General features: G+C 71.4%; 200 protein-coding genes, 3 tRNA genes, 3 rRNA genes and 2 pseudogenes (2 of these 208 running past the window's edge). 76 read left to right on the top strand and 132 right to left on the bottom strand.

Translation table 11 applies throughout. From position 1 onward, the window contains the following. On the bottom strand, nt 1-201 hold the 5' end (the start) of the coding sequence (locus OG730_RS18235) for a polysaccharide deacetylase family protein (RefSeq protein WP_327305223.1). Its footprint begins 549 nt before the window's first position; only the first 201 of its 750 coding nucleotides appear in the window; the start codon lies at nt 199-201; its stop codon lies off the left edge, out of view. Between the two features lie 146 nt (nt 202-347). Between OG730_RS18235 and OG730_RS18240 the strand changes: the two genes are divergently transcribed. Further along, on the top strand, nt 348-1,433 hold the full coding sequence (locus tag OG730_RS18240; protein ID WP_327303547.1) for an IS630 family transposase: 1,086 nt from the start codon (nt 348-350) through the stop codon (nt 1,431-1,433). Nucleotides 1,434-1,617: 184 nt separating this feature from the next. Continuing rightward, the gene (locus tag OG730_RS18245) at nt 1,618-2,304 is read left to right on the top strand and encodes a hypothetical protein (RefSeq protein ID WP_327305224.1); all 687 of its coding nucleotides are present in this window, start codon (nt 1,618-1,620) and stop codon (nt 2,302-2,304) included. Between the two features lie 50 nt (nt 2,305-2,354). Here the strand turns inward: OG730_RS18245 and OG730_RS18250 are convergent, their stop codons facing one another. Continuing rightward, nucleotides 2,355-3,548, bottom strand: coding sequence for an RtcB family protein (locus tag OG730_RS18250; RefSeq protein ID WP_327305225.1), 1,194 nt, complete (start codon nt 3,546-3,548; stop codon nt 2,355-2,357). Nucleotides 3,549-3,719: 171 nt separating this feature from the next. Here OG730_RS18250 and OG730_RS18255 point away from each other — a divergent pair, with 171 nt between their 5' ends. From OG730_RS18255 to OG730_RS18265, 3 genes are all read left to right on the top strand, one after another. Then, nucleotides 3,720-4,604 (top strand): DUF3558 domain-containing protein, encoded by an 885-nt coding sequence (locus OG730_RS18255; RefSeq protein ID WP_327305226.1) that lies wholly within the window; start codon nt 3,720-3,722, stop codon nt 4,602-4,604. Nucleotides 4,605-4,751: 147 nt separating this feature from the next. Further along, nucleotides 4,752-5,555 (top strand): DUF3558 family protein, encoded by an 804-nt coding sequence (locus OG730_RS18260; protein WP_327305227.1) that lies wholly within the window; start codon nt 4,752-4,754, stop codon nt 5,553-5,555. 159 nt (nt 5,556-5,714) lie between these two features. Continuing rightward, the gene (locus OG730_RS18265) at nt 5,715-7,196 is read left to right on the top strand and encodes a DUF2637 domain-containing protein (RefSeq protein WP_327305228.1); all 1,482 of its coding nucleotides are present in this window, start codon (nt 5,715-5,717) and stop codon (nt 7,194-7,196) included. Nucleotides 7,197-7,271: 75 nt separating this feature from the next. Here the strand turns inward: OG730_RS18265 and lysS are convergent, their stop codons facing one another. Continuing rightward, nucleotides 7,272-9,011 (bottom strand): lysine--tRNA ligase, encoded by a 1,740-nt coding sequence (gene lysS / locus OG730_RS18270; RefSeq protein ID WP_327305229.1) that lies wholly within the window; start codon nt 9,009-9,011, stop codon nt 7,272-7,274. Between the two features lie 212 nt (nt 9,012-9,223). Here lysS and argS point away from each other — a divergent pair, with 212 nt between their 5' ends. Further along, complete coding sequence (gene argS, locus OG730_RS18275) at nt 9,224-11,011, top strand: arginine--tRNA ligase (RefSeq protein ID WP_327305230.1); 1,788 nt, start codon at nt 9,224-9,226, stop codon at nt 11,009-11,011. 93 nt (nt 11,012-11,104) lie between these two features. Then, a complete protein-coding gene (locus OG730_RS18280) occupies nt 11,105-11,290 on the top strand; it encodes a hypothetical protein (RefSeq protein WP_327305231.1) in 186 nt (61 codons plus the stop codon). Between the two features lie 16 nt (nt 11,291-11,306). Here the strand turns inward: OG730_RS18280 and OG730_RS18285 are convergent, their stop codons facing one another. Continuing rightward, a complete protein-coding gene (locus tag OG730_RS18285; RefSeq protein WP_327305232.1) occupies nt 11,307-11,705 on the bottom strand; it encodes a type II toxin-antitoxin system VapC family toxin in 399 nt (132 codons plus the stop codon). Continuing rightward, nucleotides 11,702-11,932, bottom strand: a complete 231-nt coding sequence (locus tag OG730_RS18290) for a FitA-like ribbon-helix-helix domain-containing protein (protein ID WP_327305233.1) — start codon at nt 11,930-11,932, stop codon at nt 11,702-11,704. The genes OG730_RS18285 and OG730_RS18290 overlap by 4 nt, the downstream gene beginning before the upstream one ends. 151 nt (nt 11,933-12,083) lie before the next feature. Between OG730_RS18290 and OG730_RS18295 the strand changes: the two genes are divergently transcribed. Beyond that, complete coding sequence (locus tag OG730_RS18295) at nt 12,084-12,878, top strand: VOC family protein (RefSeq protein WP_327309320.1); 795 nt, start codon at nt 12,084-12,086, stop codon at nt 12,876-12,878. A gap of 182 nt (nt 12,879-13,060) precedes the next feature. Here the strand turns inward: OG730_RS18295 and OG730_RS18300 are convergent, their stop codons facing one another. Genes OG730_RS18300 through OG730_RS18310 form a run of 3 tightly spaced genes read right to left on the bottom strand, consistent with a single transcriptional unit; the run spans nt 13,061 to nt 16,380 of the window. Beyond that, the gene (locus OG730_RS18300) at nt 13,061-15,577 is read right to left on the bottom strand and encodes a tetratricopeptide repeat protein (protein WP_327305234.1); all 2,517 of its coding nucleotides are present in this window, start codon (nt 15,575-15,577) and stop codon (nt 13,061-13,063) included. Further along, the gene (locus OG730_RS18305) at nt 15,574-15,948 is read right to left on the bottom strand and encodes a hypothetical protein (protein WP_327305235.1); all 375 of its coding nucleotides are present in this window, start codon (nt 15,946-15,948) and stop codon (nt 15,574-15,576) included. The genes OG730_RS18300 and OG730_RS18305 overlap by 4 nt, the downstream gene beginning before the upstream one ends. 36 nt (nt 15,949-15,984) lie before the next feature. Next, a complete protein-coding gene (locus tag OG730_RS18310; protein WP_327305236.1) occupies nt 15,985-16,380 on the bottom strand; it encodes an ATP-binding protein in 396 nt (131 codons plus the stop codon). Between the two features lie 152 nt (nt 16,381-16,532). Between OG730_RS18310 and OG730_RS18315 the strand changes: the two genes are divergently transcribed. Together OG730_RS18315 and OG730_RS18320 are read left to right on the top strand one after the other, a co-directional pair. After that, entirely contained in the window at nt 16,533-17,318 is a 786-nt protein-coding gene (locus OG730_RS18315; RefSeq protein WP_327305237.1) for a helix-turn-helix domain-containing protein, read from the top strand. Then, nucleotides 17,315-17,560 (top strand): DUF397 domain-containing protein, encoded by a 246-nt coding sequence (locus tag OG730_RS18320; RefSeq protein ID WP_327305238.1) that lies wholly within the window; start codon nt 17,315-17,317, stop codon nt 17,558-17,560. The genes OG730_RS18315 and OG730_RS18320 overlap by 4 nt, the downstream gene beginning before the upstream one ends. On the opposite strand, the gene OG730_RS18325 is transcribed toward OG730_RS18320, so the two are convergent. Beyond that, nucleotides 17,538-18,335 carry a TetR/AcrR family transcriptional regulator gene (locus tag OG730_RS18325; RefSeq protein WP_327305239.1) on the bottom strand — a complete coding sequence of 266 codons (798 nt, stop codon included), beginning with the start codon at nt 18,333-18,335 and terminating at the stop codon, nt 17,538-17,540. The genes OG730_RS18320 and OG730_RS18325 overlap by 23 nt on opposite strands. A 114-nt stretch (nt 18,336-18,449) precedes the next feature. Here OG730_RS18325 and OG730_RS18330 point away from each other — a divergent pair, with 114 nt between their 5' ends. Both OG730_RS18330 and OG730_RS18335 read left to right on the top strand, forming a co-directional pair. Beyond that, nucleotides 18,450-19,433, top strand: coding sequence for an ABC transporter ATP-binding protein (locus OG730_RS18330; protein WP_327305240.1), 984 nt, complete (start codon nt 18,450-18,452; stop codon nt 19,431-19,433). A gap of 32 nt (nt 19,434-19,465) precedes the next feature. After that, nucleotides 19,466-20,242, top strand: a complete 777-nt coding sequence (locus tag OG730_RS18335) for an ABC transporter permease (RefSeq protein WP_327309321.1) — start codon at nt 19,466-19,468, stop codon at nt 20,240-20,242. A 71-nt stretch (nt 20,243-20,313) separates the two neighbouring features. Here OG730_RS18335 and OG730_RS18340 read toward each other — a convergent pair whose 3' ends face one another. The 8 genes from OG730_RS18340 to OG730_RS18375 form a co-directional block, all read right to left on the bottom strand. Beyond that, nucleotides 20,314-20,583, bottom strand: coding sequence for a DUF1876 domain-containing protein (locus tag OG730_RS18340; RefSeq protein WP_327305241.1), 270 nt, complete (start codon nt 20,581-20,583; stop codon nt 20,314-20,316). A gap of 72 nt (nt 20,584-20,655) precedes the next feature. Then, nucleotides 20,656-21,657: a porphobilinogen synthase gene (hemB, locus tag OG730_RS18345; protein ID WP_327305242.1), complete on the bottom strand. Its 1,002-nt coding sequence runs from the start codon at nt 21,655-21,657 to the stop codon at nt 20,656-20,658. Between the two features lie 43 nt (nt 21,658-21,700). Beyond that, on the bottom strand, nt 21,701-22,990 hold the full coding sequence (locus OG730_RS18350; RefSeq protein ID WP_327305243.1) for a HEAT repeat domain-containing protein: 1,290 nt from the start codon (nt 22,988-22,990) through the stop codon (nt 21,701-21,703). Nucleotides 22,991-23,063: 73 nt separating this feature from the next. Continuing rightward, the gene (locus OG730_RS18355) at nt 23,064-24,731 is read right to left on the bottom strand and encodes a bifunctional uroporphyrinogen-III C-methyltransferase/uroporphyrinogen-III synthase (RefSeq protein WP_327305244.1); all 1,668 of its coding nucleotides are present in this window, start codon (nt 24,729-24,731) and stop codon (nt 23,064-23,066) included. Next, nucleotides 24,728-25,696, bottom strand: coding sequence for a hydroxymethylbilane synthase (hemC, locus tag OG730_RS18360; protein WP_327305245.1), 969 nt, complete (start codon nt 25,694-25,696; stop codon nt 24,728-24,730). The genes OG730_RS18355 and hemC overlap by 4 nt, the downstream gene beginning before the upstream one ends. Beyond that, nucleotides 25,693-27,477: a glutamyl-tRNA reductase gene (locus tag OG730_RS18365; protein WP_327305246.1), complete on the bottom strand. Its 1,785-nt coding sequence runs from the start codon at nt 27,475-27,477 to the stop codon at nt 25,693-25,695. Before OG730_RS18365 ends, hemC begins: the two co-directional genes overlap by 4 nt. Beyond that, complete coding sequence (locus OG730_RS18370; protein ID WP_327305247.1) at nt 27,474-28,298, bottom strand: redox-sensing transcriptional repressor Rex; 825 nt, start codon at nt 28,296-28,298, stop codon at nt 27,474-27,476. The genes OG730_RS18365 and OG730_RS18370 overlap by 4 nt, the downstream gene beginning before the upstream one ends. Before the next feature lie 273 nt (nt 28,299-28,571). After that, nucleotides 28,572-28,850 carry a glutaredoxin family protein gene (locus OG730_RS18375; RefSeq protein WP_327305248.1) on the bottom strand — a complete coding sequence of 93 codons (279 nt, stop codon included), beginning with the start codon at nt 28,848-28,850 and terminating at the stop codon, nt 28,572-28,574. 115 nt (nt 28,851-28,965) lie between these two features. Here OG730_RS18375 and OG730_RS18380 point away from each other — a divergent pair, with 115 nt between their 5' ends. The 3 genes from OG730_RS18380 to OG730_RS18390 all read left to right on the top strand — a co-directional run bounded on the left by OG730_RS18380 (nt 28,966) and on the right by OG730_RS18390 (nt 32,666). Then, nucleotides 28,966-29,964 (top strand): HAD family hydrolase, encoded by a 999-nt coding sequence (locus OG730_RS18380; protein WP_327305249.1) that lies wholly within the window; start codon nt 28,966-28,968, stop codon nt 29,962-29,964. A 361-nt stretch (nt 29,965-30,325) separates the two neighbouring features. Further along, nucleotides 30,326-31,144: an ECF subfamily RNA polymerase sigma factor, BldN family gene (locus OG730_RS18385; protein WP_266880342.1), complete on the top strand. Its 819-nt coding sequence runs from the start codon at nt 30,326-30,328 to the stop codon at nt 31,142-31,144. Between the two features lie 304 nt (nt 31,145-31,448). Continuing rightward, the gene (locus tag OG730_RS18390) at nt 31,449-32,666 is read left to right on the top strand and encodes a DUF5667 domain-containing protein (protein WP_327305250.1); all 1,218 of its coding nucleotides are present in this window, start codon (nt 31,449-31,451) and stop codon (nt 32,664-32,666) included. A gap of 111 nt (nt 32,667-32,777) precedes the next feature. On the opposite strand, the gene OG730_RS18395 is transcribed toward OG730_RS18390, so the two are convergent. The 13 genes and pseudogenes from OG730_RS18395 to OG730_RS18455 all read right to left on the bottom strand — a co-directional run bounded on the left by OG730_RS18395 (nt 32,778) and on the right by OG730_RS18455 (nt 46,187). Next, nucleotides 32,778-33,785, bottom strand: coding sequence for a lysophospholipid acyltransferase family protein (locus OG730_RS18395; RefSeq protein ID WP_327305251.1), 1,008 nt, complete (start codon nt 33,783-33,785; stop codon nt 32,778-32,780). Beyond that, the gene (locus OG730_RS18400; protein WP_327305252.1) at nt 33,785-34,840 is read right to left on the bottom strand and encodes an NAD-dependent epimerase/dehydratase family protein; all 1,056 of its coding nucleotides are present in this window, start codon (nt 34,838-34,840) and stop codon (nt 33,785-33,787) included. Before OG730_RS18400 ends, OG730_RS18395 begins: the two co-directional genes overlap by 1 nt. Nucleotides 34,841-34,941: 101 nt before the next feature. Continuing rightward, nucleotides 34,942-35,040 carry a 30S ribosomal protein bS22 gene (locus OG730_RS18405; protein ID WP_003948845.1) on the bottom strand — a complete coding sequence of 33 codons (99 nt, stop codon included), beginning with the start codon at nt 35,038-35,040 and terminating at the stop codon, nt 34,942-34,944. A gap of 142 nt (nt 35,041-35,182) precedes the next feature. Continuing rightward, complete coding sequence (locus tag OG730_RS18410) at nt 35,183-35,392, bottom strand: helix-turn-helix domain-containing protein (protein WP_162688852.1); 210 nt, start codon at nt 35,390-35,392, stop codon at nt 35,183-35,185. A 114-nt stretch (nt 35,393-35,506) separates the two neighbouring features. Beyond that, nucleotides 35,507-36,337, bottom strand: coding sequence for a phosphatase (locus OG730_RS18415; protein ID WP_327305253.1), 831 nt, complete (start codon nt 36,335-36,337; stop codon nt 35,507-35,509). 214 nt (nt 36,338-36,551) lie between these two features. Further along, nucleotides 36,552-37,703, bottom strand: a complete 1,152-nt coding sequence (locus OG730_RS18420; RefSeq protein ID WP_327309322.1) for an acetoin utilization protein AcuC — start codon at nt 37,701-37,703, stop codon at nt 36,552-36,554. Then, on the bottom strand, nt 37,675-38,904 hold the full coding sequence (locus OG730_RS18425; RefSeq protein WP_327305254.1) for an MFS transporter: 1,230 nt from the start codon (nt 38,902-38,904) through the stop codon (nt 37,675-37,677). Before OG730_RS18425 ends, OG730_RS18420 begins: the two co-directional genes overlap by 29 nt. 129 nt (nt 38,905-39,033) lie before the next feature. Next, the gene (locus tag OG730_RS18430) at nt 39,034-39,735 is read right to left on the bottom strand and encodes an HAD family hydrolase (RefSeq protein WP_327305255.1); all 702 of its coding nucleotides are present in this window, start codon (nt 39,733-39,735) and stop codon (nt 39,034-39,036) included. Between the two features lie 101 nt (nt 39,736-39,836). After that, on the bottom strand, nt 39,837-40,205 hold the full coding sequence (locus OG730_RS18435; RefSeq protein ID WP_327309323.1) for a VOC family protein: 369 nt from the start codon (nt 40,203-40,205) through the stop codon (nt 39,837-39,839). Nucleotides 40,206-40,763: 558 nt separating this feature from the next. Continuing rightward, nucleotides 40,764-40,997: pseudogene (locus OG730_RS18440) on the bottom strand (nucleotidyltransferase domain-containing protein); the annotation flags it as partial. A 66-nt stretch (nt 40,998-41,063) separates the two neighbouring features. Further along, nucleotides 41,064-41,181, bottom strand: a 5S ribosomal RNA gene (rrf, locus tag OG730_RS18445). Between the two features lie 74 nt (nt 41,182-41,255). Continuing rightward, nucleotides 41,256-44,379: ribosomal RNA gene (locus OG730_RS18450) — 23S ribosomal RNA — on the bottom strand. 283 nt (nt 44,380-44,662) lie between these two features. Beyond that, nucleotides 44,663-46,187: ribosomal RNA gene (locus OG730_RS18455) — 16S ribosomal RNA — on the bottom strand. The 16S, 23S and 5S rRNA genes sit together here, the layout of an rRNA operon. A 927-nt stretch (nt 46,188-47,114) precedes the next feature. Between OG730_RS18455 and trpS the strand changes: the two genes are divergently transcribed. Continuing rightward, nucleotides 47,115-48,122: a tryptophan--tRNA ligase gene (gene trpS / locus OG730_RS18460; protein ID WP_327305256.1), complete on the top strand. Its 1,008-nt coding sequence runs from the start codon at nt 47,115-47,117 to the stop codon at nt 48,120-48,122. A gap of 66 nt (nt 48,123-48,188) precedes the next feature. On the opposite strand, the gene proC is transcribed toward trpS, so the two are convergent. The 5 genes from proC to OG730_RS18485 all read right to left on the bottom strand — a co-directional run bounded on the left by proC (nt 48,189) and on the right by OG730_RS18485 (nt 51,609). Beyond that, a complete protein-coding gene (gene proC / locus OG730_RS18465) occupies nt 48,189-48,998 on the bottom strand; it encodes a pyrroline-5-carboxylate reductase (protein WP_327254323.1) in 810 nt (269 codons plus the stop codon). A 100-nt stretch (nt 48,999-49,098) separates the two neighbouring features. Continuing rightward, entirely contained in the window at nt 49,099-49,836 is a 738-nt protein-coding gene (locus OG730_RS18470) for an ABC transporter permease (protein WP_327305257.1), read from the bottom strand. Continuing rightward, a complete protein-coding gene (locus tag OG730_RS18475) occupies nt 49,833-50,615 on the bottom strand; it encodes an ABC transporter ATP-binding protein (RefSeq protein ID WP_327305258.1) in 783 nt (260 codons plus the stop codon). Before OG730_RS18475 ends, OG730_RS18470 begins: the two co-directional genes overlap by 4 nt. An 85-nt stretch (nt 50,616-50,700) precedes the next feature. Further along, nucleotides 50,701-51,228: a hypothetical protein gene (locus OG730_RS18480; protein ID WP_327305259.1), complete on the bottom strand. Its 528-nt coding sequence runs from the start codon at nt 51,226-51,228 to the stop codon at nt 50,701-50,703. 78 nt (nt 51,229-51,306) lie between these two features. Further along, nucleotides 51,307-51,609 (bottom strand): peptidase, encoded by a 303-nt coding sequence (locus tag OG730_RS18485; protein ID WP_327305260.1) that lies wholly within the window; start codon nt 51,607-51,609, stop codon nt 51,307-51,309. A 106-nt stretch (nt 51,610-51,715) separates the two neighbouring features. Here OG730_RS18485 and OG730_RS18490 point away from each other — a divergent pair, with 106 nt between their 5' ends. After that, nucleotides 51,716-53,830: a serine/threonine-protein kinase gene (locus OG730_RS18490; RefSeq protein ID WP_327305261.1), complete on the top strand. Its 2,115-nt coding sequence runs from the start codon at nt 51,716-51,718 to the stop codon at nt 53,828-53,830. Between the two features lie 66 nt (nt 53,831-53,896). On the opposite strand, the gene ilvD is transcribed toward OG730_RS18490, so the two are convergent. The 4 genes from ilvD to OG730_RS18510 form a co-directional block, all read right to left on the bottom strand. Continuing rightward, the gene (gene ilvD, locus OG730_RS18495) at nt 53,897-55,750 is read right to left on the bottom strand and encodes a dihydroxy-acid dehydratase (protein ID WP_327305262.1); all 1,854 of its coding nucleotides are present in this window, start codon (nt 55,748-55,750) and stop codon (nt 53,897-53,899) included. A 213-nt stretch (nt 55,751-55,963) separates the two neighbouring features. Continuing rightward, nucleotides 55,964-56,608: a TetR/AcrR family transcriptional regulator gene (locus OG730_RS18500; RefSeq protein WP_327305263.1), complete on the bottom strand. Its 645-nt coding sequence runs from the start codon at nt 56,606-56,608 to the stop codon at nt 55,964-55,966. Next, on the bottom strand, nt 56,605-57,438 hold the full coding sequence (locus tag OG730_RS18505; RefSeq protein WP_327305264.1) for a sugar phosphate isomerase/epimerase family protein: 834 nt from the start codon (nt 57,436-57,438) through the stop codon (nt 56,605-56,607). The genes OG730_RS18500 and OG730_RS18505 overlap by 4 nt, the downstream gene beginning before the upstream one ends. A gap of 136 nt (nt 57,439-57,574) precedes the next feature. Beyond that, the gene (locus OG730_RS18510; RefSeq protein WP_327305265.1) at nt 57,575-58,522 is read right to left on the bottom strand and encodes a Ppx/GppA family phosphatase; all 948 of its coding nucleotides are present in this window, start codon (nt 58,520-58,522) and stop codon (nt 57,575-57,577) included. Nucleotides 58,523-58,585: 63 nt separating this feature from the next. Between OG730_RS18510 and OG730_RS18515 the strand changes: the two genes are divergently transcribed. After that, complete coding sequence (locus OG730_RS18515; protein ID WP_327305266.1) at nt 58,586-59,443, top strand: DUF3109 family protein; 858 nt, start codon at nt 58,586-58,588, stop codon at nt 59,441-59,443. A 19-nt stretch (nt 59,444-59,462) separates the two neighbouring features. On the opposite strand, the gene OG730_RS18520 is transcribed toward OG730_RS18515, so the two are convergent. Next, nucleotides 59,463-61,289, bottom strand: a complete 1,827-nt coding sequence (locus OG730_RS18520; RefSeq protein ID WP_327305267.1) for a BACON domain-containing protein — start codon at nt 61,287-61,289, stop codon at nt 59,463-59,465. A gap of 219 nt (nt 61,290-61,508) precedes the next feature. On the opposite strand from OG730_RS18520, the gene radA reads away from it, so the two are divergent. Both radA and disA read left to right on the top strand, forming a co-directional pair. Then, nucleotides 61,509-62,936 carry a DNA repair protein RadA gene (radA, locus tag OG730_RS18525; RefSeq protein WP_327305268.1) on the top strand — a complete coding sequence of 476 codons (1,428 nt, stop codon included), beginning with the start codon at nt 61,509-61,511 and terminating at the stop codon, nt 62,934-62,936. Between the two features lie 204 nt (nt 62,937-63,140). Further along, nucleotides 63,141-64,265 carry a DNA integrity scanning diadenylate cyclase DisA gene (gene disA, locus OG730_RS18530; protein ID WP_243339766.1) on the top strand — a complete coding sequence of 375 codons (1,125 nt, stop codon included), beginning with the start codon at nt 63,141-63,143 and terminating at the stop codon, nt 64,263-64,265. A gap of 91 nt (nt 64,266-64,356) precedes the next feature. On the opposite strand, the gene OG730_RS18535 is transcribed toward disA, so the two are convergent. Then, complete coding sequence (locus tag OG730_RS18535; RefSeq protein ID WP_327305269.1) at nt 64,357-65,193, bottom strand: hypothetical protein; 837 nt, start codon at nt 65,191-65,193, stop codon at nt 64,357-64,359. Nucleotides 65,194-65,382: 189 nt separating this feature from the next. Between OG730_RS18535 and OG730_RS18540 the strand changes: the two genes are divergently transcribed. The 7 genes from OG730_RS18540 (at nt 65,383) to OG730_RS18570 (ending at nt 71,878) form a co-directional block, all read left to right on the top strand. Continuing rightward, the gene (locus tag OG730_RS18540) at nt 65,383-65,991 is read left to right on the top strand and encodes a phosphatase PAP2 family protein (protein WP_327305270.1); all 609 of its coding nucleotides are present in this window, start codon (nt 65,383-65,385) and stop codon (nt 65,989-65,991) included. Between the two features lie 75 nt (nt 65,992-66,066). Continuing rightward, nucleotides 66,067-66,987: an iron-sulfur binding domain-containing protein gene (locus OG730_RS18545; protein WP_327305271.1), complete on the top strand. Its 921-nt coding sequence runs from the start codon at nt 66,067-66,069 to the stop codon at nt 66,985-66,987. Nucleotides 66,988-67,176: 189 nt separating this feature from the next. Then, the gene (locus tag OG730_RS18550; protein WP_327305272.1) at nt 67,177-67,737 is read left to right on the top strand and encodes a SigE family RNA polymerase sigma factor; all 561 of its coding nucleotides are present in this window, start codon (nt 67,177-67,179) and stop codon (nt 67,735-67,737) included. A gap of 38 nt (nt 67,738-67,775) precedes the next feature. Continuing rightward, on the top strand, nt 67,776-68,432 hold the full coding sequence (locus OG730_RS18555) for a hypothetical protein (RefSeq protein WP_327309324.1): 657 nt from the start codon (nt 67,776-67,778) through the stop codon (nt 68,430-68,432). Nucleotides 68,433-68,464: 32 nt separating this feature from the next. Next, nucleotides 68,465-69,166, top strand: a complete 702-nt coding sequence (gene cseB, locus OG730_RS18560) for a two-component system response regulator CseB (RefSeq protein ID WP_327305273.1) — start codon at nt 68,465-68,467, stop codon at nt 69,164-69,166. 48 nt (nt 69,167-69,214) lie between these two features. Then, entirely contained in the window at nt 69,215-70,528 is a 1,314-nt protein-coding gene (cseC, locus tag OG730_RS18565) for a two-component system sensor histidine kinase CseC (RefSeq protein WP_327305274.1), read from the top strand. A gap of 69 nt (nt 70,529-70,597) precedes the next feature. Next, nucleotides 70,598-71,878, top strand: coding sequence for a LamG-like jellyroll fold domain-containing protein (locus tag OG730_RS18570; protein ID WP_327305275.1), 1,281 nt, complete (start codon nt 70,598-70,600; stop codon nt 71,876-71,878). Nucleotides 71,879-71,893: 15 nt separating this feature from the next. On the opposite strand, the gene OG730_RS18575 is transcribed toward OG730_RS18570, so the two are convergent. After that, nucleotides 71,894-72,508: a M23 family metallopeptidase gene (locus OG730_RS18575; protein WP_327305276.1), complete on the bottom strand. Its 615-nt coding sequence runs from the start codon at nt 72,506-72,508 to the stop codon at nt 71,894-71,896. 358 nt (nt 72,509-72,866) lie between these two features. Here OG730_RS18575 and OG730_RS18580 point away from each other — a divergent pair, with 358 nt between their 5' ends. Continuing rightward, nucleotides 72,867-75,839: an NACHT domain-containing protein gene (locus tag OG730_RS18580; protein WP_327305277.1), complete on the top strand. Its 2,973-nt coding sequence runs from the start codon at nt 72,867-72,869 to the stop codon at nt 75,837-75,839. A gap of 90 nt (nt 75,840-75,929) precedes the next feature. Here OG730_RS18580 and OG730_RS18585 read toward each other — a convergent pair whose 3' ends face one another. Next, a complete protein-coding gene (locus OG730_RS18585; protein ID WP_266905902.1) occupies nt 75,930-78,455 on the bottom strand; it encodes an ATP-dependent Clp protease ATP-binding subunit in 2,526 nt (841 codons plus the stop codon). A gap of 487 nt (nt 78,456-78,942) precedes the next feature. Here OG730_RS18585 and OG730_RS18590 point away from each other — a divergent pair, with 487 nt between their 5' ends. Beyond that, entirely contained in the window at nt 78,943-79,611 is a 669-nt protein-coding gene (locus OG730_RS18590; protein WP_327305278.1) for an SCO3374 family protein, read from the top strand. Here OG730_RS18590 and OG730_RS18595 read toward each other — a convergent pair. The 13 genes from OG730_RS18595 to OG730_RS18655 form a co-directional block, all read right to left on the bottom strand. Continuing rightward, nucleotides 79,596-79,931, bottom strand: a complete 336-nt coding sequence (locus tag OG730_RS18595) for a histone-like nucleoid-structuring protein Lsr2 (protein WP_327305279.1) — start codon at nt 79,929-79,931, stop codon at nt 79,596-79,598. The genes OG730_RS18590 and OG730_RS18595 overlap by 16 nt on opposite strands. Before the next feature lie 166 nt (nt 79,932-80,097). After that, nucleotides 80,098-80,628: an amino-acid N-acetyltransferase gene (locus OG730_RS18600; protein WP_327305280.1), complete on the bottom strand. Its 531-nt coding sequence runs from the start codon at nt 80,626-80,628 to the stop codon at nt 80,098-80,100. A 9-nt stretch (nt 80,629-80,637) separates the two neighbouring features. Continuing rightward, complete coding sequence (locus OG730_RS18605; RefSeq protein WP_442814950.1) at nt 80,638-81,099, bottom strand: BlaI/MecI/CopY family transcriptional regulator; 462 nt, start codon at nt 81,097-81,099, stop codon at nt 80,638-80,640. A gap of 183 nt (nt 81,100-81,282) precedes the next feature. After that, a complete protein-coding gene (locus OG730_RS18610; protein ID WP_327305282.1) occupies nt 81,283-81,456 on the bottom strand; it encodes a hypothetical protein in 174 nt (57 codons plus the stop codon). A 22-nt stretch (nt 81,457-81,478) separates the two neighbouring features. Then, nucleotides 81,479-82,336 (bottom strand): hypothetical protein, encoded by an 858-nt coding sequence (locus OG730_RS18615; RefSeq protein WP_327305283.1) that lies wholly within the window; start codon nt 82,334-82,336, stop codon nt 81,479-81,481. Further along, nucleotides 82,311-82,901, bottom strand: coding sequence for a hypothetical protein (locus tag OG730_RS18620; protein ID WP_327305284.1), 591 nt, complete (start codon nt 82,899-82,901; stop codon nt 82,311-82,313). The genes OG730_RS18615 and OG730_RS18620 overlap by 26 nt, the downstream gene beginning before the upstream one ends. Before the next feature lie 264 nt (nt 82,902-83,165). Then, nucleotides 83,166-83,804 carry a hypothetical protein gene (locus OG730_RS18625; RefSeq protein ID WP_327309325.1) on the bottom strand — a complete coding sequence of 213 codons (639 nt, stop codon included), beginning with the start codon at nt 83,802-83,804 and terminating at the stop codon, nt 83,166-83,168. A 102-nt stretch (nt 83,805-83,906) separates the two neighbouring features. Next, complete coding sequence (locus OG730_RS18630) at nt 83,907-84,092, bottom strand: DUF397 domain-containing protein (protein WP_327305285.1); 186 nt, start codon at nt 84,090-84,092, stop codon at nt 83,907-83,909. A gap of 235 nt (nt 84,093-84,327) precedes the next feature. Beyond that, nucleotides 84,328-85,137 carry a type III pantothenate kinase gene (locus OG730_RS18635; protein WP_327305286.1) on the bottom strand — a complete coding sequence of 270 codons (810 nt, stop codon included), beginning with the start codon at nt 85,135-85,137 and terminating at the stop codon, nt 84,328-84,330. A gap of 3 nt (nt 85,138-85,140) precedes the next feature. Then, nucleotides 85,141-86,088, bottom strand: coding sequence for a carboxylating nicotinate-nucleotide diphosphorylase (nadC, locus tag OG730_RS18640; protein ID WP_327309326.1), 948 nt, complete (start codon nt 86,086-86,088; stop codon nt 85,141-85,143). Nucleotides 86,089-86,147: 59 nt separating this feature from the next. After that, on the bottom strand, nt 86,148-87,914 hold the full coding sequence (locus OG730_RS18645) for an L-aspartate oxidase (protein ID WP_327305287.1): 1,767 nt from the start codon (nt 87,912-87,914) through the stop codon (nt 86,148-86,150). Then, nucleotides 87,911-88,909, bottom strand: coding sequence for a pantoate--beta-alanine ligase (gene panC, locus OG730_RS18650; RefSeq protein WP_327305288.1), 999 nt, complete (start codon nt 88,907-88,909; stop codon nt 87,911-87,913). Before panC ends, OG730_RS18645 begins: the two co-directional genes overlap by 4 nt. Continuing rightward, nucleotides 88,906-89,913: a Rossmann-like and DUF2520 domain-containing protein gene (locus tag OG730_RS18655; protein ID WP_442814951.1), complete on the bottom strand. Its 1,008-nt coding sequence runs from the start codon at nt 89,911-89,913 to the stop codon at nt 88,906-88,908. The genes panC and OG730_RS18655 overlap by 4 nt, the downstream gene beginning before the upstream one ends. 266 nt (nt 89,914-90,179) lie before the next feature. Between OG730_RS18655 and OG730_RS18660 the strand changes: the two genes are divergently transcribed. The 3 genes from OG730_RS18660 to OG730_RS18670 all read left to right on the top strand — a co-directional run bounded on the left by OG730_RS18660 (nt 90,180) and on the right by OG730_RS18670 (nt 94,587). After that, entirely contained in the window at nt 90,180-91,373 is a 1,194-nt protein-coding gene (locus OG730_RS18660; RefSeq protein WP_442815201.1) for a threonine aldolase family protein, read from the top strand. A gap of 194 nt (nt 91,374-91,567) precedes the next feature. Further along, the gene (locus tag OG730_RS18665) at nt 91,568-92,692 is read left to right on the top strand and encodes a DUF5937 family protein (protein WP_327305290.1); all 1,125 of its coding nucleotides are present in this window, start codon (nt 91,568-91,570) and stop codon (nt 92,690-92,692) included. 344 nt (nt 92,693-93,036) lie between these two features. Further along, nucleotides 93,037-94,587 (top strand): M28 family metallopeptidase, encoded by a 1,551-nt coding sequence (locus OG730_RS18670; protein WP_327305291.1) that lies wholly within the window; start codon nt 93,037-93,039, stop codon nt 94,585-94,587. A 220-nt stretch (nt 94,588-94,807) separates the two neighbouring features. On the opposite strand, the gene OG730_RS18675 is transcribed toward OG730_RS18670, so the two are convergent. After that, nucleotides 94,808-95,842 carry an SAM-dependent methyltransferase gene (locus tag OG730_RS18675; RefSeq protein WP_327305292.1) on the bottom strand — a complete coding sequence of 345 codons (1,035 nt, stop codon included), beginning with the start codon at nt 95,840-95,842 and terminating at the stop codon, nt 94,808-94,810. Between the two features lie 106 nt (nt 95,843-95,948). Between OG730_RS18675 and OG730_RS18680 the strand changes: the two genes are divergently transcribed. Together OG730_RS18680 and OG730_RS18685 are read left to right on the top strand one after the other, a co-directional pair. Next, nucleotides 95,949-97,148: a sensor histidine kinase gene (locus OG730_RS18680; RefSeq protein WP_327305293.1), complete on the top strand. Its 1,200-nt coding sequence runs from the start codon at nt 95,949-95,951 to the stop codon at nt 97,146-97,148. A 2-nt stretch (nt 97,149-97,150) separates the two neighbouring features. Further along, a complete protein-coding gene (locus OG730_RS18685; protein ID WP_327305294.1) occupies nt 97,151-97,846 on the top strand; it encodes a response regulator in 696 nt (231 codons plus the stop codon). A gap of 72 nt (nt 97,847-97,918) precedes the next feature. On the opposite strand, the gene OG730_RS18690 is transcribed toward OG730_RS18685, so the two are convergent. Together OG730_RS18690 and OG730_RS18695 are read right to left on the bottom strand one after the other, a co-directional pair. Continuing rightward, a complete protein-coding gene (locus OG730_RS18690; RefSeq protein WP_327305295.1) occupies nt 97,919-99,304 on the bottom strand; it encodes a PH domain-containing protein in 1,386 nt (461 codons plus the stop codon). A 41-nt stretch (nt 99,305-99,345) separates the two neighbouring features. Continuing rightward, complete coding sequence (locus OG730_RS18695; protein ID WP_327305296.1) at nt 99,346-99,837, bottom strand: PH domain-containing protein; 492 nt, start codon at nt 99,835-99,837, stop codon at nt 99,346-99,348. Between the two features lie 123 nt (nt 99,838-99,960). Between OG730_RS18695 and OG730_RS18700 the strand changes: the two genes are divergently transcribed. The 4 genes from OG730_RS18700 (at nt 99,961) to OG730_RS18715 (ending at nt 103,732) form a co-directional block, all read left to right on the top strand. Then, a complete protein-coding gene (locus OG730_RS18700) occupies nt 99,961-101,103 on the top strand; it encodes an NADH-quinone oxidoreductase subunit D (RefSeq protein ID WP_327305297.1) in 1,143 nt (380 codons plus the stop codon). Between the two features lie 76 nt (nt 101,104-101,179). Then, nucleotides 101,180-102,085, top strand: coding sequence for an arylamine N-acetyltransferase family protein (locus tag OG730_RS18705; RefSeq protein ID WP_327305298.1), 906 nt, complete (start codon nt 101,180-101,182; stop codon nt 102,083-102,085). Nucleotides 102,086-102,152: 67 nt separating this feature from the next. Further along, entirely contained in the window at nt 102,153-102,368 is a 216-nt protein-coding gene (locus tag OG730_RS18710; RefSeq protein WP_266956188.1) for a hypothetical protein, read from the top strand. A gap of 92 nt (nt 102,369-102,460) precedes the next feature. After that, on the top strand, nt 102,461-103,732 hold the full coding sequence (locus OG730_RS18715) for an alpha/beta hydrolase family protein (RefSeq protein WP_327305299.1): 1,272 nt from the start codon (nt 102,461-102,463) through the stop codon (nt 103,730-103,732). 16 nt (nt 103,733-103,748) lie between these two features. Here OG730_RS18715 and OG730_RS18720 read toward each other — a convergent pair whose 3' ends face one another. The 4 genes from OG730_RS18720 to OG730_RS18735 form a co-directional block, all read right to left on the bottom strand. After that, a complete protein-coding gene (locus OG730_RS18720) occupies nt 103,749-104,918 on the bottom strand; it encodes a hypothetical protein (RefSeq protein ID WP_327305300.1) in 1,170 nt (389 codons plus the stop codon). Between the two features lie 97 nt (nt 104,919-105,015). Next, a complete protein-coding gene (locus tag OG730_RS18725; protein WP_327305301.1) occupies nt 105,016-106,008 on the bottom strand; it encodes an ABC transporter substrate-binding protein in 993 nt (330 codons plus the stop codon). A 56-nt stretch (nt 106,009-106,064) separates the two neighbouring features. Then, nucleotides 106,065-106,742: an ABC transporter permease gene (locus tag OG730_RS18730; RefSeq protein WP_327305302.1), complete on the bottom strand. Its 678-nt coding sequence runs from the start codon at nt 106,740-106,742 to the stop codon at nt 106,065-106,067. Then, a complete protein-coding gene (locus tag OG730_RS18735; protein WP_327305303.1) occupies nt 106,742-107,485 on the bottom strand; it encodes an ABC transporter permease in 744 nt (247 codons plus the stop codon). Before OG730_RS18735 ends, OG730_RS18730 begins: the two co-directional genes overlap by 1 nt. 133 nt (nt 107,486-107,618) lie before the next feature. Between OG730_RS18735 and OG730_RS18740 the strand changes: the two genes are divergently transcribed. Then, nucleotides 107,619-108,590, top strand: coding sequence for an ABC transporter ATP-binding protein (locus OG730_RS18740; RefSeq protein ID WP_327305304.1), 972 nt, complete (start codon nt 107,619-107,621; stop codon nt 108,588-108,590). A 30-nt stretch (nt 108,591-108,620) separates the two neighbouring features. On the opposite strand, the gene OG730_RS18745 is transcribed toward OG730_RS18740, so the two are convergent. Next, nucleotides 108,621-109,727, bottom strand: coding sequence for an alpha/beta hydrolase (locus OG730_RS18745; protein ID WP_327305305.1), 1,107 nt, complete (start codon nt 109,725-109,727; stop codon nt 108,621-108,623). A 152-nt stretch (nt 109,728-109,879) separates the two neighbouring features. Here OG730_RS18745 and OG730_RS18750 point away from each other — a divergent pair, with 152 nt between their 5' ends. From OG730_RS18750 to OG730_RS18775, 6 genes are all read left to right on the top strand, one after another. Beyond that, nucleotides 109,880-111,739 (top strand): phosphatidylglycerol lysyltransferase domain-containing protein, encoded by a 1,860-nt coding sequence (locus OG730_RS18750; protein WP_327305306.1) that lies wholly within the window; start codon nt 109,880-109,882, stop codon nt 111,737-111,739. 53 nt (nt 111,740-111,792) lie between these two features. After that, nucleotides 111,793-112,698, top strand: coding sequence for a dihydropteroate synthase (gene folP / locus OG730_RS18755; protein WP_327305307.1), 906 nt, complete (start codon nt 111,793-111,795; stop codon nt 112,696-112,698). Next, nucleotides 112,695-113,138, top strand: coding sequence for a nuclear transport factor 2 family protein (locus OG730_RS18760; protein WP_327305308.1), 444 nt, complete (start codon nt 112,695-112,697; stop codon nt 113,136-113,138). The genes folP and OG730_RS18760 overlap by 4 nt, the downstream gene beginning before the upstream one ends. Before the next feature lie 141 nt (nt 113,139-113,279). Then, nucleotides 113,280-113,639 (top strand): dihydroneopterin aldolase, encoded by a 360-nt coding sequence (gene folB, locus OG730_RS18765; protein WP_030010912.1) that lies wholly within the window; start codon nt 113,280-113,282, stop codon nt 113,637-113,639. A gap of 8 nt (nt 113,640-113,647) precedes the next feature. After that, nucleotides 113,648-114,244 (top strand): 2-amino-4-hydroxy-6-hydroxymethyldihydropteridine diphosphokinase, encoded by a 597-nt coding sequence (folK, locus tag OG730_RS18770; protein WP_327309328.1) that lies wholly within the window; start codon nt 113,648-113,650, stop codon nt 114,242-114,244. Nucleotides 114,245-114,356: 112 nt separating this feature from the next. Further along, nucleotides 114,357-114,845, top strand: coding sequence for a DUF3180 domain-containing protein (locus OG730_RS18775; RefSeq protein WP_327305309.1), 489 nt, complete (start codon nt 114,357-114,359; stop codon nt 114,843-114,845). Here the strand turns inward: OG730_RS18775 and OG730_RS18780 are convergent. From OG730_RS18780 to dacB, 8 genes are all read right to left on the bottom strand, one after another. Further along, on the bottom strand, nt 114,842-115,393 hold the full coding sequence (locus OG730_RS18780; RefSeq protein WP_327305310.1) for a GNAT family N-acetyltransferase: 552 nt from the start codon (nt 115,391-115,393) through the stop codon (nt 114,842-114,844). The genes OG730_RS18775 and OG730_RS18780 overlap by 4 nt on opposite strands. A 40-nt stretch (nt 115,394-115,433) precedes the next feature. Continuing rightward, complete coding sequence (locus OG730_RS18785; protein WP_327305311.1) at nt 115,434-116,060, bottom strand: hypothetical protein; 627 nt, start codon at nt 116,058-116,060, stop codon at nt 115,434-115,436. A gap of 66 nt (nt 116,061-116,126) precedes the next feature. After that, on the bottom strand, nt 116,127-116,735 hold the full coding sequence (gene folE, locus OG730_RS18790; protein ID WP_327254273.1) for a GTP cyclohydrolase I FolE: 609 nt from the start codon (nt 116,733-116,735) through the stop codon (nt 116,127-116,129). A 95-nt stretch (nt 116,736-116,830) separates the two neighbouring features. Continuing rightward, entirely contained in the window at nt 116,831-118,861 is a 2,031-nt protein-coding gene (gene ftsH / locus OG730_RS18795; RefSeq protein ID WP_327305312.1) for an ATP-dependent zinc metalloprotease FtsH, read from the bottom strand. A 182-nt stretch (nt 118,862-119,043) separates the two neighbouring features. Then, the gene (hpt, locus tag OG730_RS18800) at nt 119,044-119,604 is read right to left on the bottom strand and encodes a hypoxanthine phosphoribosyltransferase (RefSeq protein ID WP_243339812.1); all 561 of its coding nucleotides are present in this window, start codon (nt 119,602-119,604) and stop codon (nt 119,044-119,046) included. Between the two features lie 65 nt (nt 119,605-119,669). Then, nucleotides 119,670-120,788: a tRNA lysidine(34) synthetase TilS gene (gene tilS / locus OG730_RS18805; RefSeq protein WP_327305313.1), complete on the bottom strand. Its 1,119-nt coding sequence runs from the start codon at nt 120,786-120,788 to the stop codon at nt 119,670-119,672. Nucleotides 120,789-121,021: 233 nt separating this feature from the next. After that, the gene (locus OG730_RS18810) at nt 121,022-122,173 is read right to left on the bottom strand and encodes an Rv3626c family coenzyme F420 biosynthesis-associated protein (protein ID WP_327305314.1); all 1,152 of its coding nucleotides are present in this window, start codon (nt 122,171-122,173) and stop codon (nt 121,022-121,024) included. Between the two features lie 68 nt (nt 122,174-122,241). Then, nucleotides 122,242-123,762 carry a D-alanyl-D-alanine carboxypeptidase/D-alanyl-D-alanine endopeptidase gene (gene dacB / locus OG730_RS18815; protein ID WP_442814952.1) on the bottom strand — a complete coding sequence of 507 codons (1,521 nt, stop codon included), beginning with the start codon at nt 123,760-123,762 and terminating at the stop codon, nt 122,242-122,244. A 141-nt stretch (nt 123,763-123,903) separates the two neighbouring features. On the opposite strand from dacB, the gene OG730_RS18820 reads away from it, so the two are divergent. Together OG730_RS18820 and OG730_RS18825 are read left to right on the top strand one after the other, a co-directional pair. Then, entirely contained in the window at nt 123,904-124,398 is a 495-nt protein-coding gene (locus tag OG730_RS18820) for an inorganic diphosphatase (protein ID WP_266912864.1), read from the top strand. Nucleotides 124,399-124,661: 263 nt separating this feature from the next. Continuing rightward, on the top strand, nt 124,662-126,323 hold the full coding sequence (locus OG730_RS18825) for a threonine/serine exporter family protein (RefSeq protein ID WP_327305316.1): 1,662 nt from the start codon (nt 124,662-124,664) through the stop codon (nt 126,321-126,323). A 126-nt stretch (nt 126,324-126,449) separates the two neighbouring features. On the opposite strand, the pseudogene OG730_RS18830 reads toward OG730_RS18825, so the two are convergent. From OG730_RS18830 to OG730_RS18860, 7 genes and pseudogenes are all read right to left on the bottom strand, one after another. Further along, a pseudogene (locus OG730_RS18830) lies at nt 126,450-127,118 on the bottom strand (DedA family protein); the annotation flags it as partial. 85 nt (nt 127,119-127,203) lie between these two features. Continuing rightward, entirely contained in the window at nt 127,204-127,962 is a 759-nt protein-coding gene (locus OG730_RS18835) for a MerR family transcriptional regulator (RefSeq protein WP_327305317.1), read from the bottom strand. A gap of 81 nt (nt 127,963-128,043) precedes the next feature. After that, a complete protein-coding gene (locus OG730_RS18840) occupies nt 128,044-128,643 on the bottom strand; it encodes a PadR family transcriptional regulator (RefSeq protein WP_327305318.1) in 600 nt (199 codons plus the stop codon). An 86-nt stretch (nt 128,644-128,729) separates the two neighbouring features. Then, entirely contained in the window at nt 128,730-129,233 is a 504-nt protein-coding gene (locus OG730_RS18845; RefSeq protein WP_327305319.1) for a DinB family protein, read from the bottom strand. Between the two features lie 120 nt (nt 129,234-129,353). Next, nucleotides 129,354-131,432 carry a penicillin-binding protein 2 gene (mrdA, locus tag OG730_RS18850; protein ID WP_327305320.1) on the bottom strand — a complete coding sequence of 693 codons (2,079 nt, stop codon included), beginning with the start codon at nt 131,430-131,432 and terminating at the stop codon, nt 129,354-129,356. A gap of 60 nt (nt 131,433-131,492) precedes the next feature. Next, on the bottom strand, nt 131,493-132,950 hold the full coding sequence (locus tag OG730_RS18855; RefSeq protein ID WP_327305321.1) for an aldehyde dehydrogenase family protein: 1,458 nt from the start codon (nt 132,948-132,950) through the stop codon (nt 131,493-131,495). 115 nt (nt 132,951-133,065) lie between these two features. Further along, complete coding sequence (locus OG730_RS18860; RefSeq protein ID WP_442814954.1) at nt 133,066-133,926, bottom strand: Sco1979 family transcriptional regulator; 861 nt, start codon at nt 133,924-133,926, stop codon at nt 133,066-133,068. Nucleotides 133,927-134,223: 297 nt separating this feature from the next. Between OG730_RS18860 and OG730_RS18865 the strand changes: the two genes are divergently transcribed. Continuing rightward, complete coding sequence (locus OG730_RS18865) at nt 134,224-134,733, top strand: ATP-binding protein (RefSeq protein ID WP_327305322.1); 510 nt, start codon at nt 134,224-134,226, stop codon at nt 134,731-134,733. Nucleotides 134,734-134,843: 110 nt separating this feature from the next. On the opposite strand, the gene OG730_RS18870 is transcribed toward OG730_RS18865, so the two are convergent. From OG730_RS18870 to OG730_RS18880, 3 genes are all read right to left on the bottom strand, one after another. Beyond that, nucleotides 134,844-135,080, bottom strand: coding sequence for a DUF397 domain-containing protein (locus OG730_RS18870; protein ID WP_112450436.1), 237 nt, complete (start codon nt 135,078-135,080; stop codon nt 134,844-134,846). Between the two features lie 104 nt (nt 135,081-135,184). Continuing rightward, nucleotides 135,185-137,302 carry an FUSC family protein gene (locus OG730_RS18875; protein ID WP_327305323.1) on the bottom strand — a complete coding sequence of 706 codons (2,118 nt, stop codon included), beginning with the start codon at nt 137,300-137,302 and terminating at the stop codon, nt 135,185-135,187. A 416-nt stretch (nt 137,303-137,718) separates the two neighbouring features. Continuing rightward, nucleotides 137,719-138,072, bottom strand: coding sequence for a hypothetical protein (locus OG730_RS18880; protein ID WP_327305324.1), 354 nt, complete (start codon nt 138,070-138,072; stop codon nt 137,719-137,721). Nucleotides 138,073-138,242: 170 nt separating this feature from the next. Between OG730_RS18880 and OG730_RS18885 the strand changes: the two genes are divergently transcribed. Then, complete coding sequence (locus OG730_RS18885; protein WP_327305325.1) at nt 138,243-138,485, top strand: GntR family transcriptional regulator; 243 nt, start codon at nt 138,243-138,245, stop codon at nt 138,483-138,485. A gap of 335 nt (nt 138,486-138,820) precedes the next feature. On the opposite strand, the gene OG730_RS18890 is transcribed toward OG730_RS18885, so the two are convergent. From OG730_RS18890 to OG730_RS18900, 3 genes are all read right to left on the bottom strand, one after another. Further along, complete coding sequence (locus tag OG730_RS18890; RefSeq protein WP_327305326.1) at nt 138,821-139,312, bottom strand: glycine-rich domain-containing protein; 492 nt, start codon at nt 139,310-139,312, stop codon at nt 138,821-138,823. Between the two features lie 130 nt (nt 139,313-139,442). Beyond that, nucleotides 139,443-139,571, bottom strand: a complete 129-nt coding sequence (locus OG730_RS18895) for a hypothetical protein (RefSeq protein ID WP_327305327.1) — start codon at nt 139,569-139,571, stop codon at nt 139,443-139,445. Then, nucleotides 139,568-139,798, bottom strand: coding sequence for a DUF7848 domain-containing protein (locus OG730_RS18900; protein ID WP_327305328.1), 231 nt, complete (start codon nt 139,796-139,798; stop codon nt 139,568-139,570). Before OG730_RS18900 ends, OG730_RS18895 begins: the two co-directional genes overlap by 4 nt. A gap of 326 nt (nt 139,799-140,124) precedes the next feature. On the opposite strand from OG730_RS18900, the gene OG730_RS18905 reads away from it, so the two are divergent. Further along, a complete protein-coding gene (locus tag OG730_RS18905; protein WP_327305329.1) occupies nt 140,125-141,231 on the top strand; it encodes a helix-turn-helix domain-containing protein in 1,107 nt (368 codons plus the stop codon). A 73-nt stretch (nt 141,232-141,304) separates the two neighbouring features. Here the strand turns inward: OG730_RS18905 and OG730_RS18910 are convergent, their stop codons facing one another. Continuing rightward, a complete protein-coding gene (locus tag OG730_RS18910) occupies nt 141,305-142,240 on the bottom strand; it encodes a major capsid protein (protein WP_327305330.1) in 936 nt (311 codons plus the stop codon). A 641-nt stretch (nt 142,241-142,881) separates the two neighbouring features. Between OG730_RS18910 and OG730_RS18915 the strand changes: the two genes are divergently transcribed. Then, nucleotides 142,882-143,046, top strand: a complete 165-nt coding sequence (locus tag OG730_RS18915; RefSeq protein WP_164494120.1) for a hypothetical protein — start codon at nt 142,882-142,884, stop codon at nt 143,044-143,046. 223 nt (nt 143,047-143,269) lie between these two features. On the opposite strand, the gene OG730_RS18920 is transcribed toward OG730_RS18915, so the two are convergent. The 4 genes from OG730_RS18920 to OG730_RS18935 form a co-directional block, all read right to left on the bottom strand. Beyond that, the gene (locus tag OG730_RS18920) at nt 143,270-143,638 is read right to left on the bottom strand and encodes an HNH endonuclease (protein WP_327305331.1); all 369 of its coding nucleotides are present in this window, start codon (nt 143,636-143,638) and stop codon (nt 143,270-143,272) included. 235 nt (nt 143,639-143,873) lie between these two features. Then, nucleotides 143,874-143,953: transfer RNA gene (locus tag OG730_RS18925), tRNA-OTHER, on the bottom strand. Nucleotides 143,954-144,671: 718 nt separating this feature from the next. After that, entirely contained in the window at nt 144,672-144,893 is a 222-nt protein-coding gene (locus OG730_RS18930; protein WP_327304749.1) for a hypothetical protein, read from the bottom strand. 295 nt (nt 144,894-145,188) lie between these two features. After that, complete coding sequence (locus OG730_RS18935) at nt 145,189-146,862, bottom strand: recombinase family protein (RefSeq protein ID WP_327305332.1); 1,674 nt, start codon at nt 146,860-146,862, stop codon at nt 145,189-145,191. Between the two features lie 345 nt (nt 146,863-147,207). Between OG730_RS18935 and tatA the strand changes: the two genes are divergently transcribed. Further along, nucleotides 147,208-147,402 (top strand): Sec-independent protein translocase subunit TatA, encoded by a 195-nt coding sequence (gene tatA / locus OG730_RS18940; RefSeq protein ID WP_327305333.1) that lies wholly within the window; start codon nt 147,208-147,210, stop codon nt 147,400-147,402. A 15-nt stretch (nt 147,403-147,417) separates the two neighbouring features. Here the strand turns inward: tatA and OG730_RS18945 are convergent, their stop codons facing one another. Continuing rightward, nucleotides 147,418-148,596 (bottom strand): DUF2786 domain-containing protein, encoded by a 1,179-nt coding sequence (locus OG730_RS18945; protein WP_327305334.1) that lies wholly within the window; start codon nt 148,594-148,596, stop codon nt 147,418-147,420. A gap of 307 nt (nt 148,597-148,903) precedes the next feature. Here OG730_RS18945 and OG730_RS18950 point away from each other — a divergent pair, with 307 nt between their 5' ends. Further along, on the top strand, nt 148,904-150,580 hold the full coding sequence (locus tag OG730_RS18950) for a bifunctional 3'-5' exonuclease/DNA polymerase (protein ID WP_327305335.1): 1,677 nt from the start codon (nt 148,904-148,906) through the stop codon (nt 150,578-150,580). Nucleotides 150,581-150,632: 52 nt separating this feature from the next. On the opposite strand, the gene OG730_RS18955 is transcribed toward OG730_RS18950, so the two are convergent. The 4 genes from OG730_RS18955 to OG730_RS18970 form a co-directional block, all read right to left on the bottom strand. Then, nucleotides 150,633-151,901: a hypothetical protein gene (locus OG730_RS18955; protein WP_327305336.1), complete on the bottom strand. Its 1,269-nt coding sequence runs from the start codon at nt 151,899-151,901 to the stop codon at nt 150,633-150,635. 86 nt (nt 151,902-151,987) lie between these two features. After that, nucleotides 151,988-152,497: a SigE family RNA polymerase sigma factor gene (locus OG730_RS18960; protein WP_327305337.1), complete on the bottom strand. Its 510-nt coding sequence runs from the start codon at nt 152,495-152,497 to the stop codon at nt 151,988-151,990. Between the two features lie 65 nt (nt 152,498-152,562). Then, nucleotides 152,563-153,108, bottom strand: coding sequence for a GNAT family N-acetyltransferase (locus OG730_RS18965; RefSeq protein ID WP_327305338.1), 546 nt, complete (start codon nt 153,106-153,108; stop codon nt 152,563-152,565). Nucleotides 153,109-153,387: 279 nt separating this feature from the next. Further along, nucleotides 153,388-154,569: a serine hydrolase domain-containing protein gene (locus tag OG730_RS18970; RefSeq protein WP_327309330.1), complete on the bottom strand. Its 1,182-nt coding sequence runs from the start codon at nt 154,567-154,569 to the stop codon at nt 153,388-153,390. A gap of 387 nt (nt 154,570-154,956) precedes the next feature. Here OG730_RS18970 and OG730_RS18975 point away from each other — a divergent pair, with 387 nt between their 5' ends. After that, the gene (locus tag OG730_RS18975; protein WP_327309331.1) at nt 154,957-156,666 is read left to right on the top strand and encodes a hypothetical protein; all 1,710 of its coding nucleotides are present in this window, start codon (nt 154,957-154,959) and stop codon (nt 156,664-156,666) included. On the opposite strand, the gene OG730_RS18980 is transcribed toward OG730_RS18975, so the two are convergent. Then, entirely contained in the window at nt 156,663-159,143 is a 2,481-nt protein-coding gene (locus OG730_RS18980; protein ID WP_327305339.1) for an NB-ARC domain-containing protein, read from the bottom strand. The two genes, OG730_RS18975 and OG730_RS18980, sit on opposite strands and share 4 nt — an antisense overlap. 138 nt (nt 159,144-159,281) lie before the next feature. Next, complete coding sequence (locus OG730_RS18985; RefSeq protein ID WP_327305340.1) at nt 159,282-159,935, bottom strand: TetR/AcrR family transcriptional regulator; 654 nt, start codon at nt 159,933-159,935, stop codon at nt 159,282-159,284. A 113-nt stretch (nt 159,936-160,048) separates the two neighbouring features. Here OG730_RS18985 and OG730_RS18990 point away from each other — a divergent pair, with 113 nt between their 5' ends. The 3 genes from OG730_RS18990 (at nt 160,049) to OG730_RS19000 (ending at nt 163,222) form a co-directional block, all read left to right on the top strand. Then, nucleotides 160,049-160,675: an NADPH-dependent FMN reductase gene (locus tag OG730_RS18990; protein WP_327305341.1), complete on the top strand. Its 627-nt coding sequence runs from the start codon at nt 160,049-160,051 to the stop codon at nt 160,673-160,675. A 13-nt stretch (nt 160,676-160,688) separates the two neighbouring features. Continuing rightward, on the top strand, nt 160,689-162,269 hold the full coding sequence (locus OG730_RS18995; protein ID WP_327305342.1) for a DHA2 family efflux MFS transporter permease subunit: 1,581 nt from the start codon (nt 160,689-160,691) through the stop codon (nt 162,267-162,269). A 716-nt stretch (nt 162,270-162,985) separates the two neighbouring features. Next, nucleotides 162,986-163,222, top strand: coding sequence for a hypothetical protein (locus OG730_RS19000; protein ID WP_327305343.1), 237 nt, complete (start codon nt 162,986-162,988; stop codon nt 163,220-163,222). A 155-nt stretch (nt 163,223-163,377) separates the two neighbouring features. On the opposite strand, the gene OG730_RS19005 is transcribed toward OG730_RS19000, so the two are convergent. The 11 genes from OG730_RS19005 to bldG all read right to left on the bottom strand — a co-directional run bounded on the left by OG730_RS19005 (nt 163,378) and on the right by bldG (nt 180,534). Next, nucleotides 163,378-163,451: transfer RNA gene (locus tag OG730_RS19005), tRNA-Thr, on the bottom strand. A 117-nt stretch (nt 163,452-163,568) separates the two neighbouring features. Next, on the bottom strand, nt 163,569-165,140 hold the full coding sequence (locus OG730_RS19010; protein ID WP_327305344.1) for an alpha/beta hydrolase: 1,572 nt from the start codon (nt 165,138-165,140) through the stop codon (nt 163,569-163,571). 185 nt (nt 165,141-165,325) lie between these two features. After that, the gene (locus OG730_RS19015; protein WP_327305345.1) at nt 165,326-166,537 is read right to left on the bottom strand and encodes a DNA polymerase III subunit delta'; all 1,212 of its coding nucleotides are present in this window, start codon (nt 166,535-166,537) and stop codon (nt 165,326-165,328) included. 159 nt (nt 166,538-166,696) lie between these two features. Further along, a complete protein-coding gene (tmk, locus tag OG730_RS19020; protein ID WP_327305346.1) occupies nt 166,697-169,939 on the bottom strand; it encodes a dTMP kinase in 3,243 nt (1,080 codons plus the stop codon). Between the two features lie 265 nt (nt 169,940-170,204). Then, the gene (gene topA / locus OG730_RS19025) at nt 170,205-173,036 is read right to left on the bottom strand and encodes a type I DNA topoisomerase (protein ID WP_327305347.1); all 2,832 of its coding nucleotides are present in this window, start codon (nt 173,034-173,036) and stop codon (nt 170,205-170,207) included. Nucleotides 173,037-173,518: 482 nt separating this feature from the next. Beyond that, nucleotides 173,519-173,716 (bottom strand): hypothetical protein, encoded by a 198-nt coding sequence (locus OG730_RS19030; protein ID WP_327305348.1) that lies wholly within the window; start codon nt 173,714-173,716, stop codon nt 173,519-173,521. A gap of 258 nt (nt 173,717-173,974) precedes the next feature. Continuing rightward, nucleotides 173,975-175,528, bottom strand: coding sequence for a DUF7059 domain-containing protein (locus OG730_RS19035; protein ID WP_327305349.1), 1,554 nt, complete (start codon nt 175,526-175,528; stop codon nt 173,975-173,977). A gap of 341 nt (nt 175,529-175,869) precedes the next feature. Then, the gene (locus OG730_RS19040; RefSeq protein WP_327305350.1) at nt 175,870-176,436 is read right to left on the bottom strand and encodes a small secreted protein; all 567 of its coding nucleotides are present in this window, start codon (nt 176,434-176,436) and stop codon (nt 175,870-175,872) included. 180 nt (nt 176,437-176,616) lie between these two features. Further along, entirely contained in the window at nt 176,617-179,034 is a 2,418-nt protein-coding gene (locus tag OG730_RS19045) for a sodium-translocating pyrophosphatase (RefSeq protein ID WP_327305351.1), read from the bottom strand. 616 nt (nt 179,035-179,650) lie between these two features. Further along, nucleotides 179,651-180,091: an ATP-binding protein gene (locus OG730_RS19050; protein WP_327305352.1), complete on the bottom strand. Its 441-nt coding sequence runs from the start codon at nt 180,089-180,091 to the stop codon at nt 179,651-179,653. Nucleotides 180,092-180,192: 101 nt separating this feature from the next. After that, nucleotides 180,193-180,534, bottom strand: a complete 342-nt coding sequence (gene bldG, locus OG730_RS19055) for an anti-sigma factor antagonist BldG (RefSeq protein WP_243339893.1) — start codon at nt 180,532-180,534, stop codon at nt 180,193-180,195. A gap of 81 nt (nt 180,535-180,615) precedes the next feature. Here bldG and OG730_RS19060 point away from each other — a divergent pair, with 81 nt between their 5' ends. Next, nucleotides 180,616-183,087, top strand: coding sequence for a DEAD/DEAH box helicase (locus OG730_RS19060; protein WP_327305353.1), 2,472 nt, complete (start codon nt 180,616-180,618; stop codon nt 183,085-183,087). A 494-nt stretch (nt 183,088-183,581) separates the two neighbouring features. On the opposite strand, the gene OG730_RS19065 is transcribed toward OG730_RS19060, so the two are convergent. The 7 genes from OG730_RS19065 to ssd all read right to left on the bottom strand — a co-directional run bounded on the left by OG730_RS19065 (nt 183,582) and on the right by ssd (nt 188,780). Continuing rightward, nucleotides 183,582-183,944, bottom strand: a complete 363-nt coding sequence (locus OG730_RS19065) for an Rv3654c family TadE-like protein (protein ID WP_327305354.1) — start codon at nt 183,942-183,944, stop codon at nt 183,582-183,584. Beyond that, nucleotides 183,941-184,294 (bottom strand): TadE family type IV pilus minor pilin, encoded by a 354-nt coding sequence (locus OG730_RS19070; RefSeq protein ID WP_327305355.1) that lies wholly within the window; start codon nt 184,292-184,294, stop codon nt 183,941-183,943. The genes OG730_RS19065 and OG730_RS19070 overlap by 4 nt, the downstream gene beginning before the upstream one ends. Beyond that, complete coding sequence (locus tag OG730_RS19075) at nt 184,281-184,496, bottom strand: DUF4244 domain-containing protein (protein WP_442814955.1); 216 nt, start codon at nt 184,494-184,496, stop codon at nt 184,281-184,283. The genes OG730_RS19070 and OG730_RS19075 overlap by 14 nt, the downstream gene beginning before the upstream one ends. A 285-nt stretch (nt 184,497-184,781) precedes the next feature. Next, nucleotides 184,782-185,558 (bottom strand): type II secretion system F family protein, encoded by a 777-nt coding sequence (locus tag OG730_RS19080; RefSeq protein ID WP_327305356.1) that lies wholly within the window; start codon nt 185,556-185,558, stop codon nt 184,782-184,784. Beyond that, a complete protein-coding gene (locus OG730_RS19085) occupies nt 185,558-186,442 on the bottom strand; it encodes a type II secretion system F family protein (RefSeq protein ID WP_327305357.1) in 885 nt (294 codons plus the stop codon). The genes OG730_RS19080 and OG730_RS19085 overlap by 1 nt, the downstream gene beginning before the upstream one ends. Next, nucleotides 186,439-187,587 (bottom strand): TadA family conjugal transfer-associated ATPase, encoded by a 1,149-nt coding sequence (locus OG730_RS19090; RefSeq protein WP_327305358.1) that lies wholly within the window; start codon nt 187,585-187,587, stop codon nt 186,439-186,441. The genes OG730_RS19085 and OG730_RS19090 overlap by 4 nt, the downstream gene beginning before the upstream one ends. Further along, nucleotides 187,584-188,780 carry a septum site-determining protein Ssd gene (ssd, locus tag OG730_RS19095; protein ID WP_327309333.1) on the bottom strand — a complete coding sequence of 399 codons (1,197 nt, stop codon included), beginning with the start codon at nt 188,778-188,780 and terminating at the stop codon, nt 187,584-187,586. The genes OG730_RS19090 and ssd overlap by 4 nt, the downstream gene beginning before the upstream one ends. Before the next feature lie 509 nt (nt 188,781-189,289). On the opposite strand from ssd, the gene OG730_RS19100 reads away from it, so the two are divergent. Next, nucleotides 189,290-190,159 (top strand): HAD family hydrolase, encoded by an 870-nt coding sequence (locus OG730_RS19100; RefSeq protein ID WP_327305359.1) that lies wholly within the window; start codon nt 189,290-189,292, stop codon nt 190,157-190,159. Between the two features lie 402 nt (nt 190,160-190,561). Here OG730_RS19100 and OG730_RS19105 read toward each other — a convergent pair whose 3' ends face one another. After that, entirely contained in the window at nt 190,562-191,422 is an 861-nt protein-coding gene (locus OG730_RS19105; RefSeq protein WP_327305360.1) for a Fic family protein, read from the bottom strand. Between the two features lie 109 nt (nt 191,423-191,531). On the opposite strand from OG730_RS19105, the gene OG730_RS19110 reads away from it, so the two are divergent. Then, entirely contained in the window at nt 191,532-192,542 is a 1,011-nt protein-coding gene (locus OG730_RS19110) for an ATP-binding protein (protein ID WP_327305361.1), read from the top strand. On the opposite strand, the gene OG730_RS19115 is transcribed toward OG730_RS19110, so the two are convergent. Beyond that, a complete protein-coding gene (locus OG730_RS19115) occupies nt 192,496-193,845 on the bottom strand; it encodes a polysaccharide deacetylase family protein (protein ID WP_327305362.1) in 1,350 nt (449 codons plus the stop codon). The two genes, OG730_RS19110 and OG730_RS19115, sit on opposite strands and share 47 nt — an antisense overlap. A 235-nt stretch (nt 193,846-194,080) precedes the next feature. On the opposite strand from OG730_RS19115, the gene OG730_RS19120 reads away from it, so the two are divergent. The 5 genes from OG730_RS19120 to OG730_RS19140 all read left to right on the top strand — a co-directional run bounded on the left by OG730_RS19120 (nt 194,081) and on the right by OG730_RS19140 (nt 201,855). After that, a complete protein-coding gene (locus tag OG730_RS19120; protein ID WP_327305363.1) occupies nt 194,081-196,504 on the top strand; it encodes a SulP family inorganic anion transporter in 2,424 nt (807 codons plus the stop codon). A 267-nt stretch (nt 196,505-196,771) separates the two neighbouring features. Beyond that, nucleotides 196,772-198,727, top strand: a complete 1,956-nt coding sequence (gene acs / locus OG730_RS19125; RefSeq protein ID WP_327305364.1) for an acetate--CoA ligase — start codon at nt 196,772-196,774, stop codon at nt 198,725-198,727. Between the two features lie 210 nt (nt 198,728-198,937). Further along, nucleotides 198,938-200,371 carry a Na+/H+ antiporter NhaA gene (gene nhaA, locus OG730_RS19130; RefSeq protein ID WP_442814956.1) on the top strand — a complete coding sequence of 478 codons (1,434 nt, stop codon included), beginning with the start codon at nt 198,938-198,940 and terminating at the stop codon, nt 200,369-200,371. A 60-nt stretch (nt 200,372-200,431) separates the two neighbouring features. Then, a complete protein-coding gene (locus OG730_RS19135) occupies nt 200,432-200,890 on the top strand; it encodes a phage holin family protein (RefSeq protein ID WP_327305366.1) in 459 nt (152 codons plus the stop codon). Beyond that, entirely contained in the window at nt 200,887-201,855 is a 969-nt protein-coding gene (locus tag OG730_RS19140) for an alpha/beta fold hydrolase (RefSeq protein WP_327305367.1), read from the top strand. Before OG730_RS19135 ends, OG730_RS19140 begins: the two co-directional genes overlap by 4 nt. A gap of 384 nt (nt 201,856-202,239) precedes the next feature. Here OG730_RS19140 and OG730_RS19145 read toward each other — a convergent pair whose 3' ends face one another. The 3 genes from OG730_RS19145 to nth form a co-directional block, all read right to left on the bottom strand. Further along, the gene (locus tag OG730_RS19145; RefSeq protein WP_327309334.1) at nt 202,240-203,442 is read right to left on the bottom strand and encodes a MarP family serine protease; all 1,203 of its coding nucleotides are present in this window, start codon (nt 203,440-203,442) and stop codon (nt 202,240-202,242) included. A 13-nt stretch (nt 203,443-203,455) separates the two neighbouring features. Then, the gene (locus tag OG730_RS19150; RefSeq protein WP_327305368.1) at nt 203,456-204,220 is read right to left on the bottom strand and encodes an NUDIX hydrolase; all 765 of its coding nucleotides are present in this window, start codon (nt 204,218-204,220) and stop codon (nt 203,456-203,458) included. Between the two features lie 138 nt (nt 204,221-204,358). After that, nucleotides 204,359-205,168, bottom strand: a complete 810-nt coding sequence (nth, locus tag OG730_RS19155) for an endonuclease III (RefSeq protein WP_327305369.1) — start codon at nt 205,166-205,168, stop codon at nt 204,359-204,361. Between the two features lie 397 nt (nt 205,169-205,565). On the opposite strand from nth, the gene OG730_RS19160 reads away from it, so the two are divergent. After that, nucleotides 205,566-206,240 carry a Crp/Fnr family transcriptional regulator gene (locus tag OG730_RS19160; RefSeq protein WP_003981529.1) on the top strand — a complete coding sequence of 225 codons (675 nt, stop codon included), beginning with the start codon at nt 205,566-205,568 and terminating at the stop codon, nt 206,238-206,240. A 151-nt stretch (nt 206,241-206,391) separates the two neighbouring features. Continuing rightward, nucleotides 206,392-207,201 carry a nucleotidyltransferase domain-containing protein gene (locus OG730_RS19165; protein WP_327305370.1) on the top strand — a complete coding sequence of 270 codons (810 nt, stop codon included), beginning with the start codon at nt 206,392-206,394 and terminating at the stop codon, nt 207,199-207,201. A 16-nt stretch (nt 207,202-207,217) separates the two neighbouring features. On the opposite strand, the gene OG730_RS19170 is transcribed toward OG730_RS19165, so the two are convergent. The 4 genes from OG730_RS19170 to OG730_RS19185 form a co-directional block, all read right to left on the bottom strand. Beyond that, entirely contained in the window at nt 207,218-208,063 is an 846-nt protein-coding gene (locus OG730_RS19170; protein ID WP_327305371.1) for an MBL fold metallo-hydrolase, read from the bottom strand. Continuing rightward, on the bottom strand, nt 208,060-209,016 hold the full coding sequence (locus OG730_RS19175; protein ID WP_327305372.1) for an NUDIX hydrolase: 957 nt from the start codon (nt 209,014-209,016) through the stop codon (nt 208,060-208,062). The genes OG730_RS19170 and OG730_RS19175 overlap by 4 nt, the downstream gene beginning before the upstream one ends. Nucleotides 209,017-209,198: 182 nt before the next feature. Then, nucleotides 209,199-209,672, bottom strand: coding sequence for a RidA family protein (locus OG730_RS19180; RefSeq protein WP_266906135.1), 474 nt, complete (start codon nt 209,670-209,672; stop codon nt 209,199-209,201). Next, nucleotides 209,669-209,833, bottom strand: a complete 165-nt coding sequence (locus OG730_RS19185; protein ID WP_112447450.1) for a Sp36 family protein — start codon at nt 209,831-209,833, stop codon at nt 209,669-209,671. The genes OG730_RS19180 and OG730_RS19185 overlap by 4 nt, the downstream gene beginning before the upstream one ends. Before the next feature lie 76 nt (nt 209,834-209,909). Between OG730_RS19185 and OG730_RS19190 the strand changes: the two genes are divergently transcribed. Together OG730_RS19190 and OG730_RS19195 are read left to right on the top strand one after the other, a co-directional pair. After that, nucleotides 209,910-210,890: an ATPase BagA gene (locus OG730_RS19190; RefSeq protein ID WP_327305373.1), complete on the top strand. Its 981-nt coding sequence runs from the start codon at nt 209,910-209,912 to the stop codon at nt 210,888-210,890. Nucleotides 210,891-210,913: 23 nt separating this feature from the next. Then, nucleotides 210,914-212,260: an ATPase BagB gene (locus tag OG730_RS19195; protein WP_327305374.1), complete on the top strand. Its 1,347-nt coding sequence runs from the start codon at nt 210,914-210,916 to the stop codon at nt 212,258-212,260. A gap of 29 nt (nt 212,261-212,289) precedes the next feature. Here OG730_RS19195 and OG730_RS19200 read toward each other — a convergent pair whose 3' ends face one another. After that, on the bottom strand, nt 212,290-212,640 hold the full coding sequence (locus tag OG730_RS19200; protein ID WP_327305375.1) for a WhiB family transcriptional regulator: 351 nt from the start codon (nt 212,638-212,640) through the stop codon (nt 212,290-212,292). A gap of 386 nt (nt 212,641-213,026) precedes the next feature. Here OG730_RS19200 and OG730_RS19205 point away from each other — a divergent pair, with 386 nt between their 5' ends. Next, entirely contained in the window at nt 213,027-215,309 is a 2,283-nt protein-coding gene (locus tag OG730_RS19205) for a transglycosylase domain-containing protein (RefSeq protein ID WP_327305376.1), read from the top strand. Nucleotides 215,310-215,387: 78 nt separating this feature from the next. On the opposite strand, the gene OG730_RS19210 is transcribed toward OG730_RS19205, so the two are convergent. After that, on the bottom strand, nt 215,388-215,849 hold the full coding sequence (locus OG730_RS19210) for a GatB/YqeY domain-containing protein (protein ID WP_327305377.1): 462 nt from the start codon (nt 215,847-215,849) through the stop codon (nt 215,388-215,390). A gap of 79 nt (nt 215,850-215,928) precedes the next feature. Between OG730_RS19210 and OG730_RS19215 the strand changes: the two genes are divergently transcribed. The 4 genes from OG730_RS19215 (at nt 215,929) to OG730_RS19230 (ending at nt 219,323) form a co-directional block, all read left to right on the top strand. Then, nucleotides 215,929-216,867 (top strand): metallophosphoesterase, encoded by a 939-nt coding sequence (locus tag OG730_RS19215; protein WP_327305378.1) that lies wholly within the window; start codon nt 215,929-215,931, stop codon nt 216,865-216,867. 35 nt (nt 216,868-216,902) lie between these two features. Continuing rightward, on the top strand, nt 216,903-217,595 hold the full coding sequence (locus OG730_RS19220; protein WP_327305379.1) for a Pr6Pr family membrane protein: 693 nt from the start codon (nt 216,903-216,905) through the stop codon (nt 217,593-217,595). Between the two features lie 40 nt (nt 217,596-217,635). Then, nucleotides 217,636-217,709, top strand: a tRNA-Pro gene (locus OG730_RS19225). Nucleotides 217,710-217,835: 126 nt separating this feature from the next. After that, nucleotides 217,836-219,323 (top strand): SulP family inorganic anion transporter, encoded by a 1,488-nt coding sequence (locus tag OG730_RS19230; protein WP_442814957.1) that lies wholly within the window; start codon nt 217,836-217,838, stop codon nt 219,321-219,323. A 9-nt stretch (nt 219,324-219,332) separates the two neighbouring features. On the opposite strand, the gene OG730_RS19235 is transcribed toward OG730_RS19230, so the two are convergent. The 6 genes from OG730_RS19235 to OG730_RS19260 all read right to left on the bottom strand — a co-directional run bounded on the left by OG730_RS19235 (nt 219,333) and on the right by OG730_RS19260 (nt 225,574). Then, nucleotides 219,333-219,824 (bottom strand): SRPBCC family protein, encoded by a 492-nt coding sequence (locus OG730_RS19235; RefSeq protein WP_327305381.1) that lies wholly within the window; start codon nt 219,822-219,824, stop codon nt 219,333-219,335. Between the two features lie 96 nt (nt 219,825-219,920). Then, nucleotides 219,921-221,444: a flotillin family protein gene (locus OG730_RS19240; RefSeq protein WP_327305382.1), complete on the bottom strand. Its 1,524-nt coding sequence runs from the start codon at nt 221,442-221,444 to the stop codon at nt 219,921-219,923. A 94-nt stretch (nt 221,445-221,538) separates the two neighbouring features. Further along, nucleotides 221,539-222,048, bottom strand: a complete 510-nt coding sequence (locus OG730_RS19245; protein WP_327305383.1) for an NfeD C-terminal domain-containing protein — start codon at nt 222,046-222,048, stop codon at nt 221,539-221,541. Nucleotides 222,049-222,176: 128 nt separating this feature from the next. Further along, nucleotides 222,177-223,181 (bottom strand): PucR family transcriptional regulator, encoded by a 1,005-nt coding sequence (locus OG730_RS19250; RefSeq protein ID WP_442815202.1) that lies wholly within the window; start codon nt 223,179-223,181, stop codon nt 222,177-222,179. Nucleotides 223,182-223,284: 103 nt separating this feature from the next. Continuing rightward, complete coding sequence (locus tag OG730_RS19255; RefSeq protein ID WP_327309335.1) at nt 223,285-223,812, bottom strand: DM13 domain-containing protein; 528 nt, start codon at nt 223,810-223,812, stop codon at nt 223,285-223,287. Nucleotides 223,813-224,104: 292 nt separating this feature from the next. Beyond that, nucleotides 224,105-225,574 carry a vanadium-dependent haloperoxidase gene (locus OG730_RS19260; RefSeq protein WP_327305385.1) on the bottom strand — a complete coding sequence of 490 codons (1,470 nt, stop codon included), beginning with the start codon at nt 225,572-225,574 and terminating at the stop codon, nt 224,105-224,107. A gap of 229 nt (nt 225,575-225,803) precedes the next feature. On the opposite strand from OG730_RS19260, the gene OG730_RS19265 reads away from it, so the two are divergent. Together OG730_RS19265 and OG730_RS19270 are read left to right on the top strand one after the other, a co-directional pair. Next, nucleotides 225,804-226,427 carry a metal ABC transporter ATP-binding protein gene (locus OG730_RS19265; RefSeq protein ID WP_327305386.1) on the top strand — a complete coding sequence of 208 codons (624 nt, stop codon included), beginning with the start codon at nt 225,804-225,806 and terminating at the stop codon, nt 226,425-226,427. Then, nucleotides 226,424-226,944, top strand: the 5' portion of a protein-coding gene (locus OG730_RS19270) for a metal ABC transporter permease (protein WP_327305387.1). The gene runs 385 nt beyond the window's last position; only the first 521 of its 906 coding nucleotides appear in the window; it begins with the start codon at nt 226,424-226,426; its stop codon lies off the right edge, out of view. Before OG730_RS19265 ends, OG730_RS19270 begins: the two co-directional genes overlap by 4 nt.

Consider the following 226,944-nt stretch of genomic DNA (forward strand, 5'->3'; position numbering starts at 1 on the left):
GACCTTCTCGCTGGTCGGCACGTGCGATACGACGGGCGGCAGCCCGACGGCCCGCGAGCCGGCGGCAGCGGCCTGAGCGGTGGCCGGGGCGGCGGCCGGAGCGGCCCCCTCGGACGACCCGACGGCATCGGCCGCCTGAGCGGCACCAACGGTGAGCGACAACGACGCGAGCGCGGCAAGAACCGCACGGGATCTCCACATGCGGCACACCTTGGTCTAGACCAACTCCCGCCGTCAATCCCCTAGTGATCTGGGTTTGAGGTCTGGGCTCGCCCCATGAGTCGTGTTCTGTTTCAGATCTTGGGTTCTGCCTGACGGGGCGGGTTTCGGTCCGGTGTCCTGACGGGATGGGCGATAACAGGCTGCCGCCAGTGGTGCTGTCGGAAGCTGAGCGACTGACGTTGGAGAGCTGGGCCGGGCGGCGTTCAACTGCGCAGGGCCTGGCCCAGCGAGCGCGGATCGTGCTCGCGTGCGCACGAGGGTGGAACAACACCGTGGTCGCCGCGCGGTTGGACACTGAGCGCAAGACGGTAGCCAGATGGCGGTCCCGGTTCCTGCGGGACCGCCTGAACGGCCTGTCGGACGAGCCGCGGCCCGGGGTGCCGCGGACCATTACCGACGCCCAGGTCGAAGAGGTGGTGGTCCGCACCCTCGAACAGACACCTGCGGGCGGGACACACTGGTCGAAGCGGGAGCTGGCCAAGGTGGTGGGGATCTCCCCGGCGAGCGTGCTGAGGATCTGGCATGCCTTCGGCCTGCAGCCCTGGCGGACCGAGACCTTCAAGATCTCCCCGGACCCGTTCCTGATCGACAAGATCCGCGATGTCGTCGGCCTCTACCTCGCCCCGCCGGCGAACGCGGCCGTGTTCGCCGTGGACGAGAAACCGCAGATCCAGGCCCTGGAGCGGACCGCACCGGTCCTGCCGATGCTGCCCGGAGTCCCCGAACGGCGGAGCTTCGACTACGTCCGGCATGGCACCGTCGACCTGTTCGCCGCCCTGAACACCGCGACTGGCAGGGTGATCACGAAACTGTCCGCGCAGCACCGGGCTGTGGACTTCCGGGACTTCCTCGACGACATCGACCGCCAGACCGATCCGGGCCTGGCGGTCCACGTCATCTGCGACAACCTCTCTGCCCACAAGGCGCCGGTCGTGCGCAAGTGGCTCCTTGCGCATCCCCGGTTCCAGCTCCACTTCACTCCCACGTACTCGTCGTGGATCAACCAGGTCGAGCGGTGGTTTGCCGAGCTGGAACGACGCTGCCTCGAACGCGGAGTGTTCTGCTCACTCGACGACCTCAAGGCCGCACTCGAAGGCTGGATCGAGGTCTGGAACGACCAGGCCAGGCCGTTCAAGTGGACCAAGACCGCCGACCAGATCCTCGACCGCATCTGCCGCTACTGCGACAGGATCTCCAAACCAGGTCACTAGTAGGGAGTTCCTTCCACGGAAAGCAGCTCCGCACCAAGGGAGTTGACGGCCACCACACCGGCCACCCCCTGCACCGGAACCTCGATCACCCCCGCCACCACCCACCGCCGGTCCACGACCGTCCACCGCCGGTACGCCCCGCCCCCCACCCGAAAGGGAATGTGACACCCCACCATGCGTTCGAGTGAAGCCACCCCAAAGCCCAGATAGCGGCCGGAACCCCTACCACTACAGTTCCATCACCGAGCGCGTCCGGAGCACGAACTTCGCCGAAAGGCATCACTCGGCGACCTGGTCCGTCAGCTCGCTCGAAGCCCGGACCATCGTCAACGAGCTCGGCATTCCCTACGGCAAGAAGTCGCTGACCATCAAGCCGCCCAGCACGGACTTCTCGCGTCGCGACTACCTCCGCGGAATCATCGATGCGGACGGCTCCCTCGGCTGGACTGCCCAGGGATGGCCCTTCCTCTCCCTGGTTTCGGCCAGCACGGAAATCGCCACCTACCTGTGCAAGTACGGCAAGGACCTCACAGGAACAGAGCGCACGACCTCACGCAATACGCGAGACGGCGTCTACAACGTCTGCTACTACAAGGAGACGGCGCAGCAGCTTGCCGCGCACCTCTACTACGACGGCCGCCTCGCCCTCGAGCACAAGAAGGCCGAGGCGAACGCGATCCAAGGCTGGGTCCGTCCCGCGGACATGAAGATCGCCCCGCCGCGACGCCGCTGGACCGCGCAGGACGACCAGGAACTGGTCCGCCTCAACGACCCGGCCGCAGCAGCCACGGCACTGGACCGGACCGAACAGAGCTGCTCGATGCGCCTCTGGCGGATCCGCAGCGGACGCGTCGTCGTCCCACCGCAGTAGGTAGACACGGCAACGAGAGGGGCACCGCACATGCGGTGCCCCTCTCGCGTTCAGCCCTTGATGCAGACGACCTGCCGGAGCTTGGCGACGACCTCCACGAGGTCCCGCTGCTGCTCCATGACCTGCTCGATCGGCTTGTACGCCGCCGGGATCTCGTCCACGACGCCCAAGTCCTTACGGCACTCCACACCCTTGGTCTGGTCCGCCAGATCCTGGGCCGTGTACCGCTTCTTCGCCGCCGTCCGGCTCATCCGTCGGCCCGCGCCGTGCGAGGCCGAGTTGAAGGCGGCCTTGTTGCCTAGGCCCTTCACGATGTAGGTACCGGTCGCCATCGAGCCCGGGATGATCCCGTACTCGCCGCTGCCGGCGCGGATCGCTCCCTTGCGGGTGACCAGCAGGTCCACACCGTCGTACCGCTCCTCCGCCACGTAGTTGTGGTGGCAGCTGATCTCCTGCTCGAAGGAGACCTTCGCCTTCCGGAACTGTCGGCGGACGACCTCCTTCATGAGGCTCATCATCACCGCACGGTTGTACTTGGCGTACTCCTGCGCCCAGTAGAGGTCATGCCGGTACGCGGCCATCTCCGGCGTCGCCGACAGGAAGACCGCAAGGTCCCGGTCGATCAGCCCCTGGTTGTGGGACAGCCCTCGCGCGATGCCGATGTGGTGGTTGGCCAGTTCGTTGCCAATACCTCGGGACCCAGAGTGCAGCGTCAGCCACACTGCCCCATTTTGATCGATATTGACCTCAGAATGATGATTTCCCGCGCCAAGTGTCCCCATCTGCCGCAGCGCCCGCTCCCGCCGGAACTTCACCGCGTCCGCGACATAGTCGAACCGCTCCCACAGGTCCCCGAACCCCCGCTCCGAGAACCCGTACAGCCGCCCCGGATCCACCGCCTCCCGGTGCATCCCCGCCCCCACCGGGATCGCCTTCTCGATCTGCGAGCGCAGGCCCGACAGGTCGCCCGGGAGGTCGTTCGCGGTCAGCGAGGTCTTCACCGCCGACATGCCGCAGCCGATGTCCACGCCCACCGCCGCCGGACAGACCGCGTCCTTCATGGCGATGACCGAGCCGACGGTCGCGCCCTTGCCGTAGTGGACGTCCGGCATTACGGCGAGGCCCTTGATCCAGGGGAGGCCGGCGGTGTTCTGGAGCTGGCGCATCGCGCTGTCCTCGACCGACGCCGGGTCGGTCCACATCCGGATGGGAACCTGCGCCCCGGGAACTTCTACGTACGACATTTCACCCTCAACACCCCGTCAACACCACAAAAGTCTGAAAACGCAAAAAGCCTCGCTCATGGTCCTAAATACGACAGAGGACCGGCGCCGGCACCAGCGTGTGCGATAGACATTGTGTCCATCCGCGCCCGAGCCGCGGCAACGCATTTTCCCGAAGGGAGCCGGTGGAACGTGCAGCGCAAGACGGTACGAGTACGTGGAGTCCTGCCAGCCGTCGCGATGCTCGCCGCCCTCACGGCCGGCCTCACCGCCTGCACCGACGGCGGCGGCGGGATCGGAATCAACAGCGGCGACTCGAAGCCCGGCGGCAACCCCGGTACGACGCCCCAGCCCGGCAAGTACCGCAGCCTGCCCATGCCCTGCAAGGCCGTCGACGGCAAGAAGGTCAAGGCCATGCTCCCGGCCGCCGAGGGGCTCGCCCCCCAGGCCCTCGCAGCCCTCTACGCCGGGGTCGCGGACCCCTCCTACGACGCCGACCGGCGCGTCGGCTGCCGCTGGACCGCGCAGACCCCGAACGAGACCCGGCTGCTGTCGGTGGACTTCGAGCGCGTGGTCTCGTACGACCGGGCCACCACGAGCGACGACGACAAGGCGCGCCAGGTCTACGGCCGCCAGCTCACCGCCGCCAACCTGCCCGCCCCGGTGCCGTCGGCGAGCCCGACGCCGTCCGGAGCCGCGCCGTCCGGAGCCGCGCCGTCCGGGGCTCCGTCACCGACTGCGAGCGCGAGCGGGAGCGCCGCTCCGGGCGCGAGCACGAGCCCGAGTACGAGCCCGAGTACGAGCCCGAGCAGCAGTCCCTCCGCCCCGCCCGAGCTCGGTTCCCGCGTGCTCGACGGGCTCGGTGACGAGGCCTTCGTCGACGACAAGCTCGCCGCGGCCGGTGCCACCGCCGCGCGGGCGCGCACCGTCCGCATTGTGTTCCGTACCTCGAATGTCATCGTCACCGTCGAGTACAGCGTCCAGCCCGCGCTCCCCGGCACGGTCCCGCCCAGCGGTGAAACCCAGGACAGGGCAAGGCAGTTGGCGCAGGCGCTCGTGGAGCGGTTCGACGACTAGCCGGCCTCGGCCCAGGGGGGCGTACGGGGCCGCCGTGACGGCGCGCACAGCAGCCGGGCGCCGGGTCGGGCTACCGTTGCTCGGGTCCCGCGCCCGCCGGAGGGCCCGAACGAGCCCGCACGAAGACCCACAACGTCTGAAGGAATCATGCACCGATCAGCCTCGCGCCTCACCCGCGTCCTCGCCTGCGCAGCCGTCCCGGTGATCCTCACGGTCGCCGGCTGCTCGTCCGACTCGGGCAAGAAGTCGGGCACCGACAGCGGCAAGAAGTCCGAAAGCTCCTCGTCCTCCCAGCCGAGCTCCGCGCCCTCCAAGGAGGCGCTGGAGAAGGCCGCGTACGCCACGCTGCCGGAGCCGTGCAAGGCGGTCTCCGCGAAGACCATCGAGACGATCGTCCCGAAGGCGAAGGACGCGAACGGCACCGCCGCCAAGTCCAACGACCTCACCAGCCGTGCCACCTGCACCTGGAACGGTCTGGACGAGGCCGGTCTGAAGGGCTCGCAGTACCGCTGGCTCTCGATCTCCCTGGTCCGCTACGACGCGCTCGCCTCGGTCGGCACCGGCAACAAGCGCGCCGAGGACGAGTACGCCAAGCAGATCGAGAAGGCGAAGGCCGTCGAGGGCGCGGAGAACGTGAAGCCGGAGGAGGCGGGCGGCATCGGCGACCAGGCCACCTCGGTCACCTTCACCACCAAGAAGGACGGCGCCTTCTTGAACACCTCGGTCATCGCGCGCACGGAGAACGTCGTCGTCACGCTCGACTACAACGGCACGGCCTACGAGGGCGCGACCGCTCCGGACCAGGCCAAGCTGCTCCAGGACGCCATCGCGGCGGCGAAGGAGACCGTGGCCTCGGTCCAGGCCGCGAACGGTGCGCAGCAGCCTGAGCAGTCGGCCCAGCCGTCGCAGTCCGCGCAGCCGTCGCAGTCGCCCTCTCCGTCGAACTCCTAAAACCGAACAGAACTCCTAGAGGCGAACTCTTAGGACGTGCCACGTCGTCGGCGGTCCGGCCGGTGCCCGGAAGGGCCGGGTCCGGACCGCCGACGTCGTGTTCCCCGTACGCGCGTACGCTGTGCCCTGCCGTAGCTCGACAAGGGGAGGGGATCGCGGGTGGCCGCGATGCAGCTGACTCGTACGCACCGGATATTGATCGGTGTCGTGGTCGCCGGAGCCGTCGTGATCGCGGGGATCGGTTTCGCCGGTTCGTACTCCGCCGTGCGCGCCCTGGCCTTGAAGAAGGGCTTCGGTTCCTTCTCGCTGGTCTTCCCGATCGGCATCGACATGGGCATCTGCGTCCTGCTCGCGCTGGACCTGCTCCTGACGTGGATCCGGATCCCGTTCCCGCTGCTGCGTCAGACGGCGTGGCTGCTGACGGCGGCGACGATCGCCTTCAACGGCGCGGCCGCGTGGCCCGATCCCCTCGGGGTCGGGATGCACGCCGTGATCCCGATCCTGTTCGTGGTCACCGTGGAGGCCGCCCGTCACGCGGTGGGCCGGATCGCGGACATCACCGCGGACCGGCACATGGAGGGCGTGCGCATCACGCGCTGGCTCCTCTCGCCGATCCCCACCTTCAAGCTGTGGCGCCGGATGAAGCTGTGGGAGCTGCGCTCCTACGAGCAGGCCGTCGGCATGGAGCAGGACCGGCTGATCTATCAGGCCCGCCTGCAGGCCCGCTACGGGCGCGCCTGGCGCCGCAAGGCCCCCGTCGGGGCCCTGATGCCGCTGCGCCTCGCCCGCATCGGCGTCCCGCTGTCCCAGACCGCACCCGAGGGTCTGGCCGCGGCGGGCATCGAGCCGCTCCTCATCCCGCCGCCCCCGGCCGCCGACCCGACGGCCCCGGCCCTCCCGGCGGGCGCCGAGGGCGCGGAGGCCGCCGAGGGCGCGCAGCAGCCGGGCACGGCGGCGGCCCTGACCGCCGCTGCCGCCGCACCTGGCGCCGCGGGGCTCCCCGCCGACGCCGCGCAGCAGCAGCTAATCCAGCAGCACCAGCTCGCCGGCCCCGGGGCGCAGTACGCGGAGGGCCCGGCCGGGGCCGCGGCCCCGCAGGGCCACCCCGACGCCGCTCCCTTCGTGGTGGACCCGACCGCGATGCCGGCCGCGCACAACAGCGCCTGGTTCGCGGCGCCGCGTGCGCCGCAGGCCGCGTACGAGGGCGGCTACAACCCGCAGTACGTGGAGGGTCTGGAGCCGACCCCGGTCATGCCCCCGTCGGGCCCGGAGCAGGGCCCGGAGCAGGGCCAGGGCCAGGGCCAGGGGCAGGCGCCCGAGCAGCAGGAGCTGCCGATACCGGGCCCCCGCCAGGAGGAGGCCGCCCTCCCGGAGGCCGAGTCCCGGGCCGGGGCGGAGGCCGAAGCCGAGGCGGAAGCCGAGGCGAACATCGACGACGTGAAGTTCAGGGAAGCCGCGTACGAGGTCGTCCGTGCCTACATCGACGAGTTCTCCGGCTTCCCGACCCCGGAGCAGGTGGACATACACCTCTCGGACCGCTACGGGATCGTGCACCCGCGCAGCGCGTCGATGATCCGCCGCCTGATGCCGGAGCTGAAGCAGCGCTACCAGCGCGATCTGGAGAGCGAGCACATCGCGTAGCCCGTACGCGTAAGGGAAACGGAAGGGCCCGCACCCCCGAGGGGTGCGGGCCCTTCCTCATGTCACACGTCGTCCTCAGACGGCGAGCAGCTTGCGCACCCGGTCCGCCCCGACGGCGAGCAGCAGGGTGGGCAGGCGCGGCCCGGTCTCCCGGGTCACGAGCAGGCGGTACAGCAGGGCGAAGAAGGTCCGCTGCGCGACCTTGAGCTCCGGCGTCGGCTTGGCGTCCGGCTCGAGGCCGGCCATCACCTTGGGCACGCCGTAGACGAGCGTGGTGAGCCCGTCGAGCGACCAGTGCGAGTCGAGCCCGTCGACGAGGCGGCGCAGGGACTCGCGTCCCTCGTCGTCCAGGGAGGACAGGAGCTCCGCGTCGGGCTCGTCGCGCACCAGCGTCCGCTGGTCGGCCGGGACCTGGGTGGAGATCCAGTTCTCGGCGCGGTCCAGGCGCGGGCGCACCTCGTCGAGCGAGGTCAGGGGCCGGTCCGGCTCCAGGTCGCTGAGGATGCGCAGGGTCTGCTCGTCGTGTCCGCCGGTGATGTCGGCGACGGAGGCGAGGGTCCGGTACGCCATGGGGCGCGGGGTGCGCGGCAGGTCGTGGGAGGCGACGCGTACGGCGCGGGCGTGGGCGGCGGCGTCGGCGGGCAGCACGGAGCCGTCGGCGACCTTGGCCTCCAGCTTGTCCCACTCGTCGTAGAGCCGCTGGATCTCCTGGTCGAAGGCGATCTTGAAGGACTGGTTGGGCTTGCGGCGGGCGTAGAGCCAGCGCAGCAGCTGCGGCTCCATGATCTCCAGCGCGTCGGCCGGGGTCGGGACCCCGCCCTTGCTGGAGGACATCTTGGCCATGCCGCTGATGCCGACGAAGGCGTACATCGGTCCGATCGGCTGCTCGCCGCCGAAGATCCCGACGATCTGCCCGCCGACCTGGAAGGAGGACCCGGGCGAGGAGTGGTCGACGCCGGAGGGCTCGAAGATCACGCCCTCGTAGGCCCAGCGCATGGGCCAGTCGACCTTCCAGACCAGCTTGCCGCGGTTGAACTCGCTGAGCTTGACGGTCTCGGTGAACTGGTCCTCGGTGCAGACGTAGGTCAGTTCGGTGGTCTCGTCGTCGTAGGACGTCACCGTGGTGAAGTCCTTGCCGCACTCGGCGCAGTACGGCTTGTACGGGAAGTACTCCGTGCCCTCCGCGCTGCCGTCGTCCTCGGCGGCCGCGCCGGAGCCCTCGGCGGCCTCCAGCTCGGCCTCGTCGACCTGCTTCTGCTGCGGCTTCTTGCCGCCCGGCTTCTGCTTGGTCCGGTACTGGTCGAGGATCGCGTCGATGTCGCCGCGGTGCTTCATCGCGAACAGCACCTGCTCGCGGTAGGTGCCGGCGGTGTACTGCTCGGTCTGGCTGATCGGGTCGTACTCGACGCCCAGCTCGGCCAGCGCCTCGACCATGGCGGCCTTGAAGTGCTCGGACCAGTTCGGGTACGCGGAGCCCTCGGGCGCGGGCACGGCGGTCAGCGGGCGGCCGATGTGCTGGGCGTGGGACTCCTCGGTGACGCCGGGGATGCCCTTGGGCACCTTGCGGTACCGGTCGTAGTCGTCCCAGGAGATGAGGTGGCGGACCTCAAAGCCCCGGCGGCGGATCTCGTCCGCGACCAGGTGCGGGGTCATGACCTCGCGGAGGTTGCCCAGGTGGATCGGGCCGGAGGGGGAGAGGCCGGACGCGACGACGATGGTTTTGCCCGGGGCTCGGCGCTCCGCCTCGGCGATGACCTCGTCCGCGAAACGGGAGACCCAGTCGGTCTCGGTGTTGCTCGGGGCGCTCTGAGCCACGACACGTCCTTCGTTCTCGAATGCTGGCTTCTCGTCATTCTCCCAGACGGAAGGGAGCGCTCCGAGGTTTATCGGCGGGTGACCGGCGCCGCCCGGTCGCCCGTATATCCCGGGATGTGGACAGCCCCCGCGTGGGATACTCGGTCCTTGTCGTAAACCCCAATCGAAACCCCAGTGCACGCATCGGCACGACCTCACAGGAACGGCAGCTCATGGCCTCGGTCCCTTCCCTCGCTTCCTCCGTCAACCAGCGCGTCGCCGACGCACTCGCCTCCGCCCTGCCGGACGCCGGTGCGAGCGACCCGCTGCTGCGACGAAGCGACCGGGCCGACTTCCAGGCCAACGGCATCCTGGCGCTCGCGAAGAAGGCCAAGGCCAACCCGCGTGAGCTGGCGACGACCGTCGTCGAGGCAATCGACAGCGCCGGTCTGATCCAGGAGATCGAGGTCTCGGGCCCCGGCTTCCTCAACATCACGATCACCGACAAGGCGATCGTCGAGACGCTGGCGGCGCGCGCCGCGGACGACCGTCTCGGCGTGCCGCTCGCCGCGAAGCCGGGTACGACGGTGATCGACTACGCGCAGCCGAACGTGGCCAAGGAGATGCACGTGGGCCACCTGCGGTCGGCGGTCATCGGTGCGGCGATGGTGGAGATCCTCGAGTTCACCGGCGAGAAGGTGGTCCGGCGTCACCACATCGGCGACTGGGGCACCCAGTTCGGCATGCTCATCCAGTACCTGCTGGAGCACCCGCACGAGCTGGACCACAAGGCGGAGGACGGCGCCGAGGTCGCGGAAGTCTCCGGCGAGGAGGCCATGTCCAACCTGAACCGCCTCTACAAGGCCTCGCGCGCGCTCTTCGACTCCGACGAGGAGTTCAAGACGCGGGCCCGGGCCCGGGTGGTGGACCTCCAGGCGGGCGAGCCGGAGACGCTGGCCCTGTGGCAGCGGTTCGTGGACGAGTCGAAGATCTACTTCTACTCCGTCTTCGACAAGCTGGACATGGACATCCAGGACCCCGACGTGATCGGCGAGTCCGGCTACAACGACATGCTGGTGGAGACCTGCAAGCTGCTGGAGGACTCGGGCGTCGCCGTCCGTTCCAACGGCGCGCTGTGCGTGTTCTTCGACGACGTCAAGGGTCCGGACGGCAACCCGACCCCGCTGATCGTCCAGAAGTCCGACGGCGGCTTCGGCTACGCCGCGACCGACCTCTCGGCGATCCGCGACCGGGTCGGCGGGCTGGGCGCGACGACCCTCCTCTACGTGGTGGACGCGCGGCAGTCCCTGCACTTCAAGATGGTCTTCGAGACGGCCCGGCGGGCCGGCTGGCTGAACGAGGACACCAAGGCCGTGCAGCTGGCCTTCGGCACCGTGCTGGGCAAGGACGGCAAGCCGTTCAAGACCCGTGAGGGCGAGACGGTGCGGCTGGTGGACCTGCTGGACGAGGCGATCGACCGCGCGGCGGCCGTGGTGCGGGAGAAGGCCAAGGACCTGTCCGAGGCGGAGATCACCGAGCGTGCGGAGCAGGTCGGCATCGGCGCGGTGAAGTACGCGGACCTCTCCACGTCCGCCTCGCGGGACTACAAGTTCGACCTGGACCAGATGGTGTCGCTGACGGGCGACACGTCCGTGTACATCCAGTACGCGTACGCCCGTGGCAAGTCGATCCTGCGCAAGGCGGACGAGGCCGGCGGCCGTAAGCCGGTCGCGCACCCGGAGCTGGAGCTGGCCCCGGCCGAGCGTGCCCTGGGCCTGCACCTGGACCACTTCGGCGAGCTGCTCGCCGAGGCGGCCGCGGAGTACGCCCCGCACAAGGTCGCCGCGTACCTCTACCAGCTGTCCTCGCTGTTCACGACGTTCTACTCCGAGTGCCCCGTCATCAAGCCGGAGCCGGAGCTCACCGTCGGCGAGAACCGCCTGTTCCTCTGCGACCTGACCGCCCGCACCCTCAGCAAGGGCATGTCCCTCCTCGGCATCCGCACCCCCGAGAAGCTCTGACCCCGGTCCTACGGCACAACGGCGGCCCCCGTCTCCCCTCCGGGAGGCGGGGGCCGCGGCGCTACCCACGCACGCAGAGGAGACCCCGACGTCATGGAGATCAACGAGGACATCCTCGTGGCCCGTCGCTTCGCGGACATCGACGCGGACATCGCGGCGACCGAGGCGGCGGCTCCGCCGCAGGACTGGGACGAGGAGTTCGACGAGGCCGACATGGCCGCTGTACGGGCCGGCATCGCCCAGGCCCTCGCGCTCGACGCCCAGGAACCGCCCGCGTGAGCCGAGCCGCGCGGACTCAACCCGCCCCGAACACCTCGACCTTGCAGCGAGCGCTCCCGGAACGTGCGATCCGGGCACCGCAGGTGACGAGCGGTACTTGGAACCCCTCGGCCAGGGCCACGTAGGTGGCGTCATACGCGGAGAGGTTCGCGTACAGCTCGCGCACCCGGGGCAGCACGGGAAGATGCTCCATCCGCCGGACCGGCAGTGCGGCAAAGTCGTCCCAGGCCACGTCCAGCTGACGGTCGGAGAGCTTGCCTGCACGGTGCCGCCCGAGCAGCGCGTGCGCGACCTCCACATCGAGCAGGTAGGGGGCGACGAGGCGTTCGCCCACCACCCGCTCACGCACGGCCTCGCCCGCCGGACCGGCGTCGGCGACGAGCATGACGAGTGCACTCGCGTCGATCACGATCATTCGCGTCGCCGTCCGGCGTCGAGGTCACCTAGGACCTCGTCCACGCTCAGCTCGGCGGACACCCGGGAACGGATCCGTGCGACGACATCCTCGACGGACGGTGTGGCGGCCTCTTCCTCCAGCAGCGTCCGGGCGTACGCCTGCAGCGACTGGCGGTTGCGAGCGGCTCGTATCTTCAGCTCGGCGAGCGCTTCATCGGACAGGTCGCGGACATACAGAGTGGCCATGCAACAAGAGTAGTCGCACCGCAAGCATTCTGCTAGCAGTCTAGAGCTTCGCCACCGCTTCACCCGTACGGTCTGATTTCGGCCACGCCTGCCGGGTAGGGGACGGCCCGTCCACCCCCTACCCACCCCGACGGAGGGCCCCGTGCCCGACATGAACGGCCCCTACAAGCCCGGCACCCCCTGCTGGATCGACCTGATGGTTCCCGACCAGCAGGCCGCCATCGACTTCTACGCCGACCTCTTCGGCTGGCAGGGCGAGATCGGCCCGCCCGAGACCGGCGGGTACGCCGTCTGCACCCTCAAGGGCAAGCCGGTCGCCGGGATCATGAAGGCGATGAACCCGGACGGCACCGTCCCCGACCCGATGCCCCCGACGGTGTGGACCTCGTACCTGGCCACGGATTCCCTCGACTCCACCCTCAAGTCCGTCACCGACGCCGGCGGCACGGTCATGATGGGCGCGATGGACGTCATGGACCTCGGGCGGATGGCCGTCATCGCCGACCCGACCGGCGCGGTCGTCGGCCTGTGGCAGGCGGGCACCTTCGACGGGGCCGGCATCGTCAACGAGCACGGCGCGCTCATCTGGAACGAGCTGAGCACCGGCGACGTCCCCGCCGCGCGAGCGTTCTACGGGGCCATCCTCCCGGTCACCACGGCCGCCTCCGAGATGCCGGAGGCCTCGGGGTACACGGAGTTCCAGGTCGACGGCCGCGCGGTGGCCGGAATGATGGACCTGAAGACCCTCCCGCCGGGCACCCCGCCGAACTGGATCCCGTACTTCAGCGCCGACGACGTCGACGAGATCCAGGCCGCCGCCACCCGCGCCGGAGGCTCCGTCATCGCCCCCGCCTTCGACATGGCGGCCGGCCGCATGGCCGTCCTGGCCGACCCGCAGGGCGCCGTCTTCTCGGTGATCAAGGCCCGCCCGGAGATCCTCGACTGACGAGTCGCCACCCAACGGCGTGACGGGCTCACAGGGAACGTCTCCCCTGTGGGCCCCCTCCTCCGCGTGCCGGAACGTTGCCGAAGCGTTCCACCACCGTGGGGGCCACCATGAACGACACGACACGTCTCTGGGTGCGGAGCGCGAACTCCGAGTGGCGATGGCCCGCCTGACGGGCCGGGTCAGCGCGGGCGGGATCTGAAGCGGTCCCGCCATCGCTGCCGGGGGGTGCTGCCGGGACCCCCGGGAGTACCCGGATCCGTAACGCGCTCCGCCGCCTCGGCGGTGTCCCCGTCCGCCGGCCGACGGAACTCCGCCGCGGCCTCGCGGGCCTCGGCGGCCGGCTCCGCGAGCCCCACCGCCTCGCACGCCTCCGCCAGTACGTCGAAGGCCCTTGCGCCCTCAGCCGCACCGCCGACCCGCGTCAGGGCGTTGGCCATCGCAGTGACCGCCCCGACCGTGTTGTCCTCGTCCCCCACCCGGACGAAGAGCACGACGGCGCGTTCCAGTGCCTCCAGTTGCTCGGTCACCAGGCCGTCCTGCTCGTGGACGCACGCCAGTGAGAACAGCGCCAGCGCCTGACCGGACTCCTGGCCGATCTCCGCGAACAGCCCGGCGGCCTCCTCGCAGACGGCCCGGGCCTCCTCCGTCCTGCCGTCGTCGAGGAGCGACTGGCTCATGCGCAGGAGCAGCCGGCCGGTCTCCGACCTGTTGCCCGCCTCCCTGCTCAGGGCGAGCGCTCGCGAGTGCACGGCCATGGCCTCCTCGCGCTCCCCGGTCCGCCACAGCGCGGCCGCGAATGACCGCAGGAGCATCACGGTCAAGCTGGGGTTGCCGTCGTCCTCCGCCAGCGTGACGGCCGCCCGGTACACGGTCACGGCCTCGTCCCACCGCTCCAGCCTCTCCAGGTTGGCCCCGAGACCGACCAGCGGCGTCCACTGATTGGCCGGCATCTGCAGCTCCTGGAGGAGTGCCAGGGCCTGCACGAGGATCACCGTCGACTCCTCGACCCGGCCCTGCCGCTGGAGCACGGCACCCAGGAGCACCATCGCCCTGGCTTCCCCCGCCCGATTCTCCACCGCGCGGAACATCTCGAGAGCCTCCATCAAGCACTCGGCCGCTTCGTCCACGAGGTGCCGCGTGGTGAAGCACACGAGGGCGGCACTCAGGTTGCACAGCGCGTCGGCGAGAACCGGATCTCCGTGCCGCCTGGCCGCGTCCACCATGCTGCGCTCGAGCAGCAGGGCGTCCTCCAGGTATCCGTAGGGCCCCAGGTAGCCGGCCACGTGGTTGTACAGCCCGGCACCCAGCACGCTGCGGCCGTTGTCGGCCGCGAAGACCACGGTGGCCACCAATACCGCCCGTTCGGCCTCGAACCAGTGCGCCGCCTCGGCCATGGAGGGCAGGTCCCCGGCGGCTGCCGGACCGCGCTGGATCCCGAGGGCCTGCGCGGCGCGGGCGGCTACCTCGGTCAGACCCTCCAGGAACCGGTCGATCACGGCCTCCCGGCCGTCCTCCTCCGCATGCCCCTCCCCGCGCTCCAGCGCGTAGAGCCGCACCAGGTCGTGCATCCGCCACCGCCCCGAGCCGACCGGCTGCTCGGCCAGCAGGCTGGCCCGTACGAGCGCGGCCAGCGCGGGCCGCAGCTCGCCAGCCGTCTCCGCGAGGCCCGCGGGCCCCGGCTCGCCTTCGTACGTGACCAGGTGGGCGAACAGCGTGGGACAGTCCGGCCCCGGCACCACCGTCAGCAGCCGGAAGAGCCGTGCCTGGTCCGCCGGAAGCCTCGCGTACGAGAGGTCGAACGCGGCCCGGACTCCGACCGGCACATCACCCTCGATGTGCAGCGTCTCCAGCCGCGTCCTCGCCTCGGCCAGCTGCCGCGCCAACTCCCCCGCCGCCAGCCCCGGATCCCCCGCCAGCAGCGATCCCGCCACCGTCAGGGCCAGCGGCAGCCGCCCGCAGTGTTCCGCGATCCGCGCCAGCGCCTCCGGCTCCCGCGCCGGGCGCGGATCCTCCGGCCAGGTCCGCAGCAGCGCGCCGGCGATCAGTTCCGTCGCCGGCTCCGCCGACAGCTCGTCCAGGCCGACCACCCGCGCGGTGAAGCCCGGCGCGACCAGCCGGTGCCGCGAGGTCACCAGCAGCCGGTGCGTGCCGTCCGGCGGTACGAGGTCCCGCACCTGGGACACCGACCCCGCGTCGTCCGCGACGATCAGCACCCGTTGCCCGGCCCGGGCCAGCGAGGCCAGCCGGGCCCGGTACAGCGCCACCTGCCCGTCCGGGGACGGTGGCGCGTCCGCGTCCCCGACCCCGAGATGGCGCAGCATCTCCCGTACCGCCTGCGCGCCGCTCACGGCGCCGTTCGGGGCGTAGCCGTGCAGTGGGAGGAAGTACACCCGGTCCCCGAACCACCCGTACTCCACCGCCCGATGGGCCGTCGCGACGGCCAGCGCGCTCTTGCCGACGCCCGGCAGCCCGGCCACGACCGTCACCGGAGCCCCGCCCCCGCCCTCGTCGAGCAGGTCGGTGAGCACCTTGACCGAGCTCTCCCGCCCCACGAGCACGGCGGGCGGAGCGGGCAGCCCCGGTGCGGCCGGGGGTGGGGGTACGGAACCGGCCCCGGGCGGCTGGACGACGTAGTCCCCCGCCACCTGGATGACCGTCGCGGACCCCTCGGCCCGCGCCCGCTGCTCGGCGTTCACCGAGCCGCGTCCGGATCCGGCTGCTGCTCACCGCCGCCGGCGGCCGTCTGCTGTACGCGGGAGTCCCCGTCGGCGCGCGCCACCTGGTCCACCGGCCCGGAGCCACCGCCGCCGGTCTGCGTGACCCGGCTGGTGCCGGAGGCGCGGGCCCGCTGCCGCAGCGAGTCACCCTCGCCGCCGCCGGCCCACCATCCGCCGACCAGCGCGCACACCGCGGCCATCGCCCCGCCGAACCCGGCGGCCGCCGACACCCGGTCGGAGTCCTTTTCCGGCAGCCAGCCGAACGGGTCCCACACCCCGAGCCTGAACCCGATCAGGAAGGCAACACCCGTCCCCCCGACCACCACAACCCACCGCAGCGGACGCGACATTGACCCCCCTCGGCCGAACTTCCCCGGGAGCCGAAGCTAGCAGCCGAGCCCCCGGAATTCGCACCAGACGACCTTGCCGGGAGCCCGGGCCAACACCCCCCAGGCATCGGCCAGCGCCCCGACCAGGAGCAGCCCCCGCCCGGGCGGCTGCTCCCGGATCCGCGACAGCCCGGGCCCGCTGTCGTGCACCTCGATCCGGACGGTCCCGTCGTACGTGAGCAGCCGCAGCAGGTAGCCCCGACCGCGCGGGACCCCGTACCGCAGCGCGTTGGTCGCCAGCTCGCTCACGCAGAGCAACAGGTCGTCCTGTCGCGAGGTCCTGCCCCACGCCTCCAAGGTGTCACGTGTGAAGTGGCGTGCGGCGCCAATGGTTTGGGGTGAGCGCAGGTAGAGGCGCTCGTGGACCAGGGCGGGTTGAGTATGAAGATTCACGTGCCGATCGTCGCGTTACGTGACTAGCGTGTGGCTGAGCGCCAACCCGTACTCAGTGATGAGTACGGGTTGGCACGGGGTAGTTCAGCCGCAAGGGTGGGGAGTTCATCGTCATGCCACCGAGGAAACGCGCACGGCCGAACGCGACGACCATGAAGATGGTCGGCAAGCAGGTGGCCGCAGCCCGCGCCGCGAAGAACCTGACGCAGAAGCAGCTCGGAGAGCTGGTCGGTTTGGACGCGGAGACGATCGCGTCCATCGAGCAGGGGCGACGGGCGTTGATGCCGGATGTTGCGGAGCTGATGGACCAACACCTGGGGCTTCCGGGGTTGCTGGCCGTGGCGGCCAACGAGATGCCGGCCGTTGACGTGACGCCGCCGTGGGCAGAGGAGTACATGAACCTGGAGGAACAGGCCGTCGCGCTCTCCTGGTACGAGTCCATGCGGTTCCCAGGACTCCTCCAGACCGAGAACTACGCCAGGGCCCTCTTCCGTGTTCGTGTCCCGGCCCGCGCGGAGGAAGAGATCGAGAACCTGACTGTCAGGCGCGTGAAACGGCAGGCGATCCTGCACCGCAAGGTGCCGCCGAGTCTGAGCTTCATCGTCTGGGAAGCCGTATTCAAAGACCGCATCGGCGGGGACGAGGTCTACGCCGAGCAGCTGCGCCACCTGATCGCCTGCATGGACCTCCCAAACGTCACCCTCCAGGTGATGCCTTTCGGCCGCACGACGCACGCCGGTCTGAACGGGCCGTTCATCCTCCTGGAAACACCGTCCCATCAACAGTTCGCCTACTCCGAGACGCAGCACGGGAGCCTGCTGATCTCGACCCCAGGTGAGGTCAGCATCCTGTCCCGCAAATATGCGATGCTGCGAACTCAGGCCCTCAACACCGAGCAGACGAAGGGCCTGTTGGATCGCCTGCTAGGAGAGCCATGAGCCCCACCACCGCCCCGAAGTGGTTCAAGTCCAGCTACAGCGACACCGACGGTGGGGCCTGCCTGGAGGTGGCCATCGCCTGGCAGAAGTCCACGCACAGCGACGGCGAATACGCCGCCTGCGTAGAGGTCGCCACCTGCCCGGACACCATCCACGTCCGGGACTCGAAGGTCCAGAACGGCCCCGTCCTCGACCTGGCCCCCGCCGCCTGGGCCGCCCTTACGGAGTGGACCGCTCGCTGATCAGCGCGGCCAGGCCGTCCAGGATGCGGTCCAGGCCGAAGCGGAACTGGAAGTCCGGCTCGTCCGCGCCCGTGAACGCGTCGGATTCCAGCAGGCGCGTCACCGCAGGGTGCGTGTCCGGGCCGGTCATCAGCCGCAGGGTGCGTACGTACCGACCCAGCACCTGGTCCGGTGAGACGCCGGACTTCACGATGGCGGCGATCATGTCCGCGACCATCGTCGCCTCGTTGCGGACCAGGCCGCCGATCAGGATGATCGCGGAGAGCTTCTCGCTCTCCCGCAGGGCGGTCCCGGCCATCGCCGCGAGCCCGCGTTCCATCCAGGCGAGCTGGTTGGGGCTGACCGGCGCCCCGGTGAGCGGGATGCGCACGATCCAGGAGTTCGCCATCAGGACGGCCCGCTGCGCGTACGCCCACTCGGACAGCAGCTCCCTCCAGTCCCGCCCCTCCCCGCCGGACGGCTCCGGCTCCGGCTCCGGCTCCGGCTCCGGCGGGGTGCCGACGCCGGCGTCGGCCATCAGGATGTAGAGCTCTTCCTTCGCCGTGACGTACCGGTAGAGGGACATCGTCGAGGCGCCGAGCTCCTTGGCCACCCGGCCCATGGAGACGGCGTCCATCCCCTCCGTGGCGGCCAGCGACACCGCCGCGTCCACGATCCGCTGGAGGGTGAGGCTGGGGCGCGGGCCCTTGCCGGGGCGTTCGCGCAGACCCCAGGCCATGGCCAGGCTCGCCGGGAGCCCCGTGCCGTCGTCGTCGCCGTCCGTTTCGTGCGCCATCGCCGCTCCCTCCCTCCGCCTCTCCGTCATGAGTCGTTGACGCACATCCTAGGTCTGTGTATTACTTACGCAATGGCGCGTAACCCATACGCAGAACGCAGATCGGAGTCCGCCATGGCCGACCTCGGCACCGACCTCGGCATCCACGCCACTGCCCTGACCAAGTCCTACGGCGCCCTGCGCGTCCTCGACGGCATCGACCTCGCCGTCCCGCGCGGCAGCGTCCTCGCCCTGCTCGGCCCCAACGGCGCCGGGAAGACCACCACCGTCCGGATCCTCGCCACCCTCACCGAGCCGGACTCCGGCACCGTGCGGGTCGCGGGCCACGACACGGCGTCCGCGCGGGCCCTCGTGCGCCGGGCCATCAGCCTCACCGGGCAGTCCGCGGCCGTCGACGACCTCCAGACCGGCGCCGAGACCCTCCGCATGGTGGGCCGCCTCCACGGACTGCGCCCGCGCGCGGCCCGGGCGCGGGCCGAGGAGCTGCTGGAACGCTTCGGGCTCGCCGAAGCCGCCGGACGCACGGCGAAGACCTACTCGGGCGGCATGCGCCGGCGCCTCGACCTCGCCGCGAGCCTGGTCGCCCGCCCCGAGGTGATCTTCCTGGACGAGCCGACCGCCGGGCTCGACCCGCGCAGCCGCCAGGACCTGTGGGAACTCGTACGGGAACTGCGCACCGACGGCACCAGCGTCCTGCTCACCACCCAGTACCTGGAGGAGGCCGACCGGCTCGCCGACCGCGTGGCCGTCCTGGCCGGCGGCCGGATCGCCGCCGAAGGCACCCCCGCGGAGCTCAAGTCCCGCGTGGCGGGCCACCGCCTCGACCTGACCTTCGCCAGCCGGGCCGCCTACGACGCCCTGACCCCGCGCGCGCTCGAGCTGACCGCGGGGCGACCCGCGGCCTCCACGGTCTCGGCGGACGGCCTCACCCTCGCCCCGGAGGAGCTCGGCCTCAGCCTGCCCACCGACGGCAGCGCCGCCCACGTCCGGTCACTGCTCGACGCGCTCGACCCGGACCACACGGCCGTGGACCGCTTCTCGGTCCGCGGCGCCACCCTCGACGACGTGTTCCTCACCCTGACGGGAGCCGCTCCGTGACCACTGCCACCGCGACCGCGACCACTGCCACCGTGACCACCTCCACGCCGACCCGCCCCACCGCCGCCACGGCGGCCTACGCCCTCACCGGCCGCAGCCTGCGCATCAGCAGCCGCCAACCGGACGTCCTGATCACGGCGTTGATGCTGCCGGTCATGCTGATGCTGATCTTCGTCTACTTCTTCGGCGGAGCCATCGACACCGGGACGTCCTACGTCACCTACGTGGTCCCGGGAGCGATGCTGCTCTGCGCGGGCTTCGGCGCGGCGAGCACCGCCGTCAGCGTCGCCACCGACATGAAGGAAGGCGTGATCGACCGCCTCCGCTCCCTGGACATCGGCGGCGTTCCGATCGTGGCCGGACACGTCGCGGCCTCGGTCCTGCGCAACCTCGTGTCCACCGGCCTGGTCCTGGCCGTCGCGCTCGCCATCGGCTTCCGCCCGCAGGCCTCGCCCTCCGGCTACCTGGCCGCCGCCGCGCTGCTGGTCGCGTACATCACCGCGATCTCCTGGCTGGCCGCGACGCTCGGACTGCTCGCCGGCACACCGGAGGCGGCGGGCGGCTTCACCTTCCTGATGATGTTCCTGCCGTACCCGTCCAGCGCGTTCGTCCCCATCGACACCATGCCCGGCTGGCTCCACGGCTTCGCCGACCACCAGCCGCTGACCCCGGTGATCGAGTCCCTGCGGGCCCTGCTCCTCGCCCGGCCCGCGGGCGACGCACCCTGGACCGCACTGGCCTGGTGCGCGGGCATCGGCCTGGTGTCCGTAGCGCTGTCGGCCGTCGTCTTCGAACGGCGGACGCGGTAGGGCGCGGACACGACCGCGGCCCGTCCGTGGACATGAACCCGGACGGGCCGCGGCGTGCGGATCTCGGTGCGTCAGTGCAGCGGGTACGAGTGCCGGCCCGTCGCCGCGTCGATCTCCGAGTGCGCCTTCTGCAGCATCTGCGACGCGATGTCCATCAGCGCGCGAGCGCCCGCGATCTCCTCCCCGACCCTCAGCTGCTCCGGGTCGGAGGGGTGTCGCATGGCGTAGCCGCGCGCCCGTACCTCGGAGCCGTCCCCGAGTCTGACCAGGGCCGCCGCACTGGTGCGGTGGCCCTCCTCGGTGAATTCGAGCTCCACATGCCACCCGACGATGGTGGTCATGGCGCATCACCTCCAGGGGTCAGTGCACCCTGTCTCCAGGGTGCACCCGAGCGGGAGGCGGGGCGAGTCGGCCTACCGCTCGGCGCGGATCCACTGCGCGACCTCGGTCGCCCAGTACGTCAGGATCGTGTCCGCGCCCGCCCGCTTGATGCCGAGCAGGGTCTCCATGATCGCCCGGTCGCGCTCGATCCAGCCCTTCTCCGCCGCCGCCTCGATCATCGCGAACTCGCCGCTGATCTGGTAGGCCGCCACCGGGACGTCCACCGACTGCGCGACCCGGTAGAGGATGTCGAGGTAGGGCCCGGCCGGCTTGACCATCACCATGTCGGCGCCCTCCTCCAGGTCGAGGGCGAGCTCGCGCAGCGACTCCCGCGCGTTCGCCGGGTCCTGCTGGTACGTCTTGCGGTCGCCCTGGAGCGAGGAGGCGACGGCCTCGCGGAAGGGACCGTAGAAGGCCGAGGTGTACTTGGCCGTGTACGCGAGGATCGAGACGTCGTCGTGGCCCGTCTCGTCCAGCGCGTCGCGGATGACGCCGACCTGGCCGTCCATCATGCCGCTCGGGCCCACCACGTGGACGCCCGCGTCGGCCTGGACCTGCGCCATCTCGGCGTAGCGCTCCAGCGTCGCGTCGTTGTCCACGCGGCCGTGCTCGTCCAGGACCCCGCAGTGGCCGTGGTCGGTGTACTCGTCCAGGCACAGGTCGGACATGATCACCAGATCGTCGCCCACCTCCGCCTTCACGTCGCGGATCGCGACCTGGAGGATCCCGTCCGGCTCGGTGCCGGCCGTGCCCCGCGCGTCCTTGTTCTCGTCCGCCGGAACGCCGAAGAGCATGATCCCCGCGACCCCGGCCTCGACCGCCTCCACGGCCGCCTTCCGCAGCGTGTCCCGGGTGTGCTGGACCACGCCCGGCATCGCCGAGATGGCGAGCGGCTCGCTGATGCCCTCCCGGACGAACGCCGGGAGGATCAGGTCCGAGGGGTGCAGCCGGTTCTCCGCGACCATCCGCCGCATCGCCGGGGTGGTGCGCAGCCGGCGGGGCCGCGAGCCGGGGAAGGATCCGTACGTGCTCATCTTCTAGTCGCCTCTTCGAGCTTCGACAGCAGTCGGGACCACCCTAGGCCCCGCCCCCGGCCGCCCCCGCCCCGTTGCGCTGCTGCCAGTCCCAGAGCGCGTTCACCCGGTGGTCCGGCCCGTGGAGCGGGCCCAGCTCCTCCACCCTCGCGTACGCCCGCGGGGTGCCGGGATGGTCCCGCAGGGCCAGGCCGTAGGCGCCGATCATCCGGGTCAGCCAGTCGTCCGCGTCCAGAAGGGACAGCAGCAGCTCCGTGGCCTCGGCCGTGCGGTCGGCGGACTCCGCCATGCTGTCCGCCGCCGACTGCCGCATCGGGCTGCGCGGGTCACGGGCCAGATCGCGGACCACACCGCGCAGGGCCTCCACGTCCTCGCCCCCTTCGGCACTCAGCAGACTCCGGACCGCTCCGAACCGCACCGCGTCGTCGGGGTCGCCCACCAGGACGCGCATGGCCTCGTGCTCCGCGGCCGTGAACGATCTGTCGTACCAGCCCAGGCACTCCACCGCCTGTACGCGCACCCGCGGATCGGGATGCCCTGCGGACCGCAGAGCGATGGCCTCCAGCCGCGGGTGTTCCCCGTCGCCCGCACCGAGGGCCATCAGCACCGCCGCCAGCACCACCGGATCCGTCTCCAGGTCGGCCCAGACCGCGAGGGTCTCCAGATCCTCCTCGTGGTGCGGGTACGCGTCCACGTGCTGCCTGCCCCACAGCCAGTCCGCGGCGAAGAGCCGATGACCGGCGGACGCATGGTGGCGCAGGGCCGTCACCGTCTCCCGGGCGCCCTCGGCGGAGCGTTCCCCCAGCAGGTACCGGGACTCGGCCCAGTCCACGTGGAAGGGGTCCGGGTGCCGCACGGCACGCTCCACCAGTTCCTCCGGTGTCGCCACGATGCCGAACACCCGCTCCAGGACGGTCAGTACGGCGCCGTGTCCCGCGCGCACCGTCAGCCCGCCGAGCGCGATCTGCTCGACCTGGCACCACTGCTCCTCCACCATCGAGGTCTCCGCCGGCCCCGCCGCCCCCGTCAGCCGCCGCAGCTCCGCCTCCGCGCCCGCCCGGTACCAGCGCCGGGCCGCGTCCAGCAGCCGTGCCCGCTCCGCCTCCGGCAGCCGCTCCTCCGGGTCGGGGAGGTCCTGGGACCACAGCAACGCGCCGACCATCGCCCGGGAGCCGCTCTCGACGGCCCGCAGCAGCGGGGTCGACCCGTCGGGCAGCACCCGGTCCGGGTCCGCCCCCGCGGCCACGAGCGCCTCGGCCGCCTCCTGGTCGTACGCCGCCACGGCCGCGCACAGCGCGGCCACCGCCTCATCGGGATCCGTGGGTTCCGTCACGGCCCGAACATGCCACAGGGCCCGGGTGCGCATCGCACCCGGGCCCTGTCGCCTAACACCGCTAAGACGGCCATCAGGTCGTACGGCGCCTGCGCGCCCCCGGCCGCCGCTCGCTCGGCCGGTACACGTTCTCCCCGGCCTCCTTCGCGGCCTCGCGGCGCGCGGCCCCGTACTCCGCCAGGGCCTCCGCCAGCTTGCCCACGCTCGGCTCCGGCGACAGCACGTCGACCCGGAGCCCGTGCTCCTCGGCCGTCTTGGCCGTGGCCGGGCCGATGCACGCGATCACGGTGACGTTGTGCGGCTTGCCGGCGATGCCGACGAGGTTGCGCACGGTGGAGGACGACGTGAAGAGCACGGCGTCGAAACCGCCGCCCTTAATCGCCTCGCGGGTGTCCTGCGGCGGCGGCGAGGCGCGCACGGTCCGGTAGGCGGTGACGTCGTCGACCTCCCACCCGAGCTCGATCAGCCCGGCCACCAGGGTCTCGGTGGCGATGTCGGCGCGCGGCAGGAAGACGCGGTCGATCGGGTCGAAGACCGGGTCGTACGGCGGCCAGTCCTCCAGCAGACCCGCCGCGGACTGCTCGCCGCTGGGCACGAGGTCGGGCTTGACACCGAACTCCACCAGCGCGGCGGCGGTCTGCTCGCCGACGGCGGCGACCTTGATGCCGGCGAAGGCACGGGCGTCGAGCCCGTACTCCTCGAACTTCTCGCGGACGGCCTTGACCGCGTTCACCGAGGTGAAGGCGATCCACTCGTAGCGGCCGGTGACCAGGCCCTTGACGGCCCGCTCCATCTGCTGCGGGGTGCGCGGCGGCTCCACGGCGATGGTCGGCACCTCGTGGGGCACCGCGCCGTACGAACGGAGCTGGTCGGAGAGCGAGGCTGCCTGCTCCTTGGTGCGCGGCACGAGCACGCGCCAGCCGAACAGCGGCTTCGACTCGAACCAGGACAGTTCCTCGCGGCGCGCGACGGCGCCATGCTCCCCGACCACGGCTATGACGGAGCGCGCGCCCTCGGGCGAGGGGAGGATCTTGCCCTGCTTGAACACCTGCGCGATGGTCCCGAGGGTCGCGCTCCACGTCCGCTGGCGGGTCGTCGTACCGGCCACGGTCACGGTGAGCGGGGTGTCGGGCTTGCGCCCGGCACCGATCAGCTCGGCCGCCGCCGCCGAGACGGTCTCCAGCGTCGCGGAGACGACGAGGATGCCGTCGCTGGCGCCCACCTCGCTCCAGCAGCGGGTGGAGGCGGTCCGCGCGTTCACGAACCGCACGTCCGCACCCTGCTTGCCGGCCAGCGGGACACCGGCGTACGCGGGCACGCCGACGGCGGTCGCGACGCCGGGGACGACCTCGAAGGGGATGCCGCCGGTGGCGCAGGCGAGCATCTCCTCGGCGGCGTTCCCGTCGAGCCCGGGGTCACCGGTGACGGCACGGACGACCCGCCTGCCGGAGCGCGCGGCCTCCATGACAAGATTGGCGGCATCTCGGATGACCGGGACTCCGGCGGCTGCTGACTTCTCGTCAGCAATCGTCAGCTGTGGCGTGTCCACCCCCGCGCGCGCATGCGTACGTACGACCTCGAGCACCTCGGGCTCCGCGATCAGTACGTCCGCGGCGGCCAGGGCCTCCACGGCGCGAAGCGTCAGCAGTCCCGGGTCGCCCGGGCCGGCACCGAGGAAGGTGACGTGCCCCTGGACGGCGACGGACGGAAACGCGGAGGTGGTTGGGCTTGTGGGGTTCAAAGCGACCGCTCCCCCATCAGACCGGCCGCGCCCTTGGCCAGCATCTCGTCCGCGAGTTCGCGGCCGAGCGCCATGGCCTCGTCGTACGACTGGGGCACGGGACCGGTGGTGGACAGCTGCACCAGCGTGGAACCGTCGAGGGTTCCCACGACTCCACGCAGGCGCATCTCATTGACAATCTGCCCGTCGGCCAACAGGTCGGCGAGCGCGCCCACGGGGGCACTGCAGCCGGCCTCCAGGGCGCCGAGCAGGGCGCGTTCGGCGGTCACGGCGGCCCGGGTGTACGGGTCGTCGAGCTCGGCGAGCGCGGAAATCAGGTCCGTGTCGGACGCCAGACACTCCACGGCCAGGGCACCCTGGCCCGGGGCCGGCAGCATGTTGTCCACGGAGATCAGGTCGGTGGCCTCGTCGCCGCGGCCGATCCGGTTGAGCCCGGCGGCGGCCAGCACGACCGCGTCGAGCTCACCGTCCCGCACGAACCCGATCCGGGTGTCGACGTTCCCGCGGATGGCGACGGTCTCGATGACCTTCCCCAGCGAGCGGGCGTACGCGTGCAGCTGCGACCTGCGGCGCGGCGAACCGGTACCGATCCGCGCACCGTCGGGCAGCTGCTCGAAGGTCAGACCGTCCCGGGCGACGAGCGCGTCGCGCGGGTCCTCGCGCTGCGGCATGGCCGCGATGACGAGGTCGTCGGGCTGCGTGGTCGGCAGGTCCTTCAGCGAGTGCACGGCGAAGTCGACGTCCCCGCGTACGAGGGCCTCGCGCAGGGCGGTGACGAAGACGCCGGTGCCGCCGATCTGGGAGAGGCTCTCGCGGGACACGTCACCGTAGGTCGTGATCTCCACGAGCTCGACGGGCCGGCCGGTGATCGCCCGTACCGCCTCGGCGACATGCCCGGACTGGGACATGGCCAGCTTGCTGCGCCGCGTGCCGAGCCTCAGCGGCTGGTCGAGACGTGGATTCATGATGCCCGTCCTGAGTCGTGGTTCTTGTCAGCCTCGTCGGCCCGGCTGACGGAGGCCACCGTCTGCGGGTCGAGATCGAAGAGTTCGCGCAGCGCCTCGGCGTACCCGGCGCCGCCGGGCTCGCTCGCGAGCTGCTTGACGCGCACGGTCGGCGCGTGGAGGAGCTTGTCGACGACGCGCCGCACGGTCTGAGTCACTTCAGCCCGCTGCCGCTCGTCGAGATCGGGCACGCGCCCGTCGAGCCGTGCCACTTCCATGGCGACGACCTCCGCGGCCATGGCGCGCAGGGCGACCACGGTCGGCGTGATGTGCGCGGCCCGCTGGGCGGCCCCGAAGGCGGCCACTTCCGCGGCCACTATCGCGCGTACGGCGTCGACGTCGGCGGCCATGGGCGCGTCCGCGCTCGTCTCGGCGAGCGACTCGATGTCGACGAGCCTGACTCCCGGGATCCGGTGCACGGCGGCGTCGATGTCGCGCGGCATGGCCAAGTCCAGCAGCGCGAGCCGTACGGGCTGCGCGTCCGCCTGGTCCCGTACGCCCTTGCGCGGCTGCTGCCGCTGCGCGGCGGCCTCGCCCTGGTCGGCCCAGGTCCCGTGCAGCTCCAGCGACCCGGCGTCCACCCCGGCGAGCGCGGCCCGCCCGTCGGCGGTACGCCCGGGATCGGAAGCAAGAGCCTCGAGCCCGACGGGACACCCGTCCCGCTCCTCGACGACCACCTTGCTCCGCACGGCCCCGCCATCGGCGATCCGCCGCCCCTCCCCCGCAAGCACGGCAAGCCGCGCAACGAGGTCGGCGTCAACGGACGCAGCCAAATCCAGCCCCGCCGGCGTTTGAGGCGCGGGGGTCCGGGGGCCGGCCCCCGGCAACGGCGCCGCACCCGCGAAGGGGTCCGGGGCGGAGCCCCGGGGAACGGTGGAAGGGCGGGTAGGGGACGGCCCCGCAGGGCGCCCCTCCACGGCCAGGGCCACCTCATCCCCGGTCAGCACCAAGCCAGTGGCACCCGTACAGGACACGACGACATCAACCCGAGCCAGCTCACCCGCAACCGCGGACATCGGCACGGCGGAAGCCGTAACCCCGGTGCCCGAGGCAACCAGAATCTCGGCCAACCGCTCCGCCCGCTCGGCGGTCCGGTTGGCGATCACGATCTCGCCCACACCCACCCGCGCCAGCGTCGCCGCGGCCAGCGAAGACATCGACCCGGCCCCGATGACGAGCGCCCGCTTGCCCGCGGCCCACTCCTCCACCGGCACCCGCACGGCGAGCTGCTCCAGCCCGAAGGTCACCAGCGACTGCCCCGCCCGGTCGATCCCGGTCTCGGAGTGCGCCCGCTTGCCGACCCGCAGCGCCTGCTGGAAAAGATCGTTGATCAACCGACCCGCCGTGTGGAGCTCCTGCCCCAGCGCCAGCGCGTCCTTGATCTGCCCGAGGATCTGCCCCTCACCGACGACCATCGAGTCCAGCCCGCAGGCCACCGAGAACAGATGGTGGACGGCCCGGTCCTCGTAGTGCACGTAGAGATAAGGAGTGAGTTCCTCCAGCGCGACACCGCTGTGCTGCGCCAGCAGCGTCGACAGCTCGGCCACGCCCGCGTGGAACTTGTCCACGTCCGCGTACAGCTCGATGCGGTTGCAGGTGGCGAGCACCGCCGCCTCCGCCGCCGGCTCCGCGGCGAGCGTGTCGTGCAGCAGCTTGACCTTGGCATCGGCGGCCAGCGAGGCGCGCTCCAGCACGCTCACGGGCGCGCTGCGATGGCTCAGCCCAACGACGAGCAGACTCATGCCGGCATCACCGCCGGAACGTCCCCGTCGGGGCCGCCCTTGCGCGCGACGGCGGCGGCCCGGCCGGCGGGCGGCACGACGGCGGCGGCCGGAGCCGCACCGGTGCCGGTGCCCGAGCCCGCGGCGGGACCGCCGGCGGCGGCCTGGGCGGCGGCTTCCTCGCCGGCCTTGCGCTGCTCGTGGAAGGCCAGGATCTGCAGCTCGATCGACAGATCGACCTTGCGCACGTCGACGCCCTCGGGCACGGAGAGCACGGTGGGCGCGAAGTTCAGGATGGAGGTCACTCCGGCGGCGATGAGCCGCTCGCTGACCTGCTGGGCGGCCCCCGCCGGGGTCGCGATGACCCCGATCGAGACGCCGTTCTCCTCGATGATCTTCTCCAGCTCATCGGTGTGCTGCACGGGCATCCCCGCCACCGGCTTGCCGGCCATGGCCGGGTCGGCGTCGATGAGCGCGGCCACGCGGAAACCGCGGGACGCGAAGCCGCCGTAGTTGGCCAGCGCGGCGCCGAGGTTACCGATGCCGACGATGACGACCGGCCAGTCCTGGGTCAGCCCGAGCTCGCGGGAGATCTGGTAGACGAGGTACTCCACGTCGTACCCGACGCCGCGGGTCCCGTAGGAACCGAGGTAGGAGAAGTCCTTGCGGAGCTTCGCGGAGTTGACTCCGGCGGCCGCGGCCAGCTCCTCGGAGGACACCGTGGGCACCGATCGCTCGGAGAGCGCGGTGAGGGCACGCAAGTACAGCGGAAGCCGGGCGACAGTGGCCTCGGGAATACCTCGGCTGCGGGTCGCCGGTCGGTGAGTTCGGCCAGTTGCCACGATGCTCCTGCGGGATGAGCGGGGCTGCAGGTGGCCACTTGTCCCAGGACCACCCCGTCGAATGCAGGCTATGTCTTTGTGAACGCGTGCACAAAGATTGTGTCCGCTTTGTCCGAGCAAAGTGACCGGGGTCACGCGCCTTGGGCATATGGACCGGGAACCGACGACACGCCGAACCCGTTCAATTCCCGAAGGGGGCAAAACGGTACACGCTCCTCACCAATACGCCCCCGAGACCCCATAAATCGCCCACGATGGTAACCGTCCGACGGCTCAAGCCTGCAATGCCCGTCGGAGCCGGTCAGGGTTCACTCTCCAGAAGGTGTGCTGTTCACCGTCCACCAGGACGACAGGAATCTGCTCCCAGTGCAGTCGGTACAACTCCTCGTCCTGAGAAATGTCCTTCTTCTCCCACTGTGCACCCGTCTCGGCGCAGACCTTCTCGACCACTTCCTGGGCGTCATCACAGAGATGGCACCCCGGCTTCCCGATGAGCGTGACCAACCGCTCCTCCGGACGCTTCTTCTGGGCACGGCGCAGCAAAGGACTCATGCGCCCATTCTCCCGCGCCGCCGCCGCGACCGGCCCGGTCCGTCGCGGCGAAGAGTTCACGCCCCTGACTCCCATCGGTTCGGGAAGTCCCGAACACAGTGGCTATGCTCGCGTCATGGCCGCTCTGGGATGGCTCACCCCCCGTAGGCGCTCCGCCACCGCGCGGAGCGTGCTGGCAGGCGAGGCCTCGGCCGAGGCCGCCCGCAAGACCGCTCTGGCCGACGAGGACTTCGACGGCGCGGACTCCCTTGAGGCGGACACCCTCGCCTACACGGAGCCGGAGACCGCCGCCGGGCCACAGGAGCCCGAAGAGCCCGAAGAGCCGGAGTTCCCCGTCGCCGGCGACGACCTGGCCGCCGCCTTCTTCGACCTCGACAACACCGTCATGCAGGGCGCCGCGATCTTCCACTTCGGCCGCGGCCTCTACAAGCGGGAGTTCTTCCGCCGCCGCGAACTCGCCCGCTTCGCCTGGCAGCAGGCCTGGTTCCGGCTGGCCGGGGTCGAGGACCCCGAGCACATGCAGGACGCCCGCGACAGCGCGCTGTCCATCGTCAAGGGACACAAGGTCTCCGAGCTGATGTCCATCGGCGAGGAGATCTACGACGAGTACATGGCGACCCGGATCTGGCCGGGCACCCGCGCCCTGGCCCAGGCCCACCTCGACGCCGGCCAGAAGGTCTGGCTCGTCACGGCCGCCCCCGTCGAGACCGCCACGATCATCGCCCGCCGGCTCGGCCTGACCGGAGCCCTCGGCACCGTCGCCGAGTCCGTGGACGGCGTCTACACCGGGCGGCTGGTCGGCGAGCCGCTGCACGGGCCCGCCAAGGCCGAGGCGGTCCGCGCCCTGGCCGCCGCCGAGGGGCTCGACCTCGCGCGCTGCGCGGCGTACAGCGATTCGCACAACGACATTCCGATGCTGTCGCTGGTCGGACATCCGTACGCGATCAATCCCGACACAAAACTGCGCAAGCATGCCCGCTCCAACGACTGGCGCCTGCGCGACTATCGGACCGGCCGCAAGGCCGTGAAGATCGGCGTCCCGGCCGCCGCGGGCGTCGGCGCGATCGCGGGCGGCACGGCCGCCGCGATCGCCCTGCACCGCCGCCGCAAGTAGCGGCTACGGGGCCCTGCCCGGCCTCCAGCCCCACCACGCCCGGCACGCTCCCCCGCCCGGGACATTCGCTCACCTCTACCCGCGCCCCCGGTGCGGCACTCCGTCATGCCCCACTCGGTCGCGAGCCACCGTGGAAGCAGGCATTCCGCGCACCCAACCGATCAAGAATCGATCACCATCCGTGCCTGAATATGCCCTCGACACGCAACAGAAGTGTCGTAACCGGTGATTTGAGCAACTGGGTGTAGCGCTGCCTGTACGAAGCGTTATTCTCCTCAAACGCATGCCACCGCCATCTGTCGCTACGACGGGTGAACGGTCCCGCACTGCACGTGATGGAAGCTCTGCCTCTGGGAGTCCCGTGTACCCACCTGTCGGGGTTGACGCCTCGGGCCTGGCTACGCTGCGCGCAACGGTCCTCGACCAGCTGCGCGGCTTCGTCCCCACCGCGTACACCGCCCCCGCATTCGCCACCGCGGTCCCCGCCGGACTCGGCCCGGCCGGTCCTTGCTACGCCCTGACCGACGGCGGGGCAACGGTGGGCAGACGCGGTCGCGCCGGCGGCTCGTCCGCCGGGGGCGCAGCCTCCGGGACCACCGCGCCGGCCGCCCGCCGCCCCACCGCGGACAGCGACCAGGCCCGCATGATGGACCTGGTCGAACGCGCCCAGGCCGGCGAAGCCGATGCCTTCGGGCGCCTGTACGACCAGTACAGCGACACCGTCTACCGCTACATCTACTACCGCGTCGGCGGCAAGGCGACCGCGGAGGATCTCACCAGCGAGACCTTCCTGCGTGCGCTGCGCCGCATCTCCACCTTCACCTGGCAGGGCCGCGACTTCGGCGCCTGGCTCGTGACGATCGCCCGCAACCTGGTCGCCGACCACTTCAAGTCGAGCCGCTTCCGCCTGGAGGTCACCACAGGCGAAATGCTCGACGCCAACGAGGTGGAACGGTCCCCCGAGGACTCCGTCCTGGAGTCCCTCTCCAACGCGGCCCTGCTGGAAGCCGTACGGAAACTCAATCCGCAGCAGCAGGAGTGCGTGACCCTGCGCTTCCTGCAGGGCCTCTCGGTCGCCGAGACGGCCAGGGTGATGGGGAAGAACGAGGGTGCCATCAAGACCCTCCAGTACCGGGCGGTCCGCACGCTGGCCCGCCTGCTCCCCGACGACGCCCGCTGACGCCACCTCCTCTCACATTCCGGTACCCCTCCCTGATGACCTTGATGACACCGACTCCACCGACGTCCCCGCCGTCCTCGACGACTGGGACGGCGGGGACGGCAGTGACGAATCCGACGTCGCTGTGGTCCGATCATCCTTCGTCCGTAACCCAAGTGCCGCGCCGCTCGTTGTGGGGAATGCAGGCTCCCTTTGGACAAGCCCTGCTTGAAGCCGCTCACTCGAAAGTGTGGATGTGCTCAAGGAAGGCAACCTTCCGGACACCTTGGGGAGTCGATCGTCATGACGAGAGGAGGTGCCGCCAGTGATCGCGAACGTGACTCCGCACCGGCGGGCGAACGCCTTCGCCCAGGCCCTGGAGGAGCGGACCCCGTCCGACCTTTCGGAACCGGACCCGGCGGCCGAGCAGTCCGAGGCACCTGCCGAACCTGCCGACCACGACCGGTTGTTGGCCCTGGCGAGCGTGCTCGGCGAAAGAATGCCGCGCCCGGTGCTGGACCCCGAGGTCAAAGTGGTGCAACGAGCCCAGCTCATTGCCGCCATGGAAGCCAAGGTGATGGAAGAGAGGGCCGGGGGCGGTGTGGCCGCCGACCCTCAAGTGCCCGAACAGCGGACCGGCCGCGGCGCCCACCGGGCGACCTCGCTCCGGAAATTGCGGCCCCGCTCCCGCTGGTCCAAGGGCATTGCGGCAGGCGGTCTCACCGTAGGTGTGGCCGCGGGGGCCTTCAGCGGAGTGGCCGCTGCCAGCACGGACGCCCTGCCGGGTGACCATCTGTACCCCGTGAAGCGGGGCATGGAGGACATCCGGCTCGGGATGGCCGACGGCGATTCGGACCGGGGCGAGCTCTATCTCGACCAGGCCTCCAGCCGCCTGTCGGAAGCCCGCCGGCTCATGGAGCGCGGCCGTCTCGGCGCGCTCGACCACGAGTCCCTCGGCGAGATCCGCCGAGCCCTCGCGGGCATGAAGCACGACGCGTCGGAGGGCCACCGGCTGCTCCAGGCCGCGTACGAGCGGGACGGCTCGCTCGGCCCCATCCAGGCGCTGTCCTCCTTCTCCCGTTCGCACCGGGACGCGTGGGCCAAGCTCCGGGGCAACCTCCCGGCGCAGCTCACCGACGTCGGCGGTGAGGTGGAGTCGGTCTTCCAGGCCATAGACCAAGAGGTCGCGCCGCTCCAGAGCCTGCTCCCGAAGCCTCCGGAACAGACCCGCGGCTCCGGTCCGTCCACCAGGCCGAGCGCCCCGGCGGGCAAGCAGCAGACGGCGCCCTCTCCGGGCACCCCGTCCGCGGCCCCCAGTCCACCTGCGGGGCAGACCTCGGGTTCCCCGAAGGCCCCGCCGTCGGACGGGCGCGGTCTCCTGGGCGGCACGGGCAACCTCCTGGACCCGCCCACGGGCCAGGGCCAGTCCACCCCGTCCGAGCCGGACGGCACCCCGCCGCCCGCCCACCCGGACATCACCCTCCCGCCCCTCCTCCCCGGTCTGCTCCCAGGCCTGGGCATCAAGGCGGAGGACGCCGACTAGTACCGGTCGCCGCCACCGGCACCACATGCCGAACCGCCGGCGGGTCTGGGAAATCCAGCCCCGCCGGCGCTTCGGTGCGTCAAAAACCGTGCCGGTCAGCAACCCTGCCCGTCAGAAGAAGACGGACCTCCGCTGCACCAGCAGCTTGTACAGCGTGTGCTGGATCTGCTCCCGCACCTGATCCGTCAGGTTGAACATCAGCATCGGGTCCTCGGCGGCCTCCGCCGCGTACCCGTCCGTCGGGATCGGCTCCCCGAACTGGATCGTCCACTTCGTCGGCAGCGGCACCGCCCCCAGCGGCCCCAGCAGCGGGAACGTCGGCGTGATCGGGAAGTACGGGATCCCCAGCAGCCTCGCCAGCGTCTTCGAGTTCCCGATCATCGGGTAGATCTCCTCGGCCCCCACGATCGAGCAGGGCACGATCGGCGTCCCCGCGCGCAGCGCGGTCGAGACGAACCCGCCCCGCCCGAACCGCTGGAGCTTGTACCGGTCCCCGAACGGCTTCCCTATCCCCTTGAAGCCCTCGGGCATCACGCCCACCAGCTCCCCGGCCTCCAGCAGCCGCTGCGCGTCCTCCGCGCAGGCCAGCGTGTGCCCGGCCTTGCGCGCGAGCTCGTTCACCACGGGCAGCATGAACACCAGGTCCGCCGCCAGCAGCCGCAGGTGCCGCTGCGCCGGGTGCTGGTCGTGCACGGCGACCTGGAGCATCAGGCCGTCCAGGGGCAAGGTCCCGGAGTGGTTCGCCACGATCAGCGCGCCGCCCTCCTTCGGGATGTTCTCGATGCCCTTGACCTCGACCCGGAAGTACTTGTCGTACAGCGGCCGCATCAGGGACATCAGGACCTGGTCCGTCAGCTCCTTGTCGTAGCCGAAGTCGTCGACCTCGTACTCCCCGGTGATCCGCCGCCGCAGGAACGCCAGCCCACCGGCGATCCGCCGGTCCCAGCCCTCCCCCGGCTCGGCCGGCTCCGGTACGGCCTCCACCGCCGGCTCCACCAACTCCACCGGCTGCGCGGCGGCCGCGAGCGGCGCCTCCGGCGCGACCCGTACCCGCCGGGCGGGCGAGGACCGCCGACGCGGCCGGTCCTCGCCGAACGGAATGACCTTGGCGTCCGCCACTATCGCTTCGCTCCATCCATGTCCACGTCCAGCATCCCGGCCACCCGGTCCACGGCCCGCGCGACCCGCTCCGGAGGGAGCAGCCCGCCGCTCCGGCTCCGTGTGAAGTCGGCGAAGGTCTCGGCGGTCGTATACATCGGCTCGAATCCCAGCCCTTCCCGCATCCGCGTGGTCTCCACGACCCGACCGTGCGTGAGGAGCCTTATCTGCTCGGGCGAGAACTCCGTCGCCCCGACCGCCCGCAGCGCCGCGCCCACCCAGGTCACCGCGGGCAGCAGGAGCGGCACCGTCGGCCGTCCCAGCCGCCGGGCGCACTGCGACAGCAGCAGCACCCCGTCGCCGGCGATGTTGAAGGTCCCGCTGAGCCCGCCGGGCCCGCTGGTCTGCGAGGCGAGGCGCAGCACGTCCAGTACGTCGTCCTCGTGCACGAACTGCAGCCGCGGGTCGTAGCCGAGCACGGTCGGGATCACCGGCATCGAGAAGTACTCGGCGAGCGCCGAGTCGGCGAAGGGCCCCAGGATGTTCGCGAACCGCAGCACGCACACCGCGACGTCGGGCCGCCTGCGCGCGAAGCCCCGTACGTACCCCTCGACCTCGGTGGCGTCCTTGGCGAAGCCGGCGGTGGGCAGCGACTTGGGCTGCGTGGTCTCGGTGAAGACGGCCGGATCCCGCGAGGTGCCCCCGTACACACTGGTACTGGACTTCACCACGAGCCGCCGTACCGTCGGGGACTTCTGGCAGGCTCCCAGGAGCTGCATCGTCCCGATGACGTTGGTTTCCTTGACGGTGCCGTACGAGACGGAGCCCGCGCCCGTCGCCGCTCCCCCGGTGACCGCGAGATGGACCACCGTGTCGACGGCGTTCTCCGCCAGCACGCGGGCGATGCCCGACTGCCTGATGTCCGCACGGACGAACTCGGCCGAGCCGAGCCGGTGCGGCGGGGTCACCGCGTCGACCGCGATCACCCGCTCGACCTCGGGATCCCGCTGGATCCGCCGCACGAAGCGGCCCCCCAGCTGCCGGGCAGCCCCGGTGACCAGCACGACCTTCCCCACGAGCTCAGCGCCTCCCTAGATCGGAACAACCGTCTCCGGCTGCACCGCAGCCCCCCCACCAGAATGGTGGGGGGGCTGCGGAGAACACGTACAGCTGCCGTTTACTTCTTGTTACGGCGCTGGACGCGGGTGCGCTTGAGCAGCTTGCGGTGCTTCTTCTTAGCCATCCGCTTGCGCCGCTTCTTGATAACAGAGCCCACGACTACCCTCGCTCACTTCTCTTCATTCGGTGCGGGGCGTCGGGGCCCACACGACCTACGTCGGCCTAGCCTACCCGCCCGAGCTCTGAGCTTGTAATCCGAGTGCCCCCGAGGGGTAACCACGGGCTCCCGGCCCTTGCCCTCAGGCCGATTCCACCCCCACAAAGGACTCGCGGAGGTACTCGTGGACCGCATTTTCGGGGACCCGGAAGGACCGGCCCACCCGGATTGCGGGCAGATGTCCGTTGTGCACCAAGCGGTACACGGTCATCTTCGACACTCGCATCACCGAGGCGACCTCCGCCACGGTCAGGAACTGAACCTCACTGAGAGGCCTCTCGCCAGCAGCCATGACACACCTTGACCTTCCGCGCATGACGGGCACCGGCTTCCCCTCCGGTTACGCCCCGTCGTCGCACGCTCACTCACCAGAGTAGGGGCGTGTGATACGAGTGGGGAAGAGGAGCTACGTCCACTCCTGACGAAGCGACAGACTCGCCCGATTGAGTACATAGCGAGTGAGCGGTCGGTAGTAGTCCGCGCGCACCGCGTCATCAAGCGGAACCGCCACCGACACCTGGCCCTCGGCCTCCCCCACGAACAGCGCGGGATCATCGGTGTCGGCCAGCCCGATCGCCTCCACACCGAGCTGACCTGCGCCGCAGACCCACCCGTGGTCCCCCACCACGAGCTCCGGCAACGGCCCGCCGGCCTCCGCCAGCGCCCCGAGCGCGATCCGAACCGGCAGCGGCGAATGGGAGTGCGCGCCGGTGTCACTCCCGTCGGGCCGCACGCCCTCTTCCCGCACCAGTGCGACCCCTCGTACGTAATCGATGCGGTGCGTGCGTACGCCGAACCGGGTCTGCATGTCGACAGGTGCCCCCCGCGCCGGAGTGAGGACATCACATCCCGCCGCCGACAGGGCAGTGGCCAAGGTGGCGTAGAACCCCAGGAGCCGGTGCGGGTGACCGGTCCCGAACAACACCGGGGCCCGCACGTCCGCGGCCGCCCGCAGCCTCTCCGCGAAGGCATCCAGCCCCGCCACCGTCAGCTCCGGATCGATCACGTCCGGCCCCCTGACGTGCGCGGGATCCGCCGAGACCCCGCACTTCTGTGCCATCAGCCGCAGCAGATCCCCCTCGCCCCACCCCCACGTGGGCTCCAGCCCCAGCAGCACCCGCGGATCCCGCGCCGCGAACAGCCGGTAACTGCGCAGGCTTTCCTCCCGCGAGGTGGCCACGGGCCCGGCAAGCCGGGCGGCCAGCAGATGCGCACGCAACGCGCCGGTACTCAACACCCTCCCGATGCTCCCGCAAGAACCCTGCCGGCTCGCCAGTTCCGGCCAATCCCCCACCCGTTGGCCCAACCAGTCCGTGGTCTTTTCAGCCGTCCGGCGTTTGAGGACCGGGGTCTGGGGCGGAGCCCCAGGATCTTTGCGGGTCCGGGCAGCGCCCGGGGAACGGTGGAAGGGCGGGTAGGGGACAGCCCCGCAGGGCCCGCACCCACGCCGCCTAGGCCAGCAGCCCGCGCAGCGGGAACACCGCCCGCCGGGTGGCCAGTACGGCCTGGTCGATGCGATCCGCGGGGTCGTACCCGGCATCCCACTCCCGAAAGACCGGCACCCGCCCGTCGGTCATCCGCCCCGGCGCCACCTCACGGGTCCGCGCATACACCGCATCCCGCCAAGACCCCGGCACAGCCGTCTCCGGCGGAATCGGCCGGTGCCCGGCAATCGCCACCAGATGCGTCCAGGACCGCGGCACCACATCGACCACGGCGTACCCACCCCCACCAAGGGCGAGCCACCGCCCGCCCTCCACCCAAGCGTGCGCCAGCCCCTCGCACGCCTCCATCACCGCCCGCTGCGCATCCAGCGACACCGCCAGATGGGCCAAGGGGTCCTCGAAGTGCGTATCCGCCCCGTGCTGAGTCACCAGCACCTGAGGCCGGAAGTCCTCCAACAGCTCCGGCACCACCGCGTGGAAGGCCCGCAGCCACCCCTCGTCCCCGGTCCCGGCGGGCAGCGCGATGTTCACCGCCGACCCCTCCGCCGCCGGCCCGCCCGTCTCCTCGGGCCAACCCGTCTGCGGGAACAGCGTCCGAGGATGCTCGTGCATGGAGATGGTCAGCACCCGCGGGTCGTCCCAGAACGCCGCCTGGACCCCGTCCCCGTGGTGCACGTCCACATCCACGTAGGCGACCCGCTCGGCCCCGAGTTCCAGCAGCCGCGCGATCGCCAGCGCCGCGTCGTTGTACACGCAGAACCCCGCGGCCCCGCCGGGCATCGCGTGGTGCAGCCCGCCGGCGAAGTTCACGGCGTGCGCGGCCTCCCCGCGCCAGAGCGCCTCGGCCGCCGCCACCGACTGCCCGGCGATCAGCGCGGACGCCTCGTGCATCCCGTGGAACGCCGGGTCGTCCACCGTCCCCAGCCCGTACGAGCCGTCCGCGACCCCGGGGTCGGCGGACACCTCGCGCACCGCGGCGACGTAGTCCTCGCGGTGGACCAGCCGCAGCGTCGACTCCCCGGCCGCCCGGCCCGCCCGTACCTCCAGCTCACGGTCGAGCCCGAAGGCCCGTACCAGGCCCATGGTCAGCTCCAGGCGCACCGGGTCCATCGGATGGCCCGGCCCGAAGTCATACTTCGTTACCGCCTCGTCCCACATCAACAGCCCGGTCACCGGTTCGCCGCTCATGCCGGACACCGTATCGGGCGGGTTCCGCGGCGAACGAGCGGGCATAGAAAAGAGTGACGAGGACCAGCACCATCGGCACGAGCATCGCCCCCCGGTAGCTCCAGGCGTCCCCGATCCCTCCCACGAGCGGCGCCCCGATGAGGAATCCGACGTAGTTGAAGATGTTGAGCCGCGCGATGGCGGTGTCGGAGGAGTCCGGGAAGAGCCGGCCCGCCGCCGCGAAGGTCTGCGGCACGATCACGCACAGCCCGAACCCCAGCAGGGTGAAGCCGAGCATCCCCACCGCCGGCCCGGGCGCCGCCGCGACCACGGCGAACCCGCCCGCCGCGACGACCGTCCCGATGCGTACGACGGCCACGGCCCCGAAGCGCCGCACCCCGAGGTCCCCGACGGCCCGCCCGAGCAGGGTGGTCACCATGTAGACGTTGTACGGAACGGTGGCGGCCTGCTCGGAGCTGCCGAGCACGTCCTGGAGGTACTTGGCGCTCCAGTTCGAGACCGTCGAGTCCCCGATGTACGCACACGCCATCACCAGGCACAGCGGCAGCAGCAGCTTGAACCCGCCCGGCCCGAGCCCCTTGGCCGCGTCGGCCCCGGCGGCCTTGCCGTCCTGGTCCACGTAGAACCGGCTGGCGAACAGCGCGAGCGGCAGCAGCACCACCACGGCGGGCAGATAGGAACTGAACAGCGAGAGGTGCCAGTGCGCCCCCGCCCACGCGGCGGAAGCGCCCAGGATCCCCCCGAGGCTGTACGAGGCGTGGAAGCCGAGCATGATGCTGCGCCCGTACGCGCCCTGCAGGCTCACTCCGAGCATGTTCATGGAGGCGTCGAGCGCCCCCACGAACAGCCCGAACGCCCCGAGCGCCAGCGCCACGTGCCACATCTGGCTGCCGGCGCCGACCCCCAGCAGGGCGAGCAGCACGAGCGGCTGCGCCCACCGCAGTACGGTGCTGGGCGCGACCCGCTTCACCAGGTGCTCGGTGGCCACGCTGGACACACCGGCGAGGATCGGCACGGCGGCCAGGAAGACGGGCAGCAGCGCGTCGGATATCCCGTACCGGTCCTGAATGGCGGGGATCCGCGTCACGAGGAGCGCGAAGGCCACGCCCTGCACGAAGAAACTGAATCCCAACGCCCCGCGCCCGCGGCGCAGCCGCACGTCTGCTGTCATGGCGGCTCAGCGTAGGCGCCGGACCTACCGGTGGGTAGAGCGATCACATATCGATTGGGTCAGCGCGATCGCCGCAGCCCGATCAGGTCAGTGCGATCGCCGCAGCCCGATGACCTCAGCGCGATCACCTCAGTGCGAGAACCCGCCGCCGTACCCCGTGTACCCGGACCCGGTGGTGTCGACCTCCAGGCCGAGCAGCCCGGCCAGCTGGTTCATGTCGCCGAAGTAGGCCGTGGCGCCGGGCAGCCGGTCCGCGGGCACCATCGCGGTGTACCCGAGCACGTCCATCCCCGCGGCCAGCGCGGCCTGGACACCCAGGGGGCTGTCCTCGACGACCACACACCGGGCCGGGGCCACGCCCATCTGGTCGGCGGCGTGCAGGAAGAGATCGGGGGCGGGCTTGCCCTTCCCCACATCCTCCGAGCTGAAGATCCACTCCTCCTCGAACCACTCGTCGAGCCCGGCCGCCCGGTGCCCGACGCGGATCCGCTCGTGGCTCCCGGAGGACGCGAGGCAGTACGCGGTCCCGCTCTCGACCAGAGCCGCCAGCACCCCCTCGACCCCGGGCACGGGCTTGAGCTCCCGCTCGAAGGCCGCGAAGGTGCGGGCGTGCAGCGTGCTGTCGAAGTCGGCCGGCAGCGCCTGCCCGGTCCGCTCCCGCACCAGGTCGTGGATCCGGTGGACCGCGGCACCCATGTAGTCGCGGAGCGATTCCTCGTACGAGGTCGGGTGCCCCAGCTCGGTCAGGTACCCGGCGAGGATGCTGTTGGCGAGCGGCTCACTGTCCACCAGCACGCCGTCGTTGTCGAAGATGACGAGGTCGTAGCCCATGCGACAACCCTACGAGCCGTCAGGGCAAATCCATCCGGACCCCATGCCGGGCATCCGCAGGACATCCAAAGATCCTGTCGGCAGATCCTCACGGCGGATCCTCACCGGCCGCCCGCCCGGTCGGACTCGCTTCGCAGGACACAGAACTCGTTGCCCTCGGGATCGGTGAGGACCGCCCAGCCCGAACCGTCGGGGTTGCGGTGATCCGCCAGGAAGCCGGCGCCCAGGGCCAGTAGCCGGTCCACCTCCCGGTCCCGCGAGGTCCCGGGGCGCAGGCACAGGTGGATCCGGTTCTTCACGGTCTTCGGCTCGGGCACCTGGTTGAAGTACAGCACCGGCCCTTCCGCCATCACCACCTGCGTCTCCCGGTCCCCCGGCCCGTACTCGGGGTCCAGGGGACGGCCGGTCACCACGCTCCAGAACCGGGCGAGCTCGTAGGCGTCCGCACAGTCGATCGCCACGTTCTGCAGGACCGAGACCTCGCCCGCCGGATGGGCGGCTCCCCGCCAGACCCTCCGGTACCCCTCGCGGAGGGGTCCGCCCACCAGCTCGAGGACGCGGTACGCCGCGGCGGCCAGGGCCGTCGGGTCCCCGGCCGTACAGGCCTCCAGGTGCCCGGCGAGCAGAGCGGCCCCCAGCTCGGGGTCCGCCTCCAGCAGCCGCCGCGGCAGCCACTTCCCCTCCCCGCCCCTCCAGGCCCGGTGGTGGTCGAGCAGCAGCTCGGCGGCGCCGGCCAGCACCGACCCGGCGATGACCACGCGTTCCACCGGATCGCTCGCGTCGCCCAGGTCGTCCAGCGCGTCGGTGAGCCCGTACCGCTTGGTCTCCACGGTGTCGGCGTCCAGCGCCACCGGCCCCCGGCGCAGGTCCGCTTCGGCCAGGGCCCGGACCCGGCCGGCTTCCCCGTCCCTGTCGACCAGGACGATGCCGGAGGCGTACATCGCCTGGAGCACGGGCCGGCGGGAGGCCAGGTCCATCGCGAACAGCTCCGCGAGCCCGGTGCGCGTGTGGACGAAGAGCTCCACGACCCGCCCCTCGAAGCGGACCGTCTCCCGGTGGGTCTCGCCGCCGTCCTCGATGAGCACGGCGATGTCCAGATCACTGCTGGCCGTGGCCCGCCCCGCGGCCGTGGATCCGGCGAGGATCACGGCGAGCGCGTCGGGAAAGCGGTCGTGCGCGAGGCGTCGCGCCTGTTCGATCGGGTCGTCCACGTCATTCATGCGGGACAGGTTTTCACGGGCCCCGAACCCGAGACCACACATTAATTGGCCCGTAAACGCAGAAAAGCCCCGTACCAGTTCCCTGGTACGGGGCTCTCTACAATAATTGTTCGGCGGCGTCCTACTCTCCCACAGGGTCCCCCCTGCAGTACCATCGGCGCTGAAAGGCTTAGCTTCCGGGTTCGGAATGTAAACCGGGCGTTTCCCTAACGCTATGACCACCGAAACACTATGAAGTTAACCAACCGGATATGAACACAGTTCGTTACTTCAGAACTAACACAGTGGACGCGAGCAACTGAGGACAAGCCCTCGGCCTATTAGTACCAGTCAGCTCCACCCGTTACCGGGCTTCCACATCTGGCCTATCAACCCAGTCGTCTACTGGGAGCCTTACCCTCTCAAGGAGGTGGGAATACTCATCTTGAAGCAGGCTTCCCGCTTAGATGCTTTCAGCGGTTATCCCTCCCGAACGTAGCCAACCAGCCATGCCCTTGGCAGGACAACTGGCACACCAGAGGTTCGTCCGTCCCGGTCCTCTCGTACTAGGGACAGCCCTTCTCAATATTCCTACGCGCACAGCGGATAGGGACCGAACTGTCTCACGACGTTCTAAACCCAGCTCGCGTACCGCTTTAATGGGCGAACAGCCCAACCCTTGGGACCGACTCCAGCCCCAGGATGCGACGAGCCGACATCGAGGTGCCAAACCATCCCGTCGATATGGACTCTTGGGGAAGATCAGCCTGTTATCCCCGGGGTACCTTTTATCCGTTGAGCGACGGCGCTTCCACAAGCCACCGCCGGATCACTAGTCCCGACTTTCGTCCCTGCTCGACCCGTCGGTCTCACAGTCAAGCTCCCTTGTGCACTTACACTCAACACCTGATTGCCAACCAGGCTGAGGGAACCTTTGGGCGCCTCCGTTACTTTTTGGGAGGCAACCGCCCCAGTTAAACTACCCATCAGACACTGTCCCTGATCCGGATCACGGACCGAGGTTAGACATCCAGCACGACCAGAGTGGTATTTCAACGACGACTCCACAACCACTGGCGTGGCCGCTTCAAAGTCTCCCACCTATCCTACACAAGCCGAACCGAACACCAATATCAAACTATAGTAAAGGTCCCGGGGTCTTTCCGTCCTGCTGCGCGAAACGAGCATCTTTACTCGTAGTGCAATTTCACCGGGCCTATGGTTGAGACAGTCGAGAAGTCGTTACGCCATTCGTGCAGGTCGGAACTTACCCGACAAGGAATTTCGCTACCTTAGGATGGTTATAGTTACCACCGCCGTTTACTGGCGCTTAAGTTCTCAGCTTCGCCACACCGAAATGTGACTAACCGGTCCCCTTAACGTTCCAGCACCGGGCAGGCGTCAGTCCGTATACATCGCCTTACGGCTTCGCACGGACCTGTGTTTTTAGTAAACAGTCGCTTCTCGCTGGTCTCTGCGGCCACCCCCAGCTCACGGAGTAAATCCGATCACCAGTGATGGCCCCCCTTCTCCCGAAGTTACGGGGGCATTTTGCCGAGTTCCTTAACCATAGTTCACCCGAACGCCTCGGTATTCTCTACCTGACCACCTGAGTCGGTTTAGGGTACGGGCCGCCATGAAACTCGCTAGAGGCTTTTCTCGACAGCATAGGATCATCCACTTCACCACAATCGGCTCGGCATCAGGTCTCAGCCTTATATGAGGGACGGATTTGCCTACCCCTCGGCCTACACCCTTACCCCGGGACTACCACCGCCCGGGCTGGACTACCTTCCTGCGTCACCCCATCGCTTACCTACTACAAGTCTGGGTCACCGGCTCCACCACTTTCCTTTCCCCGAAGGGTCCGGAACGGCTTCACGGGCTTAGCATCGCCTGATTCGATATTGGGCGTTTCAAAGCGGGTACCGGAATATCAACCGGTTGTCCATCGACTACGCCTGTCGGCCTCGCCTTAGGTCCCGACTTACCCTGGGCAGATCAGCTTGACCCAGGAACCCTTAGTCAATCGGCGCACACGTTTCTCACGTGTGTATCGCTACTCATGCCTGCATTCTCACTCGTGAACCGTCCACAACTAGCTTCCGCTGCTGCTTCACCCGGCACACGACGCTCCCCTACCCATCACAGCGGGCGTTGGCCCTATTGCTGCAATGACACGACTTCGGCGGTACGCTTGAGCCCCGCTACATTGTCGGCGCGGAATCACTTGACCAGTGAGCTATTACGCACTCTTTCAAGGGTGGCTGCTTCTAAGCCAACCTCCTGGTTGTCTCTGCGACTCCACATCCTTTCCCACTTAGCGTACGCTTAGGGGCCTTAGTCGATGCTCTGGGCTGTTTCCCTCTCGACCATGGAGCTTATCCCCCACAGTCTCACTGCCACGCTCTCACTTACCGGCATTCGGAGTTTGGCTAAGGTCAGTAACCCGGTAGGGCCCATCGCCTATCCAGTGCTCTACCTCCGGCAAGAAACACGTGACGCTGCACCTAAATGCATTTCGGGGAGAACCAGCTATCACGGAGTTTGATTGGCCTTTCACCCCTAACCACAGGTCATCCCCCAGGTTTTCAACCCTGGTGGGTTCGGTCCTCCACGAAGTCTTACCTCCGCTTCAACCTGCCCATGGCTAGATCACTCCGCTTCGGGTCTAGAGCGTGCAACTCAATCGCCCTATTCGGACTCGCTTTCGCTACGGCTTCCCCACACGGGTTAACCTCGCTACACACCGCTAACTCGCAGGCTCATTCTTCAAAAGGCACGCAGTCACGACCGTTATTCCGAAGAATAACGGCGACGCTCCCACGGCTTGTAGGCACACGGTTTCAGGTACTATTTCACTCCGCTCCCGCGGTACTTTTCACCATTCCCTCACGGTACTATCCGCTATCGGTCACCAGGGAATATTTAGGCTTAGCGGGTGGTCCCGCCAGATTCACACGGGATTTCTCGGGCCCCGTGCTACTTGGGAGATTCTTAAGCAAGCCGTTAATGTTTCGTCTACGGGGGTCTTACCCTCTACGCCGGACCTTTCGCATGTCCTTCGACTACATCAACGGTTTCTGACTCGCCGACCGGCCGGCAGACCGATCAAAAGAATTCCCACAACCCCGCATGCGCAACCCCTGCCGGGTATCACACGCATACGGTTTGGCCTCATCCGGTTTCGCTCGCCACTACTCCCGGAATCACGGTTGTTTTCTCTTCCTGCGGGTACTGAGATGTTTCACTTCCCCGCGTTCCCTCCACATGCCCTATGTGTTCAGGCATGGGTGACAGCCCATGACGACTGCCGGGTTTCCCCATTCGGACACCCCCGGATCAAAGCTCAGTTGGCAGCTCCCCGGGGCCTATCGCGGCCTCTCACGTCCTTCATCGGTTCCTGGTGCCAAGGCATCCACCGTGCGCCCTTAAAAACTTGGCCTACAGATGCTCGCGTCCACTGTGTAGTTCTCAAGCAACGACCAGTCACCCATCACCCTCGTCCGGAGACGAAGTTCACTGGGGCCGGCATCACGAAGATAAGACCTTTCGGCCGTACCCTCAGATACCCAACAACGTGCCAAGCACGATCCCCGCCACTCAAACCGTTTTCCACGCCGAAGCAGTACTCACAGAAGGTTTTGGAAACCGTGCCAACTAATCAACGTTCCACCCTGAGCTGACCGTGCAGAACGTTTGTCTGCAATCGGTACTGTGCTCCTTAGAAAGGAGGTGATCCAGCCGCACCTTCCGGTACGGCTACCTTGTTACGACTTCGTCCCAATCGCCAGTCCCACCTTCGACAGCTCCCTCCCTTACGGGTTGGGCCACCGGCTTCGGGTGTTACCGACTTTCGTGACGTGACGGGCGGTGTGTACAAGGCCCGGGAACGTATTCACCGCAGCAATGCTGATCTGCGATTACTAGCAACTCCGACTTCATGGGGTCGAGTTGCAGACCCCAATCCGAACTGAGACCGGCTTTTTGAGATTCGCTCCACCTCACGGTATCGCAGCTCATTGTACCGGCCATTGTAGCACGTGTGCAGCCCAAGACATAAGGGGCATGATGACTTGACGTCGTCCCCACCTTCCTCCGAGTTGACCCCGGCGGTCTCCTGTGAGTCCCCATCACCCCGAAGGGCATGCTGGCAACACAGGACAAGGGTTGCGCTCGTTGCGGGACTTAACCCAACATCTCACGACACGAGCTGACGACAGCCATGCACCACCTGTATACCGACCACAAGGGGGGCACTATCTCTAATGCTTTCCGGTATATGTCAAGCCTTGGTAAGGTTCTTCGCGTTGCGTCGAATTAAGCCACATGCTCCGCTGCTTGTGCGGGCCCCCGTCAATTCCTTTGAGTTTTAGCCTTGCGGCCGTACTCCCCAGGCGGGGAACTTAATGCGTTAGCTGCGGCACCGACGACGTGGAATGTCGCCAACACCTAGTTCCCAACGTTTACGGCGTGGACTACCAGGGTATCTAATCCTGTTCGCTCCCCACGCTTTCGCTCCTCAGCGTCAGTAATGGCCCAGAGATCCGCCTTCGCCACCGGTGTTCCTCCTGATATCTGCGCATTTCACCGCTACACCAGGAATTCCGATCTCCCCTACCACACTCTAGCTAGCCCGTATCGAATGCAGACCCGAGGTTAAGCCTCGGGCTTTCACATCCGACGTGACAAGCCGCCTACGAGCTCTTTACGCCCAATAATTCCGGACAACGCTTGCGCCCTACGTATTACCGCGGCTGCTGGCACGTAGTTAGCCGGCGCTTCTTCTGCAGGTACCGTCACTTTCGCTTCTTCCCTGCTGAAAGAGGTTTACAACCCGAAGGCCGTCATCCCTCACGCGGCGTCGCTGCATCAGGCTTTCGCCCATTGTGCAATATTCCCCACTGCTGCCTCCCGTAGGAGTCTGGGCCGTGTCTCAGTCCCAGTGTGGCCGGTCGCCCTCTCAGGCCGGCTACCCGTCGTCGCCTTGGTGGGCCATTACCCCACCAACAAGCTGATAGGCCGCGGGCTCATCCTTCACCGCCGGAGCTTTTAACCCCCGCCCATGCAGGCAGGAGTGTTATCCGGTATTAGACCCCGTTTCCAGGGCTTGTCCCAGAGTGAAGGGCAGATTGCCCACGTGTTACTCACCCGTTCGCCACTAATCCACCCCGAAGGGCTTCATCGTTCGACTTGCATGTGTTAAGCACGCCGCCAGCGTTCGTCCTGAGCCAGGATCAAACTCTCCATGAATGTTTACCCGTAATCGGGTGCACACGCACTTAGAGCGGGACAGTCATGTCGGAATAAGACCGACCGTCCACTGCGTCCTCGCTGTGTAATTGCCTGCAAGTATCACGGCAGAACCGCGACCTCACAGGTCTTTTTCAAAGGAACCTCATCCACCGAAATGGACGGGGTATCAACTTTTTGGCGTTGATTTTTGGCACGCTGTTGAGTTCTCAAGGAACGGACGCTTCCTTTGTACTCACCCTCGCGGGTTTTCCTCCGGGCTTTCGTTCTGTTCTGTTCTTGCGTTTCAGACTCTATCAGAGTCTGTCTCGCTTGTTTCCCGCCTTCCAGGTCATCCGCTTTCGCGTTTTCCCTTTCCGGCGAGTTCGACTCTATCAGATCCTTTCGGGCCTGACTCCCAGTCAACGGGGTTTGTCGTTCGGGCTGTTAGGCCCTTGCGACGAGTGAGACAGTAGCGGATTCCTTGCCCCCGAACCTAATCGGCGGCCACGTTCGAGAACGCGGATTCCTCATTCGCAAATACGCATGAAAACGGGACGACAAAGTGAGTCGCTCGTTCGAATGTGTGGTGCGGGATGGCTGTCCGGGGACCGACCGGGGTCGGATGCTCACTTCGGACAACTCGAAGAACCTTACGGATCCCGCACGAGTGTGTCAACTCCGGGCTAACCCGCCCCGCGGAGGGCGGAAACCTCACGCCCTCCTCACCCCTCAGGGTCTAACCTCTCCCCCATGACTACGCGTGCGCTCATGCTCGACCTCCGCTGGTGGGCCGCCTGACGGCGGCCGACCATCCACGCGAGCACGCACGCGCTCGACGGCCGCCGATCTCGGCGGCCGTTTTTCGTTTCTCCCCTCCCGGGAGTGGCTCGGCCGACCGACGCGGTGGCCTCGACGCCCACACCGACACGAGCAGGGAGCAGGGACATGACGAGGATCTTCAGCGGGGTCAAGCCGACGGGGCATCTGACGCTGGGGAACTACCTGGGGGCCGTACGCCAGTGGGTCGCCGCCGAGCAGGAGCCCGACGAGGCGCTGTTCTGCGTGGTCGATCTGCACGCCCTGACCGTGGAGCACGATCCGGCCCGGGTTCGCCGGCTCAGTCGGCAGGCGGCGACCCTGTTGCTCGCCGCCGGGCTCACTCCCGAGAAGTGCACGCTCTTCGTGCAGAGCCACGTGGACGAGCACGCCCGGCTCTCCTATCTGCTGGAGTGCACGGCTTCGGACGGGGAGCTGCGGCGGATGGTGCAGTACAAGGAGAAGGCGGCGAAGGCGCAGGCCTCGGGGGAAGGGGTGCGGCTGTCGCTGCTCACCTATCCCGTGCTGATGGCCGCCGATATTTTGGCGTACCGGACCGGGGAGGTGCCCGTCGGGGAGGACCAGCGGCAGCACGTCGAGCTGACCCGGGATCTGGCGGTGCGGTTCAACCAGCGGTACGGGTACACCTTCACCGTGCCCAAGGCCACGCATCCGGTGGTGGCGGCGCGGGTCATGGACCTGCAGGACCCGCGGTCGAAGATGGGGAAGTCGGGGGACACGGGGCCCGGGGTGGTGTTCATCCTCGACGAGCCCGAGGCGGTGCGGAAGAAGGTGATGCGGGCCGTCACCGACAGCGGGGAGGGCGGGGACGGCGCGGTGGTCTACGACCCGGCCGGGCGCCCGGGGGTCGCGAACCTGCTGGACGTCCTCGCCGCCTGCACCGGGGGCGAGCCGGCCGCGCTGGCCGACGGGTACACCGGGTACGGGGCGCTGAAGCGGGACGTGGCCGACGCCGTCGTGGAACTGCTGCGGCCGGTCCGCGTACGGCACGCGGAGCTCGCGGCCGATCCGGGGACGGTGGATGCGGTGCTGCGCGCGGGGGCCGGGCGGGCCCGGGCGATCGCGCGGCCCGTGGTCGACGCGGCGTACCGGGCCATCGGGCTGCTGGAGCCCTGAGGAGGGGAAGAGGGGGCGGGCGTCGTTACGGGGCTGCGCGCGCAGCCCCGTAACGGTCGGCGGGTGTCAGCTGTTGCCGGAGGCGAGTTCGCGGCTGCGGTCGCGGGCCGCTTCGAGGGCGGCGATCAGGGCCGCCCGTACGCCGTGCTTCTCCAGCTCCACGATCGCGTTGATGGTGGTGCCGGCCGGGGAGGTGACGGCCTCGCGGAGCTTGACCGGGTGCTCGCCGCTGTCGCGGAGCATGACGGCGGCGCCGACGGCGGCCTGGACGATGAGGTCGTGTGCCTGGGCGCGGGGCAGTCCGAGGAGGATGCCGGCGTCGGTCATGGCCTCGACGAGGTAGTAGAAGTACGCGGGGCCGGAGCCGGAGAGGGCGGTGGCCGCGTCCTGCTGGGATTCCGGGACGCGCAGGGTCTTGCCGACGCCGCCGAAGATCTCCTCGGTGTGCGCGAGGTGCGCGGCGGTGGCGTGGCTGCCGGCCGAGATGACGGACATGGCCTCGTCCACGAGGGCGGGGGTGTTCGTCATGACGCGGACGACCGGGGTGCCCTGGGCGAGGCGCTCCTCGAAGAAGGAGGTCGGGATGCCGGCCGCGCCGCTGATGACCAGGCGGTCGGCGGGCAGGTGCGGGGCGAGCTCTTCGAGGAGCTTGCCCATGTCCTGCGGCTTCACGGTGAGGATCAGCGTGTCGGCGCGCTTGGCGGCCTCGGCGTTGGTGACGGCCTCGACGCCGTAGCGGGTGCGCAGCTCCTCGGCGCGTTCCGGGCGGCGGGCGGTGACGAGGAGCTTGGAGGCGGGCCGGCCGCCGCGGATCATCCCGCTGAGCAGGGCCTCGCCGATCTTGCCGGTACCGAGGACTGCGACTGTCTGGGTCATGCCCGATTCACCTCGTCGAACTGTTCCTGCACGCGTGCACGGTCTGCGTCCTCATCCTTGCACTCGCGCAAGGAACTGCGACGGTCTGTCCGGACTGCGGTCAGGGCGTCCGGCGGCGGAGGGTGGCGGCGCCGAGGGTGAGGACCAGCAGGGCGCATCCGGCGACGACCACGGCGTCGCGGACGAAGTCGGCGGTCATGTCGGTGTGGGCGAGGACCTGGTTCATGCCGTCGACGGCGTAGGACATGGGCAGGACGTTCGAGATCGCTTCGAGGACGGGCTGCATGGTGTCGCGGGCGGCGAAGAGGCCGCACAGCAGGAGCTGGGGGAAGATCACGGCCGGCATGAACTGGACGGCCTGGAACTCGGAGGCCGCGAAGGCGGAGACGAAGAGGCCGAGCGCGGTGCCGAGCAGGGCGTCGAGGAGGGCGACGAGCAGGAGCAGCCACGGGGAACCGACGACGTCGAGGCCCAGGACCCAGAGCGCGACGCCGGTGGCGAGGAGGGACTGGATGACCGCCATGGCGCCGAAGGCGAGGGCGTACCCGGCGATGAGGTCGCCCTTGCCGAGCGGCATGGCGAGGAGCCGTTCGAGGGTGCCGGAGGTGCGCTCGCGCAGGGTCGCGATGGAGGTGATCAGGAACATCGTGATGAGGGGGAAGATTCCGAGGAGGGACGCGCCGATGCTGTTGAAGGTCTGCGGGCTGCCGTCGAAGACGTAGCGGAGCAGGATCAGCATCAGTACGGGGACCAGCAGCATCAGTGCGATGGAGCGCGGGTCGTGGCGGAGCTGGCGCAGGACGCGGGCTGCGGTGGCGGCGGTGCGGGCGGTGCTCATCGGGTGGCCTCGGCTTCGGCGTTCGCGGCGTCGACGAGGTGGAGGAAGCCCTCTTCGACGGTGTCGGTGTGGGTACGGGTGCGCAGTGCCTCGGGGGTGTCCTGCGCGAGGATGCGGCCCTCGCGCATGAGGAGGAGGTCGTGGCAGCGCTCGGCTTCGTCCATGACGTGGGAGGAGACGAGGAGGGTGGCGCCGCGGGTGGTGGCGATGTCGTGGAAGAGGTTCCACAGGTCGCGGCGCAGGACCGGGTCGAGGCCGACGGTCGGCTCGTCGAGGACGAGGAGCTCGGGGCTGCCAAGGAGGGCGACCGCGAGGGAGACCCTGCTGCGCTGGCCGCCGGAGAGGTTGCCGGCGAGGGCGGTGGTGTGGGTGGTGAGGTCGACGTCGGCGATGGCCCGGGTGACGGTCTCGCGGCGGCGTTCGGCGGCGGCGCGGCCGGGGTCGAGGATCGCGGCGAAGTAGTCGAGGTTCTGCCGGACGGTGAGGTCGTCGTAGACGGAGGGCGCCTGGGTGACGTAGCCGATGCGGGAGCGGAGTCCGGGGTGGCCGGCGGGGTGGCCGAGGACGTCGAGGGTGCCGGTGACGTGGGCCTGGGTGCCGACGACGGCGCGCATCAGGGTGGACTTTCCGCAGCCGGAGGGGCCGAGGAGGCCGGTGATGCGGCCTCGGGGGACGTCGAAGGCGAGGCCGTCGAGGACGGTGCGGGGGCTGCGGCCGGTGCCGCGGCGGACGGTCAGGCCGTCGGCGTGGACGGCGGCGGCCGCTTGGTTATTCATCATGTGATGAATAATGCTCCCGGCGGTGCCCCTGCGCAAGGCTGGGGGCGGTGCGGGGTGCGGTGCCGGGCCGGGATGGCGCCCGGGGCTACTTCTTGCGCTTGGGGCGGCGGGCGGCCGGGTTGCCGGTACGGGCACCGCGCCGGCGGGCGAAGTCGGCCGAGGCGCGCTCGTACTCGGTGCGGCGCAGCTTCTCGCCGGGGGCCTCCACGAAGCAGCGCAGGAAGTACGCGATGAGGCTGCCGATGAAACCGATCGCCTTCAGGCCCTTGAGGGCGGTCTCGTCGGAGGACGGAGGCTGGCGGCGGCTGAAGGATTCCCAGGTCTTGACGAAGGCGATGGAGCTGGCGATCGCGAAGAGGACGACGACGGAGATGCTGAGGAACGCGCCGACGTTGCCGATCTCGAGGCCCTCGTAGGAGAACCGGAGCAGGAAGGCGCTGAGGACGGCGAGGATCAGCGCGCCGAGGCCCACGCCGACGCGGCGTGCGCCGTAGCCGCCGTCGTGGTTCACCCAGGTGGTGCCGAAGAACCGGATCGGCTCGGGCTCGGGGCCGGCGGGTACGGCGGCGGGGGCCGGCTCGGCGGGGGTCTGGTCTCGCTGGTCGTCGCTCACACCAGCGATTATCCCCCGCCGGGCGGGCGGGACCCGGGGTGTCTCACGGGGCGGGCCGTGAGGTGGCCCGGATGGACCTCAGGCGCAGCGGGTGGCGACGTAGCCGTCGCTGCCCGTCTTGACGTAGGCGTCGGAAACGAACCGGCTGTTGCCGATGCAGTCCCATATGTCCGTCGTGCCGTACGGGCCGGTGATGGTCGTGCCCTCGCACTGGCAGCGGATCGACACCGAGGCACCGAGCTGCAGGGTGTCGATGATCGCGAAATTGGTACCGGGGCCGCTGCGGACGTTCACCCGGTAGCCCGGTGCGACCGGGAACGTCGGGTATCCGGACCCCGAGGTGAGGCTCTGAACTTGGCTTGAATCGCTCTCAACGGACATACGGAATAACCCCCCTAGGGCGTTGCCCTGCGCAACTCGCGCAGGGTAGCAGGACCTTGGAGAATCGCACGGACCATCGACTAGGCTCCGGCAGGGGTGGTGAGCGGTGCGTTCAGCGCGGACGGATTACGCGGGTTTTCCGGAGTACGCCGGGCAGTATCGGCTTGAGTCCGTGCTCGGTTCCGGCGGCATGGGTGTCGTCCACCTGGCCACCTCCGAGTCGGGGCTGAAACTCGCCGTCAAGATCGTGCATCCGCAGCACGCGGTGGACCCGGAGTTCCGGGCGCGGTTCCGGCAGGAGGTCGCGGCCGCGCGGCGGGTGAGCGGAGCGTTCACCGCGCCCGTCGTGGACGCCGATCCCGATGCCGAACGGCCTTGGATGGCAACGCTGTTCATCGACGCCCCGACGCTCTCCGAGCGGGTGCGGGACGAGGTACTGGAGGCCCGGGAGCTGACGCGGCTCGCCGCCGGACTGGCGGAGGCCCTGCGGGACATCCACCGGGCGGGGGTCGTGCACCGGGATCTGAAGCCCAGCAACGTGCTGATGGCCCCGGACGGGGTGCGGGTCATCGACTTCGGGATCTCGCGGCCGGCGGACAGCGATCTGCGCACCGAGACGGGGAAGCTGATCGGTACCCCGCCGTTCATGGCGCCGGAGCAGTTCCAGCGGCCGCGGGAGGTGGGGACCGCGGCCGATGTCTTCGCCCTGGGTGCGGTGCTCGTGTACGCGGCGACCGGGCGGGGGCCCTTCGACTCCGACAGCCATTACCTCGTGGCGTACCAGGTGGTGCACAGCGAGCCTGACCTGACCGGTCTGCCCGAGCGGCTCGCGCCGCTGGTCGCGCAGTGTCTGGCGAAGGATCCGGCGGAGCGGCCGAGTGCGGACGCGCTGATCGTGGCGCTGCGGGCGGTGGCCTACCCAACGGATCTGGACACCCAGGCCTTCATCCCGCGACCGAGGCAACCCGTGCCCGACGAGGAGGTCACGCACCGGCGGGAGCAGGCCCCTATCGACCGGCGCGGTCGCGGGCGTTGGGTCAAGCCCCCGGTCCTGGCGGCGGGACTCGCGCTACTGCTCACCATCGGGGCGGTGGGCGGATACCTGGAGTACGGGTCGGCAGCCACGCCTGCCGAGCGGCTCACCACGAAGGAAACGGGGTCGCCGACACCAGGGACGAAGGACGCCACCCCGTGGTCCGTGGCGTTGGGCGAGCGGTCCGCATCCTGCTCTCGGGCATCCTCCGCCTTGTATTGCTCCGGACCCGGCCTGACTGCTGCCCGAATCTCCCCGGCGGACGGTTCCGTGACGTGGACCGTCCGTCCTCCCGTACCCGGCACCAAGACCACGACGGACAGTCGCCTGCACCACTCGGCGGGTCTGGTTCTCGCGGAGGCGCCGGGCACTGGACTGCTCCAGGCCCTGAACCCCCGGACCGGCGCGGAGCAGTGGCAACGAAAGCTGCCGAACGGCACACAAGTGGTCGCCGCGGGCGGGCATGTGCTGCTCGTAGAGGCAGCAACGGGAAGCGTCACCGGTCTGGACACGGCCACCGGTAACCCGCGATGGACGAAACGGATCGGCGGGCCGGGGTCTCTCTGGTGGCGTGGTTCGGAGGAGGCCGGCCGGGCCCTGGTCTACGTGGCGACGCCCAACAGCGGGACGACTCGCGTATCAGCCGTGGACCCGGTGAACGGAACCGTGCGCTGGCAGATCCCCACCACGGGAATCCTGCAGCCGGTCGGCACGGTGCAAGGCGGCCTGTACCTGCTCAACGTCGAAGATCCCGCCAAGACGACCGAAGTCGTGCGGGTGGACCTGGCGACGCGCACCGTACGGCGCGTGCGGCTTGCATCGCCGCTGTACGACGCGCAGGCAACGGTGGGATCCGACGGGGTCGTATATGCCTTCGGTGCTATCGGTTCGCTGGTTGCCGTGGGCTCGGCGAAGCAGGAGTGGCGGCTGGAGACCGGGGCGGCCCAGGCCTCCCAGCCGACGTTCGCCGACGGGCGGGTCTACCTGAGCGCCTCCGACGGGCGGCTGCTCGCCGTGGACGCGAGGACGGGGAAACTGCTGGGGCAGACCAAGCCGCGCATGGGCTCCGGGAAGGCCACCTTCGCCGCGAGTCTGCCCGCGCCCGTCGTCGGGGACGGGCGGGTGTTCGCGTCGGCGCCGGACGGGAGCGTGTTCGCCGTGGCGGCCGGGGATCCCGCCGGGTGGTGACACCCGTGGAACGCGGACGGCCCCGCCCGAGGGTGTCGGACGGGGCCGGGAGCGGAACGTACGGGGTCAGCGCTCCAGGAGGCTGACGTCGCGCACCGCGCCCTTGTCGGCGCTGGTGGCCATCAGCGCGTAGGCGCGCAGGGCCGCGGAGACCTTGCGCTCGCGGTTCTTCGGGGCGTAGACGCCGGCCAGGGCCTCGTGGCGGGCGGCCAGCGTGGCGTCGTCGACCACCAGCTCGATGGAGCGGTTCGGGATGTCGATGCGGATGAGGTCGCCGTCCTCGACCACCGCGATGGTGCCGCCCGCGGCCGCCTCCGGGGAGGCGTGGCCGATGGAGAGGCCCGAGGTGCCGCCGGAGAAGCGGCCGTCCGTGACCAGGGCGCAGACCTTGCCGAGGCCGCGGCCCTTGAGGAAGGACGTCGGGTAGAGCATCTCCTGCATGCCGGGACCGCCGCGCGGGCCCTCGTAGCGGATGACGACCACGTCGCCGGCCTTGATCTCCTTGCGGAGGATCTTGTCGACGGCCTCGTCCTGCGATTCGCAGACCACGGCCGGGCCCTCGAAGGTCCAGATCGACTCGTCGACACCGGCGGTCTTCACGACGCAGCCGTCGACCGCGATGTTGCCGCGCAGGACGGCGAGGCCGCCGTCCTTGGAGTACGCGTGCTGGACGGAGCGGATGCAGCCGCCCTCGGCGTCGAGGTCGAGGGTGTCCCAGCGCTCGGACTGGGAGAAGGCGGAGGCGGAGCGCTGGCAGCCGGGGCCCGCGTGCCACAGCTCCATGACCTCTTCGGGGGCCGTGCCGGAGCGGGCGTCCCACTTCGCGAGCCAGTCCTCCAGGTTGGCGGAGTGGACCGTGGTGACGTCCTTGTTGAGCAGGCCGCCGCGGTGGAGCTCGCCGAGCAGGGCGGGGATGCCGCCGGCCCGGTGGATGTCCTCCATGTAGTACGTGCCGCCGGGCGCCACGTTCGGCGCGACCTTGGCGAGGCAGGGGACCCGGCGGGAGATCTCGTCGATGTCCGTGAGGTCGTACTTCAGACCGGCTTCCTGCGCGGCGGCGAGGAGGTGCAGGATCGTGTTGGTGGAGCCGCCCATGGCGATGTCGAGGGCCATGGCGTTCTCGAAGGCCTGGCGGGTCGCGATGTTGCGGGGCAGGACCGACTCGTCGTCCTGCTCGTAGTAGCGCTTGGTGATCTCGACGATCGTGCGGCCGGCGTCCTCGTACAGGGCGCGGCGGGCGGTGTGCGTCGCGAGGACCGAGCCGTTGCCGGGGAGGGCCAGGCCGATGGCCTCGGCGAGGCAGTTCATCGAGTTGGCGGTGAACATGCCCGAACAGCTGCCGCAGGTGGGACAGGCGTTCTCCTCGATGCGGAGCACGTCCTCGTCGGAGACGCTGTCGTTCGAGGCGTCGACCATGGCGTCGATCAGGTCGAGCTTGCGGACGGTGCCGTCGACGAGGGTGGCCTGACCGGCCTCCATCGGACCGCCGGAGACGAAGACGACCGGGATGTTGAGGCGCATGGCGGCCATCAGCATGCCGGGGGTGATCTTGTCGCAGTTGGAGATGCAGATCAGCGCGTCGGCGCAGTGCGCCTCGACCATGTACTCGACCGAGTCCGCGATCAGGTCGCGGGAGGGGAGGGAGTACAGCATGCCGCCGTGGCCCATGGCGATGCCGTCGTCGACCGCGATGGTGTTGAACTCGCGGGGGACGGCGCCGGCGGCCAGGATCGCGTCGGAGACGATGCGGCCGACCGGGGCCAGGTGGGTGTGGCCGGGGACGAACTCGGTGAAGGAGTTGGCGACCGCGATGATCGGCTTCCCGATGTCCGCGCTCGCTACGCCCGATGCGCGCATCAGGGCACGTGCGCCTGCCATGTTGCGGCCGTGGGTGACGGTGCGGGACCTCAGCTCGGGCATCGGGTTCTCTCCCCATGTGTGCGGTGACGCGAGCGCCTGCCGCGACTGTGGATATGGCTCGGTTACGAGGCTACGCCCCCTGCCCGGGATCCGGACAGGCTGTCCGGATCCCGGGACGGGCGGCTCAGTAAATGGGCGCGGGTGCGGAGCCTACGGGGCTGCGCCCGCGGGTGTTGCCACTCCCCGGTGCCGTCATTCCTCGGTGCGTCTGCGTCACTCCTCGGTGAGGTAGCGCTGGAGGGTGGGGGCCACCAGGCCGATGATCGTCTCCGGGTCCGCCGACGCGAGGGGCTCGACCTGGACGACGTAGCGCAGGATCGCGATGCCGATCATGTGGGAGGCGGCGAGCTCGGCGCGGAAGGTCGGGTCGGGCACGTCGAGGTCGGCCGCGATCCGCTCCAGGAGGCGGTGCAGGATCAGCCGGCGCAGCACCTTCGCGGCGGCGTCGTGGGTGAGGGCCGAGCGGACCACGGCGAGCAGCGGGGTCCGGGTGACCGGGTTCTCCCAGACCCCGAGGAAGTAGCGGGCCAGCCGCTCGCCGATGCCGTCGGGGCCCGCGCCGATGATCGCGGGGAGGACGAGGGCGGGCTCCATGCTGAGCTCGATCGCGGCGGCGAACAGGTCGTCCTTGCTGCCGAAGTAGTGGTGCACCAGGGCCGGATCCACGCCGGCCGCCTTGGCGATCCCGCGGACGGAGGTCTTGTCGTAGCCGCGCGCGGCGAACTCGGCGCGGGCGGCCAGGCGGATGCGCTCCTGGGTGCCGGGGCCGTCGTCGGCCTCGTCCTGGCGGGGGCGGCCGGGGCCGCGGCGGGGCTTCACCGGCTTCGTGGGGGCGGGGTCCGGCAGGGGCTCGGTCACGGGTGCGGGGTCCTCGGTGCCGGGCCGGGGGCCGTCGCGAGGTGCAGGCGGGTGAAGGCCAGTGCCTCGGCGAGGTCGGCCTCGCGTTCCGCGGAGGACATCGCGCGGCGGGTGTTGACCTCGATGACGACGTGCCCGTCGAAGGAGGTGGCGGCGAGCCGCTCCAGCAGTTCGGCGCAGGGCTGGCTGCCGCGGCCGGGGACGAGGTGCTCGTCCTTCGCGGAACCGTTTCCGTCCGCGAGGTGGATGTGGGCGAGGCGGTCGCCCATCCGGTCGATCATCGCGGTCGCGTCCGTGCGGGCGGTCGCGGTGTGCGAGAGGTCGACCGTGAAGTGGCGGTAGTCGTCCTTGGTGACGTCCCACTCGGGCGCGTAGGCGAGCATCTCGCGGTCGCGGTAGCGCCAGGGGTACATGTTCTCGACGGCGAAGCGGACGTCGGTCTCGTCGGCCATCCGCCAGATGCCGGACACGAAGTCGCGGGAGTACTGGCGCTGCCAGCGGAACGGCGGGTGGACGACGACCGTGCTCGCGCCGAGCTTCTCGGCCGCCGCCTGGGCGCGCTGGAGCTTGGTCCAGGGGTCGGTGGACCACACGCGCTGCGTGATGAGCAGGCAGGGGGCGTGGATCGCCAGGATCGGGACCTGGTGGTGGTCGGAGAGGCGGCGCAGGGCGTCGATGTCCTGACTGACGGGGTCCGTCCAGACCATGACCTCGACGCCGTCGTAGCCGAGGCGCGCGGCGATCTCGAAGGCGGTCGCCGTTGACTCCGGGTAGACGGAGGCGGTCGAGAGGGCGACTCTCGCGGTCGGGATCCGGACTGGTTCTGCCACGGGGCCAGGGTATCGGGGTCGCCGTGGAGCCGGACCCTGACCGCCCCCGGCACCGGCCCCCACCCGCAGCAAGCCCGCCGGCCCAGGCAACCCCGGCCCCGCCGGCGCTTGAGGCGCACCGGCGGCGCCGCGCGGATCAGACGCCGACCGGGGTGGACCGGCCGAGGTGGTCCAGGCGGCGGAGGATGACGCCTTCGCGCAGGGCCCAGGGGCAGATTTCCAGGGCTTCGACCCCGAGGAGATCCATCGCGCCCTCGGCCACCAGCGCTCCCGCGAGGAGCTGGTTCGAGCGGCCTTCCGAGACGCCCGGCAGGGCGGAGCGCTGGGCCGTGGTCATCGCCGCCAGCCTCGGGACCCATTCCTCCAGCGACTTCCGGGTCAGGTCCCGCTGGATGTAGAGGCCTTCCGCGGAGCGGGCCGCGCCCGCGATCCGGGCCAGTTGCTTGAAGGTCTTCGAGGTGGCCACCACCCGGTCCGGCGTCCCGAAGCGGCTGAACTCGCCGACCGTGCGGGCGATCTGGGCCCGTACGTGACGGCGCAGGGCCCGGATGTCCGCCGGGTCCGGCGGGTCGCCCGGGAGCCAGCCCGCCGTCAGGCGGCCGGCGCCCAGGGGGAGGGAGACGGCCGCGTCGGGGTCCTCGTCGATGCCGTAGGCGATCTCCAGGGAGCCGCCGCCGATGTCCAGGAGCAGCAGCTTGCCGGAGGACCAGCCGAACCACCGCCGCGCCGCGAGGAACGTCAGGCGGGCCTCGTCCTCGCCGCTGAGGACGGGGAGGTCTACGCCCGTCTCCGCCTTGACCCGGGCGAGGACCTCGTCGGCGTTCGTGGCTTCCCGTACCGCGCTCGTCGCGAAGGGGAGCACGTCCTCGCACCCCTTGTCCTCGGCGGCCTGCACCGCGTCCCCGATGACGGAAACCAGCCGCTCGACGCCCTCGGGCGTCACCGCCCCGTCCGCGTCGAGCAGCTCCGCCAGCCGCAGCTCCACCTTGTGCGAGTGCGCGGGCAGGGGGCGCGCACCGGGGTGCGCGTCCACCACCAGCAGATGGATCGTGTTCGAACCCACATCAAGGACACCGAGTCTCATGGGGGGAAACGCTACTGGTCCAAAGGCGTAGGGGTGGAGTAAGGGGCGCTTAGGCTGGGGTTTGTGCCAAATACGAAGAAGGCCAACAAGTCCAAGACCAAGGCCGGTAAGGCCGGCAAGCCCGCGAAGGACGCCACGGGTGCCAAGGGCGCGCAGGCGGACGAGAAGGGGCTCGACTTTCCGCGGGCCTGGGTGGAGTTCCCCGACCCCGCCGACGAGGAGCAGGTCTTCCGCTGCGACCTGACCTGGCTCACTTCCCGCTGGACCTGCATCTTCGGCAGCGGCTGCCAGGGCATCCAGGCGGGCCGCGCGGACGACGGCTGCTGCACGCTCGGCGCGCACTTCTCCGACGAGGACGACGAGAAGCGGGTCGCCGAGAACGTGGCGCGGCTGACGCCGGAGCTGTGGCAGTTCCACGACGTCGGCAGCGAGACCGGGTGGACGCAGCACGACGACGACGGGGAGAAGCAGACCCGCCGCTGGGACGGTGCCTGCATCTTCCTGAACCGGCCCGGTTTCCCGGCGGGGGCCGGCTGTTCCCTGCACATCCTGGCGGTGCGCGGCGGGCAGGAGCCGCTGGAGACCAAGCCGGACGTGTGCTGGCAGCTTCCGATCCGGCGGACCTACGAGTGGATCGACCGGCCCGACGACACCCGGGTCCTGCAGGTGTCGATCGGCGAGTACGACCGGCGCGGCTGGGGTCCGGGCGGCCACGACCTGCACTGGTGGTGCACCTCGGCCACGTCCGCGCACGGCGCCGGCAAGCCGGTGTACGAGTCGTACCGCGCCGAGCTGACGGAACTGATGGGCAAGGAGGGGTACGAGGAGCTCGTACGGCTCTGCGAGGCGCGGCTCTCCTCGCTGCTGCCGATGGCCCCGCACCCGGCCGATCCCACCCCCGCCCCCACCCCCGCGCCGTAGGCGGTACGGGGCCTGCGGCCTACGGCGCCGGGGTCGGATCCGGCGTGGGCGTGGCCCCGTCCGTGGGGCTCGGGGTCGGAGTCGGCGTAGGCGTGGGTGTCGGCTCCGGTGTCGGGGTCGGAGTCGGCGTGGGTGTGGGCGTCGGGGTGGGCGTCGGCTTCGGCTCGGGCGGGGTGGGCTCCGGGCCGGGCGGGGTGGGTGCCGGGCGGCCCCGGCCCCGGATGGAGATCACCGCGCCGGCCGGGTCCACCCCGACCCGGGCGCTCCAGGCCCCTACGGGCTGGGCTCCGGAGTCCACGGTGATCCGTAGGGTGACCGATTCTCCTGGCGCCAGCCGGCCCGAGGTCGTACTGGCCCGCAGCCACGGGGCGTCGGACCACAGCCGCCACTCGACCGGGGCGCCGCCCGACGCGGTGAGGGTGAGCAGGGTGGTCGTTCCGTGGGTGGAGGCGGTCGCGGTCAGCCGGCCCGGGGCGCCGGGAGCGCCGGGTGTGGAGCTCGGCGGCGCGCCGCTGCTGATGACCTCCACGGAGACGTCCGGGGCCGCCCCGGCCGGGGCGAAGTCGGGGCCGTCGGTGGCGACGGCGGCGTTGCCCGCGTTCTCGTAGGCCGTGAGCGGACGGCCGTCGGTACGGGCCTGCGGGAGCTCCGCCTCGCTCGCGGAGATGCGCGTGGAGCCGTTGCCGACGGGTTCCCCGGTGTTCGGGGCGCCGCGGTACGCCGCCCACAGCGCCAGCACCGGGGCCGCGACGACGGTGGCGACGACCGTGGTGGTCACGGCGCGGGTGCGCAGCCGGTCGCGGCGGGCCGCGCGGTCCTTGGGGTCCATCGGGAAGCCCGTGCGGTCGAAGCGCGGGCCGGTGCCGGCGCCCCGGCGGCCGCCGGAGCGGAGCATCGCGGCGCGGACGGCGGTGCGCGGGGCCGGGACCAGCGGGAGGGCGGCGGTGTTGATGCCGCCCGAGCCGGGCCAGGGCGCGCCGGCGCCCACGCGTTCGGCGACGCGGCGGCAGATCGGGCAGTCGTCGACGTGGCGGACGAGCTCGGCGCGCAGGGAGGAGGACAGGAGCAGGTTCCCGTCTCCCCCGCCTTCGCCGCCGTCGCCCCCGTCGACGGCGAGCCGGGACACGGTCGGGCAGTTGCCCGTCTCCACGACGGCGAGGGCGGCGCGGGTGCGCTCCACCTCGCAGGCGGCCCCGGAGAGCAGTTCGCGGGCGGCGGCCGGGGGCGTGCCGAGGACGGCGGCGAGTTCGGGGACGCCGAGGCGGTGGCGGACGGCGAGTTCGAGCGCCTCGCGCTGCTCGGGACTGGTCCCGGCGGCCTCCGGCCAGGCGAGGCGGGCGAGCTCGGTGCGGCGGTAGGCGGACACGTCGAGCCCGCCGCCGGGGCCTCCGCCGCCGTGGCCGCCGGGGCCGGCCGCCGCGGCGCTCGCCGCCGCGTTCGCGTCGGCGCTCACCGTCGCGGGATCCGGCGCACGTCCGGCGTTCGTGTGCTCCGGTGCACGCCGGGCGGAATGCGCTCCCCCGTACCCGTGGCGCGTACGCCGCCGCTCGGCGAGCCTGCGCAGGCAGGCCCAGCGCGCGAGGGCGTAGAGCCAGGCCCGCCGGTCCCCCTCGTCGGGGCACCGGCCGGGATGGCGGTCGGCCACGGCGAGGACGTCGCCGAGCACGTCGGTGGCGGTGTCGTGGTCGCACAGGACCGAGAGGCAGTACGTGAACAGCCCGTCCAGGTAGGGCTCGTACCGGAACGGTGGCGGCTGCTCCACCCTGGTCGCCTCGGGGGGCGTGCGCCCGTGCGCCCGGTGTGCGCCGGTGCGCGGAGCGGGGTGTCCCTGGTTGCTGCTGGTCACTTGGCGACCGTAGGCGGCGCGCCGGTGGCGCTCCGGAAGCCTTCACCAGTTTTAGCCCTTACGGGTGAACGGATCGGCGCCGTGCTGACGGCGCCCCTGACGGTGCACGCCACGGCGTGTACGCCGGGACCACCCCCGGGACCCCCGCACGACCTCCGCACGACCTCCGCCGAGGCCGTGCGGCGAGGGCTGTCGGTGGCGGCGGCTACGGTGGGCCGCATGGCTGCCCGTACATCTCGTTCATCCGCCAAGGACCGGCCGTCCTACCGTTGTACCGAGTGCGGGTACTCCACCGCCAAGTGGCTCGGCCGGTGCCCCGAGTGCCAGGCCTGGGGCACCGTCGAGGAGCTCGGCGGCGCGCCCGCCGTGCGCACCACCGCGGCCGGCCGGGTCACCACGGCCGCCGTGCCGATCGGGCAGGTCGACGTGCGGACGGCGACCGCGCGCAGCACGGGCGTGAGCGAGCTGGACCGGGTGCTGGGCGGCGGGCTGGTGCCCGGCGCGGTCGTCCTGCTGGCGGGCGAGCCGGGCGTCGGCAAGTCCACGCTGCTGCTCGACGTCGCGGCGAAGGCCGCCTCCGACGAGCACCGCACGCTGTACGTCACGGGCGAGGAGTCGGCGAGCCAGGTGCGGCTGCGGGCCGACCGGATCAACGCGCTCAGCGAGCACCTCTACCTGGCCGCCGAGACCGATCTGTCCGCCGTGCTCGGGCACCTCGACGCCGTGAAGCCCTCCCTGCTGATCATGGACTCCGTGCAGACGGTCGCCTCCCCCGAGATCGACGGTGCGCCGGGCGGCATGGCGCAGGTCCGGGAGGTGGCCGGGGCGCTGATCCGGGCCTCCAAGGAGCGCGGGATGTCCACGCTGCTGGTCGGCCACGTCACCAAGGACGGGGCGATCGCCGGTCCCCGGCTGCTGGAGCACCTGGTCGACGTCGTCCTGAGCTTCGAGGGCGACCGGCACGCGCGGCTGCGCCTCGTGCGCGGCGTGAAGAACCGGTACGGCACCACGGACGAGGTCGGCTGCTTCGAGCTCACCGACGAGGGCATCAACGGCCTCGCGGACCCGAGCGGTCTGTTCCTGACCCGCCGCACCGAGGCCGTCCCCGGCACCTGTCTGACGGTGACCCTGGAGGGCAAGCGGCCCCTGGTCGCGGAGGTGCAGGCGCTGACGGTGGACTCGCAGATCCCCTCGCCGCGCCGCACGACCTCCGGGCTGGAGACCTCGCGCGTCTCGATGATGCTGGCGGTGCTGGAGCAGCGCGGGCGGATCACGGCGCTCGGCAAGCGGGACATCTACACCGCGACCGTGGGCGGGGTGAAGCTGACCGAGCCGGCCGCCGACCTGGCCGTCGCGCTGGCGCTGGCCTCGGCGGCCAGTGACGTACCGCTCCCGAAGAACCTGGTCGCCATCGGGGAGGTCGGCCTCGCGGGCGAGGTCCGGCGCGTGACGGGCGTGCAGCGGCGGCTCGCGGAGGCGTTCCGGCTGGGCTTCACGCACGCGCTGGTGCCGGTGGACCCGGGGAAGGTCCCGGCGGGCATGAAGGTGACCGAGGTCGCGGACATGGGCGACGCCCTACGGGTCCTGCCGCGCGGGCGGTCGCGTACGCCGGCCAAGGACGCCAAGGACGCCGCCGCGGGCCAGTAGCCCTGCGGAAGCATCCCTGAAGGACCCCGCAAGCGCCCCGAAAGCCCTCCGGCCGACCCTCCGCAGCAGGTCAGCGGGCCCGGACGGGGCGCTCTCCGGCCCGGCCGGGCCAAGGCACGGCGGGCGCCGGGGCCGCGCCGGTAGACTTCGGGATGGTCCGCCCGGCCGTACGCAGGCGGTACATCCCGCGACCGGAGGAGTGCAGTGGCAGCCAAGGACGGGGCAGCAGCATCCGGGAAGTCGGGCGCGAGCTCCAAGCAGGAGGCCATGATGCGCGCCTCGCTGAGCGCGGTCGCACCTGGTCAGCCCCTGCGTGACGGGCTCGAACGGATCGTTCGCGGCAATACCGGAGGGCTCATCGTCCTCGGGATGGACAAGTCGGTCGAGGCCATGTGCACGGGCGGTTTCGTGCTGGACGTGGAGTTCACCGCGACCCGGCTGCGCGAGCTGTGCAAGCTCGACGGCGCGCTGATCCTCGACAAGGACATCACCAAGATCCTGCGGGCGGGCGTCCAGCTGGTGCCCGACGCCTCGATCCACACGGAGGAGACGGGCACCCGGCACCGGACCGCGGACCGGGTCTCGAAGCAGTGCGGTTTCCCGGTGGTGTCGGTCTCGCAGTCGATGCGGCTGATCGCGCTGTACGTGGACGGCGAGCGGCGCGTGCTGGAGGAGTCCGGGGCGATCCTGTCGCGGGCGAACCAGGCACTGGCCACGCTGGAGCGGTACAAGCTCCGCCTGGACGAGGTCGCCGGGACGCTGTCCGCGCTGGAGATCGAGGACCTGGTGACGGTCCGCGACGTCACGGCGGTGGCGCAGCGCCTGGAGATGGTCCGGCGCATCGCGACGGAGATCGCGGAGTACGTGGTGGAGCTCGGCACGGACGGCCGGCTGCTCTCCCTCCAGCTCGACGAGCTGACGGTCGGGATCGAGCAGGAGCGGGAGCTCGTCATCCGGGACTACGTGCCGGAGCCGACGGCGAAGCGTTCCCGCACGGTGGACGAGGCACTGCCGGCGCTGGACGCGCTGACGCATCCGGAGCTGCTGGAGCTGGCCATCGTGGCGAAGGCCCTCGGGTACACGGGCTCGCCGGAGACCCTGGACTCGGCGGTGTCCCCGCGCGGGTACCGGCTGCTGGCGAAGGTGCCGCGGCTGCCCGGGGCGATCATCGAGCGGCTGGTGGAGCACTTCGGCGGGCTGCAGAAGCTGCTCGCGGCCTCGGTGGACGACCTCCAGACGGTCGACGGCGTCGGCGAGGCGCGTGCGCGCAGCGTCCGCGAGGGCCTGTCCCGGCTGGCGGAGTCCTCCATCCTGGAGCGGTACGTCTAGGCCTCGAACGACGAGAACGACGAGAACGCAGGAGGGGCCGGACCGCCCGTAAGGCGGTCCGGCCCCTCCCGCGTTCGCTCCGCCGCCCCGCCTACTCCGGCTTCAGTACGAACGAGGTGCGGGCCACCGGCATCCCCGGGGACTTGACCTCGACTACGTAGGTGTCCGCCGCGGCAGCCCCCGCCGGAGGCGACTGGCACTGGGTGGCCTCGCTGAAGTGGCGGTCCCAGTCCATGGCTTGCTTGGTCTCGCCCTGCGAGGGGACCCGGTAGAACACGTTGCCCGCGCCCGCCGGGCAGTCCGCCGAGGACCAGACCGACTTGGCGTTGCCGGCCTGGGTGATCGTCAGCACGGCCTGCTTCGGGCCGAGATCGACCTTGCAGGTCGTGCCCGAGACATTGCGCGCGATGAGTTCGAGGCGCGGCTTCTCGCTCGTCTCGTACTCGTTCTTGACGCTCTTGACCTCCCACTGCAGCGCACCGGGCGCGCACGTGGGCACCGGCGAGTCGGCCGGGACGACCTGGCCCGCCGAGGAGCCGCCGGAGCCGCCCGCCCCGCCCTGGTCGGCGCCGCCGGGCTCGGTGCCCGGTTCGCCGTTCCCGCCCGTGCCGGGGCTCGTACCGGGGTCGGAGCCCGTGCCGGTGCCGGCGGTCCCGCCCGAGCCGCCGGAACCGCCCGAGCCCGACTCGCCACGCCCGCCCGGGGCCTGACTGATCGCCGGACCGGAACCCGAGGGTCCGGGGGTGATTTGGGTGACGGGACCGGAGCCGCCCTGGCCCTTGCCGTTGGTACTCGACTTGCCCGCACCGGAACTGACGGTCCATACGGCGAGCATCGCGAGGAGCGCGGCAACGGACGCCAGCACGGCCCTCCGTCGCCAGTAGATGGAGGAGGGGAGCGGCCCGACCGGATTGCGCAGAGATCCCACGGACGGAACCTTACGAGAGTTCGGGGCGCGATCAGTGCCCACATGCCGCGCACACGGATTGTTTTGCCGATGATCATCCCGCGGGGTGATCATCCGCGCCGGAACGGACCGGCAACTGATCCGGAGCTGGTCCGGAACTGGTCCCGAACTGATGAAGGCGTTATTCCGATTTAGGTACCTTCAGTCACCATGGACAGCTCCGGCCTCTACCTCGACGTCACCGATTTCGCCCACTCGACCCCCGCCTGGGTGCAATCGGCGTTCGAGTTCTTCACCGAGTACGGGCTGCTCGTCTTCGGCGCCCTCTTCATAGCCGTGTGGTGGCGTTCGCGCGACGCCCGCGCCCCCCGCACGGTGGCGCTCGCGATCCTCGCCCCCTTCGTCACCGCCCTGGCCTACGTCGCCTCCGAGCTGGTGAAGTCCACCGTCGACGAGGAGCGCCCCTGCCGGGCCGTGGCCGGGGCGGCGGCCTCGCTCGTCACCTGCCCCGCCACCGGTGACTGGTCCTTCCCCAGCAACCACGCCACCATCGCGGGCGCGGCCGCCGTGGCGCTGGCGCTGGCCGTGCGCAAGCTGGTGCCGCTGACCGTTGCGCTGGCCCTGCTGATGGCCTTCTCCCGCGTCTTCGTCGGCGTCCACTACCCGCACGACGTGGCCATGGGCCTGCTGCTGGGAGCGAGCCTCGCCGCGCTCGCCGCACTGGCCCTCGTCGCCCCGGTGACCAGGGTCGTCGCCGCCGTGCGGACCAGCGGCGGCCGCACGGCCGTCCTGATCACCGGCCCGGACCCGGCCCGCTAGGACGCGGCCGAGGAGCGGCGCCCGGGGCCGACACGACATCGCCCCGGCCCGAAACGTGCCAGGATGCCGTCTGCCATGACTGCAACCATTCCCACCACCGCGCTGCACTCCCCCGTCATCGCGTGGTTCGAAGCACACGCCCGCGACCTGCCCTGGCGCCGCCCCGAGGCCGGCCCCTGGGGGGTGATGGTCAGCGAGTTCATGCTCCAGCAGACCCCCGTCAACCGGGTCCTGCCGGTCTACGAGCAGTGGCTCGCCCGCTGGCCCCGGCCCGCCGACCTCGCCGCCGACGCCCCCGGGGAGGCCGTGCGCGCCTGGGGCCGTCTCGGCTACCCGCGCCGGGCCCTGCGCCTGCACGGCGCGGCCGTCGCCATAACGGAGCGGCACGGGGGCGACGTACCGCGCGAGCACGCGCAGCTGCTGGCCCTGCCGGGGATCGGCGAGTACACGGCGGCCGCCGTGGCCTCCTTCGCGTACGGACAGCGGCACGCGGTCCTCGACACCAACGTGCGCCGGGTCTTCGCGCGCACCGCGACCGGGGTCGAGTACCCGCCGAACGCCACGACCGCCGCCGAGCGGCGCCTGGCGCGGGCCCTGCTGCCCGAGGACGAGGACACCGCGGCCCGCTGGGCGGCGGCCTCCATGGAGCTCGGGGCGCTGGTGTGCACGGCCAAGAGCCCGGACTGCGGGAGCTGTCCGGTGGCCGGGCTGTGCGCGTGGCGGCTGGCGGGCAAGCCCGCCCACGAGGGACCGCCGCGGCGCGGGCAGACGTACGCCGGGACCGACCGGCAGGTGCGCGGCAAGCTCCTCGCGGTGCTGCGCGAGGCGGTCGGCGCCGTGCCGCAGTCCCTCCTCGACACCGTCTGGGAGGAGCCCGTACAGCGGGCCCGGGCGCTCGACGGGCTGGTCTCGGACGGGCTCGTGGAACCGCTTCCCGGCCTCATGTACCGGCTGCCGGCCGCCCCCGCGAAGGCCGGCCCCGACACCTCCTCCTAAAGCCGCCTGAGGCTGACTCAGGGATTCCGCTTGTCCGGAGAAACCGCAGCTCACGGGCTCTGTTACATAACCTATGGGTGTCCGTGCGCCCACCGAAGGCTCACCCGCACAGGCCCGTGACAACGCCTCCGTACCGTCGAATCCGTAAGGCAGCGGTTCAGCGGTTGGTCGGAACGGAGGCGGTCTGAGATGGCGCACGGCGAGGTACTCGAATTCGAAGAGTACGTACGCACCCGGCAGGACGCGCTGCTGCGCAGTGCCCGTCGCCTGGTTCCGGACCCGACCGACGCACAGGACCTCCTGCAGACCGCGCTCGTGCGCACCTACGGCCGCTGGGACGGCATCGCCGACAAGTCCCTTGCCGACGCCTACCTGCGCCGTGTCATGATCAACACCCGTACCGAATGGTGGCGGGCCCGCAAGCTCGACGAGGTTCCCACCGAGCAGCTCCCCGACGCCTCCGTCGAGGACGGTTCGGACCAGCGCGCCGACCGCGCCCTGCTCATGGACATCCTCAAGGTGCTCGCGCCCAAGCAGCGCAGTGTGGTGGTGCTGCGACACTGGGAGCAGATGAGCACCGAGGAGACGGCCGCGGCGCTCGGCATGTCGGCGGGTACGGTGAAGAGCACTCTGCACCGCGCACTGGCCCGCCTCCGGCAGGAACTGGAGAGCCGGGACCTGGACCTGCGCGCGCTGGAGCGCGGTGACCACACCATCCGGTACGAGGGGCGTGAGCGGTGCGCGGCCTGATTGGCCCAAGACTGAGCGGCAAGAGCTCGGTGGTACTGATGTCGGCGGGGGCGGTCGTCCTCGTCGGCACCGTGCTGTTCGCGGTCGGCTGCTCGACGGGGGGAACGGGGCTGCGGGACGGCGGCCCGGCCCGTACCGAGTCGGTGGCCAAGACCGGAGCCCCCACTTCGGCGGCCTCCGACCACGACGCGGGCGCCTCCACCGCCCTCGTCCCCAAGGCTTCCGGGAAGCCGGGCCCCAAGGTCGACCCGATCGCCCTGATCAAGGCGGACCCGAAGATCAGCGCCGAGACCAAGCGGGACCTGAAGCCCTGCTCGGGCAAGGAGTACCCGGTGGACGTCAGCTACGGGAAGGTCACCGGCGGCCCGGAGGTCGACATCGTGGTCAACGTCCTGTCCTGCGCCGACGCGCTGGGCCGCGGTTCGTTCGTGTACCGCGCGGACGGGGCCTCGTACGAGAATGTCTTCTCCGACGAGCAGCCGCCCGTCTACGCCGAGATCGACCGGGGCGACCTGGTCGTCACCAAGCCGGTCTACGGGAAGAGCGACGCGCTCTCCTACCCCTCGGGCGAGGACCTGATCACCTACCGCTGGAACGGGGAACGGTTCACCGAGCAGGACCGGGTGCACACCGACTACAGCAACGTGGTCGACGGCGGGACGCTCCCCGCCCCGGCCGTCAGCCCGAAGAACTGAGCAACGAGTACCGAGGCGAGGCGAGGCTCCCCATGGCCGAGACCCATGTGCTGTTCGTGGAGGACGACGACGTCATCCGTGAGGCCACGACCCTGGCGCTGGAACGCGACGGGTTCGTGGTCACGGCCATGCCCGACGGGCTGTCCGGCCTGGAGTCCTTCCGCGCGAACCGGCCCGACATCGCGCTGCTCGACGTGATGGTGCCCGGGATGGACGGCGTGAGCCTGTGCCGCCGCATCCGCGACGAGTCCACCGTGCCCGTCATCATGCTGTCGGCGCGCGCCGACTCCATCGACGTGGTCCTGGGCCTGGAAGCGGGCGCCGACGACTACGTCACCAAGCCCTTCGACGGCTCCGTCCTCGTCGCCCGCATCCGCGCGGTCCTGCGCCGCTTCGGCCACGCCGGCGGCCCGCAGGGCGGGTCCGAGGACGACGGCTCCGGCGAGCGCGGGGTGCTGGCCTTCGGCGACCTCGAGGTCGATACGGAGGGCATGGAGGTGCGCAAGGCGGGCGCGTCGGTGGCGCTGACCCCCACCGAGATGCGGCTCCTGCTGGAGTTCTCCGGCTCCCCCGGCACCGTGCTCTCGCGCGACCGGCTGCTGGAGCGGGTCTGGGACTACGACTGGGGCGGCGACACACGCGTCGTGGACGTCCACGTCCAGCGACTGCGCACCAAGATCGGCCAGGACCGGATCGAAACCGTCCGGGGATTCGGATACAAGCTCAAGGCCTGAGGCCTTGGGAGCAACCAGCACGGGGGACGAGCGCGGGATGACATCTGAATGAAGCGGTTCACCCTGCGGACCGGGATCCGCTGGAAGATCACGCTCGCCATCGCGTCCGTGGGCGCGCTGACCGCCATCGCGCTGAGCCTGGTGGTGCACAGCGCTGCCCGCGTCTCGATGCTGGAGAGCGCGCGCGAAGTACAGCTCGACCGGGTGCAGTTCATCTCCCGCAACGCCGAGGCCGGCCGCAAGCCGCCCATGGGCGCCAAGCTCAACGACCCGGACCTGCCCGGTGAGCTGCGCGAGAAGGCCCGGTCGGGGCGGCGCGGCACCTACATCCAGGACAACCCGGGCGGGCTCCCCGAGGTGTGGGCGGCCGTACCGCTCGGCAACGGGCAGGTGCTGTCGCTCCACACGCAGTTCCGGGAGAGCGCCAACATGGTGCGCGACCTGGACCGGGCCCTGGTCATCGGCTCCCTGGCCGTGGTGGTCGGCGGGTCGGCGCTCGGTGTGCTGATCGGCGGCCAGATCTCGCGCCGGCTGCGCAAGGCCGCGGCCGCGGCGCAGCGCGTCGCGCACGGGGATCCCGAGGTACGGGTGCGGGACGCGGTCGGGGGCGTCGTACGCGACGAGACCGACGACCTGGCGCGGGCGGTCGACGCGATGGCGGACGCGCTCCAGCAGCGGCTGGAGGCGGAGCGGCGGGTCACCGCCGACATCGCGCACGAACTGCGCACCCCGGTGACGGGCCTGCTCACGGCGGCGGAACTACTGCCGCCGGGCCGGCCGACCGAGCTCGTACGGGACCGCGCGCAGGCGCTGCGCGCGCTGGTCGAGGACGTCCTGGAGGTGGCCCGGCTGGACAGCGCGTCCGAGCGGGCCGAGCTCCAGGAGGTGGCGCTGGGCGAGTTCGTGCAGCGCCGGGTCACCTCGCTGATGCCGGAGGCGAGCGTACGGATCGTCGCCGACGAGATCGTCAGCACCGATCCGCGCCGCCTGGAGCGGATCCTCGGGAACCTCCTCGCGAACGCCGCGCGGTACGGGCGGGCGCCGGTCCAGGTCGATGTCGAAGGCCGGGTCGTACGGGTCCGGGACCACGGGCCGGGCTTCCCCGAGGCCCTGCTCCGCGAGGGGCCGAGCCGGTTCCGGACCGGGTCCACGGACCGGGCCGGGGTGGGGCACGGGCTGGGGCTGACCATCGCGGAGGGGCAGGCGCGGGTGCTGGGCGCCCGGCTGACGTTCCGCAACGTGGCCGCCCCCGGCGGCTTCGTCCACAGCGGCGCGGCCGCGGGGGCGGTCGCGGTGCTGTGGCTGCCCGAGCACGCGCCGACGGCGACCGGGAGCTTCCCGACGCTGCGGCCGGAGGTCTGAGCGGGATCGGTGTCGTATCGCGACCATCGGCTGTTCGCTTGCGGACGCCGATGTTTTAGCATCCGAACCATGACTGACGGTACGGATCGCCCGCACAGCCCCCAGCCCGAGCCCGCCCCGGAGGGTGGCGGCTACGGGTTCCCGCCGGGAATACCCGCGCCGGGCGGCTACGGGTTCCCGCCCGGCTCCCCCGACCGGACCGCGTCGGGCGATGACGGCGTCCACCCGCAGAGCGGCGGCTACGGCTACCCGCCGGCCGGTGGCTACGGTTACCCGCCCAGCCCGCCCGCGCCCGGCACCTTCGGCCCCCCGCTGCCGTTCCCGGAGGAGCCCGGCCCGAACGGCCCGAACGGCCCGAACGGCCCGAGCGGCCCGTACGGCCTGAACGGCCCCGACCTGAACCCGCCGCCCGTCGCCTTCGGAGACGAGCCCGACTGGGAGGCGATGGCCGACCGGTCGGCCGCCGAGCGGCGCAAGAAGCGGCTGTGGATGGTGGGCGGAGCGGTGACCGTCCTGCTGCTGCTCGCCGGAGGCGGAACGTTCGTGCTGCTGCGGGACGGCAAGCCCGGCGCGAAGGACGTGGCCGACAACGCCCCCTCCTCCTCCCCCAGCGTCTCCGCGCCGGCGTCCGGGTCTCCCGATCCCGACGCCTCGCCGTCGAAGGGCTACTCCCCCACCGTGTCGAGCGACGTCTCCCTGCTCCGGGACAGCGTCGGCAAGACCAGCGTCCGCATGGGCCCCGAGGCCACGGTGCCCAAGGTGACCACGCGCTACGAGCTCACCCTCAAGGGCAATCCGAACTCGTACGCCCAGGCCACCGAGCCGGGCGTGGACACGACCAAGAGCTTCACCCTCGCGGCCCGTGTCAACAACGCCTCCACGGCGAAGGGCACGCACGTGGTGATGAGCCAGGGCACCGGGGAGGCCTTCTCCATCGAGCTCGGCGCGGACGAGGTGGACGGCAAGCAGGCCTGGGTGTTCCGCGTGCGGACCACCGAGAAGAGCGCGACGCCCACGGTGGTGACGGTCTCCTCCACGGGGAAGAAGACGGTCAAGACCTGGGCGGTGCTGGTGGCCGTGTACGACGCGGAGAAGAAGATGATCCATCTCTACGTGGACGGCAAGCAGGCCGGCGAGGCCGCGGTCCCGGGGATCTGGCAGAACTCCGGCCCCCTGCAGCTCGGCCGGGCCCGCCACCAGGACGCGTGGGCCGGCGCGTTCAAGGGCGGGATGAACCAGATCAGGATCTACGAATCGGCCTTCACGCCCGAGCAGGCCGCCGCCCACCGCAAGGGCGATCTCGACGCCGCGGGCCGCGCCACGGCGACCCACGCCTGGGTGACCGGCTGATCGGACGGTGCCTGATCAGACGGTGACGCCGACCGTCCGCAGGAAGGACACCGGGTTCACGGCCGAGCCGTAGTTCGGGGTGGTCCGGATCTCGAAGTGGAGGTGCGGGCCGCTCGAATTGCCGGTGTTGCCGGAGAGCGCGATCTGCTCGCCCTTGGAGACCTTCTCGCCGATGTTGACCTGGATCTTCGAGAGGTGCGCGTACTGCGAGTACGTGTTGTTCGCGTGCTTGATCACGATGGCGTTGCCGTAGGCCGGGCCGTCGCCGCCGCCGTTGGGGCCGGCCTTGACCACGGTGCCCGCGGAAACGGCGTCCACCGGGGTGCCGACCGGGACGGCGAAGTCCTGGCCGGAGTGCTTGTGCGACCACATGGTGCCGCCCTTGCCGAAGGTCGCGGAGAGCGTGTACTTCGACACCGGCTTCTCCCACAGGGAGGCCTGCGCCTTGAGGGCCGCGGCCTGGGCGGCGGCCTGCTCGGCGACGAGCTGGACCGTACCGGTCAGCTCGGCCTGGGGCACCTCGTCGGCGAAGGCGGCGGTCGTCCCGGCCCCGAGAGCCAGGGCCGCGCCGAGGGCGGTGGCGCCGATGGCGATACGGGTACGACGGGTGCTGACGCGCTTCGCGGACATGAAGGAAACCTCCGGGCCGGGGACGGGGACGGTGCTGCGGAGTGCTGCGGGCAAGAAAGGACCCGGCACGCTGAGCAGGTGCCGGGCTTGCTTGCTCATCCTTGGTAACCCGGGCACCCCGGCTTCCCCAAACCTCCCCGGTACTACCCGGGCTCGTAGGTACGGAGGGGGCTGTCAGCCCTGTTGACCGCCCCACCACTGGGGCAGCGGTAGGGCAAATCGGACATCGATCTCTACGAATGTTCCTAGTAGGTCCGATTTGCCCTGTGCGGCTTGTCACCGGCGCGGGACCTCCGGCGGGTCCGCCCCGGGACCAAAGCCCTGCGACCGGCGTCACACCGGAGCTACCCTCTGGCTCGTGGACGCATCCGTGGTGGGGATCCGGCTGGCCTCGGGGGTTGTGACCCCCCTCGTGAAGAAGCTCTTCCGCGGGGAGGGCGCGGGCGCCGGCCTCGTGGACCGGCCCGTACGGATCTCCTCCTACGTCTCCCTGCGCGAGCAGCGCACCCTCTCCCGGGACGACCTGCGCCGGCTCGCCGACAAGCTGGTCGCGGAGGCCTTACGGGCCCCCGGCGAGCAGCCGCTGCCGCCGGGCGAGGAGGCGGGCGTCGCGGCCGCCCTGGCCGTCACCCTGCACTCCCTGGGGGACCTGGACCTGGAGGACGCCCAGGCGGTCGAGATGGGCCCGCGCGCCTTCGCCGCCGCCCTGCGCGGGGCGGCGCCGCCCACGGGCCTGGGCCGGGACGCCGAGCTCTTCCACGACGAGCTGCTGGTCACCACCTGCCTGCACATCCTGCAGTTCTTCACGACCCGCTCCACCTACATCCCGGCGGCCCTGGTCCAGAGCGCCCACCGCCAGGCCGAGACGATCGCCAAGATCGACGCCCTGCTCGCCCGGATCCCCCGCCAGGACGGCCGGGACGCGGAGTTCGAGGCGAGGTACCTGGAGTACCTGGTCAAGCGGCACAACACGCTGACGATCTTCGGGATCGACCTGGCTCCCGGCTCGGCGCGCTGGCCGCTGGACCTGGCCTACGTGAGTCTGGAGGCGATCCCCCGCCCCCGCCACGCCGGCGGGGCGGGCAGCGCCGCGCTCCCGGCGCCGGGGCCGGCCCCCGTCAGCACCGAAGACGTACTGGCCTTCGAGCCCCGCGTACTGCTCCGCGGCGAGGCCGGCTCCGGCAAGACCACACTGATCCAGTGGCTGGCCGTCTCCACCGCCCGGAACGAACCCGATGGCGGACTGGTCCCCTTCGTACTGCCCCTGCGCAACCTGAGCCGCTACGCGGAGCGCCTGCCCGCACCCGAGGACTTCCTGGTCGCCACCGCACTGAAGGGCCGGGCCCCCGAGGGGTGGGAGAGCCGGGTCCTGGACGCCGGGCGGGGCCTGGTCCTGGTCGACGGCATCGACGAGATCCCGGAGGGCGAACGGGACCGCGCCCGCGACTGGCTCACCGATCTGCTCACCGCCTACCCCGGCAACCGCTGGCTGGTCACTTCCCGCCCTTCGGCGGTCCGTCAGGACTGGCTGGCCTCGGAGGAGTTCGCCGAGCTGACCCTCTCCCCCATGAACCGGGCCGACGTGGCCGGCTTCGTCACCCGCTGGCACCGCGCGGCCGAGGCGGGCAAGGACCTCCGCGATCAGCTGCTGGCCTCCCTGGCCACCAAACCGGAGCTGGCCAGGCTCGCCACCAATCCGCTGCTGTGCGGGCTGATCTGCGCCCTGCACCGCGAACGGCGCGGCTTCCTGCCCTCGGGCCGCAAGGAGCTCTACACGGCCGCCCTGTCCATGCTGCTGCACCGCCGCGACCGCGAACGGGAGCTGCGCCTGCCGGAACTGGCCGAGGAGCCGCAGCTCCAGCTCCTCCAGCGGCTCGCGTACTGGCTGATCCGCAACGGCCGCACCCAGATCGCCCGGAAGCGGGCCGAGGAGCTGATCGCAGCCGCGCTGCCCGCCGTGCCGGCGGCTCAGGTGCTCGGTGACGCGCCTGCCGTCCTCCGCCACTTCCTGGAGCGGACCGGCCTCCTGCGCGCGCCCACGGAGGACACCCTGGAGTTCGTCCACCGCACCTTCCAGGACTTCCTCGGGGCCCGGGCCGCACTGGACGAGGGCGGTCTCGGGGAGCTGACCCGGCACGCGGACGACGACCAGTGGGAGGACGTCATCCGCATGGCGGTCGCCCAGGGCCGCCCCCACGACCGCGCGGGAATCATCGGCGACCTGCTGGTCCGCGACTCCGACCGGTCGGTCCTGCTGGCCCTCGCGTCACTGGAGTACGCGGCCGAGCTGGACCCCGGGCTGCGCCAGGACGTCCACAAGGCCGCCCTGCGGCTGATCCCGCCGAAGGACGAGGAGGCGGCGCGCGCCCTCGGCCGGATCGGGCCGCTGATCCTGGAACTGCTGCCGTCCGCGGGAAAGTCGGTCCGCACCACCCGCCTCTCGGTGATCGCGGCGGCGGAGACCGGGGCCGAGGCGGCCGTCGGCTACCTCGCCGGCTTCTGCGACCACCCCAACGAACAGCTCCGCGCGATACTGACCCGCTCCTGGGAAAGGTTCGACCCCGAGCACTACGCGGCCGAGGTGCTCGCGCGCATGGTCCCGCCCCCCGACGACCTCGTCATCATCCGGGATTCCGACCTCGAGGCCCTGACGGACTTCACCGGCCCGCCCGGCCTCTACGTCCGCCAAGGGGTGAGCCGGGCCGCCCTGACCCGGTTCCTGGCCCGCCGGCCCGTGGCGGGCCTCGGCCTGCGGTGGTTCTCCGAAGGGACCGACGCCGGCTTCCTGCGCGGCCAGACCTCACTGCGGTGGCTCGACATCGACGCATGGCCCGATCTGCGGGACCTGAGCGCGCTGCACGGGCTGCCGCTGGAGAAGGTGACCCTCCGCCTCGACGGCGACGTCCCCCTCGGCCCGGCCCTCGCCGCCTGGCCCCGGCTGCGCACGTTCACGCTGCACTCGGAGCACGGCCCGTGGTCCTTCGCGGACTTCTCCCCGGAGGCCCCCCTCGAAGTGCTCCGACTGGAAGACGCCGACCCGGACCTGGCCGGACTGGGACGGCTCACGAGCCTGCGGCAGCTGTGGCTCGGCCAGAGCTGGCACCCGGGCGGCAGGGCCGCGTGGGCGGAGCTCTCGGCACTGCGGGGCCTGGAGGAGCTCGCCGTGCACACCAGGGCGCTGGACGGCCTCGCCACGTACGCGGACCTGCCCTCGCTCCGGACCATCATGATCTACGACGACAAGCCGTCGGACTCGTCCCTGCGGGCGCGGGTGGCCCACAGCTTCCCGGAGGCGGCGCTGAAGCCGGTGACGCCGGACCGGGAGGACTGAGCGCCGCCCATGGCGCCCACGCCAAAGGGGCGGCCCCGGAACCTCTCGGTCCCGGGGCCGCCCCTTCGTACCGCTCGGAGCGGCTAGCGCTTACGCACCCTTGGTGAGGTCCGGGCCGGAGCCCGACGCCTCGATGGGGGGAAGGTCCGAGATCGGAGTCTTCTCCTCACCGCGGAAGGTGAACTTGGCTTCGTCGCCCTCACCCTCCTTGCCGACGACCACGATGTGACCGGGGCGCAGCTCGCCGAAGAGGATCTTCTCCGACAGGATGTCCTCGATCTCGCGCTGGATCGTGCGGCGCAGCGGGCGGGCACCCATGATCGGGTCGTAGCCGCGCTTGGCCAGCAGTGCCTTCGCTTCCGTGCTGAGCTCGATGCCCATGTCACGGTCCTTCAGGCGGTCATCGACCTTGGCGATCATCAGGTCGACGATCTGGACGATGTCTTCCTCGGTGAGCTGGTGGAAGACGACCGTGTCGTCGACACGGTTGAGGAACTCGGGCCGGAAGTGCTGCTTGAGCTCTTCGTTGACCTTCGCCTTCATCCGGTCGTATCCGGTCTTGGTGTCTCCCTGGGCCGCGAAGCCGAGGTTGAAGCCCTTCGAGATGTCCCGGGTACCCAGGTTGGTCGTCATGATGATGACCGTGTTCTTGAAGTCCACGACCCGGCCCTGGGAGTCGGTCAGGCGACCGTCCTCCAGGATCTGGAGAAGGGAATTGAAGATATCCGGGTGGGCCTTCTCGACCTCGTCGAAGAGGACGACGGAGAACGGCTTCCGGCGGACCTTCTCGGTCAGCTGGCCGCCCTCTTCGTAGCCCACGTAGCCGGGGGGCGAACCGAAGAGACGGGAAACCGTGTGCTTCTCGCTGAACTCCGACATGTCGAGGGAGATCAGCGCGTCCTCGTCGCCGAAGAGGAATTCGGCGAGCGTCTTGGAGAGCTCGGTCTTACCGACACCGGACGGGCCGGCGAAGATGAACGAGCCACCGGGACGCTTCGGGTCCTTCAGACCCGCACGGGTACGGCGGATCGCCTGGGAGAGCGCCTTGATGGCGTCCTTCTGGCCGATGACGCGACGGTGGAGCTCGTCCTCCATGCGCAGGAGTCGCGAGGACTCCTCCTCGGTCAGCTTGAACACCGGAATGCCGGTCGCGGTCGCCAGGACTTCGGCGATGAGCTCGCCGTCGACCTCGGCGACGACGTCCATGTCGCCGGCCTTCCATTCCTTCTCGCGCTTGGCCTTCGCCGCCAGCAGCTGCTTCTCCGAATCACGGAGGGAAGCCGCCTTCTCGAAGTCCTGGGAGTCGATGGCCGACTCCTTGTCGCGACGCACGTTCGCGATCTTCTCGTCGAACTCGCGGAGGTCCGGCGGCGCGGTCATCCGGCGGATGCGCATCCGGGAGCCGGCCTCGTCGATCAGGTCGATCGCCTTGTCCGGGAGGAAGCGGTCCGAGATGTACCGGTCGGCCAGGGTGGCCGCCTGAACGAGGGCCTCGTCCGTGATGGAGACGCGGTGGTGGGCCTCGTAGCGGTCGCGCAGGCCCTTGAGGATCTCGATGGTGTGCTGGAGGGAAGGCTCCGCCACCTGGATCGGCTGGAAGCGGCGCTCGAGAGCGGCGTCCTTCTCAAGGTGCTTGCGGTACTCGTCCAGCGTCGTGGCACCGATGGTCTGGAGCTCACCACGGGCCAGCATGGGCTTCAGGATGCTGGCGGCGTCGATCGCGCCCTCGGCGGCACCCGCACCCACGAGGGTGTGGAGCTCGTCGATGAACAGGATGATGTCGCCGCGGGTGCGGATCTCCTTGAGCACCTTCTTGAGGCGCTCTTCGAAGTCACCGCGGTAGCGGGAACCGGCGACCAGGGCACCCAGGTCAAGCGTGTAGAGGTGCTTGTCCTTGAGCGTCTCGGGAACCTCGCCCTTGACGATCGCCTGGGCCAGGCCCTCCACGACGGCGGTCTTGCCGACGCCGGGCTCGCCGATGAGGACCGGGTTGTTCTTGGTCCGGCGGGAGAGCACCTGCATGACCCGCTCGATCTCCTTCTCGCGCCCGATGACCGGGTCGAGCTTGGATTCGCGAGCGGCCTGCGTGAGGTTGCGGCCGAACTGGTCCAGGACGAGCGAGGTCGAGGGCGTGCCCTCAGCCGGGCCGCCGGCCGTGGCCGACTCCTTGCCTCCGCCGGAGTAGCCGGAGAGCAGCTGGATGACCTGCTGCCGGACTCGGTTGAGATCGGCGCCCAGCTTCACCAGGACCTGGGCGGCGACGCCCTCGCCCTCGCGAATGAGGCCGAGCAGGATGTGCTCGGTGCCGATGTAGTTGTGGCCGAGCTGGAGGGCCTCTCGGAGCGAAAGCTCCAGGACCTTCTTCGCCCGCGGGGTGAAGGGGATGTGGCCGGAAGGGGCCTGCTGCCCCTGTCCGATGATCTCCTCAACCTGCTGGCGAACAGCCTCGAGCGAAATCCCGAGGCTCTCCAAGGCCTTAGCGGCGACACCCTCACCCTCGTGGATCAAGCCCAGGAGGATGTGCTCGGTGCCGATGTAGTTGTGGTTGAGCATCCGGGCTTCTTCCTGAGCCAGGACGACAACCCGCCGCGCGCGGTCGGTGAACCTCTCGAACATCGTTTATCGCTCCTCAGAGCGGTCGGGCAGTTCGGGGTCGGTCCCCGCCCTGTCCTTCCGCATGCTAGTCCCGCGGGGCGGGACAGCTCATTCCAACTGCCGACATCCGTCCGCGGCTCACCCTCACGTCCGTGGGAAAACCCGGCTGTAAGTGCCGACAACTGCTCCAACCCGATGGTGCGAGACGATGTTCCCGCAGGCCAGGCAGATACCCGTCACACGTGTACGCCGATGGCGAACGGAAGCCGGTCTCGGACCCTGTAAATCAGCGTGTCGCCCCGATCCACTAGGAATGTCTTACCCGTAAGAGCGGACGGTTCACGCTGGTGGACGACTCTTCCCTCCGCTACGGGCGAACACGCTTCCGTCCTGAATGTGAGACTCCGGCTCCCCGGACGTTTACGTTCCGCATTGATACGAGTGCTCTGGGTCACATCGGGCGTCCCCTCCCGCGTAACTCCGGAGCGATTCCGCAGTTGCTCCGGGCATGGCCCTCACCGCGCCGCCCGTCACCGTCCCGCTCCCCCGCGTCCCGATCGGGGCCCCCGCGGCCCGTGCGGCCGACGGGGCGGAATCCGCCGAAGCACTCGCGTACTGGTACGAACGCGTGCTCGGCTGGCCCGTGGCCGGCGGTCCGCCCGCGCAGCTCGTCACCGGGGTGCGGTTCGACGTGCTGGAGCTGCCGTCCGATGCCGGCGCCGCGGTCCTGCGCGGCCCCTGCGGCGACTCCACGGGCCCCGTGGCGCTCATGGGTCGCAGGATGCGGTTCCTGGTGGCCCCGGGGAGCGCCGACGAGCTGGAGGGGCTGCTCGACTGGCTGGAGTGGGGCGGGGTGGCCCTGGATCTCGCCGCCCTGGGTACGGGTGGCCGGATCACCGCTCCGGCGCCTCCGGGACACCTGATGGGGCCCGGGGAAAGCCCTCGGGGGGCCGCCGTGTGGCTGCGGCCCCCCGAGCAGGGGTGTGAGGCACTGCTGCCCGCCCTGCCCGCTGCGGGGCAGGGCTCCGGGCCCGGTCGTGGCGGGGACGCCACCGGGCCCGGTCTCGTACGCCTGGTCGCGGCGGCGGCGACGGAATGCCACCGGGCGCGACTGCGTACGGCCTCCGCACATCGCATCGGCACCGCGGACCCGACCGTGGGTCAGCGGTTCTCGTAAGCCTCGCGGATGTCCTGCGGGACGCGGCCGCGATCGTTGACGCTCATGCCCTGGGCCTTGGCCCACGCGCGGATCTCGGCCGTGTCCGGGTTGCCGGACGTCGCGGCCGCGCGGCCGCCCTTGGTACGGCCCGCCGCGGCACGGCCACCGGTACGGCGACCGCCCTTGGTGAACGGGTCGAGGAGGCCGCGGAGCTTTTCAGCGTTGGCGGTGGTGAGGTCGATCTCGTAGGTCTTGCCATCCAGCGCGAACGTCACCGTCTCGTCCGCCTCGCCGCCGTCGAGGTCGTCGACAAGAAGGACCTGAACCTTCTGTGCCACCGGGATTTCCTTTCATCGAAAAGCAGTACGCGGAAAGGAAACCGCTTTTGCCTGGAAAACACAAACCCCCCGTCACGGGTTCGGGTCCGCAACGGGTCGGGAAACGTGCGCGATTCGGACATAGGCCACGGAGCCGGGGCTCCTGTGAAATCCCCGCCGTGATCGATCAGAGGTGCAGAAGCATCCGGCTGTTGCCCAAGGTGTTCGGCTTCACTCGTTCGAGACCGAGGAACTCCGCGACACCCTCGTCATAGGAACGCAGCAGCTCCATGTACACATCGGTGTCGACCGGGGTCTCACCGATCTCGGTGAAGCCGTGCTTCGCGAAGAAGTCCACTTCGAAGGTCAGGCAGAAAACCCGGCTGACGCCTACCCTCCGGGCGGTCTCCAGCAACTTGTCGAGCACGAGATGTCCGACTCCAACGCCCTTCAAGTCGCGATCGACGGCAAGAGTGCGGACTTCGGCCAGGTCTTCCCACATCACGTGGAGCGCGCCGCAGCCGACGACCTGGCCATCGGAGTCGCGTTCGGCGACCCAGAACTCCTGGATGTCCTCGTAAAGGACGACCGGCGCTTTGTCCAGCAGGATCCGCTGCTGAACGTACTGGTCGAGCAGGCGGCGCAGCGCGGGAACATCACCGGTGCGCGCTCGGCGGATCGTCACTGTTTTTGCATGTGCAGCGGAAAACTCAACCATGCCCGGACGTTATCGCCCCGGCTCGGTGCCCGGCGCCGCGGAGTCGCCTTCGACATCGGGCGGCGCGGCCGGGGAGGCGGCTTCGGGTTCCGGGACGGCTTCGGGTTCCGGGGAGGCGGCTTCTGGTTCCGGGGAGGCTTCCGGTTCCGCCGGCTGCACGATGCGTACGGCGTCCCTGAGTGCCTCGCGCTGTTCCGCCGACATCATGCCGAAGAAGGCCACGAGGGCGGCCGCGGGGTTGTCGCTCGTCGACCAGGCTTCGTTCATCAGTGCGGCCGAGTAAGCGGCCCGGGTGGAGACCGCCGTATATCGATAGGCGCGGCCTTCCGCCTCGCGGCGGACCCAGCCCTTCTGATGAAGATTGTCCATAACGGTCATGACCGTGGTGTACGCGATGGACCGTTCCTGCTGCAGGTCTTCCAGGACTTCGCGAACGGTGACCGGGCGGTTCCACTGCCACACCCGCGTCATGACTGCGTCTTCGAGTTCTCCCAAGGGGCGAGGCACAGCAGCACGATAGTGCGGGTTGTGGTGAATTGCGCGGCTATCCGGGCGGCAAGGCGCGACAAAATCCGGGGGCCGCCCAACGAAGAAGGGGCGTACGGCAGGGAAGCCGTACGCCCGTTCCCCTGTCGAGGGGGCCCGAGGAGGGGTCTACTTCTGGGGCTGGGCCTGCTGAGCGGCCTCGGCGCGGGCGAGCACGGCGTCGACGGCCGCGTCCTCCTTGGCCTTGTTGGCGCCGCCCTGGCTCTTCACGATCGTCACGACGAGCGCGATGAAGAACACGGCCATCACGAAGGGGGGCACGAGCGCGGAAACGTAGTCCATGCCCCCAGCCTAGCTACCGTTCCTAACGATGTTGCACCGGCGTTGCCGGTTGTCTCCCCGAACGGTTTTGGGGGACGGGGAACAGCGCGAGCTGGTCGCTTCGGTTCCGGCAGGTCTTGGCACCCGGGTCGGGTGTGCCTGTGGTCCTGGGCGGGCTCGCGGTCCCTCGTGCCCTGGGTAGGGGAGCGGTCTGGCCGGTAGCTCTCCGTACGACGATCCTCTGGTCGTGTGCGGTCACACCTGGCCGACGCCGGATCCCGTGTCCGAGGGCGCGTCTGCCGATCGCCACGGCGGCCGCGTGATGGCCGGTGACGATCGTGGTCTTCGATTGCTGCTGGAGTGGGGCCTTCCAGTGCTGGGCGCCCCAGCGGGAGGTGTAGGCGGGGTCGACGGCGACGACGAGGAGTCCGGCGTGGTGGGCCATGCCGGACAGCCGGTCACGGAAGCGTGCTGTGGGCAAGCCCGCAACCGTGCGCCGAAACGCCTTTCCGCGCTTGCCCCGGCCCATCGACTCGCGGCCGGTGGCACGCGCGTCGGCGAAGCCGAGGTTCTCGATCGCAAGACCGGCACAGCCGTTCTCGCGTGCGAGGTGCATGAGGTCGGTGATCGCCTGCCGGAGGCGTCCGTCGCGCCGGGAAGTGGGGCCGGTCAGGTCGGTGGGGACGGTGAACGGCCGGCCGACGGGATTGCCGTGGGTGTCGATGACACAGGCGGCGAGGTGGCCGGCGTTGAGGTCCACCGCCAGCAGCCGGGTGCCGGCTGCGGCCAGTTCGGCGGGGGTCGGGAGGACCGTATGCGCGGTGGCCCAGGAAGCGTCGAGGTACCAGCGCCCTCGTCCCGGGTCGCACACGATGTCATATCGGACAGAGCGGTTGGCCATGATCCGGTCGAGCCACTCGTCGCGGCGGTGGTTGAAGGTGATGGGTGCAGGCCAGCCGGTAGCGTCCGCGCGGTGCGTTGGCGAGGTGTCTGAGTGGTTCGGGCAGGACGATCGCGACCGTGCCATCTGCGGGATTCACGCTGATCGTGTAGTTGCCATAGGGCACATCCGACTCACCGTCGGCGGTCAGGAACAGGCGGCGCGCATCCCACCGCTCCCGCCACTCGGCCTCGGTGAGATCGGCGGCGGCGAGGTGGTGCCGGTTCCTCGCGAGCTTCCGGCCGCCGACCACGATCGCCGGACGCCCGGCCGCGATCCGCCGCTCCACCTCGGCCAGGCAAGCGCTGAGGACCTGCAACCGGCGTTGCTTCTGCGCCCGCTCGGCTCGGCTCGGATATCCCCGGACACCGCCCAACCGACTGCCACAAGGCACGGCCAGTCGCTGACGGATCTTGGCGATGGTCCGGCGAAGCGAAATCCGTTCACCGAAGAGACAGCGCAGGGAGAGCTGGTACTGATCCTCGACGGCACGGGTGAGGGATCCCGCCCAGCGGGATGACGACACGCAACACCTCGTCGTCGCCGGCGGACACACGCAGACGATCCCTGATCCGTGCGCCTGCGGGAGCCGACACCGTAAACGGGTCTGCCAGAGAGCGGAGCGCGCGCTCCGCTCTCTGTTTTCTCCCACTACCGGCCACCAGCCGTCCCCTCCCGCAGCATGCTCGTTCCGCACCTCAGACTGACGCCTCGATCAAGTCACCACGCCTGCGGCGCCCCCCGTTCACTCGTACGAGGTGCCAACGGCCAGAAGGGAAGCAATCTCCGGCTACCCGACCGCGCGACCGGCCTCCGGGGGCGTCGCGGGCTTGCGGCGGGGCGGGAAGACCTCGCCCGGGGTCGGGATGGGGCGCGAGGGGCGGTCGTCGGGGCGGGTGTCGGGCTTCGGGCGCCCGGGGTCGCCGTCCTTGTCGGTACCGCCCTTGTCTGCGCCGCGCGGGTCCGAGACGCGGGGGTCCGAGACGCGGGGGTCCGAGACGCGGGTGTCGGTGCCGCCCGCGAGGGTCAGCAGCCGGGTGCGCGGGGCGGGGGCCGTGGAGAGCCTGCGGCGTACGGAGCGCTCCGCGATGGTCTGGGCCCGCTCCAGCAGGGCGCCGGCGACCGGGTTGGCGCGCAGCGCCCGCAGGGCCGCCAGGTCGTCCGGTACGGGTTCGTAGCCGGCGGCCAGCGCGTCCTGCAGCAGCTCCAGGTAGCCGGAGAGGCTGCCGGGCAGGGCGGCTCTGTACCGCGCCAGGTCGGCGAGGAGGAACGCTCTGAGTCTCCCCGCCTCCTGGACCGCGTCGTCCACCGACGCCGCGAGGCGCAGGCAGTCCTGGACCTCGACGGCCGTCAGAGGGGCCGTCGAGGACTGAAGGGCGTGAGCGAGCGAGCGCCTGAGCACGTGAAGCTCATCGGCGCCGAACGCCATGCCGCCGCGGGATCCGTAGGGCGTGGGCATGGGCCGAAGATACGCGCTAATCGGACAAAATCCCTTGAGTGGACATGTTCAGGGCGCGTGTCGAGAGACGACCTAGTCCGACTGCTTCACCACGCGCAGGAAATCGGCCCAGGCGGCCTGGGTGGTGGCGAGGACCAGGTGGGCCGGGTCCGCGCGGTCCGCCACGCGGACCAGGGTTCCGGGGGCGGCACTGACGTACACGCAGTTGTCCCCCTCGCCGCAGAACGAGGACTTCTGCCAGGCGGCACGAGCGGTCATGTCGTCTCCTCCGGTCACAGGCGCCGCGGCGCCGGGGACGGGCTCCCGGAACATCTCGTGGGGCACGTTATCCCCGCGACGGCCGTGCTCCGGCCATTTCCGGGGAAATTGTCACGACGGGCGTCAGGGCGCGGTAAGGGCGGGGAGGCGGCGAGCAGACGGCCCCCGGCCTCCGGGGGGGGGGAGGGCGGGGGCCGTCGGGCGGGCCGGGCGGCCGGGGGCCGGCCCGGCGCGGTCAGCCGAAGGTGGGGGCGTTGCGCTCGTAGACCAGGCGGAGGCCGATCAGGGTGAGCCAGGGCTCGTGGTCGTCGATGGCCTCGGCCTCGCCGAGGACGATCGGGGCCAGGCCGCCCGTGGCGATGACCCGGACGTCGTCCGGGACGCCGTTCGGGCCGGCCAGCTCCTTGGCCATGCGGCCGACGATCCCGTCGACCTGGCCGGCGAACCCGTAGACCACGCCCGACTGCATCGCCTCGACCGTGGACTTGCCGATGACGTTGCGCGGGCGGGCCAGCTCGATCTTGCGGAGCTGGGCGCCCCGTACGCCGAGGGCCTCCATGGAGATCTCGATGCCCGGGGAGATGACCCCGCCGACGTACTCGCCCTTGGCGGAGACCGCGTCGAAGGTGGTCGCCGTACCGAAGTCGACGACGATCGCGGGGCCGCCGTAGAGCTCGGCGGCGGCGACCGCGTTGACGATGCGGTCCGCGCCGACCTCCTTCGGGTTGTCCATCAGGATCGGCACGCCCGTCTTGGTGCCGGGCTCCACGATCACCGCCGGCACGTCGCCGTAGTAGCGGCGGGTCACCTCGCGGAGCTCGTGCAGCACCGCCGGCACCGTCGAGCAGATCGCGATGCCGTGGATGCCGTCGCCCAGTTCGTTGCCGAGCATCGGGTGCATGCCCATCAGGCCCTGCATCAGCACGGCCATCTCGTCGGCCGTGCGGCGCGCGTCGGTCGAGACGCGCCAGTGCTCGACGATCTCGTCACCGTCGAACAGGCCAAGGACCGTATGGGAGTTGCCCACGTCGATGGTGAGGAGCATCGGTTACACCGCCTCGCGCAGATCGAGGCCGATGTCCAGGATCGGGGAGGAGTGGGTCAGCGCGCCGACCGCGAGGAAGTCGACGCCGGTCTCGGCGTAGGCGCGGGCCGTGTCCAGGGTGAGGCGGCCCGAGGACTCCAGGGTGGCGCGGCCGGCGACCAGGGCGACGGCCTTCGCGGTCTGCTCGACGGTGAAGTTGTCGAGCAGGATCAGGTCGGCCCCGGCCTCCAGGACCTCGCCGACCTGCTCCAGGGTGTCGACCTCGACCTCGATCGGGACCTCCGGGAAGGCCTCCCGCACGGCGGTGAAGGCCTGGACGACCCCGCCGGCCGCGACCACGTGGTTGTCCTTGACCAGTGCCGCGTCCGACAGCGACATGCGGTGGTTGACCCCGCCGCCGCAGCGCACCGCGTACTTCTCCAGGGAGCGCAGGCCCGGGGTGGTCTTGCGGGTGTCGCGGACCTTGGCGCCGGTGCCCTCCAGGACCTCGGCCCAGCGGCGGGTGGCCGTCGCCACGCCCGACAGGCGGCACACGATGTTGAGGGCGCTGCGCTCGGCGGTCAGCAGGTCCCGGGTGCGCGAGCGCACCGACAGGAGCACGTCGCCGGCCTTGACGCTGTCGCCGTCCTCCGCGTGCCGCTCGACCTCGAAGGACTCGGTGCAGACCACCGAGAACACGGCCTCGGCGATCCGCAGGCCGGCCACGACGCCGTCCTCGCGGGCGACGAAGTCGGCGATCGCCTCGGCCTCTTCGGGGACGGTGGCGACGGTGGTCACGTCGACCCCGCCGTCGAGGTCCTCGGAGAGCGCCATGTGCGCGATGTCCTCGACCTCGATGGGGTCCAGGCCGGCTTCCTCCAGCAGTTCGGCGAGAGCCGGGTCGAGACCGGACTCCTCGGCTTCGCCGCAGGCGCAGTCGTCGCCGCAGCCGCCGGCTTCGCTCTGGCCCACGACGGGGAGCTCGGCGTGCTCGTGCTCGTGGTTGTGGTCGTGCTCGTGCGTGCTCACGGTTACGGCTCCAGGCTTTCGTTGCTGTCGGTGGTGGCTGTGCGCGAAGGGATCCGTACGGACGGGAAGTCCGCCGAGTCCGTGGTGGTGACGACCAGGGCCCGCCGCTCGGTCTCCGACAGGCGGACGACCAGGTGGCGCCGCCAGTCGGTGTCGTCCCGGTCCGGGTGGTCCTCGCGCCAGTGGCAGCCGCGGGTCTCCGCACGCCGCTGGGCGGCGGCGACCAGCACCCGGGCCACGCACAGGAGGTTGGTGGCCTCCCAGGTCTCGGTGCCGGGCACGGCCGTCTTGCCCCGGGTCTCCAGCTCCGTCAGCGCCGTCGCGTACAGGGATTCGAGCGCGGCGGCGGCCCGGCGCAGGGACTCGGCGGAGCGCAGCACGCCCGCGCCGTCGGTCATGATGCGCTGGATCTCGTAGCGCGCCTCGGCGGGCTGGAGGGGGCCGGTGGCCGGGACGGGGATGCCGGGGCCGGTGCCCGCGGGCGGGTTCCCGATGATGTCGTCGGCGATGCGCTCGGCGAAGACCAGGCCCTCCAGCAAGGAGTTGGAGGCCAGTCGGTTCGCGCCGTGCACTCCGGTGCAGGCGACCTCGCCGCAGGCGTACAGCCCGGGGACGGTGGTGCGGCCGTGCAGGTCGGTCCGTACGCCGCCGGAGGCGTAGTGCGCGGCCGGGGCGACCGGGATGGGCTCGGTGACCGGGTCGATGCCGTGCGAGCGGCAGGCGGCGAGGATGGTCGGGAAGCGCTGCTCCCACATCTGGGCGCCGAAGTGCCGGGCGTCCAGGTACATGTGCTGGGTGCCCTGCTCCTGCATGCGGCGCATGATGCCCTTGGCGACGATGTCGCGGGGGGCGAGCTCGGCGAGCTCGTGCTGGCCGGTCATGAAGCGGACGCCGCCGGCGTCGACGAGGTACGCGCCCTCGCCGCGGACGGCCTCCGACACCAGGGGCTGCTGGCCCTCGGCGTCGGCGCCGAGGAAGAGCACGGTGGGGTGGAACTGCACGAACTCGAGGTCGGAGACCTCGGCTCCGGCGCGCAGCGCGAGGGCCACGCCGTCGCCGGTGGAGACCGACGGGTTGGTCGTCGCGGAGAAGACCTGGCCCATGCCGCCGGTCGCGAGGATCACGGCGGGCGCGTGGACGGCGCCGACCCCGTCGTGCTGGCCCTCGCCCATGACGTGCAGGGTGACGCCCGCGGTACGACCCTCGGCGTCCAGGAGCAGGTCCAGGACCAGGGCGTTCTCCACGGTCTCGATGCCGGCGTCCTGGACGGCCTCGACGAGCGCGCGGGAGATCTCGGCGCCGGTGGCGTCCCCGCCCGCGTGGGCGATGCGGCGGCGGTGGTGGCCGCCCTCGCGGGTCAGCTCGATCTCGCCGGTCTCGGCGGAGGTGTCGAAGACGGCGCCGGTCGCGATGAGGCGGCGTACGGCGTCGGGGCCCTCGGTGACGAGGAGCCGGACAGCGGCCTCGTCGCACAGTCCGGCGCCCGCGACGAGGGTGTCGTCGAGGTGCTGCTCGGGGGTGTCCCCGTCGCCGAGGGCGGCGGCGATGCCGCCCTGGGCCCAGCGGGTGGAGCCGTCGTCGAGCCGGGCCTTGGTGACGACGACCGTACGGCGGCCCGCGGCCGCGCAGCGCAGCGCGGCGGTCAGTCCGGCGACTCCGGACCCGACGACCACGACATCGGCGTCCACGGACCAGCCGGGCGCCGGGGCGTGGAGCCGTATGCCGGTGCTGGTGCCCGCTGCTGCGGGGCCTCTGCCTGGGGTGCTCACGGTTGTGCTCCGAACTCCAATGGGATGTTGTCGATCAGCCGGGTCGCGCCCACCTTCGCGGCGACGGCCAGCACGGCCTGACCGGTGAAGCCGTGGCCGGCCTCGGTGAAGTCCTGGGGGTCCACCAGCGCCAGGTAGTCCAGGACGAGCGGCGGATCGTGACGGCCCGCCTCCTCCAGGACGTGCCGCGCGGCGGCCCGTACGGCCTCCGGCAGGCCGGCGCCCGCCGCCGAGACGGCGTGCGCGTCGGCGGAGGCCCGGATCTCGCCGAGCCGGGCCAGGCCGGTGGCCCGCTCGTCCCCGGCCGGCGGCGCCTGCGCCTCGGCGCGGGCGCGCAGCGCGGACTGTGCGGCGAGGCGGTCGCGGCCGGCGAACAGGGCGCGGGAGAGCGCGAGGGCGGTGCCGCGCTCCCTGGCGGAGAGGTAGCGGTTGCGGGAGGAGAGCGCGAGCCCGTCCGGCTCGCGGACGGTCGGTACGCCGACCACCTCCACGGGGAAGTTCAGGTCGGTCACCATGCGCCGGATCAGGGCCAGTTGCTGCGCGTCCTTCTGGCCGAAGAAGGCCAGGTCGGGGCGGGTGAGGTGGAGCAGCTTGGCGACGACGGTCAGCATGCCGTCGAAGTGGCCGGGGCGGGTGGCGCCTTCGAGGCGGCCGCCCATCGGGCCGGCGGTGATCCGGACCTGGGGGTCGCCGCCGGGGTAGACCTCGTCGACGGCGGGGGCGAACACGGCGTCGGCGCCGGCGGCTTCGGCGATCGCCAGGTCGGCGTCGAGGGTGCGGGGGTAGCGGTCGAGGTCCTCGTTCGCCCCGAACTGGAGGGGGTTGACGAAGACCGTGACCACGACCTGGCCGGTGGGGCCGACGTGTTCGCGGGCCGTGCGGACCAGGGTGGCGTGGCCCTCGTGCAGGGCGCCCATGGTCATGACGACGGCGCGGGTGCCCGCGGCGGCGCGGGGGAGGCGGTGCAGCGCGTCGGCGGTGTCGAGGAGGATCACAGCTCGTCGCCGCCTTCGGTTCCTTCGGATCCGGGGCCGGGAATCGCCGCGCCGTCATCAGCCAGCACACCGAGGAGGTCTTCGGCCAGTTCGGGCTTGAGCAGGCCGTGCGCGAGGGCGCGGTCGGCGGTCGTACGGGCCATCGCGAGGTATCCGGCGACCGTGCCCGGGGCGTGCTTGCGCAGCTCCGAGACGTGCGCGGCGACGGTACCGGCGTCACCGCGGGCCACCGGGCCGGTCAGGGCGGCGTCACCGGAGCGCAGGGCGTTGTCGAGGGCCGCGCCGAGGAGCGGGCCGAGCATCCGGGCGGGGTGCTCGACGCCCGCCTTGCCCAGCAGCTCCATCGACTGGGCGACCAGGGTGACCAGGTGGTTCGCGCCCAGGGCGAGGGCCGCGTGGTAGAGCGGGCGGTTCACCTCGGCGATCCACTCGGCCTCCCCGCCCATCTCGATGACCAGGGCCTCCGCGGCGAGCCGCAGCTCGTCGGGGGCGGTCACCCCGAAGGAGCAGCCCGCGAGGCGCTGCACGTCGACCTCGGTGCCGGTGAAGGTCATCGCGGGGTGCAGGGCCAGCGGGAGCGCGCCCGCGCGGCGCGCGGGGTCCAGCACGGAGACCCCGTACCGCCCGGAGGTGTGCACGAGGAGCTGTCCGGGGCGGACCGCGCCGGTCTCGGCGAGGCCCTCCACCAGGGACGGCAGGGCGTCGTCGGGGACGGTCAGCAGCACGAGGTCGGAGACCTGCATGACCTGCGCGGGAGAGACGACGGGCACGCCCGGCAGCATCCGCTCGGCCCGGCGCCGCGAGGCGTCGGAGACACCCGACACGGCGACGGGGCGGTGCCCGGTCTGCTGGAGGGCGCGGGCCAGCGCGGGGCCGACCCGGCCGGCTCCGACGACACCGACGGCGAGCCGGGCGGGGCGCTCCGCCTGGGGGGCTGTGTTCACGCGGGGGAGGCCTTCCGCTCCGTTCCGGTCCGCGGGGGGTACCGGACGATACGTCGCCATGCTAGCTCCTGGTGTGCGGGCCGGTCGGCGATGATCGGGGGATGAACCAGGACACGGAGCGGACGGCGGGCACGGGGGCCGGGGCCGACGGGGCGGCGGGACGGGTGACCGGGACCGGCGCGGGTCCCGACGGGGCGGCTGGACGGGCGGGCGGGACCGGCGCGGGTGCTGACGCTGCGGGCGGACGGGCGGCCGGGGCGGGTTCGGCTACGGACGCGGCCGGGGAGCAGGCCGCCGGGCAGGTGACGGACGCGGTGGAGCAGGGCATGGGACCCGACGCGGAGCGGAATGCGGACGCGGCGGCCGAGCAGGCGGCCGAGCACGCCGCCGAGGAGGCCGCGGATGCGGATGCCCTGGCGGCGCGGATGGTGGTTGCCGGGCGGGTGGCGCGGCGGAGGCTGTCGCACAGTCTGCGGGAGGCCACGGTCGGCGAGCTGCTGGCGGAGTTGGCCGGGCAGGCCACGGACCCGGACGAGCCGGGCGACGTCTACGGCAACGGCGTCGTGGAGCGGCTGGAGCGCCGGGTCGCGGAGCTGCTCGGCACCGAGGACGCGGCGTTCTTCCCGACCGGGACCATGGCCCAGCAGATCGCGCTGCGCTGCTGGGCCGGCCGGACCGGGAACCCGGTGGTCGCCCTGCACCCGACGAGCCATCCGGAACGGTGGGAGGGCGGCGCGCTGTCGGTCGTCTCCGGGCTGCGGACCGTCCACCCGACGGGCGAACCGCGCCATCCGACCGCGTCCGAGGTCGCCGAGCTGCCGGAACCGTTCGGGACGCTGATGCTGGAGCTTCCGCTCCGGGACGCGGGCTTCCTGCTCCCGACCTGGGAGGAGCTGTCGGCCCTGGTGGACGCCGCCCGGGAACGGGACGCGGTCGTCCACTTCGACGGGGCCCGGCTCTGGGAGTCGACGGTCCACTTCGGCCGGACGCTGCCGGAGATCGCGGCGCTGGCGGACTCGGTGTACGTCTCCTTCTACAAGTCCCTCGGGGGCATCAGCGGGGCCGCCCTCGCCGGATCGGCGTCGCTCGTGGCGGAGTCCAAGGTCTGGCGGCACCGGTACGGGGGCCAGATCTTCCGGCAGTTCCCGGCCGCGCTGTCCGCCCTGGCCGGACTCGACCAGGAACTCCCGCGGCTCCCCTCCTACGTGGCCAAGGCGCGCGCGGTGGCGTCCGCCCTGTCCTCGGCGCTCGCCGCGGCTCCGGAGGTGCCCTGGTTCCGGGTCCACCCGGAGGTGCCGCACACCCACCAGTTCCAGGTGTGGCTCCCGTACGACGCGGACCGCCTCACCGAGGCGGGTGTCCGCCTGGCGGAGGAGACGGGCACGGTCCTCTTCCGCCGCTGGTCCCCCGACGGCCCGCCGGGCCTGTCGGTGACGGAGCTCGAGGTCACCCGCCCGGGCCTGTCCTGGACGGAGGCCGAAGTCACCACCGCGGTGGCCGACTTCGTGGCCCGCCTCTAACCCGGCCGGGCAAGGCCAAGCCCGGGAGCCACCGGCCCCCGGCCCCGGCAGGACCGAGGGCGGCCCGCAGCCCGGCCCGGCAAGCCTCTGGCCCACCGGCAACCCCGCTCGGCAGGGCCGGGGGCGCTCGGCCACGTGGGGGAAGGGGGCGTGGCCTGGCGTCCGCGTGCGCCCCGCGGCGGCAGAATGATCCGATGAGCGTCACCATCGACATCACCGGGCTCCCCGCGGAGCGGATCGGCTTCGCGCCATCCCCGCTCGCAGAGCTCTGCATGGCGTTGCACGCGCTCTCCCAGCCCGGCCATCACCCCGGGCTCGCCTCCTGGACCTCCACCACCGCCGCCGCGCTGGACCCGGACCTCGCGGACCGGCTGCTGGAGGGCGATTTCATGTGGCGCAGCTCCTTCGCCGACCTGTTCATGGCCTTCGCCGGGATTCCCGGCGGCTCCGGCCTGCCCGCGGCCACGCTCGCCGCCGAGCTCGACGTGCTCGACCGGCTGGACGACGAGCGGTTCGTGACGGCCGCCCTGGAGCACTGCCGGCTGGCCCTCTACAACGACGACGGCGGGCCGTCCCCGCTCTCGGATCCGCTCGCCCGGGCGAAGGCCCTGGAGACGGCCTCCGCGCGCGGGCCCCAGCAGCTGGCCTTCGCCGTGCGGGTGCTCGACGACACCGCCGGTGTCCGCGTCTGGCTGCGCCGGCTGATGGAGGACTGTGACGAGGCCTTCTTCGCGGAGACCTGGCGTCGCGTCGAGCCCCGCCAGAGCGCGGACGCCCGGCACAAGACGGAGGTGCTGCGCCGCAAGGGGCTGCCCGCCGTGCTGAAGGAGGTCTCCTCGGCGCTGAGCGTCGACGAGGGGCTGAACACCGTCACGGTGGACAAGATGGTCCACGGGTCCGCGACCGCGACCGACCCCCGAATAGGTGACGGCCTGCTGTTCGTGCCCACGAACTTCGGCTGGCCCCACCTGCTGGTGCTGCACGCCCCCGGCTGGCGTCCGGTGATCCACTACCCGCTCGGCTCTCCCGAACTGGCCTCCTCCCCGGGGTCGGTGGAGCTGATGCAGCGGCGCATGGAGGCTCTGGCGCATCCGATGCGGATGATGCTGTGCCGCAATCTGGCGCGCGCCCCGTACACGACCGGCGAGTTGGCGGCCGCGCACGGGATCACCGCCCCGGAGGTGTCCCGCCATCTGACGGTGCTGAAGAAGGCCGGCCTGATCCAGACCCGCCGCCAAGGGCGGTACGTCCAGCACCAGCTGGACCTGGCGACGGTCGCACGCATCGGCTCCGACTTCATCGAGGGCATCCTGCGGTAGGTCTGCCCTAGGTCTGCCCTAGGTCTGCGGCGGCTCCGCGGTCCGGACCGGCACGGAGAGCGGGCACTGGCCGGATTTCGACGGCTCAGATGCTCCGATATACGGATTTCACAAACCGGAATCAGTGAAAAGTCTGGTCATGGCCGCCACTTGATGTCTAACGTGCGTCCACCGCTCCCCCGAATCCGGCGCACGCACCTGACCTGCGTCCGCCTTCGCGTCCCCGCACCGCCGTACGCCGCACCCCCGTACGCCTCATGCCAAAACGCTCCAGGTCACACGCTCCACGCCACACGTCACACGCCATACGCATGCGCTCCCGCATCTGCCGTGGAAGGACTTTCATGCCCTCACGCCGTATAGCCGCAGCCACCGCCGCCCTGGCGGCCGCGGCCCTCGTCTCCCCGCTGCTCCTCGCCGGACCCGCCGGTGCCACCGGCAGCCCGCAGAGCGACGCCGCCCGGGGTGACGCCCTGGCCCGCAAGCTGGTCAAGGACTCCACCGGCAAGGGTGCCAACAACCACCTGAAGGTCTTCCAGGCCATCGCCGACTACAACAAGGGCACCCGTGTGGCGGGTTCCAAGGGCCACGTCCAGTCGGCCCAGTACGTCGAGCTCGTCATGCGGGCGGCCGGATACAAGGTCACCAAGAACGAGTTCGACTTCGTGTTCGTCGAGACGATCGCCGAGACCCTGAAGGTCAACGGCCCGGCCGGCCGCGACGTCCCGATCAAGCTGATGACGTACACCGCCAGCGGCCCGGCGAACGGTGTGACGGCACAGATCGCCGCCGCCCCGGTCGACGCCGACGGCACCAACGGCTGCGAGCCCGCCGACTTCGCCGCGGGCGCCTTCACCGGCAAGGTCGCGCTGATCAAGCGCGGCGGCTGCGCCTTCGCGGTCAAGCAGCAGAACGCGGCCGACGCCGGCGCGGTCGGCGCGGTGATCTACAACAACACCGAGGGCGCCCTCAACGGCACCATCGGCGCGGCCGACGCGGGCAAGATCCCGACCGGCGGTGTCACGCTGGCCGAGGGCCAGCGGCTCGCCGCCGACGCCGCCGCGGGGCCGGTCGAGGTCACCCTCGACATCCGCGAGTTCCGGGAGAACCGCAAGACGTACAACGTCGTCGCGGAGACGCGGGGCGGTGACGAGAACAACACCGTCTTCCTCGGCGCGCACCTCGACTCCGTCGCGGCGGGCCCGGGCATCAACGACAACGGCTCCGGCTCGGCCGGCATCCTCCAGGTCGCGCAGAAGCTCGCGAGCAGCCAGACGAAGATCAAGAACAAGGTCAAGTTCGCCTGGTGGTCGGCGGAGGAGTTCGGCCTGCTCGGCTCCGAGGCGTACGTCGACGGGCTGACGGAGGAGCAGAAGAAGCAGATCAAGCTCTACTTGAACTTCGACATGATCGCCTCGCCGAACGCCGCGTACTTCGTCTACGACGGCGACGACTCGGACAAGGTCGGCTCGGGCCCCGGCCCCGAGGGCTCGGCGCAGCTGGAGAAGGGGATCAACGACTTCCTCGACTCCAAGAGCATCCCGCGCGAGGGCACCGACTTCTCGGGCCGCTCGGACTACGGCCCGTTCATCGCGGTCGGCATCCCCTCGGGCGGTACGTTCACGGGCGCCGAGGGCATCAAGACGCCCGCGCAGGCGGCGAAGTTCGGCGGGCAGGCCGGGGTCGCGTACGACGTGAACTACCACGGCAAGGGCGACACCCTCGCGAACATCGACCAGAAGGCGCTCGACATCAACGTCGACGTCATCGCGGACGCGGTGGGTCACTACGCGTACGACCTGGCGCCGCTGGGTCGCCCGGTCGTCTCGGCGCCGACGCAGGGTGGCGGCAGCGGGGGTGGCCTTCACGAGGGCCACGACCACGAGACGGAGTAACCGCCAAGGGGGCGGGCCGGGGCCGGTGCCAGGCGCTGCGCGGCGCCGAGTCCCCTACCCGCCCTTCCACCGTTCCCCGGGGGCCGGCCCGCACCTGAAAGCCGGAGGTCCGGGAAATCCAGCCCCTCCGGCGTTTGAGGAGCGGGGTCTGGGGCGGAGCCCCAGGGAACGGTGGAAGGGTGGGTAGGGGACGGCGGGCGGCCCCGCGCAGCGGCCGCAGTCACCCCGGCCAGGGCCCCACGCCGACCGGCTGGACCAGCCAGCCGAAGTCGCCCAGGCCGCCACGGGCGGTGAGTTCCGCAGCCTCCCCCGCCAGGGACAGCGCGCGGACGTACGCCGCCGGGTCGGTGGAGGCCAGGGTCAGCGGGGGCCGGGCCCCCGAGACGCCGAGGGCGGCCAGCGCGTCCCGCTGCGTCAGAAGGGCCGCCCCCGGCCCCGCGCACGCGTCGAGCGCCACATGCGCGGTGACGTCGCAGCTCCCGTCCGGCACCGGGGCGGTCTCCCGCCCGGCCCGGAATCCGGTCAGCGTCCCGAAGGGCGGCCGGGCCTCCCGGGTGTGGGCGTAGTCCACCGCGACCGCCAGGCCCCGATCGAGCGTCGCGACGGCCGCCGCCCAGGCCTCGTCGCGCGGCCGGCCGATCTCCGCCCGGCCCCCGCCGGACTCCCCGCCGGACTCCGCGCCCGCGCCCTCGCCCGCCCGCGGCCACCACCGCTCCAGCCAGGCCCGGTCCGGCCCGTCCAAGGGCCCGCCCGGGCGCTCCGTGCCGTCCCGCGCGACCTCCACGTAGCGCCCGCCCTCGGCGAGGTCCAGAGGTACGTTGTCGAGCCACTCGTTGGCGAAGAGCAGCCCCCGGGTCCCCCGGGGCGGTTCGCTCACCCAGTGGATCCGCCCGTCGAGCCCGGCGGGCCGCTCCGCGCGTTCCACCCCGTACGGCCTCACCCGCGCGGCCGTCTCCGGCGGCAGCGCCGCGAGCACCCCGGCCAGCAGTTCCCCGCGGCCGGCCCCTACGTCGACGAGGTCCAGCTCATCCGGGCGGCCGAGTTCCCCGTCCACCCACAGGAGCAGCCGGGCCACGGCCCCCGCGTAGAGCGGCGAGGCGTGCACGGACGTGCGGAAATGCCCTGCGGGGCCGGGCCCGCCGGGGCGTACGTAGAAGCCGTCGGGGCCGTACAGGGCCCGCTCCATCGCCGTCCGCCAGCGCACCGGACCCGCCTGCGGATCCACCTGTCCCGTGCCTTCACCCTGAGTGCTCATCGCTGAAAGGTTATGGTCGCCTCCACCTCGGGTAGTACTCGCGCGTCGCACGGATCGCCCCTCTGGTTGACTCCAGCACCTATCAGCTGTCCCTACTCTGGGTTACGTGCAGCGCCTCTACGATTTCCTCCGCAGACACCCGACGGGCGTCGACAGCTTCTGGGCTGTCCTCTTCTTCGGGTTCTCGATGGCCGTCGTCGCCTCGATGCACCAGGGCACCACCGCCGCGCTGCTCGCCACCCCCTGTGTGGTGGCACTGAGCAGCGCCGTGGCCCTGCGCCGCAAGTGGACCGTGCCGGTCTTCTGGCTCACCGTCGCCACCGGCCTCTACCAACTGGCCATCGGCGCGGAGGCGAACTTCTACGACTTCGCGATGCTCGTGGTCCTCTTCACGGTGGCCGCCTCCGACGTGCCGCGCTGGGTCTCGCGCACGGCCCTCGGCTGGGGGCTGAGCGCCTCCGCGCTGTACTTCCTGCGCAACGGCGTGGACAAGTCGAACACCGCCACCGACAACCTGCTCTTCGTCGTGTTCATGATGATCCCGTTCGCCCTCGCCTGGGTGACGGGCGATTCCCTGCGCACCCGCCGGGCCTACTACGCCCAGCTCGTCGAGCGCAACCAGCGCCTGGAACAGGAGCGCGCCGCCCAGGCCAAGGTGGCCGTCGCCGCCGAGCGGGCCCGGATCGCCCGCGAACTGCACGACGTCGTCGCGCACAACGTCTCGGTGATGGTCGTCCAGGCCGACGGCGCCGCCTACGTGATGGACGCGGCCCCCGAGCAGGCCAAGGAGGCCCTCCAGACCATCTCCGGCACCGGGCGCCTGGCCCTCGCCGAGATGCGCCGGCTGCTGGGCGTGCTGCGCACCGGCGAGCCGCAGGAGTCCGAGGACTACGTGCCGCAGCCCGACGTGGAGCAGATCGAGGTACTCGTCGAGCAGGTACGGGCCGCCGGGCTCACGGTGGACTTCGAGGTCGAGGGCGCCCCGCGCAAGCTGCCCAGCGGCGTGGAGCTGACGGCGTACCGGATCGTCCAGGAAGCGCTGACGAACACCCGCAAGCACGGCGGCCCCACCGCGAAGGCCAGCGTGCGGCTCGTCTACTTCGACGACGGGCTCGGCCTGCTCGTCGAGGACGACGGCCGGGGCGCGGCCCGCGAGCTGTACACGGACGGCGGCGCGGACGGCGCCGGACACGGGCTGATCGGCATGCGCGAACGCATCGGTATGGTCGGGGGCACCCTCGACGCGGGCCCCCGGCCCGGTGGCGGCTTCCGGATCAGCGCCCTGCTCCCCCTGAAGAAAAGGTGACCATGTCCTTCCCCACCGGCCCCTCGATCCGCGTGATGCTGGTCGACGACCAAGTACTGCTGCGCACCGGTTTCCGGATGGTGCTCGCGGCGCAGCCCGACATGGAGGTCGTCGCCGAGGCCGGAGACGGCCTGGAGGCGCTGGAGGTGCTGCGGGCCACCAAGGTGGACGTGGTGCTGATGGACGTCCGCATGCCCCGCCTCGACGGGGTCGAGGCGACCCGCCGCATCTGCGAGCCCGAGGAACACCCCAAGGTCATCATCCTGACCACCTTCGACCTCGACGAGTACGCCTTCTCGGGCCTGAAGGCGGGCGCGAGCGGGTTCATGCTCAAGGACGTCCCGCCGGGCGAGCTGCTGGCCGCGATCCGCTCGGTGCACAGCGGGGACGCGGTCGTCGCCCCGTCCACGACGCGCCGGCTGCTGGACCGGTTCGCGCCGATGCTTCCGACGACCTCGGCCGAGCCGCGGAACAAGGACGTCGAGCGGCTGACGGAGCGCGAGCGCGAGGTCATGCTGCTCGTCGCCCAGGGCCTGTCGAACGGCGAGATCGCCGCCCGCCTGGTCCTGTCGGAAGCCACGGTCAAGACCCACGTGGGCCGCATCCTGACCAAGCTGAACCTGCGCGACCGGGTGCAGGTCGTGGTCCTGGCGTACGAGACCGGCCTGGTCCGCGCGGGCGGCGGCGGGACGGCGTAGCGCCCGGACCCGGCCCGGCCGCTGGCAGGTCATGCAGCGGTCAGGCCATCCAGTGGTCAGGTCATGCGGCGGTCAGGTCATCCAGCGGTCCGGGCGGGCCACGGCCCGGGAGGTCCGGGAGCGGGCCGCCTGGGCGTGGAGCAGTTCGGCGGCCTCCGCCGCCGCGCGCAAGCGGGCCGTGACCGTGCCGTTCGCGCCGGTGTCCACGTGCACGTCCGCCACCCCCCGGGCGCGCTGCCAGGGGCCCTGGGAGCGGCGCACGCTCTGCACCTTGGCGTGCGGCACGATCTCCGTACGCCGGCACAGGCGGCCGTGGCGGGCCGCGAACACGTCCGCGGACACGGCCAGGCCGTACCCCTTCCACCACACGGGCACCACCCAGCGCGATCCGCTCCGCGGCGAGGGCTCGAAGACGAGGGCACCCAGGTCGACGCCGGGCAGCACCCGCGCCACGACGGCGTGGGCGGCGGCCCGGGTGGCCACCGGGACCAGGACGTCGTTCTTGGAGCCGGCCACCGCCAGCTCCACCCGGACCCAGCCGCGCCGGCGCCACAGCAGCGGCTCGACGATCCGTACGGTCTGCACGCGCCCCGGCGGCACCGTCTCGTGCACGCGGTCGAGCAGCCCGTGGTCGAGCCGGAGCCCGTCCGGGGACTCGGCGACCCGCCAGTCGTACTCGGCGAGGAAGCGGCCCGCGCTCCCCGCCCACATCGCTCCCAGCACGGGGAGCAGGGTGACGACGGCCACCCACGGGTTGGAGCTGAACCACCACACGAGCAAGGGGCCTGCGATCCCGCCCGCGATGATCGCCCAGGTGGTCATGGTGAGCAGCAGGGACACCGCCAGATCGCGCGGCTCCACGCGGAGCAGCTCCCGCTCGGGGGCCTCGCCCAGCAGGGGGGCCTCGGCCGGGGTGAATCCGGCCGCGCGGGCGAGCAGCTCGGCGCGGAGCGAGACGGCGTCGTTCTCCGCGAGGAAGGCCAGCTCGTCCTTGGCCTCCGTACCGATGACGTCGAGCCGCAGCTTGGCGACGCCGGCGAGCCGGGCCAGCAGGGGGCGGGTGACGTCGACCGCCTGGATCCGGTCGAGGCGGATGTGCGCGGTGCGGCGGAAGAGGAGCCCGCTGCGGATGCGCAGTTCGGTGTCGGTGACCGCGTAGTGCGTGAACCACCAGCTGAGGAAGCCGTAGACGCCGAAGACGAGCACCAGGGCTGCCAGCGCGAGGATCCGCAGGGCGGTGGAGACGGCCGTCACCCACTCGGAGAGGTTCTCGCCCTGCTGGGCGACGATGCCGATGGTCGCGGCGATCGGCACCCAGGCCCGGCGCAGCGGCGTGAGGAAGTGCAACCGCCGCTCCTGCGCGGACGCGGACGCCCCGGACGCCGCGGGATCCGCGGGATCCGTGAGCGCCGTGGGATCCGTGAGCGCCGCGGGCGCCGCAGGCCCAGCGGGATCCATGGGCCCAGCGGGCCCCGCGGACTCCGCGCCGGCCGACGGGGTCACAGCCCCGCCGACCTTGCCTCGCCGAGTTCCGTCAGCCGGTCGCGCAGCCGTTCCGCCTCCTCGGGCGCGAGTCCGGGGATCGTGGCGTCGGTGGCCGCCGCGGCCGTGTGGAGCTGCACGGTGGCCAGCCCGAAGCGGCGCTCCAGGGGCCCCGAGGTCACCTCCACCAGCTGCATCCGCCCGTACGGGACCACGGTCTGCTCCCGCCACATCACGCCCCGGCTGATCAGCAGGTCGTCCGCGCGCTCCGCGTACCGCCAGGACCGCCAGTTCCGCCCGAGCAGCACCCAGCCCCAGGCCAGCACCACCAGCCAGAACCCGCCGAGCGCCGCCCACCCCGGCCCCGCGGTCAGCGCCAGCACGACGGCCGTCACCACCCCGAAGAGGGACATCCACAGCGCCAGCAGGAGCCTGCGCAGAGTCAGCAGCCCTCCCAGCAGCCCCACCCACTCCGGCGGACCCGCCTCACCCTCTGTCCCCGTGTCCATCCCCCCACCCTAGGGGCGTGCTCCACGGATCGGGCCGGGCTTGCGGCGCCCGTCGGCCGCCGCTCCCGATCCGGAATCCGGACCGGGCCGCGCCCCACCCCCGCCGGCTGAGACAATGCCGCCATGACGGAGACCACGGTCGGCATCGGCGGCGCGGCGGAGAGCACCGACATGGTGCTCAACATCGGCCCCCAGCACCCTTCCACGCACGGCGTGCTGCGCCTGCGCCTCGTCCTGGACGGCGAGCGCATCGTCAGCGCCGAGCCGGTGGTCGGCTACATGCACCGCGGTGCCGAGAAGCTCTTCGAGGCCCGCGACTACCGGCAGATCGTGATGCTCGCGAACCGCCACGACTGGCTGTCCGCGTTCTCCAACGAGCTGGGCGTCGTCATGGCCGTCGAGCGGATGCTCGGCATGGAGGTGCCCGAGCGGGCCGTGTGGATGCGGACCCTGCTCGCCGAGTTGAACCGGGTCCTGAACCACCTGATGTTCCTCGGCTCGTACCCCCTGGAGCTGGGCGGCATCACCCCGATCTTCCACGCGTTCCGCGAGCGCGAGGAGCTGCAGGCCGTCATGGAGGAGATCTCCGGCGGGCGCATGCACTACATGTTCAACCGCGTCGGCGGCCTCAAGGAGGACCTCCCGGCCGGCTGGCTGGGCCGGGCCCGCGCCGCCATCGCCGACGTCAGCACGCGCATGCACGTCTACGACGACCTGGTGCGCGGCAACGAGATCTTCCGCGCCCGCACCCGCGGCGTCGGCGTCCTGTCCGCCGAGGCCGTGCACGCGTACGGGGTCTCCGGCCCGATCGCCCGCGCCTCCGGCGTCGACTTCGACCTGCGCCGCGACGAGCCGTACCTCGCCTACGGCGAGCTCCAGGACGTCCTGAAGGTCGTCACCCGCACCGAGGGCGACTGCCTGGCCCGCTTCGAGGTCCTGCTCGAGCAGACCCACAACGCGCTGGACATCGCGGTCGCCTGCCTGGACCGGATGGCGGAGCTGGCGCCCGGCCCGATCAACCAGCGGCTGCCGAAGGTGCTGAAGGCGCCCGAGGGCGAGACGTACGCGTGGACCGAGAACCCGCTCGGCATCAACGGCTACTACCTCGTCTCCAAGGGCGAGAAGACCCCGTACCGGCTCAAGCTGCGCTCGGCCTCGTACAACAACATCCAGGCCCTGGCGGTCCTGCTCCCCGGGCAGCTGGTCGCGGACATGGTCTCGATCCTCGGCTCGCTGTTCTTCGTCGTCGGCGACATCGACAAGTAATCGACGAGCGCGGAACGGACAAGGGACGAGCGGCCGGGCCCGTGGCGCTGTCGCACCCACGGCCTAGTCTGCCCGTATGACCTCCGGCGCATCAGCAGACCCGCAACCGCACCCCGCCATATTCGCCGCCTACCTGCGGCGGCTCGGCATCGAGGAGCCGGGTGCGCCGTCCGTCGAGGGGCTGTTCGCCCTCCAGCGGGCGCACCTGGAGCGCGTCCCGTACGAGAACGTCGACATCCAGCTCGGCCGCGCCCCCGGCATCGACCCCGAGCTGTCGGCGCGCCGCTTCGCCGCCGGACGCGGGGGCTACTGCTTCCACCTCAACGGGGCCTTCGCGATGCTCCTCGACCACCTCGGCTACGAGGTCACCCGCCATGTGGGCGGCGTGTACAAGGAATCCCAGTCCGAGGAGGCCCTGCGGGGCGTGAGCGGCGACCACCTGGCGCTCACCGTCCGCGTGCCGGGGGAGGCGCCCGACCGGGAGGGCGTCTACTACGTGGACGCCGGGCTCGGAGACGGCCCGCACGAGCCGCTGCCGCTGCGCGAAGGCGCGTACCGCCAGGGTGCCTTCGCCTACTCCCTGGAGCGGCTGCCCTCACTGGGCTGGCTCTACCGCCACCCCGGCAGCTCCGCCCCGCTCGTGAACTTCCGCGCGGAGCCAGCCGGGACGGCGGGAGCGGCCGGCTTCGAGGCCGAGCACGTCCGGCTGTCCACCTCCGGGGACTCCGGTTTCGTACGGACCTTCGCGGCCCTGCGCCGCGACGCGGACGCCATCGACGCCCTGCGGGGGCGGGTGCTGAGCCGGACCGACCCCGTGAAGGGCAACACGGAGCGGGTGCTCGACGGCCCGGAGGAGTTCTACGCCGTGCTGGAGGGCGTCTTCGGCCGCGCGCTGGACGACCTGACCCCGACGGACCGCACGGCCCTGTGGGCCCGGGTGAGCCGCGCCCACGAGAGCTGGGCGGCCGGCCGCGAGGGATGACCGCGAGGGCGGCCGGCCCGGAGCGGCCGGCCGGGCCGATGTCGTAGCGGCAGGGCAGACTGGGGGGATGTCCCTCTCACCCCGTCGGGCCTGCCCCTCCTGCGGCCGCGACTGCGCCGTCACCGCCGGGCGGATCGCCCGCCACGACCCGCCCGCCGGACGGGGCCGCGGGGACCTCGTCTCCTGCCCCGGCTCCCGCGCCCGCGTGACCCTCGGCGCCAGTGCCCCCACCCTGGACGGCTTCACCCTGTCCCCGCTGCCGGGCCAACTCCCGCTGTTCTAGGCCCGGACGGGGGCAGTACGGGGGGGCAGCACCCGTAACGGCCGCCAGGTAGCCGGATGTCGGGGATGTCCGTGGCTCCGTAGCTTCGGAACATGACGACCCAGCAGAAGCAGAGCAACCGCCTCCGGCTCCGGCGCGGCGCCGCCGCCGTGGTCCTCGCCGCCGTCCTCGGCGGGCTCGCCGCGCCCGTGGCGCTCGCCGCGCCCGCCGCGCACGCCGCCCCGACGGAGAGTTCCGCGGCCACGGCGTCCGCCCGGAGCGGGCGCGGGCACCTGGTCTCCCTCACCCCCCTGGAGCGGCTCGCCCCCGCGGAGGTCACCGCCCGCCTGGCCCCGATCGGCTTCGACGCGTCCACCGTCCGGTACGGCGTCGCCGCCTACCGGCTCACCTACGCCACCGTCGACCCGCAGGGCCGACCGACCACCGCCACCGGCCTGTTCGTCCTCCCGCGAGGGGGCCCGCACCGGCTCGACCTGGTCTCCGACACCCACGGCACGGTCGCCACCCGCGACGACGCCCCCTCGGGAGGCGCGGGCTACAACCGGCTCACGCCCTACCTGCACGCCTCCGCCGGCCGCGCCGTCGCCGCTCCGGACTACCTGGGCCTGGGCGGCGGGCCGGGCGCCCATCCGTACATGGACACCCGGTCCTCGGTCACCGCCTCCGTGGACATGCTGGAGGCCGCCCGGACCGCGGCCGACCGGCTGGGGCGGGCCGTCACCCGGGACGTGTACGCCACCGGCTTCTCCCAGGGCGGCCAGGTGGCGATGGCCCTGGGCCGCGAACTGTCCCGCCCGGGCAGCAGCTTCCGGCTCCGCGCCCTGGCCCCGATCGCCGGGCCGTACGACCTGGACGGCTCCGAGCTGCCCGGCATCACCGACGGCCGGGTCGCACCCCGCACCGCCGTCTTCTACCTGACGTACTTCCTCACCGCCCAGAACCGGCTGCACCCGCTCTACGCCGATCCGGCCGAGGTGTTCCGCGCACCTTATGCACAAGCTGTGGAAAGCCTGTTCGACGGGAGCCACCGGTGGGAGGACATCGCGGCCGGACTCCCCGCATCACCGGAGGAGCTGCTCACCCCGGCCTGGTACGAGAACATCCGCGCCCCGCACGGAGCCCTGCGCACGGCCCTGAAGGCCAACGACGACGCCTGCGACTGGAAGCCCGCCGCCCCGGTCCGCCTCTACGGCGGCTCGGCCGACACCGACGTGCCCTTCGCCAACGCCCTCGCCTGTGCGGCCGATCTGGCCCGCCACGGGGTCCGGGCGAGGGTCGTCGACCAGGGGGCGGACGCCGACCACTTCACCTCGGCGATCCGCTCGGCGCCCCAGGCGGTCCGCTGGTTCGACTCACTGCGCTAGAACGCCGAGTCGGAACCTAGGAGCTCGCCGCGCGCAGCTGCACCACGTCGATCGGCTCGGTCTCGTCGTGGGCGGTCAGGTCGATGACCTGGCCCGCGGCGCGCTCCTCGGCGGCGGGAGCCTTGAACTCCGGCTCGGCCGCCCCGCCCTGCGCGGACTCCGCCTCGTGGACGGCGAGGGCCTCCGCGCCGACGACATCGGCGAGGTCCTCGTTCTGGACGGACTCGATCGCCGCGCGGGCCTGCGCCGCGGTCTTCGTACCGAAGAAGTCGAAGCCGCCCTCGACGCGCGAGGTGGGCCGGCGGTGCGCGGCGTACGGGGCCACCGCGGCCGCGAGACGGCGCGCGGGGACGGCCGCCGCCGGGCCGGCGGGCACCGGGCCGGTGAGCGCGGGGCGGGAGTGCGCCTCCAGCGCGGCGGGCTTCGCCGGGGCGGCGGACGCGACGGGCTTCGCCGAACCCGCGGGTGCCACGGGCTTCGCCGAACCGGCGGGAGCGGCGGGTGCGGCCGGGAGGGCCGCAGCCGCAGGGACCTTGGGGCCCGCCGGGAGGGCGGGAGGGCCGCTCGGGCCCTTGGGTCCGGGCCCGGTGGCCTTGGCCGTCTTGTCGGCCAGCGCCACGAGCGCGGCATGGGCGCGGGCGAAGCCCACCGAGGTGGCGGCGCCGGCGCTGGTGCGCTCCTCGGTGACCGCCGGAAGTTCCTTGGGAGCGGCGGTGGAAGCCGCCGGGGCCGCGGCCTCGATGGCCAGTAGCCGGCGTCCCTCCAGGGCGCTCGCCCGCTCGGTCTCGGCGGTGGCGTACCGGCGCAGCAGCGAGGCGTGTTCCCCGCGCAGGCCGGCGAGTTCGACCCGCTTGGCGCGCAGTTTGGCGTCGAGCTTGCCGCGCAGCACCCGGGCCTCTTCGAGGTCGGATTCGAGCTCGGCTATCCGCTCGTCCGTGCGCCACTCGTCCTTGACCCGCTCGCGCCCGAGCTCGGTGACCCGGCGGCCCGCCGCCAGGTCCCACGCGCGCATGACGACGGCGCCGGTCAGCCCGGCGGCCGCGGTGAGCGCCACGAGCAGGCGCAGCGCCATCGGTTCCGCGAGCAGCCAGGCGGCGCCTGCGCCGACGACGGACACACCGGCGACGGCGCTCGGCGTGAGCAGCCGGTGAAGAGGTTCGGGATTGCGGTGGCGTCCACGGGGCATGGCCTGAAATTTACAGGGCGTGGACAGGGTGTGGGGTAGCCGCCCGGGAATCTGTTCCCGAGCGGTTACCGCACTCGGCGCACGAAAGGCGCAACTCCTACTTCTTCAGCAGTCCCTTGGACTCCAGGTAGGCCTTGGCTACATCCGCCGGCTTGGCGCGCTCGGCGTCGACCTTGCGGTTCAGCTCGACCAGATCGGCGGTGGTGAGCGCCTTGGTGATCTTGTCGAGGGCGGCCGCGATCTCGGGGGCGCCGGCGTCCTTGGCGTTGACCACCGGGAGCACGTTGTCGGCGTTCTGGAGCTTCTTGTCGTCCTCCAGCAGCACCAGGCCGAAGCTGTCGAGGGTGGCGTCCGTGGTGGTGGTCAGGACCAGCTGGTCCGCGCCGTCCTTGACCGCCTGCTTGGCCTGCGGCGTTCCGACGCCCTTGGGGTCGATACCGGAAACGTCGATTCCGTACGTGGTCTTCAATCCGGGTGCGCAGAAGGGCCGCACCGCGCATTCGTCACCCGCCGCGATCTTCACCTTCAGACCGGACTTGCCCAGGTCGGAAAGGGTCTTGAGATTGTTCTTCGTGGCGAATTCCTTGCTCACCGCGAAGGCGTTCTGGTCGACCGCCGAGCCCGCCGGCAGCGCCTTCAGCCCCAGCGGGCCCGCCAGCTTCTCCAGGGCCGCCACCGTCGCCGTCACGTCGCTCGACGCGACCGGCTTCTCCGTCGGCGCCTTGGCACCGTTCACCTTGGCGTTGAGGAACTCCGCGAGGGTCGCCGCGTACTCCGGGACGACGTCGATCTCGCCCTTCTCCAGCGAGGGTTCGTACAGCTCGCGGTTGTTGACCGTGGTGATCGACGTGTCGTAGCCGGCGTCCTTCAGGACCTGCGCGTACAGCTCGGCCAGCACGTTGGACTCGGTGAAGCCGGCGGCGCCGATCACCAGCTTGCCGCCCTTGCCGCCCTCGGAGGACCCGGAGGCGGCCGCGGAGGAACCACCGTCCTTGGTCTTCTCCAGACTGTCGCCGCCGCACGCGGCGAGCGATGCGGTCAGGGCGACCGCGCCCAGGGCCGCGCCGAGGGCGCGCGTGGACTTGCTCATCTCAATCTCCTTCAAGGGGTGGGCAACAAGGGGTGGACCGACGTGTCGGGGCCCGCTCAGCGGGCGGTCGCCCGGGCGGGCGCGCCCGGCAGCAGCCGGTCGGCCGCCACCAGCGCGCCCTCCACGAGCAGGGCCAGCGCGGCGACCAGCAGGGCGCCCGCGACGACCTGCGGGGTGTTGTACGTGTTGAAGCCGGCGGTGATGATCCGGCCGAGGCCGCCCTGGCCGACCATGGCGGCGATGGTGGCCGTGGCGATGACCTGGACGGCGCCCGAGCGCAGTCCCGTCATCACCAGTCCCCGGGCGAGGGGCAGTTCCACGCGCCAGAAGAGCTGGCGGCCGGACATGCCCATGCCCCGCGCGGCCTCCACGACCGAGCGGTCGACCTCGCGCATGCCGACGTAGGCGTTGGTCAGGAGGGGCGGGATGGCGAACAGGACCAGTGCGGCGATGGTGGGCACGTACCCGGCATTCCGCAGCGGGGAGACCATGAACAGCGCCAGCACCGCGAAGACCGGGACGGCCCGCCCGATGTTGGAGACGTTGATCGCGAGGCCGCCGCCCTTGCCGAGGTGGCCCAGCCACAGCCCGACCGGGAGGGCCAGCGCGCAGGCCAGGGCCAGGGCGACGCCGCTGACGTACACGTGTTCGCCGAGCCGGTGCCAGACTCCGCTCTCCCCGGACCAGTTGGCCCCGTCGGCCAGCCAGTCCCAGGCCTGTCCCAGTACTCCCATCAGACGACTCCCGCCTTCACGTCGGCGGCCCGTCCGGCCCGTCCGGCCCGGTCTCCCCGCTCGGCGCGCGGCGCCTTCGTCACCCGCGTCCAGGGCGTGAGCAGCCGCTGGAGGCCGAGCAGCGCCAGGTCCGCGACCAGGGCGAGGAGCACGCACAGCACCGATGCGGTGAGCACCTGGGCCTTGAAGGAGCTGTTCACGGCGGGTGCGATGAGGTTGCCGAGGCCGCCCTTGCCCACGATGGAGCCGACCGTGGTCAGCGCGACCGTGGAGACGGTCGCGATCCGTACGCCGGCCAGCAGGGCGGGCAGCGCCAGCGGCAGTTCGACCTGCCACAGCAGCCGGCCCGGGCCGTACCCCATCCCGCGCGCGGCCTCCCGTACGTCCTCGGGCACGGCTTCGAGACCGGCCAGCACGTTGCGCACGAGGATGGTCAGCGAATACAGCACCAGGCCGGTCACCACCAGCGCCGCCGAGAGCCCGAACACCGGCAGCAGCAGGGAGAACATGGCCAGCGAGGGGACCGTGTAGAGCAGCGTGGTGATGCCGAGGACGGGGGCCGCCCAGTGGCGGCCGCGGCGGGCCAGCAGGGCGAGCGGGACGGACACGGCGATGCCGATGAGCACCGACACGGCCGTGATCCACACGTGTTCGAGGGTGGCGTCGGTGAGTTCCTGGGAGCGGGAGGTGACGTACTCCCAGCAGATCCAGTCGTTCGCCACCAGGCAGCTCTGCCCGGCCATCGCTCCTCGCCCCCCGTCGCCGATCGTTCGTAGGAGCGACCATAACCCCCGGCACCGACAATGGCCGGAATCCTTCGCACGCGGGCAACACGCCCTTCACAAACGGACCCCGCGGGTAGGGAAAGATGGGCGGGTGATCCGATTCGAGCAAGTGACCAAGCGCTACCCCGACGGGACCACGGCCACCCGGGACCTGTCCTTCGAGGTCGCCGAGGGCGAACTGGTCACCTTGGTGGGCCCGTCCGGCTGCGGCAAGACGACCACCATGAAAATGGTCAACCGGCTCGTCACACCGACCTCCGGCCGGATCCTGCTGAACGGCGAGGACATCGCGCGGGCCGACCCGGTCGAACTGCGCCGGCACATCGGCTACGTCATCCAGCAGGTCGGGCTGTTCCCGCACAAGACGGTGCTGGAGAACACGGCCACCGTGCCGCAGCTCATCGGCACCCCGAAGGCCAAGGCCCGCGCGCGGGCCGCGGAACTCCTCGAGCTGGTCGGGCTGGATCCGGCCGTCTACGGCGGCCGCTACCCGGAGCAGCTCTCCGGCGGGCAGCGCCAGCGCGTCGGCGTGGCCCGGGCGCTCGCCGCGGACCCGCCGGTGCTGCTGATGGACGAGCCGTTCGGCGCGGTGGACCCGGTGGTGCGCGAGCGGCTCCAGAACGAGTTCCTCACCCTCCAGAAGACCGTGCGCAAAACGATCCTGCTGGTCACGCACGACCTGGAGGAGGCGGTCCGGCTCGGGGACCGCATCGCGGTCTACGGAGCGGGCACCATCGAGCAGTTCGCCCGCCCGGCCGAGGTGCTGGGCGCCCCGGCGACCGAGTACGTGGCCGGCTTCGTCGGCTCCGACCGGGGGCTGAAGCGGCTCGCCGTCACGGCGGTGGCCCGGGCCGACCTGGCCGAGGTCTCCTCCGCCGAGGGAAAGGCCCCCACCGCCGGAGTGGCGCTGGGGGCCAGTCTGCGCGAGGCGCTCGCGCTGCTGCTCCAGGAGGACTCGGGGCGGATCGGGGTCACGGATCCCGACTCCGGCGCGCTGATCGGCGTACTCACCCCGGAGGGGGTGCACCGGGCCCTGCGCCGGGCCCACCTGCAGGAGGCCTGAGCCCCGGGCCGATCCTCGCCGTCCTCCTCGCTACGCCTGGATCCGGCCGCTCATCCACACCAGCATCGGCGGGATCTCGCGGCGCCAGGTGTTGAAGTTGTGGCCGCCGCTGTCGAGGATGATCGAGGAGACCCGGTCCGGGCCCTTGACCAGCTTGATGAACTTCTTCGTGCCGGCGAGGTTCGGCTCGCCCTTCTCGCTGCTGGTGACCAGGAACGACGTACCGGTCGGCTGCTTGGCCTTGAGGGACTCCAGCACGTTCGCGCGGGCCTTCAGCTTGGCGTCCCCGTGGAAGAGGTCACCGGTCGTCGGGTCGTCCGCGGCCTCGTAGTACGCGGACAGCCCCGCGGCGGCGCCGAAGGTCTGCGGGTAGTGCGCGGTCATCTTCAGGGCGCAGTAACCGCCCGTGGAGTTCCCGATGAAGCCCATGTTCGCGGGCTTCTCGCCGACCCGGAAGGTGTTCTGGATGGCGCGGGGAAGGTCTTGGCCGTAGAAGGTCTCGGTCTGCGGGCCACCGGGTATGTCCACGCACTCGGTGTCGCGCGCTCCCGGCGTCGGACGCATCATGACCAGGATCATCGGCTTCATCTTGCCCGCCTTGGACAGGCTGAAGGCCTTCATCGGGTAGTCGAGCCCTTTGATCAGGTTCTCCGCCATGCCCGGGTAGCCCGTGAGGACGACGGAGGCCGGGAAGTTGCGGTCCTTGTACTGCGGCTGGAAGTACTCCGGCGGCAGCCACACGTACCCGGGGCTCGTTATCTTCGACTTCTGGCCCGTCACGGACACCTTCAGGATCTGTCCGCCGACCGGGGGCTTGGCACCGCCGGGCACGTCGAGGTGCTGCTTGTCGACCACCTTGATGTCGTCGCTGCTCATCGAGTGGTCGACGACCTTGCCGATCGACGTCTCCTGGCCGAAGAGGTCGGCCCAGGAGCCGTAGAAGAGGAACGACTTGTTCGCGGCGAGGCCGATCGCCGCGAACATCGCCAGCTGCGTCGCCAGCAGCAGGCCGATCCGGCCGACGACCGAGCGCCAGGAGCGGCCCGAGAGCTTCGGCCAGAACCACACCGTGGCCGCGAACAGCAGCACACCGGCAAGGATGGCCAGCGCCAGAACCGTATTACTGGTGAGACCCATGAGCAGTCAGTCGACTTTCTATGGCAGGACTGGATTTTTCTCGACGGAAGAGTGAACCCGCTCCCCCTCGATGTCGTCCTAGGGGACGCACCACCCAACGAAAGGCCCAGCGGCCTTCGGCCACATGATCTCTCGCAGAGCAACGGGAAGCGATGTCTAGCAGGATAGATGGCGATAAGTCGGGACAGGTTCCGAAGCCTGTCAGCCGAATCCTCCGAGGCCCACGACCGGAGTCCGTCCCCGGAGTCGTGGGAACCGCCGTCACGGTCGTCGGCCTGCTGGACATCGCCGCGGGGGTCTTCCCGCGCTTCCGGCACAGCCGCATCCACGCGGTCACCGAGGTGCTGCCCGGCTCCGTCGGCCCCTTCGCCGCCGCCCTGGCCCTCAGCGCCGGCGTCCTGCTCCTGCTGCTCGCGCACGGGCTCAAGCGCCGCAAGCGCCGCGCCTGGCGGGCCGCCGTGGTGCTGCTGCCGGCCGGCGCCGTCGCGCAGTTCACGTACCGCCACTCGGTCATCGGCGTGGTCATCGCGGCGGTGCTCCTGGCGCTCCTGCTGCGCCACCAGAATGAATTCAAGGCACTGCCCGACCCGCGCAGCCGCTGGAAGGCGCTCGCCAACTTCGTGCTGATGAGCGCGGGCTCCATCGGCCTCGGATTGGTCATCGTCAACTCGCACCCCGGCCGCGTTGTAGGCAATCCGGGTGTTTATGAACAGATCAGCCACGTCGTCTACGGGCTCTTCGGCTTCGAGGGCCCCGTCGACTACGCCGGCCGGGTCTCCTGGACCGTCGGCTACTCGCTGGGCGCGCTCGGCATGCTCACCGCCGTCACCACCATCTACCTGGCCTTCCGCCCCGAGCACCCGGCCGCCCGGCTCACCGCCGACGACGAGGTCAAGCTCCGCGAGCTGCTCGCCAAGCACGGCGGCCGCGACTCGCTGGGCCACTTCGCGCTCCGCCGCGACAAGGCCGTCGTCTTCTCCCCCAGCGGCAAGGCCGCCGTCACCTACCGCGTGGTCTCCGGCGTGATGCTCGCCTCCGGCGACCCCGTCGGCGACGTCGAGGCCTGGCCCGGCGCCATCGAACGGTTCATGGAGGAGGCCAAGACCCACTCCTGGACCCCCGCCGTCATGGGCTGCAGCGAGACCGGCGGCGAGGTCTGGACCCGCGAGACCGGCCTCGACGCCCTGGAACTCGGGGACGAGGCGATCGTCGACGTCAAGGACTTCTCCCTCTCCGGCCGGGCGATGCGCAACGTCCGGCAGATGGTGAAGCGCATCGAACGCAACGGCTACACCACCCGGGTCCGCCGGGTCAGCGAGCTGACCGGGGCCGAGCTGGAGCGGGTCCGCGGCGCCGCCGAGGCCTGGCGCGGCACCGACACCGAACGCGGCTTCTCCATGGCACTCGGCCGCGTCGGCGACCCCGGCGACGGCGACTGCTACATCGCCACCGCGCACCGCGTCGAGGAGGGCGACACCTCCCCCTTCGGCGACCTCAAAGCCGTCCTGCACTTCGTCCCCTGGGGCGACGACGGCATGTCGCTGGAGCTGATGCGCCGCGACCGGGCCGCCGACCCCGGCATGAACGAGCTGCTGATCGTCGCCTCCCTGGAGGCCGCCCCCGCGCTCGGCATCGAGAAGGTCTCCCTGAACTTCGCGATGTTCCGCTCGGCCCTGGCCCGCGGCGAGAAGATCGGCGCCGGCCCGTTCCTGCGGATGTGGCGCAGCCTGCTGGTGTTCCTCTCGCGCTGGTTCCAGATCGAGTCGCTGTACAAGTTCAACGCGAAGTTCCGCCCCCGCTGGGAGCCCCGCTTCGTGGTCTTCCGCACCACCCGGGACCTGCCCCGCATCGGCTTCGCCGCGATGCAGGCCGAGGGCTTCGTCACGCTGGCCCTGCCCCGGCTGTTCGCCGGCCGCCGCCGCCCCAAGCCGGTGCGCACCTGCGCCCACCACCGCGTACCGGCCCCGGCCGCCGTCCCCACCCAGCCGGAACACAAGGTCCGGGCCGCCTGAGCCGCCCGGCCACCCAGGGCGGGGCCCAGCACCCGGGCCCTACCCTGGGAACCATGAACACGAACAGCGGCCCCGCCCCCAGAGGCCTGGTGACAGGCCTCCCCGACTGGGACCGCTGCGCGGTCATGGGCGTCGTCAACGTCACCCCCGACTCCTTCTCCGACGGCGGCCGCTGGTTCGACACCACCGCCGCCGTCAAGCGCGGCCTCGACCTCGTCGCCCAGGGCGCCGACCTCGTGGACGTGGGCGGCGAGTCCACCCGCCCCGGCGCCTCGCGCGTCGATGAGGAGGAGGAGCTGCGCCGGGTCGTCCCCGTCGTCCGCGGCCTCGCCTCCGAAGGGGTCGTCGTCTCCGTCGACACCATGCGCGCCTCCGTCGCCGCCCGGGCCGTCGCCGCCGGCGCCACCCTGGTCAACGACGTCAGCGGCGGCCTCGCCGACCCGGGCATGATCCCGGCCGTCGCCGCCGCCGAGGTGCCCTTCGTCGTCATGCACTGGCGCGGCTTCAGCGACGGCATGAACAGCCTCGCCGTCTACGAGGACGTCCTCGCCGAGGTCACCGCGGAACTGCGCACCCGCATCGACGCCGTCGTCACCGGCGGCATCGCCCCCGAACGGCTCCTCGTCGACCCGGGCCTGGGATTCGCCAAGAACGCCGAGCACGACCTCGCCCTGGTCGCGCACCTCCCCGAGCTGCGCGCCCTCGGTTTCCCGCTGCTGGTGGCCGCCTCGCGGAAGCGTTTCCTCGGCCGCGTGCTGGCCGGCGCCGACGGCGCCTCCCCGCCGCCCGCCCGCGAACGCGACGCCGCCACCGCCGCCGTCTCCGCCCTCGCCGCCTCCCGGGGCGCCTTCGCCGTACGGGTCCACGAGGTACGGGCGAGCGCCGACGCGGTTCGGGTGGCCCGCGCCGTGGAAGGGGCACTGGGTACGACCCGTAGCAACGAGGAAGGGGCACGGTGAGCCGTACCGACATCGAATCCGTCGAAGAGGTCAACACGGCCTTCTACGAGGCCATGGAGCGGGGGGACTTCGACTCGCTGTCGGCGCTCTGGCTCGAAGACGAGATCTCCTGCGTGCACCCGGGCTGGCCGGTGCTGTCGGGACGCGGCGAAGTGCTGCGCTCCTACGCGCTGATCATGTCGCACACCGAGTACATCCAGTTCTTCCTCACCGACACCAAGGTCACCGTCATAGGCGACACCGCACTGGTGACCTGCACCGAGAACATCCTCAGCGGCGGACCCGCCGAGGACGGCGGAGAACTGGGCCCGCTCGTCGGCCAGCTCGTCGTCGCCACGAATGTGTTCCGTCGCACACCGGAGGGCTGGCGGCTGTGGTCTCACCACGGTTCTCCCGTCCTCACGGACTCCGACGAGGACGACGAGGAGGAGCCCTCCTAGCCCCTCAGTCGGGGGGCTGTCGGGGTCCGAGGTATTTCGCAGGTAAATTCGAAGATGGACGACGCCGACCGCACTCGGCTTAGGCCATGGATCCGGGGAGTCCCGGACCGGAAGCACCTACGAAAAGCAGGAGTGATTCGCGTGGATCGTGTCGCGCTGCGCGGCCTCAAGGCTCGCGGGCACCATGGCGTCTTCCCCCGGGAACGCGAAGAGGGCCAGACCTTCATCGTCGACCTGGTGCTCCACCTGGACACCCGTCCCGCGGCGGCCGGCGACGACCTGGCTAAGACCGTGCACTACGGGGTAGTCGCGGAGGAAGTCGTCGACGTGGTCCAGGGCGAGCCCGTGGACCTGATCGAGACCCTCGCCGAGCGGATCGCCCAGCAGTGCCTCAAGCACGAGGCGGTCGCCCAGGTGGAGGTCGTCGTCCACAAACCGGACGCGCCGATCACCGTCCCCTTCGACGACGTGACCATCACGATCACCCGGAGCCGCGCGTGAACAACGGAATGAACGCCCAGAGCGACCCCACCGTCCAGCCGGTACCCGCCTCCGTGGTCGAAGCCGTGGACGCGGCGGACGTGACCCTGTCCAACCCCAAGTGGGCCGTCGTCGCGCTCGGCGCGAACCTGGGCAACCGCCTGGAGACCCTCCAGGGCGCCATCGACGCCCTCGGCGACACTCCGGGCCTGCGGGTCAAGGCCGTCTCCCCCGTCTACGAGACGGAGCCGTGGGGCGTCGAGGCGGGCTCGCAGCCCTCGTACCTCAACGCCGTCATCTCGGTGAAGACCACCCTGCCCCCCAGCTCGCTGCTGGAGCGCGGCCACGCCATCGAGGAGGCCTTCGACCGGGTCCGCGAGGAGCGCTGGGGGCCGCGCACGATCGACGTCGACATCATCACCTACGCCGACGAGGTCTCCGCCGACCCCGTCCTCACCCTCCCGCACCCGCGCGCCCACCAGCGCGCCTTCGTGCTGGCCCCGTGGAACGACATCGACGCCGAAGCGCAGATCCCGGGCCACGGGCCCGTCTCCGCGCTCCTGGCGGCCGTCGGCCTCGCCGGGCTCACCCGGCGCGAGGACCTGGAACTGCGCCTCCCCGAGTGAGCCGCGCCCGCGGGGCGGGGCCGTCGACCACTTAGGATCACCGGATACGCACGCACGGACAGCGGGCGTGGCGCGGATGGCGGGTATGGCGGGTATGGCGGGAGAGGCGCACGTGAAGCAACTGAGGCCGGCGGTCCTGGCGGGCATTTTCGCGATCGCCGCGGTGCTGTCCTGGGCCGGAGCCCGGCTGTGGAACGCCTACGGCACCCTTCCCGGCGTACCGGTGGCCGCCCCGATCGTCCTCGGCGCCATCGCGGTGGTCCTGCTCGCGACGGCCCTGTCGCTGCGCTCCCGCCTGAAGGCCCAGCGCGAGCGCGTGCCCGGCGCCAAGGGCGTGGAGCCGCTGATGGCGGCCCGCGCGGTGGTCTTCGGCCAGGCCAGCGCCCTGGTGGCGGCCCTGGTCGCGGGCGCCTACGGCGGCGTGGGCGTCTTCCTCCTCACCACCGCGATGGACGTCCCCGCCCGCCGCGACCAGACCTGGTACGCCGGCTTCTCGGTCCTGGCGGGCGCGGCGGTCGTGGCGGCGGCCCTCTTCCTGGAACACGTCCTGAAGCTCCCGGACGACGAGGACCCGGCCCCGGAGGCCCAGGCCCGCGCCTAAGGGGTGGCCGCGCCCACCACTCCGTAGGCGCGGCCGTCGAGGTCGAACTCCCCGAGCGGGATCATGCCCAGCCCGTCGACGTGCACCGTCCACGAGGCGTGATTGCTCATCTCGATGAAGGCCACCATCAGCTCGGCCCGCCCCGAGGCGGCCTCCAGCGCGGCGGTGAACAGCCCCCGGGCGATCCCCCGGCCCCGGTACGCGGCGCCGACCACAACGGGCCCGTAGAGCAGCCACCGCACGGCCCCCAGCGGCCGCCCGCGCCACAGCAGCGAGTCCTGGGCCCGGAGCAGCGCCCGCACGGGCGGCGGCGGCCCCGGCACGCTCTCGGCCCGCACGAGCCCGAGCAGCCCGGCGATCTCCCCACCGTCGTCCGCGACGAGCAGCCCCCCGCCCTCGGCCATCACCCGCAGCGCGTCCTCGTCGAGGGCCCCCTGCACGAACCCCTGCCGGGCCCGCTCCTCCGCGCTCAGCACGTCATGGTGATTGGCGGCGAAGAGCCCCGCCATGGCCGGCGCGTCCGCGGCGACGGCAGCCCTGTAGTCCATGATCCCGATGCTTCCACTCAGCTACGACGGCCGCATCCGCTCACCTCCGGGCCCGGACCAGGTGCCCGCTCACCAGGAAGCCGGGGTGGGGGGCGAGCCGGTAGGTGTAGAGGGTGAAGGGCTTCGCGCCGACGGCGATACGCGGCCGGACCTCGAGCACCCGGGCCGGCATCGTCTCCTCGAGCAGCAGGGGATGCTCTTCCCGCTGGAACGTGCCGCGCCGCCTCCATGCATCGGAGATGTACACGCGCGACGCCCGCCCCGGAACACCGCTCGGGGTGAACCTCGCCCCGGCTATCGCCGCCATCTCGCGGAGGAAGGAAACGTTGGCGCTCACCACGATGCGGCTCCCCCAGTCGCCGCTGCTCCGGTACCCGTCGCCGTCGACGTAGCCGTCCAGGAAGCAGTTGAAGGTCACATCGTCCCGCAGGACGACGCGGGGGAAGCGCTGTCGCATGTGGTGAGCGTCCCCGCCCACGTACTGCCTCAGCAAGTCGGCGAGGTACGAAGCGACGACGCGCACCCGGAAGCCCGGAAGGTCCCGCTGAAGGTAGCCGGAGGGCCGGGTGACCGGCTCCAGGCGAGCCGTAAGGCCGGTACCGACGGTCTTCGCCTGAGCCTGCCCCTCCACCGCGTTCACCATCTGCTTGCTCGGCAGCCCGCCCATCCCGCCCCCTGATCAGCGCGTGAATCACCTGATCAACGACGATATTGGGCGGGTCTGACAATCCGGCTAGCGGGCGATGATCAGTGACATCGCCTCGTTGCGGGTCGCGGGGTCGCGGAGCTGGCCGCGGACGGCCGAGGTGATGGTCTTCGCGCCGGGCTTGCGGACACCGCGCATGGTCATGCACATGTGCTCGCACTCGATGACCACGATGACCCCGCGCGGGTCCAGGATCTCCATCAGTGAGTCCGCGATCTGCGTCGTCAGCCGCTCCTGCACCTGGGGGCGGCGGGCGAAGACGTCCACGAGGCGGGCGAGCTTCGACAGGCCGGTGATCTTGCCGTCGACGGACGGAATGTACCCAACATGGGCAACTCCGACGAATGGCACCAAATGATGTTCACAGCTGCTCATGACCTCGATGTCCTTCACCAGGACCATCTCGTCGTGCCCGAGGTCGAACGTCGTGGTCAGCACCTCTTCGGGCTTCTGCCACAGACCCCCGAATATCTCCCGGTACGCCCGCGCAACCCGCGCGGGCGTCTCAAGGAGCCCCTCGCGGTCCGGGTCCTCGCCGACCGCGATCAGGAGCTCGCGGACGGCCGCCTCGGCGCGCTTCTCGTCGAACTCGCCGATCGTGCCCTCGCCACCGGTCAGGGTCACTGGGTCGGTCATCTCTTCCTCGTTCCTTTCTGTGCAGCGCGGGCATGTGAAAGTGCCGCGCCCCCCAGGCTAGAACCTGGGGGGCGCGGCATCCATTCCGGGAGGTACTAGGCCTCCGGGTGCTCCTCCGGGGAGGGCTCCGGGGCCTTCTCCACCGACACGGCGGCCGAGGCCGCGGACGTGCCGTTCGCCGCGTTCGTCAGCTGGAGCTCCTTGGGAGAGAGCACCGGCGGACGGGTGGACGGCGTGCGGTGGGAGGAGCCGGTCCACGCCGGGCGGGCCGGGCGCTTCACGATCGTCGAGAAGACCTCGGCGATCTGCTCCTTGTTGAGCGTCTCCTTCTCCAGGAGGGCGAGGACCAGGTTGTCGAGGACGTCGCGGTTCTCGACCAGGATCTCCCAGGCCTCGTTGTGCGCGGTCTCGATGAGCTTCTTGACCTCTTCGTCGACCAGCGCGGCAACCTCCTCCGAGTAGTCCCTCGGGTGCGACATCTCGCGGCCCAGGAACGGCTCGGTGTTGTCCCCGCCGAACTTGATCGCGCCGAGGCGCTCGGTCATGCCGTACTGCGTGACCATCGCGCGGGCCGTTGCCGTGGCCTTCTCGATGTCGTTCGCGGCGCCCGTGGTCGGGTCGTGGAAGACCAGTTCCTCGGCCGCGCGCCCGCCCAGCATGTACGCGAGCTGGTCGAGCATCTCGTTGCGCGTGGTCGAGTACTTGTCCTCGTCGGGCAGGACCATGGTGTAACCCAGGGCCCGGCCGCGGGACAGGATCGTGATCTTGTGGACCGGGTCCGAATTCGGGGAAGCCGCCGCGACCAGGGCGTGTCCGCCCTCGTGGTACGCGGTGATCTTCTTTTCCCGGTCCGACATGATCCGGGTCCGCTTCTGCGGGCCCGCCACGACGCGGTCGATCGCCTCGTCCAGCGCGTGGTTGTCGATCAGCTTCCCGTCCGAGCGGGCCGTGAGCAGCGCGGCCTCGTTCAGCACGTTGGCGAGATCGGCACCCGTGAAGCCGGGCGTACGACGGGCAACCGCACCCAGATCGACGTCCGGGGCGACCGGCTTGCCCTTCTGGTGGACCTTGAGGATCTCCAGACGGCCCTGCATGTCCGGACGGTCGACCGCGATCTGGCGGTCGAAGCGGCCGGGGCGCAGGAGGGCCGGGTCGAGGATGTCGGGACGGTTCGTGGCGGCGATCAGGATGACCCCGCCCTTCACGTCGAAGCCGTCCATCTCGACGAGCAGCTGGTTGAGGGTCTGCTCGCGCTCGTCGTGACCGCCGCCGAGGCCCGCACCGCGGTGCCGGCCGACGGCGTCGATCTCGTCGACGAAGACGATCGCCGGGGCGTTGGCCTTGGCCTGTTCGAACAGGTCGCGGACACGCGAGGCACCGACGCCGACGAACATCTCGACGAAGTCGGAACCGGAGATCGAGTAGAAGGGGACACCGGCCTCGCCCGCGACGGCACGCGCGAGCAGGGTCTTTCCGGTGCCGGGCGGGCCGTAGAGCAGCACGCCCTTGGGGATCTTGGCGCCGACGGCCTGGAACTTCGCCGGCTCCTGGAGGAACTCCTTGATCTCGTGGAGTTCCTCGACGGCCTCGTCGGAGCCCGCGACATCGGCGAACGTCGTCTTCGGGGTGTCCTTGGTGATGAGCTTGGCCTTGGACTTCCCGAAGTTCATGACTCGGGAGCCGCCGCCCTGCATCTGGTTCATCAGGAACAGGAAGACCACGACGATGAGGACGAACGGCAGCAGCGAGAGCAGCACGCTCAGGAACGGGCTGGTCTTGTCCGGCGTGACGGAGTATCCGTCAGGGATCTGACCGGCTTCGTACTTGGTCTGGAGGTTCTGGGCGAGCTGTACGCCCTGGTCCCCGATGTAGTTGGCCTGGAACTTGGTGCCGTCGTTGTCGCCGAGCTTCTGGTCCTTCTTCAGCTCGATCTTGATCATCTGGCTGTCACCGGTGGTGAGCTTGGCGCTGTCCACCTGGCCACTGTTGATCGCCTTGATGACCTCGCTGGTCTCCACCGACTTGTAGCCGCCGCCGGAGCCGACGACGTTCATCAACACGACCACGGCGAGGACGGCCAGCACGATCCACATAACCGGCCCACGGAAGTATCGCTTCACGTCCATCCATACGGGGCGCTAGGCACCCCGTCCCTCCTGCCCGTAGGTAAATGCTGCTGTGAGTAAAGACTGTTCTTCGGAATGTACCCCTGCATTGTCACCCGCGGCCTCATGGGACGGCTGACAGACCCGCCTTTCCATGCTCCAACGGCGGGAAACGCTCCAGGGTTCCCCTGTCGGGCGCTGGATCAGCCGCCGTAGACGTGGGGAGCGAGGGTGCCGACGAACGGCAGGTTGCGGTACTTCTCCGCGTAGTCGAGGCCGTAGCCGACGACGAACTCGTTCGGGATGTCGAAGCCGACCCACTTCACGTCGATCGCGACCTTGGCGGCGTCGGGCTTGCGCAGCAGCGTGACGACCTCCAGGGAGGCCGGCTGGCGGGAGCCGAGGTTCGACAGCAGCCACGACAGGGTCAGGCCCGAGTCGATGATGTCCTCGACGATCAGGACGTGCTTGTCCTTGATGTCGGTGTCCAGGTCCTTCAGGATCCGGACCACGCCCGAGGACTGGGTTCCGGCGCCGTACGAGGACACCGCCATCCAGTCCATGGTGAGCGGGGTGGACAAGGCGCGCGCCAGGTCCGCCATCACCATGACCGCGCCCTTGAGGACGCCGACGATGAGCAGGTCCTTGCCCGCGTACTCCGCGTCGATCTTCGCGGCCAGCTCGGCCAGCTTCGCGTCGATCTCTTCCTTGGTGATGAGCACCGACTGGAGGTCGTTGCCCATGTCCTTCTCGTCCACCCGCATCACTTTCGTTGTCGGCTGGGGCTCCGGGGGTGACCCCGGAGGTCTCAGCCGTGCCTCAGCACCAATCAGCCCTGCCGGATGACCAGTCTGCCACCCTGCCGCTGGGCCTCGACCCGGCCGGGCAGGTTGATGGCTCCCTGACCGCGCCATCCGGTGATGAGCCGGTCGACTTCCTCGATGTGGCGGGCGAAGAGGGAGCCCGCGGGGGAGCCGGCGGCGACGACCGCCCGGCGCAGTACGCGGCGGCGGACGGCGGGGGGCAGCGCGTACAGCTTGGCGCACTCCAGGCGGCCGTCTTCGTCGCGTACGCCGTTCTCGGCCTCGGCGGCCCAGGCGTCCAGGGCGTCGGCGTCGTCGCGGGAGAGCTGGGCGGTGCGGGCGAGCGCCTCCACGACCCCCTTGCCGAGCGCCTTCTCCAGGGCGGGCAGTCCCTCGTGGCGGAGCCGGGAGCGGGTGTAGGCGGGGTCGATGTTGTGCGGGTCGTCCCAGACGGCGAGGGACTGGACCATGCAGGCCTTGCGGGCGGTCTGCCGGTCCACCTGGAGGAACGGCCGGCGGTAGCGGTGGCTGCGGCCGCCGCGCGCGCCGGGGCCTCCGGAGACTTCGGCCATGCCGGAGAGCGAGCGGATGCCGGAGCCGCGGGCGAGGCCCAGCAGGACGGTTTCGGCTTGGTCGTCGCGGGTGTGGCCGAGCAGCACGGCGACGGCGCCCAGCCGGTCGGCGGCCTCGTCCAGGGCGGCGTAGCGGGCGTCGCGGGCGGCGGCTTCGGGGCCTCCGTCGCGGCCGACGCGCACGGCGACGGACTCGACGGGGTCGAGGCACAGCGCGGTCATGCGGGAGACGACCTCGGCGGCGCGCAGGGCGGAGCCGTCCTGGAGGCCGTGGTCGACGGTGATGCCGCCGGCCCGGATTCCGAGTTTGGGGGCCTCGAAGGCGAGGGCGGAGGCGAGCGCCATGGAGTCCGCGCCGCCGGAGCAGGCGACGAGGACCAGCGGGGCGGTGTCGGGGAGGGGGTCGTGGGGGGCGGCACCGGCCGAGGAGCCGACGGTGCGGCCGGGGCGGCCGACCCGGGGTGCGGGGGCGGGAGCGGGCCGGCTGTGGAGGTCTGTGAGGTCGGTGAGGACGTCGTGGAGTGCGCGGCGGACCGCCAGGCGTATCGCCGCGACCGCAGGATGGGGACCCATGTCCGGTGCCCTTCGGTGGAGTTCGGTGCCTCGGAGGCGCTGGGGAGGCGTTTGGGGAGGTGGTGTGCCAGGGTGCTGCCCGGCTCCCCCCGCGGGCGGGGGTTGTCACTCAGAGTGCGTCGATGGTGACAGAACCGAGCCGTTCTCTGAGCATCGCACGCCCTTCCACGCCCCACGGTCCCTCGGACGGGTGACGCTGCTTCCCCCAGAGGGACATCTTTACGCCTCTGTGGTCACACCTCTTCGCTTGCCTCGCTCTGCTCGCTCCCCTTGCGGTGGACGCGGGCCACCCAGTCCGCGGGCCTGGCGATCTCGGACTTGGTCGGCAGTGTGTTCGGAGAGGTCCAGACCCGGTTGAAGCCGTCCATGCCGACCTGGCCGACGACGGCGCGCACGAAGCGCTCCCCGTCGCGGTACTGGCGCAGCTTGGCGTCGAGGCCGAGGAGCTTGCGCAGGGCGGCGTCGAGCCGGCCGGCTCCGCTGGCCCTGCGCTGCTGGAACTTCTCGCGGATCTCGGCGACGGAGGGCACGACCTCGGGGCCGACCCCGTCCATGACGAAGTCGGCGTGGCCCTCCAGGAGGGACATGACGGCGGTGAGCCGGGCCAGTACCTCGCGCTGCTCGGGGGTCTGGACGAGTTCGACGAGGGAGCGGCCCTCGTCTCCGCTCTCCGCGTCGGGGCGGGCACCGGCGAAGGACTGCGCGGCCTCGCGCAGTCGCTCCAGGACGTTCATCGGGTCCATTTCGGTGGCGCCGAGGAACGTCTGGATTTCGCCCTCCAGGTGTTCGCGGAGCCACGGGACGGCCGTGAACTGGGTACGGTGCGTCTCCTCGTGCAGGCAGACCCAGAGCCGGAAGTCGTGGGGGTCCACCTCCAGCTCCCGCTCGACGTGGACGATGTTCGGGGCGACGAGCAGCAGCCGGCCGCCCGTGGCGGAGCCCGGGAGGTCGAGGCCCGCGGGCGCGAAGGTCTCGTACTGGCCGAGCACGCGGGAGGCCAGGAAGCTGAGCAGCATGCCCAGCTCGACGCCGGTGACCTTGCCGCCGACCGCGCCGAGTACGGCGCCGCCGGGGGTGCCGGCACGGCGGTCCTGCATCTTGCCGAGGAGGGGGGACAGGAGCTCGCGGAAGCCCGCCACGTTGGCCTTGACCCAGCCGGCCCGGTCCACGACGAGGACGGGCGTGTCGGCCGGGGTCATGCCCTCGGGCATCATCCGCGTGAACTCGCGCACGTGCCGCTCCGAGGTCTTGGCGTGCCTGCGCAGCTCCGCCACCACGGCCCGTGCCTCGTCCCGGCTCACCTCCGGACCGGGCCGCACGAGCCTGGTCGCGGTCGCCACCGCGAGGTTCCAGTCGACCATCTCCGCACCACCGAAGCTCGTCATGCGTCAACCGTACGTGGACCTCGGCGCGGGCGGGATCCCCAGGAGCCGGGCGGGTTCCCCGGACCGCCCTAGGAAACGGTGGCCACGGCCGCCGCGAGCTTGTCGAGGCCCTTCTCGGCGGGGCCGGCGTCCGGGGTGTTGGCGGTGAGGAACGCGAAGGCGAGCAGTCGCCCGGCGGGATCGACGACGGTGCCGGCGAGGGTGTTCACACCGGTCAGGGTGCCGGTCTTGGCGCGCAGCAGGCCGGCGGCCGGGGAGGTGCCGGAATTGCGTGCGCGCAGGGTGCCGGTGAATCCGGCGACGGGCAGTCCGGTGAGGACGGGCCGCAGTTCGGGCCGCTGCGGGTCGGCGGCCTTGGCGAGGAGGGCGGTGAGCAGGCCGGCGCTGACCTTGTCCGCGCGGTTGAGCCCGCTGCCGTCGGCGAAGCGGGATCCGGCGGTGTCGACTCCGAGCGCGGCGAGTCTGGCGCCGACGGCCCGGCCCACGCCGTCGAAGCTCGCGGGGGCTCCGGAGGCGAGGGCGGTCTGGCGGGCCAGGGCTTCGGCGATGTCGTTGTCGCTGTAGGTCAGCATCCGCTCGACGAGCCCGGCGAGCGGCGGCGAGAGGGTGGCGGCGAGCGGGACGGCGCCCGTGGCGGCCTTGGCCCTGGCCGGTTCGCCGGTGACCTTGACCCCGCGTTCCCCGAGCAGGGCGGCGAAGGCCCGGGCGGTGTCGCGGGAGGGGTCCGTGCTGCGCTTGACGGGGCCGGAGAAGGAGGCGTCGGTGCGCCCCTCGTCGGCGGTCAGGGCCGTGACGGGCGCGAGGTTGGGGTTGGCGCCGAGCGGGTGGAGGACGGGGCCGGTGTAGAGCGAGTCGTCGTAGCCGAGGGTCACGGAGGTGGTGCCGGCGGCCTTGAGGGCCTGGGCGGTGTCCGCGGCGAGGGCGACGAGGCTGCCGCCGGAGCCGGCCGGGGCCTTCTTCTTGGCGGTGAGCGAGGGGTCTCCACCGCCGACCAGGACGATCTGGCCGGGTCCGGCGCCCGGGGTCACGGTGGTGCGGATCCGGTGGTCGGGACCGAGGGCCGCGAGGGAGGCCGCCGCGGTGGCGATCTTGACGGTGGAGGCGGGGGTCATGGCGTCCCGGGCCCCGTCCTCGAAGAGGACCTTCCCGGTGGCGGTGTCGATCACGCAGGCGCCGTGGGCGGTTCCGAGGGCGGGGTCGGCGAGCAGCGGCCGCAGGGCCGCGGCGAGGGCGCCGCGGTCCGCGGCTCCGGCCTGGTTTCCGGAGGCTTCGCCGGAGCCGTCACCGGAGCCGTCGCCGGAGCCGTCGCCGGACCCCGCTCCGGCCGGGCGGACGCCCGCGAGCACGCCGGGGGCGCTGGGGGCCGTCTTCGGGAGGGCTGCGGCCGGGTCCGTACCGTGATCTGCGCCACCCGTACGGCCCCAGGAGGCGGCCCTGTCCCGCTCGGCCTTACGCTGGCCGGAGTCCCAGGGACCCGCGGCGGCCACCGTCGCGGCCGACAGGGCGAGGCCGGCGACGGCCGACACCGCGATGAGCTGCCAGGTCTTGACCAATGGCACCTCGGACCAGCCCCTTTCGCGATCACACATATGCGTGAGGGACACTTAACCATTGCGTCTTGCCGCGAGCATGGCACCCCACCCGGCAGGGCCGGGTCGGCCACGCACGCAGCTGAGTCGGCGCAGTCCCGAGCAATCAAGCTGCTGAAGCTGATCATGGAGGAGCAGGACGTGGAGTTCGACGTCACCATCGAGATCCCCAAGGGTTCGCGGAACAAGTACGAGGTGGACCACGAGACCGGCCGGATCCGTCTGGACCGTCGCCTCTTCACCTCGACCAGCTACCCGGCCGACTACGGCTTCGTCGAGAACACCCTCGGCGAGGACGGCGACCCGCTGGACGCGCTGGTCATCCTTGACGAGCCGACCTTCCCGGGCTGCCTGATCAAGTGCCGCGCGATCGGCATGTTCAACATGACGGACGAGGCGGGCGGCGACGCCAAGCTGCTGTGCGTGCCGGCGTCCGACCCGCGTGTGGAGCACCTGCGCGACATCCACCACGTGTCCGAGTTCGACCGCCTGGAGATCCAGCACTTCTTCGAGGTCTACAAGGACCTGGAGCCGGGCAAGTCGGTCGAGGGCGCGAACTGGGTCGGCCGCGTCGAGGCCGAGGCCGAGATCGAGGCCTCGTACAAGCGCCTCGAGGCCCAGGGCGGCCAGCACTGAGCTCCGCTCGGTGAGGGCGGTCGGGGCTGATGCCCCGCCGGCCCCGGTGACATCGCGGGCGGTACCCCTTGAACGGGGTGCCGCCCGTAGTCGTGTCCGGGGGTGCCCGCGGTGCGTCCGCGATGCGCGCCCGCACGTCTCCCGCGCGTCTCCCGCACGTCTGCGGGCAGGCGTCCGGGTGCCGGTCCGTCGCGGTGCTGCCTGCGCGACGGATCAAGGCGTTCCGCATACTGATACGGGCTGGCTCGGGGACTGGAGGACGCGTGGCGGAGGGCGAGGGATCCGGGACAGAGGACCGGAAGCCGAAGTCGGACGAGGCGCACAGCGCGTTCTCCGTGCCGGACGGGGTCGGTGTGGACCCGGAGGTGACCGAGGAGGACCAGCCGACCTCGGAGTTCGCCGTCCCCGACGGGTTCGCGTCGGTGCCCGCGGATTCCGATGGACCGGCGTCCGCGTTCGCCACGCCGCACACCTACAGCGCCGCCCACTCCCCGCCGGCCTACACCGGCCCTCCGGGCTTCCCCGTCACCCGGTTGAAGGAGTCCCCCTGGCAGGACCGCATGCGCACGGTGCTGCGCATGCCGGTCGACGTCCGGCCGGTGCCGGAGCCCTCGCAGCGGCTGGCCGTGGAGACCGGGCCCGCCGTGGGGCGCGTGCTCGACCTGACGCTGCGCATCGGCGAGCTGCTGCTCTCGGGCGGCGAGGGCGCCGAGGACGTGGAGGCCGCGATGTTCGCCGTGGCCCGCAGCTACGGCCTGGACCGCTGCGAGCCCACCGTCACCTTCACCCTGCTGTCGATCACCCACCAGCCCTCCCTGGTGGACGACCCCGTGTCGGCGAACCGCACCGTCCGCCGCCGCGGCACGGACTACACCCGGCTCTCGGCCGTGTTCGCCCTCGTCAACGACATCACCGCGCACGAGATCGAGATCTCGCTGGAGGACGCGTACCGCCGGCTCGCCGAGATCCGCCGCAACCGGCACCCGTACCCCGGCTGGGTGCTCACCGGCGCCGCAGGCCTGCTCGCCGGCGCGGCCTCCACGCTGGTCGGTGGTGGGGTGCTGGTGTTCTTCGCAGCCGCACTCGGCGCGGTGCTCGGCGACCGGCTGGCCTGGCTGTGCGCCGGGCGCGGGCTGCCGGAGTTCTACCAGTTCGTGGTCGCGGCGATGCCTCCGGCCGCGATGGGCGTGGCCCTGAAGATGACCGACCTGGACCTGCGCTCCTCGGCGATCATCACCGGTGGGCTGTTCGCCCTGCTGCCGGGGCGGGCCCTGGTCGCGGCCGTGCAGGACGGCCTGACCGGCTACTACATCACCGCGTCCGCCCGGCTGCTGGAGGTGATGTACCTCTTCATCGGCATCATCATGGGCGTGCTGGTCGTGCTCTACGTCGGCTTCCAGTTCGGCTCCAATCCGCAGCCGGAGGAAATCCTCCAGATCGAGCAGCGGCCGCTGCTCCAGATCGCCGCCTCGATGGTTCTGGTGTTCACGTTCGCGATCCTGCTCCAGCAGGAACGTTCAACCGTGTGGTTCGTGACGCTGAACGGCGGGATCGCCTGGGTGATCTACGGGGCCCTGCACTACGCCGCCAAGATGCCGCCGGTGCCGTCCACCGCGATCGCCGCCGGGCTGGTCGGCCTCTTCGGACAGCTCCTCGCCCGGCACCGGTTCTCCTCGGCCCTCCCCTTCGTCACGGCCGCCATCGGCCCGCTGCTGCCCGGCTCGGCCACGTACTACGGGCTGCTGCTGATCGCCGAGAACCGGCTGAACGAAGGGCTGGCCTCGCTGACGAACGCCGCGGCCATCGCCCTCGCCATCGCGATCGGCGTCAACCTCGGCTCCGAGACCTCCCGCCTGTTCATGCGCATCCCCGGCGCGGCCAGCGCGGCCAAGCGCGGCGCGGCGAAGCGCACCCGCGGGTTCTAGGGTCCTTCACGGCCCCCGGACGCGCAGATGCCCCGCCGACCGGGAATCCGGTCGCGCGGGGCATCGTACGAAGCTGCGAGCAGCGGGGGGCTACCGCTTCGCGTGGCGGCCGCTGCGCTGCTGGCCCGGGGCCGGGTCCTCGCCGGCGCCGGGCTCGGTGCCGCCGGCCTCCATCGCGGCCTTCTTCTGCTTGCGGGACTTGAGCACCTCGAAGATCACCGGGATCACCGAGATCAGGACGATGCCGATGAAGATCGGCTCGACGTTGTCCTTGATGACCTCGAACTGGCCGAGCTGGTAGCCCAGGACCGTGACGCCCGCGCCCCACAGGACGCCGCCGATGACGTTGAAGGCCAGGAAGGTGCGGTACTTCATCGCGGAGGCGCCCGCGACCATCGGCGCGAAGGTGCGGATGATCGGCACGAAGCGCGCGAGCACGATGGCCTTGGGGCCGTGCTTTTCCATGAACTCGTGCGCCGCGTCGAGGTTCTCGCGCTTGAAGAGCTTGGAGTTCGGCTTGTTGAAGATCTTCGGGCCGAAGACCTTGCCGATCATGTAGCCGACCTGGTCACCGAGGATCGCGGCGGCCACGATCAGGGTGCAGACCAGCCACAGCGGCTGCTCGATGGTGCCGGCCGCGACGAACAGACCCGCCGTGAAGAGCAGGGAGTCTCCGGGCAGGAAGGCGAAGAGACCGGATTCCGCGAAGACGATGACCAGGATGCCGATCAGGCCGAATTGGCCGATCAGGTACTCCGGGGAGATCCACTCAGGACCGAGCGCAAGCGTGTTCACGGGTTCCGGGCTCTCCTGGATCAGGTGGGGGTGTCCGTCCAATTATGAACGCACACCACCGCCGCCTGGTTCCACGGACGGGCGGTTACGACTTGCGCACCACGTTGGCCGTGATCGAGTCCCGCAGGTGTTCGGCGAGCCCGGGGCGCATGGAGTCGTAGAACTCCTTGAACCGCTCGTCCGCCACGTACGTCTCGCCGAGACCGGTGTGCATCTCGTACGAGCAGTCGTAGTACCAGGTCACGATGTGCCCCCGGTGCTCCTCGGCCATGTCCATCGCCGCCTCCCCGTCGGCGGGCTCGCCCGCCTCCATCAGGGCCGCGTAGCGGGTGCTCCAGTCGGCGACCTCGTCCTGGATCCGCTTCCAGTCGTCCTTCGTGTAGGTGGCGACCCGCCGCTGCGACTGCGCGTACGCGTCGGTGCCGCCCCAGCGCTGCCGGGCCTCCTCGGAGTACCGCTCGGGGTCCTTGTCCCCGAAGACCTCGAACTTCTCCTCGGGGGTGAGGTTGATGCCCATCTTCTTCGCCTCCATGGCGTGCTCGACGGCCGCGGCCATCTGCTGGAGCCGGGCGATCCGCTCGGACAGGAGGGCGTGCTGCCGGCGCAGGTGCTCCCTCGGGTCCGAGCGCGGATCGTCCAGCAGGACCGCGACCTCTTCGAGCGGAAAGCCGAGCTCCCGGTAGAACAGGACCCGCTGCAGCCGGTCGAGGTCGGCGTCGTCGTACCGCCGGTGTCCCGCCCCGCTGCGGCCGCTCGGAGAGAGCAGCCCGATCTCGTCGTAGTGGTGCAGGGTGCGCACCGTCACTCCGGCGAATCCGGCGACCTGGCCCACGGAGTAGCCCATCGCTTTCCGCTCCTCTTCTCGGGTACGCGCCCAGCCTGGTCCCTCACGCCGCGTGAGGTGCAAGCCCGCTCGGGGGCGGGCTCAGGGCGCCGGGGCGAGGACCCCTTCGAAGGGGTCGCCCGGGTCGTCGGCGAAGGAGTACGCGCCCGCCTCGATCCGGGCGATCAGGCCCCGGGTCCAGTCCGCCTCGGCGTCCGCCGAGTGGATCCAGCGGTGCGTGATCTCGCCGATGTGGCCCAGCGGCTCGGGGCCCCCCTCGGGGACGTAGTGGTCCGTGACGGCGGAGCGCCAGGCGGCGAGCCGGCCCAGCCGCTCGCGGAGCAGGGCCAGGGCCTCGGCGCGGGGCAGGTCGACCATGAAGCCGAGGGCGGAGGCGAGGACGTCGGCCTTCTGATCGGCGGAGGACAGCGCCTCGCGGAGCAGCTTGAAGTACTCCGCGCGGCCCGCCCCCGTGAGCTCGTACTCGGTGCGCGGCGGCCCGCCCGCCGCGGAGGGGGCCACCTCGTGGGCGAGCAGGACGCCCTGCTTCGCCATCTGCTTGAGCGCGTGGTAGATCGACCCGGGTTTGGTGTTCGACCACTCGTGGGCGCCCCAGAACTCCAGATCGGCCCGGACCTGGTAGCCGTGGGCCCGCCCGTGCTGGCGGACGGCGCCGAGGACGAGGAGGCGGATCGCTGACATGGGGCCCAGGCTACTGACCCGGGCCCCGGGCACCATGGCTAGCCCATGGCTCGGCTCCGTGGCTGGCCCATGGCTCGGCTCCGTGCCTAGCCCATGGCGCGGGTGCCGTCGATGGTCTCGCGGATGATGTCCGCGTGGCCGGCGTGCCGGGCGAACTCCTCCACCAGGTGCAGGAGCATCCAGCGCATCGAGACCTTGGCGTCCTCGGGGAACCACGGGGCCGGGGGCAGCGGGAAGCTGTCGTCGAGGCTGGGGACGGCCGCGATGAACGCCTCCGTCTCCTGCCTGATCCCGTCCCAGTAGGCCAGCACCGAAGGCATGGACTCGCCCTCGACCAGCCGGAAGCCGTCGGCCCAGTCGCCGCCCGGGTACTCGGTCACGCCCTGCGCCATGCGCAGCCAGCCGAGCTCGCAGTTGGCCGCGTGCTTGAGCAGCCCGGACACGGAGAGCTCGCTGGCGCTGGGCTTGCTCGCCGCCTGCTCCTCGGTCAGCCCCTGCGCGGCCTCGCGCAGCGCCGTGCGCTGGGCCTCGACGAAGGAGAGGAGCGTGCCGCGCTCGTCGCCGGGGATCTCCGTGGAAATCTGAGCCATGACCTGACCGCCTTCTGTTCGCGTCCCGAGTGGGTGTCGTGCGGGTCTCCCCTGCTGACAAGAACCACGGTACGAACCCTTGCGGTCAGGTCCTGTCCTCAATCACGCGATTCCGCGTTTTTACCGGTTTTCCTGCCGGACCGGCGGGAGTTCCTTCTGCGGCTTGGGCAGCAGGGCCTTCTTCAGGTCCTGCGCGCCCTTGTCGTCGAGGCCGTACATCGCCTCGTAGATGTTGCGGACGGCCGGTCCCGAGGCGCCGGAGCCGGTGCCGCCCTGGGAGATGGTCATGACGATCGCGTAGTCCGCGGTGTAGGAGGCGAACCACGAGGTGGTCTGTTTGCCCTGGACCTCGGCGGTACCGGTCTTCGCGTGCATCGGGATCTGCTTCTGCGGCCAGCCGCCGAACCGCCAGGCCGCGCTGCCGGTGGTGGCCACGTCGGCGAGGGCGCCGTCGATGTCGCTCCGGAGCTTGGAGTTCATCGGGAGCTTGCCCTGCACCTTGGGGGCGATCTCCTTGACCGAGGTGCCGTCGGCGCTGACCACGGCCTTGCCGATGGCGGGCTGGTGCAGGGTGCCGCCGTTGGCGATGGCGGCGTAGACGGAGGCCATCTGGATCGGGGTGACGAGGGTGTCGCCCTGGCCGATGGAGTAGTTGATCGCGTCGCCCTCGCGGAGCTGGTTGCCCTGGCGGCAGTTCTCGTAGGCGATCTTCTCGGCGTACGAGCCGTTCTTCTTGCCGTCGCGGCACCAGGCGGCCTTGTTCGCCTCGAAGAAGTCCTTCTTCCACTGGCGGTCGGGGACCCGGCCCGGGACCTCGCTGGGCAGGTCGATGCCGGTGCGCTTGCCGAGGCCGAACTCGTGCGCGGTCTTGAAGAACCAGTCGCCGGGCTTGGCCTTGGGCTTGATGCCGCCGTCCTTCTTCCACTCGTTGTCGGCGATGGCGTAGTAGACGGTGTCGCAGGAGACTTCCAGGGCCTTGCCGATGGTGATGTCGCCGTAGCCATGGGACTCGAAGTTGGTGAAGACCTGGCTGCCGACCGAGTACGAGCTCGGGCAGCCGTAGAGCCGGTTGAAGGGGTAGCCGGCGTTGACCGCGGCCGTCGAGGAGACCACCTTGAAGATCGAGCCGGGGGCCGCCTGGCCCTGGATGGCGCGGTTCAGCAGCGGGTAGTTCGATCCCTTGTCGGTGAGGTCGGCGTAGTCCTTGGCGGAGATGCCGCCGACCCAGGCGTTCGGGTCGTAGGTCGGGTTGGAGGCCATCGCGACGACCCGGCCGGTCTTGGCCTCCATGACCACAACGGCACCGGAGTCGGCCTCGTAGTGGCGGCCCGTGTTGTTCTTGTCGATGCCCTTGCGGGCCTCGATCATCGCGTTGTTCAGCTCGCGCTCGGCCACGGCCTGCACGCGCGAGTCGATCGAGGTCACGATGTCCGAGCCGGCCCGCGGCTTGTCGCTCACGCCCTCGCCGATGATCCGGCCGAGGTTGTCCACCTCGTAGCGGGTGATGCCCGCCTTGCCGCGGAGCTCCTTGTCGTAGGTGCGCTCCAGGCCGCTGCGGCCCACCTGGTCGGAGCGCAGGTACGGGGAGTCGGAGCCCTTCGCCTTGGTGATCTCCTCGTCGGTCACCGGGGAGAGGTAGCCGAGCACCTGGGAGGTGTTGGCGCCGTCGGGACCGGCGTAGCGGCGCAGGGCGGTGGGCTCGGCGGTGATGCCGGGGAACTGCTCGGCGTGCTCCCGGATCTCCAGGACCTGGTCGGTCGTCGCCTCGTCGGTGATGGGGATCGGCTGGTACGGGGAGCCGTTCCAGCAGGGCTTGGGGGTCTTGGAGTCGCACAGCCGGACGCCGTTGACCACGTCCTCGGGGTCGAGGTCCAGCACCCCGGCGAGGTGGGTCAGGACGTCCTTGCCGCGGTCCTTCATCTTGGAGAGCTCGGTGCGGCTGGCGGAGACCACCATGCGGGTCTCGTTGTCGGCGAGCGGGATCCCGCGGGAATCCAGGATCGAGCCGCGCACGGCGGGCTGGACCACCTGCTGGGTGTTGTTGTTCTTCGCCTCGTCCGTGTACTCCTGGCCGTTGCGTATCTGCAGGTACCACAGACGCCCGCCGAGGGTCAGCAGCAGCGAGAACACCACGATCTGGATCATGACGAGCCGGTTCTGGACCCGGGGTGTGCGCCCGGTCTCCGGTATGTTGCTCAACTCGGCTCTCCCCGGGACTGGTCCTCGCCTGACCCGCCCGAGTCTAGAGGGCCCGCGGAGTTAGAACGGGAACTGCGTCCGGCCGTGCTGCACCGAGATCCATTTCTGGGTGGTGAAGGCCTCGACGGTGGCCTCGCCGTTGAGGCGGCCCATGCCGGAGGCCTTCTCCCCGCCGAACGCCGCGAGCGGCTCGTCGCCGATGGTGGAGTCGTTGACGTGGATCATGCCGGTCTCGATGCGCCGCGCGAAGCGGACCCCGCGCTCCACGTCCTTGGTGTGGACGGCGCCGCTCAGTCCGTACGGGGTCGCGTTGGTGAGGCGGACGGCCTCGTCCTCGCCGTCGAAGACGACGAGCAGGGCGACGGGGCCGAAGATCTCCTGGCCGAGCAGCGGGGAGTCCTCGGGGAGCCCGGCGAGCACGGTCGGTTCCACCAGGTTGCCGCGCGTAGAGCCCCGTACGAGCGCCTGCGCTCCGGACTCGACGGCGCGGTCGACGAGCGCGGTGAGGGCGTCGGCCTGGAAGGAGTTGATCAGGGGGCCGATGTGGGTGTCGGCGTCGTGCGGGTCGCCGGTCTTCAGGGCGCGCACGCGGGTGGTGAACTTCTCGGTGAACTCCTCCGCGACCGAGGCGTCGACCAGGATCCGGTTGGCGGCCATGCAGACCTGGCCCTGGTAGACGAAGCGGCTGAAGACGGCCGCGTCCACCGCGTAGTCGAGGTCGGCGTCGTCGAGGACGACGAGCGCGCTGTTGCCGCTGAGCTCCAGGACGGTCCGCTTGAAGTGGCGGGCGGCGACCGCGCCGACGTGCCGGCCGACCCGGTCGGATCCGGCGAAGGAGATGACCTTGGGGACGGGGTGGGTCAGGAGCGCGTCGCCTATCTCGGCTATGTCGGTGACCAGGACGTTGAGCAGACCGGCCGGCAGGCCCGCTTCCTCGAAGATCTTGGCGATGACCCCGCCGCCGACCACGGGCGCGTTCTGGTTCGGCTTGATGACCACGGCGTTGCCCAGGGCCAGGGCCGGGGCGACCGACTTCAGGGTGACCAGGAAGGGGAAGTTGAAGGGGCTGATCACGGCGACGACCCCGACGGGCAGGCGCTGGACCCGGTTCTCCTTGCCCTCGACCGGCGAGGGCAGGATGCGGCCCTCGGGGCGGACGGCCAGCTGCATGGCCTCGCGGATGAACTCCTTGGCGAGGTGGACCTCGTACTCGGCCTTGGGACGGGTCCCGCCGAGTTCGTCGATCATCGCCTCGACGATCTCCTTCTCGCGCTCCTCGGTGATCCGCAGGGCGCGTTCCAGGACGGCTCGTCTGGTGTACGGGCTGGTCGCGGCCCATTCCTTCTGGGCCCGCTCGGCCGCCCGGTAGGCCTGGTCAACCTGCTCGACGGTGGCCACGGTGATGGCCGCGAGCTTCTCCCCGTTGTACGGGTTGACGTCGATGATGTCCCACGACCCGGTTCCGGCCAGCCATTCGCCGTCGATGTACTGGTGAGCCAGGTCCTCGAATATGGACATGCCATCCCTTACGTCGAACGCGCTTCCTTGCGCTGCACCGGAGACCCGGTGGTCACCCGGGTCATCGTCACGCTCTGATCGTCACGGCCTGATCAGGCGTCATAGTACGTGTGAATCAAGACAGTTGGAGCAGACCGCGCAGGAGATCCCGGGTCTGGTCCGGATCGGGGCAATCACCCTGGAGGCGCAGCATCGCGCGCTCGTACTGCCTCACTTCCTCGTCTTTGTCGAGGTAGAGGGCGCTGGTGAGCTGTTCCAGATAGACGACGTCCTGGAGGTCGGACTCGGGGAAGCGCAGCAGGGTGAAGGCGCCGCTCTCGCCGGCGTGGCCGCCGAAGGAGAAGGGCATGACCTGGAGGTGCACGTTCGGCCGCTGCGAGATCTCGATGAGGTGCTCCAGCTGACCGCGCATCACGTCCCGGTCGCCGTACGGGCGGCGCAGCGCGGCCTCGTCGAGGACGGCGTGGAAGGCGGGGGCGTTCTCGGAGACCAGTACCTTCTGACGCTCCAGGCGCAGCGCGACCCGGCGGTCGATCTCGGCGCGGCCGGCACTGGGCATGCCGCGGCTGACGACCGCCTGGGCATAGGCCTCGGTCTGCAACAGGCCGTGCACGAACTGGACTTCGTAGATACGGATGAGGGAGGCGGCGCCTTCCAGGCCCACGTACGTCTGGAACCAGCCCGGCAGGACGTCTCCGTAGCTGTGCCACCAGCCGGCCACATTGGCCTCGCGGACCAGCCCCAGGAGGGACTCTCGCTCCGCGCCGTCCGTGACTCCGTAGAGCGTGAGGAGGTCCTCTACGTCTCTGGCCTTGAAGCTCACCCTTCCCAACTCCAAGCGGCTGATCTTCGATTCGGATGCGCGGATCGAGTAACCGGCCGCCTCACGGGTGATGCCGCGGGATTCTCGGAGTCGCCTGAGCTGGGAGCCCAGGAGGATGCGGCGCACCACAGAACCACTGGCTTCCGCGGTCACGATTCCTGCCCCTCCCCATGCGGTGGATGGATACGTCGCAGGGGCCCCCGTGCCCCTCAAGGCCCGCAGTCTGCCACCAAAACGCATCTGTCCGTACTCGTTCTGTAACGGATTTGGCCGAGCTGTAAAAGAAGTCCGTAAGTCTGCGTAGGAAGAAATGAGCAAGAACCGTGACGGGATCGGACAGGTCCGGCGCGTGCACGTGCATCTGCCCTTGCATCCGGCTCCGGCATTCGGAAGCATGGTCCCGCGCACCTGCGTGCCCCGCAGTTCTTTCGAATCCCGGGAGTGCCTCGCATGGGGACGAATGGATCGACCATGCTCGAGCCGTTACGGCAGGGGCTTCCCCCGGTCGACCCCACGGCTGTCTCCGGGTCCGCGTCCTGCGCCCTGCCCGCCCGCTTCGAAGCGGTGCGCGGTGCACGCACCTTCACGCGTTCCACCCTGGCCCAGTGGGGCCTCGACGACCGGTTCGACGACGTGGCCCTGGTCGTCTCCGAACTCGTCACCAACGCGCTGCGCCATGCCCTCCCGGACGACTCGAGGCCGGCCGCGGGCGAGAGCGAGCCGCCGGTGCGCCTGCACCTGATGCGGTGGAGCACCCGGCTGGTGTGCGCCGTGCGCGACCCCAGCGAGGACCGCCCCGGCGGGTGCTTCGCGCCGGACGCGACGGAGCGCAACAGCGACCTGGAGTCGGGACGCGGACTCTTCCTCGTCGACTCCTACAGTGACAGCTGGGGCTGGCACCCGCTCGCGGGACGGCTGACCGGCAAGGTGGTCTGGGCGCTGTTCACCCTGCAGGACTGAGGCACCACACAATCGCCGCATAGACGACAAGCGGCCGGGATTGATCATGGCGATCAATCCCGGCCGCTGCACGTGCATGGCTGATCTTGAGCTGTTCTGCCAGCCGATCTTCAGCTGATCAGGTGGTCGAACTCGCCGTCCTTGACACCCAGCAGCAGCGCTTCTATCTCGGCCGGCGTGTACACGAGTGCCGGTCCGTCCGGAAACCGCGAGTTGCGCATGGCAACGTCGCCTCCGGGCAGTTTCGCGAACTCCACACAGGAACCTTGTGAGTTGCTGTGTCTGCTCTTCTGCCAGGTCACCCCGTCAAGCTCTGCAGCTGCCATCCCGTTGTACGCGTGGTCCACAGGAAGCCCCCGATAGTGCAGATGTCAACTGCACCGGATCATAGCTGTGTTCATGAACGCCTGCATGGGCAGATGCACGTGCACGAACGGAGGGCAAGCCACCACTAAGGGTGACGACCTTCCCCGGCGCCTTCCCCGACACCTTCCCCTGCCCCTTCCCCGGACCTGGGCCGGAGCGGGGCCCGCAGCGCGTCGGAGACCTCCTCCAGGGAGTCCAGCAGCTGCCGCGCCGCCCCGCGCAGCACCCCCGGGTCGGGGGCGTCCCCGTCGGCCAGCGCCGCCCGGACCACCTCCCAGTCGGGCACCCGCCGCTCCCGTACGGCCTTCGCGCCCGCCTCCGTCGCCTCGCGCAGCGCCCCTGCCAGCTCGGCCGCGCCCGGGACAGGGGGCCGGGACCGGTCCGGGAAGTGCGCCTCCAGCAGCATCGTGTGACGGCCCATCGCGGCCAGGGCCCGGCCCGCCTCCTCGGCCGCGGCCCGGGAGATCCCGCGGTGGCGCACCGGCTCCCCGGCGGCCCGGTCCACCGCGTCCTGCCAGGCGACCCGGGCGTCGCGCACCGCCAGCAGGGCTTCGCGCACCTCGCCGCGGTGGGCTCCGGCCGGGTCGGCGTACTGCCCGAGCACGGCTGCCGCGTACCGCCCGCCGGCCTCGACCCAGTCGGCCAGCCGGGTCCGCAGGCGCGGGGTCTCCCAGGCCGGGTAGACGGCGTAGGAGATCATCGCGAGGACCCCGCCGACCAGGGTGAGCATGACGCGGTCCGGCACGGTCTGGTCCCAGCGCAGGCCGCCCATGCCGAGCAGGAACACCACGTAGGCGGAGACGAAGACCATCGAGACGGCGTAGCCGGTGCGCATGAAGGTGTACATCAGGCCCGCGCTGACGACGGCGAGCAGCCCGGACACGTACATCCCCGGGTGCGCGAGCTGGACGACGGCCGTCGCGAGGGCGACCCCGACCAGGGTGCCGCCGAAGCGGGCCACGGCGCGGGTGTAGGTCTGCGTGAAATCGGGCCGCATGACCATGACGGAGGCCATCGGGGCCCAGTAGGCGTGGCCGAAGGGCAACGCGTGGCCGATGGCGTAGCCGGCACAGGCCACGGCGGTGACCCGTACGGCGTGCCGCAGGATCGGCGACCCGGGACGCAGCTCGGCCCGTACGGCGGCCAGCACCATCGGCACGAGCGCCGGCAGGGTGGGCCGCAGCATCGACTCGTCGGGATCCACGGTGCGCCCGGAGCCCGGCTCGGCGGTGTCGAGTACGTCGTCCAGCAGGGCGGAGAGCCTGCGCGCGGCGCGCAGCGCGGCGCCCTGGAACAGATCGGCGGTGTCGGGAGCCTTGAGCACCGCGAGGGCCGGGGCGGGCAGCCGCACCGCCTCCCCGTGCCGGATGGCGGACGCGGCGGCGTCCAGCACCGACCCGGTCGCGGCGAGCAGTTCCCGGACCCGGTCCCGCGCCGGGCCCTCGGCCGGGGCCCCGACCGCGGGGTCGGCCAGCAGCGCCAGCACCGGCCGGATCCGCTCCGCGAGCCCCCGCGCGCCGTGCAGCTCGGCGGGGCGGCGGCGGGCCTGGCGCGCCGTCACGGTGGCCGCGTCGCGCGCCCTCATCAGCGGCTGCGGGTCGAAGGAGGCGACCGGGTCCTGGCGCAGGCGGCGCGCGTAGTCGGCCTCGGCGGCCAGCGCGTCGGCGAGGGCGTCGCGCTGGGCGCCCCACCGCCGGATGGGAAAGAGGAGGATCAGCAGGGCCTGCACCACCCCGCCGCCGGCGATCATCGCGGCGTGGCCCGCGGCCTGCGGCACGGAGGTGGGCAGGGTGACGGTGACCAGCATGATCGCGACGTTGCTGGAGGCGATCATGCCCGCGGTGGGGCCGGCCGCCCACATCAGGCCCGCCGCGAAGCTCCACACGGCCAGCAGCAGCATGAAGGCCAGGGTGTGCGAGGACCCGACGAGGTACCCGATGAAGGTGGACACGGCCAGCGTCAGCCCGGAGGCGAGCGCGAGGACGGGCCGGGGGCGCCAGCTCTTCTGGAACGTGGCGACGGCCGCCATGTAGGCGCCGAAGGCGGAACTGGCGGCGGCGCCCGGCCCGAGGAAGGCGAGGCCGGCGCCGACGACGATCGCGAGCCCGACGGCGGCGCGGAGCGCGAGGAGGGGTTGCAGCCGGGTCCGCTCGACCCGCAATCCGGCCCGGGCGGTGTCCTTCAGCGCCCGGACCCAGCTCATGCCCCCGAGCGTAGCCCTGCCGGGGACGGAACCCGGGAGCCCGGGCGCGGGGGGCCCGCGCGTCGGGCCCCGCCCCCGGGGCTGCGCCCGGACCCCCCTGGGGCTCCGCCCCGGTGGACCCTACACCCCGGGACCTAGAAAAACAGCAGGTCCGGGCATGCGAAAAGCCCCGCCCGACACGTGGTCGGACGGGGCTGCCTGCGGTCCGGTCAGTCGCTACGGGGCACGGTGCACGTCTTCCGACGTCGGTCCCGCTCCGAGGGTCACAGCGTGCTCGGGGCATGCCCACAGCGTTGTACCGGGGCCGCTGGTGCTGTGGATCTCGCGGACCGCTACGGGCGCACTGGTCAGCGTTTTACAGCGGATGCACAGCGCGACGCGTTCAGGCAGTACGAGCGGGAACGGGTTCTCGGCGGTCATGTGCTGACCCCCGTTGCGGCGAACGCGGAGCGCGGGAAGGGTGCCCCCGCGTACGTGTACGGGTAGTCCACGCCGATGGCCGCGAATTCTGCCGCATACCGCCGTTCCCGCTGGACCGGGGAGAGTACGAGGGTGGTTTCCGCAGTGGTCTCGGGGCGGAAGATCGCACGGGCCTGTGCGCTACTCGGGCCGATCCACGGCCGTGCCGAGTAGTGCATGGGGGCAGGCTCGGGGCGGTAGCCGCTGGAGTGCTTCCCGGGCGTTCGTCGGCTCGGCTCCCATCGGAGCGCGCAGTAGACCGCGAGGACGCACGACAGTCCTATGACCATGAAACCGATAGGCTCGCGCATGTCGTTCAGCTCTCTTCTAGCTGTTCGGCGGAGCCCCGGCGGACCGTTACAGCGGCCTTCCGGGGCGTTTTCGTTTCCCGAAGGTAGCCATCCTGTATCTACCTGTCTATAGCTGAATATGGACAGGCGTATCTATGAGTGGCTGGCTGGTGTTGTGTAGCGTCCGACCTGTGGATTACGACCCAACCCGCCCGAAGTGGGTACAGATCGCGGAAACCGTCCGGGCGCGCATCGCGTCGGGCGAGTACCCGCAGCACCATCTGATCTCTGAAGTTCAGTTGGCGGAGGAGTTCACGGTTACGCGCGTGACCATTCGCAAGATGACCGCCGCCCTGCGGGAGGAAGGTCTCATCGTGACCACACCAGGCATGGGTTCCTTCGTCGCGGATCAGGCGGCGAAAGGGAACGCTTGAGCCCGCCTAGGCGCCGGATTGGCAGCTAAGCGGGCTCAGGGGTAAGTCAGGCTGCCGACGAGCAGCAATCCGCACAGGCAACGTTGCGGGCATGTCCGGTGACCGGGTCGACGATGACCGTCACGCCCTCGCCGTGCGGACAGACTCGGCGTCGGCGTTGGCTGGGGCTCTTCACGGTTCGGCATGTACCGAGCAGCGTGACCGCTTCGCCGTAGCGAGGGTCGGTCCACTGCACCCTCGGCGCTTCTTCGCTCAACGCATCCTCCTAGTGGCAGAACGTAGCCAACGTTAGCGGGTCACCACTTGCCCCTGCTGCGGTCCGCCCAGAGTCGTTGTCAGCTCGGCGGGGCCGCGCAGTTGGACCCTCCGTCCGTGCACTCGCTGTGCATGCAGTCAGCGGAGACCAGAAGCGCAGACTGCGCCTCTACGGTCCACAGGTACTCGTCGGGTTCGTCTCCCGCTTCGCGGATGGCCTTGAGCGTGCGGGCGACGGTGGCCGTGTCGTGCTTCTTCGTCGCGGGGGTCTCAGGGACGTGGTGTACGAACCGGCCGAGCAGTCGGCACAGGTTGCCGTACGTCCTCGTGTCCGTGAGGAGCGCGTGCCACCCCTCGTCCACGAGCCGGGACGGGCGCAGTGCGAGACCCGGGGTCCGGTTACGTGCTGCCGCCGTAACGAACTTCACCGCCTCACGAACGATCCGCTCGGCCATGCCCTCCGGAAGGTGAGGGTTCGCCCGTTCGACGGTGCGCACGGCAATGGCGAACCCTGCGGACGGGAGGCGGACGGAGAGCGGTAACGCGGCCTCACGTACAGCAAGCTGTGACATACGGGCTCCGTTTCTAATGGGAGTTCTTTCGCTGCCCGACCCTCAGAGGGGTGGGAGTTCTGGGGAGACCGAAACCGGGCGATGCCAGCGGCCGACCGGTGCATGACCAGGTCCCGGACGCTGGACACGATCACGCGCCCCAGCCCTTGGCCACGATGCAGACGACGACCCCGACCCACACGACGGCCCCCAGGGTCACGGCTAAGGCGCTTCGCCGGCTGGACTGCGCGTGCGCCTGGTCCTCGTTGTCGTCGGTCACTGGACGCGCTCCACTACTGCGACTTCCGAGAACTCCCGGACGAACGTCATGTGGCCTGTCCGCCCTGTGTGCTTAATGCACATGTCGCTGCACACGTCGGCGTTCGGGGTCGGTTCCGCTGTCCAGTCGCACTCAAAGCTCAGACACCGCGCGGTCGCGGTCGTCTCGGCGGAGGGATGCCGCCGCATGCTGTAGGTGATGTAGCGCATCACCGCTTTCACGCTCATGCCGCACTCCGGCCGTGAGGGTGGTTACGCAGTTCCGCGTTCTGCACAGCGACGGAGCACGGATCGCCAGCTTCCCGAGAGATCTCCCGCGCCGTGAACAGGGCGAGGCACACCCCGCATCCGGGCACTGGTACCGGTTCGAGCGGTTCTAGCCGAGCCGTTTGTTGCCGCGCTGCCGTCACCATGCGCACCCCTTGCGTCGCGTTCGGTGCTCGGGATCGTCTCGCCACCGAGGAAGCGGGGCCTAGTGTGATCCGTAGTGGCAACCAGCTCGGAAGGCGAAGAATCTCTCGGTCTAGTGGCATCCCTAGTAGCAAGATGGGCGCATGGACATCGGGGAACTGATCCGGGATCTCCGCAAGGCTCGCGGCTGGAGCCAAGGGCGGTTAGCTTCTGAGATCAACAGCGCGCACGGCACAACGCTGACGCGGGAGTACGTCAGCAACTGGGAGTGTTCCAAGGTCAGGCCAGGCCCGTTCTACCTTGCCGCGCTTTCTGCCGTTCTCGACGTTCCCCTAGCTGTCCTTGAAGGTGAAGTGGACCGACGCGAGTTCCTTACCGACATCGCCGGGGCTGCCATAGCTCCAGTGGTTGCCTCTGATCTGATCAGCGCAGGATTCGCCGCCCGACTACGGGGCGGGCCATCATCGGATGAGTGGGAAGCCAAGCTGACCACGTACGGCACTGAGTACATGTCGATGGGCGCTGCGGACATCCAGCGTCGGGTGTCCGGCGAACTCGTCACCGTGCAGCAACAACTGGAAGACCCCCGACTTTGGTCAGTGGCTTCCCGACTGATGACCCTGTACGCCAAGACGTTTCCGGGGTCGGACGGATCGAAGGCCGTTCACTGGTACCGCATGGCAGCTAAGGCTGCTGACGAGTCCGGAGACGACGAAGCGCGCGTTTGGGTACGTGGACGTGCAGCCATCGCCCTGGGGTACGAAGGGGCGTCGCTGGGCATCGCTGACGTACTGGCGGACCAAGCCTTGGCCATATCGGATCGACCTTCCCTAGGTCTCCTGAACGCCGTAATGGGCAAGGCACACGCCGCAGCACTTCGAGGTGACCGCGCCTCAGCACTGAAGCTCGCCGACGATGGCCGGCGCATCTTCGACAAGTCGGGGTCCTACGAACAGACCAGCGACTATGCCGTGCCCTGGTGGCGTATGAACGTCTTCCTGTCGCTCCTCCTAGCCCGCTTGGGCGACGAGCAGGGAGCCGTTCAGGCACAGGAAGCTGCGCGCCGCGAACTCCCGGCAGAGCTTCCCCGGTTCGCTACCCACCTTGAAATGCATAGAGGTCTGATGCTCGCACGCTCCGGCGATGTGTCCGGCGGGGTGACCTACGCACGGGGAGCGTTGGACGCGCTGCCGCCGGAGAAGCACTCCCTGACGCTCAGACTTCTGATGTCGGAAATCGAAGAGTCCTGACGGCACGCACGACAAAAGCCCCCGCACCCGTCACCCGGCAAAGGGAGACGAGCACGGGGGCTCAGGTACTTGATCAGCCGTTCAGCACGTTGGTCAGTCGGGCTGCGGCCTTCCCGCCGAACAGGGCAAGACCACAGTAGAAGTCGATGCGGGTCCGGTAGACGGGCTTGTCGTGGGACTCACCAAGGTCGGTGGCCTGCACCCCGCCATGCGTCAGCCCGGTTACCCCCGCGTCGGCCTCAGTTGAGCCGAAGCGGACGGCGTAGATATCGCCGGTCTGCTTGCCGCCCGAACCGGTGGTCAGGGGCAATACATCGGTACCGTCCAGCTTCTGACCCGCGTCGAGCATCGGAATCCCGTTCCACATCACCGTCCGCTTACCGGCTATCTCGGATGTCAGCAGCTCGGAACCACCGAGCCGGCGGAACCCTGACGCGATCTTGGCCCGGACGTCGGCGTTCATGTAGAGAGCCCCGTTGGAACCGTTGATGCCACGGACCCGCGCGGTCAGAGTGTCCAGCGCATCGAAGAACTCGTAGCCGTTGGCCACCGGACCGAGACCCTTGGCGTCGACAACCTGAGTGCCGAACAGCCGCTTGCGCAGGCCGTCGAACCCCTTCGGGTCCACCATCACGTCACCGTTGAAAAACTGATCCGAGAAGTGAATGGAAGCAGCCTTGACCTTCATCATGACCTGAATGGCTCGCTGGTCGTTCAGGTTTCCTCGGGTCTGAGCTATGAACTTGTCCACATCGGCGTCACCACCCAGGATGGCGAGCGTCTCGATCTTCTGATTAAGCGTTCCGGTGCTCTCCGGGTACGCCTCATTGACTGCGCGGAACGAGACGCCCGGGAGGGCGGACTCCTCGTTGTAGCGGTATGCGTTTCCGGCAATCTGCATCAGTGGGAGCCGGTCCAGAAGGGGAGACTCCTGGACGAACGTCTCAATAACGCCGCGCTGCAACTGATCCTGCGAGAGCTTGGCGGATTCAGCAAGGGTGAGACTCATACATTTCTCCAAAATTGATTGCGTTGAAATTGACAGCGAAATGGGAGTTCGATTTCGCTCCGCGAAAGCGGTCTAATTAGCCATGGGAGTTTTTTGCCTCCCTGCCGCTCGGGAAGGAGAGGGGTTGACCCCCTCCCCCTGGTCAGAACGGCGGGAGCTCGCGCGATTCGCGCCGCGAACGAGCCTCAGCAGCGAATCCGCCCGGCTGATGCCTTGCTGTCTCGCGGTTGTGGCAGGCAACGCACAGCGGACGAAGATGACCCGCAGCATCAGGGTTCGCGTCACCCCGTGCGATCAACTCGCGTCGGGACAGCGGGAAGTGGTCCGCCACGTTCGCCAGACGGCCACACAGCACGCACCAGGGATGCCGGTACAGGTAGGCACGTCGGATGCGCTGCCAGCGCGTGTCATAGACAGCGCCACCACGTGAAGCACGGTCCGCGTTCGCCTCGCGCTCATGCTCGGCACAGCGTCCGCCGGCTCGGGTGAGCTCAGGGCAGCCGGGTACCGAGCACGGGGGACGGGGCTTACGGGGCATGGGGGATCACCTCCAATCTGACTAGGGGTAGTGGCGGCGTGACGTTCTGGCATGTCATGATCGGCGTCGAACTACGGCCATGACGCACAGCTAGGAGTCTGAGATGTCCGAAGAGTTGGGCAAGATCGAGCCCGTTGTTTACGGGGTTGCTGAAGACTTCCTCCTGCGCATTGCGGCGGAAGACGAGAAGGACACCGCCGACAAGGCCGCTGCAAAGGCTGCCGCTGAAACTCCAGCGAACGAGGACGAGCCCAACAAGTCCGCCTGACGCAGCACAGTAAGGTCGAGCCGTCCGCCTCGGCGGATAGGGCCCGCTTCAGCGAGGACGAGCGACACACGGCCCTCGGATTCGTCCGGGGGCTTCGTCGTTACGCGGGGTGGGCGAAATCGAACCGCCTCTACCGCCCGGTTTCAGCACGGGGACCACCCGGGCCTACTCGGGGCAGAGTGCACGCCTACACCGCACCCCTTCCGCACCAGGACGAGCCGGGTTAGGGCCGGTCCGGGGCGGTGTCCCTGGGGGCAACAGCGGCCCCGAACTCAGTACGGGTCTTGAGCTGGTGGCACGGGTGGCACAAGACCTGCACGTTCCCTGCCACGTCCTCGCCACCGAGGGACAGCGGACGCACGTGGTCCACGTCCACCCCGTTCGCGGGGAAGTCGTTCAGGCACCAGTCACACCATCCCGAGCCCCGGTCCGTCACGAGCCGGCGAAGCCTCGCAGCAGCGTCATAGCGGGCCGCACGGTGTCGGCTCCGGGCTCGTCGGGTGCGGACCGTTGTCCGTCCCTCGTAGGCCCCGTGGTGTGGCTTGCAGCGGCCCCGATGGGTCGCAGGCTCGGTGCAGTCGATACAGCGCATGTGCTGCCCCCTGATGGTCGTTGTTGATGCGTGCCCGCCCAAGGGCTCGAACCTCGGATCTCTGCGGCCGATGTCCCCTCGCGGGGCCGGTACCGCGCACCTCTGCCGTTGGGTCAGCGGGCCGTAAGGGTGCTACCAGGTAGCGTCAGTTTTGGTTGACAAGCTCTGCGCTCGTCGTGCTCCTGGTGCTCGTTGTCGATCGGCGTAAGCCCTGGTCGGACCGTGCCGCAGTGCGTGTTCCCGACTGGATTCGAACCAGCATCGACCGCCGGATTGTTGTAAGACGGCCGTTCGCAACCAATGAACTGCGGGGACGGGTTGCCCTCGCCGGCGAACCGGTCCAGACGAGTTGGGGACCACACGCGCTTACAACCCCTTTCGGCGCACCCCGGAGGGTGGGTTACCCATGGGCGGTGTGGTCCCCGCTCGCGCTGCCACACGTCGACTCCTGGCCACCCCGGTAACGCGGGGTGCGGTGTAGCACGGGCAACGCTGTATCCGAGAGCGGGCACTCAGTCCGCCCGGTTCCCCCGTTGGGTGGGTGCGCGGTAGTCCCGCTCTCGGAAGTAGTGGAGGGCGAAGGTTTCCCGCGTCCGTCTGGACTGTTCGGTCCCTTGCTTCCCCAGTAGTGGAGGGCGAAGGTTTCCAGTGCCGCTCGGACACTCGAACCGCTCGCTCTCTCCCCAGCTGTGGAGGGCGAAGGTTTCCCGCGTCCATCCGGACGAGCGGGCCGTTCACTCTCTCCCCACAGTGGAGGGCGGAGGTTTCCCGCGTCCGAAGAGGTGACGCGGTGCCGAAGGAGACCCTGGTTCTCTTTCTTTCTATTTTTTCTATGTGTTTCTAAAAAATGGTTGAACTCAACACCCCAACACCAACCGCTTCGCTGTAGAGCCGAGAGCTCCAAGCCCGAGGGCAGCCAGCGAGGGGGCACGAGGGGCCCTGTACGCCCGTCTGCGGACATGGGAAAGCCCCGGCGGTCCCGAGGGATGCCGGGGCGGTCCCGAGGGATGCCGGGGCGGTGCGGCTCGGCTGATTACTCGGTGCCCTCCGTGGCCAGACTCATGCGGGCGGCTCGCAGGTCTCGATTCACTTCTTCGATCTTCTTGTCACATGTTTTAATTTCATCCTCTAGCCTAGCCACCTCTGCGGAATTTCCGCGTCGGCTTTCGTTCTTCAGCGCATCGGCTAGCTCTTTCCTCTCATGCTGGAGGGTTGAGAGCCTATGGGTGGCTTCTGCGACTTTTTCGTCGCTCATTTGTTCCCCTTTGAGGCGTAGGACTGTATAGGTCGCCAAGATCATAGTCAGCGCGAATGTGGCGTGTGGCGGTTCTGCGCAAGTTGGCAGCAGAAAGCCCCGGCGGTCCGAAGGGACTACCGGGGCGAGGCGGGCTGGTCGTACTGCTTCCAGGACGAACCTGTAAGGCACCAGCCCTAGCCCGCACACCCATGTCGGCGCGGGGTGCGAAGAGCGTACCGGGCCGCGAGGGGCACGCAGAAAGCCCCGGATGATCACGGGGGCCGTCCGGGGCTGTTCTGTCCTTACAGGGCCGCTAGGCGGCTTGCTCGAACCCGTCTGCGTCGGGCTCGGCACCCTCGGGGGTGGCCCATGTGATGGTGACGCGCTTCATCCCGTCGAAGCGCCGTCCGCGCCCCGGAGACTTCGTCACGGTCACGGTGTCTATAGCGAGTCCGAGTAGGTCGCGCTGCATGCTCGCGTTGGCGGTGTTCCAGTACTTCTCACCGTTGCCGTTCAGCAGGAACGAGAGAGATACGGGACCGGTGTTGCCGACGAGCTCGGCGAGCGCGGTCTCAGCCTTGCTGATCCGTGCTTCGGCAGCGTTCTTGTGCGGGATGCGGTACCGGGCGGAGCGGCCCGTATAGAAGTCGTTCGCGTCGTCCGCGTGGAACTTGTCGAGCTTGGCTTGTGCGGCTTTCAGCTCGGCGCGTGCGTCCCTGATGACCTGTGTCTCCTCGGGGCGGGTAATGGCCTGCCACCGTTCGGCTACGGCAACCAACAGCGGGTCCTCATCGTCAGTGACTGCGAGCCGCTCGGACCACGTTTGCACCACGTACTTTTCGACGGCCTTGCGGGTGACGAACGCGGGATCGGCGCACGCTTCGGCTCCGTCGCCGTAGCGGGTGCAGGCGTACGAGTCCCCTTCCAACGTCATGGCGCTGCCACAGGATGCGCATCGCATGCGGCTGGTCAGTGCTCGGACCGCGCGGCCCGGAGTCGGGGCAGCCTTGCTGATGGTCTGGTTCCCGGACAGCACACGGCGGGCACGCTCGGCGAGCTCGGACGGGATCATGTTCGGCAACGTCTCGTCCGTGACCACGCGCACCCGCTCGCCCTCGTTGTTCAGGAACGGCACGCGGTCACGGTGCGCCTTACCGCCGGGGCAGTGCGTAAGCCACCCCTCATATACGGGGTGGATGATGATCGCCCGCACCGCGTCGGCCCGCCACGGGACCCCGGTACCGGTCCGCAGACCCTCACTGTTCAGCTTCCGGGTCAGCGCGCGGGACGACATGCCCTCGCCAATGGCCTTGAATACGCGCTGGACGATCTCCCACGGGGTGACTTCCCGCTTGTCGGCAACGGTGCACATGTACGGGGTGAGATCCGGGATCAGCTTCCGCGTACCGGGGACCGCAACCAGCCCGAAGGGTGCTTTGGACAGCCACTTGCCCTCGGTGCGCTGCCGAGACTTTGTGCCCCGCACGTTGTAGCTCAGCCGCTGTGAGTACTCGCGCGCGTTCTCGGCCCGGTCGATGATCCATCGGCGATCCCGCTCGTCCAGCGAGTCGAGACGCTCGTAGTCGAAGATCACGCGAGCCTTGCCGAGGATCGGCACTACCGCCTCAGCACCCTTGCGGCTGAAGCGGTCGAGCGCGTAGCACCAGAGCGCGGGCACTTCGCCGGCGAGGACTGCGGTCATGGCTGCGTCGTACTTCGGGCGCTGTACGTCCGACCAGGCGGACAGGTTCTCGCGCCATATCTTTCGCACGCAGTACCCGTGCTCGTCTGCCCATGCCCGGCCCCGGTCCTCCTGCGCCCGGATGGACAGAGCGCGCTCGCCCTCGCGGACGATCTTCGACTTACGGAGGAGGAGGTCTACATACGGTCGTCCGTGGCACGGGCACAGTCCGTCAGTAGTCTTGTTCATGCCCCTTGTGGGGGGCAGTTCTTGCCTAGCAGAACGCGCGAGGGTGCTCGTAGACATGCGAAAGCCTTTGTGACCTGCGGAAACGGCCCGCTACCGAGTAGGACCCAGGGTGTTGGTTCCACTCCAGACCCCGCGCCTCACACGCCGGCGAGGCTGGATTTTTCCAGCCCGTCCGGCGTTTGAGGACCGGGTCCGGGCAGAGCCCGGGGAACAGGCGAAGGGCGGGTAGGGGACAGCCCCGCAGGGCAGCCGGGCCACACCCCCGGGCCGGGCCTCAGGTGTTCTTCAGGCTTGGCCCGATCTATGGCGCCGTAGGCCGCCAGCGCCGATCATCGGCCCGACGGGCCGGTTCCGGCACCGTCCCGGCAGGCTGCCGGCACCCACCGGAAGGCGGACACACCCATGCTCAGGAACGCCCTGGAACCCTGGCACGTCGCCATCATCGTGCTCGTCTGCCTGATGGTGTTCGGCTCGAAGAAGCTTCCCGAGATGGCCCGCGGGCTGGGCCGGTCCGCCCGCATCCTGAAGGCGGAGGCACGTGCGCTGCGCGAGGAGGAGCCGGCGGCGCCGGCCGCGCCGGCCCCCGCCGAGCGCTGATCGGGGCCTTCGGGCTCAGCCCCGCAGGGAGCGGCGGCGGGCGTCCGCCATGTGCGCCCGGTCGGCGGCGGCCGTGCCGTCCTCCCAGCCCGCGAGGTCGGTCGCCCCGCGCAGCCGGGTCGTCGTGGTCCGGGGGAACATCTCCTCGGCCCGCGAGGTGACGGCCACGTCCCGGGCGACCAGGGCAGGCAGGTTGTCGGGGGCCTCGGCCACGGTGTCGGCCACCGTGTGCTCGGCCGTCTCGGCGAGGCGCTGGCCCAGCCGGCTCGCGTAGGCCAGGAGGAAGGACTGCCGGAAGGTCTTGGTGCGCTTGCGGCCGCCCGCCCGCTGCCCGGCCTCCGCTCGGGTCATCGCGGCGGTGCCCTGGACGAGCAGGGAGGTGTACAGCAGCTCCACCGCCTCCAGGTCGCTCTCGAAGCCGACGACGGTGGAGAACTCGTAGGCGCTGTTCCACACCGACCGGCACCGGTTCGCGCCCGCCACCGCGTCGAGCAGTACCGCCTTCGCCTCCTCGTACGGGGCCTCGACCCCGATCCGGCAGGCGCCGGGTATCTGCGCCGTGCCCGACTTCACCGCGAGGAGCGCCGCGTCGACGGTGTGCCGGGCCATGAGTTCCTGCGCCTTGGCGCTGAGCGCCTCCGCCTCCTCCGGGAAGGTGGTCGCCTCGGCCTTCGCGAGCAGGGCCCGGATCCGCCCGAGCATGCGGGGCTCGATGTGCGCGTGTTCGAGCACGTCGGCCGGGTCCCCGGGCAGCGGCCCGACCGGCTCGATGGACGGCAGCCGGATCAGCAGCCGGAACACCTCCAGGACGGTCCCGGCCAGGCTGAAGCGGTCGGTGCGCTCCCGCTGGACCAGCCGCTCCCCGTACCGGGTGTCGTCCCCCCACCACACCTCGGCGTCGGTCCACCGCTCGGGCAGCCGCGCGTACCGCCGGGCCTCGGCCGCGACCAGGTCCTCGGTGATCCGCAGGTGCGTCTGCTCCAGGTCCCGGCGTACGAGCCGCAGCACGTCGGCGGGCCGCCATCCGCGCTCCCATGCCTGGCGGAGGTACTCCTCACCGCGCGCGAGCAGCGCCTGCCCGACCCCGCCCCACCGGTCCCCCTCGGCGACGAGCACCGACGCCCCGGCGTCCAGCCCGGCGTCGTCCTGGTTGTACAGCGCGGCCTCACAGGCCCGGTCGACGATGTCTCTCACCCGTTCAGCTTGGCACGCCCGCCACCCGGCTCCACCCCGGGCCCATCCAGCGGTCCGGCGTCCGAAGCGCAGCCAAACCCAGCCGCCCGGCGTTCGCGGTCCGGCGTCCGGGGCGCAGCCCCGGGGGGTCCGGGGCGCAGCCCGGCACCCCCTCCCCAGCCCCGCCGGCGTTTGAGGCGCGGGTCCGGGCCGGCCCGGGGAACGGTGGAAGGGCGGGTAGGGGACCTCGCCCCGCGCAGCGGCGCGCACACCTGTGCCAGCGCGCCGCGCGGCGGCCCTGTCAGACCCCGGTGGGACACTCGCACTCATGAGCGACCGCACGCCCCGGTGGGCCCTCGCCGAGGACGGCGACGGCCGGTGGCACGCCGCGCCCCTGGACGGACCCGACGCGCCCGACGGGCCCGCGGGCGGAGCCCGTGTCACGGTCACCGACCCCGCCGAGGCGATCCGCGCGGCCCCCGCCGGCACCCGCTGGGTCTGGCGGTCCACCCCGGCCGTCTACCCCCGGCTGCTCGCCGCCGGCGCCCGCGTCGAGCGCTGCCACGACATCGAGGACGCCGAGCTGCTCCTGCTGGCCCACGAGGGCCGACTCGGCGAACCCCGCTCGGCGGCCGCCGCCTGGGCCCGGCTGACGAACGCCCCCGTACCGCCCGATCCCCCGCAGCGCGCCGCGGAGCCCGGCAGCCAGCACTCGCTCTTCGACCCCCGGCCCACCCCCGTGCCCCTCGACGCCCTCATCGCCGTCCACGCCGACCAGGCGAAACGGCTGGGCGCCACCGCCCACCCCGACCGGATGCGGCTGCTCGTGGCCTCCGAGTCGGCGGCCTTCCTCGTGGCCGCCGAGATGAACCGCGCGGGCCTGCCCTGGCGGGCCGACGTCCACCGGGCCCTGCTGACCGAGCTGCTCGGCGAGCGGTACGCGGGGCGCGGGCAGCCGCGCCGGCTCGCGGAGCTGGCCGACGAGGTCTCGGCGGCGTTCGGGCGGCGCGTACGGCCGGAGCTCGCCGCCGACGTCATCAAGGCCTTCGCGGAGGCCGGCATCAAGCTCAAGTCCACCCGCCGCTGGGAGATCCAGGACCTGGAGCACCCCGCCGTCGAGCCGCTGCTCGCGTTCAAGAAGCTGTACCGGATCTACACCGCCCACGGCTGGTCCTGGCTCGCGGACTGGGTCCACGACGGCCGCTTCCGCCCCGAGTTCATCCCCGGCGGCACCTACACCGGCCGCTGGGTCACCAACGGCGGCGGGGCCCTGCAGATCCCGAAGGTGATCCGCCGGGCGGTCGTCGCCGACCCCGGCTGGCGGCTGGTGGTGGCCGACGCCGACCAGATGGAACCCCGGGTGCTCGCCGCGATCTCCCGGGACCCCGCCTTCATGGAGGTGGCCGGCCGCCCCGAGGACCTGTACACCTCCATCTCCCGCCAGGGCTTCTCCGGCGACCGCGACATGGCCAAGATCGCCGTGCTCGGCGCGGTGTACGGGCAGACCTCCGGGGACGGCCTGAAGAACCTGGCGGCGCTGCGCCGCCGCTTCCCCCGGGCCGTGGCCTACGTGGACGACGCCGCGAAGGCGGGCGAGGAGGGTCGGCTCGTACGGACCTGGCTGGGCCGGACCTGCCCGCCGGCGGCCGATCCGGAGGACGCGGAGGAGGCCCCCGACGGCTACGTCCCCAGCTACGCCTCGACCGACGCCCGGGCGCGCGGCCGCTTCACCCGCAACTTCGTCGTGCAGGGCAGCGCCGCGGACTGGGCGCTGCTCCTGCTCGCGGCCCTGCGCCGGTCCCTCGCGGAGGCGGGGATGCGGGCCGAGCTGGTCTTCTTCCAGCACGACGAGGTCATCGTCCACTGCCCCGAGGAGGAGGCGCCGGCCGTGGCCGCGGCGATCCGCGAGGCGGGCGAGCTGGCCGGCCGCCTCACCTTCGGCGAAACCCCGGTCCGCTTCCCGTTCACCACGGCCGTCGTGGAGTGCTACGCGGACGCGAAGTGACGCGGGGGTGCGGGGGCTCGAGGAAGGGGCCGGCCCCGCGCCCCTTCTCCTTCTACTGCCCGTACTCCGAAGCCCACTTCGAGCTCGTCGCGAGCTCCTTCATCCGGGCCAGCGTCAGCGCCGGCTCCTTGCGGGTCGCCGCCGAGGACTGGCTCTCGGCGTTGAACGCGGACACGATCACCCGGGTCCCGTTCGGCAGCAGCGCCTCGGCGCTCCACCAGACCACGCCGGCCCCGCCCTTCTCCCCCGGCTGCTGCCGGGTCAGGACCTTCATCCCGTTCGGCAGCTTCTCGGCGGACGCGAACACGTCGGCCCACATCCCCGGGTACTTGACGCTGTCCGGCTGGATCTGGAGGCTGACCAGCGACTTGCCCTTGCCCTCGTTGAGCACCAGATAGCCCAGGTCGGAGCCGTCCTCATCCCTGTGCACGATCGGGATCCCGTCGTTGCTCAGCATGGCCTCCAGGATGTCCACGGCCTTCATCCCCTGTCGGGCGGGCTCCCGCTGCGACTCCTGGCCGGCGGCCGGCAGATCGTTGAGCGCGGGGTGCCACAGCGGGGAGGTCACGAGCGCCTTGAGCTGCGCGAGCGTCAGCGGCGGCGTCGGACGGGAGACGGGCGCGCCCTTCTCCTCCTTCGAGTTCCACTCCTGGGCGTCCACGAGGAACCCCTGGGGGGTCACCACCGTGGCGCGCCAGCACTTCGTGTCCGCCCGGCGGTCGGGGTACTCGTACCCCCTGAAGAGCATCAGCCGGGAGCCGTCCGCGAGCTTCTCGGAGCTGCAACTGTCGTACTTCAGAGTTGCCTTGGAGGGGCACTTGACCATGTCTTCGGCCATCTCGCCCTTCGGGTCGACCCGGCTGAGGCCGAAGCCGACGCGGCCCTTGCCCTCTCCGTCGTCGAAGACCCCGGTCACCATCGGGCCCGGCTGGTCGCCCGTGCCCCTGGCCTCGATGTTGCTGAGCGCGCCCTGCGGCAGGAGCTGCTTGAACACCCCGGTCAGCTCATCGGCGGAGACGGCCCCGCTGCCGACGCCGCGCATGCCCGGATCCTGCGTCGGTGGCGCGGGCGGCACCGAGGAGGCCACGTTCACACCGCCGCCACCACCCCCGCCCCCCGTTCCGAGCAGCCCGTTCGCGTAGGCCCCGGCGCTGCCGATCAGCGCCAGGGCGAGCACCGAGCCGCCGGCCACGGCGGCCCGGCGACGGGCCACCATCCGCCGCCCGCGCCGCTCTCCGGCGTCCACGAGGTCGCGTCCCTCGGACGTGAAGCCGTCGCCCGTACGCCGGAGGGCCTCGCCGAGCTCATCTTCAAAGGGCATGCGGAATCAGGCCTTCCGTCCAAAGGGATTGGGGTGTGAGAAGAGAAGAAGGGATGGAGGTGTGCGCAGGAGGGCCGGTGCCGGGCTCAGCGCCCCGCGAACTCGGCGAGCGAGCCGCCCAGTTGCTCGCGCAGCCGGGTCAGCGCGCGCGAGCTGCGGGTCCGTACGGCCGCCGAGCTGACGTTCATCGCGTCGGCGGTCTCCTCGACGCTGCGGTCCTCCCAGTACCGCAGCACCAGGACCGCCCGGTCCTTCGGCGCCAGCCGCCCCAGCGCCTCCAGCAGCGTGAGGCGCAGCGCCGGATCGCCGCCGGCCGGTGCGCCCGCGTCGGGGAACTCCCCGACCGGACGTTCCCCCGCCGACCGGCGGCGCTGGTGCGTCAGGAAGGCACGCACCAGAACGGTTTGCGCGTACGCCGCCGGATTGTCGATCCGTGCGACGCGTGCCCAGAGCAGGTACATCCGCCCGAGGGTCTCCTGTACGAGATCCTCCGCGAGGTGGGTGTCACCGCTCGTCAGCAGACAGGCCGATCGGTACAAGTACGCCGATCTGTCCATCGCGAACTCACGGAACCCATCTCTGCGTCCGTCCCCCATCCGCTCCCCCTCGCGTCCGTCTCACACCAATGACGCGCCGGGGGCGGGGAATGTTTCAGTCGATCTCAAACCGATTCGGAAACCGTCGCGGCACCCGCCCCGGAACCCGTCTCGGAAAGGTCGTGGAAGTACATGTGGAACTCCTCGCGGACGAACCCCTCCGCCTCGTACAGCCCCTGCGCAACGAGGTTGTCGTACGCCGTCTCCAGCTGCACGCCCGAGACCCCGGCCTCCCGCGCCCGGCGCAGCACCTCGCGCAGCAGCGCGCGGCCCGCGCCCGTACGGCGGCCGGCGGGGGCCACGTACAGGTCGCCCAGCAGCCACGCGGGCTTCATGGCCAGGGAGGAGATCATCGGGTAGACCTGCGTGAAGCCGACCGTGCCCGCGCCCGGGACCTCGGCGAGCAGGACGAAGGAGTCCCCGGCCGCCAGCCGCTCCGCCAGGAAGGCGCGCGGGCGCTCGGGGTCCTCGACCTCCACCTCGTAGAACTCCAGGTAGCCGCGGAAGAGCTCGGCGGCGGTGTCCAGATCCGCCTCGCCGGCCTGCCACAGGACCACCTTGGCCGGGTCCGCCGCCACCAGGGCTTCGTCCGCCGTGTTCCGACCGTGCATATCGTTCTCCCTAGTCCACTCCCGCGCGCCGATGCCATTGTGCGCGGGGGGTCCCGATCCAGCGCCGTCGCCCTACGCTACGGCCGAGCCGGCGGGCGGACGGACGGGCGGGCAGGCGGGCAGGCGGGCAGGCGGGCAGGCGGACCACGGTCACGGCCTGGCCCGTACGACCCGAGCCGTACGGGGCGCTGCGCGAGGGGGCGGTCGTACGGGTGCTGCGGGGACCGGTGCTCGGGCACGTCTACGCGATCCGGGCCGCCCCGGTCGGCGCGGCTGAGGTCAGTGGTTCTCGTCCCCGGTGACGGGCTGGGCCGGGAGGGTGTAGACGTGCTCCGGGGTCACGATCTTGGTGATCGCCTCGCCGAAGAGGGTGCTCGGCTCCTCTCCCTGCGCGGAGATGTCGGTGTTGAGCAGCACCACCAGAGTGGCATCGGACTGTTGCGGGTTGTAGACGGTCAGCGACTGGTAGCCGGGCAGCGAGCCGTTGTGCCCGATCCACCCCTGGACGTTGAAGATCCCCAGTCCGTAGCCGGTGCCCGGCAGGGCATCGACGACGTCGAGGCGCTCGGCCTGCGTGGCGGGGCTGAGCAGCTCGCCCGTGGCCGTCCTGCCGGTGGCCACCACCTTGGCCCACTCCCGCAGGTCGGTGAGGTCGGAGATCATCGCTCCGGCGGCCCAGCCCCAGGAGGGGTTCCAGTCGGCGGAGTCCTCGGTCTTCCCCGAGGCCGTCTGGTCCGTGTAGCCCTGGGAGTGCGGGGCCGGGAACTCTGCGCCGGTCGGGAAGAGGGTGTTCTTCAGCCCGGCGGGCCGGAGGACCTCCTCGGTGATGTAGTCGGCGAGCGTCTGCCCGCTGATCTTCTCCACGACGAGCCCGAGCAGGATCAGGTTGGTGTTGCAGTAGGAGAACTTCGCGTCCGGCTCGAAGAGCACCGGGTGCTTGAAGGAGTACGCGAGCAGTTCCTGCGGGGTGAAGGGGCGGTCGGGGTCGCTGGTCAGCGCCTTGAAGAATTCCTCGTCGGCCGAGTAGTTGAACAGCCCGCTGCGCATGTTCGCCAGCTCGCGCAGCGTGATGCGGTCGCCTCCCGGCACGCCCTCGACGTACTTGCCTATGGGGTCGTCCAGCCCGATCTTGCCCTCGTCGACCAGCTTCAGCATCGCGGTCACGGTGAAGGTCTTGGTCTCGCTGCCGATCCGCATGTTGAGGCGGTCGGTCATGGGCGCACCGGTGGCCTTGTCGGCCACGCCGAAGGCCCGTACGTACGTCCCCTTGCCCGGCGCGGACAGAGCCACCTGCACCCCGGGCACCTTCGCCTCGTCCATCACCTTCCGGATGGCGTCGTCCAACTGCCGCGCCACGGCGGGGGTGAGCTGCGGAAACTCGTCTGAGACGGCCGAACTGCTCGCCGCCGGGGGTGTCGGCACGTCCACGGCGTACCCGACACCGGCCCCCACGGGCACCATGAGGAGCCCCACGGCGGCTGCTCCCACAGCCGCCCTGCGCAACCGTGTCGTGCTCACCCGTCCAACGTAGCCCCGGGGCGGGGGCCGGGCGACCCGGAGGGCGGGGACGGGCGGGTACCCCAGTACGGTGTTCCCAGTACGGTGTGAGGCCCCGGCCCAACTGGGCTTTCACCGACGGGAAAGGATTGTTTGCCGGCATGGGATGCGATACGCGCATGCTGGGGCGATCCGCGATCCGCGATCCGCGATCCGCGATCCGCGATCCGCGATCCGCGATCCGCGATCCGCGATCCGCGATCCGCGATCCGCGATCCGCGATCCGCGATCCGCGATCCGCGATCCGCGACGGTGATTCGGGCGGCGGGCACGTAGTTTTCCGGGGTGGCCATGAACACCACCCCGCCTAGCCCGGCCGCCCCGGCCGATCGCTGGGCCACGTTCCACGCCGACCGCACCCTGGTCGTCGCCGCCCGCACGGTCACCTCGACCGTCCGCGTCCTGGAATGCCTGCCCGCCCTCGTCCGCGACGACGGCCGGATCTCCGTGGTGTTCGCCCACGACCCCACCTCCGCCTTCGGCGAAGGGGTCCTCGACCTGCTCCACGACGCCGGCTGCCGCGTGATCCCCTGGGACCGGATCCCCGAGGCCGCCCCCGACCTGATCCTCTCCGCGAGCGAGAACATCGAGGTCCCGGCGGGCGACTGCCCCGTCCTCGTCCTCCCCCACGGGGTCGGCTTCCAGAAGCTGGTCCCCGATTCCCGCGCCGACCGCGTCCGCCTCTCCGGGCTCGTCCCGGACGCACTCCTCGAAGCCGGCCGGGCCTGGCTCGCCGTCTCCCACCCCGGCCAGGAGGAACAGCTCCTCGCCGCGCACCCCAAGACCGCCGGGCACACCCTCCTCGTCGGCGACCCCTGCTTCGACGAGCTCCTCGCGGGCCAGGCCCGGCGCCCCGCGCACCGGCGGGCCCTCGGGGTGCCGGACGACCGGCGGCTCGTCGTGGTCAGCTCCACCTGGGCCGGGTCCTCCCTCATCGGCCAGGACCCGAAGCTGCCCGCCCGGCTGCTCGCCGCGCTGCCCTACGACGAGTACCGGGTCGCGCTGGTCCTCCACCCCAACGTCTGGTCCCGGCACGGCGCCTGGCAGCTGCGCACCTCCCAGCTGGCCTCGGCCCTCGCCGCCGGTCTGATCCTGGTGCCGCCCGTGCACGACTGGCGCTCCGCGCTCGTCGCCGCCGACCTGGTGATCGGCGACCACGGCTCCGTGACCCTGTACGGGGCCGCCCTCGGCACGCCCGTCCTGCTCGGCGCCTTCGGCGAGGAGTCCGTGCCCGGCACGGCCGCCGCCTCCCTCGCCCGGCTCGCACCCCGGCTGGAGCCCGGCGCGCGGGGTACGGAGCTGGCGGCGCGGGTCGCAGCCGCCGTCGACGGGTACGAGCCCGGGCGCTACGCCCCCGTCGCCCGGCAGGCCTTCGCCGAGCCGGGGCGGGCCCACGCCCGGCTGCGCGGCGCCCTGTACCGGCTGCTCCGGCTGGCCGAGCCGGACTCCGCCCCGCCGTACGCGCCGGCCCTCGCGCTGGCCGAGCCACCCCGGGCCACGCCCTGCACCGCGTGGTGGGTGACCACCGGGGGCGGCTCCGGAGTCACCGGGCCCGGCGCCGGGCCGGTCGTGGTGCGCCGCTTTGCGGCGGCGGCCGGGGAAGCGGCGGCCGGGGACGGCTCCGGGGGCGGCTCCGGGGGCGGCTTCACCCATCTCGCCTGCGAGGACACCGAGCCGGACCGGCGGCTGGCGGAGAGTGCGTCCGTCGTGCTCGGCCGGGCGGCGGGGGACCCGGCGGGGTGGGTCGCGGACACCCTGGCGGCCTGGCCCGGCGCCGTGCTGGCGGCGGTCGCGGCGGAGCCCGGCGTCATCCTGGCCGGGCTGCGCGACGGCCGGACCCTGGCCGTCGAAGGCTCCGGTGACCCGGGGCTCGCCGCGGCCGCCGTGTACGCCTGGCTGCGCTCGGGCCGGCCCCTCGCCGACGGGGAGGTGACCCTGCGGCTGGGGACGGGCCCGGGGCAGGGCCTCGTACGGCTACGACTGCGGCTACGACACTGCTAGGGCTCCAGGGCGCGCAGTCGCTCGCGTAGGGACTCCGCCAGCGGGCTGCCGCCCGCCTCGTGGATCTCCAGGGCCCGGGTCAGGTCCGCCGCGAGGTCCGTGCGGTCGCCGCCCGGCCGCTGCGCGATGTCCGCGAGGGCCAGCAGCGCCTCCGCCTCGTAGTGCGCGGCCCCCTGCCCCGCCAGCACCCGTACCGCCTGGCGCAGTACCGCCACCGCTCGCGCGCTCTCCCCCAGCCGGTCGTGGGCCCGCCCCAAGGCGATGGCCGCCCGGGCCGCCATCCGCCGGTCGGGTTCGGCTCCGGCGAGGAACGCCTCCCGCGCCCGGGTCAGGGTCTCCAGCGCCCCGGCCGGATCCCCGGCGGCGTCCTGGGCGCAGCCGAGGAAGAGCAGGGCGATGGCCGCGCCCCGGGCCTCGCCGGCCTCGGTGTTCAGCGCCAGCGAGCGCTCGTACGCCTCGATGGCGCGGGCCGGCTCGACCCGGTCCAGGTAGCGGCCGAGGAACTCCATGACCGAGGCCCGCAGCACGGTCCGGCCGGCCACCTCGGCGCAGGCCACGGCCTTGTTCAGCTCGGCGCGGGCCCGCCCCAGCTCGCCCAGGTCCATCAGCGGCCGCGACAGCATGCTGCGCAGCCGCGCCTCGGCGGCCGGTACGAGGTCCTCGGCGGCGGCCGCGGCGCCCAGTTCGAGGGATTCCCGCCAGTCCCCCAGGTGCCGGCGGTACAGGAACAGCGCCGTGAAGCCCTCCGCGAGCTGCCACACGGGCGTGCGCAGTCCGAGCGCGGAGGCCTCGCGGAGCAGGGCGACGATGCCGGCCCGCTCCGCCTCCAGCCACTCCAGGGCCTGCGCCCGGCCGTCCGCCCCGCCGGGGAACGGGCTCGGCTCCGGGCCGGGGTCGAAGTCCGCGATCCGCAGCCGCTCGGCGCGTACGGCCCGGTCGGCGTGGCCGACGCGCACGACGTAGTGGCGGGCGACCCGTTCCACGAGGTTCCGGTGGGCGGCGGCCCCCTCCTCGGGCCCCTCCTCGGCCGCGGCGCGCTCGCGCGCGTGCAGCCGTACGAGGTCGTGCAGGTGGTAGCGGCCCTGCCCGGCCGGCCCGGCCGGCTCGTACTCCAGGAGGCGCGCGTCCTGGAGCACGTCGAGGAGTTCCTCCGTCTCCCGCGCGTCGAGTTCCGCGGCGGCGGCCGCCGTGGCGGCGTCGAAGGTCCGGCCGGGGAGCCGGCCCAGCAGGCGGTACAACCTGGCTTCCGCGGGCTCCAGTTGACGGTAGGCGGAATCGAAGACGGCGGAGACGGACACCGTGCGCTCCCCTCGGAGGGACATCGCGGTCAGCCGGCGGGTCTCGTCGGCCAGTTCGCCGGCGAGGCCCGCCAGGGTCAGCCGGCGGGTGGTCAGCAGCCGGGCCGCCACGATGTGCAGGGCGACGGGCAGCCCGCCGCACAGCGCGACGAGCCGCTCGGCCGCCTCGGGCTCGGCGGCGATCACCCGCTCCCCGCAGCGGTCGGCGAGGATCAGCAGCGCGCCCGCGGTGTCCAGCGGCTCCAGGTCCAGCGGTACGGCCCCGTCGGCGAACAGTTCCGTGAGCCGCGCGCTGCTGCTCGTGACCACCAGGGCGCTGCCCGCCCCCTGCGGCATCAGCGCCCTGACCTGCGCGGGGTCGCTGACGTCGTCGAGCATGAGCAGCATCCGGCGGCCCTGGGAACGCTTTTGGTACAGCCGGGTGCGCTCGGCCAGGGAGTGCGGGAGGTAGTCCTCCCCGACCCCCAGGGACCGCAGGCACATCCCGACGGCGGCCGAGACGTCCGCGCCGCCGGACGGACCGCGCAGGGCGGCGAAGTCCACGTAGAGCTGCCCGTCGGGGAACCGGGGCCGCGACCGGTGCGCCCAGCGGGTCGCCGTCGCGGTCTTGCCGACGCCGGGCGTGCCGCCGAGCAGGAGCACGCCGACGTGGTCGGCGTCTTCGGGGATCAGCCCGTCGATCGCGGCCAGTTCGGCGGTGCGGTTGTGGAAGCGGGTGCGCAGCGCGGGGATCTCGTCGGGCACTTCGGCGGCTTCCGGCTCGCTCACGTGGTAATTCACGCCGCCGTGGATGACGGCACCCTGGTACAGCCCGTACTGCGCGCCGGAGTTGACCACCACGGGCGGCTGCCCGCCGGTGCCGCCGGGACCGCCGAGTTCACCTAGCAGGGTCCGCAGTTCCGCCTCGGCCCCGGGCCGTTCCAGCAGTACGCGCAGCAGCCCGTCGCGCCACGCGTCCCGGCCGCCCTCGGTGAGTTCGGCGACGACGGCAAGCTCCGCCGGCCCCGCGGCCCCCTCGGTGACCGCCCCGGCCTCCCCGGCGCCCGCCGGGTCCGCTCCCTCGCCCCGCCGGCCGAAGAAGCCCGCCAGCCGGCCCTTGGCGGACTCCCAGCCGTCGGAGACCGCCAGCCCCACGAACTGCGCGGCCGCCGCCGCGGCAAGCGCCGCCAACTCCTCCACAGAGCCCCCTCACGCCTCACGCCTCACGCCTCACGCGTCGCCACCGGCCACCAGCCACCGGCTGCCTCCACGGTAAGGAGTGCGCCCGGCCCCGCCCCTGCATAGCCCACCCTCGGGCGCGGCGCCCCGGTTTCGGGCTCAATTGGCCCGATAGGCCCGCAGGAAGGCGCCCACACCGCCCGAGATCAGGTGGTCGGTCTGCTCCTTGGGGAGGGGCAGGACCCCGTAGTGGGAGAGCTGTGAGATGGAGGTCGAGGTCAGCGCCATGAAGTGGGCGCCGGCCAGCATCGCGTCACCGCGTACGTCGATCAGCCCGGCGGCGTCGAGGCCCGCCATCGCGTCCCCGAGCGCCCGGGACACGGGGCCCGGACCGGCGTTCACCCAGGCCTCCAGCACCTCCGGCGGCACGTGGTCGGCTTCGGCGTGGATGTGGCGGACGAGCGCGAAGTGGTCGGCGTAGTCGGTCATGAGCCCGATGACCCGGTGCGCGAAGGCGACGAGGTCACGCTCCAGGTCCTCGGGGCGGGGCGGGCGTTCGGGGTTCAGGACGGCTTCGATCTGGGCGATCTGGGCATCGCGCACCTGCCCCGAGGTCCAGGTGACGACGGTGGCGAAGAGCATCGCCTTGCCGCCCGGGAAGTGGTTGTAGAGCGTGCGGGTCGAGATGCCGGCCGCGGCGGCGAGTTCGTCCACGGTCGCCCGGGTGTAGCCCTCGCGGCCGAAGACCCCGCAGGACGCGCTCGCGATGGCGACCTGCTTCTCCAGCTTCTTGGCACTGGTTGCGCCGCTCACTTCGCCTCCACAAAAAACTACAACGACCGTTGCACTTATTACAACGTTCGTTGTAGTTTACCGGAGGAGCGGCCGTACGAAGCGCCCGCACCACCAACAAGGGGGAACCTGCCATGACCACCACCCACACCTCCACCACCACTCCCGCCGAGGACGCGCCACTCCGCGTGGCCGTCATCCTCGGCAGCGTCCGCGAGGGCCGCCAGGGCGCCGCCGTCGCCGACTGGTTCCTCGGCGCCGCCGGCGCCCTCGGCGGCCTGGACCTCGACCTCATCGACCTCGCCGACATCGACCTGCCGCTGGCCATGCCCGGCTGGGGCGGCTCCCCGAGCGAGCGGGCGGCCGCCGCCCTCGCGAAGGTCAGCCCGCGGCTGGCCGCCGCCGAGGCCTTCGTCATCGTCACCCCCGAGTACAACCACAGCTTCCCGGCGGTACTGAAGAACCTCATCGACTGGCACCGCGAGGAGTGGCACGCCAAGCCCGCCGGCTTCGTCTCCTACGGCGGCATCGGCGGCGGCCTGCGCGCCGTCGAGCAGCTCCGGCTGATCTTCGCCGAGCTGCACGCCGTGACCGTGCGCGACTCCGTCAGCCTGCACGGCCCGTGGTCCGGTCTCGGCCCGGACGGCCTTCCGCGCGACACCGCCGTGGCGGAGGGCGCGCTCAAGGGAATGCTCGGCCAGCTGGCCTGGTGGGGACGCGCCCTGCGCACCGCCCGCGCGAGCCGCCCGTACCAGGGCTGAGGGGCGCCCCACGATGCGTACGCCCCGGCCCCCCGTAGCCCCGACCCCACCTCCCACGAATACCCCGCCCACCCCCACGCCCCCCGGCCGACCCACCACAGCCGCCCGCACCCACTCCACGGCCCCCGCGACCCCGTCAGGCCCGACCAACCCGACGGGCCCCGCGGCCCCCGCGACCCGCACCGGCCGGGCGGCCGGGCCGGAGCCCACGTCCTCCACCCCACCGCCGCGCGAGCTCCACCGCACCGCGGGCGTCGTCATCGTCGTCATCGTCGGCTCGGTCATGTCGGTGCTCGACATGACGATCGTCAACGTCGCCCTGCACCGCCTCTCCGAGGCCTTCCACGCCCCCCTGGCCACGATCCAGTGGGCCGCCAGCGCCTACACGCTCGCGCTCGCCGCCGTCATCCCGGCCTCGGCCTGGGCGATGGGCCGCTTCGGCGCCAAACGCACCTACCTGGGCGCCCTCACCCTGTTCTCCCTCGGCTCCCTCCTCGCCGCGTGCGCCTGGAGCGCCGGGAGCCTGATCGCCTTCCGCGCGGTGCAGGGCCTCGGCGGCGGACTGCTCATGCCCGTCGGCATGGCCATGGTGATGCGTACGGCGGACCCGGCCCGACTCGGACGGGTGATGGCCCTGCTCGGGCTGCCCATCATCGTCGGGCCGGTGGCCGGCCCGGTGCTGGGCGGCTGGCTCGTCGACTCGGTGTCCTGGCAGTGGATCTTCCTGGTCAACCTCCCGGTGGGGGCGGTCGCCCTGCTCCTCGCCACGAAGCTGCTGCGCTCCGACGCCCCCGGCGACCCGTCCGCCGCGCCCCGGCTGGACGTACCCGGCCTGCTGATGCTCTCCCCCGGCCTCGCCCTGCTCCTCTACGGCCTGGCCCGGGGCGGGGAAGGCGGCACCTTCACCGCCCCCGACGCCCTCCTCCCCACCCTGGCCGGCGCCGCGCTCGTGACGGCCTTCGCCCGACGGGCACTCACCACCCGTGACCCGCTCCTCGACCTCCGGCTCCTGCGCGACCGCACCTTCGGCGCCGGAATCCTCACGCTGGCTCTCTTCACCTGCGGCTACTTCGGTTCCATGCTGCTCGGACCGATGTACTGGCAGCAGAGCCGCGGCATGAGCGCGACGGCGGCCGGGCTCCTGGGCGCCCCGACCGGCCTCACCGTGGGGCTGGTCATGCAGATCGCCTCGCGCCGCGTCGACAAGGTCTCCCCGCGCCGCCTGATCCGCGCCGGGATCGCGACGGGCGCGCTGGGCATGGCCCTGACGGCCCTCCAGGCCGGGTCTCCGGAGGCGGCACCCTGGCGGTTCGTCGCCGCCTCGGTCGTCATGGGCATCGGCGCCGGCATGGTCCTGATGCCGACGATGACCACCGCGAGCCGAAGCCTCCCGAAGTCCCGCCTGACCGCGGCAAGCACCATCCTGAGCATCAACTCCCAGATAGGCGCCTCGGTCGGCACGGCCCTCCTCTCGGTCACCCTCACCTCAGCCGGCACCACCCCACCGGGCTTCCGCACCACGTACGCCATCGCCGCAACCCTCCTGGCCCTGGCCACCCTCCCCGCCACCCTCCTCCCAAAACACCACCCCTGACCCGCCCCGCTCCCCCGGGCACCAGGCAGCACGCACTCCCCGCGGCGAGCAGCACGACCACACCACCGACGAGGAATGCGCCGGGGACACACCGGCCGCCGCGGTCCGGCACAGGACGCCCAACGCCCATCCCGGCAGAACAGCCGAGGACGTAACCCGGCACGAACACACCTGGCCCAAGCAGCGTATGGAGACAGAACCCGAAGTTACGCATAGTCAGCACGCCAATCTGCTGATCACTCTTCGCAGTGGACTGCCCCTCGTGGGGCACAACTCCAAGGCAGCAGCGCGCGTTTCCTTCCGACAGACACCACTCCGCCTGAAGGAACCCGATACGCAAGCACTGAGCAGCCCGGATCATCGCCGCTCTCACCACGACGGCCGGACTAGCCGCCTTACCTCCCGCCGACACCGGCTTCGACTACCAGGTCGGCGGTGTCACCATGAAGGTTCTGACGGGCTGCAGGTTCACTCACATCGTCCGCGGCGAAGGCAAGAAGATCACTTACCAGAACACAGGCGTCGACTGCGGCTTCGTAGGGGCTCCAAGACCTACCTCACCTCCCACGGCGCGACGCACACCGAGTCCGAGATCCACCCGATGCGCGACAACGCACCCCAGACACTGCCCCGCTACGGCAAGGCGTGCGCTCACATCAGCGTCAACGGTGTGCGCCGGGTCAGTCAGTGCCACCACATCACGAAGTGAGCCGCACATGACCACCCAGCCCTCCCCCGACGACTCCGTCTGGGAAGCCAAGCGCCGCCGCGCCGGCCTGGCCGCCTTCCTGGTCGCCACGGCACTGTCCTTCGCGTTCTTCGCCTTCTTCCCGGGTCTCCCCCACGTCATCGACTGGGGCGCGATCATCACCTCGCTCGCCGTAGGCGGCCTGGCCCGCTGGGCATGGCAGTCCCACCTGTCGAGAAGACATGCCACTCACCCGCAGAGCTGATCGCACACCACGCTCCTGAAGCATCGCCAGTTCGGACCGCGCGCCGGTCGGCAGTCTCTGGAACTCGGCGATGGCGTGATGTTCGCCCGCTCCCGCACGGTTCGCGGGCATGAAAAAGCCCCAGGTCACGGCGAGTGAGTCCTGGGGCTAATCCGAGCCGCCTTCGGGATTCGAACCCGAGACCTACGCATTACGAGTGCGTTGCTCTGGCCAGCTGAGCTAAGGCGGCACCGCTGGGAAGACGAGAATTTCCCTGGTGGGAGGCTCTCATCAGCAGCGGGCCAAAGTCTACAGGGTTAAACGGGGTGCCCCGAACAGGGGGCTTCGACGGCCCCGGCCGCAGGGGTCAGCACTTCTTCCAGTCCTCGGGAGCGGTGCCCTCCAGGAGGTAGCTGTTGATCGCCGAGTCGATGCAGGCGCTGCCCCGGCCGTACGCCGTGTGGCCGTCGCCGTCGTAGGTGAGCAGGACGCCCGAGTCGAGTTGGCTCGCCAGGGCCTCGGCCCACTTGTATGGGGTCGCCGGGTCGCGGGTGGTGCCGACCACCATGATCGGCGGAGCGCCCTTCGCGTGCAGTGCCTCGGCCTTGCCGGTGGCCTTCGTCGGCCAGTACGTGCAGTTCAGCGAGGCCCAGGCCAGGCCCGCGCCGAAGACCGGGGAGGCCTTCTCGAAGTAGGGCAGCGCCTTCTCGACCGCCGCGGGGTCGGCGAAGGCCGGGGGCTGGTCGAGGCAGTTGACGGCGGCGTTCGCCGACATGAGGTTGGCGTACTTGCCGTCCGCCCCGCGCTCGTAGTAGCTGTCGGCGAGGGCGAGCAGCCCGTCGCCGTCGCCGTCCTTGATCGCGGACGCGAGCGCCTCGCGCAGCTGCGGCCAGGCGTTCTCGTCGTAGAGGGCGGCGATCACCCCGGTCGTCGCCAGCGACTCGCCGAGCGTGGCGCGCGACCGGTCAGTCGTGGTGATCGGCTGGGCGTCGACCTTGCCGAAGAACTCCTTGAGGCGTTCCCCGATCTGCTCCGGGCTGCCCTGGCCGAGCGGGCAGTCGGTCTGCTTCGCGCAGTCCGCCGCGAAGGCCCGGAAGGCCGTCTCGAAGCCTTCCGTCTGGTCCCGGTTCAGTTCCAACGCGGGCCGGGAGGGGTCCATCGCCCCGTCCAGGACCAGCCGTCCGGCCCGGCCCGGGAAGAGGTCGGCGTACATCGCCCCGAGGAAGGTGCCGTACGAGGCTCCGACGTAGTTCAGCTTCTCGTCGCCCAGCGCCGCACGCAGGACGTCCATGTCGCGGGCGGCGTCGACCGTGGACACGTGCGGCAGGACCCGCTGCGAGTGCGTCTGGCAGGCGGCCGCGAACTCCTTGAAGGCGGCCACCAGCAGGGCCCGCTCCGCCGGCGTGTCGGGCGTCTGGTCCACCTGCGTGTACTTGTCCATGGCAGGGCCGTCCAGGCATTCCACGGGGCTGCTGCGGTCCACGCCGCGCGGGTCGAAGGAGACCATGTCGTACGCGGCACGGACCGGGGCCGGATATCCGATGCCCGCGTACGCCTGGAGGTAGCCGATGCCGGAGCCGCCCGGGCCGCCCGGGTTCACCACCAGGGAGCCGAGCCGCTTGGCGGGGTCGGTGGCCTTGCGGCGGGACACCGCGATGTCGATGTCCCCGCCCCCCGGGTTCTCGTAGTCCAGCGGGACCTTCATGGTGGTGCACTCGAAGCCGGGCACGCCGCACTCGCGCCAGCTCAGCTTCTGGTCGTAGTACGGGCGCAGCGCCGCCGGGACGGCGGTCGGCTCGGCCGACGTCGCCCGGGCGGCCCCGCCCGACGAAGCGGCGGCGCGGGGTGTTCCCGAACCGCCCGAGGTGCACCCGGAGAGCAGTAGCCCCGCAGCGGCGATCACGGTCCCGGTGGTGCGCAGCAGGCGACTGGTGTCCATTCCCGGAGCCTACGGCCTGCGGGCACACCCGGGGCGGTGGCACCCGCGCCGCGCGGCGGACGGCCGCCCGGGCTCGGGGCGCCGCCCCGCACGGACCGGCGGCGTCCGCGACCCGCCCCGCGGACCCCTCGAACGGGTGAGGCCGTCAACCGGAGTCGCGGCCCGCAACCCGCGGCAAAACCGCGTCAGCCCGCGCGCAGCGACATCGTCATCGCCTCGACGGCCAGCAGCGGGGCGACGTTGCGGTCCAGCGCCTGCCGACACGCGATGATCGCCTCGATGCGCCGCAGTGTGCGCTCCGGGCCCGACTCCCGGGCGATCCGGTCCAGGTCCTGCCGTATTTCCTCGTTCGCGATGGCCAGCGAGGAACCGAGCTGGAGCGCCAGGACGTCCCGGTAGAAGCCGGTGAGGTCGGTCAGGGCCAGGTCGAGGCTGTCGCGCTGCGTACGCGTGCGCCGGCGCTTCTGCCGGTCCTCCAGCTCCTTCATCACGCCCGCCGTACCGCGCGGCATCCGCCCGCCCGTGCCCGCTCCGGCGCCGAGCGCGGCCCTCAGCTCCTCGGTCTCCTTGGTGTCGACCTCTTCCGCGACCTGCTTGGCGTCCTCCGCGGCGGCGTCCACCAGCTCCTGCGCCGCCTTCAGGCAGTCGCCCACGTCGGCCACGCGCATCGGCAGCCGCAGCACGGTGGCGCGCCGTGAGCGGGCCGCCTCGTCGGTGGCGAGCCGGCGGGCCCGGCCGATGTGCCCCTGGGTCGCGCGGGCGGCGGCCTGGGCGACGTCCGGCTCGATGCCGTCGCGCCGTACGAGCACCTCGGCGACGGCGGACACCGGCGGGGTGCGCAGCGAAAGGTGGCGGCAGCGGGAGCGGATGGTGGGCAGCACGTCCTCCAGCGAGGGGGCGCACAGCAGCCACACGGTCCGTGGAGCGGGCTCCTCCACGGCCTTGAGCAGGACGTTTCCGGCGCCCTCCGTCAGCCGGTCGGCGTCCTCCAGGACGATGACCTGCCAGCGCCCGACGGCCGGGGAGAGCTGCGCCCGGCGCACCAGGGCCCGGGTGTCCTTCACGCCGATGGACAGCTGATCGGTACGGACGATCTCCACGTCCGCGTGCGTGCCGATCACGGTGGTGTGGCAGCCGTCGCAGAACCCGCAGCCCGGCTCGCCGCCGAGGGCGCGGTCCGGACTGGTGCACTGGAGGGCGGCGGCGAAGGCGCGGGCGGCGGTGGAGCGCCCCGAGCCGGGCGGTCCGGTGAACAGCCAGGCGTGCGTCATCTTGGAGGCGGCCGGCGGCGGGGTGCGCGCCTCGATGGCGGTGACCAAGGCATCGGCGTCGACCGCGGCGGCGGCCAGCTGCGTCTGGACCCGCTCCTGTCCCACCAGGTCGTCCCATACGGGCATCCCGCCCACCGCCTTTCCCTCGCGTACCGTCCGTGTCGTCTGCTCACCCAGTGTGGCGGCTCCCACTGACAATCCCCGTCAGCCGGCCCCCACGACGACCCCGGCCGTCACGCGCCGTACCCGCCGCAGCGCCGTACCCGCCCCGCGTACCCGCCGCGGTCAGCCGCGGCGCGGTCCCCGGCCCTGGTCGTCCTCGTCGTCCCGGTGCCATCCCAGCAGCTCGTCCGCCAGCGTCGGCAGATCGTCCAGCGGAGTCTCCTCCGCCCAGTCCGAGCGCGGCCTGCGCGGCCGGCCGTCCTCGGCGGGGAGCGGCAGCTCACGGGTCGCGTCGTTGCCCGAGTCGCGGAAGATGCCCGGCGGGACCCGGTCGGCCGGGTTCTCCTCGGGGCGCCGGGCCGTCGGCCGCGACGCGGAGTACGAGGCCCGGGGCGCCGCCGGCCGCGTGGCCGGCGCCTCACCCGTGCCCGTGGGGCGTACGGGCGGCAGTACGGCCGTCTCGTCCGCCGGACCCGTCGCGCGTACGGGCGGCAGCACCGCCGTCTCGTCCGCCGAGCCCGCCGAGCCCGCCGAGCCCGCCGCCGGATCGGCCTTCGGGACGGGGACCGTCTGGGTGACGTCGTCCGGCTGCACGACCCGCTTGACGACCGGGGTCTCGATCGTGACGGCCTCGTCCTGGTGCGGCTCCTTGCGCAGGTCGGCCTTGCCCCCGGAAACCGGGGGAGCCGCCGGGGCAGCCACCGGCACGGACGCCGAAGCAGCCGCCACCGAGGCAGCGGCAGCCGCGGCCGCCGCGGACTTCGCCGCCGCCTCCGCCGCCGAGGCCTCGGCCAGCCGCCTGGCCTCCTCTGCCTTCAGCAGGGCCTCCTCGGCCCGCCGCTGCTTCTCCAGCCGGCGCTCCTCGGCCTCGGCGTGCAGCCGGGCCTCCTCTTCCGCCTGCTTGCGCAGCCGCTCGGCCTCCACCGCGCGGGCCTTGTCCTCGGCCTCCAGCCGCAGTCGCTCGGCCTCGGCCCGTACGCGGGCCTCCTCCTCGACGCGCAGCCGCTCCTCGCGCTCCTTGCGGGCGGCCTCGGCCTCGGCGGCGATCCGGGCCTCCTCCGCCTCGCGGACCTTGCGGGCCTCTTCCTCCGCCAGCAGCCGGGCTTCCTCGGCCTTGCGGGCCGCCTCTTCCTCGGCCTTGCGCGCGGCCTCCACCAGGGCGAGCCGGCGGGCCTCCGCCTGCGCGGCCACCTCGGCCTCCGACAGCGGGAGCATCCGGTCCAGCCGGTGGCGCACGACGGTGCTGACCGACTCCGGGTCCTGGCCCGCGTCGACCACCAGGTAGCGCCCGGGATCGGCCGCGGCCAGGGTCAGGAACCCGGCCCGCACCCGCTGGTGGAACTCCGCCGGCTCCGATTCCAGCCGGTCCGGCGCCTCCGTGAACCGCTCCCGGGCCGTCTCCGGCGACACGTCGAGCAGCACGGTCAGATTCGGTACGAGGCCACTCGTGGCCCAGCGCGAGATACGGGCGATCTCGGTCGGGGAAAGGTCCCGGCCGGCGCCCTGGTAGGCCACCGAGGAGTCGATGTAGCGGTCGGTGATGACCACCGCGCCGCGCTCCAGGGCGGGCCGTACGACGGTGTCCACGTGCTCTGCGCGGTCGGCCGCGTACAGCAGGGCCTCGGCGCGGTTCGACAGGCCCGCGGAGGACACGTCGAGCAGGATCGAGCGCAGCCGCTTGCCGACCGGCGTGGCCCCGGGCTCGCGCGTGACGACGACCTCGTGCCCCTTGGCCCGTATCCAGTCGGCCATCGCCTCGACCTGGGTGGACTTGCCGGCGCCGTCGCCGCCCTCCAGGGCGATGAAGAACCCGGCGTCGGACGCGGCCTGGACCGGTTCCCCGCCGCGCAGCGCCTCGCGCAGGTCGCGGCGCAGCGGTACGCCGCCGCGGTCGTCGGCCTTGGCCAGGACGATGACGGCGACCGGCAGCAGCAGGGCGCCGACCAGCATCAGCGTGAAGGCCGCGCCGCCGTGCGCGAAGACGACCTCGCCGGCGGCCAGCCGGTGCGGTCCGATCAGGGCGGCCAGCAGCGGTGCGGCCACGGCCCCGACGGCCACGGAGACCCGGACGACGGCCTGCAGGTGCTCGGTGACCCGGGCCCTGCGGAACTCCTCGGTCTCCTGGTCGAGCAGCGTGTGCCCGGTGTTCGCGGCGACGCCCGCGGCGGTGCCGGCGAGCAGCGAGAGGAACACCACCGTCGAGGTGTCCGGAACCAGCCCGGTCAGCAGCAGCGCAAGTCCGGCCACTCCCACGGCCAGCGCCAGCAGGCGGCGCCGGGACAGGGCGGGGAGCACCTTGCCGGCCTGGGTGGCACGGATGCCCAGCGCGGTGCCGCCGAGCAGGGCCAGTACGAGCAGCGAGAACGCGGCCGCTCCGCCCCCCAGGTCGGCGGCGTGCAGGACGGCCACGGCGGCGGCGGAGGCGATGGCTCCGGCGACGGCTCCGCAGACGAGCACGAACAGCGGGATGGCCCCCGTACGCCCCTTCTCCGGCCGGTCCCCCGCCTTGGGGGCCCGCAGGCCCTCCAGCGGGGAGCGGGGCCGCGGGGTCTTCGTGGCGGGCAGCACGAGCGGGAGCAGCAGCGAGACGGAGGCCGCGAAGAGGCCGGAGGCCACGTACGAGCCGAGGGCCGCCTGGTTCTCGGCGAACCAGCCGATGCCGAGACCGAGCGCCTTGCCGATCAGGGTGGCGGCGAGCAGCGCGGCCGCGGCGACCGGCAGGGCGGCGAAGGCGGTACGCAGGTTCAGCCGGCGCAGTGCGTCGAGGTGATCGGGCAGCGGCCGTACGGTCGCCCCCTCCGGCGGCGGCGCCGGCAGCAGACCCGGCGCGGCACTGTCCCTGGCCAGCCCCCACAGCCGCTCGGCGGCGCCGGAGACGAAGACGGTGGCGAGCAGGGCGATCAACGCGTGCGGGCCGATCCAGTCGAGCCACAGCGGGGCCACGACGAAGAGCCCGAGCCGGATCCCGTCCGCGCCGATCATCGTCCAGCGGCGGTCCAGCGTGCCGCCGGGGGCGGTGAGCTTGGACAGGGGCCCGAGGAGGACCGCGCCGAAGAGGACGGTGGACACCACACGGACGCCGAAGACGGCGGCGACGGCGAGGGCCCAGCCGGTGTAACCACCGCCGAAGGCCCCCTGATCCATGGCCGCCTGGAAGACCAGGAGCACCAGGACCAGCAGGGCGAGGGCATCGCCGATGCCGCTCACGAGCTGCGCGCTCCACAGACGGCGCAGCCCGGGGACGCGCAGCAGGGCGCGCACCGCGCGCTCGCGGGAGTCCGCGGCGAGGGCTTCGTCGTAGGTGGGGGCGGTGTCGGTGGTGTCGGTGGCGGCGGTCACGACCGTTGGCTGCTCGGCTCGCGTCATCCGCCCAGCCTATCCGCTGCGCTGTGCGGGTGCGGAGGGCTGTGGACAAGGTCCAATGTGACTCCCGACCCACCCGTTCGGGAGCACGCTCCCGGGCCGTGGGGCCGCTGCGCGGGGCGTCTCCCCGCCCCGCCCTTCCACCGTTCCCCGGGCTGCGCGCCCGGACCCGGGCCCGCCACCGGTCCTCGAGCGCCGGACGGCTGAAAAACAGGGCCCGTGCGCATCGCACGGGCCCTGTTGTGAGTACGCGGCGCCTACGCGGCGCCTACTCGTCCGCCGCCACGGCCGCCGTCTTCTTCGCGACCGTCTTCTTCGCCGTGGTCGCCTTCTTCGCGGTCGTCGTCTTCTTCGCCGCCGTCTTCTTGGCGGCAGCGGTCTTCGTCGCCGTCGCCTTCGTGGCCGTCGCCTTCTTCGCCGGGGCCTTCTTCGCCGGAGCCTTCTTGGCCGTCTTCTTCACCGGGCCCTTGGCGCGCTTCTCCGCGAGCAGCTCGTAGCCCCGCTCCGGCGTGATCGTCTCGACGTCGTCGTCCCGCCGCAGCGTCGCGTTCGTCTCGCCGTCCGTCACGTACGGGCCGAACCGGCCGTCCTTGACGACCACCGGCTTCTCGCTCACCGGGTCCGTACCGAGCTCCTTCAGCGGCGGCTTGGCCGCCGCGCGCCCCCGCTGCTTCGGCTGCGCGTAGATCGCGAGCGCCTGCTCGAGGGTGATGGCGAAGAGCTGGTCCTCGGTTTCCAGCGACCGCGAGTCCGTGCCCTTCTTCAGGTACGGGCCGTAGCGGCCGTTCTGCGCGGTGATCTCCGCGCCCTCCGCGTCCACGCCGACGACCCGGGGAAGGGACATCAGGCGCAGGGCGTCCTCGAGGGTGACCGTGTCCAGGCTCATCGACTGGAACAGCGAGGCCGTCCGCGGCTTGACCGCGTTCTTGCCCGTCTTCGGCGTGCCCTCGGGCAGGATCTCCGTCACGTACGGCCCGTAGCGACCGTCCTTCGCGACGATTTCGTTCCCGCTGATCGGGTCCTTGCCCAGCTCGAACTCGCCGCTCGGCTTCGCGAAGAGCTCCTCCGCGTACTCGACCGTCAGCTCGTCGGGAGCCAGCTCCTCCGGCACGTCCGCCCGCTGGTGGCCCTCCGCGTCCTTCTCACCGCGCTCCACGTACGGCCCGTAGCGGCCGACCCGCAGCACGATGCCCTCGCCGACGGGGAAGGAGGAGATCTCCCGGGCGTCGATCGCGCCCAGGTCGGTCACCAGCTCCTTCAGGCCGCCGAGCGCGTCTCCGTCGGCCGGCACGACCTCGGTCGCGTCCTCCGCGCCGAAGTAGAAGCGCTTCAGCCACGGCACGGACTGGGCCTCGCCCCGCGCGATGCGGTCGAGGTCGTCCTCCATCTTGGCGGTGAAGTCGTAGTCGACGAGCCGCCCGAAGTGCGTCTCGAGCAGGTTGACCACGGCGAACGACAGGAAGGACGGCACGAGCGCCGTGCCCTTCTTGAAGACGTATCCGCGGTCCAGGATCGTGCCGATGATCGACGCGTACGTCGACGGGCGGCCGATCTCCCGCTCTTCCAGCTCCTTGACCAGCGAGGCCTCGGTGTAGCGGGCCGGCGGCTTGGTCGAGTGACCGTCGACCGTGACGTCCTCGGCCGACAGCGCGTCGCCCTCGGCGACCTGCGGGAGACGCTTCTCACGGTCGTCGAGCTCGGCGTTCGGGTCGTCCGCGCCCTCGACGTAGGCCTTCATGAAGCCGTGGAAGGTGATCGTCTTGCCGGAGGCCGAGAACTCGGCGTCACGGCCGTCGGCCGACCGGCCGCCGATCTTCACGGTGACCGAGTTGCCGACCGCGTCCTTCATCTGGGAGGCGACGGTGCGCTTCCAGATGAGCTCGTACAGGCGGAACTGGTCGCCGGTCAGACCGGTCTCGGCCGGGGTGCGGAAACGATCACCCGAAGGACGGATCGCCTCGTGCGCCTCCTGCGCGTTCTTGACCTTGCCCGCGTAGACACGGGGCTTCTCCGGCAGGTATTCGGCGCCGTAGAGCTGCGTGACCTGCGCACGGGCCGCCGACACCGCGGTTTCGGACAGCGTCGTGGAGTCGGTACGCATGTAGGTGATGAAGCCGTTCTCGTACAGCTTCTGCGCCACCTGCATCGTCGCCTTCGCACCGAAGCCGAGCTTGCGCGAGGCCTCCTGCTGGAGCGTCGTCGTACGGAACGGGGCGTACGGGGAGCGGCGGTACGGCTTGGACTCGACCGACCGGACGGCGAACGAGGTCTCCGTCAGTGCGGCGGCCAGCGCCCGCGCGTTCGCCTCGTCGAGGTGCAGCACCTCGCTCTTGAGCTGCCCGGTCGAACCGAAGTCGCGGCCCTGCGCGACGCGCTTTCCGTCCACCGTGTTCAGGCGGGCGACCAGCGTGGACGGGTCGGAGGCGTCACCGGCGCGGCCGGTGGCGAAGGTGCCGGTCAGGTCCCAGTACTCGGCCGAGCGGAAGGCGATGCGCTCGCGCTCCTTCTCGACCACCATGCGGGTGGCCACCGACTGGACGCGGCCCGCCGACAGCTTCGGCATGACCTTCTTCCACAGGACCGGCGAGACCTCGTAGCCGTAGAGGCGGTCGAGGATGCGGCGGGTCTCCTGGGCGTCGACCATGCGCTGGTTCAGCTCGCGCGGGTTGGCGACGGCGTCGCGGATCGCGTCCTTGGTGATCTCGTGGAAGACCATCCGGTGGACGGGGACCTTGGGCTTGAGGACTTCCTGCAGGTGCCACGCGATGGCTTCGCCCTCGCGGTCCTCATCGGTGGCGAGGAAGAGTTCGTCGGACTCGGCCAGCAGCTCCTTGAGCTTCCTGACCTGGGCCTTCTTATCCGCGTTGACGACGTAGATCGGCGCGAAGTCGTGCTCGACGTCCACACCGAGACGGCGGACCTCACCGGTGTACTTGTCGGGAACCTCGGCCGCGCCACTCGGGAGGTCGCGGATGTGCCCGACGCTCGCCTCGACGACGTATCCGGGGCCGAGATAGCCCTTGATCGTCTTCGCCTTGGCAGGGGACTCGACGATGACGAGTCGGCGGCCGCCCTTTGCGGTCTCGCTAGTCGGGGACAACTTGGCTCTTCTCTCCGGTCGGCACTCGGTCGCAGTACGGCGACGCTGCGGAGTGTGACGGTACAACCCGCCCCCGTGTCAAACGGCAGAAGCCCGCAACGGCCACTCGAACGGTAACCCGACAAGTGCCATTTCTGCCGCCCGGATGCCGCGCCAGGCCCTGCGCACTCACCGGGCAGAGTGGCCGAAGGGCCGTCTGGCCCCGCCTCCGCACCCCTCCCCACGTCGGTGTTCACCGATGTGTACGGGCCTGCGCGCAATCCGGACGAGAGGGCGAAACCCGGCGCGCCGCCGGAGCCCGGACGACATCCGGCCGCTCCGCCGGGGCCACGAACCGGGAGCCTCCCCCCGGCCGGCGCGAGGCGGCCACCACGGCCGGGCCGACACCACCGGAGCGAAACCGCCCGGGTGACACCACCGGAGCGAAACCCCCCTGGCCGAAACCGCCCGGGCGGCGCCGCCCCGGCGTCACCGCCCCGGTGTCACAGCCGTCCGAGGCACCAGACCCCGAGGGCCAGCGAGACCCCGCCGGCGAGCAGCGCCAGCGGTACTGCCACGGCGGGGCGCACGCCCTCGGCCACCGGCGCGCCGCGTGCGGCGCGCGCCCCCGTCCAGGCCAGCAGAGCGGCCCCGAACAGCAGGAACACGGCCGCCGCGAAGATCGCCGGACCGTGCTCCATGCCGTTCCCCTCGTCCCCCGGGCCGCTCTCGGGATCCCCCCGGATCCCGCTGACCGGAGGATTTCAGCCGAGGGGAGACAGCAGGCGAACCCGGGGTGACATCCCGGGGTGACATCCCGGCTCCGACCGCCCGGGTGCCCGACGGCCCGGGACACGCCGGCCCGACCGCGGCGTACCGCCCCGCGGCCCGACACCCCTCGGTGCTCCGGGGTGCGCCGGGGTGCGCCGGGCGCACGGCGAGGGCCGGCGGCCGTCGGCCTACTCCCCCGCGGGTTCCGCTTGCGCCCCGGCCACCGGCTCCAGGAACCCCTGCTCCACCAGCATCCGGATCGCCTCGGGCGTCCGGTCCCGCAGGACCACCGGGTCCTCCTCCACCAGGTGGGCGATGGCGTCCAGGATCCGCCCCGCGCTCAGTGATCCGTCGCACACCCCGGCGAAACCGGCACCGACCGTATCGACCTTGGTGGCCCGCCGCATGCCCCGGTTCTGCCGGAGCACGACGTGTTCCGGATCCTCCGCACCGGGCGCTCCGACCTGCTCCTGCACGACCTCCGCGGTCAGCCGGAAGTAGCCCGCGAGCAGGGCCGCGTCATCGTGGTCGCGCAGGTAGTCCTGGCGCGCGAAGTGCTCCAGGACGGCGTCCCCGAGCGGCTGTTCCACCGAGTGCGGCCATTCCTCGACCACGATCGACGGCTCCGCCGCGTCGCTGCGGCGCAGCGTGATCCAGCCGAACCCGACCGCCTTGGTCTTGCGGGCTTCGAACTCGTCCAGCCAGTCCTCGTACCGCTGTTCGTACGCGGCGGGGTCGGTGCGGTGGTCGCCCGCGTCGCGCAGCCACAGCTCCGCGTACTGCGTCACGTCCTGCACGTCGCGCTGCACGATCCAGGCGTCGCAGCCGCGCGGCACCCAGGCCCGTACCCGGTCGTGCCAGTCCTCGCCGTCCACGTGCTGCCAGTTGCCCAGGAACTGCGCGAACCCGCCCTGGTTGAGCCGGGCCCCGGCCTCCTGGACGAGGGTCCGGCACAGGTCGTCGCCGCCCATCCCGCCGTCCCGGTACGTCAGCCGGGCTCCGGGGGAGATCACGAACGGCGGATTCGACACGATCAGGTCGTACGTGGCCTCGCCGACCGGCTCGAACAGTGACCCGGCGAGCAGTTCCGCCTCGGGGGCACCCGACAGTGCCAGCGTCAACCGGGTGAATTCCAGGGCCCGCGGGTTGACATCGGTCGCCGTGACCCGGGTCGCGTGCTGGGCGGCGTGCAGCGCCTGGATCCCGGATCCGGCGCCGACGTCGAGGGCCGAGCCGACCGGCGTGCGGATGGTGATCCCGGCCAGCGTCGTGGAGGCGCCGCCGACACCGAGGACCACGCCCTCCTCGCGGCTGCCGATGCCGCCGGCCCCGCCGACGGCGCAGCCGAGGTCGGAGACGATGAACCAGTCCTCGCCGTCCGGACCGCCGTACGGGCGCACGTCCACGGTGGCGTGCAGCTCGTCGCCCTCGAGCCGCAACCAGCCGTCCGCCAGGGCCGCGTCGACGGGCAGGGCGGCCGCGGCGTGCGCGTACGGCACCGGCTGCCGCAGCAGGAACAGCCGGGTCAGGCTCGCGAGCGGGCCGTCACCGTGGCTCCGCGTGGCGCGCAGGGCGGGGACCGTCTCGCTGCGGGCCAGCGCGGCGTACGCCGGGGCGCCGAGCAGGTCGAGCAGCCCGTCGGCGGTGAAGCCCGCGGCGAGCAACGCGGCGCGGAGCTCGGCCGCGCGGGCCGACGAGGGGAGGTGGGCGGGCAGACCGGGGGGAAGGCTGGTGGTACTCACCCGCCCATTGTGGCCGCTGCCGCCGCCATTGCCCGCGCCACACGGCCTTCGGCGTGGGCGTCCGGCGCTCCCGCGAGCTCCCGGCCGGGGGCGTCGGCCCGGGACGGGCGCCGAGTAGGCGCGGTTCCGTACGGTCGTTGCTTCCGGGAGTGTCCCGGCCGCTGTCCCCGGCCCGGCCCGGCCGCCGGACATGCGCCCGACCTCCCGCCGGGCATCCCGCCCGATCTCCCGCCGGATCTCCCGCCGGGCATACCCCCGGACATACGCCGGGGCGGCCGGGGTCCCGAAGGATCCCGGCCGCCCCGGTGTGTGCGGCGCCGCCGGCGGGGCGGCGGTCCGCGTTAGGACTTCGCCGGCGACGGAGTCGTCACCTGGCAGCCCTTCTGACCGTTCATCGCCTTGTCCAGCCCGCCCGACTTGAGCTGGTCGAGGGCTTCCTTGCCGCCCTTGGTCGCTTCCTCCAGGCCGCCCGCCACGTCCTTGAGGCCCTCGGCGAACTTGCCCTGGTCCTTGGCGTCGAGGGCGTCCATCTTCGTCTTCAGGGCGGTGTAGCCCGCCGACGTGGACTCGAAGCCCATGACCGCGGCGGCCTGGGTCTTCTCACCGTCCTTGACGGGCGGAACTCCCGCGTCCGTCAGGGCCGTACCCATCGCCTTGTACGACTCGGACATGGTCCCGAAGGCCGCGGAGTCGGTCGCCTGGACCTCCTCGGGCTTGCTGCTCTCGGTCGCCACCCGCTTGATGTCGGCGTTCGCCTTCTCGATCTTCTCGAGCTGGGGCTGCCAGTTGTCGCAGACCTTCTTGGCCCAGGCGTCGGTCTTCTTGTCGCCGTCGTCCCCGCCACAGCCGGACAGGACGAGCATCAGCACCGCAGCGCCCGATACCGCGGCCGCAAGCTTCTTGTTCACCGGATTGGTCCCTTCGAAGGCTCTCGGCCCGGAAGATACACGTCCACCATCGGGGAAACGCAAAGGCGGACGGACGGCGCGTCAGTCCGCGCCGTCCGTCCGCCGTTCGGGCGTACGGTCGAGAGCCGTGCCCGCGCCTGCCGGGTCAGGCCCGCGAGAGCCTTCTCCGGAGCGGCCGTCTCAGGAGGAGACCGCCGCCGCCGGGTCGGCCTGCTGGCCCACCCGCTCGGCGGGCGCGCCCTCGCCCTCCCCGTCGTCGCCCACCGCGATGCCGCGGCGCTTGGAGACGTACACCGCGCCGACGATGACGCCGATCGCGAGGACCGCGACGATCGCCCGTACGGTCGGGCTGGCGTCCGCGCCGTAGCTGAACTGCACGATCGCGGGGGCGATCAGCAGTGCCACCAGGTTCATGACCTTGAGCAGCGGGTTGATGGCGGGACCGGCGGTGTCCTTGAACGGGTCGCCGACGGTGTCGCCGATGACGACCGCCTCGTGCGCCGCGCTGCCCTTGCCGCCGTGGTGCCCGTCCTCGACGAGCTTCTTCGCGTTGTCCCACGCGCCACCGGAGTTGGCGAGGAAGACCGCCATCAGGGTGCCGGTGCCGATCGCGCCGGCGAGGAAGGAACCGAGCGCTCCGACGCCGAGCGTGAACCCGACCGCGATCGGGGTGAGGACGGCGAGCAGCCCGGGCGTGGCGAGTTCGCGCAGCGCGTCCTTCGTGCAGATGTCCACGACGCGCCCGTACTCGGGCTTCTCGGTGTAGTCCATGATCCCGGGGTGCTCCCGGAACTGCCGGCGCACCTCGTAGACCACCGCGCCCGCCGAGCGGGACACGGCGTTGATGGCGAGGCCGGAGAACAGGAACACGACGGCCGCGCCCAGGATCAGCCCGACCAGGTTGTTGGGCTGCGCGATGTCGAGGCTGAGGTTCATCTCGCTGCCGGCCTTGACGCCGACTTCCTTGACCGCGTTCGCGATGGCGTCGTTGTACGAGCCGAAGAGCGCGGCCGCGGCGAGTACGGCCGTGGCGATGGCGATGCCCTTGGTGATGGCCTTGGTGGTGTTGCCCACCGCGTCCAGGTCGGTCAGCACCTGCGCGCCGGCGCCCTCGACGTCCCCGGACATCTCCGCGATGCCCTGGGCGTTGTCGGAGACCGGACCGAAGGTGTCCATGGCAACGATGACGCCGACCGTGGTGAGCAGACCGGTGCCGGCCAGCGCCACGGCGAAGAGCGCCAGCATGATCGAGGTGCCGCCGAGCAGGAACGCCCCGTACACGCCGAGCCCGATGAGCAGCGCCGTGTACACGGCGGACTCCAGGCCGACGGAGATGCCGGCGAGCACGACCGTCGCGGCGCCCGTCAGGGAGGACTTGCCGATGTCCCGGACGGGACGGCGGTTGGTCTCGGTGAAGTAGCCGGTGAGCTGCTGGATCAGGGCCGCGAGCACGATGCCGATGGCGACGGCGACGAGCGCCAGGATCCGCGGGTCGCCGGAGTGACCGGAGATCGCGGCGTCGTCGACGCCGACGAGCTCCTTGTAGGTGCCCGGCAGGTACGCGTAGACGGCGATCGCGACGAGGACCATCGAGATGGCGGCGGAGATGAAGAAGCCGCGGTTGATGGCGGTCATTCCGCTGCGGTCGGTCCGGCGCGGGGAGACCGCGAAGATGCCGATCATGGCGGTGACGACCCCGATGGCGGGGACGATCAGCGGGAAGGCCAGGCCCAGGTCGCCGAAGGCGGCCTTGCCGAGGATGAGGGCCGCCACGAGGGTGACGGCGTACGACTCGAAGAGGTCGGCGGCCATTCCCGCGCAGTCTCCGACGTTGTCGCCCACATTGTCGGCGATGGTCGCGGCATTGCGCGGGTCGTCCTCCGGAATGCCCTGCTCGACCTTGCCGACCAGGTCGGCGCCGACGTCGGCGGCCTTGGTGAAGATGCCGCCTCCGACACGCATGAACATCGCGATGAGCGCGGCACCGAGGCCGAAGCCCTCCAGGACCTTGGGCGCGTCGGCGGCGTAGACGAGCACGACGCAGGACGCGCCGAGCAGGCCGAGGCCGACGGTGAACATGCCCACCACGCCGCCGGTGCGGAACGCGATCCGCATGGCCTTGTGGGAGACCTCGGTGAGGTCCTTGGCCGGCTCGCCCTCGGCGGGGGTGGCCTCGCGGGCGGCGGCGGCGACGCGGACGTTGGCACGGACCGCGAGGCGCATGCCGATGTAGCCGGTGGCGGCCGAGAAGACGGCGCCGACGAGGAAGAAGGCGGAACGTCCGGACCGCTGCGTCCAGTCGTCGGCGGGGAGCAGGAAGAGCAGGAAGAACACGACGACGGCGAAGACGCCGAGCGTGCGGAGCTGCCGGCCAAGGTAGGCGTTGGCGCCCTCCTGGACGGCGGCGGCGATCTCCTTCATGGAGTCGGTTCCCTCGTCGGCGGCAAGGACCTGGCGGACCAGGATCTGCGCGACGACGAGCGCGGCGATGGCCACGGCCGCAATGACGATCACGATGAGCCGATTGTCATCCGTGAGTACTGCGGATGCCAGGTCTGTGGTGCGACCCGGCGCGATAGGGGTAAAGAGCCCCGTCATTCGTCCTCCTTGACGTGATGAGCTCAAGATGTGGACGGATTGTAGGGAGCGCGACCCGATCAAAACAGTACGCAGGAAACGGAATTGGCCCGCACTTGCCCCTCACCAATAGATCTGGTCACTCCATTACCCTCGAAAGCGGTAACGGGGCAAAAGCATTGACGCTTGATCAGCGATCAATAAACCCGGCGGGGAACGATCACGGAATGGATCTAGGGCCATCCGAAAGGCCCTGCTCGGCAGGGCAATGAATAAGATCAGAAGATACGTCGGCACGCGCGGCGAAACATCATCGGCGCCCGCCCCGGGGCCCCTCCGACGCCTTACCGGCACCCGCCCGGTCCCCCGTCGCCAGACGACGGGCCTCCGGGAACGCCCCGCGTCAGAGCCCGATCGGGGCACGAAACCGACGGGGAAGCGGCAAACCAAAGGGGCGGGACGAGAACCCGCCGGGCCCCACGAGAACCCGCCAGCCCCCTCCAGGGCAGCACGAAGCCCCTGGGGTGACGCGGGCCCGGGGGGCGCCGCAGCCCAGGGCAGCACGAAAACCCGCCGGGCGGCCCGAAGGCGACCCGGCGGGCACGAAGCGTGTGCGCAGCCGACCAGGGCAGCCCGACTACGGAAGCTCGGAGGTCCCCGAGACGGGCCAGCTCATCCGGATGGTCCCGCCGGCTTCCCCGCTGATGACGTCGACGTCGTCGACCAGGCCGCTGATCACGGCCAGGCCCATCTCGTCCTCGCCCTCGGCGTCGGGGTCCAGGACGGCGTCGATTCCGGACACGGCGGCGGCAGAACCGCCGGCCGGCCCGGGCACTTCGTCGCTGACCTCGATGGAGAACACCTTCTCCTCCTCGGTCAGCACCACCCGGACGGGCGCGGTGAGTCCGTTGGTGCGATGCAGTCCGACGGCACGCGAACAGGCCTCGCCCACGGCGAGGCGGACCTCGTCGAGGACGGCTTCCTCCACACCGGCCCGCCGCGCCACGGCGGCCGCGACCAGGCGGGCCGTCCGGACGTGTTCGGGCTGGGCGCTGAAGCGCAGTTCAACGGTGGCCATGCGCGTCCCCCTCGGACTACGGGCGTGCCTTACCGGGGCCCGGACCGCTTGTGGCCCGGTACCCCTCGCTCCATCTTCGGCCGTTTCGCCGCCGAGCGCCGTCAGTCGGTGGCGTTGACGGCGTCTTCCACCGAGTTGTGGATCGGAAACACCTTGGTCAGACCGGTGATTCGGAAGATCTTCAGGATGCGCTCCTGGTTGCAGACCAGACGCAGCGAGCCCTCGTGCGCGCGGACGCGCTTGAGGCCTCCCACGAGCACACCAAGCCCGGTGGAGTCGAGGAAGTCCACTCGCTCCATGTCGACAACCAGGTGGTAGCTGCCGTCGTTCACCAACTCGACCAACTGCTCGCGCAGCTTGGGCGCGGTATACACATCAATCTCGCCACCGACCTCCACGACCGTACGGTCGCCGACAGTGCGAGTCGACAGGGACAGGTCCACGGATCCTCCAGCACCTTGCTATCGAGCGGCGCCCCCCAGGGGCCTCCCCACCCGGAGGTGGACGAGGGATTGGCTGCCGCGATGGCATTCAATCACTTACCGGCAGGCGCGCACGACGCCTTCGGACCATTGTCCCGCACGCCGGTGACACACTCGGTTCCAATGGCCAACACTCACCGTCCCGGGCCGCCCACGGCACCCGAGGACGTCAGACCCACCCCCGGCACGGTCCTGGACCGGCTGTCACGGGGGCCTTCCCGGGCTGCGCGCATCACCCATACGGAGCACTTGCCCCCTCGGGAGGGTCGTCATGCGGTCTGGCCCGATCGCATCCGAACTGATGTCGTAGCCGCGATTGCGGCCGCCGGGATCGACCATCCGTGGGAACACCAGGCCGCGGCGGCCGAGCACGCCCTCGACGGGGAGTCCGTGGTCGTCGCCACGGGCATCGCCTCGGGCAAGTCGCTGGCCTACCTCGCGCCCGTGCTCTCCGCCCTCGCCGAAGGGGCCGAGGCGGCCAACGGCCGGGGCGCGACCGCCCTGTACCTGGCCCCGACCAAGGCCCTGGCCGCCGACCAGCGCCGCGCCGTACGGGAACTGGCCGGCCCCCTCGGCAACGCCGTCCGGCCCGCGGTCTACGACGGGGACACCCCCTTCGAGGAGCGCGAGTGGGTGCGCCAGTACGCCAACTACGTCCTCACCAATCCCGACATGCTGCACCGCGGGATCCTCCCGGCCCACCCGCGCTGGTCCTCCTTCCTGCGGGCCCTGCGCTACGTGGTCATCGACGAGTGCCACACCTACCGGGGCGTATTCGGCTCCCACGTCGCCCAGGTCCTGCGGCGGCTGCGCCGGCTGTGTGCCCGCTACGGCTCCGATCCCGTGTTCCTGCTGGCCTCCGCCACCGCGAGCGACCCGGCGACCGCCGCGTCCCGCCTGACCGGCCTGCCGGTGGTGGAGGTCTCCGACGACGCCTCCCCGCGCGGCGAGGTCGTCTTCGCCCTGTGGGAGCCGCCCCTGACCGACCTCAAGGGCGAGCGGGGCGCGCCCGTACGCCGCACGGCCACCGCCGAGACCGCCGATCTCCTCACCGACCTGGTCGTGCAGGGCGTCCGCACGGTCGCCTTCGTCCGCTCCCGGCGCGGCGCGGAGCTGATCGCGGTGATCGCCCAGGAGAAGCTCGCCGCCGTGGACCGCTCGCTGCCCCGGCGGGTCGCGGCCTACCGCGGCGGCTACCTGCCCGAGGAGCGCCGGGCCCTGGAGCGGGCCCTGCACTCCGGCGACCTGCTCGGCCTGGCCGCGACGACCGCCCTGGAGCTGGGCGTGGACGTCTCCGGCCTGGACGCCGTCCTGATCACCGGCTACCCGGGCACCCGCGCCTCCCTATGGCAGCAGGCCGGCCGTGCCGGGCGCTCGGGCCAGGGCGCACTGGCCGTCCTGATCGCCCGGGACGACCCGCTGGACACCTACCTGGTCCACCACCCCGAGGCCCTCTTCCGGCAGCCGGTGGAGGCCACGGTCCTGGACCCCGACAACCCGTACGTCCTGGCTCCGCACCTGTGCGCGGCGGCGGCGGAGCTGCCGCTGACGGAGCCCGACCTCGACCTCTTCGGCCCGGCCGCGCGCGACCTCCTCCCCCAGCTCGAAGCGGCGAAGCTGCTGCGCCGCCGGGCCACGGCCTGGCACTGGACCCGCCGGGAACGGGCCTCGGACCTCACCGACATCCGGGGCGGCGGCGGACGCCCGGTCCAGATCGTCGAGGCCGCCACGGGCCGACTGCTGGGCACGGTCGACGAGGAGGCCTCCCACACCGCCGTCCACGACGGGGCGGTCCACCTCCACCAGGGCCGCACGTACCTCGTGAAGCACCTGGACCTGGAGGATTCCGTGGCGCTGGTCGAGGAGGCGAACCCGCCGTTCTCCACGACGGCCCGCGACACGACCGCCATCTCCGTCCTGGAGACCGAGACGGAGATCCCCTGGGGCCGCGGCAGGCTCTGCTTCGGCTCGGTGGAGGTCACCAACCAGGTGGTCTCCTACCTGCGCCGCAAACTGATCACCGGCGAGGTGCTCGGCGAAGCCAAACTGGACCTGCCGCCCCGCACCCTGCGCACCCGGGCCGTCTGGTGGACGGTCACGGAGGACCAGCTCGACGAGGCCAGGATCAACCCGGAGATCCTCGGTGGCGCCCTGCACGCCGCCGAGCACGCCTCCATCGGCCTGCTCCCGCTCTTCGCCACCTGCGACCGCTGGGACATCGGCGGGGTCTCCGTCCCGCTGCATCCCGACACCCTCCTCCCGACGGTCTTCGTCTACGACGGCCACCCGGGCGGCGCCGGCTTCGCCGAGCGTGCCTTCCACACGGCCCGCGCCTGGCTGACGGCGACCCGTGACGCCATCGCCGCCTGCGAGTGCGAGGCCGGCTGCCCCTCGTGCATCCAGTCCCCCAAGTGCGGCAACGGCAACGACCCCCTGCACAAGCGCGGCGCCGTCCGGCTCCTCACCCACCTCCTCTCGGAATCCCCGCCCGCGGACCCACCGGCGACCCCCTGAACCCCGACGTGCCGACGGGTGGGAACTCGGGCCGCACGGGCCGGTCAGCGATTGGCTGAATATCGCCCCTGGCACCCCCCAAACCGGAACACCCGCCCGAAGGCTCGACCCGCCGTCGCAGCCGCCTCCCAGCCCCCTCTCAGCCCCGTCCCGGCCCCCTCACGCCCCGTCCCGGCGGCGCCCGGGCACTCGTCGGCCCGCACCGGCCCCCCTCGATGCCCCCGGGCGGGGGGCGGGCACCGCGGCCCTCCCACACGGGAGCGGCCACGCTCGCGCCCTTCCGGAGGACCCGGCCCCTTCCAGCAGCCCCGTCCCCGGACGGGAACCCAGCCCCTTCCGGGGAGCCCGGCCTACCCGTCCCCTTCCAGCAGCCACGTCCCCGTCCGGGGAGCCCAGGCCCCGTCCGGGGAGCCCAGGCCCCGTCAGGGGAGCCCAGCCCCGGCCAGCCCCAGCGGACCGGCTCCGTAGGACGGACCCGGGCTGTACGGAAGCCCTCATCGGGGCTCCACGGGCAGTGGCGGGCCCGCCCGCGAGCGCAGCCCGGGACGGAAGGGGCCCGTCGGGGCACGGGCGGTGATCTCCGCGATCTCTCCCGTCACCACGCACTCGGTGACCTGCGCGCCCTGCGCCACCGCCACCCGCACCGCCGTGGCGCAGGCGGCCTCCGGGCCGTGGGCCCAGCTCGCCGCCGCGGCGAGGACGGCCAGGTCGGCGGCAGCCGCGGCACGGTGCCGCGAGACCACCGCCTGCCCGAGCAGGAGCACCCCGCCGAACACCGCCACCAGCACGGTCACCACCACGACCGCCCACACCGTGGCCGACCCCCGGTCCCGACCGTCCGCACGGGCCCCGGTCACGACGGCGGCCCCACGGTGTCCTCGGCCAGGGCAGCCGCCAGGGCGGTGAGCCGCACCGGCAGTGCGGCCGGGCCCGGGGCGGGCGCCGAGACGCGGACCCGCCACAGGTCGCCCGCCCGCGAGAGCTCCACCCGCGCCCCGGGCGGGGCCGCGGCCACGGCCGCCGCCACGGCCGCGTCCGCCGGCTCCGACCGGGCAGCCGCCCGGGCGCCGGCCCGAGCGGCGTCCACACACCGGATCTGTGCGGAGGCCGCCATCAGCGCCCACACCAGCAGTGCCGCGAACAGCACCAGCGCCGGAATCACCAAGGCCGTCTCCGCCGTCACGAATCCCCGGTCAGAACGGCGCATCGAGTGCCTTCCCGATGGTCGACTGGAGTGCCGTCGAGACCAGTTCACTCGTCACCACCTTGTACAGAACGGCCGCGAACGCACACGCCGCGATCGTGCCCATGGCGTATTCGGACGTGGACATTCCCGCATCGCCCGCACGCCGCCTCAGTCCCGCCAGTCCCGTCAGTACCGCCCGCATCCGAAACCAGTTGATCGACATGACAACCTCCCGTTGATTCAGCTTTTTGACGTGTTCTCAGATGGTCATTTCAGGTGGCACCCGCGGCTGATCATTCAGCCGGCCATTCAGCCGGTCCGGCCATTCAGGCGATCATTCGGCCGGTCGTTCAGCCGGCCATTCGCGCCGGCCTTTCAGCCACCCCTTCAGGCAGGCGCCCCTTCAGGCAGGCAGCCCTCCGGAGGGTTTCCGGATGACCTTTCAGGTGGCCCTCAGGTGGCCCTCAGACGGCCCTCCCGTTGCCCCCGCCTGCCTCAACTGCCGCTCTCAGCGGCCGGAGAGGAGGCCGGAGGCCATCCCGATCACCACCGGCGCCACCCCCAGCGCGAGGAAGGCGGGGAGGAAGCACAGGCCCACCGGCGCCGTGACGAGGACCGCCGCCCGCTGCGCCCGGGCCCCCGCCCGGCGCGCGCGGTCGGCCCGGAGGGTCGACGCGAGCCGGGAGACGGGTTCCGCGGCGGGCGCACCCGTACGCGCGGAGCGCTCCAGGCATTCGGCCAGGGCGCGGGCTCCCGGTATCTCCGCCAACCTCCCCCACGCGGCGCCCGGTTCGCCGCCGAGCCGCAGCTCCGCCCCGGCCATCGCCAGCCGGTCGCCCACCGGGCCGCCCAGCGACTCCCCCACCGCCTCGGCTGCGTCCACCGGACCGGCTCCGGCTGCCAGACAGGCGGCCAACAGGTCGGCGGCGAAAGGGAGCTGGCGCTCGGCCTCCCCGGGGTCCACCCCTGCGGCCGGCCGTCGCCGCACGAGCCACCCACGGACCGCGAACCCCGCCGCGCAGCCGGCCGCCACGCCCGCGAGCCCGCCGATCAGTACCCAGGCCACCACCAGCGCTCCGGCCGGCCCGGCCCAGGCCGCCGGGGCCGCCCGCAGCCGTGGCCCGGGCACCGGTCGCCTGCGCGCCGTCCCCACCCCGAGCAGGCGGGCGAGTCGGCGCCGGGACGCCCGCGCCCTGATGCGGGCGGCCACCAGCGACCCCGCGCTCAGCGCCGCCGCCGCGAGGCACAGGGCCGTCCCCAGCCTGTGGATGGCGAAGCCGTCCATCACCGCTCCCCCACCCGTACGATCCGCCGGCACCACAGCAGCCCCACCGTCTCCAGCACCGCGCCCGTGAGCAGGCAGCCCCACCCCACCGGCGTGTGCAGGAGCACCCGCAGCGGATCGGCCCCCAGCCCGGTTCCGATCAGCAGGCCGACTCCCGGGAGCAGGGCGAGCACCGCCGTCGTCGATCTCGCTCCCGTGAGCTGGGCGCGCAGTGATTCCTCCCGGTCCCGCTCGGCCCGCAGGGCCCCGTCCAGCCGGTCCAGTCCGGCGGCCAGCCCCGCGCCCCCGTCCACCGAGACCCGCCAGCAGGCGGCCATCGCCGCCAGGCCCTCCGCGCCGGGTTCCCGCGCCGTCTGCCGCAGTGCCGCCGCCACGTCCCCGCCGAAGGCCGCGGCCGCGAGGACCCCTGCCTCCGCGGCTCCCGGCCCGCCGGGGCCCGCCACCGTCCGGCGCATCGCCTCGGTCAGTGCCCGGCCCGGCTGCGCCCCGGCGCGGAGCTCGCCCACCACCGCGCCGCACAGGGCCACCACCTCGGCGGCCCGCGCCGTCCGGGCCCGCTCCCGCTGCCGGGCCCGGAGCCCGCGGCGCACCAGCGGCACCGCCGCCGCCCCCACGAGCAGCGGGATCACCGACCCGCCCAGCAGTGCGAGCGCCAGCCCCACCCCGAGGCAGGCCCACTCCGGGCCACGCGCGGCCCGGACCCGGACTCCGGCCACCAGCCGCTCCCAGGGCGCCGGCCCCACCGGCTCCGGCGGCCCGGCCCCGGCCAGCACCGCCCCGGCCCGCCGGGACACCCCGTCGGCACCGGCCAGCGCCCAGGCCGCCGCCCCGGCGCAGAGGACCCCGGCGAACAGCGCCGGCGCCGCCACCGCCCCGGCACTCACCGGGCACCTGCCAGCAGCGGGCGCAGCCGCTCCCAGCCCCGGTCCCGCACGAACCCCCGGGCGCCCCAGCGCAGCGCCGGTACGGTGACCACGAGCCCGGCGGAGTCCCGCTCCAGGACGTGCACCTCGGCGACCCGGCGCCGGCCGGCCCGGTCCCGTACCAGGTGGACCACCAGGGTCAGCGCGGCCGCCAACTGGCTGTGCAGGGCGGCCCGGTCGAGCCCGGCGGCAGTCCCGAGGGCCTCCAGCCGGGCCGGCACATGGGCGGCGGCATTCGCGTGGACGGTGCCGCAGCCGCCTTCGTGGCCCGTGTTGAGGGCGGCCAGCAGGTCGGCGACCTCGGCGCCGCGGACTTCGCCGACGACGAGGCGGTCCGGCCTCATCCGCAGCGCCTGGCGGACCAGGTCCGCGAGGGTGACCTGACCGGCACCCTCCTGGTTGGCCGGCCGGGTTTCCAGCCGCACCACGTGCGGATGGTCGGGCCGCAGCTCGGCCGAGTCCTCGGCGAGCACGATCCGCTCCCCGGGACCGACCAGCCCGAGCAGGGCACTGAGCAGGGTGGTCTTGCCGGTGCCCGTGCCTCCCGAGACCAGGAAGGACAGCCGGGCCCGCACCATGTCCCGCAGCAGCCTCTGCCCGCCGGGCGGCAGTGTCCCGGCCGCGACCAGCTCCTCCAGGGTGAAGGCGCGCGGCCGGACCACCCGCAGGGACAGGCATGCCGATCCGACGGCCACCGGAGGCAGGACGGCGTGCAGCCGGGTGCCGTCGGGCATCCGGGCGTCGACCCAGGGCCGGGCGTCGTCGAGTCGGCGCCCGGCGACGGCGGCGAGCCGCTGGGCAAGCCTGCGCACGGCGGCCGCGTCGGCGAAGGTCACGCCGGTCAGCTCCAGCCCGCCGCCGCGGTCCACCCACACCCGGTCGGGGGCCGCGACGAGGACGTCGGTGACCTCGGGGTCGGCGAGCAGGGGCTCCAGCGGGCCCGCGCCGACCAGTTCGGACCTCAGTTCCGCGGCGACGCCCAGCACTTCCGCGTCGCCCAGCAGCCTGCCCTGGGCGCGCAGGGCCGCCGCGACCCGCGCCGGGGTGGGATCCGCCCCGCTCTCGGCGAGCCGCTGGCGCACCGCGTCGAGGAGTACGGCGCTCATGCCGACACCCCCTGGGCGGAGCCGAGCGCGCGCTGCCAGAAGCCGTCGCAGAAGCGGGCGAGGGCGCCCCGACCGTGTGCCCCCGGGGGCTCGCCCTCGGCCACCCGGCCCGGGAGCCCCACTTCCACCGGCACCTCGCCGGCCAGGGGAACCCCCAGCAGTCCGGCGACGGCCTCCGCGTCGAGTCCGCCGGGCGCGGGGCCCCGTACGACCACGCGGACGTCCCGGGCCACCATCCGGACCCCGGCGGCCACCCGGCCGGCCGCGGCCACCGCGCGCAGCTCGCCCCGCACCACCATGAGCACCAGGTCCAGCTGTGCGAGCACCTCGGCGACGGCTTCGTCGACCCGGCGCGGCAGGTCGACCACGACGACCCCGCCCCGGCGCCGCGCGGCGGCCACCACCGAGCGCATCGCGGCGGGCGGCACCACCACACGGTCGCCGCGGTCCCAGCTGAGCACCCGCAGGGCGTGCAGCTCGGGCAGGGACTCCGCCAGTGCTCCGGCGCCGACGCGGCCGCGCGAGGCGGCGAAGTCGGGCCAGCGCAGTCCTTCGGCGGCTTCGCCTCCCAGGAGGACGTCCATCCCGCCGCCGAGGGGGTCGCCGTCGATGAGGATGGTCCGCTCCCCGGCGCGGGCGGCCCGCAGGGCCAGGGCGCAGGCGAGGGTGGAGGCTCCGGCTCCGCCGCTGCCCCCGATCACCCCGACCGTGAGGGCGGGCCTCCCGGCCCCCTCGACCACATCGGCGATCCGGTCGACGAGCAGGCCCTCGGCGTCGGGGAGGGTCAGCACCTCCTCGGCGCCGATCTCCACCGCCCGCTGCCAGACACGGGGGTCGTCCAGGTCCCGGCCGACGAGGAAGACTCCGGCCCGCCGGGGCGCGCCGCGCACCCGCCGGGCGGCATCGTCGCCGACGAGGACGAGCGGCGCCGTCTCCCAGCCGACGCCCGCGACGCCCCCGGCGCCTCCGACGCCTCCGATACCGGCGATGCCCGGGACCCCCGCGGCGCCCCCGTTCCTCCCGTCGCCGCCCTCACGACCGGCTCCGCTTTGCTCGGGCACCGCATGGTGCACATGCGGCTCGGCCCCCGCGGCGGCGCACAGCCGCAGCAGGTCGTCGAGCAGCAGGGGGTCCTCGGTGATGATCAGCGGCCGTCCACCGGCGGCCACGGGCCCGCCGGCCCCGGGATTCAGCCTGTCCCCGCCGTCCACCGCGAGATCCCGGACTTCACACGACTTCGATCCAGCCACGATCTCCGCCTCCTTCTCACCGCAAATCCAGCGCCGCGGACTTCGCGGCCGGAATCACCGTGACGGGATCGGGGAAAAGAAGTGGATCTTGCTCTAAAACCGTGGACAGCCACCCCATTGTGAATAACCCACTCACCCCAACAGGTGAGTTCCGGAGCGCGCCGGAACGACTACGCACCGTGACGAGTTCGGGAGGGTGAGGGCCTTCGACGCGCAGGCCCCTCGAAGACGAGGAGGCCTGAGAAATGATCACTTGGGGTCGAAAGCAGGGACGCGAACCGCGTCCGGACATGCGACGACCCCCGCCGGGGGGGAGAGCGGGGGTCGTCCCCACGGTCCGACTCGGGGGGGGAGGAGCCAGACCGGGTTAGCACGGTCGCGAACGATCCGTGACTTCCATGGTGTACCCGAGAGGCTTCTCAGGCAAACCCACGCGCCGCACTTTACGCCGAATGGTGGGCGCATATGCTCGGGTCGTGGAAAATCAGCCCTTGCCGCACTCCTTGCCTCGCACCGCAGCCTTCTTCGACCTGGACAAGACGGTCATTGCGAAGTCGAGCACTCTGACGTTCAGCAAGTCCTTCTACCAGGGCGGCCTGATCAACCGGAGGGCCGTGCTGCGTACGGCCTACACGCAGTTCATCTTTCTGGCCGGCGGCGCCGACCACGACCAGATGGAGCGGATGCGGGAGTACCTGTCCGCCCTCTGCAAGGGGTGGAACGTGCAGCAGGTCCGGGAGATCGTCGCCGAGACCCTGCACGACCTCATCGACCCGCTGATCTACGACGAGGCCGCCTCCCTCATCGAGGCCCATCACACCGCGGGCCGCGACGTGGTGATCGTGTCCACGTCCGGCGCCGAAGTCGTCGAGCCCATCGGCGAGATGCTCGGCGCCGACCGGGTCGTCGCCACGCGGATGGTCGTGGGCGAGGACGGCTGCTTCACCGGCGAGATCGAGTACTACGCCTACGGCCCCACCAAGGCGGAGGCCGTACGGGAACTGGCGGAGTCCGAGGGGTACGACCTCGCGCGCTGCTACGCGTACAGCGACTCGGCCACCGACATCCCGATGCTGGAGGCGGTCGGGCACCCGCACGCGGTCAACCCCGACCGGGCGCTGCGACGGGAAGCCGTGGCGCGCGCGTGGCCGGTGCTGATGTTCAACCGGCCGGTGCGGCTCAAGCAGCGGCTGCCCGGACTGTCGATGCCCGCACGGCCGGCGCTGGTCGCCGCCGCGGCGGTGGGCGCGGCCGCGGTCACCGCCGGGCTGGTCTGGTACGCGAGCCGACGCCGCGCACTGGCGGCCGCCGCGACCCGCTGACCTGGCCACGGACACCCGCTGACCTGCAAGGACATCGGGTGTCCCATACGCCCCGGTCCGCACCGGAAAGCAAAGAAATGTGGCCAGGGGTTTCGCTCCACTCCGAAGCGGAGTACAAAGGAGTCAAGGCCCGCGAGACCAAAGAACATCCGAGAGGATCATCTTTAAAACGCAGTATGGCCCACGGACCGAAAAGCATGAACGCCGAGCACCCACGCGACGTCGACCCGTCGATTACGGGCCAGCCGCACCAGGTGACGGGCAAAGCTCCCGACCTGATGGGCAATCATCGAGGACGCTTGGTAACTGGGCGTAAGTGCCAGCGGCGACACCAGAGCAATACGGTGTCGCCGCAACCCATGTCCGGCCCCGATCGGGTCGCCCCCGGGCGGCGGCAGAGCCTCAGGCCGCGCCGCGCTGGAGCGCCTCACAGACCGCCGTCGACTCCCGGACCCCGAGTTCGATCGCGCGGCCGCAGTGCGCGATCCACGCCGACATCCCCTCCGCGGTGCCGGAGACGTAGCCCTTGAAGGCCTCCAGGTAAGCGTCCCGCCCCTGTTCCGCGTGGCCGACCTCCGCGGGACAGATCGCCTTCGGGTCCAGACCGCTGTTGATCAGCACGATCCGCTCCGCCGTCCGCGCCACCAGGCCGTTGTACGAACCGAACGGACGCAGCGCCAGCAGCTCGCCGTGCACCACGGCCGCCGTGATCAGCGCCGGGGCGGAGCCGCCCGCGATGATCAGGCCGGAGAGCCCCTCCAGCCGGCCCGCCACCTCCTGCGCGTCGGGCAGGGGCAGGTCGATCAGCGGCTCGTCCACCGGCTCACCGGCCAGCCGCGGCCGGCCGACCACGTCACCGTCGGCCGTGGAGCCGCAGGCCACCAGGTGGAGCCGCGCCAGGACCCGTAGCGGCGACTGGCGCCAGATGCTGAGCAGTTGGCCCGCCTCCGCCGTCAGGCGCAGGGCCGCGCCCACCGTGCGCGCCTCCGGCTCCGAGCCGAAGTCGGACCGGCGGCGGACCTCCTCCAGCGCCCAGTCGGCCCCGGACAGCGCCGCGCTGCCGCGGGCTCCGCGCAGTGCGGCCTCCGAGGCGACCGCCCCGGCGCGGCGGCGCATGACGCGGTGGCCGTAGACCCGGTCCACGGCCTTGCGTACGGAATCCACGGACTCGGCGACGCCCGGCAGACCGGCCAGCGGGGCGAGCGGATCGGCGGCGGCGGCTCCAGAAGGGGCCGGGGCGGCGGAAGCAGAGGCGCTACTCATAAGTAAGGAGCCTACGCACTGCTCCCCCATAGCACCGACCCCTCCTTGGAGTGGTCTTCTTCACTCAGGCATACAACACAAAGCCACCGACCCACTACGCTTCGTGAACATGAAGATCGCTTTCGTGGGGAAGGGCGGCAGCGGCAAGACCACGCTGTCCTCCCTTTTCATCCGCCACCTCGCCTCCAATGAAGCCCGTGTCGTCGCGGTGGACGCCGACATCAACCAGCACCTGGGCGCCGCGCTCGGACTCAGCGAGGACGACGCGGCCTCGCTGCCCGCGCTGGGCGCGCACCTGCCCCTCATCAAGGACTACCTGCGCGGATCCAACCCGCGCATCGCCTCCGCCGACACGATGATCAAGACCACGCCGCCCGGCACCGGCTCCCGGCTGCTGCGCGTCGACGAGGACAACCCCGTCTACGACGCCTGCGCGCGCACCCTGACGCTGGACGGAGAACCCGTACGGCTGATGGCGACGGGGCCGTTCACCGAGTCCGACCTGGGCGTGGCCTGCTACCACTCCAAGGTCGGCGCGGTCGAGCTCTGCCTCAACCACCTCGCCGACGGCCCGGACGAGTACGTCGTGGTCGACATGACGGCCGGCTCCGACTCCTTCGCCTCCGGCATGTTCACCCGCTTCGACGTGACCTTCCTGGTCGCCGAACCGACCCGCAAGGGCGTCTCCGTCTACCGCCAGTACAAGGAGTACGCGCGGGACTTCGGGATCACGCTCAAGGTCGTCGGCAACAAGGTGCAGGGCCCGGAGGACATCGAGTTCCTCCAGGACGAGGCCGGTGAGGATCTGCTGGTCACCGTCGGACAGTCGGACTGGGTGCGGGCGATGGAGAAGGGCCGCCCGGCCGCCTTCGAGCTGCTGGAGGCCACCAACCGGCTGGCCCTGCAGGCGCTGCAGGACGCCGCGGACGACTCGTACGCGCACCGCGACTGGGAGCGGTACACCGAGCAGATGGTCCACTTCCACCTGCGCAACGCCGAGAGCTGGGGCAACGCGAAGACCGGGATCGACCTGGCGGAACAGGTCGACCCCGGATTCGTCCTACGGGAGCTGCTCACTCCTCGTTCTGACTCGCCTCTGCCGGCTCCGCAGCCGGCTTGACCCCGGCGGGGGCGGCCGGCTTGGCCGGCGGCCCCGCCGTCAGGAACTTGCCCCAGCCCTCCTTCGGCGCCTCGCCGACGTCGAGGGTGCGCATCCACTCCAGGGCCTTCGGGTCCTGGGCGTCCAGCCAGTCCACGAGCTCGCGGAAGGGCACGCAGCGGACGTCCTTCTGCGTGCACATGGTCTTGATGGAGTCCTCGACGGCGCGCATGTAGGTGCCGCCGTTCCAGGATTCGAAGTGGTTGCCGATGATCAGCGGCGCGCGGTTGCCCTGGTAGGTCCGCTCGAAGGCCTTGGCCAGTCCGTCGCGCATCTGCTCACCCCAGTACGCGTGCTGGGAGGGGTCGCCCTGCGTGGTCGTACCGGACTGGTTGACCAGGTAGTTGTAGTCCATGCTGAGCGTCTCGAAGGCGCGGCCCGGCATGGGGACCAGCTGGAGCGGGATGTCCCAGAGGCCGTCCGTCTTCTTCGGCCAGATCTGCTTGCTGATGCCGCTGGAGTCGTAGCGGAAGCCGCCCATCTCCTTGGCCGCCAGCATGAAGTTCTTCTGGCCTTCGAGGCAGGGGGTGCGGGCCCCGATCATCTCCTTCTCGTAGTCGAAGGGGAGCGCCTCCATGCCCGCCAGCGCCGGAGAGTTCGTCTTCCAGTTCTTGACGAACGACTTCGCCTGGTTGATCTCGCTCTTCCACTCCCCCACCGACCAGGTCCCGACGCCGCCCTCGGGTCCGCAGAAGTGGCCGTTGAAGTGGGTGCCGATCTCGTTCCCCTCCAGCCAGGCCCCGCGCACCTGCTCGGCGGTGTCCTTGATGCCCTGGGGGTCGCCGAAGCCGATGTCGGAGCGGCCCGCGGAGTGCTGGGGAGCGGTGTAGAGGGAACGCTTCTCCTCCGGGAGCATGTACACGCCGCTGAGGAAGTACGTCATACGGGCGTTGTACTTCTTGCCCACCTCACGGAAATGCGAGAACAGCTTCTGGCTGTCCTCTCCCGCCCCGTCCCACGAATACACGACGAACTGGGGTGGCTTTTCGCCCGGCTTCAGCTTCTCCGCCTTCCGTACGTTCGGCTGCAGCCCGGTGTACGCGGTCGAGCCGTCCCCGATGAGCCGCTTGACGCTGCCCGGAGCCGGGCCTTCCGGCGCGGGGGCGCCCTTCTTGGCCGCCTGACCTCCGGGGGCCGGACGGCCGGCGGGCTCCGAGGTGCTGCACCCGGCCACTCCCAGGACCAGCGCCGTGGCCACCAGGCCGCCGGCGATCCTCTTCCCGGCGGCCTTCTTCGTGGCGGGCCTCTTCGTGGTGGCAGTCATCCGCCGCACCTCTTCCCTCGCAGTTCCATCGCAGGACTTCCGCGCCGCAACGTCCCATGCGGTCCGTTTTAAGGAAGGTGTGACAAGCCGGACTAAATGCCTAATCACTCGTGAGCGCTAATTCCTAGGCCGTTTGCCCGCATTGCCCCCCACCGGGCTTTACTCTCCATTACCGTTCGTTTACCGAGTGTTGATAATCCCGCCGCTTCACCCCTCCCCCGAGGAGACGGGACCTATGACAGCCATCCCATCCCCCCCTTCCCCTCCCTCCGCCAAAGGCCTCCCGGCCGACAGCCGGGCCGGCCTCCAAGCCGACCTCTCCGCCTCCGTCGCCGTCTTCCTGATCGCCCTGCCGCTCTCGCTCGGCATCGCCCTGGCCACGGGCGCCCCGCTCCAGGCGGGCCTCGTCGCCGCGGCGGCCGGCGGGATCCTGGCCGCACGGCTCGGCGGAACGCCGCTCCAGGTGAGCGGCCCCGCGACCGGACTCACCGTCGTCACCGCCGAGTTGATCCAGCACTACGGCTGGCGCACCACCTGTGCCATCACGGTGCTCGCCGGTCTGTGCCAGCTCGGCCTGGCCGTACTGCGCACCGCCCGGTCCGCGCTGATGGTCAGCCCGGCGATCGTCCACGGGATGCTCGCCGGTGTCGGCGTGACGATCGCGCTGGCACAGCTGCACATCGTGCTCGGCGGCACCCCGCAGAGCTCCGCCCTGGCCAACGTCCGCGGACTGCCCAACCAGTTGGCCGATCTGCATCCCGCCGCGCTCGGCGTCAGCGTGCTCACCCTCGCCGTCCTGCTCTCCTGGCCGCGACTGCCGGGCCGCACCGGGCGGAACCTGCGCAAGGTGCCCGCCGCGCTGGCCGCCGTCGCCGTCGCCACGGCCTGCGCCGCCCTCGCCGGGCTCAGCCTGCCCCGGGTGGACCTGCCGTCCTGGCGCAGCCACGCACTGCCCGAACTGCCCGAGGGCCCGGTCCTCGGCATCATCGCCGCCGTCCTGACCATCACCCTGGTCGGCAGTGTGGAATCCCTGCTCTCGGCCGTGGCCACCGACAAGCTGATCGCCACCCATCGGGGCACCGGTCAGCGTCCGGCACGGGCCGACCTCAACCGGGAACTGCGCGGCCAGGGCGCCGCGAACATCATCTCCGGGGCACTGGGCGGACTGCCCGTCGCGGGCGGCGCCGTCCGCAGCATGGCCAACGTCAAGGCCGGTGCCACCACTCGCCGTTCGTCCATGCTGCACGGGCTGTGGATCCTGCTCGCCGCCGGGCTGCTCGTCCCCGTCCTCGACCTGATCCCGCTCGCCGCACTGGCCGCGCTGGTGATGGCGGTGGGCGTGCAGATGGTGAGCGCCACGCACCTGCGCACCGTCACCCGGCACCGCGAGATCCTCGTCTACGCCACCACCATCGTGGCCGTGGTGCTCGGCGGGGTCCTGGAGGGCGTCGCCATCGGCATCGCGATGGCCGTCGCCCTGGCCCTGCACCGCCTGGCCCGGACCCGGATCACCGTCGAGCAGCTCGACAGCGGGGTCCACCGGGTGTGGGCCCGCGGACAGTTGACCTTCCTGGCGGTGCCGCGGCTGAGCCGGGTGCTGAACCAGATCCCGCACCACGGGCACGCAGTCATCGAGCTGGACGGCTCGTTCATGGACCACGCCGCCTACGAGACCCTCCAGGACTGGCAGGACTCCCACCTGGCCCACGGGGGCACGCTGGAGGTCACCGGCCGGTCGGGAGCCCGGATCGCCGAAGCGGAGCAGGCCCAGCGGGCCGAGCGCGGCGCCCAGCGCGGCGCGCAGCGCGGGGACCACCAGTGCTGCCGGCCCTGGACCCCGTGGCAGAACCACTGCGACCACCGCGGCACGGCGGCCCGTACGGACGCCTCGGGCGCGGGGAGCCCGGCGACGGCCGAGAGCCCGGCCGAACCTCCCGCCCCGGCCCCGGAGCCCACCGCGCCGGCCGGGCCCCGCGGACGCGGCGCCGGTCAACTGGCCAACGGGATCAGCGCCTTCCAGCGGGACACGGCTCCACACGTGCGCGAGGAGCTGGCCCGGCTGGCCCGGGAGGGGCAGCGGCCCTCGCAGCTCTTCCTCACCTGTGCGGACTCCCGCCTGGTGACCAGCATGATCACGGCCAGCGGCCCCGGGGACCTGTTCACGGTCCGCAACGTCGGCAACCTAGTCCCCCTCCCGGGGGCCGAGTCCACGGACGACTCGGTCGCGGCGGCCATCGAGTACGCCGTGGACGTCCTGAAGGTGGACAGCATCACCGTGTGCGGGCATTCGGGATGCGGGGCCATGCAGGCCCTGCTGAACTCCGCGCCCGGGGTCCCCATGACCCCGCTGCGCAGGTGGCTGCGGCACGGGCTGCCGAGCCTGGAGCGGATGGCCAGCCGCCATCACGCCTGGGCGCGGATCTCCGGAAGGCTGCCGGCGGACGCCGTGGAGCAGCTCTGCCTGACCAATGTGGTGCAGCAGCTGGAGCACCTGAAGGCCCACGAATCGGTGGCCCGACGGCTCGCCGAGGGCACGCTGGAGCTGCACGGGATGTACTTCCACGTCGGCGAGGCGCAGGCCTACCTGCTGTCAGAGGGGCAGGACTTCTTCGACTGCCGGGTCTTCGACACCGTGGGCGCGGGCGCGCTGCGCGGCTGAACGGCCAAACGGGTAGCACCCCGCCCTCGAGACCCTTCGCCGGATCCTCGGCGGGATCTTTGAACCGATACCCTCCCGTATCCGTGCCACTCGGTGGCCCCCTTCCGCACCCTGCTGCGGGAGGGGGCCACTCGCGCGTGGGCCCGGCCGGGTAATAGGTCTACACCAATTCCCGGCAGCCTCTTGTCACCCGGGCCATTGACTGATGAGCTAGGCCCGGGACACAACCGGGGACACAACGGACACCCTGGGAAAGGGAGATGCGTCGTGAGCAATGAAAGCCTGGCCAATCTGCTCAAGGAGGAGCGGCGGTTCGCACCGCCTGCCGATCTGGCCGCCGCCGCCAATGTGACTGAGGCTGCGTACGCACAGGCCGACGCGGACCGGCTGGGCTTCTGGGCCGAGCAGGCGCGGCGGCTGAGCTGGGACACCGAGCCCACCGAGACGCTCGACTGGAGCAACCCGCCCTTCGCGAAGTGGTTCGCGGACGGCAAGCTGAACGTCGCCTACAACTGCGTGGACCGCCACGTCGAGGCCGGCAACGGCGACCGCGTGGCCATCCACTTCGAGGGCGAGCCCGGCGACAGCCGCTCGATCACCTACGCCCAGCTCAAGGACGAGGTCTCCAAGGCCGCGAACGCCCTGACCGAGCTGGGCGTGCAGGCCGGCGACCGGGTCGCCGTCTACCTGCCGATGATCCCCGAGGCCGTCGTCGCGATGCTCGCGTGCGCCCGGGTGGGCGCCGCGCACTCGGTCGTCTTCGGCGGTTTCTCCGCCGACGCCGTCGCCTCCCGCATCCAGGACGCCGACGCGAAGCTGGTCATCACCTCCGACGGCGGCTACCGCCGGGGCAAGCCCTCCGCCCTGAAGCCCGCCATCGACGAGGCCGTCGCCAAGTGCCCGCAGGTCGAGCACGTCCTCGTGGTGCGCCGCACCGGCCAGGACACCGCCTTCACCGAGGGCCGCGACGTCTGGTGGCACGAGATCGTCGAGCGGCAGTCCGCCGAGCACGCGCCGCAGGCCTTCGACGCCGAGCACCCGCTGTTCATCCTGTACACCTCGGGGACCACGGGTAAGCCCAAGGGCATCCTGCACACCTCCGGCGGCTACCTCACGCAGGCCTCGTACACCCACCACGCGGTGTTCGACCTGAAGCCGGAGTCGGACGTGTACTGGTGCACCGCCGACATCGGCTGGGTGACCGGGCACTCCTACATCGTCTACGGGCCGCTCGCCAACGGCGCCACCCAGGTGATGTACGAGGGCACGCCGGACACCCCGCACCAGGGCCGGTTCTGGGAGGTCGTGCAGAAGTACGGCGTCACCATCCTCTACACCGCGCCCACCGCGATCCGCACGTTCATGAAGTGGGGCGACGACATCCCCGCGAAGTTCGACCTCTCCAGCCTGCGCGTGCTGGGCTCGGTCGGCGAGCCGATCAACCCCGAGGCCTGGATCTGGTACCGCAAGCACATCGGCGGCGACCGCTGCCCGATCGTGGACACCTGGTGGCAGACCGAGACCGGCGCCATGATGATCTCCCCGCTGCCGGGTGTCACCGAGACCAAGCCGGGCTCCGCGCAGCGCGCGCTGCCCGGCATCGCCGCCACCGTCGTGGACGACGAGGCGAACGAGGTCCCGAACGGCGGAGGCGGCTACCTGGTCCTCACCGAGCCGTGGCCGTCCATGCTGCGCACCATCTGGGGCGACGACCAGCGCTACATCGACACCTACTGGTCGCGCTTCGAGGGCAAGTACTTCGCGGGCGACGGCGCCAAGAAGGACGAGGACGGCGACATCTGGCTCCTCGGCCGCGTCGACGACGTCATGCTCGTCTCCGGCCACAACATCTCCACCACCGAGGTCGAGTCCGCCCTCGTCTCGCACCCCTCGGTCGCCGAGGCCGCCGTCGTCGGCGCGGCCGACGAGACCACCGGCCAGGCCATCGTGGCCTTCGTCATCCTGCGCGGCAGCGCCTCCGAGACGGACACGCTGGTCGCGGAGCTGCGCAACCACGTGGGCGCCACGCTCGGCCCGATCGCCAAGCCGAAGCGCATCCTGCCCGTGCAGGAGCTGCCGAAGACCCGCTCGGGCAAGATCATGCGCCGCCTGCTGCGCGACGTGGCAGAGAACCGCGCGGTCGGCGACGTCACCACGCTCGCGGACTCCTCGGTCATGGACCTGATCCAGAGCAAGCTGCCGGCCGCCGGCAGCGAGGACTGACACAGGGTCCGGCAATAGCCGTACGACACGACGAAAGGGGCATCCGGCGCGCCGCGCCGGATGCCCCTTTCGCACATAAAGTGACGATCACCGGATACGCCCACGCGTACACCCTGTAAAGTATTAGATCATTAAAGAATTACTCCACAGGGTGCGCCGGGAAGTCTGGTCGGCAACGCGTTTCGTCATGCCGTCCAACCCACCCCGGAGGTGCCCCCCGTGGCCGCGCCCAGCCCCACCGACAACCAGAGCCGCAAGCTCCTCGGCCGCCTCTCGCTGCCGGAGCGCCGCTTCGTGGCCGACGCCCTGCGCGCCGAGACGGTCGGCGGCGTCCTCCTCCTCGTGGCCGCGATCGCCGCACTCATCTGGGCGAACGTGCCCGCCATCGCGGCGAGCTACGACAGCGTCCGCTCCTTCCACATCGGGCCCGCCGCCCTCGGCCTGGACCTGTCGCTCCAGCACTGGGCGGCCGACGGCCTGCTCGCCATCTTCTTCTTCGTCGCCGGCATCGAGCTCAAGCGCGAACTCGTCGCGGGCGACCTGCGCGACGCCAAGGCCGCCGCGCTCCCGGTGATCGCCGCGATCTGCGGCATGGCCGTACCCGCGCTGGTCTACGTACTGACCAACGTGCTCGGCAACGGCTCGACGGACGGCTGGGCGGTTCCGACCGCCACCGACATCGCCTTCGCCCTGGCCGTCCTCGCCGTCATCGGCACCTCGCTGCCGTCCGCCCTGCGGGCGTTCCTGCTGACCCTGGCCGTCGTCGACGACCTGTTCGCCATCATGATCATCGCGGTGTTCTTCACCAGCGAGATCAACTTCCTGGCGCTCGGCGGGGCGGTCGTCGGCCTGGTCCTCTTCTGGTTCCTGCTCCGCGCAGGCGTGCGCGGCTGGTACGTCTACGTCCCGCTCGCCCTGGTCATCTGGGGCCTGATGTACAACAGCGGCGTCCACGCCACCATCGCCGGTGTCGCCATGGGCCTGATGCTGCGCTGCCACCGCAAGGAGGGCGAGGAGCACTCCCCCGGCGAGCACATCGAGCACCTGGTCCGGCCGGTCTCCGCCGGTCTGGCCGTCCCGCTCTTCGCCCTCTTCTCCGCCGGCGTCTCCCTGTCCGACGAGGCCATCGGCCAGGTCTTCACCCGGCCCGAGACCCTCGGCGTGGTGCTCGGCCTCGTCGTCGGCAAGACGGTCGGCATCTTCGGCGGTACCTGGCTCGCCGCCCGCTTCACCAAGGCCGAGCTGAACGACGACCTCGCCTGGCCGGACGTCTTCGCGGTCGCCTCGCTCGCCGGCATCGGCTTCACCGTCTCGCTCCTGATCGGCGAGCTCGCCTTCACCGACGACCCCGTCCTGACGGACGAGATCAAGGCCGCCGTCCTGATCGGTTCGCTGATCGCCGCGGTCCTCGCGTGCGTCCTGCTGAAGATGCGCAACCGGAAGTACAAGGCGCTCATCGAGGAGGAGGAGCGCGACGAGGACCTCGACGGCATCCCCGACATCTACGAGCAGGACAAGCCGGACTACCACCTGCGGATGGCGAAGATCTACGAGGCCAAGGCCGCCGAGCACCTGCGCAGGGCCGAAGAGGCCGCGGCCGAAGCTCCGGGCGGGTCCAGCGCCGACGGCGGCCGTCCGGCATGATCTGACCTGACGACAGGACAGCCGTCGCAGTCGGATGACGGACGACAGAGGGAGAGAGCGATGAGCGCAGTGGACCAAGGGGCCCCAGGAGCCGAGCGCACACTCGGCCAGCTGGTCGCCTCGGCCACCGCCGAGATGTCCGCCCTGGTGCACGACGAGATCGCCCTCGCCAAGGTGGAGATCAAGCAGGACGTCAAGCGCGCGGGCATCGGCAGCGGCGCCGCCATCGTCGCCGGCGTGCTCCTCCTCTTCTCGCTGCCGGTGCTGAGCTTCGCGGCGGCCTACGGGATCCACAACCTCGGACTCGGGCTGGCCTGGGCCTTCCTGATCGTCGGTGTGGCGTTCTGGCTGCTCGCGGGCGTGATCGGACTGATCGCCATGGCGAAGTTCAAGAAGATCAAGCCGCCGGTGAAGACCATCGCCTCGGTCAAGGAGACGGCGGCCCTCGTCGGCACCGTCAAGCCCCACGCCCGGTCGGTCAGTGACAACGCCGTGGGTGTGGCACGCTCGTCTTCATGACCTCCCCCTCGTCGGATTCCGGCACGTCCGGTACGCCCCCCACCGCGGCCACGGCGGTCCGGATCCCCCTCCCCGGCGGGCGAGAAGTGACGCACCGGGACGTCGCGGCCAACGGGGCGCGGTTCCACGTCGCCGAGCTGGGTGACGGACCGCTGGTGCTGCTCCTGCACGGGTTCCCGCAGTTCTGGTGGACGTGGCGGCACCAGATGACCGCGCTGGCCGACGCGGGCTACCGGGCGGTCGCGATGGACCTGCGCGGGGTGGGCGGCAGCGACCGCACCCCCCGCGGCTACGACCCCGCCAACCTGGCGCTCGACATCACCGGGGTCGTACGGTCCCTCGGCGAGCCCGACGCGGCCCTCGTGGGGCACGACCTGGGCGGCTACCTCGCCTGGACGGCGGCGGTGATGCGGCCGAAGCTGGTGCGCCGGCTCGTGGTGTCCTCGATGCCGCATCCGCGCCGCTGGCGGTCCGCGATGCTGTCCGACTTCGGGCAGACCCGCGCCAGCTCGCACATCTGGGGCTTCCAGCGGCCGTTCGTGCCCGAGCGTCAGCTCGTCGCCGACGACGGGGCGCTCGTCGGTGAACTGCTCCGGGACTGGTCGGGCCCGCGGCTCCCCGACGAGGAGGACGTCGCGGTGTACCGGCGCGCGATGTGCATCCCCTCCACGGCGCACTGCTCGGTCGAGCCGTACCGCTGGATGATGCGGTCCATGGCCCGGCCCGACGGACTGCAGTTCAACCGGCGCATGAAGCGGCCGGTGCGGGTGCCCACGCTGCACCTGCACGGCTCGCTCGATCCGGTGATGCGGACGCGGAGCGCGGCGGGGTCGGGGCAGTACGTCGAAGCCCCGTACCGCTGGCGGCTCTTCGACGGGCTCGGGCACTTTCCGCACGAAGAGGACCCGGCGGCGTTCTCGGCGGAGCTGGTCAACTGGCTGAAGGATCCCGAGCCGGACCGCTGAGCCGGGTGCCCACTACCCCCGAGTTGCTTATATGACAAGCATTCAATTGCCTGACGCATAGGCCAATTAGCCGTCCCCAACGCGATTACCGACCTTGGGCCCCGGGCACAGCTCGGAGTATGAGCTGGACGCACGACTACGGTGACACCGCACACGAACGCCGCTCGACGGTCACGCCGGGCACGCACAGGGGGCAGGGCCGCGCAGGCCACGACGACCCCCGACTCGGAATTCCGCGCATCCTGCGCCGGCGGGCCCGCTGGGTCTCCGCCCGGCTCAGGCACCAGCGTACGTAGACACGGGGCTCGGGAAGCCGACAGGGCCCACCGGGCCCCACCGGCCCCGGAACGGCGCTACGGGAGCCCCTCAAGGCTCCCGTAGGGCTCAGAGGGCGCAACCCTGGCTGTTGACCCGCCGGTCCGCCGTCGCACCGGACCGGATGTCCTCGCGGATCTCGTCCGCGGTCAGGGCGTAACCGGTGTTGGGGTCGTCGAGGGACTTCGCGAAGACGACCCCGTACACCTTGCCCTCGGGCGTCAGCAGCGGGCCGCCGGAGTTGCCCTGGCGGACCGTCGCGTACAGCGAGTAGACGTCCCGCCGCACGGTTCCGCGGTGGTAGATGTCCGGGCCGGTGGCGTTGATCCGGCCGCGCACGCGCGCCGCGCGGACGTCGTACGAGCCGTTCTCCGGGAAGCCCGCCACGATGGCGTCGCTGCCGCTCGCCGCGTCCTTGTCGGTGAACTCCAGCGCGGGCGCCTTCAGCCTGGGCACGTCCAGGACGGCGATGTCGCGCTCCCAGTCGTAGAGCACGACCTTGCCGTCGTAGAGCTTGCCCTCGCCGCCGACCTGCACGGTCGGTTCGCCGACCCCGCCGACGACGTGCGCGTTGGTCATCACCTTGCCCGGCGCGAAGACGAAGCCGGTGCCCTCCAGGACCTTGCTGCACGCGGGCGCCGTGCCGACGACCTTCACGATCGACTGCTTGGCGTACTCGGCCACGGTGCTGCGCGCGAGCAGCGGGTCCGGCGGCTTGACCTCGGTGATCGGCTCGTTGGAGAAGGGGCTGAAGACCTGCGGGAAGCCGTTGCGGGCCAGCGTGGAACTGAAGTCCGTGAACCAGGTGTTCGCCTGCGCGGGAAGGACCCGCGAGACGCCGAAGAGCACCTTGGAGTTGCGGACCTCCTTGCCCAGCGTGGGAATGGACGTCCCGGCGACCATGGACCCGATCAGCCAGGCCACCAGCAGCATCGCGACCACGTTCACCAGGGCGCCGCCCGTCGCGTCCAGCGCGCGGGCCGGGGACCATGTGATGTGGCGCCGGAGCTTGTTGCCCAGGTGGGTGGTCAGCGCCTGTCCGATCGAGGCACAGATGATGATCACGACCACGGCGACGATGACGACCGTGGTGGACACCTGGGTGCCGTTGTCGGTGACCCGGTCCCAGATCAGGGGCAGCAGGGACACGGCGACGAGACCACCGCCGAGGAAGCCGATCACCGACAGGATGCCGACGACGAACCCCTGGCGGTAGCCGACGATCGCGAACCATACGGCGGCGAGCAGCAACAAGATGTCCAGCACGTTCACAGGGCTCACCGTCTCATGCGCGCCAGTCGAGCGGGACTTCCCGGGACCGGTCCCAGGGGCGCTCCCAGCCGGCGAAGTGCAGGATCCGGTCGATCACCCCGGCGGTGAAACCCCAGACCAGAGCCGATTCCACGGTGAAGGCCGGGCCCTGGAAGCCACCGGGGTGCACGACGGTGACCCGGTGCTGGGGGTCCGTGAGATCGGCCACGGGCACCGTGAAGACGCGGGCGGTCTCGGCCGGGTCGACCACGCCCACCGGGCTGGGGGCGCGCCACCAGCCGAGCACCGGGGTCACGACGAACTCGCTGACCGGGATGTAGAGCGGGGGCAGCACACCGAAGAGCTGGACCCCGGCCGGATCCAGACCGGTCTCCTCCTCGGCCTCGCGCAGGGCGGCCCGCAGCGGGCCGGTGGTGCGCGGGTCGCCGTCCTCGAGGTCGAGGGCGCCGCCGGGGAAGGAGGGCTGGCCGGGGTGCGAGCGCAGGGTGCCCGCGCGCTCCATCAGCAGCAGCTCGGGGCCGCGCGGGCCCTCGCCGAAGAGGATCAGTACGGCGGACTGGCGGCCGCGGCCGTCCTCCGGGGGCAGGAACCGGCTCAGCTGGGTGGGCCGGACCGTCCGGGCCGCCTCGACGACGGGGTCCAGCCAGCCGGGCAGGCCCTGGGTGCGGAGGTCGATGCTTCCGCGCCGGCCGCGCCTTGTCTCGTACGGGGCCCCGTGCGCGGTGGCTGCGCCGGGCACGGCGGTGTCCGCCCGGCGGTTCTGCGTGGCCTCTGTCATAGGCACCCCTGTCCGTGGTCCCCCACACATCGCCAAACGCGGTGCGGGTAGCGATTCGTTCCTCGCGGGTGCGGCGCCGTTGCGGGGGCTCCGCCCCCGAACCCCCGCGCCTCAAGCGCCGGCGAGGCTGGATTTGGCTCAGGCGTCCGCCGGGCCCGGCCGGGCCGGCGCCGGGAGGCCCGGGTAGTCCGGGGGCGGAGACAGCCGCTGGCCGGGCTGGCCGCCCTTCTCGTACTTCAGGAGCTTCGCCGCCTTCTCCGGATCGGTCTCGCCCTCCCCGTAGGCCGGGCAGAGCGGTGCGATCGGGCAGGCCCCGCAGGCGGGCTTGCGGGAATGGCAGATCCGGCGGCCGTGGAAGACGACGCGGTGCGACAGCATCGTCCACTCGCTCTTCGGGAAGATCGCGCAGATCTCCGCCTCGACCTTCTCCGGGTCCTCCTGCTCGGTCCACTTCCAGCGCCGCACCAGCCGGCCGAAGTGGGTGTCGACCGTGATGCCGGGGACGCCGAAGGCGTTGCCGAGGACCACGTTCGCCGTCTTGCGGCCGACCCCGGGGAGCGTGACCAGGTCCTCGATCCGGCCGGGCACCTCGCCGCCGAAGTTGTCGCGCAGCGCCTGCGAGAGGCCGAGCAGGGACTTGGACTTCGCCCGGAAGAACCCGGTCGGCCGGATGATCTCCTCCAGCGCCTCCGGATCGGCTCCGGCCATGTCCTCGGGGGTCGGGTACGCGGCGAAGAGGGCCGGGGTCGTCTGGTTCACGCGCAGGTCGGTGGTCTGCGCGGACAGGACGGTGGCGACCAGCAGCTCGAAGGGGTTGCGGAAGTCGAGCTCCGGGTGCGCGTACGGATAGACCTCCGCCAGCTCGCGGTTGATCCTGCGCGCCCGCCGCACCATCGCCAGATGGCTTTCCGGCTTCGCCCCGGCCTTCTTGACCTTGCTCTCTGCCATCCCCGAAGGCTACGCCGCGCGGCCCTTCGCCCGTGGCCGGACGTGACCTCCGCCCGGAAGGGGTTTCTTGGCCGAAGCTTTGCCCTGGAGCGGGGGTGACTGCTCCGGGAGGGCCCCCACCGGGCCATGTTCGCCCACGGCTGAATTTCCTGTCGTCGTCACTCCCCCGGACCCCTTGGCCTGTGCTCTCACCGGCCTGTTGGACACCCGGCAGGTCCGGGACGGAGCCGGTACGACCATCCCGGACCTCAGGTAACACCACCCCGATCGGCCTCTCGCCGCACAGCACACCCGTACGTCCGGCATCCTTGTGAGGAACGTGATTGATCGCACTGTTTGAGCCGTCCGGCAAAATGGGGGAGCGATCCCCTGGCTGGTCGACATAGGAGAGAGACTCGTGGACGACGTACTGCGGCGTGCCCCGCTCTTCGCGGCGCTCGATGACGAGCAGGCCGCGGAGCTCCGCGCCTCCATGGGCGAGGTGACCCTCGCACGCGGTGACGCACTGTTCCACGAGGGCGACCCCGGTGACCGGCTCTACGTCGTCACCGAGGGCAAGGTGAAGCTGCACCGCACCTCCCCCGACGGCCGCGAGAACATGCTGGCCGTCCTCGGCCCCGGAGAGCTGATCGGCGAGCTGTCGCTGTTCGACCCGGGCCCGCGCACCGCCACCGCCACCGCGCTGACCGAGGTCAAGCTGCTGGGTCTGGGTCACGGAGACCTCCAGCCCTGGCTGAACGCCCGGCCCGAGGTGGCGACCGCGCTGCTGCGCGCCGTCGCGCGGCGCCTGCGCAAGACCAACGACCAGATGTCCGACCTGGTCTTCTCCGACGTTCCGGGCCGCGTGGCCCGTGCGCTCCTCGACCTGTCGCGCCGCTTCGGCGTGCAGTCGGAGGAGGGCATCCACGTCGTGCACGACCTCACGCAGGAGGAGCTGGCCCAGCTCGTCGGCGCGTCGCGCGAGACCGTGAACAAGGCCCTGGCCGACTTCGCGGGACGCGGATGGCTCCGCCTGGAGGCTCGCGCGGTGATCCTGCTGGACGTGGAGCGGCTGGCGAAGCGGTCCCGCTGACGTTTCCCGTCTCCGTTGAGAGGTCCTGCCCAGTCGGGCGGGACCTCTTTTCGTGCTCCCGCGGCGACGTTCCGGGGGCTCCGCCCCCGCTCCCCCGCGCCTCAAACGCCGGCGGGGCTGATTTTGGCTGCGCAGGGGGCACAGTGGACCCATGGAGCACAGAGGCCTCGACACGTACGGGTACTTCGAGCGCGAAGGCTCGCTCGGACAGGTGCAGACCGCGTTCCGCCCGGTCGTCGCCGCCGCGCGGGAGCGGATCGGGGACGCGTACGGGCGACGGCTGCACAGCGCCTACCTCTACGGGTCGGTGCCGCGCGGGACGGCCCGGCCCGGGCGGTCCGACCTCGACCTGCTGATCGCCCTGCACCACGAGCCCGGCGGGGAGGACCGCGACACCACCGAGGCACTGGCGCGCGGCCTCGACGAGGAGTTCCCGGAGATCGACGGGGTGGGGGTCCTGCTGTACGGCAAGGACCGGCTGCTGAGCGAGCAGGAACGTTACGACCTGGGCTGGTTCCTCGCCGTCCTGTGCACCCCGCTGCTCGGCGCGGACCTGGCCGAGCACCTGCCCCGGTACCGTCCGGACAGCCTGCTCGCCCGCGAGACCAACGGCGACCTGGCCGAGCTGCTGCCCGGGGTGCGCGAGCGGATCCGTGCGGCGGCCACGCCGGAGGACTACCGAAAGCTGTGCCGCGGCGTCTCGCGGCACCTCGTACGGACCGGGTTCACCCTGGTCATGCCGCGGTGGGGCGGCTGGACCAGCGACCTCACCGAGTCGGCGGAGGTGTTCGGGCAGTACTACCCCGAGCGCGCCGAGCAGATGCGCGCCGCGGCCGCCGCCGCGCTGGACCCGGTCGCGGACCCGGCCGTGCTGCGTGCCTACGTCGAGGACCTCGGGCCGTGGCTCGCGGACGAGTACACGGCCCGGCACGGGGCGAAGACGCCCCGCCCGGCGGGCTAGGACGCGTGCGGCCCGTTCAGTCCGGGGCCCCGGGGATCAGCCCGTGCTCCTTCAGGTACTCCAGCTGCGCGCGTACGGACCACTCCGCGGCCGGCCACAGCGAGCGGTCCACGTCCGCGTAGACGTGGGCGACGACCGCCTCGGGCGTGGTCAGGCCGTTCTCCACCGCCGTCTCGATCTGCGCGAGGCGGTGCGCCCGGTGGGCGAGGTAGAACTCCACCGCGCCCTGCGCGTCGTCCAGGACCGGCCCGTGCCCCGGGAGCACCGTGTGGACCCCGTCGTCGACGGTCAGCGAGCGCAGCCGGCGCAGGGAGTCCAGGTAGTCGCCCAGGCGCCCGTCGGGGTGCGCGACGACGGTGGTGCCGCGCCCCAGGATCGTGTCGCCGGTCAGGACCGCCCGGTCGGCGGGCAGGTGGAAGCAGAGCGAGTCCGCGGTGTGGCCGGGCGTCGGAACCACGCGCAGTTCCAGACCGCCCGTGCGGATGACGTCCCCGGCGGCCAGCCCTTCGTCGCCCAGGCGCAGGGCCGGGTCCAGGGCGCGGACCTTCGTCCGGGTCAGCTCGGCGAAGCGGGCCGCGCCCTCCGCGTGGTCGGGGTGGCCGTGGGTCAGGAGGGTGAGCGCCACCCGCTTGCCCGCCCCCTCGGCGGCGGCGACGACAGCGCGCAGGTGTACGTCGTCCAGCGGCCCGGGGTCGATCACGACGGCCAGGTCGGAGCCGGGCTCGGAGACCAGCCAGGTGTTGGTGCCGTCGAGGGTCATCGCGGAGGCGTTCGGGGCCAGGACATTGACCGCGCGGGCGGTGGCGGGGCCGGAGACGACCATCCCGCGGGGCTGGCCGGGCAGGGCGGCGGCATCGGTCATGCGGGGGCTCCTCCCGGGTGCGCGGGGCCTCGGCCGGCGGGGCCGGGGCCCGGGGTGCCGGGCGTCGTGAGGCGGACGCGCTTGGTGAACTCGTCGTGGCCCGGCCAGCTGAGCACGAGCTCCCCGTCCGTGAGGGTGGCCTTGGCGAGCACCGGGGTCAGGTCCTGGCCTCCGGCCGCCGCGAGGGCCTCGGCGGGGCTCCCGTACGGCTCCAGGGAGCGCAGGGTGGTGATGGTGGGCGGCATCATCAGCAGCTCGCCCTTGTCGTAGCCGGCGGCGGCGTCGGCCGGGCGGATCCAGACCGTGCGGTCGGCCTCGGTGGAGGCGTTGCGGGTGCGCTGGCCCTCGGGGAGGGCCGCGACGAAGAACCAGGTGTCGTAGCGGCGCGGCTCGAACTCCGGGGTGATCCAGCGGGCCCACGCGCCGAGCAGGTCGGAGCGCAGGACCAGGCCCCGGCGGTCGAGGAACTCGGCGAAGGACAGCTCCCGGGCGACCAGCGCCGCGCGGGCGGCCTCCCAGTCCTCGCCGGTGGTGTCGCCGACGACGGTGTCCGCGGACTCGCCCGCGAGCAGGACCCCGGCCTCCTCGAAGGTCTCGCGGACGGCTCCGCAGACGATCGCCTGGGCGGTGGCGGGGTCGGTGCCCAGGCGCTCGGCCCACTCGGCGCGGCTCGGGCCGGCCCAGCCGATGAGGTGGTCCTCGTCGCGGGGGTCCACACCGCCGCCGGGATACGCGTAGGCGCCTCCGGCGAAGGCCATCTCGGCGCGGCGGCGGAGCATGTGCACGGCGGGGCCGTCGGGGGTGTCGCGCAGCAGCATCACGGTGGCGGCGCGCCTGGGTTCCACCGGGGTGAGGGCGCCGTCCGCGAGCGCGCGGATCCGGTCGGGCCACTCCGGCGGGTACCACTGACCTCCGGCGGAGGTCTCTTGCTGACCGTACTGACCATTCGGCATGGCGGGATGCTACGGGCATCCGGGCCGATGTTCGAGGGGTGGCCTCCGCGCACGGCCCGAAAGACCCGGGGCTCCGCCCCGGACCCGGCTCCTCGAACGCCGGACGGCTGGAAAGACGCCGGAGGGGCTGGAGCCGCCCTGCGGGCAGCTCCAGCCCCTCCGGGGCAGACGGTGAGGTGGGGTCAGGCTCCCGGGACCAGCTCGACCTGGATCTCGATCTCGACCGGGGCGTCCAGCGGGAGGACCGCCACGCCGACCGCGCTGCGGGCGTGCACGCCCTTGTCGCCGAGAACCGCGCCCAGCAGCTCGCTCGCGCCGTTCAACACGCCCGGCTGGGCCGTGAAGTCGGGGGCGGAGGCGATGAAGCCCACCACCTTCACGACGCGCGCGATCTTGTCGAGGTCGCCGATGACGGACTTCACCGCGGCGAGCGCGTTCAGCGCGCAGGTCGCGGCCAGTTCCTTGGCCTGCTCCGCCGAGACCTCGGCGCCGACCTTGCCGGTGACCGGCAGGTTGCCCTTGACCATCGGGAGCTGGCCCGCGGTGTACACGTAGGCGCCCGACCGGACGGCCGGCTGGTACGTGGCCAGCGGCGGGACGACCTCGGGCAGGGTCAGGCCGAGTTCGGCCAGCTTCGCCTCGACGACTCCGCTCATGCCGCCTTCTCCCGCTTCAGGTAGGCCACGAGCTGCTCGGGGTTGTTCGGGCCGGGGACGACCTGGACGAGCTCCCAGCCGTCCTCGCCCCAGGTGTCCAGGATCTGCTTGGTGGCGTGGACCAGCAGCGGGACGGTCGCGTATTCGAACTTCTTGGTCATGGGAGCGAGCGTAGTGCCTGCCGTGCGGGGCCCCGCCACCACCGCCGCCGCCCGGGAGGAATTAGGCTCGGGCCCTGTGAGCAGGCTCCAGGTGGTCAGCGGCAAGGGCGGCACCGGCAAGACCACGGTCGCCGCGGCACTCGCGCTCGCCCTCGCACGCGAGGGCAGGCGGACTCTTCTGGTGGAGGTCGAGGGCAGGCAGGGCCTCGCCCAGGTCTTCGGGGCGGAGGCGCTCCCCTACGAGGACCGGAAGATCGCCGTCGCCTCGGGCGGCGGGGAGGTCTACGCGCTCGCCATCGACGCGGAGCGGGCCCTCCTCGACTACCTCCAGATGTTCTACAAGCTCGGGTCGGCCGGCCGCGCCCTCAAGAAGCTCGGCGCCATCGACTTCGCGACGACCATCGCGCCGGGGCTGCGGGACGTGCTCCTGACCGGCAAGGCCTGCGAGGCGGTCCGGCGCAAGGACAAGAGCGGCAGGTTCGTCTACGACCACGTGATCATGGACGCTCCGCCGACCGGGCGGATCACCCGCTTCCTGAACGTCAACGACGAGGTGGCGGGCCTGGCCCGGTTCGGGCCGATCCACAACCAGGCGCAGGCCGTCATGAAGGTGCTCAAGTCCCCCGACACGGCCGTGCACCTGGTCACCCTCCTGGAGGAGATGCCCGTGCAGGAGACCGCCGACGGGATCGCCGAACTGCGGCGGGCGGGCCTGCCCGTGGGACGGGTCATCGTCAACATGGTCCGGCCGCACCACCTCGACGAGGACGCCCTGCGCGCCGCCGCCGGCGAGCGGCGCGCCGAGCTCTCCGGGGCGCTGTCCCGGGCCGGCCTGGGCAGCGCCCGGCGCGGCGGCCCGGCCGACCGGCTGGTGGACCCGCTGCTCGCGCAGGCCTCGGAGCACGCGGGCCGGGTGGAGCTGGAGCGCGCCCAGCGCACCGTCCTGGCGGGGCTGGACGCGGCCACGTACGAACTCCCCCTGCTCGGCGCGGGGATCGACCTGGCCGGGCTCTACGGGCTCGCCGCGGAGCTGCGCAAGCAGGTGGGCGAGGAATGAAGGGGGCCGGGACGGTGGAAGCGATGACGGAGGCGACGATGGACGCTCCCCCGCGGCTGGACGTCGACCGGCTGTTGGACGATCCGCAGACCCGGATCATCGTGTGCTGCGGGGCGGGCGGGGTCGGCAAGACCACGACCGCCGCGGCGCTCGGGGTACGGGCGGCCGAGCGCGGCCGCAAGGTGGTCGTCCTGACCATCGACCCGGCCCGCAGGCTGGCCCAGTCGATGGGGATCGACTCGCTCGACAACACCCCGCGCAGGGTCGACGGGGTGTCCGGGAACGGGAACGGCGGCGAACTGCACGCCATGATGCTCGACATGAAGCGGACCTTCGACGAGATCGTCGAGGGCCACTCCGACCCCGAGCGGGCGCAGGCCATCCTGGCCAACCCCTTCTACCAGTCCCTGTCGGCCGGCTTCGCGGGCACGCAGGAGTACATGGCGATGGAGAAGCTGGGGCAGCTGCGGGCCCGGGACGACTGGGACCTGATCGTGGTGGACACCCCGCCGAGCCGCTCCGCGCTGGACTTCCTGGACGCGCCGGGGCGCCTGGGGTCCTTCCTGGACGGGAAGTTCATCCGGGTGCTGATGGCTCCGGCGAAGGTGGGCGGCCGGGCGGGGATGAAGTTCCTCAATGTCGGCATGTCGATGATGACGGGCACGCTGAGCAAGCTGATGGGTGCCTCGCTGCTGAAGGACGTACAGACCTTCGTGGCCGCCATGGACACGATGTTCGGAGGCTTCCGCACCCGCGCGGACGCGACCTTCCGGCTCCTCCAGGCCCCCGGTACCGCGTTCCTCGTGGTCTCCGCGCCCGAACCGGACGCGTTGCGCGAGGCCGCGTACTTCGTGGAGCGGCTGGCCGCGGAGCGGATGCCGCTGGCCGGGCTCGTACTGAACCGGGTGCACGGCAGCGACGCCGAACAGCTCTCCGCGGAGCGGGCGTTGGCCGCCGCGGAGAATCTTGAAGAAGGCTGCATTGTGGATCAGGAGTCCGGGAAAGCTGGACTTCGTGACTCCACGGAGACCGATGCGGAGACTGACCCGGAGACCGATACGGAGACCGACACCGACACCGACACCCGCACGGAGCGAGAGACCGGCGCCGACCCCGTAGAAGCCGCCACAGACGCCACGGACGCCGACGCGGACGCCGACGTGGACGTGATCACGGCAGGACTGCTCCGCCTGCACGCGGAGCGCATGCAGGTCATCGCGCGCGAACAGCGCACGCGTGACCGCTTCACCTCGCTGCACCCCGAGGTGGCGGTGGCCCAAGTGGCCGCCCTGCCCGGCGACGTACACGACCTCGCCGGGCTGCGGGCCATCGGAGAGCGACTCGCGACCGGGGTTCCGGCCGGAGCGTAGGCGTTCCTACGACGTGGTGCCCGGGTGGTCTACCCGGCTGCCGCGTACGTCTCGTACGGAACGCCCAACTCGTCCTCGTCATCCATGGTGAGGATGCCCGTACTGCGCTCGTACTCCGTGCGTGCGGTTTCGAGCAGGCGCCGCCACGAGGTGACGGTGGGCCGCCGGCGCAACAGCGCACGTCGTTCCCGCTCGGTCATTCCGCCCCACACTCCGAACTCGACACGATTGTCGAGCGCGTCGGCCAGGCACTCGGTCCGCACCGGACATCCGGTGCACACCGCCTTGGCCCTGTTCTGTGCCGCTCCTTGAACGAACAGTTCATCCGGATCGGTAGTGCGGCAGGCTGCCTGCGCACTCCAGTCGGTAACCCAGCCCATCCCGGCGCCGTCCTCTCCCGAATCGAGGCTCCCCCACGGCGGTAGCGGCATATTCACCGCTGCCAGTTGAGGACGTTACGGAAGGCGGGCACAGTGCAACACCCCCGACGGGCCCAATCTTGAATGGTCCGAACGGACTATGGGTAAGCGGCAGATCACCCGACGGAGTGATCCTGCGACATGCCCGACCATTCCGGTGATTTGGGTGAAATCGGCGGGGCACGCTGATCACAGGGGGCGAGATTCGGACATGCGTCCACCCCATTCGGGAAGGGTGAAAAACAAGCCGGGGGGTTGATGTCCCACCGCACTGCTGTGACAGTTGAGGACAGCTTAGGCCAAGGCATTCGCGCGTGTCCGGCGAATGAGAACGTAGGCTGCCCTCCATGGGAAAGAAGCGCTCGGGCGGCGGGCTCACGGGGCCACAGCAGGCCGCCAAGTTCCTCGGTGTGTCCGTTCTCTCCGGAGTTGTACTTGCGGGCATCGCGATCCCGGGCGCCGGCGCCCTGGGGCTCGCGGCCAAGGGCACGGTCGAAGGGTTCGATGAGATCCCGGCCAACCTCAAGACACCGCCGTTGAGCCAGCGCACCACGATCCTGGACTCAGAGGGTGGCTTGATCGCCACGGTCTATTCGCGTGACCGGCAGGTGGTCCCCATCACGGCCATCTCCCCGTACATGCAGAAGGCCATCGTCGCGATCGAGGACTCCCGGTTCTACGAGCACGGCGCGATCGACCTCAAGGGCATCCTGCGCGCGGTCAACCGCAATGCCCAGGAGGGCGGCGCGGCGCAGGGCGCGTCGACGCTGACGCAGCAATACGTGAAGAACGTCTTCGTCGAGGAAGCCGGCGACGACGAGACCAAGGTGCGCGAGGCCCAGGAGAAGAGCCTCGGGCGCAAGATCCGCGAGCTGAAGTACTCGATCCAGGTCGAGGAGGAGCTCGGGAAGAACAAGATCCTCGAGAACTACCTCAACATCACGTACTTCGGGCAGCAGGCGTACGGAATCGAATCCGCCGCCCGGCGCTACTTCAGCAAGGCCGCCAAGGACCTGACCCTGGACGAGTCGGCGATGATGGCGGGCGTCGTGCAGTCGCCGAGCCGGTACGACCCGGTGAACGACTCGCAGGAGGCGACGAAGCGCCGCAACATCGTCCTCCAGCGCATGGCGGACATAAAGGATATTTCGCAGGACGAGGCGGACGCCGCGAAGGCGAAGCCGCTCAAGCTGAAGGTGACCAAGCCGAAGAACGGCTGCATCACCGCCGTCAAGGGCGCCGGCTTCTTCTGCGACTTCGTGCGCAACACCTTCCTCGACGACACCGCCTTCGGGAAGACCCGCGAGGAGCGGGCGAAGGTCTGGAACCAGGGCGGCCTGACGGTCCGCACGACCCTGGACCCGCAGTCGCAGGACTCCGTCAACGAGTCCATCAAGGACCACGTGGACCAGGACGACAAGGTCGCCACGGCCGTCACCCTCGTCCAGCCCGGCACCGGGCGGGTCCTCGCCATGGGCCAGTCCAAGCCGTACGGCTTCGGCAAGAACGAGACCCAGATCAACTTCTCGGTGGACAAGAAGATGGGCGGCTCGAACTTCGGCTTCCCGACCGGCTCCACCTTCAAGGCCTTCGTCGCGGCCGCGGCCCTGGAGGGCGGACTGCCTCCGACGAAGATGTACCAGTCCCCGTACGACATGGAGTACCCGAGCCCGGTACGGACCTGCGGCGACAAGCCCTGGGTCAACAGCGACCGTCCGGCCGCGCGGGTGGAGAACGAGACCGAGTCCGAGGTCGGCCCGTACGGGATGAAGGAGGCGATGGCCAAGTCGGTCAACACCTACTTCGTGGAGATGATCTCCGAGATCGGGCTGTGCCCCGTCACCGAGATGACCGCCAAGCTCGGCGTGATCCAGGCCGACGGCGTCAAGCTCCCCGAGGTCCCCGCCATCGCGCTCGGCAGTCAGGGCATGTCCCCGCTGACCATGGCCAACGCCTACGCCACCTTCGCCAACCGCGGCGTGTACTGCACCCCGGTCACCATCGAGTCGATCACCGACTCGCACGGCAAGGCACTGACGGTCCCGAAGTCCAAGTGCGGGCGCGCGATGACCGAGAGGACCGCCGACACCATCAACACGCTGCTGCTCGGCGTGGTCGACTCCGGTACGGGCCAGCAGTCGGGTTTGACCGACCGGCAGAGCGCGGGCAAGACCGGTACCACCGACAGCCGTTACAACGCCTGGTTCGTCGGCTACACCCCGAACATGGCCGGCGCGACCTGGGTCGGCTCCGGCGGCGCCAAGCAGGTGTCGATGGAGAACATCACCATCGGCGGCCAGTACTACGACAAGGTCTTCGGCGGTGGCCTGCCCGGCCCGATCTGGAAGCAGGCCGTCTCCGGCGCGCTCGCCGGCCGCGAGGCCCCGAGCTTCACCACGGTGAACATCCCCGACACCCCGACCCCGTCCCCCGGCGGCAAGCCCAGCGGCAAGCCCACCAAGCCCGGCAAGCCGGGCCGGGGCGGCGACGGCAAGCCCGGTGACGGCAAGCCCGGCAGGACCGCCGGTCAGACCGGCGGAACCACCGGCGGGGACACGGGCGGCACGGGCGGGGACGACCCGCTCGGCGGGATCACGCTCCCGCCGGGCATCATCGGCGGCCGCGACTAGGCGCCGTAGGCCCGTAGCGAAAAGGGGGAGGGCCCCCAGCGATCCGGATCCGGATCGCTGGGGGCCCTCCCGCGTTCCCTAGGACAGGTGCTTCTTGACGGCGGCGGCGACGCGCCCGCCCTCCGCCAGACCCGCGACCTTCGGGTTCACGATCTTCATCACGGCGCCCATGGCCCGCGGCCCCTCGGCTCCCGCCGCCTTGGCCTCCTGGACGGCCTGCGCCACGATCGCGTCGAGCTCGGCCTCGCCGAGCTGCTTGGGCAGGTAGGTGTCGAGGAACTCGCCCTCGGCGGTCTCCCGCGCGGCCTGCTCGGGACGGCCACCCTGCGCGAAGGCATCCGCGGCCTCGCGGCGCTTCTTCGCCTCCTTGGCGATCACCTTGAGGACTTCCTCGTCGGAGAGCACCCGGGCTTCCTTGCCCGCGACTTCCTGGTTGGTGATGGCCGAGAGGGTCAGGCGCAGCGTGGACGAGGCGAGCTCGTTGCGCGCGCGGATGGCGGTGGTGAGGTCTTCCTGGAGCTTGGCCTTGAGCGTGGTCATGTCCCGAGTCTGCCAGGTGCGGGGGCTCCGGCGCCCGCCGGTTTCCCGGCGGGGTTGCCGGGTCTGCGAACATATGGGCATGCGTGCGCGTTACGGAGTACCTCTGAAGGTCACCGCCGGGATCGCCGCGGCGGGGGCCGCCGGTCTGGCCTATGCCGCCGGTTTCGAAGCCCGGTCCTTCCGCCTGCGCCGGGTCACGGTCCCCGTGCTCCCGCAGGGGATGCGCCCGTTGCGCGTCCTGCAGGTCTCGGACATCCACATGGTCGGCGGGCAGCGCAAGAAGCGCGCCTGGCTGCAGTCCCTCGCCGGGCTGCGCCCCGACTTCGTGGTGAACACGGGCGACAACCTCTCCGACACGGAGGGCGTGCCGGAGGTGCTCGACGCGCTCGGCCCGCTGATGGACTTCCCCGGCGTGTACGTCTTCGGGTCGAACGACTACTACGGCCCCCGGCTGCGCAATCCCGGCCGCTACCTGCTGGAGAAGACGCAGGGCCGGCACGGGCTGAACGGCAACGCACCGGTCGTCGGCGCCGTCCACAACCCGTGGGAGGGAATGCGGGACGCCTTCGACGCGGCCGGCTGGGTCAACCTCACCAACACCCGGGGCCGGCTCAAGCTCGACGGCATGGAGCTGGCCTTCACCGGCCTGGACGACCCGCACATCAAGCGCGACCGGTACGCGAAGGTCGCGGGCGGGCCGGAGACGGACGCGGACTTCTCGATGGCCGTCGTCCACGCCCCGTACCTGCGCGTCCTCGAAGCCTTCACCGCCGACCGGTACCCGCTGATCCTGGCCGGCCACACGCACGGCGGGCAGCTGTGCATCCCCTTCTACGGAGCGCTCGTCACCAACTGCGACCTGGACACCGAGCGGGTGAAGGGCCTCTCCACGCACGAGACGCAGGGGCAGCGCGCGTACCTCCACGTATCGGCGGGCTGCGGGACCAACCGCTTCACCCCGGTGCGCTTCGCGTGCCCGCCCGAGGCGACACTGCTGACGCTGACCCCGAAGGCCTGACGCGGTCCGGCCCGGTCCGCCGGTACGTTGACCGGATGATCACATCCGGCGCATTCCGCCTCCCGGCCACCGTCGCCTTCCGCGCGCTGATCGCGGCCGCGGCCGTCACCGGCCTGGTCATCGAGTGCGCGTACGGCAGCGTGCCCGTCGTCCTGAGCTTCTTCACGATCTGGACGAACATCCTGGTCGCGGTCACCTTCGGGCTCTCCGCCCACCGCGTGTACCGGCGCGAGCCGGACGTGGCCCCCTTCTGGCGGGGCGGGGTGCTCCTCTTCATCCTGATCACCGGGCTGGTCTTCCACCTGGTCCTGGCCAACCCGTCGAGCCCCTTCAACGTGCTGGAGGACCTGGACAAGCTCACCGGCGCGAAGTCCGTCGCCAACCAGCTCCTCCACACGGTCACCCCCATCGGCGCCGTCCTGGACTTCCTCTTCCTGACCGCCCCCCGCACCCTGCGCCCCCGCTACGCCGCGCAGTGGCTGGCGTACCCCCTGCTCTACGTGGTCTTCGCGCTGATCCGCGGCGCCCTGCTCTCCCCCGACGTCCCGTCGCGGTACACGTACCCCTTCATCGACGCCGCCGAGTACGGCTACGCCCGGGTCGCGCTGAACGCCGTGGTGCTGGGCCTCGCCTTCTACGCCCTCGGCCTCGCCCTGGTCACGGCCGACCGCTACCGGCCGCCACGCGAAAACCGGATTTCGTCTCCGGCCGAGGGTCCGCTAAAGTAATCGATGTCGCCAGGGCAGCAAGCGCTGCAAGGGTGGACATCGGGGTGTAGCGCAGCTTGGCAGCGCGCTTCGTTCGGGACGAAGAGGTCGTGGGTTCAAATCCCGCCACCCCGACTTCGTAAGACCAGGTCAAGGGTCTGATCCGCATTGCGGGTCAGGCCCTTCCTGTGTTTCTGGAGTCGTTCTCCGCGCACCCGCCCAGTGGTTCGGGTGTTCTCGCCGAACCTGAGGTCCTTGCCCGTGCCTTCCTTTGCTGCTTCCCTGTCCGCGCGGTCCGCGTGGCTCTCGCCCAAGGTGCTGCGGACCGAGGTGCTCGGTGGGCTGGTGGTGGCGCTGGCGCTGATACCCGAGGCGATCTCGTTCTCGGTGATCGCCGGGGTGGATCCGGCGATCGGGCTGTTCTCCTCGTTCACCATGGCCGTGGTGATCTCGGTCGTCGGTGGGCGGCCCGCGATGATCTCCGCCGCCACGGGGGCGGTGGCGCTCGTGATCGCGCCGCTGAACCGTGAGCACGGGCTGGGGTATCTCATCGCCGCGGTGATCCTCGGCGGTGTGTTCCAGATCGTGCTTGGGGCGCTCGGGGTGGCGAAGCTGGTTCGGTTCGTGCCGCGTTCGGTGATGGTCGGCTTCGTCAACTCCCTTGCGATTTTGGTGTTCATGGCCCAGGTGCCCGAGATGCGGGACGTGCCGTGGGCCGTGTACCCGCTGCTCGCCGGCGGGCTCGGGCTGATGGTGTTCTTCCCGAAGGTCACCAAGGCGGTACCGGCTCCGCTCGTGTCCATCGTCATCCTCACGGTCGTCACCGTGGCCGCGGGGATCGCGGTGCCGACCGTCGGGGACAAGGGGGCGCTGCCGTCCGCGCTGCCGGTGCCCGGTCTGCCGGACGTGCCGTTCACCCTGGACACACTGACGCTCATCGCCCCGTACGCGCTGGCCATGGCGGTGGTGGGGCTCATGGAGTCGCTGATGACGGCGAAGCTCGTCGACGAGATCACCGACACGCGGTCGAGCAAGACGCGTGAGTCCGTGGGTCAGGGCGTCGCGAACATCGTCACCGGGTTCTTCGGCGGCATGGGCGGCTGCGCGATGATCGGCCAGACGATGATCAACGTGAAGGTGTCCGGGGCGCGGACCCGGCTGTCGACCTTCCTCGCCGGCGTCTTCCTGATGGTGCTGTGCATCGCCTTCGGGCCGGTGGTCTCCGAGATTCCGATGGCCGCGCTCGTCGCCGTCATGGTGATGGTCTGCTTCGCCACCTTCGACTGGCACTCCATCGCTCCGAGGACGCTGAAGCGGATGCCGGCCGGGGAGATCACCGTCATGGTCGTCACCGTGACGTGCGTGGTCGTCAGCCACAACCTCGCCGTCGGTGTCGTCGCCGGGTCGGTCACCGCGATGGTCGTCTTCGCCAAACGGGTCGCGCACCTGGCGGACGTCACCTCGGTGACCGATCCCGAGGGGGGCATGGTGGTGTACTCGGTCACCGGCGAGCTGTTCTTCGCCTCATCCAACGAGCTGGTCGGGCGGTTCGACTACGCGGGCGACCCCGGCAAGGTCGTCATCGATCTCGCCGGGGCCCACATCTGGGACGCCTCCTCCGTCGCCGCGCTCGACGCCATCGAGGAGAGGTACCGCCGGCGCGGCAAGAGCGTGGAGATCACGGGGCTGAACGAGCACAGCGCCCTGCTGCACGGAACCCTCAGCGGCGAGCTGTCAGCGGGTCACTGACGGGCCGCGTCAGCCCGTGGGCCGGCGCGTCCACGGGTCCGGGCCGGGGTCGCCGCCTTCGGCGCGCAGGGAGAGGCGGTCGACGTAGTGCTGCCAGAACTCCGCGTGCGCCTCGCAGGCCTCCGAGGTGGGCAGGCCGGTGTGGAGGAGGTGGAGGACCGTGCCCGCCGGGGTGGGTTCGAGTGCTGGTTCGAGGGCCGGTTCGAGAGTGATCTCCAGCCGGGTGGAACCGGGCGCCAGGGGTGTGCCGGCCCCCTCCCAGCCCCAGGTGAGGACGAGCCGCTCCGGCGGGTCGACCGTCAGGAAGCTGCCGGACGCCACGTTCTCGCCGGTGATCCGGGTGCGGTACGGGCCACCGGGCTCGAAGGAGAACGTACCGTCGCCGCCCATCCAGGACAGCCACTTGTCCCGGTCGGTGAGGAAGCCGAAGACGGTTTCCGGGCGGGCCGCGATGCGGCGCTCCAGCGTGACGGTGTCCATCGGGGTCGCGGGAGTGGTCATGGTGGCCAGTCTCCCGCGACAGCGTGATGGTGCGGCGGCGGCTCGGCGGGCGGCTCGGCCGAATGCGGGCCGGGCCCGGTGGCCGGCTCCCGGGGGTCAGCCGGTGATCTCGACCTTCCCGTTGAGGGCCGGGGTCTCCCGGGCCGGGGAGGCCTTCGGGGCGGCCAGGCCCTTCAGGAGTTCGGACAGGTCCACGCCCGTGGTGGAGCTCAGGAGCTCCATGCCCTGGGCGACGTTGTCGGTGACCGTGCGGGAGAGCTTGCTCGCGCCGTCGGTGGAGATGACGGTCATCTTGTCGATGGCGGAGAGGGGTTCGGCGGCCTTGGCCACGACCTGGGGCAGGACCTCGACCATCATCTGGATCATCGCCGCGTCACCGTACGTCTCGAAGGCCTCCGCCTTCTTCCGCATGGCCTCGGCCTCGGCCGAGCCCCGGGCCAGGATGGCCGCGGCCTCCGCGTCGCCCTCCAGGCGCACGGCCTCCGCGATCGCGGCACGCCGGGCCCGCTCGGCCTCGCCGCGCTTGGCGCCCTCGATGGCCTCGGCCTCGGCCAGGGCGGAGCGGCGCTGCTTCTCGCCCTCACCGGTGAGCCGGGCGCGCTCGGCCTCGCCCTGGGCCGCGGCGATGGCCGCGAGGCGCTCGGCCTCGGCCTGCTTGACGCGGGCCACCCGCTTGGCCTCCGCCTCCTGCTCGGCCTCGTAGCGGCGGGCGTCGGCGGGCTTGCGGACCTGGGTGTCGAGCTGGCGGTCGGTCAGGGCGGCCTGCCGCTCGGCCACCTTCTCCTGCTCGCCGAGGATCTGCTGCTGGCGGTCGGCCTCGGCCAGCGGACCGGCGGCGTTGGCCTGGGCGGCAGCCGCGTCGGTCTCGGCCTTGATCTCCGCCTGGCGCAGGTAGAGGGTGCGCTCGGCGACCGCGATCTCCTCCTCCGCCTTCAGGCGGGCCTGCTCGGCCGCCCGGCGGGAGTTGGCCTCGGCGATGTCGGCCTCCTGCTTGGCGCGGGCGGCTTCGGGACGGCCGAGGTCTTCCAGGTAGGAGCCCTCGGTGGTGATGTCCTGGATCTGGAAGGCGTCCAGGACCAGGCCCTGCCCGGACAGGCTGGCCTCCGCCTCCTCGGCGACCTGCCCCGCGAAGGCGGCCCGGTCCCGGATGATGTCCTCCACCGACATGCGGCCCACGATCGCGCGCAGGGCGCCGGAGAGGACCTCCTGCGTGAAGCCGACGATGCCGTCCTGCTGCTGGAGGAACCGCTGGGCGGCGGCCCGGATGGCGTCCTCGTTGCCGCCGACCTTGACGATCGCGACGCCTTCGAGGTTCGCCTTGATGCCGCGCAGGGTGACCGCGCCGCGCACCGCGACGGGGATGTGCCGGCTGGACAGGTCGAGGGTGTAGCGCTGCTGCACGAAGGGGACCACGAAGACCCCGCCGCCGACCACGACCTTCTGGCCGGTGGTGTCGGTGGATATCCGGCCGGTCTCCGGGTCGGTGGAACGCTTGCCGCGCCGGCCGGTGATGATGAACGCCTCGCTGGGTCCGGCGACCTTGTAGCGCGTGACGACGACCAGGGCGAGCAGGACGAGGAGTACGACGACTCCGACGACCGCGGTGACGACTGGGCTCATGACAGATCCCCTCTGCCTCCCCCGTGGGAGCAGATCGGTGATGGTGATGGTGATGTTGGTGGTGGTGGTGGTCTGACCCGACGGCTCGGGGTGGTCAGTGCTCGACGGGGCGGACGCTGACGGAGGTGGACGACGGGGCCGCCGTCACCCATACCTCCGCGCCGCGGGCCAGCGGGCCCTCGGCGGTCGCCGCGTACTTCACGGGCTGGCCCGCCAGGCGCAAGAGGACCTCGCCGTAGCCGGAGCCCGGGATCGCGGTGACCACGGTTCCGGTCGAGCCGACGAGGGAGTCCTGGTGCGGGGCGGCCCCGCTGCGGTCCCGCATCAGGGCGCGGCTCAGGCGGTACGTCGCCCAGCCCGCGCCGGCCCCCGCGAGCGTGCCGGCGGCGGTTGCCGGGACCGGCCCGGACCCCGTGGTCCCGAGCACGATCGCCCCGGTGAACCCGAGCATCGAAACGAAGCCCGCGAGCACCGGGAGGGACAGCCAGCCGTCGAACAGTCCGTCGAGCGCGCCGTCGAAGATGCCTTCCAGCACCCCGTCGAGCAGCAGGGAGAGAGCCAGCAGCACGATCCCCGCAATGCCGAGACCAAGAAACAACCCCATGGACACACCTCCCGCCCGCGTGACGTTTACGCCGGACACCGGCATCGTTTCACCGGAGGGGCGCTACGCACATTGCCTGCCTTCGGCAATCTTTACGCCTCTTTGACGCACCCCGCGGGCGGCCTACGTCACGCGTCGCCGTCGGGCCAGCCCAGCAGGCGGGCTCCGATCACGGCGGTCTGGAGCGTGTAGCGGTTCAGCGGATCGGCGGGATCGGCCCGGGTGAGGGTGTGGATGCGGTCCAGCCGGTACGTCAGGGCGCGCACGCTGAGCGAGAGGCGCCGGGCCGCCTCGGTGGAGACGCAGCCGCTGTCGAAGTACGCGGTGAGCGTGTCGAGGAGCGGATGCGCGCCGCCGCGGGCCGCGCGGAGCGGGCCGAGGGTGCTCTCCACCAGATCGGCCATGGCCTGCCGGTCCCGGGTCAGGACGGGGAAGACGAGCAGGTCGGCGGCGTGCAGCACCGGGCCGTCCAGGTCCATCCGGCGGGCCAGGTCGAGGGCGTTCAGGGCCTCCTCGTAGGAGTGGACGACCCCGCCCGGGCCCGGGTGAGAGCGGCCGATCCCGACCCGGCCGCCGTCGGTGGCCGCGTGCGCCCGCTTCGCGAAGTGCGCCAGGACCTCGGGCTGGTCCCCGGGGGCCACGCAGATCAGCCGGCCGTCCTTCGTGGTCAGCAGGATCTGCCGGCCCGGGAACCGGGCGAGGACCGCCGACTCGATCCCGCGCGCCACGGGGTAGCCGTCGCCGTACGGCTCGGGGCCGGTGGCCACGGCCACGCCGTGCGACTGCGAGAGGCGCAGCCCGAAGCGTTCGGCGCGCTCCGCCAGCCGGCCCAGGTCGCTGCCGCCGTAGAGGAGGTCGTCGATGAACTCCCGGCGGGCCGCCTCCTCCTGGCGCACCGCCTGCTGCTGGGCGCGTTCGTAGCCCTCGACGAAGGCGTCCACCGCCTGCTCGACGGCCGACAGGAGCGGGCCCGGTGCGGGGAGGGGCCGTACGAGCTGCGCCGCGGCCAGGTGTTCGCGGATCAGGGCCCGGAGCGCCAGCCCGGCCTCCGCCGCCCGCTCGCCCTCCGCGCGGCGTGACTCCAGCTCGTCGCGGGTGAGTCGGCGGCCCGTGGCGCAGGCGGCGACGAGCATGTCGGCGTACCCCGGGAGGCGGTCCTCCGGTGCTTGCGGTTCCGCCACGCTCTTCCCCCGATCCCTACGCGTCCGTGACGCGTCCTTGATACGGGGACAAGGGTCACACGGTGGTGAGGGCCGCCGCACCGAAGGAGACGTCGAAGCGGTCGCACCAGATGGTGACGCTGCCGTAGTCGGACGGGTTCACGTCGGCCGGGAGCGCGTAGTTCTGGTCGCCCTTGTTGCCCTTGAGCTTGCCCAGGCTGACGTACTTGCCGTCGTCGAAGACCCGCCAGCCCGCCGTGCCCTCCTTCACCGGGGCGTCCGTCAGCCAGACCCGCAGGTCGGGACCGTTGCTGGTGTCGAGGTTCTCCAGGCGCAGGGTGTGGGAGCCGTCCGGGAGGCGGATGAGCTTCACGGTGCCGGTGGTGTCGTGCTCGTGGCTGATCAGCGTGCCCTGGGCGAGGGTTCGGGGGGTGGCGGGGGCGGCCTGGGTGGCGCTCGGGGCGGTGGCCGGGGGCGGGGATGCGGCGGGGGCCGCCGCCGGGAGGGACTCGTTGACCGTGGCGTCCTGCCAGAGCTTCCACGGCTGGAACCAGTACAGGCCGAGGCCCAGCAGGAGGGCCGCCGGGAGGGCGAGGACGGTCAGGAGCCGGAGTACGCCCCGCTTCTTCGCCGGGTTCCGCGGCTGGTCCTGCGGCTGGTTCCGCGGCTGGTTCTGCGGCTCGTCCCTCGGCTCGTCTCGCGCCGGGTTCTGCGTCACTCGTCGGGCCCTTCCTCGCGTTCGGCCGGCCGGCCGTCGTGGACATTCAACGCGCGGGCACGGGATGGGACCAGGCCCGGCCGGATGACGAAAGGCTTACGTCATCCGGCCGGGTGGGGCCGTGCCTGTCAGGCCGGGCCCGTCGGATCGGGCCCGCAGGCCGGCCGGTCAGGTCGGCTCAGAGGGTGCGGAGCTTGGTGGTGAAGACCTGGTTGGCGATCTTGTCGCCCAGGACGAGGCCGTCCGCGGCGTCCCACGGGTAGTGGACGCCGAGCCAGATCCGGCTGTCGGCGTCCTCCTTGCCGGCCGCGCTGAAGCTGGTGAAGTGGCGGGTCTTGACCGGGGCCTGCGGCTCGTCGGTGGTGAGGTCGAAGGAGAGGTTGTCGCTGCCGAAGTAGCGCTTCATGACTCCGGCCCAGGCGCCGCCGAAGGAGGCGTGCCCGGAGACGTAGGCGGGGAAGCACGGGCTGACGTTGACGCCCGTCGGGCTCTTCAGCAGCGGCTTCCACTGCGGGTCGAGGCCGCCCTCGCGGACCGCCGAGACGGGCCGCCACAGGTCGATGGGGGTGGAGAACTTGGCGTCGCGGACCGCGATCCCGGTGTCGGCCATGGCGAGGGAGACGAGGGCGAAGAGGCGGGCGTTCGCGTAGACCCCGAGGCCTCGGGCCTTGGCGACCTCGCGGGTGGCCTGGAGCATGTGGCCCGGCGGCTTGTAGGTGCCATTGTTGTCGTTGGCCCAGAACCAGGCCGCGGCGAGCTGGTCCGGGGTCCGGTTGACGACCGGGGTGGCGGCCGTGGGCTTGTCGGCGCCGGCCGTGCGGACCGCGTCGACCTGCCGCTTGTACTCGTCGCTCGCCACCAGGGCCTCGTACGAGCCGTACTGGGTCAGGGTGGTGGGACGGAACTGGGAACCGGAGGCCAGCGAGAACGGCTTGACCTGGCCGTAGAACGGGCTGACCGCGTCGCTGTCCTCGTCGCAGGAGGCGTCGGGCATGTCCGGGTAGCTCGTCGGCCGCCAGGCGCCCGGCTTGTTGTCCCCCACGTAGACCTGGGGGTTGTCGGAGCCGTCGCCGGTGCGGGCGTCGGTCATCTGCTTGACCATCGGGCCGACCACGGAGAGGTCCAGGAAGTCGCCGGAGGTGGGCTCGGTGCCGAACCGCTCGCGGAAGCGCGCGTCGAGGTACTGCGTCTGGTCCGCGTAGCGGCTCTGCTTGTTGCCGTACAGGCCGAGGAGGATGTTGTAGGCCGTGCGGCCGATGACGCGCTCCTCCTCGTCCGGGCCCTCGACCCAGCCCGCGTAGTTCTCCGCCTTGATGTACGGCTCCGAGGTGATCTTGCCCTTCCACTTCAGCTGGTACGAGGACTCCGCGTCGTAGATCGCGGCGTTCATCATCGCGGCCGATCTGGCCATCGGGACGGGCCCGCCGCCGACCCGGCGGAAGACGTTCTGCAGCACGTCGTTCCAGTAGTGCACGGGGTCGGCTATCGACTGCGCCGGCAGCGCGGCGTGGGCGGGCTGCGGGGCCGCGACGAGGACCGTTCCGGTCGCGGCCAGAACGACGGCGGCCGCGAGGGCGCGGTACTGGAGCGTGCTCCGGCGGGTGGCGCTCCGCAGGGTGCGGCGGGGGGTGCTGACGATCTCGGACATGGCTCGACTCCCTTTGATCAAAGGCCTGTTGATCACCACGGGAGGTGGCGGCGCGATCATGGCCCGGGGCGGACCGGGGCGCTTGTAGAAAACGGAACGCCCGCGCGGAATGGCCGGTCCCGCCCGGCTGGGCGGCGTGAACCCGCCCGTGCCCGGCTGGAACCGCGAGCCCCTTCCGGCCGACCAACTCCACGCGGAGAGGCGACCGGTGACAGCGGAAGGGCGTGGCATGGGCGGGCTGGACGTGCGGATGGAAGGGGTGGGCTGCCGGCACGGGCGCATCGAGGCCGTGTCCGGCGTCGACCTGGAGATCGCCGCGGGCGAGCGCGTCGCGCTGACCGGCACCAACGGGTCCGGCAAGACCACCCTGTTGCGCGCCGTGCTCGGGCTGCACCCGCAGGTCAGCGGGAAGATCCTGGTCGGCGGCCGCACGGGCGACCCGGCCTGGCGGCGGCGGGCGTGCGCGTGGATCCCGCAGAAGCCCGCAGCGGGACGCTTCCCGCTGCTGGGCGGCGAGCTCCTCGCCAGCAGCGGGGACCCGCGCGCGGCCGCCGAGGCCGCCGGCCGGCTGGGGGTGGGGCCGCTGACCGGGCGGCCCCTGCACACCCTCTCGGGCGGGCAGTTGCAGCGGATGTACCTGGCCCGGGCGATCGGCTGCGTGGCCGCGGGGGCCGGCGTACTGCTCGCCGACGAGCCGACCGCCGCCCTGGACTTCGCCGGGCAGGACGAGGCCGCCGACGTCCTGGCCGCGCTGCCCGTGACGCTCGTCGTCGTCACGCACGACCGGTCGCTCGCGGAACGCTGCGACCGGGTCCTGGAGATGGCCGCCGGACACCTGCGGGAGGTCCGGTGAGCGCCACCCTCGCGGCCGCCTCCCTCGCAAGCGCCGACCTCGGCACCCTGCTGCAACTACCGCCCGTGCAGCGGGCGGGCTTCGCCCTGCTGCTCGCCGCCGTCGGGCTGCCCGTGATCGGCGTGGTCATCGTCGGGCTGGACATCATGCCGGTGCGCTTCGCGATGATGCACGTGGCGCTGCTGGGCATCGCCGTCGGACTGCTCACCGGGCTGGACCCCATGCTGTGCGCGCTGGTGGCCTGCGCGCTGGCCGGAGCCGGGGTCGCCCCGCTGGCCCGGACCCCGGACGGGCTGTCCGGGGCGATGGGGCTCCTGATGAGCCTGGCGATCGCCGCCGCGCTGCTGCTCCTGGCGGTGTCCGGGGTGAACGCCTCGGGGGCGTTCGCGCTGCTGTGGGGCTCGATCCTGTCCGTCGGCGGCGCCGATCTCGTGGTGCTCGGCGTCCTGGCCGTCCTCGTGCCCGGCCTGTTCTGGTGGCGACGGCGCGAAGTGGCGCTGCTGCTCTACGACCGTGA

Origin of the sequence: Streptomyces sp. NBC_01298, from assembly GCF_035978755.1 — a bacterium.
Classification (GTDB): Bacteria; Actinomycetota; Actinomycetes; order Streptomycetales; family Streptomycetaceae; genus Streptomyces.

Excerpts from the sequence above, each read along its gene's own strand:
- OG730_RS18240 (WP_327303547.1), top strand. The coding sequence starts at position 348 with ATGGGCGATAACAGGCTGCCGCCAGTGGTGCTGTCGGAAGCTGAGCGA.
- OG730_RS18250 (WP_327305225.1), bottom strand. The coding sequence starts at position 3,548 with ATGTCGTACGTAGAAGTTCCCGGGGCGCAGGTTCCCATCCGGATGTGG.
- OG730_RS18260 (WP_327305227.1), top strand. The coding sequence starts at position 4,752 with ATGCACCGATCAGCCTCGCGCCTCACCCGCGTCCTCGCCTGCGCAGCC.
- argS (WP_327305230.1), top strand. The coding sequence starts at position 9,224 with ATGGCCTCGGTCCCTTCCCTCGCTTCCTCCGTCAACCAGCGCGTCGCC.
- OG730_RS18280 (WP_327305231.1), top strand. The coding sequence starts at position 11,105 with ATGGAGATCAACGAGGACATCCTCGTGGCCCGTCGCTTCGCGGACATC.
- OG730_RS18285 (WP_327305232.1), bottom strand. The coding sequence starts at position 11,705 with ATGATCGTGATCGACGCGAGTGCACTCGTCATGCTCGTCGCCGACGCC.
- OG730_RS18290 (WP_327305233.1), bottom strand. The coding sequence starts at position 11,932 with ATGGCCACTCTGTATGTCCGCGACCTGTCCGATGAAGCGCTCGCCGAG.
- OG730_RS18295 (WP_327309320.1), top strand. The coding sequence starts at position 12,084 with ATGAACGGCCCCTACAAGCCCGGCACCCCCTGCTGGATCGACCTGATG.
- OG730_RS18305 (WP_327305235.1), bottom strand. The coding sequence starts at position 15,948 with ATGTCGCGTCCGCTGCGGTGGGTTGTGGTGGTCGGGGGGACGGGTGTT.
- OG730_RS18315 (WP_327305237.1), top strand. The coding sequence starts at position 16,533 with ATGAAGATGGTCGGCAAGCAGGTGGCCGCAGCCCGCGCCGCGAAGAAC.
- OG730_RS18320 (WP_327305238.1), top strand. The coding sequence starts at position 17,315 with ATGAGCCCCACCACCGCCCCGAAGTGGTTCAAGTCCAGCTACAGCGAC.
- OG730_RS18325 (WP_327305239.1), bottom strand. The coding sequence starts at position 18,335 with ATGGCGCACGAAACGGACGGCGACGACGACGGCACGGGGCTCCCGGCG.
- OG730_RS18330 (WP_327305240.1), top strand. The coding sequence starts at position 18,450 with ATGGCCGACCTCGGCACCGACCTCGGCATCCACGCCACTGCCCTGACC.
- OG730_RS18340 (WP_327305241.1), bottom strand. The coding sequence starts at position 20,583 with ATGACCACCATCGTCGGGTGGCATGTGGAGCTCGAATTCACCGAGGAG.
- hemB (WP_327305242.1), bottom strand. The coding sequence starts at position 21,657 with ATGAGCACGTACGGATCCTTCCCCGGCTCGCGGCCCCGCCGGCTGCGC.
- hemC (WP_327305245.1), bottom strand. The coding sequence starts at position 25,696 with ATGAATCCACGTCTCGACCAGCCGCTGAGGCTCGGCACGCGGCGCAGC.
- OG730_RS18365 (WP_327305246.1), bottom strand. The coding sequence starts at position 27,477 with ATGAGTCTGCTCGTCGTTGGGCTGAGCCATCGCAGCGCGCCCGTGAGC.
- OG730_RS18375 (WP_327305248.1), bottom strand. The coding sequence starts at position 28,850 with ATGAGTCCTTTGCTGCGCCGTGCCCAGAAGAAGCGTCCGGAGGAGCGG.
- OG730_RS18380 (WP_327305249.1), top strand. The coding sequence starts at position 28,966 with ATGGCCGCTCTGGGATGGCTCACCCCCCGTAGGCGCTCCGCCACCGCG.
- OG730_RS18410 (WP_162688852.1), bottom strand. The coding sequence starts at position 35,392 with ATGGCTGCTGGCGAGAGGCCTCTCAGTGAGGTTCAGTTCCTGACCGTG.
- OG730_RS18420 (WP_327309322.1), bottom strand. The coding sequence starts at position 37,703 with ATGTGGGACGAGGCGGTAACGAAGTATGACTTCGGGCCGGGCCATCCG.
- OG730_RS18425 (WP_327305254.1), bottom strand. The coding sequence starts at position 38,904 with ATGACAGCAGACGTGCGGCTGCGCCGCGGGCGCGGGGCGTTGGGATTC.
- OG730_RS18430 (WP_327305255.1), bottom strand. The coding sequence starts at position 39,735 with ATGGGCTACGACCTCGTCATCTTCGACAACGACGGCGTGCTGGTGGAC.
- trpS (WP_327305256.1), top strand. The coding sequence starts at position 47,115 with ATGACGAGGATCTTCAGCGGGGTCAAGCCGACGGGGCATCTGACGCTG.
- proC (WP_327254323.1), bottom strand. The coding sequence starts at position 48,998 with ATGACCCAGACAGTCGCAGTCCTCGGTACCGGCAAGATCGGCGAGGCC.
- OG730_RS18470 (WP_327305257.1), bottom strand. The coding sequence starts at position 49,836 with ATGAGCACCGCCCGCACCGCCGCCACCGCAGCCCGCGTCCTGCGCCAG.
- OG730_RS18475 (WP_327305258.1), bottom strand. The coding sequence starts at position 50,615 with ATGATGAATAACCAAGCGGCCGCCGCCGTCCACGCCGACGGCCTGACC.
- OG730_RS18485 (WP_327305260.1), bottom strand. The coding sequence starts at position 51,609 with ATGTCCGTTGAGAGCGATTCAAGCCAAGTTCAGAGCCTCACCTCGGGG.
- ilvD (WP_327305262.1), bottom strand. The coding sequence starts at position 55,750 with ATGCCCGAGCTGAGGTCCCGCACCGTCACCCACGGCCGCAACATGGCA.
- OG730_RS18510 (WP_327305265.1), bottom strand. The coding sequence starts at position 58,522 with ATGAGACTCGGTGTCCTTGATGTGGGTTCGAACACGATCCATCTGCTG.
- radA (WP_327305268.1), top strand. The coding sequence starts at position 61,509 with ATGGCTGCCCGTACATCTCGTTCATCCGCCAAGGACCGGCCGTCCTAC.
- OG730_RS18540 (WP_327305270.1), top strand. The coding sequence starts at position 65,383 with ATGGACAGCTCCGGCCTCTACCTCGACGTCACCGATTTCGCCCACTCG.
- OG730_RS18545 (WP_327305271.1), top strand. The coding sequence starts at position 66,067 with ATGACTGCAACCATTCCCACCACCGCGCTGCACTCCCCCGTCATCGCG.
- OG730_RS18550 (WP_327305272.1), top strand. The coding sequence starts at position 67,177 with ATGGCGCACGGCGAGGTACTCGAATTCGAAGAGTACGTACGCACCCGG.
- OG730_RS18555 (WP_327309324.1), top strand. The coding sequence starts at position 67,776 with ATGTCGGCGGGGGCGGTCGTCCTCGTCGGCACCGTGCTGTTCGCGGTC.
- cseB (WP_327305273.1), top strand. The coding sequence starts at position 68,465 with ATGGCCGAGACCCATGTGCTGTTCGTGGAGGACGACGACGTCATCCGT.
- cseC (WP_327305274.1), top strand. The coding sequence starts at position 69,215 with ATGAAGCGGTTCACCCTGCGGACCGGGATCCGCTGGAAGATCACGCTC.
- OG730_RS18570 (WP_327305275.1), top strand. The coding sequence starts at position 70,598 with ATGACTGACGGTACGGATCGCCCGCACAGCCCCCAGCCCGAGCCCGCC.
- OG730_RS18575 (WP_327305276.1), bottom strand. The coding sequence starts at position 72,508 with ATGTCCGCGAAGCGCGTCAGCACCCGTCGTACCCGTATCGCCATCGGC.
- OG730_RS18585 (WP_266905902.1), bottom strand. The coding sequence starts at position 78,455 with ATGTTCGAGAGGTTCACCGACCGCGCGCGGCGGGTTGTCGTCCTGGCT.
- OG730_RS18590 (WP_327305278.1), top strand. The coding sequence starts at position 78,943 with ATGGCCCTCACCGCGCCGCCCGTCACCGTCCCGCTCCCCCGCGTCCCG.
- OG730_RS18600 (WP_327305280.1), bottom strand. The coding sequence starts at position 80,628 with ATGGTTGAGTTTTCCGCTGCACATGCAAAAACAGTGACGATCCGCCGA.
- OG730_RS18605 (WP_442814950.1), bottom strand. The coding sequence starts at position 81,099 with ATGACGCGGGTGTGGCAGTGGAACCGCCCGGTCACCGTTCGCGAAGTC.
- OG730_RS18610 (WP_327305282.1), bottom strand. The coding sequence starts at position 81,456 with ATGGACTACGTTTCCGCGCTCGTGCCCCCCTTCGTGATGGCCGTGTTC.
- OG730_RS18615 (WP_327305283.1), bottom strand. The coding sequence starts at position 82,336 with ATGGCCAACCGCTCTGTCCGATATGACATCGTGTGCGACCCGGGACGA.
- OG730_RS18625 (WP_327309325.1), bottom strand. The coding sequence starts at position 83,804 with ATGGCGTTCGGCGCCGATGAGCTTCACGTGCTCAGGCGCTCGCTCGCT.
- OG730_RS18630 (WP_327305285.1), bottom strand. The coding sequence starts at position 84,092 with ATGACCGCTCGTGCCGCCTGGCAGAAGTCCTCGTTCTGCGGCGAGGGG.
- OG730_RS18635 (WP_327305286.1), bottom strand. The coding sequence starts at position 85,137 with ATGCTCCTCACCATCGACGTGGGCAACTCCCATACGGTCCTTGGCCTG.
- OG730_RS18655 (WP_442814951.1), bottom strand. The coding sequence starts at position 89,913 with ATGGCGACGTATCGTCCGGTACCCCCCGCGGACCGGAACGGAGCGGAA.
- OG730_RS18660 (WP_442815201.1), top strand. The coding sequence starts at position 90,180 with ATGGGACCCGACGCGGAGCGGAATGCGGACGCGGCGGCCGAGCAGGCG.
- OG730_RS18665 (WP_327305290.1), top strand. The coding sequence starts at position 91,568 with ATGAGCGTCACCATCGACATCACCGGGCTCCCCGCGGAGCGGATCGGC.
- OG730_RS18670 (WP_327305291.1), top strand. The coding sequence starts at position 93,037 with ATGCCCTCACGCCGTATAGCCGCAGCCACCGCCGCCCTGGCGGCCGCG.
- OG730_RS18675 (WP_327305292.1), bottom strand. The coding sequence starts at position 95,842 with ATGAGCACTCAGGGTGAAGGCACGGGACAGGTGGATCCGCAGGCGGGT.
- OG730_RS18685 (WP_327305294.1), top strand. The coding sequence starts at position 97,151 with ATGTCCTTCCCCACCGGCCCCTCGATCCGCGTGATGCTGGTCGACGAC.
- OG730_RS18690 (WP_327305295.1), bottom strand. The coding sequence starts at position 99,304 with ATGGATCCCGCTGGGCCTGCGGCGCCCGCGGCGCTCACGGATCCCACG.
- OG730_RS18695 (WP_327305296.1), bottom strand. The coding sequence starts at position 99,837 with ATGGACACGGGGACAGAGGGTGAGGCGGGTCCGCCGGAGTGGGTGGGG.
- OG730_RS18700 (WP_327305297.1), top strand. The coding sequence starts at position 99,961 with ATGACGGAGACCACGGTCGGCATCGGCGGCGCGGCGGAGAGCACCGAC.
- OG730_RS18705 (WP_327305298.1), top strand. The coding sequence starts at position 101,180 with ATGACCTCCGGCGCATCAGCAGACCCGCAACCGCACCCCGCCATATTC.
- OG730_RS18710 (WP_266956188.1), top strand. The coding sequence starts at position 102,153 with ATGTCCCTCTCACCCCGTCGGGCCTGCCCCTCCTGCGGCCGCGACTGC.
- OG730_RS18715 (WP_327305299.1), top strand. The coding sequence starts at position 102,461 with ATGACGACCCAGCAGAAGCAGAGCAACCGCCTCCGGCTCCGGCGCGGC.
- OG730_RS18720 (WP_327305300.1), bottom strand. The coding sequence starts at position 104,918 with ATGCCCCGTGGACGCCACCGCAATCCCGAACCTCTTCACCGGCTGCTC.
- OG730_RS18725 (WP_327305301.1), bottom strand. The coding sequence starts at position 106,008 with ATGAGCAAGTCCACGCGCGCCCTCGGCGCGGCCCTGGGCGCGGTCGCC.
- OG730_RS18730 (WP_327305302.1), bottom strand. The coding sequence starts at position 106,742 with ATGGGAGTACTGGGACAGGCCTGGGACTGGCTGGCCGACGGGGCCAAC.
- OG730_RS18735 (WP_327305303.1), bottom strand. The coding sequence starts at position 107,485 with ATGGCCGGGCAGAGCTGCCTGGTGGCGAACGACTGGATCTGCTGGGAG.
- OG730_RS18745 (WP_327305305.1), bottom strand. The coding sequence starts at position 109,727 with ATGGGTCTCACCAGTAATACGGTTCTGGCGCTGGCCATCCTTGCCGGT.
- OG730_RS18750 (WP_327305306.1), top strand. The coding sequence starts at position 109,880 with ATGTCTAGCAGGATAGATGGCGATAAGTCGGGACAGGTTCCGAAGCCT.
- folP (WP_327305307.1), top strand. The coding sequence starts at position 111,793 with ATGAACACGAACAGCGGCCCCGCCCCCAGAGGCCTGGTGACAGGCCTC.
- folK (WP_327309328.1), top strand. The coding sequence starts at position 113,648 with ATGAACGCCCAGAGCGACCCCACCGTCCAGCCGGTACCCGCCTCCGTG.
- OG730_RS18780 (WP_327305310.1), bottom strand. The coding sequence starts at position 115,393 with ATGGACTACAGGGCTGCCGTCGCCGCGGACGCGCCGGCCATGGCGGGG.
- OG730_RS18785 (WP_327305311.1), bottom strand. The coding sequence starts at position 116,060 with ATGGGCGGGCTGCCGAGCAAGCAGATGGTGAACGCGGTGGAGGGGCAG.
- folE (WP_327254273.1), bottom strand. The coding sequence starts at position 116,735 with ATGACCGACCCAGTGACCCTGACCGGTGGCGAGGGCACGATCGGCGAG.
- ftsH (WP_327305312.1), bottom strand. The coding sequence starts at position 118,861 with ATGGACGTGAAGCGATACTTCCGTGGGCCGGTTATGTGGATCGTGCTG.
- hpt (WP_243339812.1), bottom strand. The coding sequence starts at position 119,604 with ATGCGGGTGGACGAGAAGGACATGGGCAACGACCTCCAGTCGGTGCTC.
- tilS (WP_327305313.1), bottom strand. The coding sequence starts at position 120,788 with ATGGGTCCCCATCCTGCGGTCGCGGCGATACGCCTGGCGGTCCGCCGC.
- OG730_RS18810 (WP_327305314.1), bottom strand. The coding sequence starts at position 122,173 with ATGACGAGCTTCGGTGGTGCGGAGATGGTCGACTGGAACCTCGCGGTG.
- dacB (WP_442814952.1), bottom strand. The coding sequence starts at position 123,762 with ATGTGTGATCGCGAAAGGGGCTGGTCCGAGGTGCCATTGGTCAAGACC.
- OG730_RS18835 (WP_327305317.1), bottom strand. The coding sequence starts at position 127,962 with ATGGGCTACTCCGTGGGCCAGGTCGCCGGATTCGCCGGAGTGACGGTG.
- OG730_RS18840 (WP_327305318.1), bottom strand. The coding sequence starts at position 128,643 with ATGTCAGCGATCCGCCTCCTCGTCCTCGGCGCCGTCCGCCAGCACGGG.
- OG730_RS18845 (WP_327305319.1), bottom strand. The coding sequence starts at position 129,233 with ATGGCTCAGATTTCCACGGAGATCCCCGGCGACGAGCGCGGCACGCTC.
- OG730_RS18855 (WP_327305321.1), bottom strand. The coding sequence starts at position 132,950 with ATGTCCATATTCGAGGACCTGGCTCACCAGTACATCGACGGCGAATGG.
- OG730_RS18865 (WP_327305322.1), top strand. The coding sequence starts at position 134,224 with ATGGGGACGAATGGATCGACCATGCTCGAGCCGTTACGGCAGGGGCTT.
- OG730_RS18875 (WP_327305323.1), bottom strand. The coding sequence starts at position 137,302 with ATGAGCTGGGTCCGGGCGCTGAAGGACACCGCCCGGGCCGGATTGCGG.
- OG730_RS18880 (WP_327305324.1), bottom strand. The coding sequence starts at position 138,072 with ATGCGCGAGCCTATCGGTTTCATGGTCATAGGACTGTCGTGCGTCCTC.
- OG730_RS18890 (WP_327305326.1), bottom strand. The coding sequence starts at position 139,312 with ATGTCACAGCTTGCTGTACGTGAGGCCGCGTTACCGCTCTCCGTCCGC.
- OG730_RS18900 (WP_327305328.1), bottom strand. The coding sequence starts at position 139,798 with ATGAGCGTGAAAGCGGTGATGCGCTACATCACCTACAGCATGCGGCGG.
- OG730_RS18905 (WP_327305329.1), top strand. The coding sequence starts at position 140,125 with ATGGACATCGGGGAACTGATCCGGGATCTCCGCAAGGCTCGCGGCTGG.
- OG730_RS18910 (WP_327305330.1), bottom strand. The coding sequence starts at position 142,240 with ATGAGTCTCACCCTTGCTGAATCCGCCAAGCTCTCGCAGGATCAGTTG.
- OG730_RS18915 (WP_164494120.1), top strand. The coding sequence starts at position 142,882 with ATGTCCGAAGAGTTGGGCAAGATCGAGCCCGTTGTTTACGGGGTTGCT.
- OG730_RS18920 (WP_327305331.1), bottom strand. The coding sequence starts at position 143,638 with ATGCGCTGTATCGACTGCACCGAGCCTGCGACCCATCGGGGCCGCTGC.
- OG730_RS18930 (WP_327304749.1), bottom strand. The coding sequence starts at position 144,893 with ATGAGCGACGAAAAAGTCGCAGAAGCCACCCATAGGCTCTCAACCCTC.
- OG730_RS18935 (WP_327305332.1), bottom strand. The coding sequence starts at position 146,862 with ATGTCTACGAGCACCCTCGCGCGTTCTGCTAGGCAAGAACTGCCCCCC.
- tatA (WP_327305333.1), top strand. The coding sequence starts at position 147,208 with ATGCTCAGGAACGCCCTGGAACCCTGGCACGTCGCCATCATCGTGCTC.
- OG730_RS18950 (WP_327305335.1), top strand. The coding sequence starts at position 148,904 with ATGAGCGACCGCACGCCCCGGTGGGCCCTCGCCGAGGACGGCGACGGC.
- OG730_RS18955 (WP_327305336.1), bottom strand. The coding sequence starts at position 151,901 with ATGCCCTTTGAAGATGAGCTCGGCGAGGCCCTCCGGCGTACGGGCGAC.
- OG730_RS18960 (WP_327305337.1), bottom strand. The coding sequence starts at position 152,497 with ATGGGGGACGGACGCAGAGATGGGTTCCGTGAGTTCGCGATGGACAGA.
- OG730_RS18965 (WP_327305338.1), bottom strand. The coding sequence starts at position 153,108 with ATGCACGGTCGGAACACGGCGGACGAAGCCCTGGTGGCGGCGGACCCG.
- OG730_RS18970 (WP_327309330.1), bottom strand. The coding sequence starts at position 154,569 with ATGGTGCCCGTGGGGGCCGGTGTCGGGTACGCCGTGGACGTGCCGACA.
- OG730_RS18975 (WP_327309331.1), top strand. The coding sequence starts at position 154,957 with ATGAACACCACCCCGCCTAGCCCGGCCGCCCCGGCCGATCGCTGGGCC.
- OG730_RS18990 (WP_327305341.1), top strand. The coding sequence starts at position 160,049 with ATGACCACCACCCACACCTCCACCACCACTCCCGCCGAGGACGCGCCA.
- OG730_RS18995 (WP_327305342.1), top strand. The coding sequence starts at position 160,689 with ATGCGTACGCCCCGGCCCCCCGTAGCCCCGACCCCACCTCCCACGAAT.
- OG730_RS19000 (WP_327305343.1), top strand. The coding sequence starts at position 162,986 with ATGACCACCCAGCCCTCCCCCGACGACTCCGTCTGGGAAGCCAAGCGC.
- OG730_RS19010 (WP_327305344.1), bottom strand. The coding sequence starts at position 165,140 with ATGGACACCAGTCGCCTGCTGCGCACCACCGGGACCGTGATCGCCGCT.
- OG730_RS19015 (WP_327305345.1), bottom strand. The coding sequence starts at position 166,537 with ATGCCCGTATGGGACGACCTGGTGGGACAGGAGCGGGTCCAGACGCAG.
- tmk (WP_327305346.1), bottom strand. The coding sequence starts at position 169,939 with ATGACGCGAGCCGAGCAGCCAACGGTCGTGACCGCCGCCACCGACACC.
- OG730_RS19030 (WP_327305348.1), bottom strand. The coding sequence starts at position 173,716 with ATGGAGCACGGTCCGGCGATCTTCGCGGCGGCCGTGTTCCTGCTGTTC.
- OG730_RS19045 (WP_327305351.1), bottom strand. The coding sequence starts at position 179,034 with ATGACGGGGCTCTTTACCCCTATCGCGCCGGGTCGCACCACAGACCTG.
- OG730_RS19050 (WP_327305352.1), bottom strand. The coding sequence starts at position 180,091 with ATGGCCACCGTTGAACTGCGCTTCAGCGCCCAGCCCGAACACGTCCGG.
- OG730_RS19060 (WP_327305353.1), top strand. The coding sequence starts at position 180,616 with ATGGCATTCAATCACTTACCGGCAGGCGCGCACGACGCCTTCGGACCA.
- OG730_RS19070 (WP_327305355.1), bottom strand. The coding sequence starts at position 184,294 with ATGCGCCGTTCTGACCGGGGATTCGTGACGGCGGAGACGGCCTTGGTG.
- OG730_RS19075 (WP_442814955.1), bottom strand. The coding sequence starts at position 184,496 with ATGTCGATCAACTGGTTTCGGATGCGGGCGGTACTGACGGGACTGGCG.
- OG730_RS19080 (WP_327305356.1), bottom strand. The coding sequence starts at position 185,558 with ATGGACGGCTTCGCCATCCACAGGCTGGGGACGGCCCTGTGCCTCGCG.
- OG730_RS19090 (WP_327305358.1), bottom strand. The coding sequence starts at position 187,587 with ATGAGCGCCGTACTCCTCGACGCGGTGCGCCAGCGGCTCGCCGAGAGC.
- OG730_RS19100 (WP_327305359.1), top strand. The coding sequence starts at position 189,290 with ATGGTGGGCGCATATGCTCGGGTCGTGGAAAATCAGCCCTTGCCGCAC.
- OG730_RS19105 (WP_327305360.1), bottom strand. The coding sequence starts at position 191,422 with ATGAGTAGCGCCTCTGCTTCCGCCGCCCCGGCCCCTTCTGGAGCCGCC.
- OG730_RS19110 (WP_327305361.1), top strand. The coding sequence starts at position 191,532 with ATGAAGATCGCTTTCGTGGGGAAGGGCGGCAGCGGCAAGACCACGCTG.
- OG730_RS19115 (WP_327305362.1), bottom strand. The coding sequence starts at position 193,845 with ATGACTGCCACCACGAAGAGGCCCGCCACGAAGAAGGCCGCCGGGAAG.
- OG730_RS19120 (WP_327305363.1), top strand. The coding sequence starts at position 194,081 with ATGACAGCCATCCCATCCCCCCCTTCCCCTCCCTCCGCCAAAGGCCTC.
- OG730_RS19135 (WP_327305366.1), top strand. The coding sequence starts at position 200,432 with ATGAGCGCAGTGGACCAAGGGGCCCCAGGAGCCGAGCGCACACTCGGC.
- OG730_RS19140 (WP_327305367.1), top strand. The coding sequence starts at position 200,887 with ATGACCTCCCCCTCGTCGGATTCCGGCACGTCCGGTACGCCCCCCACC.
- OG730_RS19150 (WP_327305368.1), bottom strand. The coding sequence starts at position 204,220 with ATGACAGAGGCCACGCAGAACCGCCGGGCGGACACCGCCGTGCCCGGC.
- nth (WP_327305369.1), bottom strand. The coding sequence starts at position 205,168 with ATGGCAGAGAGCAAGGTCAAGAAGGCCGGGGCGAAGCCGGAAAGCCAT.
- OG730_RS19165 (WP_327305370.1), top strand. The coding sequence starts at position 206,392 with ATGGAGCACAGAGGCCTCGACACGTACGGGTACTTCGAGCGCGAAGGC.
- OG730_RS19170 (WP_327305371.1), bottom strand. The coding sequence starts at position 208,063 with ATGACCGATGCCGCCGCCCTGCCCGGCCAGCCCCGCGGGATGGTCGTC.
- OG730_RS19175 (WP_327305372.1), bottom strand. The coding sequence starts at position 209,016 with ATGCCGAATGGTCAGTACGGTCAGCAAGAGACCTCCGCCGGAGGTCAG.
- OG730_RS19180 (WP_266906135.1), bottom strand. The coding sequence starts at position 209,672 with ATGAGCGGAGTCGTCGAGGCGAAGCTGGCCGAACTCGGCCTGACCCTG.
- OG730_RS19185 (WP_112447450.1), bottom strand. The coding sequence starts at position 209,833 with ATGACCAAGAAGTTCGAATACGCGACCGTCCCGCTGCTGGTCCACGCC.
- OG730_RS19195 (WP_327305374.1), top strand. The coding sequence starts at position 210,914 with ATGACGGAGGCGACGATGGACGCTCCCCCGCGGCTGGACGTCGACCGG.
- OG730_RS19200 (WP_327305375.1), bottom strand. The coding sequence starts at position 212,640 with ATGGGCTGGGTTACCGACTGGAGTGCGCAGGCAGCCTGCCGCACTACC.
- OG730_RS19205 (WP_327305376.1), top strand. The coding sequence starts at position 213,027 with ATGGGAAAGAAGCGCTCGGGCGGCGGGCTCACGGGGCCACAGCAGGCC.
- OG730_RS19210 (WP_327305377.1), bottom strand. The coding sequence starts at position 215,849 with ATGACCACGCTCAAGGCCAAGCTCCAGGAAGACCTCACCACCGCCATC.
- OG730_RS19215 (WP_327305378.1), top strand. The coding sequence starts at position 215,929 with ATGCGTGCGCGTTACGGAGTACCTCTGAAGGTCACCGCCGGGATCGCC.
- OG730_RS19220 (WP_327305379.1), top strand. The coding sequence starts at position 216,903 with ATGATCACATCCGGCGCATTCCGCCTCCCGGCCACCGTCGCCTTCCGC.
- OG730_RS19235 (WP_327305381.1), bottom strand. The coding sequence starts at position 219,824 with ATGACCACTCCCGCGACCCCGATGGACACCGTCACGCTGGAGCGCCGC.
- OG730_RS19240 (WP_327305382.1), bottom strand. The coding sequence starts at position 221,444 with ATGAGCCCAGTCGTCACCGCGGTCGTCGGAGTCGTCGTACTCCTCGTC.
- OG730_RS19245 (WP_327305383.1), bottom strand. The coding sequence starts at position 222,048 with ATGGGGTTGTTTCTTGGTCTCGGCATTGCGGGGATCGTGCTGCTGGCT.
- OG730_RS19250 (WP_442815202.1), bottom strand. The coding sequence starts at position 223,181 with ATGCTCGTCGCCGCCTGCGCCACGGGCCGCCGACTCACCCGCGACGAG.
- OG730_RS19260 (WP_327305385.1), bottom strand. The coding sequence starts at position 225,574 with ATGTCCGAGATCGTCAGCACCCCCCGCCGCACCCTGCGGAGCGCCACC.
- OG730_RS19265 (WP_327305386.1), top strand. The coding sequence starts at position 225,804 with ATGGGCGGGCTGGACGTGCGGATGGAAGGGGTGGGCTGCCGGCACGGG.